Annotated in this window: 173 protein-coding genes, 1 other RNA gene and 3 pseudogenes (2 of these 177 cut by a window edge); 84 read left to right on the top strand and 93 right to left on the bottom strand. The window is 73.0% G+C overall.

Annotated elements, in window-relative coordinates; translation table 11 throughout:
* Nucleotides 1–1,103, top strand: partial view of a glycosyltransferase 87 family protein gene (locus WMF31_RS04180; protein ID WP_436600691.1) — the 3' portion only. It extends 310 nt beyond the left edge of the window; only the last 1,103 of its 1,413 coding nucleotides appear in the window; its start codon lies off the left edge, out of view; the stop codon is at nucleotides 1,101–1,103.
* Here the strand turns inward: WMF31_RS04180 and WMF31_RS04175 are convergent.
* The gene (locus tag WMF31_RS04175; protein ID WP_436600690.1) at nucleotides 1,088–2,335 is read right to left on the bottom strand and encodes a hypothetical protein; all 1,248 of its coding nucleotides are present in this window, start codon (nucleotides 2,333–2,335) and stop codon (nucleotides 1,088–1,090) included. The genes WMF31_RS04180 and WMF31_RS04175 overlap by 16 nt on opposite strands.
* A gap of 175 nt (nucleotides 2,336–2,510) precedes the next feature.
* Here WMF31_RS04175 and WMF31_RS04170 point away from each other — a divergent pair, with 175 nt between their 5' ends.
* From WMF31_RS04170 to WMF31_RS04150, 5 genes are all read left to right on the top strand, one after another.
* Complete coding sequence (locus WMF31_RS04170; RefSeq protein WP_129353487.1) at nucleotides 2,511–2,972, top strand: type II toxin-antitoxin system VapC family toxin; 462 nt, start codon at nucleotides 2,511–2,513, stop codon at nucleotides 2,970–2,972.
* A 220-nt stretch (nucleotides 2,973–3,192) separates the two neighbouring features.
* Complete coding sequence (locus WMF31_RS04165; RefSeq protein WP_436600689.1) at nucleotides 3,193–4,512, top strand: putative metal-binding motif-containing protein; 1,320 nt, start codon at nucleotides 3,193–3,195, stop codon at nucleotides 4,510–4,512.
* A 14-nt stretch (nucleotides 4,513–4,526) separates the two neighbouring features.
* Nucleotides 4,527–5,711: an aldo/keto reductase gene (locus WMF31_RS04160; RefSeq protein WP_436600688.1), complete on the top strand. Its 1,185-nt coding sequence runs from the start codon at nucleotides 4,527–4,529 to the stop codon at nucleotides 5,709–5,711.
* A 214-nt stretch (nucleotides 5,712–5,925) separates the two neighbouring features.
* Nucleotides 5,926–7,170: a hypothetical protein gene (locus WMF31_RS04155; protein WP_436600687.1), complete on the top strand. Its 1,245-nt coding sequence runs from the start codon at nucleotides 5,926–5,928 to the stop codon at nucleotides 7,168–7,170.
* Entirely contained in the window at nucleotides 7,059–7,574 is a 516-nt protein-coding gene (locus WMF31_RS04150; protein ID WP_436606644.1) for a hypothetical protein, read from the top strand. The genes WMF31_RS04155 and WMF31_RS04150 overlap by 112 nt, the downstream gene beginning before the upstream one ends.
* Here the strand turns inward: WMF31_RS04150 and WMF31_RS04145 are convergent.
* Nucleotides 7,546–7,908 carry a GFA family protein gene (locus WMF31_RS04145; RefSeq protein ID WP_436600686.1) on the bottom strand — a complete coding sequence of 121 codons (363 nt, stop codon included), beginning with the start codon at nucleotides 7,906–7,908 and terminating at the stop codon, nucleotides 7,546–7,548. The genes WMF31_RS04150 and WMF31_RS04145 overlap by 29 nt on opposite strands.
* A 234-nt stretch (nucleotides 7,909–8,142) precedes the next feature.
* Here WMF31_RS04145 and ada point away from each other — a divergent pair, with 234 nt between their 5' ends.
* Nucleotides 8,143–9,216 carry a bifunctional DNA-binding transcriptional regulator/O6-methylguanine-DNA methyltransferase Ada gene (ada, locus tag WMF31_RS04140; RefSeq protein ID WP_436600685.1) on the top strand — a complete coding sequence of 358 codons (1,074 nt, stop codon included), beginning with the start codon at nucleotides 8,143–8,145 and terminating at the stop codon, nucleotides 9,214–9,216.
* Nucleotides 9,217–9,280: 64 nt separating this feature from the next.
* On the opposite strand, the gene WMF31_RS04135 is transcribed toward ada, so the two are convergent.
* Together WMF31_RS04135 and WMF31_RS04130 are read right to left on the bottom strand one after the other, a co-directional pair.
* On the bottom strand, nucleotides 9,281–9,886 hold the full coding sequence (locus WMF31_RS04135; protein WP_436600684.1) for a Uma2 family endonuclease: 606 nt from the start codon (nucleotides 9,884–9,886) through the stop codon (nucleotides 9,281–9,283).
* Nucleotides 9,887–9,905: 19 nt separating this feature from the next.
* Nucleotides 9,906–14,408 (bottom strand): capsule biosynthesis protein CapB, encoded by a 4,503-nt coding sequence (locus tag WMF31_RS04130; protein ID WP_436600683.1) that lies wholly within the window; start codon nucleotides 14,406–14,408, stop codon nucleotides 9,906–9,908.
* A 305-nt stretch (nucleotides 14,409–14,713) separates the two neighbouring features.
* On the opposite strand from WMF31_RS04130, the gene WMF31_RS04125 reads away from it, so the two are divergent.
* Nucleotides 14,714–16,129: a hypothetical protein gene (locus tag WMF31_RS04125; protein ID WP_436600682.1), complete on the top strand. Its 1,416-nt coding sequence runs from the start codon at nucleotides 14,714–14,716 to the stop codon at nucleotides 16,127–16,129.
* Nucleotides 16,130–16,145: 16 nt separating this feature from the next.
* Here WMF31_RS04125 and WMF31_RS04120 read toward each other — a convergent pair whose 3' ends face one another.
* From WMF31_RS04120 to ypfJ, 3 genes are all read right to left on the bottom strand, one after another.
* On the bottom strand, nucleotides 16,146–17,216 hold the full coding sequence (locus WMF31_RS04120) for a ferritin-like domain-containing protein (protein ID WP_436600681.1): 1,071 nt from the start codon (nucleotides 17,214–17,216) through the stop codon (nucleotides 16,146–16,148).
* A 36-nt stretch (nucleotides 17,217–17,252) separates the two neighbouring features.
* The gene (locus WMF31_RS04115) at nucleotides 17,253–19,244 is read right to left on the bottom strand and encodes a hypothetical protein (RefSeq protein ID WP_436600680.1); all 1,992 of its coding nucleotides are present in this window, start codon (nucleotides 19,242–19,244) and stop codon (nucleotides 17,253–17,255) included.
* Between the two features lie 381 nt (nucleotides 19,245–19,625).
* Nucleotides 19,626–20,465: a KPN_02809 family neutral zinc metallopeptidase gene (gene ypfJ / locus WMF31_RS04110; RefSeq protein ID WP_436600679.1), complete on the bottom strand. Its 840-nt coding sequence runs from the start codon at nucleotides 20,463–20,465 to the stop codon at nucleotides 19,626–19,628.
* Between the two features lie 179 nt (nucleotides 20,466–20,644).
* On the opposite strand from ypfJ, the gene WMF31_RS04105 reads away from it, so the two are divergent.
* Nucleotides 20,645–21,232 (top strand): peroxiredoxin, encoded by a 588-nt coding sequence (locus WMF31_RS04105; RefSeq protein ID WP_436600678.1) that lies wholly within the window; start codon nucleotides 20,645–20,647, stop codon nucleotides 21,230–21,232.
* A 73-nt stretch (nucleotides 21,233–21,305) separates the two neighbouring features.
* Here the strand turns inward: WMF31_RS04105 and WMF31_RS04100 are convergent, their stop codons facing one another.
* From WMF31_RS04100 to WMF31_RS04080, 5 genes are all read right to left on the bottom strand, one after another.
* Entirely contained in the window at nucleotides 21,306–22,046 is a 741-nt protein-coding gene (locus WMF31_RS04100; RefSeq protein WP_436600677.1) for an HPP family protein, read from the bottom strand.
* A gap of 50 nt (nucleotides 22,047–22,096) precedes the next feature.
* Nucleotides 22,097–22,804, bottom strand: coding sequence for a potassium channel family protein (locus WMF31_RS04095; protein WP_436600676.1), 708 nt, complete (start codon nucleotides 22,802–22,804; stop codon nucleotides 22,097–22,099).
* Between the two features lies 1 nt (nucleotide 22,805).
* The gene (locus tag WMF31_RS04090) at nucleotides 22,806–24,332 is read right to left on the bottom strand and encodes a cation:proton antiporter (RefSeq protein ID WP_436600675.1); all 1,527 of its coding nucleotides are present in this window, start codon (nucleotides 24,330–24,332) and stop codon (nucleotides 22,806–22,808) included.
* 160 nt (nucleotides 24,333–24,492) lie between these two features.
* Nucleotides 24,493–26,331, bottom strand: coding sequence for an SLC13 family permease (locus WMF31_RS04085; RefSeq protein WP_436600674.1), 1,839 nt, complete (start codon nucleotides 26,329–26,331; stop codon nucleotides 24,493–24,495).
* A 94-nt stretch (nucleotides 26,332–26,425) separates the two neighbouring features.
* The gene (locus tag WMF31_RS04080) at nucleotides 26,426–27,730 is read right to left on the bottom strand and encodes a hypothetical protein (protein WP_436600673.1); all 1,305 of its coding nucleotides are present in this window, start codon (nucleotides 27,728–27,730) and stop codon (nucleotides 26,426–26,428) included.
* A gap of 408 nt (nucleotides 27,731–28,138) precedes the next feature.
* On the opposite strand from WMF31_RS04080, the gene WMF31_RS04075 reads away from it, so the two are divergent.
* Nucleotides 28,139–28,351, top strand: coding sequence for a hypothetical protein (locus WMF31_RS04075; RefSeq protein WP_436600672.1), 213 nt, complete (start codon nucleotides 28,139–28,141; stop codon nucleotides 28,349–28,351).
* A gap of 257 nt (nucleotides 28,352–28,608) precedes the next feature.
* Complete coding sequence (locus WMF31_RS04070; RefSeq protein ID WP_436600671.1) at nucleotides 28,609–29,124, top strand: hemerythrin domain-containing protein; 516 nt, start codon at nucleotides 28,609–28,611, stop codon at nucleotides 29,122–29,124.
* A gap of 813 nt (nucleotides 29,125–29,937) precedes the next feature.
* Here WMF31_RS04070 and WMF31_RS04065 read toward each other — a convergent pair.
* The gene (locus WMF31_RS04065) at nucleotides 29,938–35,226 is read right to left on the bottom strand and encodes a hypothetical protein (RefSeq protein ID WP_436600670.1); all 5,289 of its coding nucleotides are present in this window, start codon (nucleotides 35,224–35,226) and stop codon (nucleotides 29,938–29,940) included.
* 336 nt (nucleotides 35,227–35,562) lie between these two features.
* Nucleotides 35,563–36,234, bottom strand: coding sequence for a hypothetical protein (locus WMF31_RS04060; RefSeq protein WP_436600669.1), 672 nt, complete (start codon nucleotides 36,232–36,234; stop codon nucleotides 35,563–35,565).
* 1,383 nt (nucleotides 36,235–37,617) lie between these two features.
* Between WMF31_RS04060 and WMF31_RS04055 the strand changes: the two genes are divergently transcribed.
* Entirely contained in the window at nucleotides 37,618–38,859 is a 1,242-nt protein-coding gene (locus tag WMF31_RS04055; protein WP_436600668.1) for an AAA family ATPase, read from the top strand.
* 94 nt (nucleotides 38,860–38,953) lie between these two features.
* Here the strand turns inward: WMF31_RS04055 and WMF31_RS04050 are convergent, their stop codons facing one another.
* The 4 genes from WMF31_RS04050 to WMF31_RS04035 all read right to left on the bottom strand — a co-directional run bounded on the left by WMF31_RS04050 (nucleotide 38,954) and on the right by WMF31_RS04035 (nucleotide 48,861).
* Nucleotides 38,954–40,477: an amidohydrolase family protein gene (locus WMF31_RS04050; protein ID WP_436600667.1), complete on the bottom strand. Its 1,524-nt coding sequence runs from the start codon at nucleotides 40,475–40,477 to the stop codon at nucleotides 38,954–38,956.
* A gap of 399 nt (nucleotides 40,478–40,876) precedes the next feature.
* Nucleotides 40,877–43,594, bottom strand: a complete 2,718-nt coding sequence (locus WMF31_RS04045; RefSeq protein WP_436600666.1) for a hypothetical protein — start codon at nucleotides 43,592–43,594, stop codon at nucleotides 40,877–40,879.
* Complete coding sequence (locus tag WMF31_RS04040) at nucleotides 43,591–46,992, bottom strand: poly-gamma-glutamate biosynthesis protein PgsC/CapC (RefSeq protein ID WP_436600665.1); 3,402 nt, start codon at nucleotides 46,990–46,992, stop codon at nucleotides 43,591–43,593. Before WMF31_RS04040 ends, WMF31_RS04045 begins: the two co-directional genes overlap by 4 nt.
* A 123-nt stretch (nucleotides 46,993–47,115) precedes the next feature.
* Entirely contained in the window at nucleotides 47,116–48,861 is a 1,746-nt protein-coding gene (locus WMF31_RS04035; RefSeq protein WP_436606519.1) for a S53 family peptidase, read from the bottom strand.
* A gap of 672 nt (nucleotides 48,862–49,533) precedes the next feature.
* Here WMF31_RS04035 and WMF31_RS04030 point away from each other — a divergent pair.
* From WMF31_RS04030 to WMF31_RS03980, 11 genes are all read left to right on the top strand, one after another.
* Entirely contained in the window at nucleotides 49,534–51,954 is a 2,421-nt protein-coding gene (locus WMF31_RS04030; RefSeq protein WP_436600664.1) for a hypothetical protein, read from the top strand.
* A 55-nt stretch (nucleotides 51,955–52,009) separates the two neighbouring features.
* Entirely contained in the window at nucleotides 52,010–52,915 is a 906-nt protein-coding gene (locus tag WMF31_RS04025) for a hypothetical protein (protein WP_436600663.1), read from the top strand.
* A complete protein-coding gene (locus tag WMF31_RS04020) occupies nucleotides 52,873–53,163 on the top strand; it encodes a hypothetical protein (protein ID WP_436600662.1) in 291 nt (96 codons plus the stop codon). The genes WMF31_RS04025 and WMF31_RS04020 overlap by 43 nt, the downstream gene beginning before the upstream one ends.
* On the top strand, nucleotides 53,160–53,630 hold the full coding sequence (locus WMF31_RS04015; RefSeq protein WP_129353543.1) for a type II TA system antitoxin MqsA family protein: 471 nt from the start codon (nucleotides 53,160–53,162) through the stop codon (nucleotides 53,628–53,630). The genes WMF31_RS04020 and WMF31_RS04015 overlap by 4 nt, the downstream gene beginning before the upstream one ends.
* A gap of 128 nt (nucleotides 53,631–53,758) precedes the next feature.
* On the top strand, nucleotides 53,759–54,820 hold the full coding sequence (locus WMF31_RS04010; protein ID WP_436600661.1) for a GIY-YIG nuclease family protein: 1,062 nt from the start codon (nucleotides 53,759–53,761) through the stop codon (nucleotides 54,818–54,820).
* A gap of 242 nt (nucleotides 54,821–55,062) precedes the next feature.
* Complete coding sequence (locus WMF31_RS04005; protein ID WP_436600660.1) at nucleotides 55,063–55,572, top strand: hypothetical protein; 510 nt, start codon at nucleotides 55,063–55,065, stop codon at nucleotides 55,570–55,572.
* On the top strand, nucleotides 55,569–56,438 hold the full coding sequence (locus WMF31_RS04000; protein WP_436600659.1) for a tetratricopeptide repeat protein: 870 nt from the start codon (nucleotides 55,569–55,571) through the stop codon (nucleotides 56,436–56,438). The genes WMF31_RS04005 and WMF31_RS04000 overlap by 4 nt, the downstream gene beginning before the upstream one ends.
* Before the next feature lie 2 nt (nucleotides 56,439–56,440).
* Nucleotides 56,441–57,682 carry an ATP-binding protein gene (locus WMF31_RS03995; RefSeq protein ID WP_436600658.1) on the top strand — a complete coding sequence of 414 codons (1,242 nt, stop codon included), beginning with the start codon at nucleotides 56,441–56,443 and terminating at the stop codon, nucleotides 57,680–57,682.
* A gap of 48 nt (nucleotides 57,683–57,730) precedes the next feature.
* A complete protein-coding gene (locus WMF31_RS03990) occupies nucleotides 57,731–57,988 on the top strand; it encodes a hypothetical protein (RefSeq protein WP_436600657.1) in 258 nt (85 codons plus the stop codon).
* Nucleotides 57,989–58,765: 777 nt separating this feature from the next.
* On the top strand, nucleotides 58,766–59,257 hold the full coding sequence (locus tag WMF31_RS03985; protein WP_436600656.1) for a type II toxin-antitoxin system VapC family toxin: 492 nt from the start codon (nucleotides 58,766–58,768) through the stop codon (nucleotides 59,255–59,257).
* Entirely contained in the window at nucleotides 59,241–59,462 is a 222-nt protein-coding gene (locus WMF31_RS03980; protein WP_129353559.1) for a hypothetical protein, read from the top strand. Before WMF31_RS03985 ends, WMF31_RS03980 begins: the two co-directional genes overlap by 17 nt.
* 336 nt (nucleotides 59,463–59,798) lie before the next feature.
* Here the strand turns inward: WMF31_RS03980 and WMF31_RS03975 are convergent, their stop codons facing one another.
* The 4 genes from WMF31_RS03975 to ppdK all read right to left on the bottom strand — a co-directional run bounded on the left by WMF31_RS03975 (nucleotide 59,799) and on the right by ppdK (nucleotide 68,455).
* Complete coding sequence (locus WMF31_RS03975) at nucleotides 59,799–62,645, bottom strand: DEAD/DEAH box helicase (protein WP_436600655.1); 2,847 nt, start codon at nucleotides 62,643–62,645, stop codon at nucleotides 59,799–59,801.
* 197 nt (nucleotides 62,646–62,842) lie between these two features.
* On the bottom strand, nucleotides 62,843–63,574 hold the full coding sequence (locus tag WMF31_RS03970) for a PspA/IM30 family protein (RefSeq protein ID WP_436600654.1): 732 nt from the start codon (nucleotides 63,572–63,574) through the stop codon (nucleotides 62,843–62,845).
* A 248-nt stretch (nucleotides 63,575–63,822) separates the two neighbouring features.
* Nucleotides 63,823–65,364, bottom strand: coding sequence for a hypothetical protein (locus WMF31_RS03965; RefSeq protein WP_436600653.1), 1,542 nt, complete (start codon nucleotides 65,362–65,364; stop codon nucleotides 63,823–63,825).
* Between the two features lie 331 nt (nucleotides 65,365–65,695).
* Nucleotides 65,696–68,455 carry a pyruvate, phosphate dikinase gene (gene ppdK / locus WMF31_RS03960; protein ID WP_436600652.1) on the bottom strand — a complete coding sequence of 920 codons (2,760 nt, stop codon included), beginning with the start codon at nucleotides 68,453–68,455 and terminating at the stop codon, nucleotides 65,696–65,698.
* 292 nt (nucleotides 68,456–68,747) lie between these two features.
* Here ppdK and WMF31_RS03955 point away from each other — a divergent pair, with 292 nt between their 5' ends.
* Both WMF31_RS03955 and WMF31_RS03950 read left to right on the top strand, forming a co-directional pair.
* Complete coding sequence (locus WMF31_RS03955; protein ID WP_436600651.1) at nucleotides 68,748–69,677, top strand: FKBP-type peptidyl-prolyl cis-trans isomerase; 930 nt, start codon at nucleotides 68,748–68,750, stop codon at nucleotides 69,675–69,677.
* A gap of 66 nt (nucleotides 69,678–69,743) precedes the next feature.
* Nucleotides 69,744–70,973 (top strand): AAA family ATPase, encoded by a 1,230-nt coding sequence (locus WMF31_RS03950; RefSeq protein WP_436600650.1) that lies wholly within the window; start codon nucleotides 69,744–69,746, stop codon nucleotides 70,971–70,973.
* A gap of 18 nt (nucleotides 70,974–70,991) precedes the next feature.
* Here the strand turns inward: WMF31_RS03950 and WMF31_RS03945 are convergent, their stop codons facing one another.
* The 12 genes from WMF31_RS03945 to WMF31_RS03890 form a co-directional block, all read right to left on the bottom strand.
* Entirely contained in the window at nucleotides 70,992–71,645 is a 654-nt protein-coding gene (locus WMF31_RS03945) for a hypothetical protein (protein WP_436600649.1), read from the bottom strand.
* A gap of 113 nt (nucleotides 71,646–71,758) precedes the next feature.
* The gene (locus WMF31_RS03940; RefSeq protein ID WP_207213695.1) at nucleotides 71,759–73,480 is read right to left on the bottom strand and encodes an ABC transporter substrate-binding protein; all 1,722 of its coding nucleotides are present in this window, start codon (nucleotides 73,478–73,480) and stop codon (nucleotides 71,759–71,761) included.
* Nucleotides 73,481–73,752: 272 nt separating this feature from the next.
* Nucleotides 73,753–75,513 carry an acyl-CoA mutase large subunit family protein gene (locus WMF31_RS03935; protein ID WP_436600648.1) on the bottom strand — a complete coding sequence of 587 codons (1,761 nt, stop codon included), beginning with the start codon at nucleotides 75,511–75,513 and terminating at the stop codon, nucleotides 73,753–73,755.
* A 97-nt stretch (nucleotides 75,514–75,610) separates the two neighbouring features.
* A complete protein-coding gene (locus tag WMF31_RS03930) occupies nucleotides 75,611–77,677 on the bottom strand; it encodes an OmpA family protein (protein WP_436600647.1) in 2,067 nt (688 codons plus the stop codon).
* 768 nt (nucleotides 77,678–78,445) lie between these two features.
* Nucleotides 78,446–78,703, bottom strand: coding sequence for a BolA/IbaG family iron-sulfur metabolism protein (locus tag WMF31_RS03925; RefSeq protein ID WP_436600646.1), 258 nt, complete (start codon nucleotides 78,701–78,703; stop codon nucleotides 78,446–78,448).
* Between the two features lie 102 nt (nucleotides 78,704–78,805).
* Nucleotides 78,806–79,972 carry a thiolase family protein gene (locus WMF31_RS03920; RefSeq protein ID WP_129353572.1) on the bottom strand — a complete coding sequence of 389 codons (1,167 nt, stop codon included), beginning with the start codon at nucleotides 79,970–79,972 and terminating at the stop codon, nucleotides 78,806–78,808.
* Between the two features lie 9 nt (nucleotides 79,973–79,981).
* Nucleotides 79,982–82,354, bottom strand: coding sequence for a 3-hydroxyacyl-CoA dehydrogenase/enoyl-CoA hydratase family protein (locus WMF31_RS03915; protein ID WP_436600645.1), 2,373 nt, complete (start codon nucleotides 82,352–82,354; stop codon nucleotides 79,982–79,984).
* Nucleotides 82,355–82,832: 478 nt separating this feature from the next.
* Nucleotides 82,833–83,108 carry a hypothetical protein gene (locus WMF31_RS03910; RefSeq protein ID WP_436600644.1) on the bottom strand — a complete coding sequence of 92 codons (276 nt, stop codon included), beginning with the start codon at nucleotides 83,106–83,108 and terminating at the stop codon, nucleotides 82,833–82,835.
* A 52-nt stretch (nucleotides 83,109–83,160) separates the two neighbouring features.
* Nucleotides 83,161–83,517 carry a hypothetical protein gene (locus WMF31_RS03905; protein WP_436600643.1) on the bottom strand — a complete coding sequence of 119 codons (357 nt, stop codon included), beginning with the start codon at nucleotides 83,515–83,517 and terminating at the stop codon, nucleotides 83,161–83,163.
* Nucleotides 83,518–83,715: 198 nt separating this feature from the next.
* Nucleotides 83,716–84,756, bottom strand: coding sequence for a hypothetical protein (locus WMF31_RS03900; protein ID WP_436600642.1), 1,041 nt, complete (start codon nucleotides 84,754–84,756; stop codon nucleotides 83,716–83,718).
* Nucleotides 84,753–86,966: a hypothetical protein gene (locus WMF31_RS03895; protein ID WP_436600641.1), complete on the bottom strand. Its 2,214-nt coding sequence runs from the start codon at nucleotides 86,964–86,966 to the stop codon at nucleotides 84,753–84,755. The genes WMF31_RS03900 and WMF31_RS03895 overlap by 4 nt, the downstream gene beginning before the upstream one ends.
* Nucleotides 86,963–88,408 carry a hypothetical protein gene (locus WMF31_RS03890; protein WP_436600640.1) on the bottom strand — a complete coding sequence of 482 codons (1,446 nt, stop codon included), beginning with the start codon at nucleotides 88,406–88,408 and terminating at the stop codon, nucleotides 86,963–86,965. Before WMF31_RS03890 ends, WMF31_RS03895 begins: the two co-directional genes overlap by 4 nt.
* 358 nt (nucleotides 88,409–88,766) lie before the next feature.
* Here WMF31_RS03890 and WMF31_RS03885 point away from each other — a divergent pair, with 358 nt between their 5' ends.
* Nucleotides 88,767–89,651, top strand: coding sequence for a hypothetical protein (locus tag WMF31_RS03885; RefSeq protein WP_436600639.1), 885 nt, complete (start codon nucleotides 88,767–88,769; stop codon nucleotides 89,649–89,651).
* Between the two features lie 296 nt (nucleotides 89,652–89,947).
* Here the strand turns inward: WMF31_RS03885 and WMF31_RS03880 are convergent, their stop codons facing one another.
* The 4 genes from WMF31_RS03880 to WMF31_RS03865 all read right to left on the bottom strand — a co-directional run bounded on the left by WMF31_RS03880 (nucleotide 89,948) and on the right by WMF31_RS03865 (nucleotide 96,165).
* On the bottom strand, nucleotides 89,948–91,114 hold the full coding sequence (locus WMF31_RS03880) for a trypsin-like peptidase domain-containing protein (protein WP_436600638.1): 1,167 nt from the start codon (nucleotides 91,112–91,114) through the stop codon (nucleotides 89,948–89,950).
* The gene (locus WMF31_RS03875; RefSeq protein ID WP_436600637.1) at nucleotides 91,111–92,958 is read right to left on the bottom strand and encodes a hypothetical protein; all 1,848 of its coding nucleotides are present in this window, start codon (nucleotides 92,956–92,958) and stop codon (nucleotides 91,111–91,113) included. The genes WMF31_RS03880 and WMF31_RS03875 overlap by 4 nt, the downstream gene beginning before the upstream one ends.
* A 181-nt stretch (nucleotides 92,959–93,139) precedes the next feature.
* Nucleotides 93,140–95,119 carry an NADH-quinone oxidoreductase subunit NuoH gene (gene nuoH, locus WMF31_RS03870; protein ID WP_436600636.1) on the bottom strand — a complete coding sequence of 660 codons (1,980 nt, stop codon included), beginning with the start codon at nucleotides 95,117–95,119 and terminating at the stop codon, nucleotides 93,140–93,142.
* Between the two features lie 239 nt (nucleotides 95,120–95,358).
* Entirely contained in the window at nucleotides 95,359–96,165 is an 807-nt protein-coding gene (locus WMF31_RS03865) for an ABC transporter ATP-binding protein (protein WP_436600635.1), read from the bottom strand.
* A 78-nt stretch (nucleotides 96,166–96,243) separates the two neighbouring features.
* Between WMF31_RS03865 and WMF31_RS03860 the strand changes: the two genes are divergently transcribed.
* The 6 genes from WMF31_RS03860 (at nucleotide 96,244) to folK (ending at nucleotide 100,700) form a co-directional block, all read left to right on the top strand.
* Nucleotides 96,244–96,993 (top strand): polyhydroxyalkanoate synthesis regulator DNA-binding domain-containing protein, encoded by a 750-nt coding sequence (locus tag WMF31_RS03860; RefSeq protein ID WP_436600634.1) that lies wholly within the window; start codon nucleotides 96,244–96,246, stop codon nucleotides 96,991–96,993.
* 85 nt (nucleotides 96,994–97,078) lie between these two features.
* Nucleotides 97,079–97,714 (top strand): sigma-70 family RNA polymerase sigma factor, encoded by a 636-nt coding sequence (locus WMF31_RS03855; RefSeq protein ID WP_129353592.1) that lies wholly within the window; start codon nucleotides 97,079–97,081, stop codon nucleotides 97,712–97,714.
* Nucleotides 97,711–98,580, top strand: a complete 870-nt coding sequence (locus WMF31_RS03850; protein ID WP_436600633.1) for an anti-sigma factor family protein — start codon at nucleotides 97,711–97,713, stop codon at nucleotides 98,578–98,580. The genes WMF31_RS03855 and WMF31_RS03850 overlap by 4 nt, the downstream gene beginning before the upstream one ends.
* A gap of 73 nt (nucleotides 98,581–98,653) precedes the next feature.
* A complete protein-coding gene (gshB, locus tag WMF31_RS03845; RefSeq protein ID WP_436600632.1) occupies nucleotides 98,654–99,616 on the top strand; it encodes a glutathione synthase in 963 nt (320 codons plus the stop codon).
* Between the two features lie 195 nt (nucleotides 99,617–99,811).
* On the top strand, nucleotides 99,812–100,081 hold the full coding sequence (locus tag WMF31_RS03840) for a hypothetical protein (protein WP_436600631.1): 270 nt from the start codon (nucleotides 99,812–99,814) through the stop codon (nucleotides 100,079–100,081).
* Nucleotides 100,082–100,202: 121 nt separating this feature from the next.
* Nucleotides 100,203–100,700 carry a 2-amino-4-hydroxy-6-hydroxymethyldihydropteridine diphosphokinase gene (folK, locus tag WMF31_RS03835; protein WP_436600630.1) on the top strand — a complete coding sequence of 166 codons (498 nt, stop codon included), beginning with the start codon at nucleotides 100,203–100,205 and terminating at the stop codon, nucleotides 100,698–100,700.
* A gap of 41 nt (nucleotides 100,701–100,741) precedes the next feature.
* Here folK and WMF31_RS03830 read toward each other — a convergent pair whose 3' ends face one another.
* The 3 genes from WMF31_RS03830 to WMF31_RS03820 all read right to left on the bottom strand — a co-directional run bounded on the left by WMF31_RS03830 (nucleotide 100,742) and on the right by WMF31_RS03820 (nucleotide 103,312).
* Nucleotides 100,742–101,137 carry a hypothetical protein gene (locus tag WMF31_RS03830; protein ID WP_436600629.1) on the bottom strand — a complete coding sequence of 132 codons (396 nt, stop codon included), beginning with the start codon at nucleotides 101,135–101,137 and terminating at the stop codon, nucleotides 100,742–100,744.
* A gap of 331 nt (nucleotides 101,138–101,468) precedes the next feature.
* On the bottom strand, nucleotides 101,469–102,245 hold the full coding sequence (locus tag WMF31_RS03825; protein WP_436600628.1) for a 3'-5' exonuclease: 777 nt from the start codon (nucleotides 102,243–102,245) through the stop codon (nucleotides 101,469–101,471).
* The gene (locus WMF31_RS03820) at nucleotides 102,242–103,312 is read right to left on the bottom strand and encodes a DsbA family protein (RefSeq protein WP_436600627.1); all 1,071 of its coding nucleotides are present in this window, start codon (nucleotides 103,310–103,312) and stop codon (nucleotides 102,242–102,244) included. The genes WMF31_RS03825 and WMF31_RS03820 overlap by 4 nt, the downstream gene beginning before the upstream one ends.
* A 59-nt stretch (nucleotides 103,313–103,371) precedes the next feature.
* On the opposite strand from WMF31_RS03820, the gene WMF31_RS03815 reads away from it, so the two are divergent.
* The gene (locus WMF31_RS03815) at nucleotides 103,372–104,169 is read left to right on the top strand and encodes a response regulator transcription factor (RefSeq protein ID WP_436600626.1); all 798 of its coding nucleotides are present in this window, start codon (nucleotides 103,372–103,374) and stop codon (nucleotides 104,167–104,169) included.
* 203 nt (nucleotides 104,170–104,372) lie between these two features.
* Here the strand turns inward: WMF31_RS03815 and WMF31_RS03810 are convergent, their stop codons facing one another.
* Nucleotides 104,373–105,743: an OmpP1/FadL family transporter gene (locus WMF31_RS03810; RefSeq protein ID WP_436606518.1), complete on the bottom strand. Its 1,371-nt coding sequence runs from the start codon at nucleotides 105,741–105,743 to the stop codon at nucleotides 104,373–104,375.
* A 133-nt stretch (nucleotides 105,744–105,876) separates the two neighbouring features.
* Between WMF31_RS03810 and WMF31_RS03805 the strand changes: the two genes are divergently transcribed.
* A complete protein-coding gene (locus WMF31_RS03805; protein ID WP_436600625.1) occupies nucleotides 105,877–106,545 on the top strand; it encodes a hypothetical protein in 669 nt (222 codons plus the stop codon).
* A gap of 9 nt (nucleotides 106,546–106,554) precedes the next feature.
* Here the strand turns inward: WMF31_RS03805 and WMF31_RS03800 are convergent, their stop codons facing one another.
* The 4 genes from WMF31_RS03800 to WMF31_RS03785 all read right to left on the bottom strand — a co-directional run bounded on the left by WMF31_RS03800 (nucleotide 106,555) and on the right by WMF31_RS03785 (nucleotide 113,409).
* On the bottom strand, nucleotides 106,555–107,751 hold the full coding sequence (locus WMF31_RS03800; protein ID WP_436600624.1) for a metallophosphoesterase: 1,197 nt from the start codon (nucleotides 107,749–107,751) through the stop codon (nucleotides 106,555–106,557).
* Between the two features lie 166 nt (nucleotides 107,752–107,917).
* A complete protein-coding gene (locus WMF31_RS03795) occupies nucleotides 107,918–108,739 on the bottom strand; it encodes a hypothetical protein (protein ID WP_436600623.1) in 822 nt (273 codons plus the stop codon).
* 485 nt (nucleotides 108,740–109,224) lie between these two features.
* Nucleotides 109,225–111,333 (bottom strand): hypothetical protein, encoded by a 2,109-nt coding sequence (locus tag WMF31_RS03790; protein WP_436600622.1) that lies wholly within the window; start codon nucleotides 111,331–111,333, stop codon nucleotides 109,225–109,227.
* 60 nt (nucleotides 111,334–111,393) lie between these two features.
* Complete coding sequence (locus WMF31_RS03785; RefSeq protein ID WP_436600621.1) at nucleotides 111,394–113,409, bottom strand: SpoIVB peptidase S55 domain-containing protein; 2,016 nt, start codon at nucleotides 113,407–113,409, stop codon at nucleotides 111,394–111,396.
* A 132-nt stretch (nucleotides 113,410–113,541) separates the two neighbouring features.
* Here WMF31_RS03785 and WMF31_RS03780 point away from each other — a divergent pair, with 132 nt between their 5' ends.
* From WMF31_RS03780 to WMF31_RS03700, 17 genes are all read left to right on the top strand, one after another.
* Nucleotides 113,542–113,796, top strand: a complete 255-nt coding sequence (locus WMF31_RS03780; protein ID WP_242515465.1) for a hypothetical protein — start codon at nucleotides 113,542–113,544, stop codon at nucleotides 113,794–113,796.
* Nucleotides 113,797–113,806: 10 nt separating this feature from the next.
* Nucleotides 113,807–114,805 carry an aldo/keto reductase gene (locus tag WMF31_RS03775; protein WP_436600620.1) on the top strand — a complete coding sequence of 333 codons (999 nt, stop codon included), beginning with the start codon at nucleotides 113,807–113,809 and terminating at the stop codon, nucleotides 114,803–114,805.
* Nucleotides 114,793–115,587 (top strand): phytanoyl-CoA dioxygenase family protein, encoded by a 795-nt coding sequence (locus tag WMF31_RS03770; RefSeq protein WP_436606517.1) that lies wholly within the window; start codon nucleotides 114,793–114,795, stop codon nucleotides 115,585–115,587. Before WMF31_RS03775 ends, WMF31_RS03770 begins: the two co-directional genes overlap by 13 nt.
* A gap of 358 nt (nucleotides 115,588–115,945) precedes the next feature.
* A complete protein-coding gene (locus tag WMF31_RS03765) occupies nucleotides 115,946–116,599 on the top strand; it encodes a cytochrome c3 family protein (protein ID WP_242515467.1) in 654 nt (217 codons plus the stop codon).
* Nucleotides 116,596–119,592 (top strand): TAT-variant-translocated molybdopterin oxidoreductase, encoded by a 2,997-nt coding sequence (locus tag WMF31_RS03760; RefSeq protein ID WP_436600619.1) that lies wholly within the window; start codon nucleotides 116,596–116,598, stop codon nucleotides 119,590–119,592. The genes WMF31_RS03765 and WMF31_RS03760 overlap by 4 nt, the downstream gene beginning before the upstream one ends.
* On the top strand, nucleotides 119,589–121,022 hold the full coding sequence (gene nrfD, locus WMF31_RS03755; protein ID WP_436600618.1) for an NrfD/PsrC family molybdoenzyme membrane anchor subunit: 1,434 nt from the start codon (nucleotides 119,589–119,591) through the stop codon (nucleotides 121,020–121,022). Before WMF31_RS03760 ends, nrfD begins: the two co-directional genes overlap by 4 nt.
* Nucleotides 121,012–121,728 (top strand): DUF3341 domain-containing protein, encoded by a 717-nt coding sequence (locus tag WMF31_RS03750; protein ID WP_436600617.1) that lies wholly within the window; start codon nucleotides 121,012–121,014, stop codon nucleotides 121,726–121,728. The genes nrfD and WMF31_RS03750 overlap by 11 nt, the downstream gene beginning before the upstream one ends.
* Nucleotides 121,725–122,330, top strand: a complete 606-nt coding sequence (locus tag WMF31_RS03745; protein ID WP_436600616.1) for a c-type cytochrome — start codon at nucleotides 121,725–121,727, stop codon at nucleotides 122,328–122,330. The genes WMF31_RS03750 and WMF31_RS03745 overlap by 4 nt, the downstream gene beginning before the upstream one ends.
* Entirely contained in the window at nucleotides 122,327–123,529 is a 1,203-nt protein-coding gene (locus WMF31_RS03740; protein WP_436600615.1) for a hypothetical protein, read from the top strand. Before WMF31_RS03745 ends, WMF31_RS03740 begins: the two co-directional genes overlap by 4 nt.
* A gap of 10 nt (nucleotides 123,530–123,539) precedes the next feature.
* Nucleotides 123,540–124,265: a hypothetical protein gene (locus WMF31_RS03735; RefSeq protein WP_436600614.1), complete on the top strand. Its 726-nt coding sequence runs from the start codon at nucleotides 123,540–123,542 to the stop codon at nucleotides 124,263–124,265.
* Nucleotides 124,265–125,101: an SCO family protein gene (locus tag WMF31_RS03730; protein ID WP_436600613.1), complete on the top strand. Its 837-nt coding sequence runs from the start codon at nucleotides 124,265–124,267 to the stop codon at nucleotides 125,099–125,101. The genes WMF31_RS03735 and WMF31_RS03730 overlap by 1 nt, the downstream gene beginning before the upstream one ends.
* 31 nt (nucleotides 125,102–125,132) lie before the next feature.
* Nucleotides 125,133–126,077, top strand: coding sequence for a cytochrome c oxidase subunit II (coxB, locus tag WMF31_RS03725; RefSeq protein ID WP_436600612.1), 945 nt, complete (start codon nucleotides 125,133–125,135; stop codon nucleotides 126,075–126,077).
* A gap of 19 nt (nucleotides 126,078–126,096) precedes the next feature.
* Entirely contained in the window at nucleotides 126,097–127,734 is a 1,638-nt protein-coding gene (gene ctaD / locus WMF31_RS03720; protein ID WP_436600611.1) for a cytochrome c oxidase subunit I, read from the top strand.
* On the top strand, nucleotides 127,731–128,417 hold the full coding sequence (locus tag WMF31_RS03715; RefSeq protein ID WP_436600610.1) for a cytochrome c oxidase subunit 3 family protein: 687 nt from the start codon (nucleotides 127,731–127,733) through the stop codon (nucleotides 128,415–128,417). Before ctaD ends, WMF31_RS03715 begins: the two co-directional genes overlap by 4 nt.
* 15 nt (nucleotides 128,418–128,432) lie before the next feature.
* Nucleotides 128,433–128,921: a cytochrome C oxidase subunit IV family protein gene (locus tag WMF31_RS03710; RefSeq protein WP_436600609.1), complete on the top strand. Its 489-nt coding sequence runs from the start codon at nucleotides 128,433–128,435 to the stop codon at nucleotides 128,919–128,921.
* Nucleotides 128,922–129,167: 246 nt separating this feature from the next.
* A complete protein-coding gene (locus WMF31_RS03705; protein ID WP_436600608.1) occupies nucleotides 129,168–130,586 on the top strand; it encodes an ATP-binding protein in 1,419 nt (472 codons plus the stop codon).
* A gap of 7 nt (nucleotides 130,587–130,593) precedes the next feature.
* Nucleotides 130,594–131,148 carry a response regulator transcription factor gene (locus tag WMF31_RS03700; RefSeq protein ID WP_129353642.1) on the top strand — a complete coding sequence of 185 codons (555 nt, stop codon included), beginning with the start codon at nucleotides 130,594–130,596 and terminating at the stop codon, nucleotides 131,146–131,148.
* On the opposite strand, the gene WMF31_RS03695 is transcribed toward WMF31_RS03700, so the two are convergent.
* Nucleotides 131,145–132,341, bottom strand: a complete 1,197-nt coding sequence (locus WMF31_RS03695) for a trans-sulfuration enzyme family protein (protein WP_436600607.1) — start codon at nucleotides 132,339–132,341, stop codon at nucleotides 131,145–131,147. The genes WMF31_RS03700 and WMF31_RS03695 overlap by 4 nt on opposite strands.
* Nucleotides 132,342–132,425: 84 nt before the next feature.
* Here WMF31_RS03695 and WMF31_RS03690 point away from each other — a divergent pair, with 84 nt between their 5' ends.
* Nucleotides 132,426–134,090 carry a nitrite/sulfite reductase gene (locus tag WMF31_RS03690; protein ID WP_436600606.1) on the top strand — a complete coding sequence of 555 codons (1,665 nt, stop codon included), beginning with the start codon at nucleotides 132,426–132,428 and terminating at the stop codon, nucleotides 134,088–134,090.
* A gap of 109 nt (nucleotides 134,091–134,199) precedes the next feature.
* Here WMF31_RS03690 and WMF31_RS03685 read toward each other — a convergent pair whose 3' ends face one another.
* From WMF31_RS03685 to WMF31_RS03665, 5 genes are all read right to left on the bottom strand, one after another.
* Entirely contained in the window at nucleotides 134,200–136,314 is a 2,115-nt protein-coding gene (locus WMF31_RS03685) for an ATP-dependent helicase (RefSeq protein ID WP_436600605.1), read from the bottom strand.
* Between the two features lie 89 nt (nucleotides 136,315–136,403).
* Nucleotides 136,404–137,372, bottom strand: a complete 969-nt coding sequence (locus WMF31_RS03680; protein ID WP_436600604.1) for a hypothetical protein — start codon at nucleotides 137,370–137,372, stop codon at nucleotides 136,404–136,406.
* Nucleotides 137,373–137,433: 61 nt separating this feature from the next.
* Nucleotides 137,434–138,903, bottom strand: coding sequence for a serine/threonine-protein kinase (locus tag WMF31_RS03675; RefSeq protein ID WP_436600603.1), 1,470 nt, complete (start codon nucleotides 138,901–138,903; stop codon nucleotides 137,434–137,436).
* Entirely contained in the window at nucleotides 138,900–139,883 is a 984-nt protein-coding gene (locus tag WMF31_RS03670) for a serine/threonine-protein kinase (RefSeq protein ID WP_436600602.1), read from the bottom strand. The genes WMF31_RS03675 and WMF31_RS03670 overlap by 4 nt, the downstream gene beginning before the upstream one ends.
* A gap of 204 nt (nucleotides 139,884–140,087) precedes the next feature.
* Complete coding sequence (locus WMF31_RS03665; protein ID WP_436600601.1) at nucleotides 140,088–141,323, bottom strand: extensin family protein; 1,236 nt, start codon at nucleotides 141,321–141,323, stop codon at nucleotides 140,088–140,090.
* A 188-nt stretch (nucleotides 141,324–141,511) separates the two neighbouring features.
* Between WMF31_RS03665 and mrtC the strand changes: the two genes are divergently transcribed.
* Both mrtC and WMF31_RS03655 read left to right on the top strand, forming a co-directional pair.
* The gene (gene mrtC, locus WMF31_RS03660; RefSeq protein ID WP_436600600.1) at nucleotides 141,512–142,321 is read left to right on the top strand and encodes a myxosortase MrtC; all 810 of its coding nucleotides are present in this window, start codon (nucleotides 141,512–141,514) and stop codon (nucleotides 142,319–142,321) included.
* The gene (locus WMF31_RS03655) at nucleotides 142,318–143,049 is read left to right on the top strand and encodes an HAD family hydrolase (RefSeq protein WP_436600599.1); all 732 of its coding nucleotides are present in this window, start codon (nucleotides 142,318–142,320) and stop codon (nucleotides 143,047–143,049) included. The genes mrtC and WMF31_RS03655 overlap by 4 nt, the downstream gene beginning before the upstream one ends.
* Before the next feature lie 134 nt (nucleotides 143,050–143,183).
* Here WMF31_RS03655 and WMF31_RS03650 read toward each other — a convergent pair whose 3' ends face one another.
* Nucleotides 143,184–144,299, bottom strand: a complete 1,116-nt coding sequence (locus WMF31_RS03650; RefSeq protein WP_436600598.1) for an AI-2E family transporter — start codon at nucleotides 144,297–144,299, stop codon at nucleotides 143,184–143,186.
* Nucleotides 144,300–144,863: 564 nt separating this feature from the next.
* On the opposite strand from WMF31_RS03650, the gene WMF31_RS03645 reads away from it, so the two are divergent.
* Complete coding sequence (locus WMF31_RS03645; RefSeq protein ID WP_436600597.1) at nucleotides 144,864–145,304, top strand: TM2 domain-containing protein; 441 nt, start codon at nucleotides 144,864–144,866, stop codon at nucleotides 145,302–145,304.
* Between the two features lie 44 nt (nucleotides 145,305–145,348).
* Here WMF31_RS03645 and WMF31_RS03640 read toward each other — a convergent pair whose 3' ends face one another.
* The 10 genes from WMF31_RS03640 to WMF31_RS03595 all read right to left on the bottom strand — a co-directional run bounded on the left by WMF31_RS03640 (nucleotide 145,349) and on the right by WMF31_RS03595 (nucleotide 159,946).
* Nucleotides 145,349–147,466, bottom strand: coding sequence for a beta-galactosidase (locus tag WMF31_RS03640; RefSeq protein ID WP_436600596.1), 2,118 nt, complete (start codon nucleotides 147,464–147,466; stop codon nucleotides 145,349–145,351).
* 105 nt (nucleotides 147,467–147,571) lie between these two features.
* Complete coding sequence (locus tag WMF31_RS03635; protein WP_436600595.1) at nucleotides 147,572–149,092, bottom strand: NADH-quinone oxidoreductase subunit N; 1,521 nt, start codon at nucleotides 149,090–149,092, stop codon at nucleotides 147,572–147,574.
* Nucleotides 149,093–149,095: 3 nt separating this feature from the next.
* Nucleotides 149,096–151,345 (bottom strand): NADH-quinone oxidoreductase subunit M, encoded by a 2,250-nt coding sequence (locus WMF31_RS03630; RefSeq protein WP_436600594.1) that lies wholly within the window; start codon nucleotides 151,343–151,345, stop codon nucleotides 149,096–149,098.
* 32 nt (nucleotides 151,346–151,377) lie between these two features.
* Nucleotides 151,378–153,993 (bottom strand): NADH-quinone oxidoreductase subunit L, encoded by a 2,616-nt coding sequence (locus tag WMF31_RS03625; protein ID WP_436600593.1) that lies wholly within the window; start codon nucleotides 153,991–153,993, stop codon nucleotides 151,378–151,380.
* Nucleotides 153,994–154,209: 216 nt separating this feature from the next.
* Nucleotides 154,210–154,944 (bottom strand): ribosome biogenesis GTP-binding protein YihA/YsxC, encoded by a 735-nt coding sequence (gene yihA, locus WMF31_RS03620; RefSeq protein WP_436600592.1) that lies wholly within the window; start codon nucleotides 154,942–154,944, stop codon nucleotides 154,210–154,212.
* Nucleotides 154,941–155,279, bottom strand: a complete 339-nt coding sequence (locus tag WMF31_RS03615) for a gamma-butyrobetaine hydroxylase-like domain-containing protein (RefSeq protein WP_242515472.1) — start codon at nucleotides 155,277–155,279, stop codon at nucleotides 154,941–154,943. Before WMF31_RS03615 ends, yihA begins: the two co-directional genes overlap by 4 nt.
* A gap of 190 nt (nucleotides 155,280–155,469) precedes the next feature.
* Nucleotides 155,470–156,444 carry a Gfo/Idh/MocA family protein gene (locus WMF31_RS03610; protein ID WP_436600591.1) on the bottom strand — a complete coding sequence of 325 codons (975 nt, stop codon included), beginning with the start codon at nucleotides 156,442–156,444 and terminating at the stop codon, nucleotides 155,470–155,472.
* Nucleotides 156,441–156,842 (bottom strand): hypothetical protein, encoded by a 402-nt coding sequence (locus WMF31_RS03605; protein ID WP_436600590.1) that lies wholly within the window; start codon nucleotides 156,840–156,842, stop codon nucleotides 156,441–156,443. Before WMF31_RS03605 ends, WMF31_RS03610 begins: the two co-directional genes overlap by 4 nt.
* A 73-nt stretch (nucleotides 156,843–156,915) precedes the next feature.
* On the bottom strand, nucleotides 156,916–157,869 hold the full coding sequence (locus tag WMF31_RS03600; protein ID WP_129353676.1) for an acetyl-CoA carboxylase carboxyltransferase subunit alpha: 954 nt from the start codon (nucleotides 157,867–157,869) through the stop codon (nucleotides 156,916–156,918).
* 160 nt (nucleotides 157,870–158,029) lie between these two features.
* Nucleotides 158,030–159,946, bottom strand: a complete 1,917-nt coding sequence (locus WMF31_RS03595) for an adenylate/guanylate cyclase domain-containing protein (RefSeq protein WP_436600589.1) — start codon at nucleotides 159,944–159,946, stop codon at nucleotides 158,030–158,032.
* A gap of 259 nt (nucleotides 159,947–160,205) precedes the next feature.
* Here WMF31_RS03595 and glpK point away from each other — a divergent pair.
* Nucleotides 160,206–161,715: pseudogene (glpK, locus tag WMF31_RS03590) on the top strand (glycerol kinase GlpK).
* Between the two features lie 300 nt (nucleotides 161,716–162,015).
* On the top strand, nucleotides 162,016–162,798 hold the full coding sequence (locus WMF31_RS03585; RefSeq protein ID WP_436600588.1) for a UPF0158 family protein: 783 nt from the start codon (nucleotides 162,016–162,018) through the stop codon (nucleotides 162,796–162,798).
* Between the two features lie 97 nt (nucleotides 162,799–162,895).
* On the opposite strand, the gene WMF31_RS03580 is transcribed toward WMF31_RS03585, so the two are convergent.
* From WMF31_RS03580 to WMF31_RS03565, 4 genes are all read right to left on the bottom strand, one after another.
* Nucleotides 162,896–164,260, bottom strand: coding sequence for a carbohydrate porin (locus WMF31_RS03580; protein ID WP_436600587.1), 1,365 nt, complete (start codon nucleotides 164,258–164,260; stop codon nucleotides 162,896–162,898).
* A 386-nt stretch (nucleotides 164,261–164,646) separates the two neighbouring features.
* Entirely contained in the window at nucleotides 164,647–165,030 is a 384-nt protein-coding gene (locus WMF31_RS03575; RefSeq protein WP_436600586.1) for a hypothetical protein, read from the bottom strand.
* Between the two features lie 397 nt (nucleotides 165,031–165,427).
* Nucleotides 165,428–166,558, bottom strand: a complete 1,131-nt coding sequence (locus WMF31_RS03570; protein WP_242515474.1) for a serine hydrolase domain-containing protein — start codon at nucleotides 166,556–166,558, stop codon at nucleotides 165,428–165,430.
* Nucleotides 166,559–167,506: 948 nt separating this feature from the next.
* Entirely contained in the window at nucleotides 167,507–168,214 is a 708-nt protein-coding gene (locus WMF31_RS03565) for a hypothetical protein (protein WP_129353689.1), read from the bottom strand.
* A gap of 85 nt (nucleotides 168,215–168,299) precedes the next feature.
* Here WMF31_RS03565 and WMF31_RS03560 point away from each other — a divergent pair, with 85 nt between their 5' ends.
* Nucleotides 168,300–168,782, top strand: a complete 483-nt coding sequence (locus WMF31_RS03560) for a nitrate reductase associated protein (protein WP_436600585.1) — start codon at nucleotides 168,300–168,302, stop codon at nucleotides 168,780–168,782.
* Between the two features lie 36 nt (nucleotides 168,783–168,818).
* Here the strand turns inward: WMF31_RS03560 and WMF31_RS03555 are convergent, their stop codons facing one another.
* Genes WMF31_RS03555 through folP form a run of 3 tightly spaced genes read right to left on the bottom strand, consistent with a single transcriptional unit; the run spans nucleotide 168,819 to nucleotide 172,116 of the window.
* On the bottom strand, nucleotides 168,819–169,757 hold the full coding sequence (locus WMF31_RS03555) for a CdaR family protein (protein WP_436600584.1): 939 nt from the start codon (nucleotides 169,755–169,757) through the stop codon (nucleotides 168,819–168,821).
* On the bottom strand, nucleotides 169,754–171,172 hold the full coding sequence (gene cdaA / locus WMF31_RS03550; RefSeq protein WP_436600583.1) for a diadenylate cyclase CdaA: 1,419 nt from the start codon (nucleotides 171,170–171,172) through the stop codon (nucleotides 169,754–169,756). Before cdaA ends, WMF31_RS03555 begins: the two co-directional genes overlap by 4 nt.
* Complete coding sequence (gene folP, locus WMF31_RS03545) at nucleotides 171,169–172,116, bottom strand: dihydropteroate synthase (RefSeq protein WP_129353697.1); 948 nt, start codon at nucleotides 172,114–172,116, stop codon at nucleotides 171,169–171,171. The genes cdaA and folP overlap by 4 nt, the downstream gene beginning before the upstream one ends.
* A 406-nt stretch (nucleotides 172,117–172,522) precedes the next feature.
* Here folP and WMF31_RS03540 point away from each other — a divergent pair, with 406 nt between their 5' ends.
* The 3 genes and pseudogenes from WMF31_RS03540 to WMF31_RS03530 all read left to right on the top strand — a co-directional run.
* Complete coding sequence (locus WMF31_RS03540; protein ID WP_436600582.1) at nucleotides 172,523–174,400, top strand: HDIG domain-containing metalloprotein; 1,878 nt, start codon at nucleotides 172,523–172,525, stop codon at nucleotides 174,398–174,400.
* A gap of 86 nt (nucleotides 174,401–174,486) precedes the next feature.
* Entirely contained in the window at nucleotides 174,487–176,214 is a 1,728-nt protein-coding gene (locus WMF31_RS03535; protein WP_436600581.1) for an acyl-CoA dehydrogenase family protein, read from the top strand.
* Nucleotides 176,215–176,475: 261 nt separating this feature from the next.
* Nucleotides 176,476–177,261: pseudogene (locus tag WMF31_RS03530) on the top strand (serine/threonine-protein kinase); the annotation flags it as partial.
* A gap of 411 nt (nucleotides 177,262–177,672) precedes the next feature.
* On the opposite strand, the gene WMF31_RS03525 reads toward WMF31_RS03530, so the two are convergent.
* Both WMF31_RS03525 and WMF31_RS03520 read right to left on the bottom strand, forming a co-directional pair.
* The gene (locus WMF31_RS03525) at nucleotides 177,673–178,428 is read right to left on the bottom strand and encodes a hypothetical protein (protein ID WP_436600580.1); all 756 of its coding nucleotides are present in this window, start codon (nucleotides 178,426–178,428) and stop codon (nucleotides 177,673–177,675) included.
* Between the two features lie 57 nt (nucleotides 178,429–178,485).
* Complete coding sequence (locus tag WMF31_RS03520; protein WP_436600579.1) at nucleotides 178,486–179,586, bottom strand: DUF362 domain-containing protein; 1,101 nt, start codon at nucleotides 179,584–179,586, stop codon at nucleotides 178,486–178,488.
* Between the two features lie 310 nt (nucleotides 179,587–179,896).
* On the opposite strand from WMF31_RS03520, the gene WMF31_RS03515 reads away from it, so the two are divergent.
* The 10 genes from WMF31_RS03515 to WMF31_RS03470 all read left to right on the top strand — a co-directional run bounded on the left by WMF31_RS03515 (nucleotide 179,897) and on the right by WMF31_RS03470 (nucleotide 190,661).
* Complete coding sequence (locus WMF31_RS03515) at nucleotides 179,897–180,556, top strand: ComEA family DNA-binding protein (protein ID WP_436600578.1); 660 nt, start codon at nucleotides 179,897–179,899, stop codon at nucleotides 180,554–180,556.
* A gap of 201 nt (nucleotides 180,557–180,757) precedes the next feature.
* The gene (locus tag WMF31_RS03510) at nucleotides 180,758–182,245 is read left to right on the top strand and encodes a UDP-N-acetylmuramate--L-alanine ligase (RefSeq protein WP_436600577.1); all 1,488 of its coding nucleotides are present in this window, start codon (nucleotides 180,758–180,760) and stop codon (nucleotides 182,243–182,245) included.
* Nucleotides 182,242–183,111 (top strand): inositol monophosphatase family protein, encoded by an 870-nt coding sequence (locus tag WMF31_RS03505; RefSeq protein ID WP_436600576.1) that lies wholly within the window; start codon nucleotides 182,242–182,244, stop codon nucleotides 183,109–183,111. The genes WMF31_RS03510 and WMF31_RS03505 overlap by 4 nt, the downstream gene beginning before the upstream one ends.
* 110 nt (nucleotides 183,112–183,221) lie before the next feature.
* Nucleotides 183,222–183,413: non-coding RNA, 6S RNA (ssrS, locus tag WMF31_RS03500), on the top strand.
* A gap of 207 nt (nucleotides 183,414–183,620) precedes the next feature.
* On the top strand, nucleotides 183,621–184,469 hold the full coding sequence (locus WMF31_RS03495) for a hypothetical protein (RefSeq protein WP_436600575.1): 849 nt from the start codon (nucleotides 183,621–183,623) through the stop codon (nucleotides 184,467–184,469).
* 3 nt (nucleotides 184,470–184,472) lie between these two features.
* Nucleotides 184,473–186,362, top strand: a complete 1,890-nt coding sequence (locus WMF31_RS03490; RefSeq protein ID WP_436600574.1) for an MXAN_5187 family protein — start codon at nucleotides 184,473–184,475, stop codon at nucleotides 186,360–186,362.
* A 33-nt stretch (nucleotides 186,363–186,395) separates the two neighbouring features.
* Nucleotides 186,396–187,946, top strand: coding sequence for an OmpP1/FadL family transporter (locus WMF31_RS03485; protein ID WP_436600573.1), 1,551 nt, complete (start codon nucleotides 186,396–186,398; stop codon nucleotides 187,944–187,946).
* 73 nt (nucleotides 187,947–188,019) lie between these two features.
* Nucleotides 188,020–188,979, top strand: coding sequence for a thioredoxin-disulfide reductase (gene trxB / locus WMF31_RS03480; protein ID WP_129353719.1), 960 nt, complete (start codon nucleotides 188,020–188,022; stop codon nucleotides 188,977–188,979).
* Nucleotides 188,980–188,992: 13 nt separating this feature from the next.
* Complete coding sequence (locus WMF31_RS03475) at nucleotides 188,993–190,045, top strand: uracil-DNA glycosylase family protein (protein ID WP_436600572.1); 1,053 nt, start codon at nucleotides 188,993–188,995, stop codon at nucleotides 190,043–190,045.
* Nucleotide 190,046: 1 nt separating this feature from the next.
* Nucleotides 190,047–190,661 carry a DUF2085 domain-containing protein gene (locus tag WMF31_RS03470; protein ID WP_436600571.1) on the top strand — a complete coding sequence of 205 codons (615 nt, stop codon included), beginning with the start codon at nucleotides 190,047–190,049 and terminating at the stop codon, nucleotides 190,659–190,661.
* 3 nt (nucleotides 190,662–190,664) lie between these two features.
* On the opposite strand, the gene WMF31_RS03465 is transcribed toward WMF31_RS03470, so the two are convergent.
* On the bottom strand, nucleotides 190,665–192,011 hold the full coding sequence (locus WMF31_RS03465; protein WP_436600570.1) for a tetratricopeptide repeat protein: 1,347 nt from the start codon (nucleotides 192,009–192,011) through the stop codon (nucleotides 190,665–190,667).
* A gap of 331 nt (nucleotides 192,012–192,342) precedes the next feature.
* A complete protein-coding gene (locus tag WMF31_RS03460; RefSeq protein ID WP_436600569.1) occupies nucleotides 192,343–193,125 on the bottom strand; it encodes a biopolymer transporter ExbD in 783 nt (260 codons plus the stop codon).
* A gap of 62 nt (nucleotides 193,126–193,187) precedes the next feature.
* Here WMF31_RS03460 and WMF31_RS03455 point away from each other — a divergent pair, with 62 nt between their 5' ends.
* The 3 genes from WMF31_RS03455 (at nucleotide 193,188) to WMF31_RS03445 (ending at nucleotide 197,630) form a co-directional block, all read left to right on the top strand.
* A complete protein-coding gene (locus tag WMF31_RS03455; RefSeq protein ID WP_436600568.1) occupies nucleotides 193,188–194,816 on the top strand; it encodes an AMP-binding protein in 1,629 nt (542 codons plus the stop codon).
* Nucleotides 194,817–194,859: 43 nt separating this feature from the next.
* Complete coding sequence (locus WMF31_RS03450) at nucleotides 194,860–195,477, top strand: hypothetical protein (RefSeq protein ID WP_436600567.1); 618 nt, start codon at nucleotides 194,860–194,862, stop codon at nucleotides 195,475–195,477.
* A gap of 89 nt (nucleotides 195,478–195,566) precedes the next feature.
* The gene (locus WMF31_RS03445) at nucleotides 195,567–197,630 is read left to right on the top strand and encodes a hypothetical protein (protein WP_436600566.1); all 2,064 of its coding nucleotides are present in this window, start codon (nucleotides 195,567–195,569) and stop codon (nucleotides 197,628–197,630) included.
* 15 nt (nucleotides 197,631–197,645) lie between these two features.
* On the opposite strand, the gene WMF31_RS03440 is transcribed toward WMF31_RS03445, so the two are convergent.
* The 7 genes from WMF31_RS03440 to WMF31_RS03410 all read right to left on the bottom strand — a co-directional run bounded on the left by WMF31_RS03440 (nucleotide 197,646) and on the right by WMF31_RS03410 (nucleotide 205,275).
* Nucleotides 197,646–197,954 (bottom strand): AlbA family DNA-binding domain-containing protein, encoded by a 309-nt coding sequence (locus tag WMF31_RS03440; protein WP_436600565.1) that lies wholly within the window; start codon nucleotides 197,952–197,954, stop codon nucleotides 197,646–197,648.
* Nucleotides 197,955–198,025: 71 nt separating this feature from the next.
* On the bottom strand, nucleotides 198,026–199,426 hold the full coding sequence (locus tag WMF31_RS03435) for a polymer-forming cytoskeletal protein (protein WP_436600564.1): 1,401 nt from the start codon (nucleotides 199,424–199,426) through the stop codon (nucleotides 198,026–198,028).
* The gene (locus WMF31_RS03430; RefSeq protein WP_436600563.1) at nucleotides 199,426–200,064 is read right to left on the bottom strand and encodes a hypothetical protein; all 639 of its coding nucleotides are present in this window, start codon (nucleotides 200,062–200,064) and stop codon (nucleotides 199,426–199,428) included. The genes WMF31_RS03435 and WMF31_RS03430 overlap by 1 nt, the downstream gene beginning before the upstream one ends.
* A gap of 7 nt (nucleotides 200,065–200,071) precedes the next feature.
* Nucleotides 200,072–200,668 (bottom strand): RNA polymerase sigma factor, encoded by a 597-nt coding sequence (locus WMF31_RS03425; protein ID WP_436600562.1) that lies wholly within the window; start codon nucleotides 200,666–200,668, stop codon nucleotides 200,072–200,074.
* A 134-nt stretch (nucleotides 200,669–200,802) separates the two neighbouring features.
* On the bottom strand, nucleotides 200,803–201,738 hold the full coding sequence (locus tag WMF31_RS03420) for an alpha/beta fold hydrolase (protein WP_436600561.1): 936 nt from the start codon (nucleotides 201,736–201,738) through the stop codon (nucleotides 200,803–200,805).
* Between the two features lie 369 nt (nucleotides 201,739–202,107).
* Nucleotides 202,108–203,769, bottom strand: coding sequence for a multiheme c-type cytochrome (locus WMF31_RS03415; protein ID WP_436600560.1), 1,662 nt, complete (start codon nucleotides 203,767–203,769; stop codon nucleotides 202,108–202,110).
* 69 nt (nucleotides 203,770–203,838) lie between these two features.
* On the bottom strand, nucleotides 203,839–205,275 hold the full coding sequence (locus WMF31_RS03410) for an MlaD family protein (RefSeq protein ID WP_242515478.1): 1,437 nt from the start codon (nucleotides 205,273–205,275) through the stop codon (nucleotides 203,839–203,841).
* A gap of 319 nt (nucleotides 205,276–205,594) precedes the next feature.
* Between WMF31_RS03410 and WMF31_RS03405 the strand changes: the two genes are divergently transcribed.
* Nucleotides 205,595–206,773 carry a CAP domain-containing protein gene (locus WMF31_RS03405; protein ID WP_436600559.1) on the top strand — a complete coding sequence of 393 codons (1,179 nt, stop codon included), beginning with the start codon at nucleotides 205,595–205,597 and terminating at the stop codon, nucleotides 206,771–206,773.
* An 86-nt stretch (nucleotides 206,774–206,859) separates the two neighbouring features.
* Here WMF31_RS03405 and WMF31_RS03400 read toward each other — a convergent pair whose 3' ends face one another.
* Nucleotides 206,860–207,750 (bottom strand): Uma2 family endonuclease, encoded by an 891-nt coding sequence (locus WMF31_RS03400; protein ID WP_436600558.1) that lies wholly within the window; start codon nucleotides 207,748–207,750, stop codon nucleotides 206,860–206,862.
* Between the two features lie 193 nt (nucleotides 207,751–207,943).
* On the opposite strand from WMF31_RS03400, the gene WMF31_RS03395 reads away from it, so the two are divergent.
* From WMF31_RS03395 to WMF31_RS03385, 3 genes are read left to right on the top strand one after another with little or no spacing between them, the layout of a single operon-like run.
* On the top strand, nucleotides 207,944–210,406 hold the full coding sequence (locus WMF31_RS03395) for an Hsp70 family protein (RefSeq protein WP_436600557.1): 2,463 nt from the start codon (nucleotides 207,944–207,946) through the stop codon (nucleotides 210,404–210,406).
* Entirely contained in the window at nucleotides 210,403–210,792 is a 390-nt protein-coding gene (locus WMF31_RS03390; protein ID WP_129353755.1) for a hypothetical protein, read from the top strand. The genes WMF31_RS03395 and WMF31_RS03390 overlap by 4 nt, the downstream gene beginning before the upstream one ends.
* Nucleotides 210,750–212,348, top strand: a complete 1,599-nt coding sequence (locus WMF31_RS03385; RefSeq protein WP_436600556.1) for a hypothetical protein — start codon at nucleotides 210,750–210,752, stop codon at nucleotides 212,346–212,348. Before WMF31_RS03390 ends, WMF31_RS03385 begins: the two co-directional genes overlap by 43 nt.
* Nucleotides 212,349–212,358: 10 nt before the next feature.
* Here WMF31_RS03385 and WMF31_RS03380 read toward each other — a convergent pair whose 3' ends face one another.
* Together WMF31_RS03380 and WMF31_RS03375 are read right to left on the bottom strand one after the other, a co-directional pair.
* Nucleotides 212,359–213,426, bottom strand: a complete 1,068-nt coding sequence (locus tag WMF31_RS03380) for a cation diffusion facilitator family transporter (RefSeq protein ID WP_436600555.1) — start codon at nucleotides 213,424–213,426, stop codon at nucleotides 212,359–212,361.
* Nucleotides 213,423–214,655, bottom strand: a complete 1,233-nt coding sequence (locus WMF31_RS03375) for an acetyl-CoA C-acetyltransferase (RefSeq protein ID WP_436600554.1) — start codon at nucleotides 214,653–214,655, stop codon at nucleotides 213,423–213,425. The genes WMF31_RS03380 and WMF31_RS03375 overlap by 4 nt, the downstream gene beginning before the upstream one ends.
* Nucleotides 214,656–214,776: 121 nt before the next feature.
* Here WMF31_RS03375 and orn point away from each other — a divergent pair, with 121 nt between their 5' ends.
* Nucleotides 214,777–215,340 carry an oligoribonuclease gene (gene orn, locus WMF31_RS03370; protein WP_436600553.1) on the top strand — a complete coding sequence of 188 codons (564 nt, stop codon included), beginning with the start codon at nucleotides 214,777–214,779 and terminating at the stop codon, nucleotides 215,338–215,340.
* A 425-nt stretch (nucleotides 215,341–215,765) separates the two neighbouring features.
* Here orn and WMF31_RS03365 read toward each other — a convergent pair whose 3' ends face one another.
* From WMF31_RS03365 to WMF31_RS03355, 3 genes are all read right to left on the bottom strand, one after another.
* Nucleotides 215,766–217,100: a serine/threonine protein kinase gene (locus tag WMF31_RS03365; protein ID WP_436600552.1), complete on the bottom strand. Its 1,335-nt coding sequence runs from the start codon at nucleotides 217,098–217,100 to the stop codon at nucleotides 215,766–215,768.
* A 264-nt stretch (nucleotides 217,101–217,364) separates the two neighbouring features.
* On the bottom strand, nucleotides 217,365–217,820 hold the full coding sequence (locus WMF31_RS03360; RefSeq protein WP_129353765.1) for a helix-turn-helix domain-containing protein: 456 nt from the start codon (nucleotides 217,818–217,820) through the stop codon (nucleotides 217,365–217,367).
* 66 nt (nucleotides 217,821–217,886) lie between these two features.
* Nucleotides 217,887–219,698, bottom strand: a complete 1,812-nt coding sequence (locus tag WMF31_RS03355) for an ABC transporter ATP-binding protein (RefSeq protein ID WP_436600551.1) — start codon at nucleotides 219,696–219,698, stop codon at nucleotides 217,887–217,889.
* 129 nt (nucleotides 219,699–219,827) lie between these two features.
* On the opposite strand from WMF31_RS03355, the gene WMF31_RS03350 reads away from it, so the two are divergent.
* Complete coding sequence (locus tag WMF31_RS03350; RefSeq protein ID WP_129353769.1) at nucleotides 219,828–220,211, top strand: hypothetical protein; 384 nt, start codon at nucleotides 219,828–219,830, stop codon at nucleotides 220,209–220,211.
* Nucleotides 220,212–220,628: 417 nt separating this feature from the next.
* Complete coding sequence (locus WMF31_RS03345; protein ID WP_436600550.1) at nucleotides 220,629–221,138, top strand: hypothetical protein; 510 nt, start codon at nucleotides 220,629–220,631, stop codon at nucleotides 221,136–221,138.
* Nucleotides 221,139–221,353: 215 nt separating this feature from the next.
* Here the strand turns inward: WMF31_RS03345 and argS are convergent, their stop codons facing one another.
* The 4 genes and pseudogenes from argS to WMF31_RS03325 form a co-directional block, all read right to left on the bottom strand.
* A complete protein-coding gene (argS, locus tag WMF31_RS03340) occupies nucleotides 221,354–223,087 on the bottom strand; it encodes an arginine--tRNA ligase (RefSeq protein ID WP_436600549.1) in 1,734 nt (577 codons plus the stop codon).
* A 334-nt stretch (nucleotides 223,088–223,421) separates the two neighbouring features.
* A complete protein-coding gene (locus tag WMF31_RS03335; protein WP_436606516.1) occupies nucleotides 223,422–223,769 on the bottom strand; it encodes a DUF4276 family protein in 348 nt (115 codons plus the stop codon).
* Nucleotides 223,750–224,034, bottom strand: a pseudogene (locus tag WMF31_RS03330) (DUF4276 family protein); the annotation flags it as partial. The gene WMF31_RS03335 and the pseudogene WMF31_RS03330, both read right to left, overlap by 20 nt.
* Before the next feature lie 38 nt (nucleotides 224,035–224,072).
* Nucleotides 224,073–225,332, bottom strand: coding sequence for an AAA family ATPase (locus WMF31_RS03325; RefSeq protein ID WP_436600548.1), 1,260 nt, complete (start codon nucleotides 225,330–225,332; stop codon nucleotides 224,073–224,075).
* A 222-nt stretch (nucleotides 225,333–225,554) separates the two neighbouring features.
* Between WMF31_RS03325 and WMF31_RS03320 the strand changes: the two genes are divergently transcribed.
* The 3 genes from WMF31_RS03320 (at nucleotide 225,555) to WMF31_RS03310 (ending at nucleotide 229,057) form a co-directional block, all read left to right on the top strand.
* Entirely contained in the window at nucleotides 225,555–227,792 is a 2,238-nt protein-coding gene (locus WMF31_RS03320; protein ID WP_436600547.1) for a protein kinase domain-containing protein, read from the top strand.
* A gap of 177 nt (nucleotides 227,793–227,969) precedes the next feature.
* Entirely contained in the window at nucleotides 227,970–228,287 is a 318-nt protein-coding gene (locus tag WMF31_RS03315) for a hypothetical protein (protein ID WP_129353779.1), read from the top strand.
* Between the two features lie 149 nt (nucleotides 228,288–228,436).
* Nucleotides 228,437–229,057, top strand: coding sequence for a Uma2 family endonuclease (locus WMF31_RS03310; RefSeq protein ID WP_436600546.1), 621 nt, complete (start codon nucleotides 228,437–228,439; stop codon nucleotides 229,055–229,057).
* Nucleotides 229,058–229,236: 179 nt separating this feature from the next.
* Here the strand turns inward: WMF31_RS03310 and WMF31_RS03305 are convergent, their stop codons facing one another.
* Nucleotides 229,237–230,616, bottom strand: a complete 1,380-nt coding sequence (locus tag WMF31_RS03305; protein ID WP_436600545.1) for a GH1 family beta-glucosidase — start codon at nucleotides 230,614–230,616, stop codon at nucleotides 229,237–229,239.
* A 58-nt stretch (nucleotides 230,617–230,674) separates the two neighbouring features.
* Nucleotides 230,675–230,686: the 3' end of a CopZ family metallochaperone gene (locus WMF31_RS03300; protein ID WP_129353783.1), read on the bottom strand. The gene runs 192 nt beyond the window's last position; the window shows 12 of its 204 coding nt (coding positions 193–204); the start codon falls outside the window, past its right edge; its stop codon occupies nucleotides 230,675–230,677.

Genomic DNA, 230,686 nt, shown 5'->3' with positions numbered 1-230,686 from the left:
CCCGCCTGCGCCCGGAGGTCGCCCAGGCGGTCTGGTCGAGCGCGGCCGTGGTGAGCTTCGGTGTCGCCGCGACGCTCGCGGTCGCGGCCATCCGCCGCGCGTCGCGGGGCTCGCCCGGCGCCGACCGCGCGCCCGCGGTCCCCGCCGCCCTGATCGCGCATGTCGCGCTCCTCGCGTGGGCGCTCAACCTCCGCCACAACCTGGCGATGGGGCAGGTCAACCCCCTGGTCCTCGCGTTCCTCTGCGCCGCGCTCGCGCTGTCCCTCTCCGGCAAAGACGCCCTCGCGGGGCTCGCCCTCGCCGTCGCCGCGGGGATCAAGATCACGCCCGTCCTGCTCGCGATCCCCTGGGTCCTGGAGCGGCGCCGCCGCGCGCTCGCGGGGCTCGCCGCCGGGCTCGGCGCGCTCGTCCTCGTCAGCCTGCCGCTCGGCGCCGCGCCGGCGTGGATCGAGTTCTCGCGCCGGCTGCCGCGCATGTCGCACGGCGATACGATACCGGGGCTCTTCAACCCGGGCACGACGCCGAACTTCTCGCTCGCCGGCTTCTACACGCGGCTCTTCGCGTCGAACACCGCCGCCGTGAAGGTCGCGTCGGTGATCACCGTCCTGCTCCTCCTCGGCGGCGCGCTCGCGCTGGGCGGCCGCGCCGCGTCGCCGTCCTGCTCGCTGCGGCGGCTCCTGCCGCTGCTCGTCACCATGGTCGTGGCGAGCCCGTTCACCTACGTGCACCACGCGCTCTACGTCTTCCCCGCCGCGCTCTTCGCGCTCGGTCGCGCGACCGAGCAGGAGCGACGGGCCGAGGTGGGCGTGATCCTCGGCCTGCTCTCGCTCGCCACCATCGATTTCCCGTACGTCTATGAGCGGTTCAAGGCGCCTCTGCCGCCGCTCCTGCTCTCGGTGAACCTGTATGTGCTGCTCGCGCTCTACGCGCTCGGCATGCGCATGCTCTGGCGCGAGCGGCGCGAGGCAGGGGCCGTGCCCGGAGCGCTCGCGCCGGCCCGCGGCGGCGAGGCGCACGACCGGCCAGCCCACGGCGCCGCCGCGCAGCGCTCAGCGCCCGGGGAGGAGCGCGCGGCGCGGCGCCCCGCTCACGTCGAGAGGTGATCCGCGCCGGCGCCCAGGAGGCCCCTCCCGGAGGTGCCGCTGCGCTCGCCTTCGGTGGGTGAAGGGCGCGAGGCCAGGAGCGCTGCGGCGGCGGGGCGGATCACGTCGGCGACGGCCTGCTGCCGGAGCCGCTGGAGCTCGCTCCGGGGGAGGAACCCGTGGGCGGACGACGGGAGATCGCCGCCCGAGCCGGCCGGCGGGAGGGCGCACGCCGGCTCGAGCGAGCGCGCGAAGGTCTCGGCGACGCGATCGCGCAGGGCCGGGCCGCCCGCGGCGAGGGCCCAGCGGACGAAGGCCCACGCGAGCTCCGCATGGCGCGCCTCGTCCCGGGCAATCGACTGGAGCGCCATGCGCAGCGCCGGCAGCTCCGCCGCCTGGGCCTCGACCTGGGCCTCGATGGCGGAGAGGGTCTCCCCCACGCACCCCTCGACGACGGTGGCGAGGGTGAGCGCCTCGAGCGAGTCGACGCCGTCGAGCGCGCCGTGCAGGGGCAGCGGGCCCACGCCGACCGGCTCACCCGCGCAGGTCGAGGCGATCGCCAGCGCGAGGCGAGCGTGCCTCACCTCGTCGGCGGCCGCGCGGTGCGCCGCCTCGAGCAGCTGGGGCGGCGCGCCCTGCGCCATGAGCCCGAGCGCGAAGCGGCCGAAGGACGCCACGGAGGCGTGCTCGTTCCGGCCGCGCTCGGCCCAGCGCGCGGCGAGCGCCCGGCGCTGGGCGGGCGGGAGCGCGCTCAGGTCGGCGCCCGCGAGCGCGCGCTCGAAGCGCCGCCACGCGGACTGCGACCAGGCGCTCGGGGCGCGCTCGAGCGGCGCGAGGCGCGGCTCGCCCCCGATCAGGAGCGGGCGACCCTCGCAGCCGATGGAGCCCACGAGGTAGCAGCAGCTCGCCGGATCCGAGGCCGCGCGGTTCGCGTAGGGGCCCTGAGGCTCCTCGCAGCGGCATATTCCCGAGCCGCCGGGCGGCAGATCCGAGAGGTGCGGCGCAGCCTCGGACGCCTCGGGACAGGCGCCGTCGACGGGCGCAGCGCAGTACACCTCGAAGCAGCACTGGCCGTAATAAAGGCCGTCGTTGTGATCCGGCCCGACGCAGGTCGGATCGGGATAGGGATCGAGCGATGTCGTGGGCTCGCCCGAGCTGGAGCCGGAGTCGATCTGCGGGCCACAGCCGGAGGCCAGGGCGAGGCTCGCGCCGCACTGGGAGGCGACCAGGATACGGAGCAGGATGGTGCGCATGAGGCGTGAGAGAGCAAAGCACGTACCGAGAGGACACAGGCGCTCCTGGCGCCAGGGCCCTCTCACCGTGCCAGCCTGTGCCAGCGCTCCGGCGATCTCCGCCATGCACGAGCGCCCGAGAGCAGCACGCCGCCCCCCTGGCGCCGCCGCGCGGGCACGGTCACGGTGAGGCGGTATGCGGCTCGTGCTCGACAGCTCCGTGCTCATCGCCGCCATGAGGCCCGCCGAGCCCGGGCACCCGAGCGCGTCCGCGTTCCTCGAGCGCCTGCGCGCGGCCGTGGCCTCGGGCGCGGCGCGCGCGCTCGCCCCGCCCGAGCTGTGGCTGGAGGTGCACGTGGCCGAGCAGCGGCTCCTCCTGTCGCGGCGCGGCGCGCCCGCGGCCAGGGGCACGAGCGCGCTCGGCGACCTCGCGGTCGAGCTGGTCGCGCCCGCGGACGAGCGCGCCATCGCGGAGTTCCTCGGGCTGCTCACGAGGCGCATGCGGGGGCGCAGGCCGTTCGCGAACGCCACCGATCTCGTGTACCTGTGGGCGGCCCACCGCGCGGACGCGACCGTGGTGACGCTCGATGAAGGGCTCGTCAGGTACCACGGCGTCGTCTGCGACGTGACGCGGCCGCAGCACGTCCGGTTCGGGTGACGCGGCGCCCCCGGGCGGCACAGGGCGCGCGGACCTGGTGGCGCCGAGCACCGCCGACTGACGGTCTCGGCGCAATGTTACGCTGGACGCGGTCGCGCTTGTCGGGTCGAGCGGGCGCGACTATTCCTGAGCGGTGCAGCGGAGCGCGCGAACGCTCGCAGAACCGAGCTCCGCGCCGAGGCGTATGCGGACAACATCGCTCTTTTCGCCCGTCCCGGCGGTGAGCCTCGCCCTGCTGGCGATGCTGGCCGCGCCCGAGGCCCACGCGCGCCGCAACGGGATGGCGGTGGACGGGTGCAACGGCTGCCACAACGGCGGCGCGGAGCCGGATATCACCATCGACCTCAACCCCGCTCGCCCCGCGCCCGGCGAGGCGGCGACGGTGCGGGTGCTCATCGAGGCCGTGAACGGCGGTGTCGGGGGGCTCTACCTCCGCGCCGAGACAGGCCAGCTCGCGACGATCAACGGTCAGGGCACGAGGCTGATCGACGCGCACCAGCTCGTGCACGACGCGCCGAAGCGGGCGAGCGGCGGCGCCGTCAGCTTCGAGGCGCGGTGGATCGCGCCGGCCACGCCGGGCGGGGCGGTCCTCAAGGTGTGGGGCCTCTCGGCCAACGGCGACGGCGGCTCGCGCGGAGACGGCCCGTCGGCCGCCCAGCTCACGTTCGCGTTCGGGTGTGACGGGACCACCTATTATCTGGACCGCGACGGAGACGGACACGGCGACTCCACCACGACCACGCTCGCTTGCAGCCAGCCGCCCGAGTACGCGGCCCAAGGCGGCGACTGCGACGACTACAGGGGCCATGTCCACCCCGGCGCCGACGAGGTCTGCAACGAGATCGACGACGACTGCGACGGGCAGGTCGACGAGGAGCTCGAGGTGACCACGCACTACGAGGACTCCGACGGCGACGGGTACGGGTCGTTCTTCGGCGCGACGGTCATGGCAAAGTGCCCCCCCGACGGGTTCGCGCCGAGCGCGAACGACTGCGACGACAGGGCCCCGCGCGTCCATCCGGACGCGGACGAGACATGCAATCTGATCGACGACGACTGCGACGGGCGCGCGGACGAGGGCGTGCGCCCGGTGTGCGGGATCGGGCTCTGCGCGCGCGAGGCCTCCACGTGCGACCCTGCTTCCTGCGTGCCCGGCGAGCCGAGCGCCGAGGTGTGCAACGCCCTCGACGACGACTGCGACGGCGAGATCGATGAGGACGCCGACGTCTGCGCGCCCGGTCAGGTCTGCAGCGACGGCCGCTGCGTCGGTGAGGGCACCGCTCCCCCGGTGACGACCTCGGCGAGCTCGGGCGCGTCGGTGAGCACCGGCACCGCGGGCAGCGCGGGGGCCGCGGGCTCGGGCGGCGGTGCGCCGGCGCCCGGGACCCCGCCGGAGCCGGGCGGGTCTCACGGCGGCGGTTGCGCCATCGATCCCGAGGGCGCGTCGCCGTGGCCGCTGCTCGCCGTGCTGTCGCCGCTCGCCCTGGCCGCGCGGCGCCGCTCCCGGAGGGCGGGCGCCTTGCGGACCCCGTGTCCCTGATCCTGAATGGGGGCATGCTCTACCGCCGTTTCGGTCGCACCGAGATCAAGATGCCGGTCCTCTCGTGTGGAGGCATGCGCTACCAGCACTCCTGGACCGACAAGGACGACATCCCCGCCGAGGGCCAGCGCAACGTGGAGGCGTGCATCGCCCGGGCGCTCGAGCTCGGAATCAACCACATCGAGACCGCGCGGGGATATGGCACGAGCGAAGAGCAGCTCGGTCGTATCCTGCCGAAGCTCCCGCGCGAGCGGATCATCGTCCAGACGAAGGTCAGCCCGGACGCGGATCCCAGGAAGTTCCTCGAGACGTTCGAGCGCTCGATGGAGCGCCTTCGCCTCGACCACGTCGACCTGTTCGCGATCCACGGCGTGAACGACGCGACGCGCCTCGAGTGGTCCGTCCGCAAAGGGGGCTGCCTCGACGCCGCGCTCGAGCTGAAGCGGCAGGGCCGGGTGCGCGCGGTGGGGTTCTCGACGCACGGGCCGCTCCGCGTGATCCTGGCCATGATCGAGGACGGCCGCTTCGATTACGTCAACCTGCACTGGTATTACGTGAACCAGCTCGCCTGGCCGGCCATCCAGGCCGCCACCGCGCGCGACATGGGGGTCTTCATCATCAGCCCCACCGACAAGGGCGGGAGGCTTCACGAGCCGAGCGACAAGCTCGCTCGCCTGTGCGCGCCGCTCTCGCCGATCGTGTTCAACGACCTGTTCTGCCTCGCGCGCCCGGAGGTCCACACGATCAGCATCGGGGCGGCGCGCCCGTCCGACTTCGACGAGCACATGAAGGTCCTGCCGCTCCTCGCCGACGAGCGCGCCGCGCGGGGCGCGCTCGAGCCGATCGCGCGCAGGCTCGACGAGGAGCTCGTGCGCGTGCTCGGCCGCGAGTGGATCGAGACGTGGCAAGTCGGCCTGCCCGAGTGGGAGTCCGTCCCCGGGCACGTCAATGTCCGGGAGATCCTGCGGCTGTACAACCTCGCCAGGGCGCTCGACATGACGGCCTACGGCAAGGCGCGATACAACCTCCTCGGCAACGGCGATCACTGGTTCCCCGGAAACCGCGCCGATCGGGTGCAGGAGCTCGACCTCGCGAGCGCCCTCGCGCGATCGCCGCAGCGCCACCGCATCCCCGGCGTGCTCGCGGAGGCGCACGCGCTGCTCGCGGGCGAGGAGGTGAGGCGCCTCGGCAAGCACTGAGAGCGCCTCCGGCGCTTTCGAGCGGCGCGGCGGGGCGCTATGTACGGGGCCGCACCCATGCCCATCCCCTCACGCCTCGCCTCCGAGCACGTCGCGACCTCGTATCCCCTCACCCCGCTCTCCTGGGAGGTCGGGTTCACCGCGGATCCCGCCGCCCCCCCGCGGAGCTCGTCCCCGCCGAGGTCCCGGGCGCGGTGCAGCGAACAAGCCGCCCGTGAGCTACGGGTGGGACTGGCACCCTCGGCTCATCCCGTGCGGGATCTGGCAGGAGACCGGCGTTCAGCTCCGCCCGGCGTGCCACTTCCGCGCGGTGGATTTCCGTTATCGCCTGTCCGACGACCTGACCACGGCCGACCTCGACGTGCGGACCGAGACGAGCGACCCCGCCGCGGCGCGCGCCGCCTGGCGGCTCCTGGACCCCGACGGGGAGGAGGTCGTGTCGAGCGCGACGCCGGAGGCGCGGCTCACGGGCGTCCGGCTCTGGTGGCCGAGCGGCGAGGGCGAGCCGGCGCTGTACACGCTCGAGGTCCTGCTCGGCGGCGAGCGCGCGCACACGCGCAAGGTGGGCCTTCGCCGGGTGCGGCTCGTGATGCACGAGGGCGCGTGGGACGAGCCGGCGCAATTCCCGAAGAGCCGGAGCCGGCCGCCGGTGACGCTCGAGGTCAACGGACGGACGATCTTCGCGCGCGGGTCGAACTGGGTTTGCCCGGAGATCTTCCCCGGCGTCATCGATGAAAGCGTGTATCGGCCGCTGCTCGAGCTCGCGCGCGACGCGCACTTCAACCTGCTCCGCACCTGGGGCGGCGCGATCGTCAACAAGGAGGCGTTCTACGCGATCTGCGACGAGCTCGGGCTCATGGTCTGGACCGAGTTCCACCTCGCGTGCAACCTGTACGAGGGGGAGCCGAACTACCTCCGCGTCCTGGAGCAGGAGGCGGAGAGCATCATCCGGCGCGTGCGGCAGCACCCGTCGCTCGCGCTCTGGTGCGGGGGCAACGAGCTCTTCAACGTCTGGTCCGGCATGACCGATCAGTCGTTGCCGCTGCGCCTGCTCAACGAGATGACCTACGAGCTCGATCGGGACACGCCGTTCATCCCGACCGCGCCGATCGACGGCATGGGGCACGGCGACTACCGCGTTCGCGACGAGCACGGCCGGGAGCCCCACCAGATCTTCGCGTCGGCGAGCAACACGGCTTCTTCCGAGTTCGGCTGTCCCGGCCCCTCGGACGTGGACTACCTGAAGACGTTCATCCCCGAGGCCGAGCTCTTCCCGCCGCGGCGGGGCACGGCGTGGGAGGCGCACCACGGCTTCGGCGCCTGGAACATGGATCCGGGGAGCTGGCTGTGTCAGGCCACCATCGAGCGCTACTTCGGCCCGGCGCGCTCGCCAGCGCCCGGGCGCCGAAGTTCGGCTGGAAGCGCGGGGAGGAGCTCCGCGCCGACCTGTTCCTCCTGAACGACGCGCCGGAGGGCGTCGCCGCGGGCGCGGTCGAGGCCCGCGTCGTCCACGCGGGGGGCGCGGTGACGCTCGTGCGCTGGAGCTTCCCGGACCTCCCGCCGCGGCGCAACGCGAAGGGGCCCACGCTCTCGTTCGTGCTCCCGAGGTTCGAGGGGAGCACCTTCCGGCTCGAGCTCCGCGTCGAGGGCCGCCCGGCGCTCGACTCGAGCTACACGTTCGCATACGCGGACGTGGCCGAGCGGCGAAAGCCGGCGCCCGGCGAGCGGTTCCTGAACGGGTGGGCGCGGCGCGCGGTCCGAGCTCCCAGCGTTCGCGCCGATAGCAGTCGGCGATCCTCCGGAAGGCCTCATCGACGGAGCCGGCCTCGCGACATCACATGCTCTTGCCGTCGATCCGCGTGACCGTCAGCGCGTCGAGATCGACGTCGTCCAGACAGCGGACGTTGATCGCGCACATCTCGCTCCCGTTCGGCGCCGTTCCCCGCGCGAACGAGCGGATGCCGCAGACCGAGCAGAACATGTGGTGGATTATCTTCTTGTTGAACTGATAGTCCGTGAGGACGTCTCCCCCCTGCTGCAGCGCGAACTGCTCGGCCGGCGCGAAGGTCAGGAGCGTGCCCGTCTTCGCGCAGATCGAGCAGTTGCACGACATGACCGGAGCGCTCAGGTCCGCCTTGACCTCGAACCGGACCTTCCCGCAATGACAACCACCCGTGTACGTCTTGAGCTCAGCCATGCGCTCAGGATGCCACGGCGCCCGACCGCGAGGGGAGAGAAGGCGCCGCGGCCCGGCGGCGAGCCCGGCCCCTCGCCGGGTCGGCCCGGTCGAGCCCGTCCACGCCCCCGCCGGCATCGCGAGGACCCCCGCCGGCATCGACGAATTCGAGAGCAAGCCCCGGAGTGCGGCGCTCTTCGCGGGGGTTAAGCTCGCCTCGTGCCCCGCAAGAACCGCCGGAAGGAGGCAGACCTCATGTCGGGAAAGACCCATGCGCTCGCCGCCGCGGTGGAGCGCGACCCTCGCTGGGCAGCCGTGATCGCCCGCGACGCGAGCGCCGATGGACAGTTCTTCTACTCGGTCAGGACGACGGGCGTGTACTGCCGTCCGTCGTGCGGCGCGCGCCCGGCGCGGCCCGAGAACGTCGCGTTTCACCCGACCGCGGCCGCCGCGGAGCGGGCGGGCTTTCGCCCGTGCATGCGCTGCAAGCCGGACCAGCCCCCTCTGGCCGAGCGCCAGGCGGCCCTGGTCGCCGACCTGTGCCGGCGCATCGAGCAGAGCGACGAGGCGCCGAGCCTCGAGGAGCTCTCGCGCCACGCCGGGCTGAGCGCCTACCACACGCATCGCCTCTTCAAGGCCGTGACCGGGGTGACCCCCAGGGCGTACGCGGCGGCGCACCGCGCGCGGCGCGTCCGGGCCGAGCTCGAGCAGCGCGGCACCGTGACGGGGGCGATCTACGCGGCGGGATACGGCTCGAGCGGCCGCTTCTACGAGAGGTCGAACCAGGTGCTCGGCATGACCCCGACGAGGTACCGCGACGGAGGCGCGGACATGGATATCCGGTTCGCCATCGGGGAGTGCTCTCTCGGCGCCATCCTGGTCGCCGCGACCGCGCGCGGCGTGTGCGCCATCCTGCTCGGCGACGACCCGGAAGAGCTCGTGCACGACCTGGAGCGCCGGTTCCCCAGGGCCCGCCTGATCGGCGCCGATCCCGGGTTCGAGCGGCTCGTCGCGGAGGTGGTCGGCCTCGTGGAGAGCCCCCGCGCGCCCGTCGAGCTGCCGCTCGACGTCCGCGGCACGGCGTTCCAGCAGCGCGTCTGGCAGGCCCTGCGGGACATCCCCGCCGGGACGACCGCGAGCTACGCGGAGATCGCCGGCGCCATCGGCGCGCCCAGGGCGGTCCGGGCCGTGGCGAAGGCGTGCGCGGCCAACGCGCTGGCCGTGGCGATCCCCTGCCATCGCGTCGTGCGGACCGACGGGGACCTCTCGGGCTACCGCTGGGGCGTCGAGCGCAAGCGCGCGCTGCTCGATCGGGAGATGGACGCTTGAGCGCACCTCGCGAGGTCGTCTCCGTCGCGCGCCGCGTGGACGAGCGGGTGGGGAGCGGGTCGGGCTACTCCCCCGGCTCCTCTTCCCCGAGCCGGTCGAGCTCGCCCCAGAGCTCGTCCAGATCGAGCGCCAGCCCCTCACACCCCGGCACCGCCTCGACGCGCCCGCCCGCGGCGGCCTGCGCCCACACGTAGCGCCCATCCGGGCCGAGCTCGTAGATCTCCAGCATCCTCGTCGCCGGATCGAGCAGCCAGTACCAGCGCACGCCGAAGGCCGCGTAGTCGCGCAGCTTCTCGATGCGGTCGCGGTGGACGTCGCGCGGCCGCGGCGAGACCACCTCGACCATCACGTCCGGCGGGCGCCGCATGGGGCCGCGACGCGGCGGGGGCCGCTGCCCCGGCAGCACCATGGAGACGTCCGGCTTGCGCCCGGTGCCCTTGCGGAGGAGGTACTTGAGCTCCGAGCCGGCCACGAAGCCGCCGCGGGACGCCGCCCAGGTGCCGAGCACCCGGAGGAGCCACATCACGGCGGTCTCGTGGATCCAGTCCGCCACCTCTTCCTCCACGAGCACGCCCCCGACGAGCTCGCCCGGCTCGTCCTCGGACAGGTCGAGCCAGGCCTCGTCGCTGAGGCCGCCCGGGGTGTCCAGCGCAATGGCGGCGTCGCCCATGACGGGGAGGATAGCACGACTAGGCCTGCTCCGGCGCCGCCGCCCCCGGCGGCGCGGCCGGCTCGGCCTTCTTCCGGTTCTTCCTCCGGCTCTCCATCCACGCCCTGCGCGCCTCGACCCACTTCGCGATGTCCTTCGCCAGCCACCCGCCCTTCTGCCGCGCCACGATCTCCCGCAAGAGCAGCGCGGCGCGGCCGTGGCCGATGCGCATCGCGAACAGGTCGTCCATCACGACCTTCGCCCACCGCGTGCGGCGCACCGAGTCGAGGTGATCGACGAGCTGCTCGACCCGGAGCAGGACCTTCGTCCCGAGCCCCGTCTTGCCGGTCACCACGAGCGCCGCCGTCTTCTCCTTCTCCAGCGCCTCGAGCCGGCGGACGGCCCCCTCGAGCAGGTTCGCGTGCTCCGCCCACTCGGCGCCGCCTTGGTCCCGCGCCGCGCGCACCGCCGCGAGCGCCTCGCGGCAGTCGAGGAGGCCGAAATCCGAGTACGCGAGGAAGAACGTCAGGACCTCGCGCCGCGCCGAGGCGTTGCTCTGCATCCTCTGGATCGCGCTCCGCACCCGGTCCACCGAGAGCCAGCGGTACACGAAGTCGAGCCCGGTTCCCTTGATGTTCTGCGAGCCCATCAGCCGCGCATCGAACCCCGGCGGCACCTCGCGCGTGATGAAGTCGATCACCTTGTCGCCCTTGACGTCGGCGTCCCAGAGCACCGCGATGCGATCCAGGAAGAGCTCCCGGAACGCCGCCCGGAACGCCTGGTTCGCCTCCGCGTCCGCCCCCCGCGACAGCGCCGCCTCCACCTCGGCGCGCGCCTTGTCGCGCCGGGCCAGCCGCCGCGCGAGCCGGGCCGCGTGGTGCGCGATGTCCGCGCGGAGGTCGTCCGCCCCCGCGGGCGGCGCGTGCGCCTCCAGCGCGCGCTTCACCGCCGCCTCGATCGCCTCGGGCTCGCCCTTCTTCCCCGCGATCTCGGGGCCGCCAACGATCGCCGCGGCCGCCTCCTCGTCGAGCGGCAGCGCGCGCAGCATCCGGGCGAGATCGTCCTCGAACGCGCCCGGCCGCGCGGGGACGCCCACCTTCTTCATCTGCTCGTCGAACCGCTCGAGCGCGCGCTCCTTGCCCCCGTCGCCCGTGATGATCAGGTCCCGGAGCCGCAGGTCGAGCCCCTCGGTGATGAACTGCATCATCCCGCCGAGGTTCGTGTTGATCAGCACCACGTGGTCGACCCCGATGTCCTCGACGAGGATCTGCGCGAACACGCGCGACCGCGCGACCCGGTCCGCGCGGTTGTTCACCACCATCACCGTCGCCTTGCCCGGCGTCGCGTCGACGTCGTGCTTGTCGAACGCGAGCCGCGTCCAGTTCGACATGAACCCCGCGCGCTCGTTGGCGCTCATCCCGTTCGAGAACGTGAGGCTCCGCCCCCGGTACTGCACCGTCGGGTAGGTCTTCAGGACGCCGAGGTCGAGGATCACGTGGTCGGCGATCTCGACCAGCGCGAACTCGCGATCGACGCCGAAGTGGTCCGCGAGCGCGAGGACCAGCGCCACGTTGCGCGGGTGCTCCTGGTACGGGAGCCGCTCCAGGAGGTCGACCGGGAGCAGGTCCGCGTCGATGGGCGGGATCGCGACGAGGTTCGTCCCCCTCCGCTGCGCCGCGTCCTTGAGGAGCGGGAGCATCTGCTCCTCGGTCGTGAACGACAGCCCGTCCGTCGGCATGAAGCGCGCGATCACCCGCGCGACGTCCTCGCCCCCCGGGCCCTGGATGTCCTCGTGATCCGGGTAGGCGTTGGTCAGCGTCGTGATCTCGTCGCGCATCCACTCGGAGCAGAGCGTGTCGACGAACAGCGGCTGGAGCGCCATGCACTCCCACAGGAACACCTGCGCGCGCAGGTTCCTGCCGGCGGCCAGGATGTTGCGCTGCTCCCAGATCGTCGCCTTGTCGTACGGGCGGTAGATGAAGATCTCCTGCGCCGGCATGTCGCGCATGGCGTGGATGAACATCGCCTCGCAGCCGGTGGTCTTGACGACGACGTCGTACCGGAGCGCGTGGAAGAGCGCGGCCTTGAGCCGCTCCGAGCCGCTCTTGCCCCGCGTCCCCCAGCCGCCGATCGTGAGCGGGATGCCCCGCCGCGCGCGCTCGATCTGCGTCATGACCCACGCGGCCCGCAGGATCATGTACGCGAGGACGAGCCACGCGACCCACGCGAGCTGCGTCGGGACGTTGCCCGCCGGCGACACGAGGTACGAGAAGAAGCTGTCGAGCCAGACGGGCACCGACGGGCCCGTGAGCCAGTCGCGGCCGAGCTGCAGCGCCGAGGGCAGCCCCACGCTGAGGTACTTGCTCGGCAGGTGCGGCTCGATGGCGTACGGGCGGCCGTCGATCTCGCCGCCGGTGTCGCCGAGCGAGATGGTGAAGCCGAGCTCGCCGGCCATGAGCGTGAAGCGCCGCTGCTCGGCGGGCTCCTGCGCGACGAGCGCGCGCATGCGGGCCTGCGCGTAGCGGTCGTAGCGCAGCGTGAGCAGGGCGCGGGCGCGCAGGCGGTGGGGCAGCGCGGCCGGCGCCCGCACCGTGACCGTGCCGCGCGCCGTGATGAGGCGGATCTCGCGCCGGGTCAGGCTGGCGGCGGCGAGCAGGTCGTCGACGCGCGGGACGAACGGCCCCCAGCCGCCGACCGGCGGGTAGACGTGGCGCTCGCCCGGCACGCGCGTGGGCGTGACCTCGGCCATGCCGACCGGCGGCGCGACGAGCTCGCCCGCGAACCGGCGGCCGCTCGTGTGGATCCAGCCCTTGCGCTTGTCCGGCATGGGCGTGCGGAGCTCGTGCACGAGGCGCCAGAGGCGGAAGCCGCGCGGCTCGCCGCGCGTGAGCACGTAGCGGCCCTTCGCCCGGCGCCGGAGCGCGTACGTCATGTCGCCGCGCGAGGCGACCGCGAGGGCGCGCTCGACGTCGCGCGGCTCCGCGTCGGGCGGGAGCTCGACCGGCACGCTCTCGCCCTCGAGCAGCTCGGCGGCCGCGGCGACGAGGGTGTGGCGGATGTGATCGGCGACCGGGCGGCTCTCGACCTCGAGCAGCCGGAGCACGGCGGCCGCCTCGTCGGACAGGTCCGGCGCGAGCGCCGGGCGGCTCGCGAACGCGGCGAGCAGCTCGACGAAGGCGGCGTGGGGGAGCGGGGCGTACGGCCCGGCGGAGAGCGTGCGGACCGCCTCGAGGGCCGCGCGGCACGCGAGCGGCGGGGCGGCGTCGGAGAGGGTGCGCCGGACGGCGCGCTCGGCGAACGGGGCGGCGTCCACGTGGTCGGTCGCGTACCGGGAGAGCTCCCGCAGGGCGTGGCCGCGGACGCGAGGCGACGCGTCGCCCTCGGCGAGCTCGGCGACGGCCGCGAGCGCCTCGGCGCCGCCGAGCGCGAGGAGCTGGCGCACGAGCTCCTGGCGGACGTGCTCGCTCGGGTCGTCGCGGGCAAGGAGCGCGATCGCGAGCGGGTCCGCCGCCGCGGCGCGGGACCTCTTCGCGCTGACGTGCGGCACGCTGAGCCGCGGCGCCGAGTCGGGCGCGTGCTCCTCGGGCGGCCCAGGGTCCTCGGCGTCGCCGACGCCGCCGTCGATGGGGATCACGGGGGCGGAGGGCCGGGCGGCCGCGCCGAGGAGGCGCAGGGCGTTGCGGCGGAGGATGGGGCCGTCCCTGTCCTCGGGGTCGCGCGCGCGGAGGCGCTCGGCGAGGAGGGAGAACGCCTCGTCCGGGAAGACGAGGACGCCGATCTCGAGGGCGGCGATCTGCACCCAGCGGGACGCGCCGACCCCGCGCGACCACGCGAGCACCGAGCGGGCGGCGTCGAGCCCGAGGTGGCCGAGCCGCTCGCGCGCCGGGAGGCGGTGCAGGAGGGCGACGGCGGCGAGCAGGGCGGCCCGGCGGACGGGCGCGGGGCGGCTCGGCTCCGCGTGCGCGACGGCGAGCCGGAGGACGCCGCCGTCGCGGGCGACGTGCAGCGCGTCGACGGGGTCGAGCTGCCGCGCGAGGTGGGTGAGGGCGTGGTAGGCGACCTCGATCTCGTCGATGCGGTCGGCGATGGCGGTGGCGAAGCGCTCCTGGGCCGCCTCGAGGTCGAGGTTCCTGCCGAGCGCGGCGAGGTCGCCGGTCTGCTCGAGGCGCGCGGCGAGCCAGCCGAGCAGGGGGAGGCCGTCGCTCTTCCGGCGCTCCCGCGACCCGACGCGGAGCTGCCGGGCGAGGAGCTCGCGCCGCTCGGCGGGCGTGGCGGCCGACTGGTAGGCGACCACGAGCGCGGACTCGGTGCTGCGCAGCCGGTCGACCTCGGCGACCGCGCCGTCGGCGCACCGGGCGAGCGCGGCGAGGAGCGCGGGCATCGGGTGCTCCTCGTCGCCCAGGTCGGCGACGACGCGCGTGACGACGACGTCGATGGCGCGCGGGCGCAGGCGCACCTCGATCGGCGGGAGGCTGTCCTCGATCACCTCCGCGATCGGCCGCGGCGCGGCCGTGAAGGGGTCGATCGGATCGCTCGGGCTCACGGCGCCTCCGTGCGACGGGCGCGGGGGAGATCGCGCAGGGGGCGGCCGGGCGGCGAGGAGCGAGGGGCACCGTACGGCGAGACCATCGGCGGACGAGCAGCGTACACCGGCGCGCGGAGCTGTCGCGAGCTTGCGCGCGGCGCGGGCCCCGGCGCGGGCGCGGCGGGTGGCGTTGGACGGATGGGCGGCCGAGGCGACCGGCGGGAGGAAAGCCCGGGCGTACGCCGGCCCGGGACGCGCCCGGGGCGGACATGCGACACTGACGTCGACGGCGCGAACCCCGCCGGCGCCATCGAGGTGTCCCCGTGCATCCCCTCCTCCTCGCGCTTCGCGCCGCCCTCGCCGCGGCCCCGGTCGCCTCCAGCGCTCCCCCGGATCCGTGGCATGCGTGGCTCCTCGTGGCGCTCGCGCGGCAGGTCGAGCGGCAGCGCTGGCTGATGCGGGTCCGGCACGAGCGCCTCGACACGGACACCTTCGAGGGCGAGGTCCCGGGCATGCCGGGATGGACGTTTCTCTTCCACGGCGACGGCCTCTGCCTGACCGCCCCCGACGGCGAGGCGATCGACGTCGACGACCACGGCGACGGCGGTCTCACGATCGATCCTTACTTCTTCGCCCGGCGCATCCTGAGCCTCCCTCGCCCCGCGCTCCCCGAGCGACGCCTGCGCGCGTTCCTCCCCACCGCCGACGCCATGGTCGCCGCGATCCGCGAGCTCACCGAGGAAGGGCTGCTCATCCCCGGCGCGCACGGGCACGTCTTCCGCGTCGCCCGCGAGCTCGAGGCGGACGCCGAGGCGCTCGCCGCGATCGACCTCTCCGACGCGGCGCTCCGCGCGCGGTGGGCGGAGCACCTCGGCGACCACGAGCTGCTCGCCCGCGAGCGGCCCTCGGCGGCCGCCGAGGCGCGGGCCGCGGCGCAGCGCGAGGCGTACAGGCGGTACCTGCTCGCGCGGATCGCCGACAGGGCGACGGCGCGCGCGTTCCTCGATCCCCTCGAGGCGGTGCTCACGCCGGCGGAGCTCGTCGACGCGTGCGCAGGGTTGATCGACGCCGCGGTGGACGCGACCGCGGGGCACGCGATCGAGCGGCTCGAGGCGCACCCGGATTACCCCGTCTGCCCGGCGGTGAGCCGGCTGCTCGCGCGCGCGGATCCGGCGCAGCACCACCCCTACGCCGTGCACGCCGCCGCCCGGTACCTGCTGCGGCGCGGGATCGAGCGCGAGCGCGCCGTCGAGGTGGCGCTGGCGTTCGCGCGCGTCAGGGTCGTCAAGGGCTACCGGGGCAACCCGTTCCTCGGCGAGCTCGCCCTGCTGCTCCTCGAGCACGCGCCGCAGCACGCGCTCGCCGCGCTCCGCCGGGCGCTGCGGTCGAGCACGCCCGTCGTCCAGAAGGACGTCGCCGCGGCGCTCGCGGCGCTGGGCCAGCCGTGGTGCCTGCGCGAGCTCCTGCTCGCGCTGGACGAGGCGAGGACCTTCGGGGCCTCCGCCGCGGTGCGGGCTGCGCTCTCGTGGATGGGGTCGGACGAGGCGCGCGCGGCGGTGGCGCGCTGGACGCAGACCCACGTCCTGCGGGCGACGAGGGGCCCCGGCCACGGCCAGGAAGAGGTCCTGGAGGCCAACGCCGGGCAGTCCCTCGCGGCCGAGATCGACGAGCGCCAGCCCTGGGCCGACGCGGTCCGACCGGGGATCGATCCGGATTTCGATCGCGTGGTGTGGGCATGAGCCCGAGGGAGCGGGCTCAGAGGCTGGTCGGGGTGTACTCGAACGTCGGCGCGGCGAACATCGTCGTCCCCTCGATCGGGGTCGAGACCAGGTTGCCGGCCAGGAGCTTCAGCTCGAACATCAGCCCGAGCGAGCTGCGGAGCTTGTCGGGGCTCCCGTTGAAGGTGGTGTGCAGCGCCCGGAGCAGGTTCGTGTATCCATAGTTGAACTGCTCGGCGAGGTAGCGCGCCCTGCTCCCCGGCGCGTAGTCGACCGTCTTGGCGTTGGGGTAGAGATCCCAGATCCCCGCCGGGTCGAGCGGCACCGGCGGGCCCGAATACGAGTAGCCGGACGGCTCCGACGGGTCGGCCACGAGCCTGCGCGCATAGACGATCTGCGCGAACCGGTAATAGTGCGCGAGGCCCCTGCCCGGCTCCTTCGGCGACGTGCTCGTGCCCTCCCCCTCCTGGATGATCACCGTCAGCCCCTTGTCGGCGTCGCTCACGGTCCGGATGGGGAAGAGCAGATCCGGCGGGAACCAGGTGTTGTCCACGACCTGTCGGCCCGGGTCGCCCGTGAAGATGCCCTGCCCGAGCTCGTGGATCTTGTCGATGATCGCCTTGTAGAAATCGCCGATGGTGGCGTACCCCGGCGAGGGCGGCGCGGGCGTGGGCGTGGCCGCGTGGAGCCGCGGCGCCTTGACCGGGATGTGGAGCTTCATCTCCGGCTCCTCGATGACCATGAAGGTGTTGTAGACGAGGCCTCGCGTCAGCTTCTCGAGCCCCACGGTCAGCCCCTCGTGGACGCCCATCGGGAGCGGCCCCGGGAACACCGGGATGAAGCCCGGATGCTCGATCTCCGGGGCCCCGCCGATGGCATTCAGCACGTTGGCGGCGATGGTCATGTGGAGCATCTCCTGGACCACCACCGACTGGAGGATCTGGGCCGCCTCGGCGTTCTGGCCCTGCTTGATCGAGTAGAGCGCCGTGAGGTACGCCGGAATCGTCGCGTGCTCGAGCTCGACGGCCCTCTGGAGGGCCTCCCGCAGATCCGCGACGTCGGCCGTGGCGCGGATCTTCTCGACGATCTCATTTCTGATCTTCAGCATCTTCTTCCCCTTCGCAGCGTGTCGTCCGTGCCCAGGTCACTTCACGCGCGGGCCGCCGATCGTGCTCATGAGCTTGCCCGCGAACCGCGCCTTGCCGGCGTCCATCGTGGCGGCGTCGGCCCGGGCCTGCGCGGCGTCGCTCGCCTTCACCTGCGCCTTCACCTGCGCCCTCGCCGACACCCTGGCCGGCGCCGCGGGCCGGGCCGCCGCGGCCGCGTCGAGCAGCGCGTCGCCCTCCCGCTCGACCTTCTCCAGCCACTTCACGATCATCTTCCGCTTCGGCTCCGACAGGTCCCGCGTCACCGGCATGTAGTTCGGGTCCCCGACATCGAGGGAGAAGGCGAGCTTGAGGATCCGGGCGTGACGCTTCACGTCCCTCGGATTGGAGAGGTCCACGATCCCCTTGCTCATGAGCGGATAGAGGTTCCCGTACTGGGTGAAGATCGGCTCGACGTCCTTCCAGGTCGGGTCGGCCGGCACCTCGAAGGCGTCGCGCACGTGCAGCACGATGTACTCGAACGGCTGGCGCGCCACGTTGCTCTGGCCGGGGTAGCGGTAGGCGACCAGGTAGATCTGGCCGTCGAGGTACCTCCGCGGGTTGCCTGGCGAGCTCGCGGTGATGCGGAGCTCGGCCTTGCCCTCGTGCGAGGTCTCGACGGCGCTCGGCAGCCTCAGCGTGTCCGTCGGCACGCCGATGTCCGGGATCTTCGCCTTGGGAGGGTTGGGGTCCCCCGGCGGCCCACCGCCCTGGTCGGGGACGCCGCCCGACTGCGCGATCTGGATGACGGCGCCGCCGAGCGGCGCGCCATAGCGGGCGGCATAGACGGTCGCGGACGTCTCGCCGGCCCCGTCGACGCGGTGCACCGCCGGCTCGGCGCAGACCAGGAGGCCGTCCTCGCTCTCGCGGATGGCCACGACGCCATGGCCGAGATCGAAGCCCGTGGCGCCCGGGTTGAACGCGGTCTTGCTCACGAGGGCGAGCGGATGGCTCTTCAGCAGGGCGACCTGATCGGGCGTGAGCGCGGCGGTGAAGACGCCGCCGCTCTCGTACAGCCAGCAGGCTCTCTGGTGCTCGTCGACCTTGCGATAAGGAATCTCGGCCAGCTCCTCGAAGGTCTTCGGGGTGACCGGGGTGTTCTCCTGCAGCTTCGGGTCGCGCAGGATGCCCACGCTCAGGGCGCCGATGTCGCTCGGGGTGCCAGCGTCGTCGGTGGTCTGGAGCGCGTTCGAGAGATCGAGGAAGAGCGTCCCGGATTTCTCGTCCACGAGACCCGAGAAATAGGTGATTCCATTCCACGAGGTGAAGCTGCTGCCCGCAGGGGTGAAGCGCCGCCCGAGCACGAAGGACGAGGGCTCGCCCGGCAGATACGGCCCGATCACGCCCACGACCGTGCCGAGCGTGAAGCGCGGCTGGCTCGCGTCGTCGTTGAAGCCGAAGGTCACCATCCGGATGGAGAGCCGGTCGCCGGCCGTGGCGGCGCGGAGCTCGCGGAGGAAGCGGCTCGACTCCGCGCCATCGGTCCAGGTCACCCCCTCCAGCACCGACTGGAAGGTGGACGAGGCGGCGCGGTCGCCCCCTGCGTTCACGTTGCGGTTGAACCACAGGTCCCGAAACGCGTGGGGCTCGTAGCGGCCCCCGAAGGAGGCCACGCCCCGGTCGTCGGTGAGCCGCACGTCGAAGCCCCACAGCGCGGAGGCGAGCTGCCACTGGGGATCGATGTCGACGATCTTGCCGCTCGTCCGATCGTTCGAGCCGCCCACCAGCATGCCGATCACCGGGTCCTTGGCCGGATCGTCGGTGAAGGAGCCGTCCTCGTACCAGACGCCCGTGACGCGGCAATCGAGCAGCCGGAATGCGCCCGATCCCATCGGGTTCCACCAGCCGTTCATGGAGCTGCCGTCCCGGAGCTCCTGAAAGGACGATTCGAACGTCGCGTTGTCGAAATGGCGGACGTCATTGTTGACCGTCGACACGTCCGCCTGAAACGTACCGGAGAACGCCAATCTGATCCGGTTCAAGAAGCTCATGAAATCTCCTCGTCGAGGATGGGCATTCGCCGCAGCCGCCCCGCCGGATCGACGCGCCACACAAGCATCATGCCGGGCGCGAACGCTGCGCGATGCAATGTCAGGGGAGGACTCGGAACCCGGCCGAGGATAACAGGGCGCGGCGTCGAGGTGTCAACGATCGCCCGCCCTGGGCAACGCGGATGGCGCGCGACGCCAGCGCTGCTGGAGCGAGATCCTCGATGGGCGAACACGGGGTGCGGCCAAGCGGGCTCAGAATTCTCGAGGCGGGTGGTCCTGGGCGCCCGGGCCGATGCGCGCGAGACTGGCCCCCCTGCGCCCCCGCCACGAGCCGCTCCGCGCTCGTTTCGTGAGCCTGGCCGAGGCGCGAGCGCCCCCGTCTCAGGGAGCGCCCGCCGCGAACGTGTCGCAATCCTCGATGCGCCCGCCCTTCATGCCGCGCTTGAACCAGGCGACCCGCTGCGCCGACGAGCCGTGCGTCCACGTCTCCGGGTTGACCTTGCCGGTCGCGCTCTTCTGCAGCCGGTCGTCCCCGATCGCGGACGCGGCCATCAGCGCCTCCTCCACGTCGCCCGACTCGAGCAGATCGCGCTTCGCGGTGGAGTGGGCCCACACGCCCGCGAAGCAGTCCGCCTGGAGCTCCATCCGCACGGAGAGCGCGTTCTCCTCGCCGGGGCGCGCCCGTTGCTGCTGGCGCACGCGCCGCTCGACGCCGAGCACGGTCTGCACGTGATGGCCGATCTCGTGGGCGAGCACGTACGCCTGGGCAAAATCGCCGGGCGCGCCGAACCGGGCCTTGAGCTCGCGATAGAAGCCGAGATCGATGTACGCCTTCCGGTCGGCAGGGCAATAGAACGGGCCCATCGCCGCCTCGCCGAAGCCGCAGCCCGATCTCACGGAGTCGGTGAACACCACGAGCTTCGCCTCCGGATAGGTCTGCCCCTTCCGGCGGAGCTCCTGCGCCCACACGGCCTGGGCGTCGTCGAGGACGAAGTGCACGAAGTCGACGAGCCGGTCCTCCTCGGGCGAGCTCGCCCGCTCGGTCTGCGCGCCGGGGAGCCCGACCCCCTCGCCGCCCAGCTGGCCGAGGAAGTCCCGCCCGAAGACGAGCGAGAGCGCGAGCAGGATCAGCGTCCCGCCGAGGCCGAGCTTCGCCCCGCCGGACACGCCGCGACGATCTTCGAGGTTCCCACTGCGTTTGCCGCCCGGGGTCCAGCGCATGGCCCGCGCAGCGTAGCGTGGGCGCCTCCTCGGGCGCCACCTTGGCTTCCCGTCAGGACACCATGCATCGCGCGCGCCCCTCGGTGAGGCGCGCGGGAGCCCCTCGAGGCCGGCGGCGGTGCGAGCCCTCGACCGTCGCCCGCTTGCCGCCTCCGGGAGCCGGTGGGATCCTGCGCGCCATGACGAGCACAACGCACCTCGCCCGCGCGCTCGGGCTCGCGCTCGCTGCCCTCGCCCTCGCCGCCGGCTGCGACAAGCCCGCGGGCGCCCCCGGAGGGCCCGCCGAAAAGCCCGCCGCCGCGGGCACGCTCGATCCGGGCGACGCCGGGCCGCTCAAGCCGGGCGACGCCGCGCCGGACGTCACCTTCAAGCTCCACGACGGCAAGGAGGTGAAGCTCTCGAGCCTGCGGGGCAAGCAGGTGCTCGTTTACTTCTATCCGAAGGACGACACGCCCGGCTGTACGATCCAGGCCAAGGGCCTGCGCGACGGCTGGGCCGACCTCCAGGGCGCAGGGGTCGAGGTGTACGGCGTCTCGACCCAGGGCGCGCAGAGCCACGCGGACTTCATCGCCAAGTACGAGCTCCCGTTCCCGCTCGTGGTCGACGAGGACGGCGCGGTCGCCAGGGCGTTCCACGTGCCGCTGCGCGGCGATTTCGCCTCCCGCCAGTCGTTCCTCGTCGGCAAGGACGGCACGATCAAGCAGGTCTGGCTGGAGGTGGATCCGAAGGAGCACGCGGCCGCGATCCTCGATGCGGCGAAGAGCTGAGCGCCCCCGGGTACATCGTTCGAGAAGTAGCTCCCCCCGCGCCCGGCCCGGCCGGTCGAGAGCACGAGGCGGATCAGGCCGAGGACGTCGTCGATTCGCCGGGCGGGCTGCTCGCCCCCGCGCGCGGCTTCGGCTCGGGGGGCGCCCGCCGCGGCGCCCAGAGCGGGTAATCGATGCCCGCGAGGCGATTGATGACGATCGCCTGGATCGTGAGCAGGACGACCCCGCCGAGGAGCACCAGGAGCGCCGGCGGCCGCGCCAGGATGCCCAGCGAGACGATGAGCGTCGTGGCGCCCGCCGGCGGGTGGGGGGCGCGGGCGAGCACCATCAGCCCGGCCGTGAGGCCGAGCGAGAGCGCCGCGGCGACGGCGCGCGGGACCGTCACGCCGGCGGCGGTCGCCGGGCCAGCGTGCGTCAGCCCCGTGACGAGCAGGCTGAGGTAACCGGCCGCGACGCCGATGCAGTGCCCGAAGATCGTGTTGCGCGGCGCGGCCGAGGCCGCCGTGGGCGTGTAGAAGAACAGGAACGCGGTCGGCCCGAGCGACGGAAAGACGAAGGGCGACCTGGTCACGGCGGCGAGGACCGCCATCAGGCCGATGCTCACGAACCCGTTCACGAAGCTGAAGACGGCGAGCACCGGCACCTGGGAATAGCGCTGCAGCAGCCAGGGGAGCCGGAAGCGCGCGAAGAGGCCGCGCACCACGTCCGTCATCTCGCTGCCGAGCGGGCGCCGCGGCGAGATCGGGCCGTGACCGCGCCCGGCGCCCCACGGCTCCTCCGGCGCTCGATTCGATCCCATGCGTCTCTCGGTCATGCCTCTGCTCCTCGTGAGCGGGCCGCGCCGCGGGCGCGCCGGCCACAGGCTCAGCGCGGCCGCGCGCGGGCCTCGCCTGCCCCCGGATCGCGCCGGAGGAAGAACGCCACCACCTCGGCGAGCTCATCGCGCGCGGCCACGAGGAGCACCGTCGCGCCGCCCTCGACGATCGAGGAGCCGCGCGGCCCCTCGACGCCGCCGTCCGGGCGGTAGAGCGCGGCGAAGACGCACGAGGCGGGGAAGCCGGCGCTGCTCGCGATGACGCTCACGGTGCGGCCCGCGACCGCCGAGTCGGCGGGGACGTCGAGCTCGAACGCGACCGCCTCGCCGGTGCCGAGCACCATCGCGTGACGCACCGCCGGGTGCTCGATGGCCGTCGCCATCGCGCCGATGAAGACGTCGATCTCGGACAGGATCCGGTGGACGCCCGCGCGGACATAGACGCTCCGGTAATCCGGGTCGCGCATGCGCACCATCACGCGCTTGGCGCCCGCGGCCTGGGCCAGGAGCGCGACCGCGAGGTTGTCGGCGTCGCGGCGGAGCATGGCGACCACCACGTCGGCGCGCCCGACCTCCGCCTCCTTGAGCAGCCCGGCGTCGGTCGCGTCCCCCACGAGCGACACCAGGCCGCTCCGCTCGAAGGCGCTGTTGGCGATCGACTCGTCGCGATCGACGATGGTCACGTCGTGACCCGTGGCCGCGAGGTGGACCGCGACGCTCAGCCCTGCGCGCCCGGCGCCCGCGATGAGAACGCGCATGTCAGCCGCCTCCCTCGTGCGTGTGGAGCTTCACCATCTCGTGATCGATCTCGTTCGCGTGGGCGTCGGCCGTCTCGGCGGCGATGAGCCCCCGCCTCGCCGCGTCGAGCACCGCCGCCTTCTGCGCCGAGAGCAGCGCGATGTCCGTGAGGTGGTCCCTGGCCTGCTCGCCCTGGGGCGAGTGGAGCGCCGCCTCCGCCCCGATCACCTGGCGCTGGAACGCCGCCCGTCGCTCCGCGTGCTCCTTGCGGGACACGAGGCCCGAGGCGAGCAGCTCGTCGAGCTCCGCCTGGCCGCGCCGCGCGGCGATCAGCGTCGCCTTCGCGGCGTCGAGCGTGGGATCGGCCGCCGGGGTCGCGACCCCGAGGAGCCTGAGCAGCCGCGCGAACGGCAGCGCTTGCGCGACGAGGGTGACGAAGGTCACGCCGAAGACGATCGTGATCAGGCGGTCCCGGTACGCCATGTCGCGCGGGAGGCTGAGGACCGCCGCCATCGAGAGCGCGCCCTTGATGTTGCCGACCAGCATCACGTGCTGCCAGCGGAGCGGCACGACCTCCTGCGTCATGGCCCGCAGCACGCCGAAGCAGCCGTAGACGGCCACCGCCCGGCCCGCGTGCAGCGCGATGAGCGCGAGGCCGATGGAAGCCGCCTCGCGCACGAGCATCTCCGCCTGGATCTGCATGCCGACCAGCAGGAAGAGCAGCACGTTCAGCGCGAAGCCGCTCGTCTCCCAGAAGCCCTGCAGCGCGAGCACGCGCGAGGGCTCGAGGAACCGGCGCGCGACCCGGCCGATGACCACGCCGACGACCACGACCGCGATGACCGGCGAGGCGTGGAGCCGCTCGGTGACCAGGGCGGTGGCGAACACGATCACGGTGGAGGCGAGGATCGCGGTCAGGTGATCGGGCGTGCGGCGCAGCATGGCCGAGCCCACGGCGCCGAACGCCCCGCCGAGGACGGCGCCGCCGATCATCGCCATCGAGAGCTCGCGGAAGGTGGTGACGGGGTCGAACGTGCCGCTCGCGACGACGCGCGAGGCGAGCACCACGAGCACGAGCGCCGTGCCGTCGTTGAACAGGCTCTCCCCCTCCATGATCGCGGCCAGCCGGTGCGGGACACGGACGCTCCGGAAGGCGAGCAGCACGCTCACGGTGTCGGTGATCGAGAGCAGCGCGCCGAGCAGGAGCGCCGCCGCGAACGGGAGATCGAGCACCAGGGTCGCCACCGCGGCGGTGCCGAGCAGCGAGATGAGCACCCCCGGCACGGCGAGCGCGAGGATGGGTCGGCTCGCGGCGCGCAGGCTGTCCGCGTCGGCGAACAGGGCGCCCTCGAACACGAGCACGGGGAGGAAGGCGATGAGGATGACCTCCGGGTCCATCGGCGTGTTCGGGAGCACGTCGAGGACGACGAGGAGGAGGCCCACGAGCACGAGCGCGACGTTGTAGGGAACCCCGACGCGCTTGGCGCCGATCGCGACGGTGGAGCCGACGGCCAGGACCAGGAGCAGGCTCTCGAGCCGCTCCCTCACGCGTCGCCCCGCGGTGGCGGCGGCAGCTTGAGGACGAGGGCAATCGGGACCGGCGGAGGATACGTGGCGATATGCGCGGAGTCCTCGAGAGCGCTCATCGTGGATCCTGCGCTACAGGATCGCTCCGGCGTTCGCAAGGTAGGTGCAATGACGCCCGCGATCAGAAGCGGAAAACGAGCGGGACGACGATGACGGTCGTCGCCAGCACGAGCAGCTGCAGGGGCAGGCCCACCCGGGTGAAGTCTTTGAAGTGATAGCCGCCGGGGCCCATCACGAGGATGTTCACCGGAGAGGCGATGGGCGTGGCGAACGCGGCCGAGGACGCGAACGCGACCCCGAGCAGGAGCGGCTCGGGCGCGAGGCCCAGCGCGCCCGCCAGGCGGACCGCGAGGGGGGCCATGAGCACGGCCGTCGCGGTGTTCGAGAGGACCATGCCGATGGCCGAGGTGAACAGGACGAGCAGGCCGAGGACCACCGTGGGGCGCGCCCCCGCGAGGAGCCCCTCGAGGGCGGAGACGGCGGCCCCCATCGCGCCGGTGCGCTCGAGCGCGGCGGCGAGGGGGACCATGCCGGCGATGAGCACGACGCTCTCCCAGTTCACGGAGCGGTAGACGTCCACGGGGCGCACGCACCGCGCGAGCACCAGGAGGCTCGCGGCGAGCAGCACGGCGATGACGTTGGGCAGCCACCCGAACGCCATGCAGACGAGCATGCCCAGGGTGATGCCCACGGCGAGGAGGGCGCGCCCGCGATCGACGAGGGCCTCGCCGCGCGCGTCGGGCTCGGCGACGAGCACGAGATCGCGCCGCTCGTCGCGCAGGTTCTTGAGGTGCTTGAGCCGGCCCTTCACGAGCAGCGTGTCGCCGGCGCGCAGCTTGATGTCGCGCAGCTCGGGCGTGGAGTGGAACACCGGGATCGAACCGTCACCGCGCCGGATCGAGAGCACGTTCGCGCGGTAGCGGTCGCGGAACCTGGCCTCCCGCAGCGACTGTCCCGCCAGGCTGGAGCGCCGCGGCAGCACCACCTCGGCGAGGGACTCCTCGGGCGGGAGCGAGAAGGTGGGGCGCTCGCCGAGCGCCTCGAGGCCGAAGCTGTCCGCGACCGCGGCGATCGCCGCGTCGCTCCCGAGCAGGCGCAGCTCGTCGCCGGCGGCGAACGCCATCGTCGGCACCACGCGCTGCGCCTCGAGGCCGCGCGGCCCGGGGCGCGCGATGCCGATCACGGTCACGCCGAAGGCGGCGCGCAGGTTCGCCTGGCCGAGCGTGAGGCCGGCGAGCCTCGCGCCGGGCGGGACGCGCAGGGCGCGCAGGGCGCCGCCGAGCCCGTACTCCGTCGAGAGGTCGTCGAGCGAGAGCGGCCGCGGCGCGCGCGCGTCCGCGCGGTCCGCCGCGCCGGGCAGCGCGCGGCGGCCGATCCAGGCGAGGTACGCCACGCCGAGCGCGAGCACGATGAGGCCGGGCACGGTGAAGCTGAAGAAGCGGAACGGCGCGCGCCCCGCCTGGCGGAGCGCGTCGCTCACGAGCAGGTTCGGCGGGGTGCTGATGAGCGTGAGGTTGCTGCCGAGGTGCGCCGCGAACGCGACGGGCATGAAGATCCGCGCGGGCGCGATCCCGCGGCGCATCGCGAGCGTCCCGACCACGGGCAGGAGGATCGCCACGGTCCCCGTGGAGCTCATGAAGGCGGACAGGAGCGCCGTCGCCCCCATCGCGGCCACGATCACCTGGGCCTCGCCGCCGCCGGCGAGGCGCTCGAGGCGCTGGCCGAGCCAGTCGGCGACGCCGGTGTCGGTCAGCGCGGCCCCGATGACGAACAGCCCGGCGATCATGATCACGGCGGGGTTCGAGAACCCGGCGAGCGCCTCGGAGGCCGTGGCGACGCCGGTGATCGCGAGGGCGAGCAGCGAGAGCATCGCCACGACGTCGAGCCGGAGGCGATCGCTCACGAACAGGACGATCGTGAGCCCGAGGATGGCGAGCGCGATGAAGGCCTCGGAGGTCATGCGGCGGCGAGCCTAGTACGGCGCCGCCCGAGCTCGTCCCCGGTTCATGTCGCGGGGGGGCCGGGTCGCGCGCGCCGCGGCGGGGCCCGGCGCCCTAGCTCCAGGTCTCCGAGCGCCGCGGGTTGCGGGTCTCGATGGCCTCGGCGTGCCCGCGGAGCCCGCGCGCGGCGGGGAGGTTGCCGTGCGCCTCGAAGACGTCGGCGAGGGCGAGGCCGAGGATGACGATCTGCTGGGGCTTCTCCAGGGCGCCCACGGTCGGGGCCATGGCGCCGAGCAGCTCGAACGCGCGGCGCCACGCCTTTGCGGCCGCGTCCGGCAGCTCGGCGTTGAGCGCCGCGTGCCCGGCGCAGCGGTGCATGTCCGCCGCGAACTCGCGGCTGCCGCGGCGGTCCGCGAGGTCCCCGGCGCGCGCGTACGCCTCCGACGCGTCCAGGAACCGGCGCTGCTTGCTGTGGAGGCTGCCGAGCGAGGCGTAGGCCTCGGGGACGATCGCGAGCAGGTTGCGCCGCTCGGCCTCCTTCAGCGCGGCGACGAACACCCGGTGCCCCTCCTCGACCACGCCGGCGGCGATGAGCGAGCGCGCGCGCTGCATGGCGACGTGGATGGCCTCCTCGCCCAGCCCGCGGCCCAGGAGCAGCTCCTCGGCCTGCTTCTGGAGGTGGGCCGCGTCGGCGGGCTGCCCGCCCTGGAAGCACTTGTCCGCCTCGTGCAGGAGGCGCCGCGCGGGGAGCAGCTCGGGGGCGCGGAGGGGCGAGCCGGGCGCGACGCGCATCTCCAGGTCGGCCGGGAGGTGCTGGCCGCGGGCCGAGAGGTCGGTGAGCAGGCGCTCGATCTCGACGAGGGCCTGGCCCTCGGCCTCGGGCCACACGACGCGCGACGTGCCCTCGCCGAGGCGGGCGAGGAGGTCGCCGACGCTGGCGTGGACCGCGTCCACGAGCACCCAGCGCACGAGCGCGAGTTCGGGGCGCTGGACGAGGGCGAGGAGGTCGCGGGCGTGGGCCTGTGGGTCGTCGATGTGCTGCGGCGAGAGCACGACGACGACGCCCTGGCCCGGCGCGCGGGCGGCGAGCTGGGCCGCGAGGGCGGAGGCGAACGCGCAGAGCGGCTCGGCCGGCGGGCCCGGGGCGGGCGTGTCCGGGGGGGAGTCGGCCGCCTCGGCGGCCGGCGGGTCGCCGAGCTCGCGCGCGAGCGAGCGCGCGCGGGCGGCCCAGCCGCGGCTGGGGCCGTAGGTCGGGTCCGCCAGGATCCACACGGGGCGGGGCGAGGGGCCCGCCTCGCCGAGGGCCCGCAGGAGCGCGAGCGTGTGACCGTGGACGTGCGCCGGGACGATGACGTGCAGCAGGCGGGCCCGCTCGTCCGTGAAGATGGCGCTGAGCGCGCCGGCGAAATCGTGGATCATGTCGCGCTTCCCGGGCGGAGTCTTGCCCCCGATCGGCGGCGAGGCGCAAGCGAATGCGCCCGCATCGCACCGCGCGGTGGTCGCCCAGAGCGCGCGGTGGTCGCCTCCGGGCGAGAGAGGGCGGCGCGCCCGCGCGCGCCGACGTCCGTTGCGTCCGTTGCGCGGCGCAGGATGCCACGGTCGAGGCGAACTGTCCCACCGGGGCTCGCCCCCGGAGCGAGGGAGCGCGGCGGCGAGGGCGGTGATGCGAGGGGGACGCGCGGGCTCATCGCATTGCTTGGCCCGGGCGTTGCTGGACAGAGTCTGCGGAAACGAAGCGCTGGAGAGTCGTTGCAACGTCCGCTGGAGCGCCCCATGCGGGGATCCCCTGCGGAGGGCGTGAGCGGCACGGAAGGAAGGGATGGAATCGTGAAAACGGTATATTTGTCGATGGTGGTGCTTGGCAGCGTGGCGTTCGGTTGCGGCGGCAGCAAGCCGCAGCCGGAGGGGCCGGCGGAGCAGGCCGGAGAGGCCGTCGACGACGCGGCGCGCGACGCCAAGGACGAGGCGGAGGACGCAGCGGAATCGACGGGCGACGCCGCGGAGGACGCGGGGGACGAGATCGAGGACAAGACCGACTAGCAGGCTCTGCCCCGGGAGGTCGGGCGCGCCGGAGAGCGCCGATGAGCCCCGGCCGAGGGCGAAGAGCTCACGTGATCTCGGGCTGCTCGGGCCAGGAGGGCGGGCCGCCGCGCTCGCCCTCCTGGCCTGGTTGGCCCTGCGGACCGCGGAGAGCGCCGGCCGGACGGCCGGCGAACGAGGGGCTCGCGGGCTGCGCACAACCCAGGACACCCCGGCCGCGGCGCGGGAGCGCGGCGCGCACGGGAGGAGGAACGACCATGAAAGCGACCTCATTGCTCGAGAGGCAGCATCGAAAGGTGGAGTCCCTGTTCAAGCAGCTCGAGGGCGGCCGCTCGGAGCCGGCGCCGATCCTCGCCGAGCTCGCCAACGAGCTCGCCGCGCACATGGCGATCGAGCAGGAGCTCTTCTACCCCGCCGTGCGGCGGATCGACGAGGGCCTGATCCTCGAGGGCTACGAGGAGCACGCCATCGCCGAGCTCGCCCTGAAGCGGCTGATCTCGACCTCTCCGGAGGACGCCTCGTTCAAGGCGCGCGTGACGACGCTGAGGGAGCTCATCCAGCACCACGTCGAGGAGGAGGAAGAGGAGCTCTTCCCGAAGGTGGAGGAGGCCATGGACGAGGAGCGCCTCCAGGAGCTCGGCGAGCGGATGAAGGCGGAGTTCGAGCAGCGGCTCTCCGAGGGCTACGAGGTGCTGCTGCCGGCGGGCTACAAGAAGACGTCCGCGGACAGGGCGAGCCACGCGAAGCGCGCGGACGCGGCGAGCCCGGGCTGAGCCGGGGCGCCGCGGGGCCAGAGCAGCTCGGGGGCAGGACCCATCGAGGCGAGCGCACCTCGAGGCCGGAGGCAGGGCGCCATTTCCGCGCGGCGAGCGAGCATGCCGTACCCGTCGGACCGAGCCATGCGGGGCGACCGCCGAGCACGACATTGCGGGGAGCGCCGCGCTTCGGCACCTATGGCGAAGGCGGAGTGCCGGCAGGCCACAGAGCGGCGCCGGTCTGGGCGAGACTCGCCGTCCTCCGCCACCATGCGGCGCCTGCCGCTCGGGTCGAGCAAGAGCACTGCGCGATCACGGATCGCGATAGGCGTGTCTGGCCTGAAGACGGGGCACACCTCGAGACCCCCGTGGTCCTCCTTCAGCCGCACGAGCCTCCAGCCGTCGATGGCGAAGACCCGGCTGCCATCCGTGCAAAGGCGGCGATAGGACGACGACGTTGCGGCAACGAGGGTTGTCCCCGGAGGAGCGAGCGCACCTCCAGACGCCAGGCCTGTGGGCGCTTGGCCGCGTGCTGGCCCACGACGCGCGGCTAGACCGTGCGCGGTGAGCCAGGCGCGGAGCGCGGCAGGCGCCTCCACGGGCGCGGGGCTATCCCACGCAAGCTGGATCGATAGGTCAGCACCCACATGCAGCGCGGCCAATGGCCGTCCATGGCGCTCGATCTCCACCGTGACCGGCCCCAGCGTGTCCTCTTCCAGCGATGCGTCTTCGCTGTGCGGAGGCGCGTTCCCTCGAAGGCGGAGCAGCGAGTCGCAAGGGCCGGCGGCGACTCCCGGCGGGCGGCAGGCCCGACCATCATCACGCGCAGCGCTACGGATCCTCCCACGACGGCTCCACCGCCGGCCGCTGCCGCTCGATGAGCCCGCTCCCCTCCTCCTGCCGGTCGCGGAACGGCGTCGCGCGCGGCGGGAAGTCGCGCAGCCCGCGGCCGGCGGTGAAGTCGTAGCGGGCGAAGAGCAGCGCCGACAGGCGCGGGGAGGTCTCGGCCGGGCTCGGGATGTCGAACAGGAACGTCCCCTCCGCGCCGAGCGAGACGCGGTGGCCGCGCCCCAGCCAGCTCCAGAACGTCACCCCCGCGGTGAACGCGTCGCGCAGGAACGCCTCGTCGCGCGTCTCGTTCTCGGGCCGGTAGCTCGCGAGCCAGCCGAGCTGGATCCAAGGGAACAGGCCCCGGCCCGGCAGCAGGTCCAGGTCGAGCGTCACGTCGACGCGATCGAGCGTCTCTGGCACCGGGCTCAGCCGCAGCGACGTCCCCGCCGTGACCAGCGCGTCCACGAACGGCCGGTGCCGCAGGCGCGCGCCGAGCGCGGCCTGCGTGCGGTGCTCGGCCGCGTACGGCGTGAAGATGTCCTTGTCCGCGCCCTCGACGCCCCGGAGCGACCCGTCCACCGCGAGCCACGTGAAGCCCGCCCAGGGCGACAGCGTGAGCTCGTCGATCGGGATCGACCAGAACGCGCTCGCGCTCGCGCGGCCCCCCACCGCGCCCCCGGCGCCCGGCTGGTGCACGACGCGGCCGCTCAGCGCCAGGCCAGGGACCCAGCCGCTGGAGCTCAGATCGAAGCGCGCCTCCGCGCCGAAGCTCGCCGGCCCGTCGCGCAGCCGCCCGAACCCCGCGGCCGCGATCCAGGCGCGGCGCTCGAGGAGCTCGCGGTGCGCGTCGAGGCCGAGCTCGAGGAAGCGGAGGGGCAGCCGGAGGTCCTCCTCCGTGAGCTCGCTGTCGACGAGGCGCGCGTACCCCCCGACGGACAGCGGACCTGTGTCCGGGTCCTCGCCGACCGGGGGCGCCGGCCGGAGCGCGTCGTCCGCGGGCGCCCCGGCCGGCGGCGGCGCGGGCGGCGCGGGCGGCGGCACGCGCGGGCGGGGCGCGCCGGCGGCGACGGCGAGCTCCACGCGGAGCAGCGCCCTGCCCGCGGGCGACGCGACGCGCAGCACGTGCGGGCCCTCGGGCAGGACGGCGACGCGGGCCTCGACCTCGTCGCCCAGCCAGAAGAACGGCGCGCGCGTCACGCCCAGGCGGCGCGCGGCGCGGTCCTCGGTCGTGTCGAGCGCGATCGTCCCCTCCTCCACCGCGGCGCCGGCCGCGCCCTCGCCGCCGAGCGGCGCCACCGCGTAGCGCAGGTGGCCCTCGGGCGTCGCGGCGGCGATCTCGGGGCGGCAGCCCGGATCGCCCTCGCCCGCCGGGCCGGCGCCGGCGCGCGCGCGGGGCGCCGCGGCGCACGCGTAGGCGGCGCGGGCGCGGATGCGCACCACGGTCGGGCCGGCGAACGCGAGCTCCAGGGGGCGCCCGGGATCGATCTCGTGCCAGGTCGAGAGGACGCGGCCCGAGAACGGCTGCGCTGCGCCGTCCGCGGTCGCGCGGATCCAGCCGAGGACGCTCCGGTCCGTCGTGGGGCGCGCCTCGATGCGGTGGCTGCCTCTCGGCACCTGCACGACGCAGCGGTCGACCATCGGCGCGGGGTCGCTGCTCGGCGCGGACGCGGCGGAGCACGCGACCTTCTCGCCGTCGAGCGCGACGGAGAACGCGCAGGGGGCCTCCTCGTGATCGAGCGTCCGGCAGCGGCCGTCGAGCACGATCGCGCCCGGCTCGGCGCGATCGAACCGGAACTCGGCGCGCGCGCCGTCGGTGAGGAGGAGCGACGGCTCCGGCGCATCGACGAGCGCGCGGCGCACGCGCACGCGGAGCGGCAGCTCGTGATCGGCCCTCTGGCGGAGCTCGAGCGAGGCCGAGCCCGCCGCGGCGTCGGCGCGCGGCGGCACGTCCCAGCTCGTCACCGGGGCCAGCCGCGCGAGGGCCGCCGGCGGGAGCTGGACGGGCCGCGAGGGCGCGCCCGCGGCGGCGGCGCCGGCTGCCTCGCGGGCGGCCGCCTGGACGGCGAGCTCGGCGAGCGCGAGGGCGCGGAGGGTGAGCCGCCGATCGGGCGGCGCGGCCGCGGCGGCCACGTCGGTGGCGAGGTTGGCGGCGCGGGTGAGCGCCGCGGCGGAGCGGTGGGCGAGCCCGATCCGGGTGAAGGCGTCGGCGGCGATCCGCGCCTCGCCGGCGCGCTCGGCGAGGAGGCCGAGCAGGAGCGCGTCCGCGCCCGAGCTGTCGCCCGCGGCGCCTTCGAGCAGCGCGACGCCGCGGCGCGGCTCGCCGGCGCTCCGCGCGTCGCGGGCGGCGGCGAGGGGCGCGCGGTCTCCGGGCAAAGGGAGCGGGGGCACGCGCGCGGACAGGCCGAGCGGCACCACCGGCGGGCTGCCCGGCGGCAGCGCGAAGACCGTCACCGGCGGGGCGCCCGCGGCCGCCGCGCCGGGGCGCTGCCCGGCGCCCCGGGGCTCGTCCTCGGCGTCGCGGTCGAGCGCGGCGTCGCGGTCGAGCTCGGCGAGCGCGGGGAAGCCGAGGGCTTCGAGCGCGGCGGCGCGCTGCGCGTGGAGCGCCCCGCGGGCCTGGGGGGGCGCGGCGCGGAGGGCGCGCGTGGCGCCCCGGATCTGCTCGAGCGTGCCGTCGACGGCGGCGGCGCCGGGCGGCGGGCGCGCGGGCGTGACGACGCGCGGCGCCGGGGGCGCGGCCCTGTGCAGCCGCACGCTGGCGCGGACCAGCGCCGGCGCGGTGGCCTCGACGCGCAGCTCGCCCGCGCCGGCCGGGACCGGGATCTCGATCGCCCCCGTGGCGCCCGCGCGCACCCACGCCTCGTAGGTCCCGGCGCCGGCGCGCACGCGGAGCACGCGCCCCTCGGCGCCAGCGGGCCCGGGCGTGCCCGCAGGCCGGGGCGCGCCCGCCGCGGCGCCCGCAGGCCGGGGCGCGCCCGCCGCGTCGGGCGGCGCGAGCACGACGCGCGCCACCGTGGCGCGCTCCGGATCGGGGAGCGGGAACGTCACCGCGCCGTCGACCCAGGCCCACCGGGTGATCTCCCGCAGCGACGCGCACGGAGCGCGCCCCCGCCGCGGGATGCGCGCGAGCACCGGCGCCGCGCCCGCGCGCCGCTCGAAGACGCGCGCGCCGGGCGCCACCGCGACGACCGAGGTGAGCCCGGCGCCGCCGTGCACCGCGACCTCCGTGCCGTCGATGAGCACCGACGACTCGGGGACCACCTCGCTCGAGGCGCTCCGGAGGAGCACCCGCGCGTGCGCGCCCGGCGGCGCGTCGACGGTGAGCTCGGCGCGCGGGGTGTCGAGGAGCGTCCAGCGGAGCCCGGACGCCGCGTCGACGTCGCAGAGCGCGTCCGTGGCGGCGCGCGGCGCTCCGCCGCCGTCCACGGGCGGCGCGGGCGGCGGCGTGTCGCGCGGCGGCGCGATCGCGCTCCAGGCGGCGGTGCCCTCGGGGATGTCGAGCGTGTCCCAGGGCGCCTCGCGCGCCCAGGCGATCCGCGCGACGGGCGCGGCGCTGCCGAGGTCGCCGTGGCCGAGCGCGTACCGCTCGGCGAGCGGCGCCCCGAGCGGCCGCCGGCCGTCGTGCGGCGGTGAGAGCGCCGCGCCGAGCGCGGACACGACCGCGACGTCGTCCGGGTGAGCGCCCGCCCCCGCGGGGCCGGGCGGCGGCGGCGCGGCGGGCGCGGACCAGGGCGCGCCCGGGGCGCCCGGGCCGGCGTGCGCCGCGGCGAGCCGCGAGAGGGCCGCGCGCTGCAGCGGCGCGGCGCTCGCCGCCGGGCCGGCCTGCGCCGCCGCGTGGGCGCGCGCCGCGCGCGCGAACGCCGCGTCGGGCGAGGGCGCCCACCGCACGGACTCGGCGAGGACGAGCGCCCGGATCGGCGGCGGCACGCCCGGCCGCGCCGCGAGGTCGAGCGCCGCTGCGGCGGCGGCCGGGGCCAGGGTCCGATCGGCGGCGGCGAGCCGCCGCGGCGCCTCCACGTGGGGCTGCGCGCGCTCGCCGTCGTGGCCGGGCTGCGCGGCGCGATCGAGCAGCGCCGCGCGATCGCGCTCGGGCGCGAGGAGCTCGGCGACGCCGGCGCGCTGCCGGAAGCCGCCCGCGGCGACGGCGATCTCCCCCTCGACGACCTCGACGGTGACCTCGCGGGCGTCGACCGGCAGCGGCACCCGGATCCACCGCGGCTCCCTCCAGCGCGCGGCGTCCGCGAGGCGCGGCCCCGTGCGGAAGGCGAGCTCCCGGACGACGGCGCCGCCGGCGCGGACCACGACGCGCGTGGCCCCGTGGGCGCGCGCCCGGAGGGCGATGCGCAGCACGTCGGCGTCGGGCGCGCGCAGGCCGAGCCGCGCCCCGGCCCCGAGCCATCGCCACGGCGTGGCGCGCGGGGCGGCCGGCAGGTCGGGGCGTTCGCGCCCGCCGCGCACCTCGACGGGCTGCTCGACGAAGTACGGCTCGACGAGGGGCCGGAGCAGCAGCGACTCCTCGAGGTACCGCGCGGTGAGCCATGCGGCCGCGGCGGGATCGAGGCGCGCGACGGCCCGCGGCGAGGCCGCTCCCGGCGGCGAGGCCGCTCCGGGCGGCGAGGCCGCGCCTGCGGCGGCGGGCGGCGAGAGCGCGGCGCGCGCGGCGTCGACCCAGCGGAGCAGCGCGCCGGCCTCGCGCGGCGCCGTGGCGGGCGCGGGCGCGCGGCCGCCGAGCCACGCGGCGACGTCCTCGTCGAGGCGGTACCAGGCGAGCGGCGCGCTCTCCCGCGCGGCGACGCGCACCGCGACCTCTGCGCGCTGCGGTCCCCGCGGGACGGCCGCGCGCACGACGGCGAAGCGCGCGCCGGACCAGGCCGGCACCGCGAAGTCGCGGGCGCCCGCCCTGCGGGGCGGGAGCGGCATCCAGGTGATGACGTCGGGCGTGTCCCCGACGCCGGAGCCGAGGCCGATGCCCGCGACCTCGCCGCGCAGCTCCAGCCGGTCGCCGGGCTCCACGGGCACGAGGAGCAGCTCCTCTGCCGCGAGCGCGACGGGCCCGGTCGGATCGGCCGCGGCGGGCGCAGCCGGCGCCGCGGCCGCCCCCGGGGCGCCCTGCCGGGGACGGTGGCGCCAGAGGACGACCCGCGCGCTGTCCGGCGCCACCCAGGCGAGCGGCTCCGCCGCGGCGGCCTCGCGCACGCCGGAGGCCCCCGGGGTGACGCCGAGCGCGAGCGCCAGCGCGGCGCCGAGCAGCGCGCGGCGGGCAGCGGACGCGGCGAAGGCGTCGAGATCCACGGCGATTACCCTTGCCCCATGCTCACCGTGCGCACCGCGCGCCGTGAGCTATCGGGCTAGCCGATTTCCGGCCGCGAGCGCAAGCGCGTGCTCTGGGGCGGCGCGCCGCAGCCCACGTTGGGGGCAGACGCAGCCCGCGTTGTGGGCAGACGCGCCCCTGGCCGGTGCGGCAGCACGCGTCGGCGGGGCGGATCCGCCGCCGCCCGGGGGCGCATCCATCGGCGCCCGGGGGCGCATCCATCGGCGCCCGGGGGCGCATCCATCGGCGCCCGGGGGCGCATCCATCGGCGCCCGGGAGCGCATCCATCGGCGCCCGAGGAGCGGCTCCGCTGCGGCTTACGGGAGCGGCCAGCGCCGCTCGCGCTTCAGCCGCGCGAGCAGCGCGGCGAGCGCCGGCCCGTCCAGCTCCAGGAGCGACGCTTCCTCCTCGGACGGCAGCGCGACGCCGAGCGCGTCGCACACGTCCCGCACGGCCCGCCGGAGGCCCTCGCAGCGGCCCTCGCGCAGGCCTTGCTGGCGGAGGGACGCGAGGCTCGCGTAGCCCTCGCGCTGCAGCAGGCTGGCGAGGAGGGCCTGCTGCGCCGCGGCCCGGTCGTAGAGCGCCTCGACCGGCACCGGGTTCTGCAGCACGCCGGGGGCGCGCAGCCAGTCGCCCGGGAACACGCGCCGCGGCGGCTCGTGCGGCGCGTGCACCTCCACGTGCCGCGGCGCCCCGAGGCGCACGATCCAGAGCCATCGTGTGCCTGCGCCCAGCAGGTCGCGGATCTTCTGCGACAGACGCGCCTCGTCGTGGCCCACCTCGGCGTACTCGATGGCGAGCGCCGGCGTGCCCGGTGCCCAGCCAGGCAGCGCCGCGGGCACATTGCCCACGGCCACGTCCGGCGCGCGCAGCATCCCGGGCGCGGGGCTGTATCCCGTGTCGACGCCGACCTCGGAGACGGCGGGATCCCAGGCCACGACCGCGGCGCCGAGCAGCTTGAGGCTCGAGGCGCGCGCGCCGCTGGGCACGCTGAAGAGGGGATGTCCGTGCGACAGCTCGTACGGATCGCCGGGCCGGAGCGGATCGGCGCGAAAGGGCCCCTCCGGGGGCGGCGGGGGTGGCGGGGGCGGCGGAGGCGGCGGGGGCGGCGGGGGTGGCTGACGCGCCGAGGCCGGCGCAGGGGCGTGCGGATGCTGGCCTGGCGCGGGCGCCGGGGGCTGTGCGGGATCTGCGGGGGTGGAGAGGATCTCGGGAGGATGAACAGGGTACCTGGGTCGCATGCTGTGGATTGCGGGCGCTCCGGAAGACTGGTCATGCTTTCCGCGGGTCGGGGGTGTCTGCTTGGGGCCGGGCGGCCGTCGAGGCAGGCTTCCAGGCGCGCTCTCGCGGAGGTTCCGTTGCAGGGGCCGCTTCCCATCGACCTGCTGGAGCGCCAGGGAGCACGCATGGCGAATCAGGATGCGACCGAGCGCAGCGCGCGGCGTGCGCTCCGAGGGCTTCTGCGTCAGCTCGTGCGCTTGGTGAGGCGACGCGCGTTGGCGCGCACGACCGGACGGCTGACGGCGGCGTGGCGCCGGTGGGCGCCTCGAAGGCCCGAGAGGCCCGAGGGAGGCGCGAGGCCTCACGCGGACGAGCGGACCTTCCGGCGAACGGCGGAGGCGGAGCGCGGCGGCATCAGCTCGCAGGAGAGCGCCGCCCGGTACGCTCGGGGAGACAACCCGGGAGGAACGCACCACAAGATGCGGGACGGCGAGCCGGAGCAGCGCGCCCGTCCTTCGATGGAGGATTCGGCGGACGAGCCTCAGCCGCGCGTCGAGCGCGCGCACGGCGGGGAGCGGACGTTGCCGAGCACGCGGCGCGGGTGACCGGAGGGGAACGAGGGAACCGCGCCGGGGCGCTCCGACCGCCCTCGAGACCTCGGAAACGAGCTGGAACGACCGGTCCGACCGCCCTCGAGACCCCGGAAACGAGCTGACACGACCGGTCCGACCGCCCTCGAGACCCCGGAAACGAGCTGACACGACCGGTCCGACCGCCCTCGAGACCTCGGAAACGAGCTGAAACGACCGGTCCGACCGCCCCGTCGACACGAAAGCGGACCCAAACGACCGGTCCGACCGCCCCGTCGATACCGGAATGCTCCCGGCGGCCGGTCCGACCGCCCTCGAGACCCGGAAACGAGCTGACACGACCGGTCCGACCGCCTTCAACGAACCGGAACCTTGCGGGGACGTCCGTGGCGTCGAAGATCCCGCCGCTTGCGCGCCCGCCGGTACCCGGGAGGGGCCGCCGTCTTGACAGGCATCGAGCCCCCCGAGGTGGGCTCAGCCATGCATCGCCAGAACCGTGAGGCGGACTGCCAGATCTGTCCGATGCGGCAGCAAGGGTGCTAGGCTGCGCATGGGTTTCCCATGCGGCTGCTCGATCTATCCATCCGAAACATCGGCCCATTCGATGAGGCGTGCCTGGAGTTCCTGTCAGCGCCGGACGATCCGGTGCCGGTGGCGATCATCACCGGGGAGAACGGGACCGGGAAGACGATCCTGCTCGATGCCATCCGGGGATTGTTCGGAGAGCACTACGGGCGCCTCGAGCGTGCAATCTGGCGAAATGGCACGCCGTTCCAGATGAAAGCCAACCTGGTCATCGACGAACGCCAGGAGGTACTGCTATCGAATCAAAAGCAGTACACCGAAGGGCCATTCGATTTTCAACCCCGCAACGCGGCGCTCTACCGTCTTCCCATCGAGGTCGGAGGGGGCAAAGCGTGCCCCAACTGGGCGGTCGATTTCTGGCGCTCTGCGCTGCCCGCGGACGCCTACACGATCACGCAGCTCACCCGGCAAGAGCCGAAGGATTTCCTGCGAAATTCTCTGAAAGGCATCCAGCGAAACGCCGCGGTGACGGAGCTCATCTGCGCCTTCGACTACCTCCGGGGAAGCGACGATCCTCGCGATCGGCAGGACGGAGAGGCTCTCTACGACACCGTACGCCGGATCGTCGAGCTCAGCGTGCTCGACGGAGAGCTGAGCCACGTGGATCGGCGCGCCTTCATGCCCATGATCCGCCAGAGCGGCCAGCTCGTCCCGCTCTCCAACCTGAGCAGCGGCAACGCCTACCTCATCCAGCATATGATCGGGCTCCTGGGCAAGATGTACGCCGTGCACGCCCTGCGCGGGACGGATGCTTCCGAGCTCTGCAAGACGCCGGGGCTGCTCCTCATCGATGAGGCCGAGAACCACCTGCACCCACGCTGGCAGAAGCGATTCTTGCGCGACGTCATCAGCCTGTTCCCGAACATCCAGATCATCGCCACGACGCATTCACCCTTCATCGTCGGCTCGGTCCCCGGAGCCAGGGTATTCGTATGCCGATATGATCGGGCGCGAAAAACATGCGTGGTCGACGATGCCTCCGATCTCTATGCGAACAAGCCGGTCGAGGAGATCCTGCTCTCCCCCGCGTTCGACGGCACGCAACCGTTCGGCGAGGAAATCACGCGGCTGCTCGAGGAACGCAAGGCCGCCTTCGAGGCGGGAGACACGCCACGGCGCGAGGAGATCGAGAGGCAGCTCAAGGAGAAGAATCTCGAGCATTTCTCCTACATGACCATCGAAGAGCGGCTACAGGCGCTCCGCGGCGAGGGAGCATGAGACGCCGCACCGCCCGTGCGTCGCCCGCTGCCCCCGGCCCCTACCCCGGGCCACGGGAGCCGGCGCGCTGGACGCGAGCGGCCGCGCGGGCGCCTCAGAAGAGCACGCCGCTCACGCCCGCCGTCGTGAGGAGGTAGTCCCTCGACGCCTCGAGGGCGGCGCGGAGCAGGTTCACGGGCGCGCCGACCAGGCGTCCTCGCCATTTCCGGATCTTCCCCGCGACGATCACCGTGTCCACGTTGCTGCGGTCCATCAGCGTCACGACCGCCCCCGGCACGTTGTTGAGCGGCGCCACGTTGATGGCGTCCGCCCGCAGCAGGAGGATGTCGGCCTCCTTGCCCGGCGTCAGCGAGCCGATCTTGTGGGAGAGGCCGGCCACCCGGGCGCCCTCGACCGTGGCGAAGCGGATCACGTCGCGGCACGTGAGGAGCTCGGGCAGGTTCGGCTCTCCCGCCAGCGCGCGCTCGTTGATGAGCGCCCGCTGAAGCGTGAACACGCCCCGCATCTGGGTGAAGAAGTCCGCGGTCATCGTGCACTCGACGTCGGTGCTGAGCGAGGGCTGGATGCCCCGATCGAGCGCAGCCTGGATCGGGGGCATGCCGTGCCGCATGGCCATCTCGATCGGGGCCGCGATCGAGACGCGCACGCCCGCGTCGGCCATCGCCTGCCAGGAAGCGGCCGAGATGCCGCTCGCGTGGATGAACTCGAGATCGGGCCCGAGCAGTCCCTCGCTGTCGAGCTGCTCGATGAGCGTCTGCTGGCCGAGGTGGCCGACGAGGTGAGTCACGATGAGCAGGCCGTTCTGGCGCCCGATCGCCCAGTAATCACGGAACGCGGGGTCGAACAGCTCGCCGCCCATGGCCAGGGTCACGAGCTGGTCGGTCGAGGAGAAGTACTGGAGCTGCAGCCGCTGGAGATCGTTCGGAAAGATGTTGCTGGGGCCCACGCCCGGCGAGTACACGAAGACCGTGCGACGGCCCGACTCCTGCAGCGCCTCGATGACCGCATCGGTGTGATCCGGAGAATGCCCGACCTGCGACGTGTCGACGACCGTGGTCACCCCCGCGTCCAGCTGGCTGAGCGCGGAGGCGAACACGGCGACGAAGGCGTCCTGCGGCCTGAAGACCGGCGTGAGGGTCGAGTGGATGTAGTCGAGGTAGTTCCTGTCGCCGTGCGGCAGCCCGTCGTCGGCCAGCAGGCCGTCCGACAGGAAGCTCCGCAGCGCGGTCTGGTACTGGTGATGATGGGTGTCGACGAACCCAGGCATCACGATCGTCCCCGCGGCGTTGATGATCGTCGCATCCGGGGCGTACAGGTTCGCCCCGACCGCGATGATGTGCTTGCCCTGGACGAGCACGTCGCCCTGGGCGAAGTCCCCCACGTTCGGATCCATGCTGAGGACGGCGCCGCCCTTCAGGAGGTACTGCCGGTGCGGGGCACCGGTCTCCAGCGGCATGGCCTCGGTCTCCGTCGTCTCCTGCGCCGACACGGGCGTCGAGAAGGTCGCCGCGGCGCCGAGGGCAGAGGCTCCCACCGCGAGGAACTGGCGACGAGAGGAGCCCGCCTTCGCTGGATCCCCGTCATGCGTCGAGCTGTCTCCACAAAGTCTCTTGCACATCTCAAGCTCCTCCTGCTGGGCTCACGGGTGCTCCTGTCGTGCCGCAACGCCTTCGAAGCCCACAACGTCCGCGTTCGATTGGCACAAAGAAGGAGGATAAGCCGGACGGAACCCAGGATCGAGCCTCGTGAGATGCGGCGAACCTCGAGATCGTATCGTGGGGTGGACGTGTCTCCGGCGTCGTGGGCTCCAGTCGCCACGGTCGGGGGACCTCACGAAACCGGCGCGATCTCGCCGGAGGGTAGGTCCATTCCGCATGGGAGCGCTCGTGTCGTCGTCCCGCGCGGCTCCCTGGCGTCGAGTCGAAGAAACCGCTCGTCCAGCCGGCCCCCCCGCGCGCTCAATGTGCCTTTGACATCGCGCGTGAATGAATGAGACCCGTTTGGGTTCCCACGAGCCTCACGGATCGTCCTCCACCCACAGCCTCGGCCCGTCGTCGCGCCCCGGCGCCTTCTGGCCGACCAGCACCGCCCCGATCCACACCGCCTCCGCCGTCTCCCCCGCGTCCCCCGCCTGCGGGCCGAGCAGCCACAGCCGCACCACGCGCTCGCCCGGCGCGAGATCGTCGCCGAGCCGGATCACCCCGCGCGCCACGCCGTCGGTCCCCCGCGCGTCGGTCGCCGCCTCCCACAAGGTCGCGCGCGCGAGATCCCCGCCCCGGCCCGCGAGCACGCCCTCCGGGATCGTCACCCGCCGGAAGAACGCCGCCTCCCGCGACGCCGGCCTCGCGCCCTCGATCCGGTACCGCAGGCGGTACGCCGCGTTCTCCCCGGGCGTCACCACGAACAGCACGAGGTGCAGCGTCTCGCCCGCCCCCTGCCGGAACCGGTACGTCATCGGACGGGCGCGCGTCAGCTCGAACACGTCGCGCCGGCGCACGATCGGCCCGCCGTTCGCGGGCGGCGCGTCGGTGTAGGCGATCCCCGCCTCGCCGAGCCCCTCCACCTCGACCTTGCGCGCGCCCGCCTCCGCGGGCACCCGCAGCGTGCCCGCGCGCGTCACGATCGGCTCCCGCGCCGCCACCTCGCCGTCCACCCGCACCGCGACCTCCCGGCCGAGCGCCTCGCGCGCCGCGCGGTAGATGACCGACAGCCGGCCCGCCCGCGCCCCCTCGGCCTCGACGCGCACCTCCTTCGCGACGAGCAGCGGCGTCCACGCGTCGCCCGGCGACGGCTCCCCGGCCGACTGCCACGCCGGCATCAGGAGCCGCCGCCGCACCGGCGCGTGCTCGGGCGTCAGGATCCGCTCCGGCCGGTCCGCGTTCGACCTCGCCCCCCGCCCCGCGCGCTCGATCCGCACCTGCTCGCGCAGATCGGAGAAGCGCTCGCCGCGCTCGAGCTCATCCAGGTTGATCGCGCGGACGTCGGTCCACGTGCTCACGTCGAACGGCGCGTAGCGCCACACCTCGTCCTCGCCCAGCGCGACCCGGTACGGCAGCCGGTACAGGGTCTCGTGCACGCCCGGCTCGATCGCCCGCAGCCGGATGCGCGTCCGCGCGTGCCCCGTGATCTCGATGCGCTCCACCCCCGGGGGCGGACGCAGGATCGCGAGCCGCGGCTCGGACGCGTCGAAGCCGCTGTTCCACCACTCGAACCGCGACCGCGGCAGCGTCACCGTGAGCTCCGCGCGGTCCGACGGCCCCGGGCCCCACCGCGCCACCACCGTCGCGTCGCCCTGGTCCGCCCCGGTGCTCGCCTCGATCTCGGCCCGGATCAGCAGCCCGAGGAGCTCCTGCCCGGGGGCCATCCGCGCGATCACCGGCGCGCCCGGATCCAGCGCCAGGTAGCGCACGATGCGCACGTCCGGCGGCGTCTGGAGCCGCACCGGGGCGGTCGTCGCCGCCGGCGCCGCGCCCGGATCCTCCGCCGGCGCCGCGCTGGCGGCCTCCGCCGCCTCGTCGGGGGCGCCCTCGGGCGCGGGCATCGCCGGGTGCACGATCTCGCCGATCTGCTGCGCGGCCTGCGCCTCGGGCACGCCGAAGCGGACGCCGAAATCCGGACCGACGCCGTCGATCACCACCGTCCGGACGTCCTCCCGCGACAGCCGCACCGTCGCCCGCCCGAGCGGGCCGAGCGCGACGCTCACGGGCGCGCTCGCGCCGTCCGCGACCCGCACCGTGCGGCCCGGCGGGCCCTCGATGTCGAGCGACACCGGGCCGCGGAAGTTCAGCGCGGCCGCGTGGCGCTCGCCGATCGTGAACTCCGACGCGCCGCGCCCCTCGGCGCGCGGGAACGGCCTCCGGAACCGGCGCAGGAGGAGCCGCGACACCGCGTAGTCGAGCCCCTCGCGGCCCGCGGCCTCGAGCCGCCGCGCCCAGCCCCGGAGCAGCTCCCTCCGCGCCGGCTCCGGCAGATCGGCGAAGCCGAGCGCCGACACCCGGCGCCCCATCTGCCGCCGCTCCTCGGCGTCGAGGCTCTGCTCGAACAGCGCGCGCGACGCCTCGCTCCGCTGGTAGCGGCCCTCCAGCCGCGACAGGATCGTGAGCGCGACCGGCGCGCCGTCGCTCCCCACCGCGGGCTTCGCCCGCAGCCGCACCTGCCCGCCCTGCGGCAGCACGTCGTGCGTGATGAGCAGCGTCGAGCGCGGATCCGTCACCGCGCCGCCGCCGCGCTCGAGCCGCGCCGCGTACTCGCCCTCGCCGAGCGGGCGATCCGGATCGCAGCTCACCCGGCTCTCCAGGTCGATCGCGTGCCGCGCGACCTCCTCGCCCCGCTCGTCGACGAACGCCGCGACGAAGCCGTAGGGGTAGCGCCTCGCCGAGTCGCAGGCGTCGGCCTCCACGCTCGCCCACGTCGTCACCTCCACCGCGTCGATCTCGACCGGGATCTTGATGACGAGATCCCGGTGCGGATCGATGTGGTAGGCGAGGATCTCGTCCTCCGCCGGCAGCGCGCCGCCGAGCGGCGGCGCGCCCGGCAAGAGCGCGAGCGCGAACGCCGTCAGGCCGAGCAGCGCCATCGCGATCAGCCAGCGCGGGTTCACCGCCCTGCGCGGGCCGGCCCGCTCCGCGCTGAACGACCCCTGCGCCGGGCGCGCGACCAGGGCGGGCCGCGGGCCGCGCGGCGGCGCGACCCGCCCGCGGCTCGGTGGCTCGCGGCGCCTCGCCGGGGCGGTCACGGGCTCATCTCCTGCGAGGCCGCGTCGGGCGCCGCGCTCCCCGACGCCGGCGCCGCCGCCGCGTCGGGCGCCGCGCCCTCCGACGCCGGCGTCGCCGCGTCGGGCGCCGCGCTCCCCGACGCCGGCGTCGCCGCGACCTCGACGCGGAGCGCGCTCGTGCCGATCGTGACCGCGCGCCGGAGCCGCGCGGCGTCCGGCACGGCCGCGCCCGGGACCGCCACGAGCGCGCCGTCCATCGGCAGGAGCTCCGCCTCCCCCGGCCGGGCCGCGATGACCCAGGGGCGCCCCGTCACCACGTCGCGCGCGATCTCGACATGGCACCGCGCCCCCGGCGCGGCCGGCCGCGCCGCGAAGTACGCCTTCAGGTAGTACGGGTTCCGCTCGGCGGTGTAGCGCCGGAAGACCTCCATCTCCGCCGAGAGATCGCACCCGGCCGGCACGCCCCGGGTCGGGCAGACGTCGTCGCCGCTCGCGCCCGCGCCCGTCGCGCACGTCGCGAGCGCGAGCGCGCGCTCGGCCACGTCGAGCGGCGCGGGCGTCACGCCGAGCCGCGACAGGCGCGCCTCGAGGCGCGACTCGCCGAACCCGGGCGCCGCGAAGCGCCGGAGCTCGAAGAAGCGCCGGATCGCGCTGCCGAGGTACACGATCCCGAACCGCCCCTCGGCGAACCGCCGCGCGTAGCCCATCGCCACGTCCGTCGCGCCGCTGAACGGCACCTGCTCCCGCGCGCCGTCGAACAGCCCCACGCGCAGCTCGAGATCGTCGAGCGTCGTGAGGAGCGGCCCCGCGAAGGTCGGCACGTGCCCCGGCCGCACGACCTCGTACCCGAACGAGATCACCGCGTCCCGCTCGTGGCTCCGGTCCGCCTCGATCGCCTGCACCGACAGCGCGTGGCCGCCGTCGCCGATCCACACCTCGTGCACGCGCTGGAAGAAGCTGCGCAGCCCCTCCGCGCGCCGCACGTCCGCGGCGCCGCTCGGCTCCGCCGTGGGCACCGCCCCGGCGAGCAGCAGCGACTGCGCCGAGAGCGCGTCGGCGATCGCGAGCCCCGCGCCGAACGCCCCGATCTGCCAGCGCGGCGCCGGCACCTCCACCAGCATCACGCCCGCGAGCGGCGCCCGCTCCACCTCGGGCGAGGGCGAGGCGGGCAGGATCCCGCCGATCGACGCCGCCGGCCCCGCGCTGCGCGGTTCTGGCGGCGGCGGCGGGGGCGGGGGCGCGTGGGCGAGCACGAACCACGCCGGGTTGCCGCGCCGCTCCGGGTCGCCCTCGGCCGGCCCCGGCTCCGCGATGCCCCACGCGGCCGGCGCGCCCTCGCTCCCGCCGATGCGCACCTCGCGGAAGCCGAGCCGCCCCAGGATCGCCCGCTCCCACGCGGTCGGCGTCGCCGCGCCCGCCGCGCCGCCCCGGCGCGTCGCCGCCGCGATGAGCCGCGGCACCACGACGCTGTCGAACAGCCTGAGCTCCTCGATCGACGGCGGCCGGAACCGGCCGGGCCGCACCTCGGTGAGCGGCACCATCCGCCGCGACAGCTCCTCCTCCACCGTCCCGCTCCAGCGCACGATCTCCGGCGCGCCGAGCATGCGCGCGCCGACCGCCTCCGCGACGTGGACCGGCACCCGGAGGCGCGGCATGTCGGCGAGCTGCCCCGGCGCGTCGGCCGCCGGGCGGAACGTCAGCGCCGCCCCGGCGCCGAGCCCCTCGCCGATGGCCGTGACCGGCAGCCCCGCCGGCGAACCGACCACGCTGAGCTCCGGCGCGGCGCCGCTCCCCGGCTCGACGATCAGCACCGCGGGCCCCTCCATGGCCTCGATCATCGCGCCCGCGAACGCCTCGTCGTGGCGCCGGATCGCGCCGTGGCGCGACAGCAGCACCACCCCCGCGGCGTCGAGGATCTCCGCCACCCGGAGCGCCACGGGCGGCAGCGCGGAGCCGACCTCCGCGGGCGCCGCCAGGACCAGCCACTCGGGCCCGCCCCCGGGGCCCCGGCCGGCGCGCTTGCGGAACGCCGCCCGCGGCGCGCTCGGCGCGTCCTCGGGATCCTCGAGCCGCGCGCTCACCACGAACCACGGCCTCTCGCCGTCGCCCTCCTGCGCCACCGAGAGCCGCGCGCGCTCGGCGGCGCGCAGGTGCTCGTCGGCCGGCCGGCCGGCCTGCAGCACGTCGCGCGCGACGCGGTAGGCGATCCGCCGCGCCTCGATGTCGGCGGCGATCGCGGCCGCCCGCGGGCGCGGGCCGGGCCGCGGCGCCGTGTCCGCGAGCACGAGCGAGAGCGCGGCGCTCCCGACGCGCGGCGCGGGCCGGGCGTCGGCCGCCGGCACGGGCGGCGCGCTGCCCCAGCCGAGCGCCACGAGCCCGTAGCCGACGGCGTTGCCGGCCAAAAACGCCGTGAGCGACACCTGGAGCGTCGGCATGATCACGACGCCGACGCGCTCCTTGTTCCACATCTTCACGGCGAGCAGGCTCGGGAGCAGGTACCCGAAGCCGAAGTAGTCGATCATCTGCAGCCCCGGCGCGTACCGCACCATGGCGAAGCCGATCGCCATCTTCACGATGAAGCCGACGACGTAGACGAAGATCATGCGCCGCGGCCCCACGAGCAGCATCCGGGAGAAGGGGCGGACCGACGTGATCCAGCGCGACAGGTAGTAGACGAAGAGCGCCTCGACCGTCGTCGTGAGCAGCTTCGTCGGCTCGTACCAGGCCACGGCGAGCAGGCCGGGCACGAGGATGCCGTTGTAGTCCCACCCGTAGCGGACGTTGTTGCGGGCGCCGAGCAGCGCGCCGATGACCAGGATGATGTGGGCCTTCGGCAGCTCGAGGAACTCGAGCGACAGGCTCTCGTTCAGGACCTGGAAGCGCGAGACCGAGAGGTTGGTCGTCCGCAGGAGGACGCCGAGCACGAGCGCCGTCAGCGCCGTGATGACCGCGAGCCGCGGCGCGGCGCGGAGCAGGCCGCTGTTCCAGAAGGCGTTCGCGATGAGCGGCACGAGCACGAGCCCGATGCTGTAGAGCTCGCGCGAGTGCGCGAAGTCGTGGCGCGCCGCGACCTCGGGCACGACGAGGCCCTCGACGAACAGGCGCACGATCACCGCGCCGACGATGAACAGGTAGAACCGCTCGCGCCCGAACGCCGTGGACCAGGCGCCCGTCCGGGTGATCCAGCGGCCGATCAGCGCGACGAACAGGTAGGTCGCGATCGACTCCGCGATGATGAACACCGCGGTGACCGGCGCCGCGAAGAACACGGTCGCGAGGTAGCCGGGCACGACGAGCCCTGCGTACGTCCAGCCGAGCGTCTCGGTGAAGAACGTCCCGAAGACGAGCCCGATCAGGACCGCGGTGTGGAGGCTCCGGTCGAGCCCGTTCGGTGGGAAGAGCGGCAGGTTGTCGAGCATGCGGCGGACCGGCGAGGCAGCAGCGGCAGGCGTCGAGGCAGCGGGGGCGGGCGGCGGGGCGGCGGCGGGCGGCGGGGTGCGCTGGCCGGCGCGGCCCGCCGCGTCCCCCGCGCCGGCCGCGCGCTATGGCAGCGTGGTGGCCAGGCCGAGCGCGCTCGGCGCGCCCCACCCCGTCGGGTAGTCCCAGCCCGGGCCCGCGTCGTAGAACTCCGTCGAGCCGCTCACGATGTCGCGGAACGTCGCCTGCACGGCGGGGGTCGTGTAGAGGATCGAGTTGAGGAACCCGACGCGCGGCAGGCCGCTCTCGGCGCGGTAGTCGTTCACCAGCGCGATGATCGCCGCGAACGCGGGCGCCGAGAAGGACGTCCCGCCGTAGCGCTGCCACTCGCCGAGGTAGTAGACCCAGTACGGGACCGGCTGGACCCCGGCGTGCATCGCGACGTCGGCGACCGCGCGCTTGCCGTCGGACCCCTCCACGACCCCGACCTGCCACGGGGGGATCGGGAACGAGAGCGTCGGACCGGAGCCGGAGCCGGGCCAGGCGGTCTCGTCCTCGACCTCGCCGCGCGAGGTGAGCCAGAGCTCCGTCCCGCCGACACCCGTGACGTAGGGGCTCGCCGACGGCGTGTCGGTCTGCGCGGAGTCGCCGGTCGCCGCGACCACGGTGATCCCGAGCGCCGCGGCCATCCGCGCCGCGTCGTGGTACTGGAGCCGCACGGCGGGCGGCTCGGAGTCCTCGCGGTGGGCGAACGAGTCCGTGATGACCGACACCTCGCCGCGGCTGATCGCCTCGTTGAAGGTGTAGACCATCGACGTGTTGCGCGCGTCGGGCCCCTGGTAGACCACGAGCTCCGCGCCCGGCGCGAGGCCGCCCGACCACTGCACGTCGAGCGTCGACTCGATGTAGCGCGTCGCGACCGGCTCCATGGTCAGGACGACCCTGGGGTTCTCCCGGGTGACGCCGAGCGACTGCCAGAACGATTGCAGGTCCTTGTACTTGAAGGTGGCGCCGACCGTGACCCCGAGCTTGACGCCCTCGCCGGTGAACCCGAGCTCGTAGAGATCGTCGAGATCGTAGGCGCTCGCGATCTGCGCCAGGCTGAGCCCCCGGTCGACGTTGCTCGGCGGCTCCACCACGATGCTCCCGGCCTCGCCCGGCAGCGGATTGGTGCTCGCCGGCAGATCCGCGGTGATGAGGCCGGTGGTGCGCGCGGCCACCCACGTCGGCATGGTGAACCGGGCGAGGGTGCCGTAGACGTCGAACGGCGGATTGCCCGCCTGCGGGTTCTTCCGCTCCAGGATCCTGAGATCGGTGTCGAAGGTCTCGTTGAACTGGGCCACCGTGCCGCTGAACTGGATGAGCAGCCGGTTCGTGGCCGTGAAGTTCACCTTCATGCCCTGCTCCTCGAGCCAGAGCTTCACGAGGTGCACGTCGAGCTCCGGGGGCGCAAACTCCGCGATCCACGCCTCCGGGGTGAGGTACTGGCGGAACCGCGGGCTCGCCGGGTCGTAGATCTCCGCGATCAGCTGGTCGAGCCGCTCGCCGTTCCGGATGGGGAAGCCCATGAGCGCGCGGAACTCTCCCTCCGGCGCGGCGCTGCCCTTGTCGGTGTACACGTTGGGCAGCGGGCTCGGAATGCCGTCGACCGCGCGCGTGGGCTCGCGCTCCTCCTCGGTGAAATCGGGCAGCTCGTCCGGCAGCGCGCCCCCGCCGGAGCCCCCGCCGCCCTCGGCCGTCGCGCCGCCGCCTGTGCCGCCTGCGCCGCCTGTGCCGCCCGATCCGCCGTCGCCGCCCGATCCGCCGTCGCCGCCCGCGCCGCCTGTGCCGCCTGTACCGGCGGCGCCGCCGGCGCCTGGCGGGTCGACCATTTGCACGTCCGACTCGCAGCCACAGCTCGCCGACGAAAACCCGATGCTGCTCGTCAGAACGAGCAGGCCCAGGGCGGGACCGACCTGAAGAACTGGTGATGTGCGCCGCATACCCTCGGGGATTCAAGCCCCTTCCAGCAGGCCGATCCAGCGCAATTTTCACAGCTCACGGACGCAGCAGGACGCGCACGCCGCCCACAACACAAGGTGCCTCTCCGGAGAGTGCGGAGCACCACGTCGCACCCTGTCTCGAACAGAACACCCCGCGGCGGCGCGAGCGCCTCGTCTCTCCCCTGCGCGCGCGAGGGCGCGCCGCCTCCCCTGCGCGCGCGAGGGCGCGCCGCCTCCCCTGCGCGCGCGAGGGCGCGCCGCCTCCCCTGCGCGCGCGAGGGCGCGCCGCCTCCCCTGCGCGCGCGAGGGCGCGCCGCTCCGCGGACTCAACAAGGAGCACGTGCGAGGCGGTCCGCGCGAGCCGAGGTGGGGGACGGCACCTTCTCGAAGCGCAGATGCTTTTGGCGCGGCGGGCGCGCATGGACAATTGTATCTGTGCCACCACGGTGCGACGCTCCGGCTGCCTGGGCGTCCCGCTCCCCGGGTGCGCTGCACCCTTCTCCGACTATGGCGAAGACTTCCCGTCCGCGGCTCCCCAAGCCTTTTCGCGTCCCGAGGCCGATGGGCGCGCAGTCCGACGCGACGCGCCTCGGGTGGCTCAGGCCCGATGTGCTCTCGATCGTGGCGGGGGCGCTGCTGGCCGCCGTGACGCCGTTCGAGCGCTTCGACTACATCGCGCGCGGCCTCACCGCGTCCGCGCTCGCCGACGGCGCGCCGTCGACGCAGGTGCTGCTCGTCACGGCCGCGCCCGACGCGCTGCGCGACGGCCTGTGCGCGCGCTCCCTCCCCGGGCTGCTCGAGCGCGGGCGCGCGCGCGGCGCGCTGCTGGTCCCCCCGGCGGACGCCTTCTGCGGCGACGGCGCCGCGGCGGCCGTGCCCGTCGCGCGGATGCCGCCGGCGCTGCTCCGCCTGAGCGCGGGCGAGGTCGTCGGCTTCGCGTCGCCGGCCGGCGACGCGCGCGCGGCCGATCTCGGCGCGCTCGGCGTCACGGCGGCGCCGTGGGTCCTCAAGAAGGCGCCGCAGAGCGTCCCCGCGGTCAGCCTGAGCGCGCTCGCCGAGGGGCAGGTCCCGGCGACCACGCTCGAGGGCCGCGTCGCCGTGGTCGGGGTGGGCGCGGGGGGCGTCGCGCCCCAGGAGGTCGCGACCTCGGCGCTGCCGCCGGCGAAGGGCGTCGCGGCGGTGCTCGGCGGGCTGCTCGACGGCGGGCGGCGCGCCTCGGCGCCGACCTGGGTGGCCTCGGCGTTCGTCCTGCTGGCGGGTGGGTTCGTGTGGCTCGCGCGCCGCCGCTACGGGAGCGTGGTCGCCACGACCGCGGTGTTCCTCGCCACGTTCGCGCTCGCCCTGGGCCAGAGCCTGCTCGCCGCCCGGGCGGAGGCGAGCCTGCTCCCGCTGCCGAGCACCCTCTTCGGCCTCGCGGTCGCGTTCGCGGGCGTCATGATCACCCGCGGCCTCGGCGTCCAGCGCGCGGTGGGGCGCGCCGCGGAGCTGCTCCAGCGCGCCGCGCTGTTCCGCATGCAGGGGGTGCACGCGCTGCCCGACGAGGAGTTCTGGCCGCGCATGGCGCGCCTCGCGCAGCAGGCGCACCCGGCCGACCTCGTGCTCATCGCCGAGCTGCCGCCGGGCAGCTTCCACCTCCGGTTCTGGAACGATCAAGCGAACGGCGAGAGCCTCGTGGCCGAGCGCCGCCACGACGTCCGCCGCCCGCCGTACAGCAGCGAGCAGGGCGTGCCGGCGATCCGCGTGGCGCGGCGCTTTTTGAGCCGGCAGGACATGCCGGCGGTCGTGGTCCCGCTCATCGCGTTCGGCGAGATCGAGGGCTACGTGTTCTTCTGCGGCGCGGTCGCCGAGTCGACGTTCGCGCGCGAGCCGGAGCGGGCGGAGAACGTCGGCCGCGAGCTCGCGCTGCTCCTGCGGCGGAAGCGCCTCGCGCGCACCGCGGAGCGAGGCGGCGGGCTGCCTGCGGCCGGCGAGGCGAAGGGCAGCCACGAGCCGGCGGATCACCTGGTCGAGGGGGCGCGCGTCGCGCTCGACGATCTCCAGGTGTTCGGCTCGATGCTGCGGAGCGCGCCGGTCGGCCTGCTGTACGCCGACGCGTTCGGGGACGTGCGCTTCGTCGCGCCGGAGTTCGCGCGGTGGCTGCGCGCGCGCGAGGTCGCGGTCCCGCCCGAGAGCGCGAGCGCCGCGCTCCCGCCCGGCTCGCTCACGCTGGGCGACGTGCTGGGCGCCACGGCGACGGACAGCGCCGCGGTGTCGCTCTCCAGCGTGATGGCGAGCGACGGGGGCATCGAGCTCAGCGTCGCCGCGCCCGAGCCCGCGGTGCTCTCGCTGCGCCCGCTCCGGCGCGAGTCGGACGGCTCCTCGTGGATCGCGGGCTACGTCGCCGCGCTCATCCCCGCGAAGCCCGCGGCCTCCCCGTCGGCGAACGTGCGGCCGCTCGCGGCGCGCGACGCGACCGATCCGCTCTGCGCCTTCCAGCTCGCGGACCTCGTGACCGACGCGGTGGCGAGCGCCGCGCGCGCCACGGGCCGCGCGGTCCGGCTCGAGCCGATCCGCGGCGCGACGCACGCGCTCGGGCACCGCGGCGAGCTCGCGCAGGCGCTCGAGGGGTTCCTGACCGACGTGGCGAGCCGCGGGCTGCCGGGCCACGGGCCGGTCGTGTCGGTGCGCGAGGCGTCGCAGGGCGTGCAGATCTCGATCCTGGACGTGGGCTTCGGCCTGGGGCTGCCGGAGTCGGCGCTCCAGCGCGTGCTGACCGCCCCGGGCGCGGCCCCGGCGGGCCTCGAGCCGCTCGGCCGGCTGATCCTGGCCGTGGAGGACAGCCACGGCCACGCCGAGCTCCGGACCAACGACGGCTGGGGCATCACGCTCACGGTCACGCTGCTCCGCGCGCACCCGCGCGTCGCCACCGCCGTGCAGGAGAGCGGCAAGCCGGCGGCGCCGCAGCAGAACGTGATCGCCATCGGGCGGGCGAGCCCGAAGTAGGGAGCGCGGCGCGCTCGTCGCCGCGACGCGGGCGGCCGTCGCGCATCTCGGCGAGGTGAGGCTGGACCAGATCGGGGACCGGCCGCTGCGCGCGGTGCTGGACGAGGCGTGTCCGTCCCCGGAAGCGACGTCGATGCTGATGTTGACGCACCTGGAGGAGGCGCGTGATCTCGCCAGGATCTGCGCGCAGCTCAACGTGCATCGCAACGAGCTCGCGCAGCGGTTCGCGCTGCCCTGGGTGCTTGCGGCTCACCCGGCCGCGGCGCTTCGATTGCAGCAAATCGCGCCCAACTTCTGCGATTTTGCCGGGCTCTGGTTGCTCGATGAGCAAGCGGCGGACGCGGAGCTCGGAACGCTGGAGCAGGCCATCGACGCACCGGCCGTTCCCCAGCCGCCGTCCAGCCATCTCGGCGGGGGGCCAGGGACATCGGAGCTGCTCGAGCGCGCCTCGGTAGCCATCAGCCTCGGGCGTCTGGATGAGGCGGCGGATTTGCTCGCTCAGTACGATCTAGACAACCCGGGGGCGCGATCGAACGTCGCGCCGCGGATCCGATTAGGAGGACAGCTCCACTGGAAGCGCGGTCGGCCCATTGAGGTGCTCGCTTGCTTCGAGCGAGCGCTTGAGCGCTGCGAGGCCCTCGGCGATCTGCACGGAAAGGCGGTGCTCTTGACTGACATCGCCCGGTCGGCGCTCCAGCGCGTGCTGCCTCCCGGGCGCGGCCCCGGCGGGCCTCGAGCCGCTCGGCCGGCTCAGAGAGGATGCCGGCGAGCCTGGAGCGGCCGTGCGGGTCGAGGGCCACTTCGGGCGCTGGTGACTTGGACATCGGCGCTCCCTCACGAGGTTGCGCGCCGTCCATCGGAAAGCGCACGCCGACGGCCGATCTTGATCTTTCCTCAATTCGCGCTAGCATGGCGGCCGTGCTCGCCGAGCCGCTCGCGCCTCCCGCCGCAAAAGCGTTGATCCTGGACACCCTCGCGAACGGCGAGGTCACGTTCTCGAACCACGCGCTCGACGAGATGAGCAAGGAAGACCCGGACATCACCGAGGAGGAGGTGTTCGCGGTGCTTCGCGGCGGTATCGTCGAACCGGCGGAATTTCGCAGCGGCTCGTGGCGATATCGGGTACGAGCAATGGGGGTCTACGTCGTCATGGCGTTCCGTTCGGAGATCCGTGTGAAGGTAGTCACGGCTTGGAGGGTGAGACGATGACCAAGGATGTGAAGTGCACCGAATGTGGCGATCGCATGATTTCGACCCGTGAAGATCGGCCGTACTCCAAGCTGCCCGGGGTTCTTCTGCTCGGGGTCGAAGTCCTGCGGTGCCCCAAATGCGGGGAGTCTGAAGTCGTGATTCCGAAGCCGAACCAACTCGGCGATCTGCTCGCGAGACACCTCATCGAAAAGCGTGACCGGCTGGTGGGCCCCGAGATCCGTTTTCTCCGCACCCACCTTGGCCTTCCCGGTGCCGAGTTGGCGCGGCGCATGGGCGTCTCGCCCGAGACGATCTCGCGTTGGGAGAATGGGAAAGACACGATGGGCCCCGTCGCCGACCGGCTTCTGCGACTGCTGGTTGCCGGGGACATGCCACGCGAGGCGCTCGCGAAAATCGGCGACGATCCGAGACCGCTGAGCTTGGCTGTGCGCGCGAGCCGGGCGGGCTGGAAGGAAGCTGCGTAGGAGACTGGATCGTGAGACGCCGCCGAACAAGTCGTTGACCGGCCAACCGTTGGCAGCCAGAGCCTCCCACGGCTCCACACACTTGAAACCACGCAATCCTACGATCGGCATGGAACTCGCGAGGAGACATGGCTGAACCGTACACCATACGAATCTACGTCCCGGCTGGAGATCCCGCGGGAGTGAAGATTGTCGATCGGTTCAACTGGACTGGTGTAGGAGTCGCCTTTCCTCGAATCTTGTGGCCAGAGATTGCCGCGCGCTCGGAGTTCACGAGAGCTGGTGTGTACATCCTGACCGGCACGGAAGAGGGATCCGCCGACGACCTACCGACGATCTACGTCGGCCAGGGAGACGGCGTAGGCGAGCGCATCAAGGCCCACTACGCCGAGAAGGTGTTCTGGGAGTGGGGATACGCCTTCGTCTCGAGCAACAGCAGCCTTAACCGTGCGCATATAACCTGGCTGGAATACGCACTATTGGAGAGAGCCCGCAATGCCGGGCGGTGTCACTTGAACAACGCGAACGCCCCGCGAGAACCCGGTCTAACGGAGGCTGAAAAAGTGGACACGGAGGGATTCCTTGGAGAACTCCTGCGCATCCTTCCACTTTTAGGCGTTCGCGTCTTTGAGAAGCCGGTTCCCATCGCTTCCTCCAGCACGCCACGCGCGGCTGCCGTGTCCGTGTCGCAGATCGACGAACGCGACACCATTATAGTTCCCGCTCAAGAAGACGGGTTTCGCGACGTTTTCCTCGGCGAAGACTGCTGGTACGCGATCAGGATCAGCGGTGGCATGCTGACGCGAATCAAGCACATCGCTGCGTATCAAACCGCTCCGGTATCGGCGATTACTCACTATGCACCTGTGCGCGCGATCGAACCCTATGGGGATGAGGGAAAGTATCGACTTATCTTTTCGGAACCCGCCAAGCCACTTGGACCTATCCCCTTCGCGAACGCCCCGACGGGCTGCATGCAAGGCCCTCCCCGCGCGGGGCCGAGCTGTTCCTCGATGAGGGCGGGCAGGTCCTCGACTGGAGGCAGGTCGACCTCGACTCGGGACGGCGGTACAAGCAGCGCGTATTTGGAGTCTACGAGGCTCCGTTCGAGTAGGCCGCCGAATCCAGGCGCTGCAGCACGCGGCGGCCGCGATTCTGCACGGACAGCCAGGCGGCTGTCGGCTTCCTGAACGGGGAGGCGCTCAGGCCGCGAATTCAGCAGCGCGCCCCAGGCGTCGCGAGGCTACGCGAGAGGATCCGGGCGTTCGAAGGCGAGCACGGGATCGAGCTCGACCTCCGCTGGGTCAAGGAGCACCAGCAGACGAACACCGTACGGGCGTGCCTGAACGCGCAATGCGATCGTCTGGCGGGGGCGGCGCGCGCCGCGGCGAAAATGCTCCCCGCCACAGGGACTCTCTGATATCCGGCTGGAATGGATGCGAAATCCGGATTGGGGGACCTGCTCCAGCCGAGCCTCGAACGGGACGTGGCGCCGCGAGCAATGCTCTCGGACCGCGCGGGGTTCCTGGTCGCGTTCCTCGGGGGCCCGCTCGCCGCATTGCTCGTGGGCGCCTTCAACACGCGGGCGCTCCGCCGGCTGGGCCAGGATGCGTGGCTCCTCGCCCTGGCGCTCGCGTGGTCGATCCTGGTCGTGGCCGTCGCGGCGCACGCGACGGCCACGACGCCGAGCGAGCTCGCCGCGACGCGGCACGTGGCGCTGTTCGGACACGCGGTGAGCGCCGCCGTGCTGCGGCGCCTCGTGCAAGCCTCGGGGCTCCTCGTGTTCCTCGCGTTCTTCCTGCGACACCGGCGCTTTCATCGGGCCGCGGCGCTCGCGGACGCGAAGCCGGCGCGGCCCTGGATCGTCGGGCTCTCCTGCCTCCTCGCCGGCGGGGGCCTCCAGTTCGTGCTCACCATGGCGATGCTCGCGGCGTTCCGGTGAGCGAGCTCCACCGGCAGCTCGAGCACCTGCTGGAGACGCGGCGCGTGGACGTCGCGCGGCGCGTGCTCGAGCGGGCGTTCGCCGAGAACCCGAGCGACCCCGAGAATCACTACTACGCGGCGCGCGTGGCGGATCGCGCGGGCGACCGCGCCGAGGCCACGCGGCAGATCGGGCAGCTCCTCACGCTGGCGCCGAATCACGTGCGCGGGCTCAGCCTCGCCGTCGAGCTCGCGCGCAAGGGCAAGGAGCACGCGCTCGCGGAGCAGCACGCGCTCGAGCTGATCCGCGGCAATCCGGAGCAGGGGCACTACTACGCGCAGTACGCGCTGGTCATGCTGGAGACGCTGCACGTCGAGAAGGCGCGCGCGCTGGCGCTCGAGGCGCGCCGCCTGTCCCCGGAGGACGAGCTCGCGCACGTGGTCGACGTGCTCACGTCGATCGTGATGGGGGAGCGCGATCGGGCGCGGCACGATCTGGCGGAGCTCGTGCGGCGAAACCCGGACGCCCTGTCCGTGGCCTGGACCTTGCTGACCGTGCTCGAGGCCGATCACCGTGACAGGGACGCGCTCGAGGTCGCGAAGGAGATCGTGCGCGCCACCCCGGACGATCCGGACGCGATCCGCGCCGTGATCGAGCTCGGGGCCCGGACACACCCGCTCGCGTGGCCGGCGTGGCCGCTCCGGCGCTTCGGCCACTTCGCGTCGATCGGCCTCTGGATCGCGGCCGCCGTGGCGCTCTCGATCGCCGCGCACACCAAAAACCTCTCGCTGGCCGTCTGGGTGGGCGGCCTCTGGATCGTTTACGCGATCTATAGCTGGACCTATCTCCCGCTGCTGCGCCGCTGGATCCGGGCGCGAGGACTCTGACGATGGCTTCGAGGCAAGAACTCTCCGACCGGCTCCTGTCCGACCCGTTCGATCTCGATGCGCGCCGCGACTACGCGGAGCTCCTGCTCCAGGAGGGGGACCTCGAGGGGAGCCTCCGGCAGTGGGAGCTGCTCGTGCGGCAGGGCGCCGACACGGCCGCGTTCCACCTCGGGGCTGCGCGCGCGTGCCGCCGCCTCGGGCGGGACGCCGAGGCCGCCCGACACGCAGCCCGCGCCGAGCGATGCCCGGATTTCGATCCGGCCGCGCCGGGCGCGCGGGAGGTCGCTCCGGCGCGCGCCGAGGCGCAGGGCCCCGCTGGCCTGCGCGTGATCGCGGGGGGAGCCCCGCGCGGGTCGGCTGACGTCATTCCGCTCGCCTCGCGCGCGGGGACGCGGTTCATCGACGTCGTGGGCATGCGCGAGCTGAAGAAGCTCCTGCGGGTCCGGATCATCGAGCCGTTCAAGAACCCCGGGCTGTTCCAGCGGTTTCGGCGCAGCGCCGGGGGCGGCGTGCTGCTGTACGGCCCGCCGGGGTGCGGCAAGACGCTGATCGCGAGGGCCATCGCGGGAGAATGCGACGCGACGTTCGTGAACGTCGGGATCAGCGACGTCATGAGCATGTGGATCGGCGAGAGCGAGAGGAACCTCTCGCTGCTCTTCGAGAAGGCGAGGAGCCAGCGCCCTGCCGTCCTGTTCTTCGACGAGCTCGACGCGCTCGCCTTCTCGCGCTCCAAGGCCCAGTCCGAGCACACGCGCCGCATCGTGGACGAGTTCTTGAATCAGCTCGACGGGCTCGGCAGCGACAACGCGCAGATCCTGGTGCTGGCGGCGACCAACATGCCGTGGGACGTCGATCCGGCGATGAAGCGGCCCGGCCGGTTCGATCGCCAGATCTTCGTGCCCCCGCCCGACGCGGAGGCGCGCGCCGAGATGTTCCGCGTGAAGCTCCAGGGCGTGCCGGCGGCGGCGCTCGACTTCGAGGCGCTCGCCCGGGTCACGGAGCATTTCTCCGGCGCGGACGTGGACGGCGTGGTCAACCGCGCGAAGGACGAGCTCCTCGCGGAGATCCTCGACCGGGGCAGCGAGCAGCCGCTGACCCAGAAGGAGCTGCTGGCCGCGGTCCAGCAAACCCAGCCGAGCACGCTCGAGTGGCTCAGGACGGCGCGCAACCTCGTGAGGTACGGCGGGGGCGACAAGTCGTACAAGGACGTCGAGCAGTACCTCAAGGACGTGCGCCTCTCCTGATCGCCTGGAGCGCGGCCGGGGTCGAGCGCACGGGCTCCGAGCCGGGGCGTGAACGGCGGGCGCTCGCGCGACATCTCCCGCGCATCGATCGGCGCAGCGCGCTTCCTGGCCCCGGGGCGGCAAACCATGGTAAAGCCGCAAACTCGAACAGGTCATATGGACAAAATTGACCTTCTTTGGCGAGGTCCGCACCCCTGGCCATTGCTCGGCGCGCACACGACGATCGAGGACTTCAAGCACCAGGGCGGTCTTTATATTTTCACGGTGGAGCATGCCGCAGGGTTCCTGATCTACTGCGCCGGCTAGACTACACAGCCGTTTCAACGCAGATTCAAACAGCACGATAGACTCTACCGCTCCGGCGTATACACCATCTTCGACATCAAAGCTTTTCAACGCGGCCAGCGACGCAAGGTATGGCCTGGTTTCTGGACCAGGAAGAATCAGCCTCCGAGCTTGAGGAGTGACTACAAAAATAGAAGAGAAGAGATCCGGGAGGCTACAGACAAGTGGCTTCGCGGCTTCCGTGTGTTCGTCGCGCCCCTGGCAACGACGCGTCGGATACTCGCGCGGATCGAGGCAGGCATCATGAATAGTCTATACGCGGCGACACCGCCGGCCTGTGACGTACCCGCCCATGGGATGTCGTTGTCCGAGCGTTGGCCGAGCGAGGAGCCCGTGCTGGCGACGAACCAGAGCACGGTGTTGCTGCTGGGCCTTCCGGATACTCTCGTGGTATGAGCAAACTCGCGCCGCACAGGAGTGGTCGTTCCGCGGGAGCAGTGCAGGTCGTCAAACATCGGCGGGGCCGTGTCTCCGAGCCGTGCCGGTCAACAAGCCGTTGCTTCCGACGGTCCGAGCCGCCGCGTTCCGCGCGGCAATGCCCGCCTGGGCCTGGTTGGCCGCGCCGCGCTGCCTGGGAAAGCGGCGCCCGTCCGGCTCGCTTGCGCGGTACGGCGCCGGCACGTTGACCGCTGTGACTGCAGTTGCGTTGTCAGGACCGGCGACGCCCGCCCGGGGCAGCTTGCCCGTGTCGCGCGGCGGCTGGTCCTTGCAAGATGGCCGGGGTAGACTGCGGCCAAGATGAGGCGCCGAGCGCACGTCGAGACCTCGATTCCGAGCTTTTACTTCGAAGTACGCCCGCAACCAGAGATGGTTGCGCGCCGCGAGTGGACGCACGCTTGGTGGACGAAGGCGTCGGTCACGACCGAAATGGTGACGAGCCTGGCCGTCGTGGAAGAACTCGAGCGAGGCGATTTTGCGGCACGCGAGGACTGCCTCACGTTGATAGCGGCCCTCCCTGTGCTCGCCATCGAGCCGCCTATTCTCGAGATCGTGGAGGCCTACATCCGTCATCGCGTCATGCCCGCCGACCCAGCTGGAGATGCGCTGCATCTTGCGATCGCGTCCTATCACCGCTGCGACTTTCTCGTGACATGGAACTGCAAACATCTGGCCAACGCGAACAAGTTCGGCCACATCCGTCGGGTGAATGGCCTTCTTGACCTGTTCACTCCTGCCCTGGTTACACCGCTGCAATTGCTGGGAGGCAACGACGATGACGACGAAGGATGATCCTGCGCTCGAGGCAGTCAGAAAGGTTCGTCGCGATATATCCCGAGAGCATGGGAATGACCCCGCTCGGCTCATCCACCATTATGCCGAGCTGCAGGCTCGATTCAAAGGTCGGCTCATCCAAGGCCCGGAGAGCAACGACAGCACCTGGGAGGATACCGCCCAACCAGCGGCGGAAGCCGACCATGCTCCGCGCGGCGGCTGAGCCGCATGTCGTTCGCCGGAGCAACACGCGCGGGTCACGGCCGCAGGCAGATCAGGCTCCGGGAGAGCGCTCCGGCGCGGGGGAGGCGGCGGCAGCCCGCCCGTGGGCCCCTGTCAGCATGGTAGAGCACACAGTATCACCCAGCGCCGAGCGCCGTGGGGTGGGGCTCATGTAGCGCATTATACAAATTTGTATGCTGCGGGGCGGATTCTGTGTAGTGCATCATACATAATTGAGTACTGTAGGCGAGTTTTGTGTAGTGCATCATACAGAGTTGTGTGCTGCGGGGCGGATCCTGCGTAGCGCATCATGCACGATTGAGCGCGCGACCGGGATCTACCGCCCTGCGCTCTGCTCAGCGGCGCGCGGGGCCCCTCCGCCCCCCAGCCGGTCGATCCAGGTCGCCGCCTCGTCCACGGCCGACCTCGCGAGCGCCGCATCGAGCGGCACGCCCGCGCGCGCGAGGGTGCCGAGGTCGTGGAGCCGCGCGAGCACGGCGTGGGCCTCGACGGGGAGCCCGCCGCGCGGCACGAGCTCCCGGTAGACGACCGCGACGAGGGCCGCGTGCGACTCGGGCGCGGGCCCCTCGAGCAGGCCCGAGATGGCCCCGGCGAGCGCCTCGTAGGCCGCTCGAGCGGCGTCCGCGGCGAAGCCCGCGTCCAGCACCACCTGCGCGAGCCGCAGCCGGTCGTGCGCCGCCCTCCGAGCAGCCTCCACCCGCGGGCCCTCCGCGTGCCGGCGGTCTCCCCTCGCCTCCGCCGCCGCCCCGCCGCTCGCCTCCGCCCCGCCGCCCGCCGCTGCCCCGCCGCTCGCCTCCGCCGCCGCCCCGCCGCTCGCCTCCGCCGCCGCCCCGCCGCTCGCCTCCGCCGCTGCCCCGCCGCTCGTCTCCGCGGTCACCCCGCCGCTCGCCTCCGCCGCCCCGACGCGCAGCGCCGCCGCCGCGCCCCCCTCCGCAACGACCTGCGCCACGACCGCTCCCGCCGCGGCGTCGTCGTTCGCCGGCGCGCCCTCGCTCCCCGGCCACCCGGGGAGCAGCGGCCGGGCGCCCCGTCCTCCGGCCACGTCGCCCTCCGCGGGCAACGCCGCGCCCCCCTCCGCCGCCGCGCCCTCCTCCGCCGCCGCGCCCTCCTCCGCCGCCTCGATCACCTCCGCCGCCTCGATCACCTCCCGCATCTCGCGCAGCGCCACCGAGAAGCTCGGCGCCGCGAGCTCCTCCACCGTGGCCCCGGCGCGGAGCGACGCCATCAGCACCGCGCGCTTGCCGGCCAGGATGCGCTCGATGCCCCGCTCGATGCCCTCCTCGGCGCAGAGGTACGTCACGCTGACGCCCCGCGCCTGCCCCATCCGGTGCGCGCGCGCCGTGCGCTGGTCGAGGCGCGCCGGGTTCCACGGCAGGTCCAGGTGCACGACGTAGCTCGCCGCCTGCAGGTTGAGCCCCACCCCGCCCGCGTCCGTGCTCAAGAGCACCCGCACCGCCGCGTCCTCCCGGAACCGGTCGAGCAGCGCCGGGCGCCGGTCCGTGGGCACGTCGCCGTGGAGCATCGCGTACCCCACGCCGAGCCGATCGAGCCGCTCCGCGGCCAGCGCCAGCATTCCCACCCACTCGGAGAACACGATCACCTTGCCCCGGGGCTGCGCCGTGATCTCGGCGACGAGCGCCTCCAGCTCGTCGAGCTTCGACGACGCCCGCTTGCGGCGCCGCGGGTCGCACAGCTCCAGCGCGTTGCACGCCTGCCGCGCCTTGAGCAGCAGCATCATGAGCCGGTCCACCTCCTCCTTGCGCAGCGCCCGGCGCTCCGTGATCGCGAGCAGCCGCGCCGCCTGCGCGCGGTAGTCCCCCTCGAGCTCGCGCTGCTCCGGCGAGAGCGGCGTGTACCGCGTCTGCTCGACCAGCGGCGGCAGCTCGAGCAGCACCTCCGCGCGCTCGCGCCGGAGCACGACGGGCGCGACGCGCCGCCGCAGCTCGCCGAGGTTCTTGTAGCCGGCGATCCTCCCCCGCTCGTCCTGCCGGTGGAAGTCGAGGTTGAACCGCCAGAGCGGCCCGAGCAGCGCCGGATCGACGAGCTGCAGGAGCGCGTACAGGTCGTCGAGGCGGTTCTCGACGGGCGTCCCCGTGAGGATGAACAGGAACCGCGACGGCAGCGCCCGCAGGGTCGCCGCCGTCTTCGTGCGGAAGTTCTTCGCGCGCTGCGCCTCGTCGAGCACCAGCACGTCGGCCCCGAGCGCCTTGAGCCGCGTGAGCTCGCGCCAGGTGATCTCGTAGCTCAGCACCGTGTACGTGGCCTCCATCGCGAGCGCCCCGGTGCGCTGCGCCGGGGATCCGCCGAGCACCGCGGCGCGCTCGCCCGTCCACCGCGCGATCTCCTGCGCCCACTGGTGCTTGAGCGACGCCGCCGTCACGATGAGCACCCGCCGCGCCTCGCCGCGGCGCCGGAGCAGCTCGCACGCCGCGATGGCCTGGATCGTCTTGCCGAGGCCCATGTCGTCCGCGAGCAACGCGCGCCCGCTGCGGACGAGGTGGAGCACGCCCTCGCGCTGGTACGGGAAGAGCGGCAGCCGGAGCGCCTCCATCCCGGCGTCGCCGCGGGCCGCCCACGCGTCGACGAGGCGCCGGCGGCGCCTGTGCCAGGCCGAGAGCGCGAGGCGCTCCGCCGCGGGCCCGGCCGCGTGGACGACGCGCAGGGCCGCGCCGGCCCCCTCCGCGAGGGCCTTCAGCAGACCGAACGGCTGCACGAGCCGCGCGCGCTCCGCGCGGAGCGCGTCGGGCCACGCCCCGACCGCGCGCAGCCGCAGCCCGTCCTGCGCGTCGACCGTGACGGTCGGCCGCGCCGGCGCAGCCAGCCGCGCGAGCGCGCGGCGCCACGCCGGCCGCGCCGCGACCGCGCGGCGCACGGCCTCGAGGTGCTTGCACGTGCCGAGCTGATTGCCGAGGAAGTCGGGGCACGTGCAGGTGTCGTACCGCGCGCTGCCGTCCACCAGATCGACCACGTACCGGCCGCCGCTCCCGCTCGCCACGGCGTAGCCGCCATCCACCCCGGCGCCGAGCGGCGTGACGTCGAACGGCTCGGTGTGCGCGCGATGGACACGCACCTCGCGCTCGTACTGGCGGACCGCGTCCAGGCTCTCGTAATCATCGCATTGCGGGACATCCCAGCGGACGGGTTGGAGCGATGCAGGGCGCATGGGCGCACCTCTGCCGCAGTCACGTCCTATTCGCAACAGCGCTGCTCGACGCGGCGAGCATTCCTTTTTGACTCAGAGTTTTCTCATCCATCGAGCCCGAATCGCCTGGAGCGGCTCGATTGCGCGAGCGCCCGGACCTCGCGAGCGCGCGGACCCGGGGGCGGCCTGCGCCGGGGAGCTCGACCGGCCCGCCGAGATCAGGACCCGATCCGGATCCGCTTCTTCAGCGCGGCGAGCTCGTCGTCGACTGCCGCCCCGCCGGGCCTGTCCTCGCCGCCCGCGCCGCCGCCGCCGCCGCCGTGCTCGAGCCGCGCGAACTTCGCCTCGAGCTCGTCCGCCGACATCCGGCCGCTGGAGAGCGCCTCCTCGATCTCGCGCGAGGCCGCGACCTGCGCCACCTGCCCCTCGACCTGCTCCTCCATGCGCCGGAACTCGGCGAACGCGCTCTGTCCGCCCCGCGCCCCGAGCCCCTCGACGCCGCCGCCGGCGCGCTGCTGCTGGATCTGCGCCGCGAGGGTGCCCTTCCGCGCCTGGAGCTCCTCCTGCTTGGCCTCCATGCGCTCCAGCTCGCTCTTCATCGAGAGGACCGCGGAGCGCTGCTCCGCCCGCATCGCCTCGGCCCGGTCGCGCTCGCCCACGACCCGCTTCTTCTGGACGAGCGCCTCGCGCGCGAGCTGCTCGTCGCCCGCCTTCAGCGCGAGCTCGGCGCGCTTTTCCCACTTGTTCGCCTCGACGTCGAGCTCGTCGACCTTCTTGCGCAGCACCTTCTCGGCCGCCACCGCGTCGACCAGCTCCTTCCGCGCCGCGCGGATCTGGTCCTTCATCTCCTCGACGATGAGATCCAGCGACTTTTTCGGATCTTCCGCCTTGTCGAGGAGCGCGTTGACGTTGCTCGAGATGACCTTCCCCATGCGGTCGAAGATGCCCATGCCGGTAGCGTGCACCGCCCCGCCGCCCCTGTAAAGCGCCGGCCGCCCGCGCGCGAGCGGCGCCCCGCGGGGTGGAGGTCGCGTCTGGGGTGCTCCCCTCCGGGGCTTGCGTTCCGGCGGGCCCTCTCGTGGCCCGCCTGCACTCCAGCCCCTCCGGCGAGCACCCCAGACGCGACCTCCACCCCGCGGGGCGCCTGCGGCTTTGCTGGCGCGCCCGCCGCCCGCGGGGCCTCGCGGACAGCCGAGGATCAGGGCGGCGGCGGGTACGCCGGGCCGAAGCTCGACTCGACGGACGACCGCGTGGTGAGCAGCGGAGTCTTCGTCGCCTCGTCCTGGTAGAGCGGCCTCACCACGCAGGTATCCTCGCCGCACTCGCCCCCGTCGACGAACGCGACGTCGGCCACGAGCCAGTACCGGGTGGTCGCGTCCTCCGGCGCGAACGTGACGGGCGCCTCCGGGTCGTAGAACCCGGCCGGGCCGAGATCCGCCCCGAGCGCGCCATTGCAGAAGATCTTGACCCGCGGGTGAACGGCGTAATTGAAGCCGTGGCCGGAGTAGTAGTGGACCCCGATCCGGATCCACTCCCCGAACGGCGGGAAGTCGATGTTGATGTTCTCGGGCGCGCAGAAGTCGCTGCTGTTCGGGTCCGTGACCTCGGGCGAGCAGGTGATGTTGTCGATGTCGAGCCGCGGGTTATGGCAGCCCCGGCCGAGGTCGCGCCACGCTTTCCCGGCGCCGCGCGGCGCGAAATAGCAGGTGTTCTTGGCCTCGACCGGATCCTGGTACCAGCGCACCGGCGCGGGCGGCGACGCGGTGTCGCTGAACCACTCGAGCTCCGAGCTCACCGCCAGGCTCTCCACGGTGCAGTTGTTGTAACCGCAATCGCTCGGCGAGCCGGAGACCGCCCACGGCTGCGTGTCGTTCGGCCGGTGCACGTGCAGGTCGAGATCCACGCCGTCGCCCCCGAGGTCGTGCTCCCACTCGAGCTCGACCCGCAGGCCGGGCGCGCCGACGTAGAGCGCATACTCGCAGGATTTCTCGGTGCCGTCGGCGATGCGCTTCGTGTAGGTCACCTTGTACTCTCCGGACTGGAGCGGCTTGAAGTCGTCCGGCGGGTCCGAGCCGGACACGGCCGGGCACGGGTCGATGCCCGCGGGGCAGGCGACGGTCCAGGACTCCGAGCCGGGCGCGGCGTCGGCGCTGAACGTGCCTGTCCCCTCCTTCAGGTTCACGTCGGCGAACGGCGGCGCCTGGAGCGCGTGGCAGCCGAGGGGGTTGTCGCTGAAGCAGCCCTCGGTCGCGTGGCGGCCGCCGATGCACGGCCCCCACACGCCCATCTCGGTGCACAGGGTGGTGCCCGAGAAGCACCCCTCGGCCGCGCGGTACGACGGGTCGCCCTTGAAGCACCCGTGCGCCTGCCCCGCGACGCACGCGCACGTCTCGTCGACCTCCCCGTCGCAATCGTCGTCGAGGCCGAGGTGATTGAGGTCGCAGAGCTCCTCCGAGCCGCACTCGGTGCCGCACGGGTTCACGGCGCCGTCGACCACCCCGGCGTCGTCGTCATAGAAGACGGCCCCGCCGAGCCCTTCCTGCGGCGGCGTGCCCCCGCCGCCCTCGCTGGTGCTGCCGCCGCCGCCGCCGGCCGCGCCGCCGGCGCCTCCGGTCAGCGAAGCGCCGGGGCCGGGATCACGGCGCTCTCCCGAGGCGCTGCAGCCGACCGCGGCGAGAGCACCGCTGGCCGCGGCCCCCAGAAGAGCGATGAGCACAGAGGAGACGCGAAGACGACGCATGGAACCTCCAGTGGTCAGCGCGCGGCGACTCGGCTCGGGCTGCCCAAAGCGCCCAGACCGACACCGGCGATCGACAGCAAGGTTTTCGTCTTAGCAGACCAGACGCGACTCCCAAGGACGCACGTGAACGCACCAAAGCATGTTCGTGAGAACGGATGTCCCGCGGACATCTCTCGTATGTCCCGGGACGGCAGGACTCTCTGTCTGGAGCGTGTCCCGTGAGGCGGGATTCACCGATGTTCGTATGTCCCGGGACGGCAGGACTCTCTGTCTGGAGCGTGCCCCGGGGCGGCGGGACTCACCCGCTCTCGGTCGTCCCGGGGCGGCGGGATCAGTCCGTCGCGCGCGGCCCCTTCGAGGACCCGGCCGAGAGCGCCGCCTGCGCGGCCGCGAGGCGCGCGATGGGGACACGGAAAGGCGAGCAGGAGACGTAATCGAGCCCGGCCCGCTCGAAGAAGGCGATCGAGCTCGGATCCCCGCCGTGCTCGCCGCAGATGCCGAGCTTCAGCCCCGGACGCGCCGCGCGCCCCCGGTCTCGCCCCATCTCCACGAGCGCCCCGACCCCGGGCACGTCCAGCGACTGGAACGGATCCTTCGCGAAGACGCCGGACTCGACGTACGCGCCCAGGAACCGGCCCGCGTCGTCGCGCGAGATGCCCAGGGTCGTCTGCGTGAGATCGTTCGTGCCGAAGCTGAAGAACTCCGCCTCCTCGGCCAGCTCGCCGGCCATGATCGAGGCGCGCGGCAGCTCGATCATCGTCCCGAACCGGTAGTCGACCCTGCGCCCCTTCTCGGCGAAGACCTGCTCGGCCACCCGCTCGACGAGCGCGCGCGTGATCGCGAGCTCGCGCCGCGTCATGCTGAGCGGGATCATGATCTCGGGCTCGACCTCGACGCCCGCCGCCGCGACCTCGCACGCCGCCTCGAGGATGGCGCGCGCCTGCATCTCGTAGATCTCGGGGGAGGTGATCGCCAGCCGGCAGCCGCGGTGGCCGAGCATGGGGTTGTACTCGGCGAGCTCCTCGTTCTTGCGCTCGAGGTCCCGCTTGCTGACGCCCATCGTCCTCGAGAGCTGCTCGAGCTGCGCCTCGTCCTGCGGCAAGAACTCGTGCAGCGGCGGGTCGAGCAGCCGGATCGTGACGGGCAGCCCCGCCATCTCGCGGAAGACCCCGACGAAGTCGCCGCGCTGGAACGGGAGCAGCTTCGCGAGCGCGCGCCTGCGCCCCGCCTCGTCCGGCGCGAGGATCATCTCGCGCACCGCCTCGATGCGCTCCTCGTCGAAGAACATGTGCTCGGTGCGGCAGAGCCCGATGCCCTCCGCGCCGAAATTGCGCGCCGTCCGGGCGTCGTGCGGCGTGTCGGCGTTCGACCGCACGCGCAGGCGCCGGACCGCGTCGGCCCAGACCATGAGCTCGCCGAACTCGCCGCTCAGCGTCGCCGGCACGGTCGGCACCGCGCCGAGGTAGACCGTGCCGGTGCTGCCGTCGAGCGTGATCAGGTCGCCGGCCTTCACCGTGAGGGTGCCGCTCGCGTGCCCGTGATCGTCGTAGAGCGAGACCGTCATCTGGCCCTGGCTCACGCTGATGGCCGAGCAGCCGGCGACGCAGCTCTTGCCCATCCCGCGCGCCACCACGGCCGCGTGGCTCGTCATGCCGCCGCGGGACGTGAGGATGCCGCGCGCCGCCTTCATGCCGTGGATGTCCTCGGGCGACGTCTCCGAGCGCACGAGGATCACCGCCTTGCCCTGGCCCGCGCGCCGCTCCGCCTCGTCGGCGCTGAAGACCACCTGCCCCGTCGCCGCGCCGGGGCTCGCCGGCAGGCCCCGCGCGAGCACCTTCTTCGGCGCGCCCGGGTCGATGCTCGGGTGCAGCAGCTGATCGATGGCGCCCGGATCCACGCGCAGGATCGCCTCCTCCCGGCTGATGAGCCCCTCCTTGGCCATCTCGACCGCGATGCGCACGGCCGCCCGGCCCGTGCGCTTGCCGGTGCGGCACTGGAGCAGGAAGAGCTTGTTCTGCTGGATGGTGAACTCGAGATCCTGCATGTCGCGGAAGTGCCGCTCGAGCCTGGCCTGCACCTCGACGAGCTCCGCGTAGGCGCCCGGCATCCGCGCCTCCAGGGAGCGCTCGTCGTCGTCGCTCCCCGACGCGGACCTCGACAGCGGGTGCGGCGTGCGCACCCCGGCCACGACGTCCTCGCCCTGCGCGTTGGGGAGCCACTCGCCGAAGAAGCGCCGCTCTCCGGTCGACGGGTCGCGCGTGAACGCGACGCCCGTGCCGGAGTCGTCGCCGAGGTTGCCGAAGACCATCGCCTGGATGTTGCAGGCCGTCCCCCAGGCCTCCGGGATATCGTGCATCTTCCGGTAGACCTGGGCCCGGTGGTTGTTCCAGCTCCCGAACACGGCGCAGATGGCGCCCTGGAGCTGCGCGTACGGATCCTCGGGGAACGGCCGGCCCGTCGCGTCGAGGACGATGTCCTTTTGCTGCTGGATCAGGGCCGCGAGCGACTCCGGATCCAGCAGGGAGTCGGGCACCTTGCGCTCGAGCTCGGCGGCGTTCAGGAGCGTCGCGTCGACCCCGAGGCGCGCCGCGGCCTGCCTGCGCGCGCGGCCGAGGGCGTCCTCGAACCGCTCGCGGGGCACGCCGAGCACGATGTCGGCGTACGCCAGGATGAACCGGCGATAGGCGTCCAGCGCGAAGCGCTCGCTGCCCGTGCGCCGCGCGAGCCCCCTCGCGATCTCGTCGTTCAGGCCGAGGTTCAGGATCGTGTCCATCATCCCGGGCATCGACGCGCGCGCGCCCGAGCGGACCGACACGAGCAGCGGCGCGTCGGGGCTGCCCAGCCTCGCGTCGAGCAGCGACTCCAGCCGGCCGATCGCGGCCTTGATCTCGTCCTCGACGCCCGCGGGCAGCACCTTGCCCGCGGCGTAATAGGCGTTGCAGACCTCGGTGGTGATCGTGAACCCCGGCGGCACCGGGATGCCGAGCCGGGTCATCTCCGCGAGCCCTGCGCCCTTGCCGCCGAGCAGGTCCTTCTGCCGAGCGTCCCCGTCCGCCTGCCCCGCGCCGAAGAAGTAAATCGATCTGGCCATGGCGGGGGCACGCTAGATCGTCCGCGCAGTCGGGTCGAGGGCCGTCGAGCGGTGGCGGTGGTCGCTTCTCGGGCGCTCACCGGAGGGGCTGGAGCGCGGGCGGTCCACATGCAGGCAGGCCACAAAGAGAGGCCCGCCGGAACGCAGACCCCAGAGGTGAGCACCCGAGACGCGACCACCGCCTGAGCGGACGCCACGGGCGGCCAGACTCTGGATCCACGCTCGACGGACACGCGGTCCGGTGCCGCACAAAAAACCGACCCTCCGCGGCGGACAGGCTATGAAGCAGCGCATGAAGCCCGGAGCCTTCCTCCTCCTCGCGACGCTCGCCGTCCCCCTCGCCGCATGCGACCAGACGCCGCCCGCCCCGACGGCCTCGTCCGCGCCGACGCCCGCCTCGTCCGCGCCCGCCGCACAGACCGCCGCGCCCACCGCGGAGGCGAAGCCCCCCGCAGAGCCCGCCGCCCTGCCCGCGCCGCCCGACGTCGCCGCGCCGCCGGCCGACGCGCAGAAGACGGCCTCCGGGCTCGCCTTCAAGGTGCTGACGCCGGGCAAGGACAAGGCGCATCCCGGCCCCGACGACAAGGTGACGGTCCACTACACGGGGTGGACGACCGACGGAAAGATGTTCGACAGCTCCGTCCTCCGCGGCGAGCCCGCCACGTTCGGCGTGAGCGGCGTCATCAAGGGCTGGACAGAGGCGCTCCAGCTCATGAGCAAGGGGGAGAAGCGCCGCCTCTGGATCCCCGGCAACCTCGCCTACGGCGACCGGCCCACGCGCCCCGGCGCCCCGGCCGGAATGCTGGTGTTCGACGTCGAGCTGCTCGACTTCGCCCCGGCCCCGAAGCCGCCGCCTGTGCCGAAAGACGTGAAGGCGCCGCCGAAGGACGCCACGAAGACCACCTCCGGCCTGGCCTACAAGGTCTTGCAGAAGGGCACGGGCACGGAGCACCCCAAGCCGACGAGCCGCGTCACCGTGCACTACACGGGGTGGACGACCGACGGGAAGATGTTCGATAGCTCGATCGTGCGGGACGAGCCGATCACCTTCCCGCTGCGCGGCGTGATCAAGGGGTGGACCGAGGGCGTACAGCTGATGGTGAAAGGCGAGAAGACGCGCTTCTGGATCCCGGCGGAGCTCGCCTACGGCGAGAAGCCGGCGCGCCCGGGCGCGCCGGCGGGCATGCTCGTGTTCGACATCGAGCTCATCGACTTTCGCTGATCCCGCGGCCGGCGCTGGACATCCGGCCGCCTGCCTGGCTACATGGACGGCGGCGGGCGGGCAGGCATGCTGACATCCATCCGACTCAGGAACTTCAAGAGCTTCGCCGATGAGACGGTGGAGCTCTCCCCCTTCACGCTGCTGCTCGGGGCCAACGGCTCCGGGAAGAGCAATCTGCTCGACGCCCTGCGCTTCCTGCAGGGCATCGGGCTCGATCTCCCCCTGAGCGACGTCTTCCGCGGCCGCGTCGACGGGCGGCGGGAGGTCTGGCCGGGCCTGCGCGGCGGCGCGCAGGGGGCGGCGCGGCGCGGCGCGAGGTCGTTCACGATCGAGAGCCGGTGGGCGATCGGGAAGGAGGAGCTCACGCACAGGATCACCTGCCAGGTCGAGCCGGACGTGCTCGTGGAGCACGAGTCGCTCGAGGCGAAGGTGGCCGGGGCGCCGCTGTTCGACACCCACACCTCCGCGCTGAAGGGGCTGGAGGGGCTCGCGTCGGGCGGCGTCGTGTGGCCTTCGGCCAAGAAGACCCGGAGCATGAGGATCGCCTCCGTGGATCGCAACCCGGCGCGGCGCAGCCTGCTCGGCCAGATCGAGCATCACCGCGGGCGCGCCGAGGAGGCGAGCCTCGCGGACGTCATCGCGCTCTGCAACGCGCTCCAGGTCGCGATGCGGAGCGCGCTGTCGCTCGACATCGATCCTTCTCGGATGAGGGGTTATGTGCCGCACGACGCCGACAACCTGGGCGCCGGCGGACAGAACCTCTCCGCGCTGCTCCGCCGGCTCTGCGACGAGGCCGATCACAAGGAGGACGTGCTCGGCTGGCTGCGCGCGGTCTTCACGCCCGAGATCGACGATATCGAGTTTGCCGAGACGGGGCTGGGCGACGTGATGATGGTGCTCGTCGAGAAGGGCGGGACCCGCGTCCCGGCGCCGAGCCTGCCGGACGGCGCGCTGCGCGCGCTCGGCAACATCACCGGGCTGCTCACCGCGCCGGAGGGCTCGCTCGTCCTGGTGGAGGATCCCGACGCGGGGCTCTACCCGGAGCGCGCGGGGCTGCTCGCGCAGCACCTGGAGGGGGCGGCGCGGCCCGCGGGCTGCCAGCTCGTGGCGGCGACGCACTCGCCGTCGCTGCTCAGGGGCGTCTCGAAGCAGGGGCTCAGCCGGGCGATCGTGTTCCAGCGGGATCCCGAGACGGCGGCCACGGTGACGCGGAGGCTCGGAGATCTGCCGCGCTTCGAGGAGATCACGGAGCGGGATCCGGGGGAGTTCCTGTCGGCGAAGGCGCTGACAGGCTAGGGACGCGCCCCTCGCGGCTCAGTACACCTTGCAGCGCGCCCCGCCGGCGGCGCGCGCGTAGGGAACCTTCGCGTCCCGCCCCTTCACGTAGATCGCCCCGCCCGGGGCCGGCCTCGGGACGATCGCGCCGCTCGCGAGCGGGCGCCCGGGCGGCAGCTCCTCGACCTCGATGACGAGGTCGTTCCCCTCCTGATCGACCGCGGAGATCGAGGGCCGCCGGCGCTCCTCGTCGGCGGCGCCGCCCGGGCACGGCACGCCGCGCGCGCTCAGGGCGATCGCGAGCGTGTCGGCCCCGACCTCCGGGGCGCCGGCCGCCCACTGGAACCGGGGATCCAGGGCGTCGCCGACCTCGACCGCCAGGCAGCTGCAGCGCTCCTTCGGCGACGCGGCGCTCGCGAGCGCGAGATCGTGCCGCACCCCGACCCACGAGGTCGCGGGCCGCTCTCGCGGCACCGAGGGCGCGCCGTCGAACTCGTCGGGCCCGCCGATCGGCCTCCGCGGCGCCTTCCGCCTCTCGCCCTCCGGATCCTGGTCCGCCGACGTGGAGGGCTCGACGGTGCCGCCCTCCCAGAACGAGGCGGCGCCCGCGTGCTGGTTGCCGCCGCAGGCGGCGAGCGCAGCGAGAGAGAGGAGCGCCGCGAGGCGTGCGCGCGTGAGGCCCGAAGGGAGCATACGGCGCGATCTTCGCACCGGCGCCCGCGGCGGCCAAGAAGTGTGTGGGGTGGAGAGAGAGAGGAGGGACGCGCGCTACGCGCCGGGGGCCCGGCGCGCAGCGCGGCGAGCCGTCACTTCGGCTTGATCTCGGTGAGGACGAGCAGGTAGTCCGGCGAGTTGTTCGGCGACAGCTTGGCGTACGGGTTCTCCTTGCTGGGCCACCCGACGAAGCGCTTCGTGCTGTACTCGCCCCAGGACGGGTTCTTGAACAGCGGGATCACCGGCACCTGCTGCACGAAGATCATCTGCAGCTCGTTGATGATGCGCTTCTGCTCGGCCGGGTCCGTCGCCGACTCGAACTGCTTGAACAGCGGGTCGGCCTCCTTCGCGCCGAAGCGGTGCCAGTTGCGCGCGCTCATCTCGCCGACGGGCTTCACGAACTCCGTGGCCATGAGGTTGCGGTAGAAGTTGAACGGCGTGGGCTCGGTGTTGGTCCAGCCCATCGACATGTCGAACGTGCCCTTCTGGAGCGCCTCGAAGAACGCGCTGAAGTCGTACGTCTTCAGGGTCGCGTCGATGCCGACCTGCTTCAGGTTCTGCGTGACGATCTGGACCGCGCGGACCCAGTCGGACCAGCCGGTGACGACGTTGATGTCGAAGCGCAGCGGCTTGCCGTTCTTGGCCCGGATCCCGTCCGCGCCCTTGGCGTAGCCGGCCTCGTCGAGGAGCGCGTTCGCCTTGGCCACGTCGTAGTTCGTCCAGTCGCCGGCGGCGACCGCCTTCTCGTCGCGCCAGCGCGCGTAGGCGTCGTCCAGGCCCGTCGCGTCGGCGCCGACCGTGTAGCCGTTCACTGCGATCTTCGCGATCTGGGCCCGGTCGATGGCCATGCTGATCGCCTTGCGCAGCTTGATGTCGTCGAACGGCTTCTTGGTGTAGTTCGGATAGAGCGTCACCGTGCCGCCGACCAGCGGGAACCAGTAGTGGTTGTTCGCCGGGTCCTTGGCGACGTAGGTCTTGTCGATGTCGGGCACGAAGTTGCCGGCCCAGTCGACCTCGCCGTTGATGAGCGCCAGGTTCGCCTGGTCGTTGCCCGGGTACGCCGGGAAGCGGAGCCCGTCGACCGCCGGCTTGCCCTTCTGCCAGTAGTGCGGGTTCTTGCCGAGCTCGTAGACCTGGTTCTGGAACGTCTTCACCTCGGTGAACGGGCCCGTCGCGACGGGGTTCTCGTTCGTGAACGTGACCGGGTCGGCGACGTCCTTCCACTTGTGCTCCGGCACGATCGGCTGGTGGCCGATGTAGCTGAGCCCGGGGACGAACGGCCTCTTCAGCGCGAAGACGACCGTGGAGCCGTCCGTGGCCTCCACCGAGTCGAGGAACTGCCACACGCCGGAGAGATCGAGCGCCGGGAACTTCTTGAGGAGCCCGAACGTGAACGCGACGTCCTTCGCCGAGAAGGGTTGTCCGTCGGACCACTTGACCTCGGAGCGGGTCGTGAAGGTGAGCTTCTTGTTGCCGTCGCTCCACTCGTACTTCGTGGCGAGCCACGGGGTGAACTCGCCCTTCATCGCGTTGAAGACGAGGAGCGGCTCGTAGATGCCCGCGAGCGTGGGAAAGCGCACGGCCCCCTCGGCGAGCAGGGGGTTGAAGTTGCGCACCCAGGACGCCTGCTGCTCCCTGGAGATCGTGACCATCTTCGGGCCCTTGGCCGCGTCCTTCGCTGCGGCGGCGGCCGTGCCGGTCCCCGCGGTGGCGGGCCCGCTGCTTCCCTTGTTATCACAGGCCGCCGTGGCGCCGACGGACAGAAGCAGCGCCGACATGGCGAAGATGCGGCGCGACATGGATCGACTCTTCATAAGCTTGCTCCCTCGCGGCGGTTTCTGCCGCCTGCGACGATCCTCTCAACCTACCGACAGCACGCAGCGCCGCGGCGCAGCGGCACGACCGTACGGCGGCGCCACGGATGGCCGCGTGTGCGGCATCCTGACGCCGGCGCACTGTACCGGCCGTTGTGGAGAAGTGTCAACCTGAGGGGGGCCGCGCTCGTGAGCGATCCGACGGGACCGGGCCCCGGCGCGACGCGGCCGCGCGCCGGGCGCGATCGGCGCCCCGCGTCAGCGGGGGGCGCTCAGAACTCCGCGGGATCGCTGTAGGTCCCCAGGACGTCGCGCAGCACGTCGCAGATCTCCTGCTCGGTCGCGTACGCGCTGGCCGCCTCGATGATGGGGGGCATGAGGTTGTCCTTGCCGCGCGCGCGCTCGCGGACCTCGGCCAGCGCGCGCCGCACCCGGTCCGGGTCGCGCTGGGCCTTGACCCTGGCCAGGTTCTCGCACTGCACCCGCTGCACCTCCTCGTCGATGCGGAGCAGGGGGATCGTCCGCTCGTCCGCCGCCGCGTACCGGTTCACGCCCACCATGATCCGCTCGTTCGACTCCAGCTCTCGCTGGAAGCGGTAGGCCGAGGCCGCGATCTCGCGCTGCGGATAGCCCTTCTCGATGGCGGACACCATCCCGCCCATCTCGTCGATCCGCTGGATGTACGCGAGCGCCTCCTGCTCCAGGCGGTCTGTCAGCCACTCCACATAATAGCTGCCTCCGAGCGGATCGATGGTGTTCGCGACCCCGCTCTCGTGGGCGATGATCTGCTGGGTCCGGAGGGCGATGGTCACGCTGTCCTCGGTCGGGAGGGCGTACGTCTCGTCGAGGGAGTTCGTGTGGAGCGACTGGGTGCCGCCGAGCACCGCGGCGAGCGCCTGGAGCGAGACGCGGACCACGTTGTTGTAGGGCTGCTGCGCCGTCAGCGAGACGCCGGCGGTCTGCGCGTGCGTCCGGAGCTTCATGCTCTCGGCCCGCTTCGCCCCGTAGCGCTCCTTGAGGAACCGCGCCCACATGCGGCGGGCGGCGCGGAACTTCGCGATCTCCTCGAAGAAGTCGTTGTGGACGTCGAAGAAGAACGAGAGCCGCGGCGCGAAGGCGTCGACGTCGAGGCCGCGCTCGACGCAGCCCTCGACGTAGGCGAGCCCGTCGGCGAGCGTGAACGCGAGCTCCTGCGCGGCCGTCGAGCCCGCCTCCCGGATGTGGTAGCCGCTGATCGACACCGAGTTCCACCGCGGCACCTCGCGCGCGCAGAACTCGATCATGTCCGTCACGATGCGCATGGCCGGGCGCGGCGGGACGAGCCAGGCGTGCTGGGCGATGAACTCCTTCAGGCAGTCGTTCTGCACCGTGCCGCCGATCCGCTTGCGCGGGATCCCGCGCTTGTCGGCGAGCGCGACGTAGAACGCGAGCAGCACGATCGCGGGGCCGTTGATGGTCATCGACGTGGTGACCTGATCGAGGGGGATGCCGTCGAAGAGCACCTCCATGTCGCGGAGCGTGTCGACCGCGACACCGCACATCCCGACCTCGCCGAGCGACCGCGGAGAGTCCGAGTCGTAGCCCATGAGCGTCGGGAAATCGAAGGCGGTGGACAGGCCCGTCTGCCCCTCCGCGAGCAGGTACTTGAACCGCGCGTTCGTCTGCTCCGGCGTGCCGAAGCCCGCGAACATCCGCATGGTCCAGAGCCTGCCGCGGTACATCGTCGGCTGGACGCCGCGCGTGAACGGGTACTCGCCGGGCAGGCCGAGCGCCGCGGCGTAGTCGCGCGGCGCCTCGACCGGCGTCGCCAGGTCGGGCACCTCGACGCCGCTCCACGTCGTGAAGCGCTCGGCGCGCGGGGGGAAGCGCGCCGACGCCTCGGCGACCGGGCCCGCGCGCCACGCGGCCACCGCGCGCCGGAGCGCGGCCAGCCCGTCCTCGTCGAGGCCGAGCCCCTCCCCGCCTCCGCCGTTCGTGTACCGGAGCGCGTCGGCGCTGATCCCGTCGGGGTGCGAGTGCTCTTCGGACGCCATGGCCCGGATTTTAGCGCGGCGCGCGGCCGATGGAGCGGCCCGGCGCCGAAAACGGCCGATGGCGCGGCCCGGCGCCGAAAACGGCCGGAGGCCCGGCTCAGGGAGCCGGCGGGACGACGCCCTTGGCCCGGGCGGTGTCGCAGCCGAGCTCGACGCCGGTCGGGCCCTTGTCGGTCCGCACGATCTTGAACTCGACGCGCCGGTTCTTCTCCCACGCGGCCGCGTTGTGGGCCGGGTCGAGCGGGCAGTACTCGCCGTAGCCCATCGCGCGCACCACGTCCCGCTTGACCCCGCGCTGCACGAGCGCCTCCACGACCGCGTTCGCGCGCGCCTGGGTCAGCCTGAGGTTGTACGCGTCGGCCGAGCGCTCGTCGGCGTGCCCTTGCACCTCGACGAGCGTGAACTCCGGGTGGTGCTTGAGCGTCTCGGCCACGGCCTGCACGATGCCGAACGACTCCGGGAGGATCTCGGAGCTGCCGGTCGCGAACTGGATCTTCTCGAGGATGAGGATGTTGTTCTCCTCGAGGATGACGCTGCCCTTGTCCGGGCAGCCGTCCTCGTCCTCGGTGCCGTTGAACGTCTCCTTCTCGTTCGGGCACTTGTCGGTCACGTCCGGGATGCCGTCGGCGTCGTTGTCGGGGTCGGGGCAGCCGTCCTCGTCCTGGAAGTCGTCCCTGTCCTCCGGGTCGTTCGGGCACTGGTCGGACTTGTCGGGGATGCCGTCCTTGTCGTTGTCGGGGTCGGGGCAGCCGTCCTTGTCCTGGAAGCCGTCGCGGTCCTCGGGGTCGTCCGGGCACTTGTCGCGCGAGTCGAGGATGCCGTCGCCGTCGCGGTCGCCGTCGCTCCCCTCCGGGCAGCCGTCCTCGTCCTCGTCGCCGTCCATGTCCTCCGGGTTGTTCGGGCAGCGATCGTCGACGTCGAGGATGCCGTCCTCGTCGTTGTCCGGATCGGGGCAGCCGTACTTCCCGGGGGGCGAGTCCGCCCTGGTGTCCTGGAAGCCGTCGAAGTCCTCCGGATCGTCGGGGCAGTCGTCCTGATCGTCCTTGATGCCGTCGCCGTCGCGGTCCCCGATCGACGGCTCGAAGACGAACCCGATGGTCGCGCGCTGGTCCGCCGCCTGGAACCCGGGCGTGTACCCGACGCCGGCGCCCAGCATGAGGAAGCTGTTCCTCTCGATGAAGAGCTTGATGCCCCCGATCGCCTCGGCCGACAGCTTCTGCTTGCTGCTCTCGCCGCCGCCGAGCTGGTAGGTCATGTACGTCTCGGCCACGAGGTCGAGCGGCGTGAGGACGCGGTAGCTCATGCCGAACCCGCTCGTGAGCAGGTCGGAGTACTTGAAGTCCCCCTCCTTGAGCTGGGGCGACCCATCCGGCCGCAGCCCGAACGCGGGGTTTTCCCCGGTGTGCCCGCGGTAGCCGCCGTTCAGCGCGACGCGGAACTGGCCGATCCGGCCGAACCGCTTCTCCAGCGCGATCTGGGGCCAGTAGAAGAAGCCCGGGTCCGAGGCGAAGTCCTGCGAGCCGCCCACGCCGACGCCGGCCTGGACGATCAGCGCGAGGCCGATCGGGTCCTGGTCGGGGCGCAGGAGGCGCAGCTTCGCGTGGAGCGCGAGGTTGCCGAGCGTCTGGGCGTCGAGCGAGTCGTCGCTGTAGAGGGCGCCGGTCGGGCCGATGTCGTTCACCGGCTTTGCGCTGTTGAGCACCACCGGCGCCGAGAGCCCGACGACCAGGTAGTTGGCGATGCCGTAATTGAACTGGAACGTCCCCTGGAAGGCGTGAGTGAGCATCATGTCCGCTTCGTTGCCCTCGCTGAGCGGCATGATGTTTCGCCCGTAATCGAGCACGAGCCCCAGGCTGATGTCGTTGGCGCCGACGATGTCTGCCCCGTTGACCGAGAAGAGCCCCTTGGAGTCGATCGCCGGCCGGAACAGGTGCAGATCCATGCCGTCGCCGTTCGCGCCGTCGCCCGTGCGGGTCTCTGCCGCGGCGGCGTCCTCCGCCGTGGCGGCGGCCATGGAGGCGCCGAGGAGGGCGGCGAGCAGCCCGGCGCCCAGGCGGGAGGCCCATCGAGGGCGACCGCGGGCGGGCGGCGCGCGCCGGTCGTCGCGCTCGGCGGGGGCGCCCGTGGGCGGGGCGTCGAAAAATGAAGGGGAGCGAGGCGTCATGGCAAGGTCCTCGGGGGCGTGAGGTCGAAGGCGGGAGATCAGCGCCTGGCGCTGGCTCAGCGCCACGTACCACCGCGCGAATTCCGGTGTCAAACAGACGGCGCGTGCCGGCGGCGTGTCAGGGGCCTTGGCGAGCTGCCCGGCCTCAGGAGCGGGAGCTCGCCGCGCCGCGGCGGCGGGCCCTGCCGGGCTGCCCGGGGCCCCGGAGGGGGTCCTGTGGGGCCCCGCCGGGCTGCCCGGCCCCCGGAGGGGGTGTTCGTCGCGTGCTGTGGGGCCCCGCCGAACTCGCCTGAGCCATGAATCCTCCGGCGGAGCCGGAGGATTCATGGCCAATGGGCTCAGACACGGCCCGTCCCCACAGCACGCGACGAACACCCCCTCCGGGGGCCTACGCTGGATCCAGGAATGGACTTGAGCGACGCGGTACTCGTACGTTGTCGCCCAACATCGTTCGCGCAGGGGTCTTGGAAGTCCCGAGGGCCAATATTCGAATCTGGTTGAACAGGCCGAGGAGAGGTGTCGCGCGACGGGTCGATGTCAGAACCCGGTCGAACAGGGATCCACCGTAGGCCCGAGGAGAGGGGGGGCGTCGCGCGCGGTGGGGACGGGCCGTGTCTGAGCCCGTTGGCCATCTCTCCTCCGGCTCTGCCGGAGGAGAGATGGCCAAGGCGAGTTCGGCGGGGCCCCGCCGCGCGCGACGCCCCCCCTCTCCTCGGGCCGGGCAGCCCGGCGAGATCCCCGGCCAGCGCAGCTCCGCAAGCCTCCTGGCTAGGGCGTGCGCGTCTTCAGGCTGTCGATGGCGTGGACGGGCGCCTGATCGCCGGCCATGAGGTGGGCGATGGCCTGGTAGACGAGCCGCTGGCTCTCCAGCATGCTCTTGCCGGCGAACACCGGCGACGTCACGACGAGGTTGAAGTGACCTCCGCCGCCGGTCACCTCGGCGGTGGAGCCTTCGATCTTCGCTTCGATGGCCCGCTTCAGGGCGTCGGTGACCGACCCCTCGAAGGTCGTCAGGTGGCTGGGCATGGGGCGATCTATAAGCCATCGCCCCGCCGCGGGAAAGCCGCAGCATGGCCCGCGGCGGGGCGATCGCCGGACGGGATCGCCGGCGCGTTCAGAAGGGCGGGATCAGCGGGCCAGCTCGACGAGGCCGGCCGCGCCCATGCCGCCGCCGATGCACATCGTGACGACGGCGTAGCGGCCGCCGCGCCGCCGCAGCTCGTACAGGGCGGTCGCCGTCAGCTTCGCGCCCGTGCACCCGAGCGGGTGGCCGAGCGCGATCGCGCCGCCGTTGACATTGAGCTTCTCCTCGGGGATCTCGAGCGTCCGCTGCACGTGGACGGCCTGCGACGCGAACGCCTCGTTGACCTCGAAGAGATCGATGTCGGCCATCTTCAGCCCCGTCCTCGCGAGCAGCTTCCGCACCGCGGGCACCGGGCCGATCCCCATGATCGCGGGATCGACGCCGACCGTCACGAACGCCCGGAAGTACCCGAGCGGCTTCACGCCCAGCGCGTCCGCCTTCGCCTTGCTCATCACGAGCGCGGCCGCGGCGCCGTCCGACAGCGGCGAGCTGTTGCCCGGCGTCACGCTCCCCTTCACCGCGAACGACGGCCTCAGCGCGGCGAGCGCCTCCGCCGTCGTCTCCTTGCGGATCAGCTCGTCGGTGCGGAAGTCGAAGGTCGCGCGCTCGCCGCCCTCGTAGCGCACCCCCTTCACCGTGACGATCTCGTCCTCGAACCGCCCGGCCGCGCGCGCCGCCGCCGCCTTCTGGTGGCTCCGCAGCGCGAACGCGTCCTGGTCGGCGCGGCTCACCTGGAACCGGTTCGCCACGTTCTCGGCCGTGATGCCCATCGGCGTGTACACCGTCGGACACCGCTCCATCGCCTCCGGCGAGGCGCTCAGCTTGTTGCCCGTCATCGGCACCATCGTCATCGACTCGACCCCGCCGGCGATGGCGATGTCGACCGACCCCATCGCGATGCTGCCCGCCGCGAGCGCGATCGCCTGGAGCCCGCTCGAGCAGAAGCGGTTGATCGTCATCGCCGATCCCTCCTCGGGCATGCCGCCGAGGAGCGAGACGACGCGCGCGACGTTGAGCCCCTGCTCGCCCTCCGGCATGGCGCACCCGAGGATGAGATCCTCGACGTCCTGGGGCTTCACCTGCGGCACGCGCTGGAGCAGCGCGGCGACCACCTCGCCGGCGAGCTCGTCGGGGCGCTTCAGCGCGAGCGACCCTTTGTGGGCACGGCCAACGGCCGAGCGGACGGCCTCTGCAATTACGACGTCGACCATGGCGTTCACCTAGTTCCGAAGGGGCTTGTTGTTCATCAGCATGTACTGCATTCGCTCGATGCTCTTGGGCTCACCGCACAGGCTGACGAACGCCTCGCGCTCGAGCTCGAGGATCTCGTCCTCGGTCACCTCGCGCGCCGCGCCGCCGGCGCCGCCGCAGAGCACCTCGGCGAGCTTGCGGGCGATCTTCGCGTCGTGCTCGCTCGCGTGGCCGCCGGCGACCAGGGTGTCGATCATCATCTGCAGCGTCGCGATCCCGCTCTCGCCCGGGAGCTTGTAGGCCCGCGGGATCGGCCGGTGGTAGCCCGCCTCGGCGAGGCCGACGGCGCGCGCCTTCACCTCGTGGAGCTGGCGCGCCCGGTCGAACGAGACGCCGTCCGTCCTGCGGAAGTAGCCGAGCGCCTTGGCCTCGTCCGCGCTGGTCGCGACCTTGGCGAGGGCGATGTTCTTGAAGACCTGGGTCACGACGTCGTACGTGTTCGCCGAGACCCCCTCCGGGGTGCCCTCGAGCGCGCGCCAGAGCATGTTGAGCGTCCCCGCGCCGCCCGGGATGAGCCCGACGCCGACCTCCACGAGCCCCGCGTACGTCTCCGCCGCGGCCTGCACCGCGTCGCAGGCGAAGCAGAGCTCGAGCCCGCCGCCCAGGGTCATCCCGTAGGGCGCGGCCACGACCGGGACCGTGGCGTACTTCAGCCGCTGCGTCGCGTCCTGGTACGCCTTCACCATCTTCCGGATCGCGTCCCAGTCCTTGTTGCCCGCGGCCATCACCACGAGGAACAGGTTGGCGCCGACGCAGAAGTGCTCGCCCTGGTTGAAGACCACGAGCGCCCGGAAATCCTGCTCGGCCCTCTCGGCGGCGCGCGTGAGCATCCCGATCGAGTCCGGATCGAGGCTGTTCGCCTTGGTCTTGAAGGTGACGCCGAGCACGCCGTCGCCGAGGTCCCAGGCCTCCGCGCCGTCGTTGGCGAGCACGGGCTTGTCGCCCTTGCGCGCGCCCGCGAGCGTCACGTTCCTCGGATCGATCGCGCGGGGGACGTACTCCCCCTTGAGCAGATCGAACACCGCCCCGTCGGCGCGGTAGAACGACGTCGCGCCGCGCTGCTTCATGCGGAGGATCGACTCGGGCAGCGCGATGCCGTCCTTCTGCATGCGCTCGACGGTCTCGACGAAGCCGAGCGCGTCCCAGGTCTGGAACGGGCCGAGCTCCCAGTTGTACCCCCAGCGCATGGCGTCATCGATCGCCACGATGCCGTCGGCGATCTCGCCGACCCGCCGCGCCGTGTACGCGAGCGAGCGGGAGAGCACCTTCCACGCGAACTGCCCCGCCTTGCCGGGATCGCCGGCGAGCTTCTTCACGCGCGCGGCCGGGTCCTCGACCTTCTCGCACGACTTCGTGGCCTTCTTGATCGCCTCGTCGCCGCCGTGCGGGCGATACTCGAGCTTCGCGGGGTCGAGCGTCTCCAGCCCGTCCTTCGTCTTGCGGTAGAAGCCGCCCTTCGTCTTGTCGCCGAGGAGCTTCGCCTCGATCATCTTGCGGATGTACGGGGGCACCTTGAAGACGTCGCGGTCCTCGTCGCGCTCGAGCGCCGCGTAGCAGTTGTCGGCGACGTGGGCGAAGGTGTCGAGCCCGACGATATCGCCGGTCCTGAAGCTCGCGCTCTTCGGGTGCGCCATGGCGATGCCGGTGATGGCGTCGACGTCCTCCGGCGCGAGCCCCTCCTCGAGCATGAGGTGGATGGCCGTGAGCATCGCGTGGGTGCCGATGCGGTTGCCGACGAAATTCGGGGTGTCCTTGCCGAAGACGATGCCCTTGCCGAGCACGTCCTCGCCGAACCTCCGGACGCGGTCGACGACGGCCGGATCGGTGTCGGGCCCGGCGACGAGCTCGAGGAGCTTCATGTACCGGACCGGGTTGAAGAAGTGCATGACGAGGAATCGCTTGCGGAACTCCTCGGAGCGGCCCTGCATCATGTCCGCGATGCGCAGCCCGGACGTGTTCGACGCGGCGATGGCGTCCTCGCGCATCACCTGCTCGAGGCGCGCGAAGAGGTCGCGCTTCGGCTCGATCTGCTCGATGATGGCCTCGATGACGAGGTCGCATTGCGCGAGCTCGGCGAAGTGATCTTCCGTGTTGCCGGTGCGGACGAGGCGGGCGTGGGACGGGTGGAAGAAGGCGGCGGGCCTGGCCTTGAGGGCCTTCTCGAGGCCGCCCGCGGCGAACCGGCTCCGGGCGGCCGGGTCCTGCCTTTCAGCCTCCTTGAGGTTCGGGGGCACGATATCGAGGAGCAAGACCTCGACGCCGGCGTTCGCGAAGTGGGCGGCGATGCCGCTGCCCATGACGCCCGCGCCGATGACGCCCGCGCGGCGGATTGGTTTCGTCATGCAGGATCCTCCGAGATGGATAGGGGCGCAAACCATTGGCGCAAAGCGCGCCGAGCGCAAGGGTATCCGGGAAGAACGGCCGCGTGGTGACACGACAGATGCGGTGAGCGGGATCGCGCCGCGAGGGCGCCGGGCCGGACGGCGGACACAACAGCGTACTCTGGACTACCGGGAGCCCATTCCTTCCAGCGATGCGGGCGTCCGGCCTGCATCGGGACCATCGTGCGTGAGAGCGCGAGCGGTGCTGGAGCCGCGTGTCCAGAACGTCAGCCGCAGCGCGCGGAGCGTCGCCCCGGCGGCGCGCCGCGCGTTCTGTGCATTGCCCGGGCGGCGCGTCGCGCGTTGTGTGCGTTGCCCGGGCGGCGCGCTCTTCGGGCGACGTTGCCCGGGCGGCGCGCTCTTCAGGCGACGTTGCCCGGGCGGCGCGCTCTTCGGGCGACGTGAGCTTCCCGCTTCCCGCGCGCGGGGGCTCCCGCTGTCAGTGCCACGCCTGGGCGGCCTGGACCGGCTGGCCTGTGCGGTCGTGCTCGGCCAGGAGGCGCTTCGACATGTCGGTGCACTCGACGCAGGAGGCGAAGCGCGACCGGTGCAAGCACTGGAGCCAGGTCGCGGTCCCCTGGACGTCGAACTCCGCCGCATCGAGGTGTTTGCCGCAGGCGACGCAGTGGATGTGCTGGTGCTGGTGGGTCGCCGCCGGGCGCGCCGGCGCGAGCGCCTTGCGCTCGCGCTTGGTCAGTCGCTTCTGTCGCTTCATGATCTCCTCGATGACGGGGGTGGCCGCACGCGTCGTGCGGGCGCGGGTCAAGCTACCATGCGCCGGCGCGCGGTGGATTGGGCGGGCGGCGCGGCGGTGCGGCGGCGACGCATCGGCCCGCGCCGCGCCCGCGTGCCGCGCGGGCAACGCGCGGGCGGGCGTGGCTTGACATGCTCCGGACGCTGTGCGTCCCGAGCCGCTGCGGGGCGCCTCGTCGCGCGGCGCTCGCGCGCGAGCACGCGCCGACGCTCTGCGTGAGGTCGTCGACCTGCGTGAGGTCGTCGACCTGCGTGAGGTCGCAGGCGAGCTGCTCCATCGCCGCCCGGGTCTCCGCGTCGACCGCGCCCTGGTACCGGTCCAGGATCGCGTCGAGGTCGGTCCGCGAGATCTCGTCCAGCGGCCGGCTCACGAGGTCGTGCAGCCCCGTGTCGAACGATGAGGAGGGGGGAGAGAAGGAAAGCTGCCCACCCCCGGCCCGTGCTCGGCGCTCCGCGCCTGCGCGCGGTCCGCCCCTCCCAAATCGCGCGCTCCGCGCGCTCAGGGAGGGGGGCGCCGCACGGCATGTCCAGGTGGGAACCTGAGAGGGAGAGCAGGCGGGCAACTCGCGTCAGGACGTGATGCCCAGCAAGAAGAGGGCGTCGGCCCAGAGCGGCCAGAGCGTGCGGTACGGGTGCGTCGCCAGCACCACGCCGCCGCTCGGCAGACGCCGAACGCGGTAGGGAGCGTGGCGCTCGATGAACCTGACGTGCTTGCGCGACGTCACGTCCACCTCGTACGTCGGCGCGCCCTCCTTCGTCGCTGCGATGGTCTCAAGGGCAGCCGATTCGACGGTGCGCCATTCCTCATCCGCCACCGCGGCCGCTTCGAGTGCGTCGAGCAGCGCAGCCGGTGACTCCGTGAGTGCCTTGAGGACCGCTTCGCGCGAGAGCTCAGCGCCGTCCTCAACAGTGACGCGTGCCCCGCGCGGTGCGGCATCGACGCGCGCGTGCAACACGTCCGTTGGCATCCCCGCAGAATGTGCGACTTTGTCACCATCCCGCAGGTTTGCCCACGTAAGGGCGAGATCGTGTGCAACCACCGCCGCCTTGGTGTGATAGGTCGCGCATGCCTTGATGGGCGGCCCCCAATCCGCGAGTTCCGTCCAGGAACCGGCCGTCACACGCGCACGCGCATCCGGCGCGCAGAGGCGGGTCATAAGATCTTCGAGATCCTGCTGGACCCGCATCGCCAGGATCGCCGCCTCGACCTCGACAGAGCGCGCACCGCCGAGGGCAATGCGAAGGCTCCGGGGAAGTAGATCGCTGCGATCGCCGGGGCGTGCGCATAGAGGACCGGAGGGATACCGACGCTCCCACTCTTCGCCATTGCATTCGATAGCGAGCTCGATTACGCTGCCGGAGTTCAGCGTCACGCCGAAGGATGCGAAGACGTGTGTCCCTGCGGTGAATCCTGCGCGCACCGCCGCGACCGTCTCGCTGAGAGTGACCGCATCGCGCCATCGCCAGGTGCTATCGGGATGGTCGATGGACTCGATGTGGAAGCCGCACGTCCCCCCCGGGATGACGAGAGCAGACAGAGCTGCCGCGAACGCGTCGCCCCTGTCCTTCTCGTCACACCACGCATAGAGCCAGGGACCTGATACGCTCATAACTGGATCACCATGACCAGGTTCCTAAAGCCTTCAAGTTTGATGCGCGCACCCGTGAGCGCGTCGACCAGATAGCCGTCCTTGACGACCTTGTTCTCGTTCTTGAGCGGTGCACCCTTGGGGATAATGAACTCGATCCGCTCGACGTCGCCGGCGAGCCCCTCTTTGCTCAGTTTTTTCATCGCATTCTGCAGCTGCGTGAGTGCGTAGTCGACATCGACCTTCCCGGTGGCACGGTCAATATCCTTCACCTCGGTCAGGGCCAGCTTGTTTCCCTTAGTAACGGTGAGGAAGTCGGGAGCCCTTCCCAAGGTCGTATTTGGCGGGGACTCCTTCGGTATGTCCAGCACCCGGCGTACGCCGTCGTCCCCCACGCCGATCAGCGCCCGCCCGTCGTCCAGCATGAACTTTGCCGCCTTCTTTTCCATCGCATCGAGCGGCATGCTCGTGACCGCTCCGCGCAGCGTCTTGTACCAGTTGCGCCGGTTTGCACGAAGCGCTGCCCAAACGGGATCCTCGATCTCCGCGATCGTTCTGGCAACCCGGACCGCCCCCGGCGTCAGCCCGCCAGCGGCGCTGACCGCGCGCCACATCGGCCCGACCGCCCCGAGCCCGAACCCCACGCCCGAGAAGATTCTTTCCTCGTCGCTCAGCTCCTGCCCCGACGGCAGGCAGAACGCCTTGCCCGTGACCGCCTCGCACAGGTCGAGCGCCGGCCCCACCACCGGCACGAACCCCACCCCGATGCGCGTCGTGGCGTGCACGATCGTCTGCAGCACCTCCCCGTACGCCACGAAGCCCTCGCCGACCGTCGACACCGCCGCCGCGAAGGCGCTGATCGTCTGGTAGAGCTGCGTCTGCTCCAGGTCGAGCGCCTCCCCGGTCCACTGGTTGAGGCTGTCCTTGATCTGGTCCGCGAGCGCCTCGAACCGGGGCTTCAGCACCAGGTCTACCTGCGCGCGCAGGTCCGGCGGGACGGGCGTGTCGATGAACCAGTCCGATGCATCCATGAACCGCCGCACGTACGCCGTGACCCGGTTCTGCGCGTTCAGGAACGCGTTCGTCTCGGCGATCGACACGCCCATCCGGTCGCGCAGCGCGATCTCCAGCGCCACGCTGTTCGCCCGCCACGCCCGCACGGTCGCCACGAAGTCCGCCCGCGCGACCACCACGCCGCCGCTGACATCCTCCTCCAGCGCCGCGATCACCGCGTCCGCGTACGCCGCATACGGGTCTCTCCCTGCCTCGAACGCCCCCGGCACCTCCGCGATGTCCGGCACCTCGACCCACGGCACGTCGCTCTCGCCGAGCGCGTACGCCTGCGGATCGTCCGGATCCCACCCCTCGTCGCGCGCCGTCTGCGTCGCGAGATCCGCCACCTCGTCCGCCTGCGCGCCGAACTCGTCGATGAGCCGCCCGAGCTCGCCCTCGAGATCGCGGACGCTCTGCTTCAGGTCGTCGACGAGCTGCTCCATCGCCGCCCGGGTCTCCGCGTCGACCACGTCCTGGTACCGGTCCAGGATCGCGTCGAGGTCGGTCCGCGAGATCTCGTCCAGCGGCCGGGTCACCAGGTCGTGCAGCTCGGTGTCGAGCTGCTGGAGCAGGTCCATCCGCTCCCTCAGGCCGGCGATCCTGGCGGCGTTCCGGACGAGCGCCTTGCGCAGCTCCGCGGTCGTCGCCTCCAGGATCGCGATGTCGCGCGCGAGCGGCGGGTTGATCTCGGCGAGGCCGAGGGTGATCCGGGTGTCGCCGGAGAATTTCGCTCCACGGCGCCGGACATCGAAGAGCGGCTTGTTCAGCCCGAGCGGCGCCGACACGAGGTTCACCACCTCGCGCGTGTCGGAGCACCAGTCGTTGCCGGCGGCGTGATGCACACCGAAATGGAAGCCGTTCGTTCCGATGCGGAGCAGCACGGAGTCGAACTCGGTCTCTGACCTGTTCATCTCCGAGCCATCCGGCAGGTCCACCAGCGCCTCGGGGACCTCCACCGTGGTCAGCGGCGTGTCGTTGACACGAAAGAACTGGTGTCCGACGAGGTAGGCCCTCTCGCACGACCCGCTGAACGCCGTGCGTTCCCAGCTCAGGCTGTACGGCGTGCCCGCCCACGCAAACGACGGCGCCAGCACCGCCAGCGCCGTGACGAGCGCGACGAGCTGCTGGAAGGCGGCGGCGCTCCGGTCGCGCAGCGCGGCGCAGGTCGACCGGCTCATGTCCCCTCCGCGCCGCGCACGGCGGCGTCATGCGCGATCGCGGCGCCCTTCACGTCGCCCGCGTCGAGCCTTGTCTGCGCAGCGTCGAGCAGCGCCGCGTCCATCCCCATCTGCCGCAGCGCCGCGAGGCCCGCCGCGACCTTCCGGGGCAGGCTCGTCCTGAGCTCGGCCTCCGCGGCGTCGAACCGCCCTCGGAGCACGGCGCACCCCGCCTCGCGCCACGACGACGACGCCGCCTCGCAGAGCGGCCGCATCTGGACGAGCGCGGTCAGCTCCCCGTACCGGTCGGCGAGGAGCGGAAGCCCGAGCTTCTCGCTCACCGGCGGCGCCGCCGCTACCGCCGCGGCCCGAGCGCGCGCCCCCTCACGGAAGGCCGCCGACGCCCTCTCGGTCCGCGACCGCACGAGCGCCTCGCGCGTCCCCTGGTCCGCTTGCAGCGCCGCGAGCGCCTGCCGGCGCTGGGCGACGCCGCCGAGCAGCGCCGTCGCGGTCGCGTCGCTCCGGGCGACCCGCCGCTGCACATAACCCAGCATCGCGCTCAGCGAGCACAGCGCCCCCGAGGTCAGGTCCGGCATCGGCGCGCCGTGCGTGGCGAGGAGGTCCTTGTGCGGCGCGATCGCCTCCTCGAACGAGGCCGCGAGCGCCTGGAGCTCCGCCGACAGCGTCATGACCTCCGCGGCGAGCTCGTTCGGCGCGCGGCTCGCGTCGCGCGCCGCCGCGAGGATCGCCTCCTCGACCGCGTCGAGCTCCTCGATGCCCGACCGCGACGCCCGCTCCGAGAGCGCCGCGTACGCCGCCGTCTCCGCGGCCTCGGTCGCGCGGTACGCAACGAACCGCGCCGCCGCGCCCGCGTACCTGTCTTGCAGCGGCGCGGCGTCGCGCCTCGCCTGCTCGAAGACCGCCTGCGCCGCGGCCATCGCCTGCTTGTCGGCCGCGAGCGCGGCGAGCAGCGGCTCCTCCTCGGCGCTCGCCTTGTCGATCATCGCCGCCTTGAAGTTGCCGGCCGCGTCGACCGGCGTCTGCGCGAGGAGCGCTCGCTGGCGGATCGTGGCCTCGTCGAGCAGGTCCTCGAGCCTGCCCTCGAGCGTCGCCCGGAGCGACTCGGCGTTCTTCGCCTCGTCGCGCACGTACGCGACCGCCTCGTCCAGGTGGCCGAGCCAGACATCCAGCCAGTACGAGCTCGATACGACGTCATCGAGCGTCTCGTCGCGCGGCCACGTCGCCCACATCGCGATCGGCAGCGCGCCGTGGTCCTCGGCCTGGCTCCATGCGCTGCCCGGGCCCATGTTCTCGCCCACGCAGTACTCCTCGCCGTTCGCCGGCATCGCGCAGAAGCGCCCGAGCGCGTCATCGCTGCGCTTCCAGCACCCGGATACCATCGCGCCGAGCGCCAGGGCGGCCACGGCCACCACGAGGATCTTCGTCTGTCGCCTCGCTCTCATTCGCATTGCCTCCACCCCGAGATTTTTCTCGCCCGCGGACGCTCATTCGCTCGCTCTCCAGCGGCAAGCGTCTCCAGCAAAGCGATAGGACATTGCTCGGCCTGGCATCGCCCCCGAGCGCCATCTCGTCCGTCCTCGACGCACAGGACATCCCTCGACCTCCCCCCGTGAACGCCGCAGAGCGCTTGTCTGCGTCGGCGCGAACGCCTCGCGCGCCCCTCGTCCACCTGCATTGTCTGGGTCTGGCGGCAGGGCCTCTCGCTATGCGGAGGAGCGCCGCCGCTCGGGACACATATCCATTGCATGGCCACAAGAGGGCTCGATACGCTGGAGTGTCACTCGATAGAGGGAGGTCTCCTTGGCTGATGTACCGGTCTTATCCACACTGACATTGCCCCCGCAGCTCGAAACGGCTGATGTGCTCGCGCTGCGCGACCAGCTCGCCGCGCGCATCGCGGCGGTGCTCCGGCCGATGAAGGGCCGGGAGCGCGCCGACAGCGAGGTGGCCTTGCCCGAGGGCCTCGAGCCGCTCGACGCGCTGCCGCCGCACATCGAGCTGTCATGGCGGCGCTTCGACGCTGCCGCGCAGGAGCTCCAGGCGTTCCGCGCCAGGCGCGCGGACGCGCTGGCCAACGAGGCGCACACGGCCTCGGACGCGAGCGAGCAGAGCGCCGCGAACGCCGACGCCGACGATCGGTGGCGCGCCTTCGAGCAATGGAACGCGGGCGCGGCGGGCCTGTCCGACGACGGGGAGAGCCCTTCACCGTCCGAGGCGCGCTGGCTCTATGCGCAGCTCTTCCCGGCGCCCGAGGGGCTGCGCTTCATCACACGCCGGCCCCGCGCCCAGTGGACGGCGATGGTGCAGCGCATGAGCGTGCTTCAGGGCGAACGGGCTCAGGCCGTGATTGCCGGCTTCGGCGGGGCGCGGCACATGAAGCAGCTCGCCGCGGCCCACGCGCGCTTTGGCAAGGCGTTCGGGTTCACGGCGGTGGTGCAGCCCGCGGGGGGGCCGAGCGACGGCCGGCCTCAGTGGGTGACCGCCCGCGAGGCGCTGCGGGCGCTCCTGCAGAGGATCGAAGGCCACGCCGACCCCGAGATCGCCGGCAGCGAGGCGCTGGTCGCGTTCCTCCTGGCGCCGTATGTCGAGCTGGTCGACGACGTGGCCAGGGATCGCCGCCGGGCCCGCCCGAAGAAGGATGAGCCCGCGCCGGCGCTGCCGTCCGGAGCGAGCGACATGCCCTGAGCCCGTCCGGATGCCACCGCGTCTCCACCGGTGAGACGGGTGGCATCCGTGTCGTGGTGGAGGAGGGTCCACGCGGGAGACGGGCGGAGGGCGTCTCCCGCAGGGAGGCGGCACCCCGTAGAGACCGGGAGAAGGCCTCTCCCGCAAGGAGGCGGCACCCCGTGGAGATGGGGAATCGGCGGGTTTCGGTGGACAGCCCGCTGCGCCGAGACGGGGCAAAGGCGTCTCGTGGGTGGAGGAGCCATCCCGCCGAGACGGAGCGCCGTCAGGTCGCGGTGGACAGCCCGCCGCCCTGCTCAGCGCGACGCGGACTCGAAGCGCGGCGCCGCCTCGAAGGTGTCGGCGAGCGTCCGCCGGTACTCGTCGGCCATCTGGACGAGCCCGTCGATCAGCAACGCCGCGTCGTGATCCGAGGAGCCCTCCAGCGACGCCACGCACGACACCGACACCTCGTCGTCCGCGATCGACAGGCGAAACTCCCCCGTGCTCTGGTCGTTCATCGTGAGCAGGAACCGATAGAACGGCTCGTGGTGCGCCGCCGGCACGCCCACGACCGGCGCGCGCAGGCTCAGCAGGCGACCCGCCTCGTCGATCTCGATGTCCACCTGCGTCGCGGTCTCCGCCGTCGGGTACGGCCGCTGCGCGATGCGCCAGGTCCGCGGACCGACGCGCGCCCGGTTGGCGACGATCCCGAGCGCCGACAGGGCCTGCCGGATCATCCGCTCGACGGCGGCGCGGGCGGGGCACGGCGGGAACGCGTGAGGCAAGAGCCGCCCGCACCCGAGGCAGCGATCGCTCTCGATGTCGAACGGCTCTTCGCACGCCGGGCAGCGGTAGACCGGCGCCCGGTCCCGGAGGTCGAGCAGCGGCCGGTCCGCCGAGCCGAGGAGCGGCTGGAACGAGCCCACCGGCAGCACGACGCTGTGGCCAGGGAGCTCGCCCGGCGCGCCCGCGGGCGCCGCCACCACCCCGAGCACGCGCCCGTCGGTGTCGAGCACCGCCGCGCCGGGGGGCGCCGCCACGTCGAGCTCGAACGAGGGGAGCAGCCCGTCGACCTTGCGCGGCACCTGGCAGATCCGGGCGACGGCCAGGCGCAGGCCCTGCCCAGGCAGGCAGCTCAGCACCGCGGCGCGCTCGCCGAGCCGCGGCTCGCCCGGCGCGCGCAGCGAGAGCGCCGCCACGCCGGGCGGCTCGCCCGGCGCGACGAGCGCCACGTCGCGGCCCACGTCGGCCGCGATCACGCGCCCCGCGAGGCGCCGCCCGTCCTCGAGCGCCAGCGCGACCTCCGCCGGGTAGCCGAGCCCGCGCCGGCTCGTCACCACGACGCCGTTGCCGAGCGCCACCCAGCCCGTCGTCGCGAGCGCGCCGGCGCGGATCGCCACGATCGCGCGGCGGGCGCGCGCGACCCGCTCGTGGAGCAGGGCGAGATCGCCGTCCCCGTGCGCGGCGAGCTGCGCCGTCATTGGGCGACGATCCTCGTGAGCGCCGTCATCAGCAGATCGATCGTGCCCGGCTTCGCGCCGTCGCGCTGCGCGTAGGAGACGATGTCGCGCAGCCGCTGCTCCGTCTTGGCGGGCAGCTTCGTGCGCACGAGCAGCTCCGAGAGGGCGCCGATCGCGAGGAAGTGGCGGAGCATCGGATCCGCGGGCGCGCGCTCGATCTCGCGCAGGTAGCGGCCGAGGTGCTCGCGCGCGAGCGCCGCCGTGGTGAGCGGGTCGACGTGGAGCGGCTTCTCCTCGGGCACCTGACCGCGCGCCGCGACGAGGCGCTCCATCGCGAGGAAGGCCGGCTCCGCGACGCTCGCGGCGCTCCCGCGGCGCGCGCCGCCCTCCGGCTGGGCGAGCTCGCGGCTCGCGGCCGCCGTGCAGCGGTAGAGGTGCGCCACCGCGTCCGGCATCGCGTCGCCGTAGTCGAGGATCGCCCGGAACACGGTGCACCGGACGAGGAGCACCATGACGCCCGGCCGCTCCTGGAAGCTCAGCGCCGTGCCGAGCAGCTGCGCGTCCCGCAGGAGCTGGCAGAACCGATCGGCCGCCGTGTTCGTCGACTCGGGACGGGACGGGAGGCTCTGGCGCGACGGGGGATCGATCTCCACCTCCGGCAGCGCGGGCGGACGCACCGACAGCGGGGTCGGCGGCGAAGGCGGCGTCGGGGCGGCCATGATGCTGGACGTCGAGCGGCGAAAGGGGACGGTGCGCGCGCTGCGGCGATCGCTGATCTGCGACGGCGTGTCCACGGCCGGCGCATGCTCCCCCGCCGCCGAGGCCTGGGGCGCGGCCCGCGCGGCGCCGCCCTCGTGCCCTGGGCCCACCATGCCGCCCGGCGCCTTCGGCGCGGCGCCGCCCTCGTGCGCCGGCGGGAGGATGCCGGCCTTGGGGGGCGCGCCGCCGTTCCGCGCCGGCGCGCCGACGCTCGATCCAGCGCCGCCCCCCGCCGACCCATGCGCCGGGACGGACGCCAGCGAGGGGGACAGGATGTCGGGGATCGCGTCGTCGTCGCGGATCGGGCGCGCGACCGACTCCGGCAGGCGCGGCAAGGGCGGCGCGGCCCACGCCGCGAGATCGCCCGCGAGCGGCTCGACGGGCGTCCGCACCGCCGACACCGGCGAAGGCGGCGCCGGGGCCCGCACCGACGGCGCGCCCTGCGCGCGACCGGGGCTCGGCGGGAAGGTGAAGCTCTTCAGCGGCCGCGCGCGGCCGGCCGAGGCCCACGTGAGGCTCGCCCGCTGCTCCTCGGAGAACGGCGGCCGCGCGTCGAACCACGCCGCCATCGTCGCCCCGAGCCGCGCCGCCGCCTCGCCGCCCTCGCGGAGCGCGCGGCGCAGCGCCTCCGGCGCGAACGCGGCCACGCGGCCCACGCGCCGGAGCAGCAGCAGGTCGTCCCGGAGGCATAGCCGGAACGGCTCGGCGCCGCCGGAGAGCTCCAGCGCCGTGCGGAGGAGCGGCACCCGGTGCCGCTCCGCGACGCGCGCGACCGGCACGTCGATCGACACCCGCTCGCTGGCCGCGTCGAGCGCGACGAAGAGCGTCACCGCCCCGAGCGGGACGATCCACCCCACCCCGTCCAGCAGCGTGGTGGCCTGGAGGCTCGTCCCGGCCTCCGCCGAGGCGCAGTGCGCGACGAACCGCACCGGATCCAGGGCGCGGAACGCCTCGATCGCGCTCGCGTCCCAGTCGGCGTCGGCGGAGGGCGGCTTGCGGGACAGCGCCGAGCCCCGGTCGACCCCGCACGCCTCGCACCGCGGCCCGCGCAGCGGGAAGCCGCATGCGGCGCAGAAATCGGAGGCCGGGCTCGACGGGACCGCCACGACGCCAGCATACCTCAGCGCAAGGCCGAGTGGGGGCGCCGGGGCTCGCGCTCGAGGCATCGGGCCGGCGAGGCGTGATGCCCCGGCCACACGGCGCGCCGCGCGCGGGATCGACGCGCCGGGCGCGAGGGTCCGCCGGGATCGCCCCGGCGGGGCGACCGGGCGAGCCCTGACCGGCACCTCAGAGGAACGGGTTCAGGTGGAGCGCGACCTTCGCCTGGCGGAGGTTGTATTGCACCCGGCGGATGAAGTGGATCATCAGGTACGCCCAGACGGCGAAGGTGACCACGCTGATGATGAGCTGGACCGTCTTGCTGACGCCGAGGACCATCCAGAGCGCCGTGAGGAGGAAGGCCGCGAACGAGAGCGGCACGAACCATTTCCAGCAGAGGTTCATCATCTGATCGATCCGGACGCGCGGCAGCGTCCAGCGGATCCAGATGACCACGAAGACGAGGAGCCAGCTCTTCAGCAGGAAGAGGGACACGCCGAGCAGCTGGAGCCCGAAGCTCGCCTCCTGCTGGGCCGGCGAGACGCCGGGGATCTGCCAGCCGCCGAGGAAGAGGGCGCTCGCGATGCCGCACATCACGAAGACGTTCGCCCACTCGGCGAAGAAGAAGAAGAGGTACCGCATCCCCGAGTACTCGGTCGAGTAGCCGGCGACGAGCTCGCTCTCCGCCTCGGGCAGGTCGAACGGCGCGCGGTTGCCCTCCGCGAGCGCCGTCGTGAAGTACAGGAAGAAGAGCGCGAAGGTGATCGGGTTCCTGAAGACGAACCAGTACCAGGGCCACCCGCCCACGTCGATGAACGAGGCCCCGGTGCCCCCCTGCGCGCCGATGATGTCCTGGAGCCGCAGCGATCCGGTCATCATCACGATGCACACGATCGCGACCGCGCCGGGGATCTCGTAGCTGATGATCTGCGCCGCCGAGCGGATCCCGCCGAGGAGCGACCACTTGTTGTTCGAGGCCCAGCCGCCCGTCATGAGGCCGATCGTGACGAGCGAGGTCACGGCGATGACGTAGAGGATGCCGATGTCGAGATCGGCCGCGATGAGGTACTGGCCGAACGGCATCACCACGAAGGTGGCCGAGACGCCGACGAAGACGAGGTAGGGCGCGAGCCGGAAGAGGGTCCTGTCGCTCTCGGCCGGGATGACGTCCTCCTTGAGGATCGACTTGATGCCGTCGGCGATCCACACGAGGAAGCCCTGCGGCCCGGCGCGGTTCGGGCCGATGCGCGACTGCATGCGCGCCGAGACGCGGCGCTCGACCCAGGTGATGATCCCCGCGGTCGGCGCCATGAACAGCAGGATGATCGCCGCCGCGACGCCGAGGAGGATCCCGGCGCCGAGCAGGTCGGTCGGGGCGCTCGCGGGGAACCCCTCGGTCGAGAGGAGGCGCTCCTCCGGGGCGCCGTCGCCGCGCCGGACGCCGACGGGCGACCGCCGCTCGTGGCCGCTCGGGATCACGTCGCCCTTCGAGAGGACCTTCACGCCCTCGAAGCGCGTGATGACGTCGCCCGGGGCGATCTCCGCCCGGCTCGCGGGGCTCCCGGGGCGCACCGCCGTCACGACGAGCCCGCCGGAGGGCGGCGACTCGGCCGCGACCTCGAGGCCGAAGAACTCGAGCGCGCGCGCCCCCTCCTTCTCGCGCGCCTCGATGACGGCGCGGCGAGGGGTCGGCGGGATGAAGTCGAGCGTCACGCCCCGCACGGTGCCGGTCACGGGCAGCGCGCCCTGCGCGGTCGCCGGGATCTCGACGATGACGTCGCCGTGGAAGGTGGTGTGCACCGCGTCATCGCCGCGGCCGGCGAAGCGCGCCTGCAGCCCCTCGGAGAAGACCATCGAGATCTTGCTGGGGCTGATCTGCGCGCCCTCGATCTCGATGCTCTGATCGGTGAGCGGCGCCTGGCCGGGGCGCCTGAGCGTCCCGCGGAACGAGACGACCGCCTCCCTGGCCGCGGCGGTGGGCAGGTTGGTCCCGAGGATCTCGATGCGGTCGCCGACGTCGACCTCGCGCGGCACCACGTCGATGACGTTCAGGAGCTCGGGCGCCGTCCTGCTCCGGGCGCACCCGGCCGGGCCAAGGAGCGCCCCGAGGACCAGGAGACACACCACGAAGCCTCGGGGGAGAGCTCTCCAGGGTGGAGATCGGCGCATGGCGCCGCTTATAGATCGCGCCGCTCAGGGGGTCGAGAATGCGGAGGATCGCGCGGGGGGGGGGGCCGCAGGGGGGCCTGTCGGGGCTCACCTCCGGGGCTTGCGTTCCGGCGAGCCCCACCTGTGGCTCGCCTGCACGCCGGCCCCTCCGGTGAGCCCCGACAGGCCCCCCTGCGGCCTACTCCCGCGCGCCGCGGACGGGGGGCGTCGACAACCTCGCGTTCTGCGCCCACGGCGGCCTACCCCCGCGCGCCGCGGACGGGGAGGAAGTACCGGCTGCCGTCGAGCTCGTTGACGCCCACGTAGAGCTCCGCCTCGAACACGTCCTTGAGCCGGCGGTAGGTCATCACCTCCTCGATCGTCCCCTGCGCGACCAGGCGCCCGGCCTTGAGCAGCGCCACGCGGTCGGCGTACTGGGCGGCGGCGTTGAGATCGTGCAGCACCGCCACGCAGGCGAGGCGCCGCTCGGCCACCTCCCGGCGCACGACCTCGTGCACCTCGATCGCGTGGCGGATGTCGAGGTGGGCGCAGGGCTCGTCGAGGATCAGCACCTGCGCCTCCTGCGCGAGCGCGCGGGCGATGGCGACCCGCTTCTGCTCGCCGCCGGACAGCTCGACCACGGGCCGCCCCGCGAGCTCGAGGAGATCGCAGGCGACGAGGGCGCGGGCGACGGCCTCCTCGTCGCGGCCCGTGGCGCGCATCCACGCCCCCTGGTGAGGCGCCCGACCCATCATCACGACCTCGCGCACCGTGAACCCGGGCGCCGACGCGATCCCCTGCGGGACCACCGCCACGCACCGCGCGATCGCCCGCCGGTCCATGCCGCCGAGCGGCCTCCCCAGCAGGGTCGCCTCGCCGCGCGCCGGGGGCAGGGCCCCGCAGAGGACCCGGACCAGCGTCGATTTTCCGGCGCCGTTCGGCCCCAGGACCGCGCAGAGCTCGCCCGCGCGCACCTCCAGGCAGATCCCCTCCAGGGCCAGCCGCCCGGTGGGATAGCTCGCCGCCACGTCACGCAGCTCGATCGCCGGCTCCCGCACGCGCCCCATTTTATCGAGTGATATCGAGTGATCTTTCCTTGCGCGAGCTTTCTAGGGGTGGTCCAATCGACTCGAGGCGTAGAGGAGATGGAAACGGCGAAGGAGACTCTGGGAGGCGGCGAGATTCCGCGTCGCGTTATTAAGCGCTACTCCAACCGGAAGCTCTACGACACGAAGGACAGTCGTTACGTCACGCTCCAGCAGATAGGGGAGATGGTGCGGGCCGGCGAAGAGGTCCAGATCATCGACAACGCGACCAAGGAGGACAAGACCGAGGTCACGCTGGCGCTGATCATCTCGGAGGACCTCAAGTCGCAGCCGCGCTCCGTCCCCCTCGGCACGCTGCGCGATCTGATCCAGGAGCGAGGCGAGCGGCTGCTCTCGCAGCTGCGCGAGGGTCCCATCGGTCGGCTCATCCCCGGGTCTGCTCCCGGAGAGGGGGGGGCCGTAGCCCCAGGGGCAGCGCAGGGCGCCGCGGCGGAGCCTGCGGCGTCCACACCGCCGTCGCAGCCCCCTCCGCCGCCGGACGCGGACAGGTCGGGCCACGCCAAGGGGCGCCTGAGCGGGATCGTCGAGAGCTCGAAGCAGACGCTCGATCAGTGGCAGCAGGCCGTGGACGAGCGGATCCGCGCCATCCTCCCGGGTCTCGGGCTGGTCCGCGATCTCCAGTCCGATGTCAAGCGCCTATCGCAGCGGATTGACGAGCTGGAGGCGAAGCTCCAGGAGCTGTCCGGTGGACACGGTGCGGTCGCGGCTCCTTCCAACGGCGGCTCCGCTGCGGACGAGCCCGCTGGCGAGGGTGGCGAGGGGGAGCCCCGCGGGGATCGGCTGGAATAGCCGTGACCGCTCCCCTGTTCCCCCCGCCGAGCCCATGCCGTTCTTCTTCAGCAAGAAACCTGCATCCGTAGCGCAGGATCTCTCGTTGGTCAGCAGCGAGGGGGGCCGCGCCGACGCCTTCGAGGTCGAGCTCCTCGGTCATCTGGACACGCTGTACGGCGTGAGCTGCCGGATGACGAAGAGCTCGCCCGAGGCGGAAGATCTGGTCCAGGACACCATCGTGAAGGCGATGCGCGCCCGGGACCAGTTCGAGCCCGGCACCAACCTCAAGGCGTGGTTGCTCCGGATCCTCACGAACACGTTCATCAACCGGTACCGCCGCGGCGGCCTCGAGCGGGGCATCTTCGAGGGGCCCGACGCCGAGCCGCTCACCGACGGCTGGGTCGGGGCGACGACGATGCGCGCGATGCGCGATCCGGAGACCCAGGCGCTGACGCCGCTCGTGGAGGCCGAGGTGCAGCGCGCCCTCGACGAGCTGCCCGAGGAGTTCCGCCTGGCGGTGGTCTTGTCGGACATCGAGGAGCTCTCCTACAAGGAGATCGCCGAGGCGATGGGGTGCCCGATCGGCACGGTGATGTCGCGGCTGCACCGCGGCCGCAAGCTCCTCCAGAAGACGCTCCGTGAGCACGCGGTCCTGATGGGCATCGTCAGCGGTGACGCGGCGAAGGAGGCGCCGGCCGACCTGGACGCATACCGCAAGCGAAAGCGGGGTGTAGCATGAGCGCCGCCAAGTCCATCGAGCGCTGCGCGCGCTTCGACTACGCGCTGTCAGCCTACGTCGACGGCGAGCTCGACCCGGACCACGCGGTCGATCTCGAGTCCCACCTCGTCCAGTGCCCTCCGTGCTTCGAGCAGGTGAAGCTCCTGCGCTCGCTGCGCGCGAGCCTGAGGCGGGTGGAGCCGGCGCGATGTCCGGACGCGCTGCGGGCGCGCGTGGCCGCGGCCGTGGCGCACGAGCGCGCGCGCGGCGCGGCGCGCGAGGCGGCGCAGTCGCTGGATGCGAGGCCGCGCCTCATCCACAAGGGGTACGCGGTCGCGCTCGCGGTCGCCGCGGGCGTCGTCTTCACCGTGAGCCTGACCCGGCAGAAGCCCGCCGCGTCGCCGCAGGAGACCGCGAAGGCGGACGTCGAGCACGCGAGCACCGAGGAGATGGTCGAGCGCCTGCTCGACGATCTCGTCACGCAGCACGCGCAGCCGCTGCCGCCGGAGACGACCAACCCGGAGGACCTCCCGCGCTTCGATCCGTTCGTCGGCGTGCCGGTCCGTCGGCCGAAGTTCCAGTCGATGCCCGTGAACTTCATGGGCGCCCGCGTGCACTCGATGCGCGAGCGGCGCGCCGCGCTGCTCCAGTACGTCGTGAGGGGCAACCACCGCGTGACGGTCTACCTCTTCAACTCGCGCGCGGTCCCGGTGCAGAAGGCGGAGCCGCTCCTCAAGCCGCGCGTCGTGCGCGAGCGCCCCGTCTACGTGGGCAAGATCAACGGCTACTCGGTCGTGGCCGCCGAGCACAGCGGCGTCGGCTACGCGCTCGCCTCGGACCTCGGCGACGACGTGACCACGCAGCTCGTCCTCGCGGCGATGCAGTAGCCCCCGCGCCCGCGCCCGCGCGGGCGGGCGCCGTCTCCCCTCCCCCTCCACCCTAGCCCCCTCCGAGAGCCGCATGCGTTTCGTCTTCGTCATGGATCCGCTGAGCCGCGTGACGCACGACAAGGACACGTCGTTCGCCTTCATCCGAGCGACGCAGGCGCGCGGGCACGAGAGCTACCACTGCCTGCCGAGCGATCTCTCGATCGACGGCGGCGAGGCGCACGCCTCGGCGTGCCCGGTGCTCATCGGCGACGCGCCCCCGTACATCTCGCTGGACCTCGCCGGCGGGCCGCGCAGGCTCCGCCTCGCGGACGTCGACGCGATCTTCATCCGCAAGGATCCGCCGTTCGATCGCGGCTACCTCTACGCGACGCTGATGCTCGAGCGCGCGCGGCGCTGCCCGCTCATCGTGAACGACCCGCGAGGGCTGCGCGACGCCAACGAGAAGCTCTACGCGCTGAACTTCCCCGAGTGGACGCCGAGGACGCTGGTCACCGCCGACCGCGAGCAGATCCACGCCTTCGTGCGCGCCCTCGGCGGCGCGGCGGTGATCAAGCCGCTGGACGGCGCGGGGGGCCTCGGCGTGCTGCAGATCAGCGAGCGCGACAAGAACGCGCGCGCCATCGCGGACATGATGACGGGCGAGGGGCGCCGCCTGGCGATGGTCCAGGAGTACTTGCCCGCCGTCGTGGAGGGCGACAAGCGCATCCTGCTGCTCGACGGCGAGCCGCTCGGCGCGATCCTCCGGGTGCCGCGCGACGACGACCACCGCTCGAACATCCACGTCGGCGGGCGCGTGGTCTCGACCGAGCTCACGCCGCGCGAGCGCGATCTCGTCCGCGCGGTCGCGCCCCGCCTGCGCGCCGACGGCCTCCACTTCGTGGGCCTCGACGTCATCGGCGAGCGCCTCACCGAGGTGAACGTCACGAGCCCGACGGGCATCCAGGAGCTCGGGCGCTTCACCGGCGCGGATCCCGCGGCCAGGGTGATCGCCTGGGCGGAAGAGCGGGCGCGCGGTCGAGCCCCGAGCGCGTGATGCGCCGCGCCGAGCGCGCCCTCTCCGCGTGATCCGCCGCGCCCGGCGCGCTCACTCTCCAGGAAGTTGGCCCGACGGCCCCGGTTCTGCGAAGGCTCCCCCATGGGCGAGTCATTCGAGCGATGTGCCGTGTGTGAGGATCGCGAGTCGGGTGATCGGGAGGGCGGGGCGTCCGGCGATCGCGCGAGGGCGCGGATGGCACGCGTGGTCATTCAGGGGCGCGCGCTCTGCCTGTGCCGGACGCACGCGGCGACCGTGGCGGCCGCCATGCCGGAGACGTTCGAGGAGATGCGCGCGCTGTTCGTGGGCGTCCGGCAGGGCGAGCCGCCGGCGCAGGGCGAGGTGGCCGTCGATCGCCGATCGCCCATCCCGCGCCGCAGCCCCGAGGATCGGCGCGTCTTTCCGCCGCGCCCCGAAGGGCGGCGGATCGGCGGCGGACGCCGCGCCACCGATCCGCGGGAGTGATCGCGGAGGGGACGCCGGCCATCACGGCGTCACGCCGGTGAAGACGCTCCGCGGCGCGCGACGCCCGCCGGCCGGCGCGGTGCGCGGCGAGCGGCCCGCGGCAGCGTGCTAGGCTCCTCCCATGGATTCTCCTCGGCGCGTCGTCATCGGGTTGGGCTCGAGCCTGGGCGACCGGCTGGCGACCCTCCGCGCGGCCATCGAGGGGCTCGGCGCCCATCCCGGCCTCGAGGTGCTCCGCGCGTCGCCGCGCTACGAGTCGCCGCCCGCGGGCGGCCCGCCGCAAGGCGATTACGTGAATGCCGCGGTGCTCGTCCTCACGTCGCTGCCCGCGCGTGGGATCCTCGAGCACACCCTGGCGGTGGAGCGCTCCCTCGGGCGGACGCGCCCCGATGCGGTGCGGTGGGGGCCGCGGACGATCGATCTCGACGTGCTCTGGATCGAGGGGGAGATCGTGGCGGAACCGGACCTCGAGGTCCCTCACCCGCGGCTCCACCAGCGCGTCTTCGCGCTGAGGCCGCTGCTCGATCTCGCCCCGGACGCGCGCGATCCGCGCACGGGCGTCGCCTACGCCTCGTTCCCCGCGGCGAGCGCGTCGATTCGCCAGCTCGCCGAGGTCTGATCGGCGCGCCGCCCGCGCAGGACGACCGGTCGGCGCGGCGCTCAGCGCCTCGGGGGAGGCGCGCCGCCCGGGCGGCCGCGGAGGCCGGCGGCGCCGCCCGCGTACGACGCCGCGCTGCCGATCGAGACCATCACGACGAGCAGCAGCGCCCACCCGAGCGCGCCCGCCGGAGCCCCCTCGGCGAGGGCGATCGCCCAGGAGATCGCCGCGACGACCGCCCCGCTCGCCGCCGCCTCACGTCGCCCGGCGCGCCCCCCGAACCGCCCCACGAGGTAGCCCCCGGCAGCCCCGGCGAGCGCGAAGGCGACCACGTTGAGGCCCACCATCGCGAGCCGCACCGAGGGCGGTGCCCCGGCGTCATCCATCCGCTCGAGCATCCGGCGCAGCAGCGTGTTCACGAGCCCCGCGAGCGGCAGCCAGATAAGGAACACCGCCACCGTCCCGAGTGCAATCCAGTGCCACGGCGGGCGCTCTTCGCCTTCGTCTTCGCCGTGGCTCTGCAGTACGGGAAGCCTGCGTTTTTCCGATGGCGCCATCCTGGCCGGCGCCGCCGTCCCAGGTTGAGGCGCCGCCGTCCCAGGTTGAGGCGCCGCCGTCCCAGGTTGAGGCGCCGCCGTCCCAGGTTGAGGCGCCGCCGTCCCAGGTTGAGGCGCCGCCGTCCCAGGTTGAGGCGCCGCCGTCCCAGGTTGAGGCACGGGCTCCGGCGCGGCGCCCTTCGCACCGTGGCCGGCGAGCGGGAGGCGTCGCTTCGGCCCGTCGGCCATCGCTTCAGCTCGGCTTCGGAGTCCGCGGATCCGCGGCGGCAGGCGCCCTCCGCCAGAGCCGCCGCGCTTCATCCTGCAGACGGACGAGCCGCCGTTGCTCCTGGATCAGGCCGCCGTAGGCCCGGGGCACCCGCGGATCCTTGGCCAGCGCGTACAGGACCTGAAGCGCCGCCTCGGCGTCGTCCGTCGCGCGGTGCGCCTTCTCCAGCGAGATCCCGAGCCTCGCGGCCATGTCGCCGAGCGCCCGGCTCTCCTCGTTCTTGTAGAGCTCGCGGGCGAACGTCAGCGGATCGATCCAGTCGACCTCCCGCCGCATGGCGGGCGGCGGCTCCGGCGGGCGCACGCCCACGCGCTCGAGCTCGGCGAGGAGGAACGAGCGATCGAACGCCGCGTTGTACGCCGCGGGGATCGCCCCCTTGAAGCAGGCGAGGATCTCCTCCGCGACCTCTGCGAACGCCGGTTTGCCCTCGACATCCTCGTCCTTGATTCCGTGGATGGCGGTGCTCTCCGGCGGGATCGGCCGCCCCGGGTGGATGAGCCAGTTGTAGCGCGTCAGGATCTCCCCCGAGCGGCCGATGACGATGCCGAGCTCGATGATCCGATCCCCGGCAGGATCGCGCCCCGTGGTCTCGACGTCGACGAAGGCGATGGGCTGGTCGATCCACGCGCTGCCCGCATCGATCTCCGACGCGACGCCGACCGCGCGCACCTTCAGGAGGTGCGCGATCCCAGGATAGTGCCGGCCCGTCGGGAAGCAGCCGCACGGGTCGGCGACCTTCAAGGCTTCCTCGGCGGGGCGGACCCCGGGGCGGAGGGCGCAGCGGAAGGCGCCGTGCGCGCCGCGCCTGCGGCCGGCGCGCCGCTGCTGCTCGCGGCGGGGACCGCGCTGGCGGAAGCGGGCGCGTCCGTCGGCCCCGGCTGCGCGCTCGACGGCTTCGGCGCGAGCCGCGGCGTCTTGCCGAGGAGCTCCAGCTCGAGCTTCACCCACGCCTCGAGATCGTCCACCGGATTCGAGAGGAGCTGCAGATCGACCTCACGGCCGTTGATGAAGATGAGCGGCGTCCCCTCGAGCCCCACCTCGTCCGCCTGCTTCTTGTCCTTCTCGATGCGCGCCTTCGTGTCGGGCGAGACGAGATCCGCGCGGAACTTCACCATGTCGAGCTTGAGCCGCTGCGCGTAACGCTCGAGGTCGGCTTGCTCCAGCTTGTCCTGGTTCTCGAACAGGAGATGGTGCATCTCCCAGAACTTGCCCTGGTTGAGCGCGGCGATCGCCGCCCGCGCGGCGGGCTCCCCGTGGACGTGCGCGGCCAGCGGGTAGAACTTGAAGACCAGCCGCACCTGCCCGTCGAAGCGCTTCACGAGCTCCTCGAGCGGCGGCGACATGAGCCTGCAGAACGGGCACTCGAAGTCGGCCCACTCGACGATCGTGATCGGCGCGTCCGCCGGCCCCATCTCGGGCGAGCCGTCGGTGACGAGCGTCCGCACCCGCTTCGGGTCGAACCGCATCTGGAACGCCTCCTCGCGCTCCTTCTTCGAGCGGCCCTCCTTCACCAGCTTGAGCAGGAGCTGCGCGGCGGGGAGGCACGCCTTGCACGGCCGCTGCTCCTTCACGCACTGCGCGACGCTCACGGGCGTGTCCGGGCAGGGCGAGAGGATCTCGGAGACCTGGGCGGCCCACTCTCGACGCTCGCGGGGCGTCAAGGAGGAGGTGTCCACGCCGGCGAGCGAGACCGACACCTCCGGGCTCGCGGTCGGTTTGGGGTCGCTCGGACCCGAATTCCCAGGGCAGCCCGTGACGCTGATCGAGAGCAGCGCGAGGAGCAGCGGCATCCAGCGCAGGAACGACATCGCGGCGCGAGCTTAGTCGGACCCTTTGCGAGATGCTAGCGCGGCTGTAGGTTCATGCCGTGCGAAGCGTCCTCTACCGCTTCCCGGATCTGCGGCAGTTCGAACGAATTGTCTGCGATCCCGAGGAGGGCGACCTCGAGCTCGGCCTGCCCGTGGGCGAGGTCGTCGCGGATGGCGAGTGGGTGCTCGCCCTCTTCGAGCTCGGCGAACACCGCCGCGCCACGTCGGCCGCGGCGTGCGCTTCCGTCTCCCCGGAGGGGGCGCGCCTCACGTTCGAGCCGCGCGACTGGCGCCGGCTCGCCCACTTCGCACGGACGGAGGCGACGCGCCCCGGGTCGATCCCCGACACCGACGGGGCGACGTTGCTCCGGCCCGCGGACGCCCCCAGGCCCGCGGCGTGGGCCGGCGTCCAAAGCAAAGGCCCCGCGGGCCGGACGCCATCCCGCCCCGCGCCGCCTCGGCTCAGGGGCAACGGGTCGCGGGTCCTCGTCGTCGACGACGATCCGGACATCCGCGAGATGGTCTCGACGATGCTCGAGGCCGTCGAGCTCGTCGTCGTCACCGCGGCCAGCGCGGAAGACGCGCTGGAGCACCTCCGCCGCGCGCCCTTCGATCTCGTGGTCCTCGACTGGAACCTCCCGAGGATGTCCGGCACCGACCTCTGCCGAGCGCTGCGGCAGGAGCCGGCGCTCCGCGACCTGCCGGTCCTCTTCCTGACGGCGAACGCCTCATCGCAGGACATGGTGTACGCCTTCGCCTGCGGTGCCGACGATTACATGGTGAAGCCTTTCCGCGCCCCAGAGCTGGGGGCGCGCATCTTCAGCCTGCTGCGCCGGGCCCGACGCAGCGAGCGCTGAGGCGCCTCAGTTCCCCCCGCTTCTGGTACAGCACCGGATAGCGGCGGCCCCTCTCCCGCTTTTTCTGGTACAGGGCCGCATGCGGCGGTCCCCCGCACAGGAGACGGGCCCAGATCGGCGTTTTCGGCGCGGAAGCGCACTCCTGTGCGCTGAGCACCGAAAACGCCGAGATGGGCCCGTATCCGAAGCGGGGGCCCGCCTTTCTAGAAGGGGATGTCGAGGTTGAGGTTGAGCACGCCGATGGTCTGCGCGTAGATCCCTCCGGAGTCGGGCGCCCTCGACTTGCCCGCGAGGCCCGCAGAGATGCTCTGCCCCGTCGTGTCGCGGCTGACATAGAACAGGTGCGTGTACGACGCCGCGAGGTGCAGCCGCTCCGCGAGCTGGAAGCGCCCTCCCACGGCGACCGAGACATCGTGGAAATCGGTGGCCGACGGATCCAGCGTCTCCTCGGGGACAGCGTTGGAGTCGTACCCGAGCCCGCCGAAGAGCTCGATCGCCGGCCGCGGCCAGTAGCTGACGCCCGCGCGCACGCCGAACGTGTCGTTCCAGCGGCGGGCGATGTTCTGCACGACGCCCGCATCGTCGGTGGCGGAGCCGTCCTCGTTGATCTCGCACGCCGCGCCCACCTCGGTGAGGCACTGGTTTTCCATCGAGCTCCACCGCGTCCAGTCCCCGAAGAGCCGGACCTCCACGCCGTCCGCCGGGACGAAGCGGGCGCCGAGCCGCACGATGTCGGGCAGGCCCTGGTGCAGCGCGACGTCGTCCGGGGCGCTGGACACGCCGTTGAAGCGGTTGGTGAGCGTGCCCTCGAGCGTCTCGCCCCCCGTGACGTTCGGCCGCGACTGGTACGAGGCGCCGATCCAGAGCCGCCGCGGCATCGCCTCGAGCAGCGCACCGACGCCGAAGCTCGCGTGCAGGCCGCTCACCTCGAGCAGCGAGCGCCCCTCGGTGGCGAGGAGGTTGTCGCCCGCCGCATTGCGGGCGCGGACGGTGCTCACCTCGGTCCGGATCAGGTTCCCCGACGCGCCGACGCTGAGCCGGATCGCCGGGATTTTATAGGCGGCGGCGACCGAGAAGAACATCGCCTGGAGCGAGGACTCGATGGAATGCCAGCGCTGCACGCCGTCGACCGGCCCGGCGAGCTCGCCGCCGCCAGCGTAGGCCTCGTTCCTGTCCCAGGACGCCGCGCCGCCGAAAGGCACGTAGACGCCCGCTCCGAGCGCCACGTCGCCCAGCCTGGCCGACACGCCGAGCATCGGGGAGGCGGCCAGGTTGAGCAGGCTCGCCTCCCCCGCGTTCGCCTCCGGAACCGTCGCGTCGTCGGACGCCACCAGCGCATGCGTGTACGAGGCAGCGCGGATCGCGAGATTTCCGTCCAGGAACAGGTGAATGCCCTCGCTCTCGGCGATGCCCGCGGGGTTGTAGTAGATCGCGGTCGGGTTGCTGGTGATCGGATTGCCGTGCTCGCCGCCGAATCGCGCGGTCGCGAAGCCGCCGGCGAGCGCGGGCCCGGTCCAGACAAGGCCGCCGAGGAGGCCGACGGAGAGCGCGAGACAGTGCCGGTCGATGGGCATGGCCAAGGGGTGACTCCGGTTCGGAGAGGAGCGCGGCGACTGCTATGGACACTGCATGGTAGGGTTGTACCCCCACCGGGTCGCGGAGAGCTCGACCCGCTCAAGTCAGATGTCACCTCGTGCACGGTGTCAAATGCTTTTCTCCCGCTCCGCCCGGACCTCGCTCGCCTCAGCAGCCCTCCCCTGCGCCGCGCTCCTCGTCGGCTGCGCGGATCCGGTGGGTCGATACGAGGACTTCGTAGCTCGCGACACCGCCGCGCGTGAGGGACAGGGCGCCGGCGAGGGCGGTGGCGCGGGCGGCGACGCCCCCTGCGCGCTGCCGGAGGCAGGCGCTGCCGATGGCGACTTCCTCTTCAGCCTCTCGGCCTATCTGAGCCCCCGGACCCCCATCGTCTTTCTGGCCAAGCTCGCCACCGAGGCGAGGGACGGCGGGCTCGGCTTCTCGCTGCGTTTCCAGCCGCTCGAGGCCGCCGATCGCAGGACGCCCACGGGCACGCCGGTCGACGTCGGGCCCTACGAGGCCGGCGCCGACGGGGCGTTCACCGCGGCGCTGCCCACGATCACCGTGCCGGGCAACGCCAACCCGATCTCGGGCAGCGATCTGGAGGCCACCATCACGCTGACCGGCTCGCTCTGCGCGCCCGCGGACTTCGTCTGCGGCGACGTGACCGGCACCGTGGCGAGGCCGCTCCGCCTGGACCTCGCGGATTCGACGTTCGCCATGGACCGCATCACCGATCCGACCAGCTACCCGGCGCCGGTCATCGACTGCGAGCGGCGCCCGGCGCTGCCCCCGGAGTGAGCCGCCGCGCTACGCGACGGCCTCGGTCAGCGCGGCGCCCTCGAGCTCGATCAGCGTGATCTCGGACGGCGCGCCGACGCGCATCGGCGGCCCCCAGTAGCCCGTCCCGCGGCTCACGTAGATCTGGCTCTGGCCGTGCCACGACAGCCCGGCCACGTACGGCTGATCGAGCCGCACGAACAGGCCCCAGGGAAAGATCTGGCCGCCGTGGGTGTGGCCGCTGAGCTGGAGGCCGACGCCCATCCGCTCGGCCTCCAGGATCTGCTTGGGCTGATGCGCGAGGAGCACGAGCTCCCGCGCCGGATCGCGCCCCGCGAGGGCGCGCGCGAGATCGGGGCCATGGCCGCGGCCCATGCCCCTCGCGCTCCAGTCGTCCACGCCGGCCAGGTCGAAGCTGTGCTCGCCATGGCCGATCGAGACGCGCTCGTTGCGGAGCACCCGCACGCCGAGCCGCCCGAGCTCCGCGACCCACGCGTCGATGCCCGAGTAGTACTCGTGATTGCCCGTCACGAAGAAGACCCCGTGCCTGGCGCGCAGATCGGCGAGGGGCGCGGTGTGCTCGCGGAGCTCCTCGACGGAGCCGTCGACGAGATCTCCGGTGATCGCAACGACATCCGGCTCGAGGGCGTTCACGCGCGCGACGACGCGCTCGAGCCACTCTCGCCCTATCGTCGGACCGATGTGGAGATCGGTGAGCTGGACCACGCGAAAGCCCGACATCGCCCGGGGGAGGCGGCGGAGGCGGACGCGCACGGGCCGCACGGCGACCTCGCCGAGGGCGCTCGCGGCGCCGGTGATGCCGAGGCCCATGGCGAGCACCCCGGCGGCGCCCGCGATCGCGCGCGACAGGAACGTGCGGCGGTCGCCGTCGAGCGGCCGGTCCAGGAGCGCCGTGACGCCGTGGGCGCCGAGGCGAACGAGCTCCGAGGTGAGCAGCAGGAAGAAGAGCAGGACGGCGAGCCCGACCCAGGTGTAGACGACGCCGGCGACGACGCCGGCGATGGGCCGGGGCAGCGCACGCGAGAGGACGAGGCCGAGCGGCACCAGCGACGCGAGCCCCCAGAGGGCCACGCTGCCGACGCGTTGCCATGTCGGGCCGAGCTCCGGCGCGCGGATCAGGCGCTGCCAGAGGTAGTAGTGAACGCCTGCCACGATGGCGCTGAAGATGCCGAGGAAGAGAACGAAGGGGAGGAGCGGCCGCTGCACGACCCCCAGCATGACCACGGCAGGGCGCGCTCGCCGCCCCGACCGCACGGGATCGGGGCGCGACAACGTTTTTTAACGGAGCGGCCTCGGCCGGCGAGGAGGCCCCGCGCGACGCGCCGAGCGCCCGGCGCGGGCCGGCGTCCGCACGGCCACGACGCGCGAAACGCTAGTACGAGCCGCCGACGCAGACGCCGAACCCGGGAGGGTAGACCGTGCTGCCGCCCTGACACTTGGCGCCCGTGCCGCAGTCTTGCGCCCCCCCGTCGATGCGGCAGAGCCGCTTGCACTTGTTCGTCAGCATCGAGCACACGAACCCGGGCGCACAGGGGCACGGCTCGTCCGCTCGCCCGGCGCCGGGCACCACGCAGCTCGTCGTCCCGTCCTCGCGGACGATCGTGCAGGTGAGGCCCACCGGGCAGACGCTATCGTTCAGGAGCTCGCAGTTCACCGCGGGAACACAGACCGGGATCGAGACCCGGGCGCTCTCCTCGCCGACCGACTCGGCCATCGGCCGCTCCGCGCAGTACGTCCCACGATCGCAGCTCTCCACGCTGCCGCAGCAGTACTGGCGACATACGCCGCCCTGCCCCTCCGCCGCCACGCAGCCCAGGCCGGCCCCGCAGTCGGCGGCCGTCTGGCAAGGACCGCCCGCCGCGAAGCGCCCCACCGGCCCGCAGCGCGGAGCCGCGTCGCCGTCGGCGAGCACCAGCTGGCAGTGCAGCGTCGACGCCGTCGGCGGCACGGGGATCCCCGGCTCGGTGCCGCCGCTCGACGCGCACCCGTCCGGATCGCCCCCCGGCGTGCAGCCCTCGCCGCACAGGTGCGCGAAGCGCGTGTAGGGATCCCGTGCGCCCTCGGCCACCGGGATGGTGAGCTCACCGTCAATGACGCCCCCCCCGCCGCCGCCGCCGCCCGTGAGGGCGTCGAGACCGGCGCCTCCGCCCGCGCCCGCGCTGGCGTCCCAATCGGCCGACTCGTTCGCTCCCACCGAGTCGGCTCGATCAGCGGCCCCGCACGCAGAGGCAGTGATCAGCGAGACCGCCGCGAGACCGCGAAGCAGGAGAGCGTGACGCGAGCTCATTCCATGACCGCCAGAAGAGCACAGGCGGAGTGAGCTTATCATGTCCTCTACCGGCATTCACAGAATGTGCCGGCCCAGGGTGCCCCCTCGGGCCACGCGGGTAATGGGTGGGGAGGCATCCTATTGCGCGCGGCGCGGGCGCTCGACGAGGCGGGTGCGCCTCGCCAGGCCGGCCTCCCGGCGCAGCCATGACGCGCGTGTCACGCCGGGCGCCGCGCGCCGCGCCCGGCTGGCGAGCGCGCTCACATCGCCTGCGCGCGACGCGCACCACGTCGCCCGGGGTCGTCCCTGGTTCATCGCGGAGGGGCCGGAGCGCAAGCGGGCCGCAGCAGGGGCGGCGGAGCGCAGGCCCCGCGAGCGACGAGCCTGGGACGAACCGGGACGACGACGCACTAGCGCGCCTCGATGTCGCGCGTCACCACGTTGCCCGCGCTGTCGTAGGCGCGCACCGCGAGCAGGTGCGAGCCGGGCGGTACGATCGCGCCGAGGTCCGCGCTGAACGGCTCCACCGGCTCATCGAACACTCCATCGCTCGGGAAGATGGGGCGCCACTCGTCCAGGCCGGCGATGGAGACCTCGATGCGCGCGATGGGGCCGAGCCCGTCCGCGACCTCGCCCGTGAGCCGTCGCCCCTGCAGCGCGAGCGACCGGAACACCGGCGGCGTGTTGTCGACCAGGACGGTGCCCGACTCGAGGCTGTGGCGCTGCGTGCGCTCGGGCGGGTTCGCCAGCTCGTCGCTCGCCTCGACGAGGATGCGGTACTCGCCCTCGGGGAGGGCGGTCGTGTCCCATACGTGCTCGGCGCGTGTCACCTTCTCGCCCGGCTTCAGCATGCTGCGCCAGGTCGACTGGCCTTCCATCCGGTACGAGAGGCGATAACGGAGATCGTCCTGGTCCGGATTGTCGACCTTCCACGTGATCTGGAGCGCGCTCACCGGCTTCGGCGCCTCCCCGCCCGAGGGCGGCAGGCTCGAGCGAGAGGGCTTCGGCTGCCCCTTCGGCGCGGCCTCGATCGACGTGACCACGGCGCGCGCGTTGTCGGTGACGAACGAGAGCTTCACCTCGCGGAGCACGGCGCCCGGATCCCGGCTCCAGCGCGCCCGGATCTGCACGAAGCGCGCGGGCGGGCTCTTCACGTCGCCCGGCGCGGCGAGCGCGGGGGACCACGGGCTCCAGGTGCTGTCCGGCGACTCGGTGTTGCCGCTCCGGGTCTCGAGCTCCAGCGCGCCGTCGGAGCGCCACGTCAGGCGCCCGAACGTGGCCCGCAGCCCGGCGTCGAGCACCTTGCTCGTCCACACCGCGGAGGCGCCGCCGACGCCCCTCACCTCGTGGAACACCGCGGGGTCGGTGGTGGCGATGAACCGGCGCCGCCCCGCCATCATGAACGCGCCGACCTGCCGCTCGTCCGTGTCGGCGACGAGCCGCGCCACGTGGTTGTCGCTCACCGTGTAGAGCTGCCCCTCCGCGCCGGTCCCGACGAAGGGCATCAGGTCCTCGCCGAGGCCGAGCGAGACGTAGTGGGTGTCGTCGTCGCTCATCATCTTCTCGGCGACGCCGCGCCGGTCGAAGCGCATGAGCACGCCCTTGCCGGGCTTCGACGCGCGCGCCGGCTGCGGCGACGGAGGCCCGCTCTTGTTGCGCTTCGGGGGGGCGAACGCATCGGGGTACTTGTTGGCGATCGCGTACACGGCGCCGCCCTTGTCGCCCGGCGCGATGGCGATCGCCTTCACGTCGTCCGCGTCGAAGTCGTACAGCACGGTCGCGCGCCCCGGCGCCGTGAGCTTGTAGAGGAGCGCCTTGCCGTTCGACCCCGCGTAGACCGCGCCGTCGTCCGCGACCGCGACGCACATGAGGTGCGGCTCGTCGCTGTCGAAGTACACCTGGGCCTTGCCCGCGGCGTCGACGCGGAACAGCTTCCCCTCGGAGCCGGTCGCCGCGTAGAGCACCCTCGCCCTGGGGTCGTAGGCGAGGCCCCAGACGTCCTCGGTCCCGGGGAGCTCGGCGAAGAGCTTCGCCGGCCCGCCGCTGCCGGCGCCGCCGGGCAGGCGGAAGAGCTTGCCCTCGGGGAACGTCCCCGCGATGACGTCGCCGTTGAACGCGACCGCGAGCGCGCTGACCGCCATCTGCCCGGTGGTCGCCGCGAGCGTCACCCGGCCGTTCGACACGCGGTAGATCTTCCCCTCGTTGCCCGTGCCGAGCAGCACCGTCCCGTCCGGCAGCACCGCGGAGCTCCAGATGGACGTCGCGTCGGGCAGCGGCGTCGCGCCGAGGGTCAGCCCGGCGCGCACGTTGCCATTGGAGTCGACGCTGACCCCGGTGAGATCGCCGCCCTTCAGGTCCTCGAGCGACTGGAGCTGGAAGCTGCGCGTGCCCACGGCGTGGGCCGGGGGCGAGACGAGCCCCGCGGCGCCGGCCGCGGCGGCGAGGGCGAGGAGCCGGCGCAGGGAGGTCGTGACGAGGCGTGACGAGGGCGAACGGGTGGAATCGCGCTTGGTGCTCATGGAGTGGGTGGAAGGGGGTCGGAGCAAGGAGGGGGCGGGGAGGCGGCGCCGATCGGCAGATCAGCGGAGGATGGGTCGGACGGCGACGCGCACGGTGTCCTTGCCGACCATGAATCGCTTGAGGGAGATCGGCACCTGCACCTGCGCGACGAACGTCTCGGGCGCGTTGGACGCGGAGCTCGGGCGCAGCGTGTCCATCGCGCCCGGGGGGAGCCGGGAGGCGACCTGGCCGCGGTACGCGGCGCCGTTCTCCCGGAGCTTGATGGTCGCGACGACGCTCTCCGCGTCGTGGTGCTGGTTCGGCAGCATCGCGACGAGCTCCGCGACGTTGTTCGGCGTGGCCATCGGGCGCTCCACCTCGTAGCCGGGCGCGAGCTCGATGTCGACCTGGCTGCCGGCGAGCTCGCGCGGCACCGGCACCTCGATGACGCGCGACTCGACGGCGCCGTGATGCGGCTGGAGATCCAGGCGGATCCGCGCGGGCGCGCCCGCGTCGATCTCCGGCTCGAGCAGCTTGGCCCCGCGCAGCAGGGCGACCTCGCGGTCGAAGGTCACCCTCACGCGGGTGTCGACGCGCTCGATCGTGACGTCCTCCCAGGGGTTGTTGAGGAGGGCGCCCATCGCGCGCACGAGCCGGCTGCGGACGAAGTCGTCCGCGGTGAGCGGCGTGCCGTTGCCGGCGCCGAAGTCGACGAGGGAGACGGTGCCGTAGCGCCCGACCTTCACCTGGCTCACCGCCCGCCAGGTCATGTCGCGCCGCTCGGCCGTGGTCGCCTCGACGGCGTTGCCGATGGCCATCGAGACGAACGCCGGCGCCATGAACTGGTCGTGCGCGATGTCCACGTTCCACGTCGGGTGCGGCGCGCCCTCCACGCCGTCGATCTGGATGCGCATCGGGAAGATCGGCGCCTTCGCCGAGCTGTCGACCACGATCGCCGCCTGTCTGTCGTTCACCAGCGTGCCGACCGACCGCACCGCCTCGCCGATCTTGAAGCTCCGGTTCTGGCTCGCGAGGATCCAGTGCACCCGGGCGATCGCCGTGGGCAGGCTGGAGACGCCGCCGTTCATCATCGGGTGCCCGAACGCGACCAGCTTGTCCCCCGCCACGCGCGTGACCGTGCCGATGCCCATGGCGGAGATGTCGCCGCGCACGAGCTCGACGCCGATCGCCCCGCCGTCGACGTACCGGGTCGGCGCGCTGGGCTCCGGGTTGGCCGACGAGCCGCCGCCGGCCTGCAGCGGATCGAGCCCCATGGGGCCGAGCAGGTCGCTCGCGATGCGCAGCGACGTCCCCCCGAGCCCCCCGAGCATCACCGGCGTCGAGGCGCGCGCGAGGCCCGTCGACGCGGGCGGGGCGATGGCCGGCGCGACGCGCGCCGCGATCTGGCCGGCGTGGCCCGCGAGATCGTAGGCGTCGATGGCCCCCCGGAAGGCGTGGCCCCCGCGGAGCCCCGAGAGGGCGGCGGTGCGCGGCGGCGCGCCGCGGGCGCTGCTCACCGGGGCCGGCAGCGGGGCCCCGCCCCTCGGGGCGATGCTCCTCGGGAGCGGCCGCGCGAGCTCGTCGAGCATCGACTTGATCGGGGTGACGCCGGCGATCGCCTCCGCCCCGAAGAGCCAGCCGTAGGCGTAGGCGCCGATCATCTTGCCGTTCACGTAAATCGGACTGCCGCTCATCCCGGCCACGGTGCGGGCGACCTCGAGGCGCGGGTGCTGGGTCTTGATCAGGATGAGGTCCTGGTTGGGGCGGAAGTTGCGCAGGGTCGAGATGACCTCGACATCGAACTTCTCGGGCGTGGTGCCGGAGAACACGGTGAGGCCGTATCCCTTCATACCCGGCTTCACCTCGGAGACGGGCAGGGTATCGGGCGGCGTGGAGATCGCGTGCGCCGCGCCGAGGCCGACAGCGACGCTGCACACCGCGCCGGCGAGCAGGCTCAGGGGGATCAGGCGCCCCTCGCGATCGACGAGGGCGCGGACGGCGCCCGCGAGCGCTGCCCCGCAGCGGCTCGCGAGCGGGGCGGCGCGCGCAACGAGGAAGGAACCCGGACGAAAACACGGATTGTCACGCAGAGGCACGGCCCCAAGCTTAGCCCGGATTTCGAAGCGCGACAGAGCGGCGGCGCGGGGAGCGCGCGGCGGGTCGCCCGCGCTCCCCTGGGTCGCGGATTTCCAGCAGCGGGGCGCCGCGATGACGCTAGGCTTCGCCCCGTGAACGGGCCCGTGAAGGACATCGCGGCGACCGCGACGCTCATCCTGGCGTTCGCCACGTGGGTGACCGTCCACGTCGCGCTGGCGGCGCGGCTCCTCCTCCGGAGCCAGCCCCGCTGGCGCGGGCTCGTCGCGCTGGTGGTGCCGCCGCTCGCGCCGATGTACGGCTTCCGGCAGGGCTGGCGGCGCATGAGCACGCTGTGGCTGGTGTGGCCGATCGTGTACGTGCTCGCGCTGCTCATCGCGCGGGTGTGAGGAGCGGGGCGTGATCGCCGAGGTCGAGGCTTGCATGACGGCGAAGCGGCGCCCGGGCGCGCCGCCCGGGATCGTCGTCGGGACGATGAACTTCGGCGGCCGCACCCCGCCCGACGAGGCCGAGCGCATCGTCCACCGCGCGCTCGATCGGGGGATCACCGCGTTCGACACGGCGAACCTCTACCAGGACGGCGCGTCCGAGCGGATCCTCGGCCGCGCGCTCCGGGGCCGGCGGGACCAGGCGCAGATCGCCACCAAGGTCGGGCTGCGCCGGATCCGGGGCAAGGCCGAGGGCCTCGGCCGGGAGCAGGTGATCCGCGCCCTCGAGGAGAGCCTCGGGCGCCTCGGCACCGACCGCGTCGACGTCTACTACCTCCACGCGCCGGACCCGGAGACACCCGTCGAGGAGACGCTCTCGGCGCTCGACACCCTGCTCGAGCAGGGGAAGATCCTGCGCTACGGGGTCAGCAACCACGCCTCCTGGCAGATCCTGGAGATCATCGCGCGCCGCGACGCCACCGGGGAGCCGCGGCCCGCGGTCTCGCAGGTGCTCTACAACGCGCTGATCCGCCAGCTCGACGTCGAGTATGCCGCGTTCGCGCGGCGCTATGCGCTGCCCACCGCGGTGTACAACCCGCTCGCGGGCGGGCTGCTCTCGGGGCGGCACGCCGGGCCGGACGCGGCGCAGGCGGGCTCCCGCTTCGAGGGCAACCGCCTCTACCAGCGCCGGTACTGGAGCGGGCGCATGTTCGACCTCGCGAGGCGCTACGCGGCCGTGGCGGCGGACGAGGGGATGAGCCTGCTCACGCTGTCCTATGCCTGGCTCGCGGGGCGGGACGTGGTGGATTCCATCGTGGTCGGTCCGAGCCGGGCCGAGCACCTCGACGCGGCCGCCGACGCGGTGAGGCGCCCGCTCTCGCCGGAGGCGGTGCGGCGCATGGACGCGCTCTACGGCGATCACCTCGGGACGGACGCGAGCTACGCGCGATGCGCGCGATGCGCGCGATGATGGACTTCCTGCTGCCCGAGGCCAGGGCGCTCGATCTGGCGGGCCCGCTCTCCGACTACGCTGCCCGCGGCTACGCCCGGCTCGGGCGCGTGATGAACGACGCGGGGCTCGAGGCGCTCCGCGCGCGCTCGGACGATCTGATGCTCGGGCGGGTGACGTACCCCGGCCTCTTCTTCCAGCTCGACGCGGGCTCGGGTCGCTACAAGGATCTTCCTTACGGGAAGGGGTACCAGGGGCCGAGCACGTCGTACCGGAAGCTCGAGAAGCTCGAGAAGGACCCGCTGTTCCTCGCGTGGATCGAGAACCCGCTCTTCGAGCGGATCGCGCGGTCGCTCATCCCGGGGGAGATCTCGATCTACCGGGCCGTGCTCTTCAACAAGGCCGCGTCCGGAGGGACGCCGCTGCCCTGGCATCAGGACGGGGGCAGCTACTGGGGGCTGGATCGCGACCCCGAGCTGCAGATCTGGACGGCGCTCGACGACGCGCCCGTGGACGGCGGGTGCGTGGAGGTGCTGGAGGGCAGCCACCGCGACGGGCTCGCGACGCCGCTCGGCGGGCTCATCCCGGGCGAGCGCATGCGCGCCGCCGACGCGGACGCCCGCAAGATCGCGCTGCCGGCGCGCGCGGGCGAGGCGCTGCTGATCCACAACCACCTCTGGCACTGCTCCGCCGTGAACCGGAGCGGCCACCCGCGGCGGGCCTTCACCGTCTGCTACATGAGCCGGGCGACGCGCTGCCTCCGGAAGAAACGAGCGCCTCGTACGTTCACCCCGGTGTTCTGAGCGCGCTCCGGAAGACGCGGCGCTCGCCGAGGCCCCCCCTCGACGACGCCCGCCGCTCCCCCGGCGCGCCCGGAGGAGCGGCGTCACGCCCATTTTTCACCCCGGCTCCGCGCCGGTGTCGCCCACTGTAGGTAAGGGCGAGCCCCGCCAGCCGCGGCAATTTGCCGCAACAGGCGGCAAACTGCCGCTCCGGAAGGCCCTGATCCTCCCCTGCGGCAAACTGCCGCGGTCACGCGGCACTTTGCCGTCTTGTCGCACCCCGCCAGCAGGCCATAACTGCGCCCGCGCGTCGCTCAGACGCCCTACAACTCCTATGGCTCGATTCCTGTTTCCCCGATGGGCCAACAAAGTGGTCCCGATGGGGCTCCTCTTCGGAGTCTTGCCCCTCGGCGCCGCTGTGATCGGCGGATTTTGGTATTACGGCACCAACAAGCATGTCGAGGTCGGGTATCAGCCGGATCAACCGGTTGACTACTCGCACAAGCTGCACGCCGGCGACCTCGGCATGGACTGTCGGTACTGTCACAACACCGTGGAGGTATCCGGCTTCGCCGCCGTCCCACCCACTGAAACGTGCATGAACTGCCACGCCAAGGTGCGGCGGGACAGCGAGAAGCTTCTGCTGGTGCAGGAGAGCTGGGCGACCGATCAACCCATCCCCTGGGTGCGCGTCCACAACCTGCCCGATTACGCCTATTTCGACCATTCAGCGCACCTCGCTGCGGGGGTCGGCTGCGTCAGCTGTCACGGACGAGTCGACCAGATGCACAAGGTCCGACAGGTCCAGCCGCTCTCGATGGGCTGGTGTCTGGACTGCCACCGCAATCCGGGCCCCCACCTCCGCGATCCCGCCGACGTCACCAAGATGGACATGGCGCCCTCGGCGGCCGTCGTGGCGGGCGCCGGGGCTCCCCCGCCGAACGCAGAACCTTACGACGACCGCGTCCCCGCGGTCACTACCTCCGGGCGGCAGGTGCAGGCGCCGCTCCACTGCTCGGGGTGCCACCGATGAAACGAATCCCCCTCCCCCTCGCCCAGGATCTCTCTGGAAAGACCTACTGGCGCAGCTTGAACGAGCTCGCCGGCTCGCCCGACTTCGTCGACGCGCTCGGGCGCGAGTTCCCTCCGAACGCCATCGAGCCGCCGGAGGGCGTCGGCAGGCGGACGTTCCTCAGCCTCATGGGCGCGTCGCTCGCGCTCGGCGGCCTCGTCGGCTGCCGCCGGCCCGAGGAGCAGATCCTGCCGTACGCGCGCGCGCCCGAGGAGGTCATCCCCGGCCAGCCGCTCTTCTTCGCGACGGCGCTGCCGATGATGGGCACCGCGTTCGGCGTGCTCGTCGAGAGCCACGAGGGGCGGCCCACCAAGATCGAGGGCAACCCGCGGCACCCCGAGAGCCTCGGGGCGACCACCATCTACACCCAGGCCGCGGTCCTCGACCTCTACGATCCCGATCGCAGCGACTCGCCGCGCGAGGCCGGGACCAAGAAGTCCTGGGACGACGCCGCGACGTTCCTGCGCGCCGAGGGCGACAAGCTCCGCGCCCGCGGCGGCAAGGGGCTCACGATCCTCACCGAGGCGCACCGCTCGCCCACCCTGGCGACGCGCCTCGCCGAGCTGCGCAAGACGCTGCCGGAGGCGCGCATCGTCCGGTACGAGCCGTTCTCGCGCGACGCCGCGCGGGAGGGCGCGCGGCTCGCGTTCGGCCGGCCGCTCGAGACCACGCTCGACCTGGCCAAGGCGCGCGTGATCGTCGCGCTCGACGCCGACCTGCTCGCCAGCGAGGGCAGCCCGGTCAAGCAGGCGCGCGGGTTCGCGGCGGGCCGCGCGGTCGACAAGGACGGCGCGGCGATGAACCGCCTCTACGCCGTCGAGAGCGCGTACTCGCTGACCGGCGCGTCCGCCGATCACCGGCTCCGCATCCAGAGCCGCAAGATCCCCGCCTTCGTCTTCGCGCTCGCGGTCGATCTCGGCAAGCGCGGGGTCGCGCTCGACGCGGATCTGCTCAAGGCGCTCTCGGGCAAGTCGGAGGGGCTCGACGCCAAGGCGATGAAGTACGTCGCCGCGATCGCGGCCGACCTCGCCTCGAACCGCGGCCAGGGCGCGGTCGTCGTCGGGCGCTCGCAGCCGAAGGAGGTCCACGCCGTCGCGCACCTCATCAACGCCGCCCTCGACAACACCGGCAGGGCGATCCGGTACGTCGCGCCGTTCGACGAGTCGCGCGAGGGCCCGGAGGCGATCGTGGAGCTCGCGCGCTCCATCGAGCGCGGCGAGGTCGAGACGCTGCTCATCCTGGGCGGCAACCCGGTCTTCGACGCCCCCGCGGACGCGCGCTTCGCCGACGCGCTCGCCAAGGTCCCGGTCAGCGTGCACGCCTCGACGCACGTCGACGAGACGAGCGAGCGCGCCCGCTGGCACCTGAACCGCGCCCACCCGCTGGAGTCGTGGGGCGACGTGCGGGCCGAGGACGGCACCGCCAGCGTCGTGCAGCCGCTCATCGCGCCGCTCTTCGGCGGCAAGACCGACGCCGAGATCATCGAGCTCTTCCTCGGCGGCTCGCGGAGCGCGTACGACCTCGTGCGGGCGACGTGGCTGACCGCGGAGGGCGCGACGCGCACCGAGAGCGATCTCCGCCGCGCGCTGCACGACGGCCTGTGGGCGGGCAGCCAGCTCGCGGACGAGCTGGTCACGGCCGCGCCGCAGCCCGCGATCGCCGCGCTGCAGGCGTTCACGCCCGTGGCGGCCGAGGGGCTGGAGGTGACCTTCCGGCCCGACGTGCACGCCTGGGACGGGCGGTTCGCGAACAACGGGTGGCTCCAGGAGCTGCCCGACCCGATGCACAAGCTCACGTGGGGCAACGTCGCGGAGATCTCGCCGTCGACGGCGGCGCGGCTCAACCTGAAGGACGGCGACGTCGTGACGCTGTCGGGGAGCGGGGCCTCGGTCCGGATCCCCGTCATCGTCGCGCCGGGGCAGGCGGACGACTCGCTGGCCATCAGCGTGGGCCAGGGGCGGCGCGCGGCGCTCCGGGTCGGGCGCGGCGTCGGCGTCGACACGGTCCCGCTCCGCAAGAGCGACGCCTTCGACCTCGCCGGCGGCTTCTCGGTCGAGAAGACCGGCCAGGCGGTGGAGCTCGCGCGCACGCAGGAGCACTTCGTCATGGAGGGCCGCCCGCTCGCGCGCGAGGGGACGCTCGCCGAGTTCGAGAAGGATCCGGAGTTCGCCAAGAAGCAGTCCCACGTCCCGCAGCTCTTCAGCCTCTTCAAGGAGCCGAACAGCCGGCGGGGGCACGCCTGGGGCATGAGCATCGACCTCAACGCCTGCATCGGCTGCAACGCGTGCGTCGTGGCCTGCCAGGCCGAGAACAACATCCCCATCGTGGGCGCCGACGGCGTGCGGATGACCCGCGAGATGCACTGGATCCGGATCGACCGCTACTTCGAGGGCACGGACACGGACGAGCCGGAGAGCATCGCGCAGCCGCTCCCCTGCCAGCACTGCGAGAACGCGCCGTGCGAGCAGGTGTGCCCGGTCGCCGCCACGGTCCACAGCCCCGAGGGGCTCAACGACATGGCGTACAACCGGTGCGTCGGCACGAAGTACTGCGCCAACAACTGCCCGTACAAGGTCCGGCGCTTCAACTACTTCGAGTACAACGAGGGCCACGCGGAGTCGCGGAAGATGCAGTTCAACCCCAACGTCACCGTCCGGTCACGGGGCGTCATGGAGAAGTGCACCTTCTGCGTGCAGCGCATCAACCACGCCAAGATCGAGGCCAAGCGGGAGGGGCGTGAGCACGTGAAGGACGGCGAGGTCGTGACCGCGTGCCAGGGCGCGTGCCCGACGCAGGCCATCGTCTTCGGCGACCTCAACGACGCGGGGAGCAAGGTCTCCACGGCGTCCGCGAGCCCGCGCGGCTACAGGATGCTCGACGAGATCAACACCAAGCCGCGCGTCACCTACCTCGCCAAGATCCGCAACAAGAATCCGGAGCTCGCCGACGTATGAGCGCCACTGCACCCCTCCAGGTCGACCACCCCCGGATGTCCGAGCGCGCCGCCCTCTTGGATGAGGTCCCGCTCGTCCAGGGCAAGGACGACTTCCGTTCGATCACCGACAAGATCTCCAACATCGTGCACGGCAAGGCGCCCTCGGGGTGGTTCATCTTGCTGTGCCTCGCCCTCAGCATCCTGATGATCCTGGCGGGCTCGCTCGCCCACCTCATCGGGAAGGGCCTCGGCATCTGGGGTCTGAACACCACGGTCAACTGGGCGTGGGACATCACCGGCTTCGTGTTCTGGGTCGGTATCGGCCACGCCGGCACGCTGATCAGCGCCATCCTCTTCCTCTTCCGCCAGAAGTGGAGGACGAGCATCAACCGGGCGGCGGAGGCGATGACGATCTTCGCCGTCGCGTGCGCCGCGATCTACCCCGTCGCCCACGTCGGCCGGGTCTGGTTCGCCTACTGGCTGTTCCCGATCCCGAACCAGATGAGCATCTGGCCGAACTTCAAGAGCCCGCTGCTCTGGGACGTCTTCGCCGTCTCGACCTACGCGACGGTCTCGGTGCTCTTCTGGTACGTCGGGCTCATCCCCGACGTCGCCACCCTCCGCGACCGGGCCACGACCCGGACGAAGCAGATCGTCTACGGGATCCTCTCGCTCGGGTGGCGCGGCTCGCACCGCCAGTGGCTCCATTACGAGCGCGCCTACCTCCTCTTCGCCGGGCTCTCGACGCCGCTCGTGCTCAGCGTCCACACGATCGTCTCCTTCGACTTCGCGGTCTCGGTCATCCCCGGCTGGCACACCACCATCTTCCCGCCGTACTTCGTCGCGGGCGCCATCTTCAGCGGCTTCGCGATGGTCGTCACGCTGATGGTGTTCGCGCGCAAGGTGTTCGGCCTCGAGGGGCTCATCACCGTCCGGCACCTCGAGAACATGAACAAGGTGATCGTAGCGACGGGCACCATGGTCGGTTACGCGTACGGCATGGAGCTCTTCATCGCGTGGTACAGCGGCAACGGCTACGAGCGGTTCGCCTTCGCGAACCGCATCCTCGGCCCGTACGCCTGGGCCTACTGGACGATGGTGAGCTGCAACGTGATCTTCCCGCAGCTCTTCTGGTTCAAGAAGGTGCGCACCAGCATCCCCGCGATGTTCGTGATCTCGATCCTGGTCAACATCGGGATGTGGTTCGAGCGCTTCGTCATCATCGTGACGAGCCTCCACCGGGACTTCCTCCCCTCCAGCTGGACCTACTTCCGCCCGACCATCTGGGACATCTCGACGTTCTTCGGCACGTTCGGCCTCTTCTTCACGCTCTTTCTGCTGTTCGTCCGCTACCTGCCGATGGTCGCGATCAGCGAGGTGAAGGGGGTCACGCCGGCCGCCGATCCGCACGGCTCGCACAGCAAAGAGGAGGCTCATCATGCAGCTTGATAGCGACCCTCCGAGCCAGAAGCGCTCCGGGGAGCCCGCCTCGGCCGACGAGGCCAGGGGGCACAAGGGCTCCGCGCGCGAGGGCCAGTCCGCCTCGGCGGGGCAGGCCGCGCGCGCGGAGGCCCGCGGGGCGGAGCAGAAGGCCGGGCAGGAGGCTCCCCAGGAGGCGGCCGAGGCCACGGCCCCGTTCGCGCTCATGGGGTATTTCACGACCCCGAAGGACATCTATCACGCGTGCGAGGCGCTCCGCGACGCTGGGTACAGCCGCTTCGACGCCCACACGCCCTTCCCCGTGCACGGGCTGGAGAAGGCGATGGGGCTCAAGCCGTCTCGCCTGCCGTGGTTCGTGCTCTGCGGCGGGATCACGGGGTGCGTCAGCGGCATCCTGCTCGCCTGGTACACGCAGGCCTTCGACTACCCGCTGATCATCAGCGGCAAGCCGTCCTTCTCGTACCAGGCCTTCGTCCCCGTCATCTTCGAGCTCACGGTGCTCTTCTCGGCGCTCACGTGCTTCTTCGGGCTGTTCGCGATCTCGCGCCTGCCCGCGTTCTTCCACCCGACCATGGCGCACCCCTCGTTCCCGCGCGCGACCGACGACGCCTTCTTCGTGAGCGTCGAGGCGAGCGACCCCAAGTTCGACCGCGCAGAGACGCGCCACCTCCTCCAGCGCCTCGGGGCGCAGGGCATCACGGAGGTCTCCTCGTGAAACGTTGGTGTCTTCCCCTCCTCGTCGTCCTGGCAGGCTGCCGCGGGTCGGCGAGCAGCGATCCGCCGGTGCACGTCTTCGGCGACATGGACTGGCAGCCCAAGTTCCAGCCGGAGGAGCGCACGTCGCTGTTCCCGGACGGGCGGGCGATGCGGCCGCTCGTCGAGGGCACGGTGGCCCAGGGCTCGCTCGACGAGAGCGAGGCCTTCCGCACCGGCAAGGACGGAGAGACGTTCCTGGCGATGGCGCCCGTGACCGTCGACGAGGCGCTGCTCCGGCGGGGTCGTGATCGCTTCAACATCTTCTGCGCGCCCTGCCACGACCAGACCGGGAGCGGGCAGGGCACGGTGGTGAAGCGCGGGTACCCGCCGCCGGTGGATCTCGCGTCCGACCGGGTGCGCGGGTTCCCGGACGGCGAGATCTTCAACGTCATCACGAACGGCGTGCGGAACATGCCGGCTTATCGGAAGCAGATCCCGGCCCAGGACCGGTGGGCGATCGTCACGTGGGTGCGCGTGCTGCAGCGCAGCCAGCACGCGCGCATCGACGACGTGCCGGAGGGCCAGCGGGGGAACATCGCGAAGGAGAGCGGAACTCCATGAAGTCCCACGGAAATGCTCTGACCGAGGACGCGAAGGTCCTCGATCGGGCGGTCGCGCAGCGGCTCGTCTCGAGGGGCATGATGCTCGCCGTCGCCGGCGGGGTGCTCTCGGTGGCGGCGGCGGTCGTCGACAAGAAGCGTTTTGCGTTCTCGTACCTCACCGGCTTCACCTGGGCGGTGACGCTCGCGCTCGGCGCGCTGTTCTTCGTGCTCATCCAGCACCTCACGCGCGCGCGCTGGTCGGCCGCGGCGCGCCGCCACATGGAGTGGGTGAGCGGCGTCCTGCCCGCGTGCGCCGTGCTGTTCCTCCCGATCGCCGTGCTCGCGCACGACATCTACCATCACTGGATGGGGGAGCAGGCCGCGCACGACGAGATCCTCCGCCAGAAGGCGGCGTACCTGAACCCGACCTTCTTCTACATCCGCGCCGTGGTCTTCCTCGCGGCGTGGGCGGGCCTGTCGCTGTGGTTCATCAAGACCTCGCGCGCGCAGGACGAGACCCCGGATCTGCGGCCCACGGCGAAGATGCGGGCCTCGAGCGCCCCGGCCATCATCGTCTTCGCCCTGACCCTCTCGTTCGCGGCGTTCGACTGGCTGATGAGCCTCGACCCCCACTGGTACTCGACCATCTTCGGCGTGTACGTGTTCGCCGGCGCGGCCACGAGCTCCCTCTCGCTGCTCGCGCTGATCACGATCGCGCTGTCGAAGGCGGGCCTCCGCACGCTGGGGAGCGTCGAGCGCCAGCACGACATCGGCAAGCTCCTCTTCGGCTTCGTCGTGTTCTGGGCCTACATCGCGTTCTCGCAGTACCTGCTGATCTGGTACGCCAACATCCCGGAAGAGACGCTCTTCTTCCGCCACCGCTGGGAGGGCTCGTGGAAGGCCGTGAGCCTGCTCCTCCTGTTCGGGCACTTCGTGGTGCCGTTCCTCACGCTCCTGTCGCGGCACGGCAAGCGCAACCCGCTGGTCCTCGGCGCGACGTCGGTGCTCCTCCTCGTGATGCACTACGTCGACCTCTACTGGCTGGTCATGCCGAACCTCGATCACCACGGCGCGCACCCGAGCTGGATCGACCTCGCCGGGTTGCTTGGCCCGCTGGGGGTGGGAGCCTGGGTGCTCTCGCGCCAGGCGTCCAAGAGCCCGCTTTATCCCCTGAACGACCCTCACCTTGCCGACGCGGCTCGGATCGACAACCCGTAAGGAGCCGGTGATGAGCGAAGCGACCGAAAACACTGCGGCCGGCGAGGCCGGGCACGATCCGGTCGAGCCGGATCGACCGAACAACGCGCTCCTGGCCGTGCTCGTGGCCGCCACGCTGCTCGCCATCGTGGCGACGGTGCTGTTCGTGAACGAGGTCTTCAAGGCCACCATGGAGCAGGAGATCTCGCGCAAGGTGCTCGAGCCGCCGAACAGCGTGCTCCGCGGCCTGCGCGCGATGGAGCAGGAGCGCCTCACCCGCTATCAGTGGGCGAACGAGAAGGACGGCATCGTCCGCATCCCGGTCGACCGGGCCATCGCGCTCACCCTGAAGGACTACCAGGAGAAGCGCATCGGGCTCGCCCCCGCCGCGGCGACGGCGCCGGAGCAGGGCGCGGCGCCGGCGGACGGGAGCGCGAAGCCCGACGAGGCCTCGGCGCCTAACGCCGGGAGCGGTGAGGCGGCGAAGGCCGAGGACGCGCAGAAGCCGGGCGACAAGGGCGCGCAGCAGCCCGAAGGCGCCCAGAAGCCCGCAGACGCGCAGAAGCCCGCGGACGCGCAGAGGCCCGCGGACGCGCAGAAGCCCGAAGGCGCCCCAAAGCCCGCGGACGCGGCCAGCCCCGCGGGCGAGGCCAAGCCCGCGGGCGCCGCGGCCAGCCCGCAAGAGAACAAGCCCGCCACGTCGGACGGTGCGGCGCCAAAGCCCGCCGCCCCGGCGCCCCAAGCCCCGGTGCAGTGATGTCTCGCCCGCTGTTCGTCCTGCTCGCCGCCCTCGCGCTCGTCCTGGCCACCCCGGCCCGGAGCGCGCGGGCGGCGGACACCACCGTCCCGCCGGAGCTCACCGGGGCCGACATCGTGGAGCGGCCAGGCGCCCTGCTCCCGCGCGATCTCAAGCTCCGGGACCAGTCGGGGCAGGAGGTCGAGCTGGGGCGATACGTGGCGGGAGACAAGCCCCTCGTCCTGCTGCTCGCCTACTACGAGTGCCCGATGCTGTGCTCGCTGGTCCTCAACGGCGTGCTGCAGGCCATGAGGGAGAGCGACTGGACCGCGGGCAAGGAGTACCGCACCCTCGTCGTGAGCTTCGACCCGCGCGACACGCCCAAGGCGGCGCGCGAGAAGAGGGCGAACTACGTCGAGGCCTACGGCAGGCCGGTCGTCGGCGACGGCTTCGACTTCCTCGTCGGGGACGAGCGGTCGGTGCGCGCCCTCGCCGACGCCGTGGGCTTCGGCTACCGGTGGGACGAGACCGCCAAGCAGTACGCCCACGCCGCCGGCGCGTTCGTCTTCACCCCTGATGGCCGCCTCTCGCGGACGCTTTACGGCATCACGTTTCCACAGAAGAACTTCAACCTCGCGCTGCGCGAAGCGGGCAGCGGGCAGGTCGGGAGCGCCTGGGATCGCGTGCTGTTGTTCTGTTTTCATTATGATCCCGACGCCCGAGGGTACGTCCTGGCGACCCAGCGCCTGATGAAGGCGTCCGGCGCCGCCAGCGTCGCGCTGCTCGGGCTCTGGCTCATCCGCTTCTGGCGGATGGAGCGCTCCCGCACACGGGCGCGCGCAAACAAGGCTTCCTAGGACACAAGGTGGCGGAGCCACAACTATGGTGATGAAAAACCCGATCGATCTCGGCTCCTTCTGGCTGCCCCGCTCGGGCTCGACGCTCGCAGAGCACGTCGACGCCGGCTGGGCTGCGGCTTATTGGGTCGCCGTGCTCTTCTTCGTCCTGGTCGCCGGGGCGGTCGTGCTGTTCGCCATCAAGTACCGGCGGCGGACGGAGCGGGACAAGACGAGCGCCATCTCGCACAACTCGACGATCGAGATCGTGTGGACGGTGATCCCGGTCGCCATCGTCGTCTCGCTCTTCTTCGTCGGCCTGCGCGGCTACGTGCACGCCTCGGTGGCGCCGGCCGAGTCCTACGAGATCAACGTCACGGGCGAGATGTACCTGTGGACGTTCACCTACCCCGACGGGACGACGACGATCAACGAGCTCGCCGTGCCGCGGGGGCGCCCGGTGCGGCTCATCATGAGCTCGAAGGACATCGTCCACAGCTTCTTCATCCCGGAGTTCAGGGTGAAGCAGGACGTGGTCCCGGGCTCGTACACGACGCTCTGGTTCGAGGCGACGGAGACGACCGAGACCGTGCTGCTCTGCACGGAGTACTGCGGCTCCGGCCACTCGGACATGCTCGCCACCGTCAAGGTGCTGGAGCAGTCCGAGTTCGAGAAGTGGCTCGAGGGCAACAACAACAGCGATCTCCCGCCCGAGGAGCTCGGCAAGGCGCTCTTCGTCAAGCGGAGCTGCGCGACCTGCCACTCGCTCGACGGCACGCGCATCCAAGGCCCCTCGCTGAAGGGGCTGTTCGGCCGCGAGCAGGAGCTCACGGACGGCTCGAAGGTCGTCGCGGATGAGAACTACTTCCGCGAGAGCCTGTTCAACCCGGCCGGCCAGGTCGTGCGCGGGTACCCGCCGGTGATGCCGGTGTTCAAGGGGCTCCTCAAGGACAAAGAAGTGGACGCGCTCATCGCTTACCTGAAGACGGTGAAGTGAGCGCTGGGGAGAAGCAGTCATGTCGCAGACCGTAACCACCCTTGACGTCAATACGGCGCCCGCCGCTGGCCACGGGACGGACTACATCCGTGCCAAGAGCGGGATCATGTCGTGGCTCACCACGGTCGATCACAAGCGGATCGGCCTGATGTACCTCGCCAGCACCTTCACCGCCTTCCTGATGGGCGGGCTGTTCGCGCTCCTCCTCCGGCTCGAGCTCCTGACGCCGAAGACGACGATCATGAGCGCGAACATGTACAACCAGATGTTCACGCTCCACGGCGCGGTGATGACGTTCCTGTTCATCATCCCGTCCATCCCCGGGGCGCTCGGCAACTTCCTCCTGCCGATCATGATCGGCGCCAAGGACGTCGCCTTCCCCAAGCTGAACCTCCTCAGCCTGTACCTCTACTGGATCGGCGCCCTCTTCACGCTCTCCTCGCTGATCACGGGCGGCATCGACACCGGCTGGACGTTCTACGTCCCGTACTCGAGCACGACGACCACGACCTCGGTCCTGAGCGTCACGTTCGGCGTCTTCATCCTCGGCTTCTCCAGCATCCTCACGGGGCTGAACTTCATCGTCTCGATCCACAAGCTCCGGGCGCCCGGGATGGGCTGGTACAAGATGCCGCTCATGCTCTGGGCGCTCTACGCGACGAGCGTCGTCCAGATCCTCGCGACGCCGGTCCTCGGCATCACCCTCCTCCTGCTCATCGCGGAGCGCGCGTTCGGCATCGGGATCTTCGACCCGGCGCTCGGCGGCGACCCGGTGCTCTACCAGCACTTCTTCTGGTTCTACAGCCACCCGGCCGTCTACATCATGATCCTGCCGGGCATGGGCATCATCAGCGAGCTCATCGCCGTCCACGCGCGGCGCCACGTCTTCGGCTACAAGGCGGTCGCCTTCTCCAGCATCGCCATCGCGCTGGTCGGCTTCCTCGTGTGGGGACACCACATGTTCACGTCCGGCCAGAGCGAGTACGCGGCGATCATCTTCTCGTTCCTGACCTTCATCGTGGCCATCCCGAGCGGGGTGAAGGTCTTCAACTGGCTGGCGACGCTGTGGCGCGGGTCGATCGCCTTCAAGGCGCCGATGCTCTACGCGCTCTCGTTCCTCATCCTCTTCTCGATCGGCGGGCTCACCGGCATCTTCCTCGGCATGCTGAGCGTCGACCTGCACCTGCACGACACGTACTTCGTGGTCGCGCACTTCCACTACGTGATGGTGGGCGGCACGGTCATCGCCTTCCTCGGCGGGCTCCACCACTGGTGGCCCAAGATGACCGGGAAGATGTACTCCGAGAAGCTCGCCGCGATCTCCTGCGCGCTCGTCTTCATCGGCTTCAACGTCACGTTCTTCTCCCAGTTCGTCCTGGGTAGCCGCGGGATGCCGCGCCGCTACTACAACTATCTCGACCAGTTCCAGCCGCTGCACGCCTTCTCGACCGTGGGCTCGTGGATCCTGGGCGCCGGGTTCCTGCTGATGATCATCTACTTCATCCAGTCGCTGCGCTCCGGCGCTCCGGCGCCGGCGAACCCCTGGGGCGGGCTCAGCCTCGAGTGGACCACCGCCTCCCCGCCGATCACCGAGAACTTCGTCCGCACCCCGGTCGTGACGAAGGGCGCATACGATTTCAACACGGAGAACGCATGAGCGCGCACGCCGAGGCCGTCGAGCGGCCGAACAAGGCAGGCCCGGTCCTGTCTCGCGACTTCCACGTCGCGCACCATTTCGATTCCGCGGACACGCAGTTCGACGCCGGCAGGATGGGCGTCTGGCTCTTCCTCGTGACCGAGATCCTCCTCTTCGGGGGGATGTTCTGCGCGTTCGCCGTCTTCAGGACCTGGTTCTTCGACTCCTTCGTGGAGGCTCACCACCACCTGGACAAGGTGATGGGCGGCGTCAACACGGTGGTGCTCATCTGCTCCAGCCTGACGATGGCGCTCGCGGTCCGGTCAGCGCAGAAGAGCGACCAGAAGAACACCACCCGGCTGCTCCTCATCACCCTGCTCTGCGCCGGCATCTTCCTCGTCATCAAGTACTTCGAGTACCAGCACAAGTTCCACGACGGCCTCCTGCCCGGGAAGTACTTCACGGCCGAGGGGTTTACGACCGCCCACGCCGGGATCTTCTTCGCCGTCTACTTCATGATGACGGGCATCCACGGCATCCACGTCGTGCTCGGGATGGCGCTCATCACGTGGATCCTCATCCGCAACCAGCGGGGGGAGTTCTCGAGCCGTTATTACGCGCCGGTCGAAGGGGTCGGGCTGTACTGGCACCTCGTCGACCTCATCTGGATCTATCTCTTCCCCCTCCTCTACCTGGTGGGCTGAGGCCGAGAGGACAGCATGTCGACACACGCAGAAGCAGCCGCAGGTCACGGGCACGGCCACGGCCACGGCCACGGCCATGGCCACGGCGCAGACCATGTGCCCCACGTCCTTCCGCTCAAGGTCTACATCGCGACGTGGCTCGCGTTGCTCGTGCTCACGGTCGTGACCGTGGCGGTGAGCTACGTCGATCTCGGCGCGGCCAACCTGGCCGTCGCGATGCTCATCGCGTCGATGAAGGCGGGCGTCGTGGCGCTCATCTTCATGCACCTCAAGTGGGACCTCAAGTTCCACACCCTCATCTTCCTGTCGTCGCTCATCTTCTTGGCGATCTTCATCGGCTTCACCATGTTCGACACGAACAACCGCGGGCGAGCCGAGGCGCTGGAGGCCGAGCGGCCCGCGAACATCAAGGCGCCGTTCGACGGCAAGCGCGCCGCCGACGACTGGAGGATCAAGAAGCCCAAGGCGGCCCCGCCCCCCGCAAAGCCCCAGACGAGCGAGTGACCGTTCGGGGGCCAGTGGCCCCCACGGCGTCCTCCTTGTAGTTCATCACACAAATTCAACGGCTTCACGTTTCGCGCATTTTTTGCGCGCACGCCAGGGTGTGGACCTGGACGCACCTCCTGCGTGCTCGTCGCTTTCTTGCGCGGTACAAGGGAGAGGATGCGAGGCGGCGTCGGAAGGTTGCTCCCGGGCTAAAGCTCCGGGCGCTTCCGCGGCGTCCCCGGAAAGCCCCCTGTCCGCGCGCGGATGCAATCCTCCTTCCACCCATGGTCGCTTGACGCAGGCCCCGACCCCACCAAGAGCGGCACGCCGCCGGTGGCGCGGCGGCGGCTCGCGGTGCTGCTGTCCGGGCCGAAGCCCCCGTCCTGGGAGACGGCCGACCGCTGGCTGATCCAGCTCCGGTGGGTGGCCATCACGGGGATGATCGCGACGACGTTCGCCAGCAGGAAGCTCGTGCCGGAGCTCCGGCTCGGGCCGCTCGTCGCCGGCATCGCCGCGATCACGGCGGCGAACCTCGCCTGGACCTACCGGGTCCGGCGCGCGCGCCGGCTCTCGGGCGAGGGGCCCTCGGAGCGCGAGCCGGCGCGGGATCTCGCGCGCGCCCAGCTCGTGGGCGACGTGATCGCGAGCGCCTGGATGCTGTGGTTCTCGGGTGGGCTGGCGAACCCGTTCGCCGTCTTCCTCACCTTCCACATCGCCCTGTCCGGCCTGCTCTGCCCGCGGCGCACGACCGTGCTCGTCGGCCTCTTGACGCTGGTCGCCATCGGCGTGCTCACGGACGCGGCGCCGCTGCCGCTCGGCTCCGCGTCGCTCGGCCCCGACCGCATCCGGCAGCTCGGCGACCTCGTCTCGCTCACGTCGCTGACGCTGTTCCTCGGCTTCTTCGTCGTCGTCTACGCGCACAGGCTCGAGGAGCTCCGCCAGCAGAGCCAGCGCAACGAGCGGCTGGCGATGCTCGGGCGCATGGTCGGCGGCATGTCGCACGAGCTCAGCACGCCGCTCGCGACGATCCTGCTCGCGAGCAAGGACCTCGTCGACGTGGCGCGGGAGACGGGCTCCGAGGACGCGGCGCGCATGGCCGAGACCGTGGCCGGCGAGGCGCGCCGGGCGAGCGACATCATCAGCCTGATGCGCGGCCAGATCCGGCTCGATCAGCGCCTGGAGTCGCTGGAGCTCACCCGCTTCGTGCGCGATCTCTCGAAGGTCGAGCTCGCGCGCCTCGGCTACCGGGGCGAGCTCGCCTTCGACACGCCGCGCCCCGTGCACGCGCACGTGCTGCGGCCGGCGCTCCGCCAGGTGCTGGTCAACCTGCTCGCCAACGCCGCGGAGGCGACGGCCGACGCGGCCGAGCAGCGGATCGAGGTCGGCGTCGTCGAGCGCGGGGAGGTCTGCGAGATCGCGGTCTCCGACAGCGGCCCCGGCCTCAGCCCCGAGATCGCCGGGCGGCTCGGCGAGCCGTTCCAGACGACGAAGATGTCGCAGGGGGGGATGGGGCTCGGGCTGTACATCAGCTCGATGATGGCCTCCCGCATGAACGCCGTGCTCCGGATGGAGAGCGTCGAGACCGGGGGGGCGAAGGCGACCTTGTGCCTGCGCCTCGACGGCACCACGGGCCCCACGGAAGCGGATCTCCGCCCCGCGCTGAAGCGCGCCGGGGTCGCCTGAGGTGAAGATGACGCGACGGATCGAGACGGCGCTCCTCGTGGACGACGACGACGCGTTCCGCACGACGCTGCAGGGAGCGCTGCGGCGCCGCGGCGTCGTGGCGAGGACGGCGGCGACGATCGACGAGGGGCTGGTCGCGCTGGAGTACGAGCCGGTGGACCTCGTGGTGATCGACTACCGGATGCCGCGCGGCGACGGCCTGAGCGCGCTGGCCCAGTACCGCAAGCTGCAGCCGGACGCGGCGATCGTGATGCTGACCGGGTTCGGGGACATCCCGCTCGCCGTGGCGGCGATGCGCGAGGGCGCGGACACGCTCCTGAGCAAGCCCGTCGACGCGGACAAGCTACTCAGGGAGGCCGCGAGCCTGCGGGAGCGCGCGCGCCCGCAGCCCGTCACGGCGTCGGCGACGCCGCCGCCGGGGAGCCTGAAGCTGGACGACCTCGAGCGCGAGGCGATCCGCGCCGCGCTCAGGGAGTCGGGCGGCGTGGTGGCCACGGCGGCGAAGCTGCTCGGGATCGACCGGCGGACGCTCCAGCGCAAGCTGAAGAAGCTCGGGACCTAGGCCTTGCTGAGCGCGTCGAGCGCGCCGAGGACGTCCTTCACGACGTCCTCGGTCTCCTCCACGCCGACCGAGAGGCGGATGAGGCCCGGGGCGATGCCGATCGCCGCGAGCTCCTCGTCGCTGAGCTCGTGGAAGCTCATGATGCACGGCTGCTCGATGAGCGTCTCCACGCCGCCGAAGCTCGGCGCGATCAGCGCCATGCGCGTGGCGTCGACGACGCGCGACGCCGCCCCGCGCCCGCCGCGCACGATGAAGCTCACGACGCCGCCGAAGCCGCGCATCTGCGCGGCCGCGACCGCGTGATCCGGGTGCGACGGCAGGCCCGGGTAGAACACGCGCTCGACCGCGGGGTGCGCCTCGAGCGCGCGGGCGACCGCGAGCCCCGTCGCGTTCTGCCGCTCGACGCGCAGCGCGAGCGTCTTCATCCCGCGGCCGATCAGCGCCGCGGCGTGCGGGTCGATGATGCTCCCGAGGACGCTCCGCAGATCGCGGATCAGCGAGATCAAAGAGCCCGATCCGGAGACCGCGCCGCCCAGCACGTCGTTGTGGCCGGACAGGTACTTGCTGGCGCTGTGCACGACGAGGTCGATGCCGCGCCCGATCGGGTCGGCGTTGCAGGGCGTCGCGAACGTCGCGTCGACGATCGTCTTCACCCGCGCCTTCCTGCAGATCTCGGCGAAGCGGGCCAGGTCGATGCAGTGCAGGTACGGGTTCGTCGGCGACTCGCTCAGCGCGAAGCGGGTGCGCGGGGTGATCGCCGCCTCGAGCTGGTCGAACGCGCCCGGATCGATCAGCGTGTGCTCCACGCCGAGGCGCGAGAGCACCTTGATCACGAACTGCCGCGTCCTCCGGTAGACGTCGCGGAACAGGATCACGTGGTCGCCGGCGCGGAGCAGCGCGAGCGCCGTGGTCGTCACGGCCGCCATCCCGCTCGCGAAGAGCAGGGCGTCCTCCGCGCGATCGAGCGCGGCGATGCGCTGCTCGACCTCGCGCACCGTGGGATTTCCGTAGCGGCCGTACTCCTGCCGCTCCGGATCGTCGTCGCCGCCGGAGAAGTAACGCTCCAGGTCCGCCGTGTCTGAAAACGTGTACGTCGCGGTCTGCGCGACCGCGGGCGCCAGGGTGTGGGACGGACGCGCGCGGGGCACGCCCGCATGGACAGCATCGGTCGAGTTGGGCAGGTCGGTCTTCATGACGCTCGGGTGCCCGGCACATTACGCACCGGCCCGACAATTGTCCCACTTGACGCGTCGGAAATATAGGGAATAACATCGGTCATGTTGCAACATGTCGAGCGCCTCGCGGCGGCCATCGACGAACACGCCGAGAACGTCGCCAAATTCAGACGTGGTGAGCTGACCCCGGACCAATTCCGCCCGCTCCGGCTGGCGATGGGGGTCTACGCGCAGCTCGCTCACGTGAAGCACATGCAGCGCATCAAGATCCCCGCCGGCCAGCTCACGGCTGCGCAGCTGGAAGCGCTCGCGGAAGTGACCGAGCGGTGGGGTCGAGGGCTGGCGCATGTGACCACGCGCCAGGACATCCAGCTCCACTACCTGGAGATCGAGGAGACCATCGAGCTGCAGCGCGTGCTCGTGCGCGCGGGCGTGACGACGGTCGGCGCGTGCGCCGACACGCTCCGCAACATCACCGCCTCGCACCTCGCGGGCGTGGTCGAGGACGAGGTGTTCGACGTGACGCCGTACGCGCACGCGCTCACCCAGCACTTCCTCTTCCACGAGCACAACCGGCGGCTGCCGCGGAAGTTCAAGATCGCCCTGTCGGGCAGCGCGCGCGACCACGCGCAGATCATGATCAACGACATCGGCCTCCTCGCGAAGGTCGGCGACCGCGGGCAGGGCTTCGCCGTCTACGTGGCCGGCTCGCTCGGCTCGTCGCCGGAGATCGCGCACCTCTGGCGGGAGTACATCCCGCTGGCCGACCTGCTGCCGGCGTGCGAGGCGGTGGTGAGCGTGTTCTTCCGGGACGGCGAGCGGAAGAACCGGAAGAAGGCGCGGCTCAAGTTCGTGCTCCGCAAGGTCGGCGTGGCCGAGTTCATGCGCCGGCTCGACGAGGAGTTCGATCGGATCAAGGCGGCGCGGGGCGACGCGCTCGCGGAGGAGCTGGCCCGCCGCGTCGCCGGGTACCGGGAGGGCGACCCGCCCCCGCTCGCGCCGCTGCGGGAGACGCTCGGCGACGGCGCGTTCGCGCGCTGGAAGCGGACCAACACGATCCCGCAGAAGCAGCCCGGCTACCGCGTGGCGACGGTCAAGCTGCCGCTCGGCGACATCACCGCCGAGCAGCTCCGGCGCCTGGCCGACATCTCCCGGCGCTTCAGCAACGGCGAGGTGCGGACGACGAACACCCAGAACTTCGTGCTGCGCTGGGTGCCGGAGGGGCTGCTGCTCGGCCTGCACCGCGAGCTCTCGCAGATGGGCCTCGCCGAGGCGGATGCCGGGCACATCACCGACGTGGTGAGCTGCCCCGGCGGCGACTACTGCACGCTCGCGATCACGAAGAGCATGGAGGTCGGGGCGCGCATCCGCGAGCACCTCGTGCCGAACGGTAGCCGCCAGGAGGCCGACGACTTCGTGAGCGCGCTCGGCGAGTTCGACATCAAGATCTCGGGGTGCCCGAACTCGTGCGGGCAGCACCACGTCGCGGACATCGGGATGACGGGCCTGATGGTGAAGGGCAAGGACGGCGTCGAGCGCCCGCACTACTCGCTGCGCGTGGGCGGCGGCTGCGGCCCGAGCGCGCGCATCGGCGAGCGCCTCGACGGCCGCGTCCCCGAGGAGGAGACGCCCAAGGTGATCGCGGCCATCGCGCGCTACTACATGGCCGCGCGCGCGGAGGGCGAGAGCTTCCGCGACTTCGTGGCGCGCAAGGGCGCGCCGGAGATCACCCGCGTCGGCTTCGCCGCCGCCGAGGGCGCCCTCTGAGGCGCCGCCTCCCCCGCCCCCCGTTCCTGACATCTCGTCACAACGCGAACCAGAGCCCCTGCCAGGGCCCAGAAGACCTCTCTCTTCTGGCGCCCTGGCAGCCCCCCGCTCAGCGGCGACGAGGGATGAGGGGGGGGTCGCCGGCGAACGGGTTCATCGACAGCGCGGCCAGGACGCTCGCCGCGCCCGCCTTCACCTTGTCCATCGCCGGGGCGACCGGCGCGACCTCCTCGCGCTCGTCGATGAGCTCGGGGGGGATGTCGAGCACGAACCGGCTCGGCGTCCTCGGCACCATCTTGCCGCGCGATCCCCGGTGCTTCGCCCGCGTGAGGTAGAGCCGGTCGCGCGCCCGCGTGACCGCGACGTAGAAGAGCCGCCGCTCCTCCTCGATGCTGTGCCCGCCCGCGTCGCCGCCCTCCGCGCTGATCGGGGCGGCGTCCGTGGCGCGCTCGTCCAGGCTGCGCTGGTGGGGCATCAGCCCCTCCTCCAGCCCGATCACGAAGACATAGGGGAACTCGAGCCCCTTCGCGCCGTGCATCGTGGTGAGCGTCACGCGATCGGTGGCCTCCTCCTCCTCGGCGTCCTGCCGCAGGGCGAGCAGCCGCAGGAACTCGGCGAAGCTCTCGCGATCCCCCTTCCCGCGCTCGTCGCGGCGCGCGAACACGTTGAGCAGCCCCTCGAGGTTGCCCCAGCGGCGCGCCGCGGCGTTGTTCGTGGACGAGCCGGTCATGATGTCCTCCTTGAAGCCGGCGTCCGCGAGCAGCGCGCGGGCGATCTCCGCGGAGGGCTCGCCGCGATCGAAGCGCACGCGGGCCGCCTCGATGATCCGGAGGAGCTGGCGGCAGCCCTCGATCGCGGCGGGGGTCAGCTCGTGCACGGCGTGCGGCCGCGACACCGCCGTCCAGAGCGAGGTGTCGTGCGCCGTCGCGTAGGCGCCGAGCCGGGAGACCGCGACGTCGCCGATGCCGCGCGCCGGGTAGTTCAGGATGCGCCGCAGGCACATCTCGTCGTGCGGGTTGAGCGCGACGCGGAGGTAGGCGATGAGGTCCTTGACCTCCTTGCGCTCGAAGAACTGCTGGCCGCCGATCATGCGGATCGGGATCTGCCGCTCCTTGAGGGCCGACTCGATCGCGGCCGCCTGGAGGTTCGAGCGGTAGAGCACGGCGATGTCCTTCGGCCGCGCGCCCTCGCGCTCGAGCAGGCGCTGCGCCTCGGTGGCCACGAAGCTCGCCTCGACGTCGGGATCGGCGCAGATGATCGACCGCACCTTGTCGCCCTCCAGCCGGGTGGCGATGAGCGACTTCTTGTGCCGCCGGGCGCCGGACCTGGCGAGCACCGCGTTGGCGACGTCGAGGATCGGCTTGCGGGAGCGGTAGTTGTGCTCGAGCTTGACGACCTTGGCGCCCGAGAAGTGCTCCTCGAAATCGAGGATGTTGCGCACGTCGGCGCCGCGCCAGGCGTAGATCGACTGGTCGTCGTCGCCGACGACGACCACGTTGCGGTGCTCGCCGCACAAAAGGCGCAGGAGCTCGAGCTGGGCGCGGTTCGTGTCCTGGTACTCGTCGACGATCACGAAGCGGTAGCGCATCCGCCAGCGCTCGAGGACGTCGGCGCGGGCCTGCCAGAGGCGGACCACCTCGCAGATGAGGTCGTCGAAATCGAACGCCTGGAACGAGCGCAGCGCCGCCATGTAGCGCGGGTACACGAGCATCGAGATCTCGTCGTAGTCGTCGATGCCCTTGCCCTGCCGCTGCGCCTCGGCCCACGCCTCGGCGTCGAGGAACGCGTTCTTCGCGTTCGAGATGCGCGCGAGGATCGCGCCGACGTCGTAGCTCTTGCCGGCGCGGAGCTCGCGGAGGATCTCGCGGATGACCCCCAGCGCGTCGGACTGATCGAAGATGGCGAAGGAGCCGCCGCGGAGGCCGAGGGCGCGGGTCTCCGCGCCGAGCACGTCGAGGCCGAACCGGTGGAAGGTGCAGACCTTGAGCTCGCGCGCGACCTTGGAGCCGACCAGCTTGCCGACGCGCTCGTGCATCTCGGCGGCGGCCTTGTTGGTGAAGGTCATCGCCAGGATCGAGCGCGCCGGGACGCCGCGCTCGAGCAAGCGGGCGATCCGCGTGGTCACCACCCGCGTCTTGCCGGATCCTGCGCCGGCGAGCACCAGCATTGGCCCGAGCTCGTGCTCGACGGCCGCACGTTGAGACGGGTTCAAGAGGCTCGTCACTGTGCCGTGGGCCTAGCCCGGGGAGCGGCGGAGCGGGAGCTTGATTTTGCCGGAGCGCGAGGCCGGCCCGGAGGGCCGGCCGGAGGCCGTCAATGGCCGGGCGGCGTGGCGAATTGCCCGGGGAACGGATCCGCCTCCCGGCGCCGCGTCACCTCCTCGAGCGCCCAGGGCGTCGCGCCGCGCTCGTGGAAGAGGGCCACGCCGATCACGCCGACGTTCCGCGCGTCGCCGTGCTTCTGGCTCGCGTAGGAGCCGCGCACCGAGCCGAAGCGGAACGCCGCGACGGTATCCATGCTCTGACGGAACCCGTCGATCTCGAGCTCGCCGTGCGGCTCGACCAGGTAGCCGCGCTTGCTGAACGCGGCGGGCTGGCCGTCGATCACGTCGAGGCCGTCGACCGAGACGACGCACTCGATCCGGTCCGGCGTGAGGTTGCGCAGCACGATGCTGTAGCGCTGGCCGGCCTCGCCGACGACGTGGCTCGCCTCGCCGGCGACGAAGCCGCTCAGGAACCCGCCGTGCTCGCCGCGGAGCCCGACGGCCACGGCGCCGCCGGCCAGCGTGATGGCTCGCGACGACGCGCGGCGGAAGCCGGACGCGCGCGCCATGGCGCGGGCCCCCTCGGCGTCGTTGTAGAACAGGCTCGCGACCGCGAAGGGGCGCTCGACGTCCGCCCGGAGGAACGGCGCCGTGGAGATGCGGGACACGCGCGTCTCGCCCCACGCGGTGCCGAGGCCGGGGCGCTCGAGCGGCGCCGGCGCGGCGCGCCTGCGCGGCGCCTCGAACGCGCGCCCCTCGGCGAGGGCCGCGCCAGAGGGCGTGGCGGCGGCGTCGCGCTCGACGGAGGGCGCCTCGAACGCGCCCGTCGGCGCGGGCGCCTCCGTGTCGAAGGCGCCGTCCTGCGAGGCCCCGCGCGCGGCGCCCCCGACGCGAGGATCGCTCGCGGCCGCGGCGCCGTTCGCGCGCGCAGCGTCCGGCGGCGGGTACGCGCCGCCGCCGCAGCCAGCGGCGCTCGCGAGGAGCGATATCGCAAAGCAAGCCCGTCCGATCCGTCGCATCCGGTCCATGGTGCCTCCACGCCGCCTGTGCGGTGTCGACCGGAGAACGGGCTCGACGAGGCTACCTTACAGCCGGACGCGGCTGCGCCGCGGCGTGCGCGGGCGGCGGCGCCGGCGCGGGAGGATCGCCCCACGCGGGCCAGCGCTGCGCGAGCGTGAGCCCGAGCGCGGCCGACGCGAGGGCGAGCGCGCAGACCCCGAGCGCGCCGGCGCGCGACGCAGGGCGGCCGACGCGCTGCGGTGTTCGCGCGCGCAGCCGCGAGCGCGTGAGCGCCCTTCCCGCCGGGCGCGCCGCGCCCGCCCTGCCGGGGCGCGGCGGCGCGGTCGGAGGCCGTCGCGCGGCGACGGATCGGGCGCAGCGCGCGCTCGCGATGGGCGCGGGCGCGTCGATCGCGGTCGGGGTGAGCTCCCGCGCGGAGGACGCGGGCGCCACGTCCCCCTGCCCCGCGCCGCGCAGCCGGCGCACGGCAGCCTCCATGTCGGCGGCCGTCTGGACCTGCCCCGCGCCGCGCAGCCGGCGCACGGCGGCCTCCATGTCGGCGGCCGTCTGGAACCGGTGCTCCGGCGCCTTGGCGATCGCGCGCAGGATCAGCCGCTCCAGCGCGGGCGGGATCGGCTGCGGCGCGAAGCGCGACGGCGGCGGCGGCTCCCGCTCGCAGTGGGCGAAGCGGAGCGCGTCGCGCTGGCCGCGCAGCTCATCGAACGGGCCCCGCCCGGCGACGATCTCGTAGAGGACGAGGCCCATGGCGTAGATGTCCGCGCGCGGATCGATCGGCTGGGCCGCGCACTGCTCCGGCGACATCGTCCGCGGCGTGCCGATGAGCGCGTCCGGGGCGGTCAGCGAGGCGCCGGCGTGGAGGAGCTTCGCGACGCCGAAGTCGAGGACCTTGAGCGTGCCGTCATCGCACAGGAACAGGTTCTCGAGCTTGATGTCACGGTGGACGATGCCCGCCGAGTGCGCGAGCGACAGCGCGGAGAGCGCCTGGAGGGCCAGGTCGAGCGCGGTCGGGATCGCGACCACGCCGAGGCGAGCGAGCTCGGTCCTGAGATCGCGCCCGTCGAGGAGCTCCATGGCGAAGTAGGGGCGGCCGTCGGCGGTCGTGCCGAGATCGAACACCTCGGGGAGGCTCCGGTGGCGCAGCCCGGCGATCGAGCGCGCCTCGGCGCGCATGCGCGCCGACAGGTCGCGGCGCCCCGCGAGGCTCCGGTGCAGCACCTTCACCGCGAACCGCCGGCCGAGCTCGATGTGCTCGACCTCGTACACCTCGCCCATCCCGCCCTGGCCGAGCAAGCGCACCACGACGTAGGGCGTGCCCGGGAGCGGCTCGCCCCCGTCGAGCGCGCGGAGCCGCCGCGTCTCTTCGAGCGGCTCGCCCCCGTCGAGCGCGCGGAGCCGCCGCGTCTCTTCGAGCGGCTCGCCCCCGTCGAGCGCGCGGAGCGAGCGGGTGGCGGGGGCCCTCGGATCGAGCGCGGCGCCGCGCGCGTACAGCGAGGTGAGCGCGGAGGAGCGCTCCAGGGCGGCGTGGCTCATCGCGCACCTCCGCTCGCGAGCCACCTCCGCGCGCTGCGTCCGCCATCGGTCGAGGCCGGGCGCCCCGCGCCGCCGCCCTCCGGCGCCTCCGTGCCGCCGTCCTCTCCCTGCGCCTCCGCGAGCGCCGCGGCCATCGCGTCGGCCGTCTGGAAGCGGAGCCCCGGCGCCTTCTCCAGGGCGCGCGCGACCGCGTCGTCGAGCGCCCGAGATACCCGGAGGAGCGAGCGGAGCCGCGGCGCCGGCGTGTGGAGGTGCGCCCGCATCACCGCCATCGAGTCCTCGATGGGGAACGGCCCTCGCCCGGTGATCGCCTCGAACAGCAGCAGCCCGACGGCGTACACGTCCGTGCGCGCGTCGACCTCCCCGCCGAGGATCTGCTCCGGCGAGAGGTAGCGCGGCGTGCCGAGGACGTGCGACCCCGTCGACGGATCGAGCCCGTCGCAGCTCACCTTCGCGATGCCGAAGTCGATCAGCACCGCGCGCGCGACGTCGGGCGCGGCCGCCCTGGAGGCCGCGGCCGCCGCGCCGCCGTCCGGCTGCGCGAGGAAGACGTTCGCCGGCTTGATGTCGCGGTGGACGATGCCGGCGCGGTGCGCCGCCTCGAGCCCGCCGAGCACCTCGATGGCGATGCGCACCGCGAACGCCGTCGCGAGCGGCCCGCGCGCGTCGAGCCGCTCGCGCAGCGTCTCGCCGAAGAGCCGCGGCATGACCAGGAAGGGCCGGCCGTCGCTCGTCACGCCGACCTCCTCGACCTTGACGATGTGCGGGTGGCTCAGCGCCGAGAGCGCGCGGCCCTCCTGGACGAGGCGCGCGCCGACCTCGCTCGACCCCTCGTGCATCGCGCGGAGCAGCTTGAGCGCCCGCAGCTGACCGCGGCGCCCGGTCACCTCGAAGACCTCCGAGCACGAGCCTGCCCCGATCCTCCGGAGGAGGCGGTACGAGGTCCCCGGGAGCGGCTGTCCGTCTTTCGTTAGCACCATGTCCGTCGACCTCCCCTGCGGGGGCGCGCGGCAGAGCGCCGGCGCCTTCGTTCGGGAAGGGATTCGTCGCGCTCACGGCGAAAGTTGCGCGCACAGACCGCTTACTTCGTTGAAAAACGCGCAATCAACGGATGTGCAGTATAGCGAGCTGCGCGCCGTTTCAGGGTCGTACCGGGCTCGACGTGCGCGGCGCGAGGTCAGCGCTCAGTGGTACAGGAACCACCTCACGCCCGGCTTGATCTCCATATGGTAATGGTCGGCGTGCGGCGCATCGTAATTGGGCGTCAGCGCGTACGTGAAGATCCCGAGATCGGCCGCCTCGCACACGATGGACCGGAGCTCGCGCGCCTCGGGGAGCTCGGGCTGGGGCGCTCCCGCGCCGCACGTCTTGTCCCCGATGCGACCCTGGAAATGCCGCGCAATGCTGAGCCAGGTCCCGTCCCGCTTCTTGAGCGCGCCGATGTCGATGGCGAGGCCCGCGGGGTGACGCGTGCCCGGCGGAGCCCACGCGCCGCGGGGCTTCTGCCCTGCGTCGCTTCGCCGCGCCGAGGACGCCGTCGATCGGGCGGGCGCGATGTCCTTGCGGCGCGCGACGCGACGGGCGCCGGCCTTGCCGGCCGCCTTCGCCGGCTTGCTGCGCGCCGTGGCCGCCTGCTTCGGACGGCCCGCGGCCCCGGAAGCCTTCGCCTTCGACCCGGCCTCCGCGGCGCCCTTCTCCTTCGACCCGGCCTCCGCGGTGCCCTTCGCCTTCGGCCCGGCCTTCGCGGCGCTCTTCTCCTTCGGCCCGGCCTCCGCGGCGCCCTTCTCCTTCATGCGCCGGGGGCGCTCCCCGGAGGCCTTCGGCGCTCCGTCGAGCACCCCCTTCTTGCCGATGGCGACGGGCGCGGCCTTCCCTGTCGATCCGGGTGCCTTCTTGCCCGCGCGGGCCGGGCGCTTCGCCAGGCGGACGTCGTGCCCGTGGTCTTTGTCCTCCCCGTCGTCGTGCGGCGCGTGATCCCGCATGGGCACGTTGGGCCGGTACATCGTGTAGTGGACGACCTCGTCGATGTCGTGCCGCGCGAGCACGGCGGCGAAGTCGTCGAGCGCGAGCGCGAGGCGCGCGTCCAGGATCTCGAACAGGCTCGTCACGCGCTGCTCGGGCGGGAGCACCGAGTGGAAATTGACGCCGTTCAGCCGGCCCGTGAGCCGGATCGGCGCGCGTACCCCGGGCGCGTGCGCGACCTTGAGGTACAGGATCTTCCGGCGATCCAGCTCGGCCATCGCCTCCTCGTTCGTCATGTTGGCGTAGCGATACGCCGGCGAGGCCTCCGCGACGCTCGCTTCCGGCGTGAAGAGGAAGGGCGATCCGGCCGACGCGGGGGCCGGGCAGAGCGCCGCGGCGGAGGCCAGGAGAGCGCACGAGAGCGGCTTCAGGAGGGAGCGAAGACGGGAAAACGCCACAGCGGCCGCACTCTAACGTGACCGGGCCGGAAGGCTAGAAAATGAGCGGAGGCTGGACCTGTGAGCAGCGCTCGAATCGCGCCGCGCTGGCGGTCGCGGACCGGCGTGCTCACGGTTAGGCTGAGCGCGCGCGGCCGCGGCGAGCGCCGACGCGATGCCCGCGCACGCCCTCCGCGACGAGAACGCCTTTGCAACCACCGACGCCCATCGACCCGAGCCGCGACGTGCCCCCCCAGCCCGGCGAGGAGCCCCGCGGCGCGCGCGCCGACGCGCCGGCCGCGGCCGGCGCGCGCCCGCGGCCGCCCGAGCCGACCGCCGCGCGCGCGCTCCTCGCCGCGGCGATCACGACCGCCGCCGTGACCGCGGTGTCCCACGCGGCGCCGACGACCTACGCCGGGACGCTCGTGGGCCTCACGTTCCTCGCGGCGACGTTCTGGCTCGTGCTGCGGTACGACGAGGCGACCATCCGCGCCCACGGCCTGTCGCTCGGCGGGGTCCTCGAGCCCGTGCCGCTGTCGACGCGGCGGCTCGCCCGCGCGGCCCTGCACGCGCTCGCCTGGGCGGCCCTGGTCGCCGCGATCGTCTTCCCCCCGTTCTGGCTGGGCTACCGGCTGTACTGGGACACGGGCTCGCCGTTCGTGCTGCGGCCGCCCGACGCGCCCGCCGACGAGATCGCCGCGCAGCTGCTCGTGGTCGCGCTGCCCGAGGAGGCGTTCTTCCGCGGCTACCTCCAGAGCGCCCTCGATCGCGTCTTCCCGCCGCGCCTCCGCGTCCTCGGCGCCCAGCTCGGCCCCGGGTGGCTCGTGGCGTCGGCGATCTTCGCGCTGGGGCACGTGCTCACGATCCTGCACCCCGCGCGGCTCGCGGTCTTCTTCCCGTCGCTGATCTTCGGGTGGCTGCGGGCCCGCACCGGCGGCATCGGCGCGCCGCTCCTGTTCCACGCGGCGTGCAACCTCTTCTCCCTCACCCTCGCCCGCGGTTACGGTCTCGCCCCGTGAGCACCTCGAACGACGGGACCTCCCCGGGCCCTCCGCGGAGCGCCGGCGCGCCGGCGCCGGCGGAGGGCGGGGCGCGCCGGCGCGCGGCGCTGTTCGACATGGACCGCACGCTGCTGCGCAAGGAGACGGCGAGCCTCTACGTGAAGTACCAGCGCGAGATCGGCGAGGCGACGACGCGCGATCTCCTGAGGACCCTCTACTGGGTCGGGCAATACACGCTCGGCGTGCTCGACGCGGCGAAGGTCGCCGAGCGCGCGCTGCTCCCGCTCCGGGGCGTGCCCGAGACCGTCCTCGCGGCCCGCTGCGACGACTGGTTCCGGCGCTACGTCGAGCCGCACATCGCCGACGCAGGGCGCGAGGCCGTGAGGCGGCACCGGGCGGCGGGGGATCTCTGCGCCATCGTGACCGGCGCGTCGCTCTACGCCTCGCGCCCGCTGGCGAGGCGGCTCGAGATCGAGCACCTCGTCTCGACCGTGCTCGAGATCGACGAGCACGGGCGCTTCACCGGCCGCGCGGAGCCGCCGCTCTGCCTCGGGCAGGGCAAGGTCGCGCGAGCGCGCGCGCTGGCCGAGGCGCAGGGGTTCCGCCTGGAGGACGCGACGTTCTACACGGACAGCATCAGCGACCTGCCGCTCCTCGAGATTGTGGCCGAGCCGGTCGCCGTGAACCCCGACCCCAGGCTCCGCCGGCTGGCCGAGCGGCGGGGGTACCGCATCGAGCGCTGGTGAGGGCCCGGCGCCTGGCGGTGGTCGGTTCCGGGGTGCTCACCTCCGGGGCTTGCGTTCCGGTGGGCCTCTTTTGTAGCCCGCCTGCACTCCAGCCCCTCCGGTGAGCGCCCCGGAACCGACCACCGCCAGGCGCCTCAGGGCGGCGGCGCCTGCGACGTGGGCCCGCGGGGCGGCGGCGCCTGCGACGTGGGCCCGCGGGGCGGCGGCGCCTGCGACGTGGGCCCGCGGGGGAGGCGCGCGCGCGTGTCGACCGCCCAGAGCACGATGGCGGCGACGACGGGGCCGATGAAGATCCCCGCCGCGCCGAACAGCTCGAGCCCGCCGAAGATGCTGAGCAGGGCGACGAGCGGGTGCATCCCGCCGTGCGAGCTCTGGACCCACGGCCGGATCACGTTGTCCGAGAGCCCGACCAGGGCGGCCGCGGCGCACATGCCGATGCCGCCGCCGACGCGGCCGACGATGAACAGGTAGATCGCCGCGCCCAGCGTCACCGGCGTGGTCCCGATCATGGGCACGAGCGAGAGCAGCGTCGCGAGCAGGCCGAACAGGAACGCGCCGGGCACCTTGAAGACGAAGAGCGCGATCGTCGTCAGCGTCCCCTGGACGGCCGCCGTCGCGAGCAGGCCCAGGACGGCGCCGTGCACGGTGTCCTGGATGGAGGCGAAGAGCACGTCGGTCTCGTCACCCCTGAACGGCGATTGCATGAGCAGCCAGCGCAGGAGCTGGCCGCCGTCGCGGAGCAGGTAGTAGAGCGCCACGACGAACAGGAAGGCGTCGACGATCGTCTGCGGCACCGCGGCGACCATGCCCCCCGCGAAGCCCGCGATGGAGCTGCCCACCCGCTGGAACAAGTTGCCGAGGTAGTTGCGGACGTCGTCGCCGGACAGGCCGGCCCTGTTGAGGAGCCCCGATATCCGCCCGTCGTTGAGGAGGCCCTGGACACGCTCGATGGTGTGGGACCAGTCCCGGGCGAAGAACCGGCTGATCGAGGCCGAGGCCTCGATGATGATCACCGCGAGCGGGATGCACACGAGGATGATCACCCCGATCGTCGAGATCGCCGGAGCGAACCCCCGGAAGCGACCGAGTCGCGGCGCGAGGCGGCCCTGGAGCGGCGAGACGAGGAGCGCGACGAGCCCGCCGAGCAACACGGGGACGAGCAGGCCCTTCACCATCCAGAAGAACAGCGCGATGAGCCCCGTCCGGAGGGCGAACGACAGCCATCGATCGGACTGTGTACCTTGGTGCATTGCCGTACGCGCCTGCCTGTCGCGCCGCGCTCAGCGGCTGTATCGTGCCCAAGCTAGGGTGGGCTCCCAGCATACACCAGTGATTTTCACGTTCCACGCGCGCAGGCCGGAGATTCCAGGATAGAGTCATGGTCGGCCGACGACCGCAGAGGCTCCGCCGTTGCATCGTCCGCCGCGTCAGCTGGAGGAACAAGGATGAGCACGAGCGGTGGCGGGGCTCCGCCCGGTGGCGGCGGCTGGGGGAGCGGTGGTGGCGGCTGGGGGAGCGGCGGTGGCGGCTGGGGGTCGAGCCCGCCCGGCGGCCAGGGAGCGCCGCCTGGCGGCGGAGGCGGCGCGCATTCCGGAGGCGCCTATCCGCCGGCTGGGGGCGCCTATCCGCCGGCGGGGGGCGCCTATCCGCCGGCGGGGGGCGCTTATCCGCCCGCGCCCGCAGGAGGCGCTTATCCGCCCCCAGGCGGCGGATGGGGCCCACCTCCGGCAGGGGCGGGCGCGCCGCCTGGCGGTGGCTGGGGCCCGCCGCCGGGGTACGGCGGCGGACCGATGATGCCGGCCAGCCCGGGCGCGATGACAACGTGGTCCGACAAGGACCAGGCAACCACCTTCGTGCTCTCGGTGTTTCTCGGGGTCTTCGGCGTCGATCGGTTCTATCTGGGCCAGACCGGGCTCGGCCTCCTGAAGCTGCTCACGTGCGGTGGCTTCGGCATCTGGAGCGCGATCGACACGATCCTGATCGGCACCGGCGCCATGCGCGACGCGCAGGGGCTCGCGCTCCGGCGAGAGGCGCCCGTCGGCTACCCGAACAAGAGCCAGTCGACGCTCTTCATGCTCTCCTATTTCCTGGGCGTGTTCGGGGCCGACCGCTTCTATCTGGGACAGACCGGTCTCGGGATTGCAAAGCTCCTGACCTGCGGCGGATTCGGTATCTGGTCGCTGATCGACGTGATCATGATCGGCATGGGCCGTTTCCGAGACCCCGAGGGCAACTCCCTCCGATTCGACAGCTGACCCCGGTCGCCGCGCCGGTCTCCCTTGACGCCGCGGCCGTCGCCTCACTCGAGCGCGAGCATGCGCACGGTGCGGGGCATGAGGCGGACCTCCAGCACCCCCCGGCGCACCTCGAAGCGCGCGTCGTCCAGCAGATCGATCGCGCGCGCCGCGCTCACCGTGACGCGCGCCACCACGTCCGCGTCCCCGGGGTTCAGCAGGAACAGCACGCGCGGCGCGCCAGACGCGTCCTCGTGCAGCGTGGCGAAGACGCCGTCGGGATCGCAAGCGAACGTCGGCAGGCCGAGCGCGTCGATGGCGCGCGAGACCGCGGCGTCCGCCGCGGCGGGGTCGTCGTGGAGCAGCGCCGGCATGTGCTGGGCGGGGGCGCGGAGCCGGTCCAGGTCGTAGGGGCGCGCGAGCGGGCGGAAGGCGCCGTCGAAGGCGGGCTCGCGCGGCCCGAGCGTGATGAGTGTCCCCTGCCCCGCCGCCGCCTCGAGTTGCTCGACCAGCGCCGGGCTCAGGCCGCCCGAGGTGGCGCAGATGATCCAGCGCGCCCCCTCGAGCGAGGCGTCGCGATCCTCGCCCCCCACGTGGGCGTAGGGGACGCCGCGCGCGTCGAGCGCCTCCTCGAACGCGCGCACGAAGGTGTCGGACTCCACCGTGAGCGGGTAACCGAGCCCGAGGTCGTCCTCGACGCAGCGATCGCGCGCGCCGAAGCTCATGATCGAGAAGAAGGCGCCGGTGAGCGGGCCGAACGCGTGCATCACGCGGGTGAGCCGGCGCTCCGCGCGCGGCGTGACGATGCGCACCGGGGCGGGGCGGCGGAGCGCGTGGAACCCCGTGGCCTCGAGGGCCGCGGAGAGCTTCTGCCAGAACGCGGCGAACGGGCGCGGGCGGCCGTGCGGATCGATCGGCGCGCCGATCCAGCGATCGCGCTCGACGGCCATGTACACGTTGTAGCCGCGCAGCCCGTACGCGAGCGCGGCCATCACCACGAAGGCGCTGTCGCGCTCCTCGAGCGGCGGGAAGAACGGCGGGAAGCCGGCGCCCATCTCGCAGGCGAAGGGCGGCAGGGCGAGCGCCTCGCAGCGCACGGCGAGCTCGCTGGTCCGGCGGGCGATCATCGCGCGGCTGCTCGGGCTCGCGATGCTGTAGTAGTCGAGGCCGACGAGGTCGACGACGCGCGAGATGCGGGCGGCGTTGAGCGGCGTCGTCTCCTGCCCCATCGGGAAGTTGTGCATCGTGGGCAGGCCGTCGATGCCGGCCGCCGAGAGCGCCTTCGCGAAGCGCCCCATGGCGGTCTCGAGCAGGTGCTCGTGGAACTCGCTCCAGTCGAGGTGGCGCGCGAGGTCCGAGGGCGCCTCCGCGTCGAACGCGACCGGCGGCATGATCGTCGCGAACTTGAGGTCGCCGCCGTCGAGCGGCGCGCGCTCGCGGCCCACGACGCGCCGGAGCGCCGCGCCGGCGTCCTCGCCCGCCGAGGCGCCGCTCTCGGGCGGCGCCTCCGCCCGCCTCGCGTACGCGCGCTGGAGCGCCTCGATGGTCCGGTATTTCTGGCGCAGGAAGTCCCGGTACAGGGTGATCGCGTCCGGGTGATAGTCTTGGTCGTACGCCCCGTCGCGGAAGTAGAGCGCGCCCTCGTTGTCGATCTGGAGCAGCACGATCGGCCCGTCCGGGTAGAGGTGCGGCCTGAGCACCGGGCCGAGCGCGTGGAAATAGCGGGCGACCTCGTCGTGGAACGCGTCGCTCGCGTAGCTCGGCACCGGGAACCCGTACGGCAGCATCGGCAGCACGACCGGGTTGTTCCGCGGCGAGCGGGCCTGGCAGCTCGGATCCCAGATCACGCGCTCGGGGATGCCGAAGCAGGTGAGCTCCGCGTTGATGTGCGGGCCGGGGCGGGCGATGACGTAGAAGCCGAGCTCGTGCGCGAGGCGGAGGAAGGCGCCGACGTCGCGGCGCAGATCGGTCTCGCCGAAGTCGAACTGCCCCGGGCCGGTCTCGTGGACGGCCCAGGGCACATAGATGTCGACGAGGCGCAGACCGAGCGCCCGCGTGGCCTCGAGGCAGGCGCGCCAGTCCGTCGGATCGAGCCGCCAGTAATGGAGGCTGCCGGCGTACAGCGGGACCAGCTTGCCGCCGATCTCCAGGCCACCGGGGACGAGCCGCACGCCCCGGCTCAAGCGTTCCTCTGGGACTCTCGCGACCTGCGTCCTCGCCACGCGCGCGCACACTAGCAAGGATCGCCGCGAGAGGGATACCGCCGCGTGCAGGCCGACCGCGTCGATTCAGCGCACCATCGTCAGCGAGCGCGCCACGAAGTCGTAAACGGGCCCCCAGGCTACCCCGAGCAGCAGGGTCGGAACCGCGAACGCGCACGCGGTCGCGCCGAGCAGCGGCCGCAGGGGCGCGGGCTCCGCGCGGTCGCCCTTCTCCAGGTACATCGCGCGGAGGACCCGCGCGTAATAAAAAAGCGAGATCACGCTGTTCAGCACCCCGGCGACCGCGAGGACCCAGCTCCACGCGCCCCCGGCGGTGATCAGCGCCGAGAAGAGGTAGAACTTGCCGACGAACCCGGCCGTCGGGGGCAGGCCGGTGAGCGAGATCAGGAACACGGCCATCGCCGCCGCGACGAGCGGCGCGCGGCGCCCGAGCCCCCGGAAGGCGGGGAGCGCCTCGTCGCCGCCGCTCTCCTCGGCCACCGCCATCACCACCAGGAACGCGCCGAGGTTCATGAAGCAGTAGGTGACGAGGTAGAAGGCGATCGCGGCGACGCCGGCGTCGCTGAACACGGAGAAGCCGAGCAGCATGTAGCCGGCGTGCGCGATGCTCGAGTAGGCGAGCATGCGCTTGACGTTCTCCTGCCCGAGCGCCGAGAGGTTGCCGATGATCATGGTCGCCATGGCGAGGCACCCGGCGACCACCGGCCACGGCGTCTCGACGCCGGGCGACGCGCCCCCGGCCCCGAGCGCGTCCGAGAAGAAGCGCACCAGCACCGCGAAGCCGGCCGCCTTCGGCCCGACCGAGAGGAACGCCGTCACCGGGGTCGGCGCGCCCTCGTACACGTCCGGCGTCCACATGTGGAACGGGGCGGCGCTGATCTTGTAGCCGAAGCCCGCCAGCACGCAGATCGTGCCGACGAAGACGACCTCGGGCACCTTGCCCTCCTGCGCCGTGAGCGCGGCGATGCGCGCTGCGCACTCGCCGAGGTGCATCGACCCGGTGATGCCGAAGATCCAGCTCATCCCGTAGAGCAGGATCCCCGAGGCGACGCCGCCGAAGATGACGTACTTGAGCGCCGCCTCGCTCGATCGCGCGTCGTCGATCTTGAAGCCCGCCAGCACGAAGCTGACGATGCTGACGAGCTCGAGCGACAGGTAGATGAGCAGCAGGTGGCGGCTCGCCGCCATCAGGTTCATGCCGAGCGACAGCACGAGGAGCAGCGTGAAGAACTCGCCCTGCTCGCGCCGGAGCTCGGGCGTGGCGCCCGGCTCCCTCGGGGGCACGAGGAAGGGGAGGAGCGCCGCGGTGGCGAACGCGAACAGCACGCGGAAGAGGTTCGAGAAGCGATCGAACGCGAGCAGGCCGTAGAAGAGGTTGTGAGGCCCCGCGTCCGTCGCCAGGAAGTACGCCCCGAGCCCGCCCGAGGCGAGGAGCGCCGCGAGGCTGATGGCCATGAGGCCCGCGAGCTTGAGGCGCGCCGGGGCCACGAGATCCCACACGACGAGCAGCAGGGCGGCGGCGATGAGCCCGAGCTCCGGCGCGAAGTACGGGAGGCTCTGGAGGTTGTCGAGGGTGCGGGTTTCCACGGCTTATCTGGTGCTGGCGAGGACGACCTGGCTCGCCGCGGCGCCCTCCGGCGTGACGTCCAGGAGGGCGGACGCGGCCTCGCCAGCGCCCCTCGCGCGCGGCGCGGCGGCGATCTGGAACTGCCCCGGCCTGTCCACCAGGCGGTGCATCTCGAGGGCCCCGCGGTCGCTGAGGCTGAGCAGCGGGCGCGGCCAGAAGCCGAGGACGACGACGAGCGCCGCGAGCGGCGCGATCGACGCGATCTCTCGCCCGCGGATCTCCGGGAACCTCCCGCCGAACGGCTCCAGGTACTTGCTCGTCCGCCACGACTCGCGGAACTTCCCGAGGAACATCCGCTGCAGCGCCCAGAGGTGGTAGGCCGCGGTGACGATCACGCCGATGGCGGCGAGGATCGTGAGGGCGCGGTAGCGCGCGAAGGCGCCGATGAACGTCATCGCCTCGCCCCAGAAGCCGGACAGGCCGGGCAGGCCGAGCGACGCCATGAACGCGAGGCCCACGAACGCCGTGTAGAGCGGCATCTCCGAGGCGAGCCCGCCGAACCTGTCGATGTCGCGGGTGTGCACCCGGTCGTAGATGACGCCGACCAGCGTGAAGAGCATCCCGGTGATCAGGCCGTGGTTGAACATCTGGACGAGGGCCGCCTGGATGCCCTGCGGCGTCATCGCGCCGAGCGCGAGCAGGGTGAAGCCCATGTGGCTCACCGAGGAGTAGGCCACGAGCTTCTTCAGGTCGCTCTGCGCCATGGCGCAGAAGGCGCCGTAGAGGATGTTGATCACCCCGAACGCCGCCATCGCCGGCGCGGCCCACTGCGTCGCCTCGGGCAGCAGGGTGAAGTTGATGCGCAGGATGCCGTAGGTGCCCATCTTGAGGAGCACCCCCGCGAGGATCACGCTGATCGCCGTGGGCGCCTCGACGTGGGCGTCCGGCAGCCAGGTGTGGAACGGGAACATCGGGATCTTGATGGCGAACGCGATGAAGAGCCAGATCCAGACCACCTTCACCGCCGAGACGCCGAGGATCTCCATCCCCTGCGCGACCCACGCGACCCGCGAGAGCTCCGGGATCGAGAAGATGCGCTGCGTCGCCTGGCCGTCGACGAGGTAGGCGTCGCCGGCGTTCAGGTAGAACCAGATGAACGCGAGCAGCATGAAGACGCTGCCCGCCAGCGTGTAGAGGAAGAACTTGATCGCCGCGTACTCCCGCCGCGGCCCGCCCCAGATGCCGATGAGGAAGTACATCGGCAGGAGCATCACCTCCCAGAAGACGAAGAAGAGGAACAGGTCGAGGGCGATGAAGACGCCGTACATCCCCGTGACGAGGAGGTTGTACATGGCGAAATAGCCCTTGAGCTGGTCGTGGATGCTGTAGCTCGCGAGCGCGCCCACGAACGAGATCAGCGCGGTCAGGAGGACCATCGAGATCGACACGCCGTCGACGCCGACGAAGTACTCGACGCTCAGCGAGCGGATCCACACGCCGTGCTCGATGAACTGGTAGCCGTCGTTCCCGTCGGCCCGGGTGAAGCCCCTGTCGAACGTGGCGTAGAGCCACGCGGCCAGGACGAGGTTCACGCCCATCAGCACGACGGTGAGCAGCCGGAGCTTCCGGTCGTCCTGGTAGCGCAGGAGGTGCGCGAGGAAGACCGCGACCACCCCGAGCAGCGGCAGGAACGTGAGGATCGAGAGGATGTGGTCGCCGATGAAGCCGAGGCCGCGCCCGCGCTCCGCGTGGATGCCCATCGCCAGGGCGCGCCCCGGCTCGGCCGCGCCTTCGGCAACCGCGTCCGACTCGACCACCACGTGCCCGTAGAGCTCGCGGGCGCGCACGCCCGCGGTCCTCCACCGGACCTCGACCTTCCGGCGCTCGCCCGGCGGGATCACCGCCGCGGCGCCGCCGCCCTCGAGCTCCGCGCTGACGCCCGGGGGCAGGCGCGGATCCTCGGCCGACGTGCGCACGACCACCCGCGTCACCCGCAGGGGCCCGTCGCCGACGTTCTCGATCGTGAACGAGCCGGCGTAATCCGGGCCGCGCGCCGTGAGCTCGACCGGCGCGCCGGCGGGCTCTGCGCGGAGCGCGATCTGGCCGCGCGGCGCGCGCGCCCGGGTCTCCTCGAGCGGCTGGGCCAGCGCCGGCAACGCCACCCCGAGCACCACGGAGAGCGCGGCCAGGAGGGAGGTCAGGAGCTTCATCGAGGTGGACCCGGCCGGGCTCGCGAGGGCGAATCCACGACCCATGTTGAAGAGGTTCGACATCAGGTTCCCGTGCGCAGGACCACGGCCGCCGCTCACCGCAGGAAGTAACGAACGATGCTGAACAGCGCGACGCCGCCCAGGAGGAAGTAGATGTAGCTCTGGATGCGCCCCGTCTGCAGGGCGCGGAGCTTCGCCCCGGCGCGCAGCGTGCCCTCGGCCACGGCGTTCACGACGCCGTCGACGAGGTGGCGATCGATGGCGCCCGTGACCCACGCCGCGGCCCGGGAGAGGACCGCGACGCCGTTGACGATGCCGTCGACGATCCACCGGTCCATCTCGGCGAGGAAGAGGCGCAGCGCCATGAAGCCGCGCACCACCGTCGCGTCGTAGATCTCGTCGACGTAGTACCTGTTCGAGAGGAGCACGTAGCCCGGCAGCCGCCGCTCCTCCTCCGCCCACCGCGGCGAGCGCCGCGCCCCGTAGCGGGCCCGGGCGCGCGAGAAGGCGACGATCGCGCCGCCCACCGAGAGCGCCATGAGCGCGAGCTCGAGCCCGAGGCCGTGCGGCTTGAACGAGACCTCCGCGTGCGCGAGCACGGGGTGGAGCCACTCCTCCAGGAGGGGCTCGCCGTGGCCGCCGACGAAGTGGCTGGAGAAGCCGAACACCACGCCCGCGAGCGCGGACAGCGCCGCCAGGATCGCGAGCACCCAGGTGATGGCCGGCGGCGACTCGTGGACCTTGGTCGCGATCTCCTCGCGGGCGTGCGGCCCCTCGAACGTGAGGTAGTAGCTCCGCCACATGTAGAACGAGGTGCAGAACGCCGCCGCGAGGCCCATCGCATAGATGAGCAGCCCCGGGATCGGGCCGGTGTTCTCGGTGCCGAACGCCTTCCAGAGGATCTCGTCCTTGGACCAGAAGCCGGCGAAGAACGGGATGGGCGCGGCCGTGATGGCGAGACACGCCACCTGATAAGCCCGGGCCGTGCGCGGCATGACGCGGCGCAGGCCGCCCATGTTGCGCATGTCCTGCGCCGCCTCCTCGCCGTGCAGGACGGCGTGCATCCCGTGGATCACCGAGCCGGAGCCGAGGAAGAGACAGGCCTTGAAGAAGGCGTGCGTCATCAGGTGGAACGCGGCGGCCCAGTACGCCCCGACGCCGACCCCGATGAACATGAAGCCGAGCTGGCTCACCGTGCTGTAGGCGAGCACCTTCTTGATGTCGTACTGGAAGAAGCCGATCGTGGCCGCGAAGAGCGCTGTCGCGGCGCCGATCAGCGCGATGACGCCGCTCGCCGTCGGGCTCAGCGAGAACAGGAAACAGAGCCGCGCGATGAGGTAAACGCCCGCCGTGACCATCGTGGCGGCGTGGATCAGCGCAGAGACGGGGGTCGGGCCGGCCATCGCGTCCGGCAGCCAGACGTACAGCGGGATCTGGGCGCTCTTGCCGACCGCGCCGACGAAGAGGAAGAGGCAGGCGACCGTGATCAGCCCCGCGCCGCCCCACGCCGTCTTCGACTCGAGGGCCTCCTTCAGGAACGCCTTGCCGCTCGCGTCCTTGATCACGAGCTGATCGTGGATCTCACGGAACGTGACCGTCGAGCCCACGGTCGCGAGGACAACCTCCTTGCCCGGCGAGACGCGCATCCGCTCGATCGCGGCGATCTCGTTGCCGTCGCCCGCGATCACGGCGCCGTCGCCCGGGACGATCACCACGGAGTGCGCCCCGGCAGGGATCTCCTTGCGGACGAACGGCGAGACGCCGAAGGGCCTCGGGTTCGAGGCGAGCTGCGCGGCGTCGGCGATGCCGAGGTACACGCGCGCGCCGGGGTGGCCGGTGAAGGTGAGATAGCCCCTCGCGCCGACGAGCGACGCCGGCCCGCGCTCCCCCCCCTCGCCCGCGTCGCGCGCCCCGCCCGCCGCGCCGCGCCCCGCCGCCTCGCGCCCGGCCTCGCCGTGGCCGCCGTGCGGCTCCGCCTCGACCGCGATGAAGCGCGCGCGGTAATCGGAGAGGAACCGGCCGTCGTCGAGCCACCGGGCGCCGAGGCCCCAGAAGAGCAGCGCGAGGCCGACCACAAAGCCCCAGTCGCCGATGCGGTTCACGACGAAGGCCTTCATGCCCGCAGAGGCCTTCTTGTAGTCCCTGTACCAGAACCCGATGAGCAGATAGCTGCAGAGGCCGACGCCCTCCCAGCCGAAGAACATCACAATGAAGTTGTCCCCGAGGACGAGGAGCAACATCGAGAAGACGAAGAGGTTCAGGTAGGTGAAGAATCGCCAGTACGAGGGCTCCGCTTCCATGTAGGAGGCGGCGTAGACGTGGATGAGCGTGCCGACGCCGGTGATGATCAGCGTCATCAGGCAGCTCAGCGGGTCCATCGCGAACGCGAAGTTCACGTCGAGCGACCCGATGCGGACCATCTGCCAGGCGAAGCTGTAGAGATAGCGCTCCCCCGGCGGGAGCCCGACGAGCGCCACGAGGCCCGCGATCCCGAGCAGGAAGGCGCCGATCATCGCGGAGACGGCGACGAGCGTGACGCCGAAGCTCCCGATGTGGAGTCGCCTCGACAGCTCGCGCCCGAACGCGCTCCGCTGCAGCGCGCGGCCGAACAGCGCGTTCGTCACCGCGCCGAGCAGCGGCAGGAGCGGGATCCACCAGAGCGGCGCCAGCGACGCGTGGACGTGCGTGACCTGGCCGGAGTAGTCGGACATCGTAGGATCAGCCGGTGAGAAAAGAGGGCTGGCGCGCGCGAGCTGCCTTGCAAGCACCGCGAGTCAGCGTGGCTGTCGGCTCTGTTGACTCCCCCGCGAAGCCGGAGGAGCCGCACGTTAGGGGCAGTTCGGAGGTCGGGTCAATACCTCCATCGGCCGCGCTCCGGCGCGCGGCGCGCCGCTGTCGCGCGCGTCTCGCATGCTGAAGCAAGGGCGCTATCCACCCTCGACCGCGCCGTCCCCTGCCGGCGGCGGCGCGCCGACCGTCGCGCGCCGGAGCGCGAGCCACAGCTCCCGCCTCCCCTCTCCGGTGATCGACGAGAAGCCCAGCGCGCGGCGCGGCGCGCCGCCCGCGGTCCGCGGGGCCGCGGCGGACAGCGCGTCCAGCGCGCGCCGGACGGATGAGCGGGGCACCTTGTCGATCTTCGTCGCGACGAGGAGCAGCTCCACGGGCCGGCGGGCCACGTCGCACGCGGCCTCGATGAAGCGGATGAGCTCGATGTCGTCCTCCTCGAGCCCCCGCCGCGGGTCGACGAGCAAGACCACCGCGGCGAGCGTGACGCGCCCGCGCAGGTACCCCTCGATGAGCGCCGCCCAGGCGGCCTGCTCCGACTTCGAGCGCCGGGCGAAGCCGTACCCCGGCAGATCCACGAGCTGGAAGACCGCGCCGTCGCGCGCGCGCGCCTCGTAGAGGTTGATCTGCCGCGTCGCACCGGGCGTGGAGCTCGTCCGCACGAGCCCCTTGCGCTCGACGAGCGTGTTGATGAGGCTCGATTTGCCGACGTTCGAGCGCCCGGCGAACGCCACCTCCGCGCGGACGGGCGGCGGCAGCGACGCGAGCGACCCCGCGCCGGCGACGAAGGAGGAGTCGACGATCTGGAACGGATCGAGCTGCCGCTCGGCGCGCGCCGGCGGAGCAGCCTTGGCGGGCGGCGGGCGGCGGGCGCTCACTTCGACCCGGGAGGCTGGAACTGCGGCTTGCACTCGTCGCACTGGCAGAGCGAGCGCAGGTACCGGAACGTGAAGATGCCCGCGTCGTGCCGGTCTCCCCACGTGAACTGGAGCGCGTAGTTGCCGACCTGCTCGATCTCGCGGAGATCGAGGTCGCCCCCGGGCACGAACTTGATCGTGCCGCCGTGCCCCTGGCAGTTCGCGCACGGGCAATAGCCGCGCAGGATCTCGTGCGGGAGGACGCTGCGATGGCCGTCGGCCCAGTGAATCTCCATCACCCGCGCGCCGTGCGGCGCCTTGACCTGCGTGGGGGTAATCCTCGGATCCTGTGGCATGGTGACCCTTCAACCGACGGCAGTACCACGCCGATCCGGCGCTGCAAAGGGCGGCGGGGCCGGGTGAGCGCCGCGCCGCCGCGCTCCGTCCGTCGTGTGTCCGTCGTGTCCCTCAGCCCGGCCGGTGATCGGCGACGCGCCGGCGGCGCCCCTGGGATCGGCGGCGCGCCGGCGGCGCCCCTGGGCGACGCTAGACCGCGGCGACCGCGGGCGCCGCGGCGGCGATGAGCGTCGCCTCGACGCGCTCGAGGATCCGCACGACCGCCGCGCCCTCGTCGAGGGGCGAGCGCGGCGGCGCGCGCTCCTCGACGCAGCGGAGGAAGTGCTCGACCTCCACCGAGAGCGGCTCGCGCCACGGTACGCGGAGCTCGTGCCCGGCCGGCGCGAGCTCGCCGCCGTCCGCCGCGCCCGCCGCGCCGCGGCCGTCGAGGAGCAGCAGCCGATCGGGCGCGCGCACGTCGTCGAAGAGCGCGACGCGCGCGGCGCCCGCGAGCCGCAGCCGCCGCTCCTTGGTCGGGCTCGACGAGCAGAGCTCGATCTCCGCGACGAGCCCGCTCTCGAGGCGCGCCTCCAGCGTGACGCGCTCGCCGCTGACCGAGGCGCGGGCCCGCGCCTCCACGAGCGGGCTCGGGTCGAGCGCCGAGAGCACCGACAGGTCGTGCGGCCCGAGCGTCCAGAGCGCCGAGCGCGCCCCGCCGCCGCCCGTGGAGAGGCGGGCGGCGCTGAAGCGCACGAGCTCGCCGAGGCGCCGCTCGCGCGCGAGCGCGACGAGGTGCACCACGGAGGGGTGGTACCGCAGCAGGTGGCCGACCATGCCGATCCGGCCGAGCGCGGCCGCGCGGGCCGCGCAGCGGTCCGCGTGCGCCGCGGACAGGGCCAGCGGCTTCTCGACGAAGACGTCGGCGCCGGCGTCGAGCGCGCGCAGCGCGAGCTCGGCGTGGCTCGCCGCCGGCGTCGCGATGATCACCGCGTCCACGCGCGCGGCGAGCGCCTCGTCGAGGGTGCGCACGAGCCGCGCCCGCGGGGCGAGCGCGCGCGCCCGCGCGAGGCGGCCGAGGTCGAGGTCCGCCACCGCGACCACGCGCGCGCGCGGGTTCTCCGACGTCGCGCGGAGCAGCTTCTCCCCCCATCGCCCGCAGCCCACCAGGGCGACGCGGACGCTCAAGGCGCCTCCTCCGCGGCGGCCGAGGCGCCCGACAGGCGGGCGAGCTCGCCGAGGATCCCCTCGCCCTCGCGGTTGCCCGGGTGGATCGAGGGGCCGTTGATGTCGACGAGGAACTCGTAGCGCACGGGCGGCGCCTCCTCGACCGTCGCGCGCACGCGGACGTGCTGGAAGCAGGCCGACTCGGTGGCGGCGCTCCAGCGGGGCGCCTTGCCCGGGTGCCGCGCGCCGATCGCCTCCGGCACGCTCCGGCCGCCCTGCGGGCGGAACTGCTGCACGACGCCGAGCGCCGCCCGCTGGTCCGAGGCGTTGAACCTCGCCTGCACCCAGAGGACCGCCCCGCCGGCGACAGCCGAGGTGCCCACGAGCAGCAGCGTTCGCAGCACCTTGCGGGTGTCCATCCGCGAGCCGTATAGCCCCGGCGCCCGGCGAGAGCCAGCCGGCTGGTGGGGCTGCGCGCCCGGGCGGCGCCGCCTAGCCGATGAACGACCCGAGCCCGCGGAACCGGCGGTACCGGTCGTCGACGAGCTCCTCCGGGCCGAGCCCGTCCAGCGAGGTGAGCGTCGACCAGAGCGCCTTGTCGAGCAGCGCCGCGGCCGCGTCGTGATCCTGGTGCGCGCCGCCGGTCGGCTCCTCGACGATGGCGTCGACGACCCCGAGCTGCAGGAGATCCGGCGCGGTGATCTTGAGGCGCGCCGCGGCCTCGTCGGCGCGGGCCCCGTCCTTCCAGAGGATGGCGGCGCAGCCCTCCGGCGAGATGACGGAGTAGCAGCTGAACTCGAGGACCAGCACGCGGTTGGCGACGCCGAGCGCCAGCGCGCCGCCCGAGCCCCCCTCCCCGATGACGGTCGCCACGATCGGCACCCCGACGCGCGCCATCGAGGCGAGCGCGGCGCCGATCGCCTCGCTCTGGCCGCGCTCCTCGGCGCCGATGCCCGGGTACGCGCCCATCGTGTCGATGAACGTGAGGATCGGGAGCCCGAACCGGTCGGCCATCTCGTAGAGCCGGATGGCCTTCCGGTACCCCTCGGGGTGCGGCATCCCGAAGTTGCGCTTCACGTTCTCCTTCGCGCCGCGCCCCTTCTGGTGCCCGACGACCACGACGCTGCGGCCGTGGTAGGTCGCCAGGCCGCCGACGATGGAGGCGTCGTCGGCGAAGCGCCGGTCGCCCTTCAGCTCGACCCAGTCCGTGAAGAGCCGCTTGACGTAGTCGAGCGTGTACGGCCGGTTCGCGTGGCGCGAGAGCAGCACCTTCTGCATCGGCGTGAGCCCGGCGAAGATCTCGCGCGCCAGCCGGCCCGTGTTGTCCTCGAGCTGGGCGAGCTCGGGCTCGAAGCGCGGGTCGGCCGCGGCGAGCGCGCGCAGCTCCCGCACCTTCTCGATGAGCTCAGCGACGGGTTTCTCGAAAGGTAGAATGGAGGCAGCCACGGCAGGGACCCTAACGCCGCAGCGGGCGGACGGCTACGGCGCTGTGCTGCCGCGTCGCGTCGCGCCGGGCGGCGCCTCGCGCCCCCCGAGGACGCGCGCGCCGCCGCCTGCTCTGCTCCAGGACGCGCGCGCGCCGCCGCGCCCGTCGCCCTCGCCCGCGCTACTCCGCGGCGTTGGTGGGCTCGGGGTTGCTGAAGGCGTTCGGCGGGACCTGCACCATCGGCCGGGTCCCGAGCACGTTGTAGACCCGGAGCGGCTTCTCCTTGCCCTTCACCCGGGCGGGCTGGAGCTCCTCGGTCTCGAACTTGCCGCCGAGCTGCGCGAACGTGGCCTCGCTGATGACGATCTGGCCGGCCAGCGCGATGGAGCAGAGCCGCGCCGACGTGTTCGCCACGTCGCCGATCACCGTGTAGCTGAGCGCCTTCGAGCTCCCGATGTACCCGGCGACGAGCGGCCCGGTGTGGATCCCGATGCCCACGGCGAGCGGCTGCTGCTCCATCTCGAGCCGCTGGCGGTTGAACTCGCCGAGCACCTCGCCCATCTTCAGCGCGCACTCCACGCTGCGGACGGCGTCGTCCCGGTGGGCGACCGGCGCGCCCCAGAGCGCCATGATCCCGTCGCCCATGAACTTGTCGAGCGTGCCCTCGTACTGGAAGATCGTGTCGACCATCCGCTCGAAGTACTCGTTGAGCATCTCGACGAGCGCCTCGGGGCTCGTGCTCTCGCTCATGCGCGTGAAGCCGCGGATGTCGCTGTTGAAGACCGTGCACTCCTCGACGCGCTGCCCGCCCCGCTTCACCTCGAGCTGACCGCTCAGGACGCGCTCGGCGATGTTCGGCGAGAGCAGGCGGCTGAAGCGCTCGCGCCGCACGATCTCGTTCTCGATCTTCTTCCCGAGGATGTTGATCTCGATGAACATCGCCGCCTGGTAGGCGATCGCCGTCACGAGCTCGAGGTCCTTGGGCTGGAACTGCGCGAGCGTCTCCGAGTCGAGCCAGAGCACCCCGAGCACCTCGTTGTTGTGCTGCAGCGGGGCGACGAGCGGGGCGACGATGGCCGAGCTGATCCGGTTCAGGATCATGCTCTTGCCCTTCGACGCCGCGAAATCCATCGCCGCGTCGTGGGTCAGCACCGCGGCGCGCTCGTGCACGACGTGGTTCAAGATCGTCGACGACACGCTGATCGGCGCCGTGGTCCCGTCGCGCCGCTGCATGGCGCGCGGCGTGAGCTCGCCGCTGTCGTCGCGGAGGAAGATCACCCCCCGGTCGGCGCGGATGAACTTGAAGACGCTCGTGAGGATCTTCTCGAGCAGCTTCGTCGTGTCGCGCTCGGCCGCGATCTCGCGGGACAGCTCGTGGGACAGGCGCAGCCGCTCGTAGTCGGCGCGCAGCTGGTTGATGTCGTTCGCGATCCGGTCGAACGCGAGAAACCCCTTGTCGACCGCGGCGATCTGCGTCCCGATCTGCCGGGCCTGATCGTTCACGTCGATGCGCGTGCCCTGCGCGAGGTACGTGCCGCCGTGCGCCCCCGGGCGCCCTGGCAGCGGCGCCGTCCCGCCCGGCCCCTGGACCAGGGGCGGCGGCGGGGCGTGCTGCTGCTGCTGCTGCCGCGGCGGCGGCGCCGCCGTGCCCGGCGGCGCCGGCTGCGGGCGCGGGTACTGAGCCTGCGGCGGGGCCGGGTAGCCGGGATCCCTCGGCGGCGGGTAGCCGTGCGCCGGGGGCGCCCCCTGCATCGGGCCCTGGGGGCTCACCATGGGCGGCCAGCCCGGGACGACCGGCGGCGCGACCGGGGCGCCCGGATCGTCGAAACGACCGCGCGTGGAGCCCAGGGCGATCTCGTCGCCGTGCTTGAGCGGCGCCTCGCCCCGGACACGCTCGCTGTTGATGAACGTGCCGTTCAGGCTGCCGAGATCGCGCAGGACGAAGTGATCGCCCCGCTGCTCGATGATGCAGTGCTCCTTCGAGACGATCTTGTCGAGCAGCTGGATGGAGTTGTTCGGGTGGCGCCCCAGCGAGTTCACGGGCCGCAGCTCGATCGCCTGCTGGCCCTCGGCGGTCTGCAGGATGAGGCGGGCCATCGGTCCTGGGAGATTACCCAGCCCGGCACGGCCCGACAATCTTTCCGGCCGAAGTCCGGGACCGACCGAGGTTCAGGAGAGCGCCGCACCAGCACGGGCCGGCGAGCCCTGCCGCGCAGCGGCGCGCGCCGATCCGGCCGGCGCTCGAGGTCGGCCCGCGGGCATACACTGAACACATTGTCAGCACACTCCCGATCTTCACGAGACCACGCCGCCTGGATCGGCTTTGCGCCCCCATGCCGCCGCGTTAATCGGCGCCATGGATTCCGCGTACCTCCTCGCCATCGATCAGGGCACCACCGGCACAACAACCCTTCTCATGGACACGGCGGGCGCGACGCTGGGTCGCGCGACACGCGAGTTCCGCCAGCATTTCCCCGAGCCCGGCCTCGTCGAGCACGACCCGGAGGAGATCTGGCAGACGGTTCAGGACGCCGTGGGCGAGACGCTCAGGGCCGCGGGCGTGGCCGGCAGCTCGATCAAGGCGATCGGCATCACGAACCAGCGCGAGACGACGCTCGTCTGGGAGCGCGCCACCGGCCGCCCGATCCACCGGGCGATCGTCTGGCAGGACCGCAGGACGGCGGCGCGCTGCGCCGAGCTCCGCGCCGCCGGCCACGAGCAGGCGGTCGAGCAGACGACCGGGCTCGTGCTCGATCCGTATTTCAGCGGCACGAAGCTCGCGTGGATCCTCGACAACGTGCCCGGCGCGCGCGCGCGCCGAGCGCGGCGAGCTTTGCTTCGGCACCGTCGACAGCTTCCTGGTCTTCCGCCTCTCGGGCGACGCGGCCGGCGGCTCGCCGGTGCACGCGACCGACGTGACCAACGCGTCGCGCACCCTGCTCATGAACCTCGCCGAGCGGAGCTGGGACGACGCGATGCTCTCGCTGTTCGGCGTCCCGCGCCCGATCCTGCCGGAGATCGTCCCCTCGGCGGGCCGCATCGCGGCGACTCGCCGCTTCCCGCACCTGCCCGACGGCGTCCCGATCGCCGGCATCGCGGGCGACCAGCAGGCGGCCCTCTTCGGCCAGGCCTGCTTCGCGACGGGCGACGCCAAGTGCACCTATGGCACCGGCGCGTTCGCGCTGGTCAACATCGGCGATCGCCCGCTCCGGAGCCGCTTCGGGCTGCTCACCTCCGTGGGATGGCAGATCGGATCGGAGGTGGTCTTTGCGCTGGAGGGGAGCGCCTTTATCGCGGGCGCCGCGGTGCAGTGGCTGCGGGACGGCCTGGGCCTCATCAAGAGCGCGGCGGAGATCGAGGCGCTCGCCCGCAGCGTGCCCTCGAGCGAGGGCGTCACGTTCGTCCCGGCGCTCTCCGGGCTCGGCGCGCCCTACTGGGACCCGGACGCCCGGGGGCTCGTCGCCGGCGTCACGCGCGGCACCACCGCGGCGCACCTCGCCCGCGCGACGCTCGAGGGGATCGCGTTCTCGGTGGCGGATCTCCTGCGCGCGATGGCCGACGACCTCGGCCACCCGCTGCGCCGGATGCGCGTGGACGGCGGCGCCGCCGCGAACGACCTGCTCCTGCAGCTCCAGGCGGACCTCGCGAACGTCACCATCGAGCGCCCCACGGATCTGGAGACGACGGCCCGCGGCGCCGCAATGCTCGCCGGCGTCGGCGCCGGGCTCTTCCGGACGAAGGAGGAGTCGGCCCGGATGTCCCGAGTGGGGCAGACCTTCCAGGTCGGGATGAGCGACGCGGATCGATCCGCCCACCTGCGCCGCTGGGCCGACGCCGTCGCCCGCACGCGCTCGCAGCGCGGCTGAGCGCGCGCCGGCTCCCCTGATTTTCCAAGCTGTTTTCCGCTTGAGCCAACCTCTCCCGATGCTCGCTCCCGGGCCGCCGGCCGCCCGCGGGCGGGCGCGCCGGCGCGCGACCGCTCGGCGGCCGAACGGGCTTCCGGATCAAGGAATCAACCCTAGGTTGCGAGAGTTAGGCCCAGAGGCCCCCAACCAGCGTAGAGTGCTATGACGACGGCGCATTTCCGTTCAAACTTGGTGCACTTGAACCGAGGCGTTCGGCCAGCCCCCCGACGCCTCGCTGCTTTCGATGGAGACGAGGAGGACATGCCGACTACCGAGAATGCTTCAGCCGGCGGGACGGCCGTTCGCGACATCCCGGTCGACTGGGAGGCGCTGGAGGACGCCTTCGAAAACAACGCCCCCGAGGTGCACTCGTACCTGCACCTCGGCACGGGCGACGTGCTCCGTGTGGTCGATGGCGTGGCCGACCCGCAGATGCACGCGCGTATCGCGGCGGATCCGAACTACCTCCGGATCGATCCCGTGAGCTCGCGCGAGCAGTACCGCTGGATGGAGCGGTACATCCCGATGGTGGAAGACATGGATCTCCAGGCGAAGCTCAGCCAGGCGATCGACGGCAAGGGCGCGTTCCGTCGCTTCAAGGACGTGCTCATGTCGTACGGCCCGGAGCGGGAGCGCTGGTTCGCGTTCCGGAGCGAGCGGCTGCGGATCTTCATGGAGGCGTGGCTGAACGCGCATGCGCTGAACCCGGTCCCCCGGCCGCTGTGGGTGCCGGAGGTGCCGGCCCGCCCGGAGCCGCCCGCGGCGGCCCCTGCGGTCGAGGTGCCGGCGCGCGAGCGCGAGGAGGTGCGGGAGCCCCGCCGCGGCAGGAGCGTGGAGAGCCTGCGCAAGAACCTGCGGGACATCGCCGAGGCGCTCGGCCCGCGCGACCTCGACACGCTGACGGCGTTCGCGGAGTTCCTGAAGGCGCGCCGCGCGGCCCGCTCGTTCGCGCACCACTACGCCGACGCCCCGGCGCCGTCGGACGAGGAGGCCGGGCCCGCGTCGCAGGAGATCGCGAGCGAGTCGCGCAGCGATACGGCGTGAGGGGGGGCGCCCCGCCGCCGGAGACGTTGCGGCGCGGGGCGCGGAAGGCGAGGAGGATGGAGCGGAGGGAAGCGGCGGGGTCGAGCCGCCGCCGATCTCAGAAGTACCAGTCGGTGCGCGCGCCGATGTAGTGGCCGACGTTCGACTCGGTGCCGGTGGCCGCGAGGTACGGGGACATCCGCCCCTGGACCGCCGCGTCGTTGTAGAACGCGGCCGTGTAGATGAGCTTGAAGTGCGGCCGCGCGCCGGTGCTCAGCTCACCCGTCGGCACGAGCGTCGGGACGACGGAGACCTTGGCCACGGTCCCCATCTCGCCCTCGCCGACCTTCATGCCCTGGAACGAGGCCTCGACGACGGGGTGGAAGTTCTTGTGGGCGAAGATCGCGGCGTTCGCCTGGACCGAGAAGTCGAGCGCCTGCTCGGGGCTCGTCGGGCCGGCGGCGCCATCGGGCGCCTCGTACGCCGCCTTCACGTAGTGGAAGGTGGCGAGGCCTTCCAGCGCGGCGATGTCGCCGATCCGGAAGCCGACGTGCTCGACGGCCTCGATGGCGAAGGAGCCGGCGTAGGTGCCGTCCTCGTTCGCTGCGCCCCAGGTCTGGTACGTCTTGCCCCCGCCGAGGGCGCCGTTGGCGATGCCGGTGCCGAAGCGCACGGCCGTGTCGCTCCAGTTGCCCTGGCCGAGCCCGAGGTGGAGCTTCGCGCCGATGATGCCGCCGAAGTCGCCCGGCGCACGCTCTTCGAGGCCCGGCCCCTGCTTCGCGGCCGGGAGGACGTGGGCCTCGGCGTGCACCTTGACGTGGTGGTTGGCCTCGCCGCCGAACCCGAACTTGTAGTTGCCCGCGAAGATCGTGCGGTTCCTCCGGACAGGGGCATCGCCCTGCTCCGCGTTGCCGGTGGGATCGAAGGTGTACGGCCCGTTCCCGAAGCTCTGCCCGATTCCATCGGGGACACCATTGCCATCGGCGTCTTGCAGCGCCTGGCCCGGCCTGCAGCACGTGTGCCCGATGATCGCGAGGTTCAGGCCCTTGTAGCTGATGCCGCCGCCCTGGCCGCTGAGATCGTCGAGGTAGAAGTAGTCGCCGATGGGCGCGTACTGCTCGCGGAAGAAGCGCGCGCCGCCCCAGACGCTGAGGCCCGGGACGAGGAAGTTGCCGGACTCGATGTAGGCCTGGTTGAACTCGACCTCGATCGTGTCGCCGCCGTTCGACGCGGGCTGCATGAAGGAGCCGTGCGTCGGCCAGATGGCGAAGGTCATCTCGGACTTCACGTAGAAGTCGTCCGGCGTCGCGCCCTTCACCACGTGCGCGACGAAGCTCGGCTCGGAGTAGTCGCCCTCTTCGTAGCGGCCGCCGATGCCGAACCCGAGCAGGTTCATCGACCTGCCCTGGATGTCCTGCCCGTAGAGCGACCACGCCATGCCGAGGCGCGAGTACCAGTGCCACTCGAAGTTCTCGCCCGACACGGCGTGCGCCGACCGCGGAGCTGCGGTGAGGCAAAAGGCCGAGACGGAAACCAGCCCGAGGGCCCGGACTGCGGCGCGCCGACCCGCGGATCGCTTGCTGGGGACCGACGACCTGTCTCTCTTAAGTGATGTCATCGAACGACGCTCCTATCCATGTTGTGGAGTCTACTTGGGTAGTGGGGGGCTGACTGGGCCAGTTGGCCGAGCGCGGTAGCGGAAGCGGTCCAAAGAGATTCTAAGCTTGGCTCTCTACTTGAGCCGGCTCTCTGGGGAAGAGCCTCCCGCAGCCAACGGCCGGCACACGGGGGGCACAGTTAACAGGAACGTTCTGTTCATGTCAAAGGTCTACGAGGCGCCCACGACAGATTGTTACTTTCTGCGACGCGTCAAATACAAGTAATCGAAATCACTTGTAATTGATCGGCTCTTGCCGCCCCGCGGGCCAGAACAGGCGCGCCGAAGCGCGCCAAAACAACGCAACGCGTCAATGCCAAACCCAGCTCGAGCCAGATCGCGCTGGATGAAGTGGGGCCAGAAGAATCTACACGCCCCTTCCGCACGCCGCCGAGAATGAGCCGCACGTTCGGCCGCGGCTCGGCGCGCGCGGCCCGGACCGGAAGGCTGCTTGGACGGGCGCCGCGCGCGTGGTTTCCCGCGCGGCGGAGCTGCTTACGGCGTCGGGAGGTCAATTGTTTCAGGATGTCAAACCAGCCTTTTCGCGGCGTGGCCAAGAACTCGGCGAGACGCCGCTCTCCTCCAGGCCGGGCCATGGCAAGCCCTCGTGCGGCCGGAGCGCCCCTGACGAGCGTGGACGCCCGAGAGAGAGAACGCTGCATCGCCCTCCCTCGCCCCTCGCCCTTCGCGCGCCGGACGCCGGAGCGCCGCGTGGTGCGCCCGGCCTTGCCGCGCAGTTGCGCCGCGCGACAACGCAACGCGTCAGCTCATGGTGTGAGCCACCCAGGTCTCGAGCGGATGAGTCGCGACTGCGTAGCAACGCGCGGGTGGACACGCGCTTGTCCAGGAAAGCCGCTACGCGGGCGCCTGGGCGCAACCGTCAAGTTTCCTGCGCGCCACGAGCGCGCCGGTCCCAAAGGCATGATTTCGGGAGCGCGACGCACGTTGACGCCGCCCGCCCCTGGCAAGCCGAGCGCGGGTCGCGCCGGGCGATCAGCATTCGTCCGCGACCGCGCCCACGATCCCGTCGAAGAACTCGACCACGCCTGTGCTGTCGAGCATGCGGTTCCAGCCGGGCTCGTCGAACGGCTCGGGCAGCCCGTGATTCGTCAAGAGGACCCCGAAGAGCCCACGCGCCGGGTCGATCCACGCGAACGTGCCCGCCCCGCCCGCCTTGCCGAAGGACCAGGGCGATAGCCGGGTCCCGCCGTGCGAGAAGCGCGGCGTCCAGATCTCCCAGCCGAGCCCCTTGGGCGCGAGCAGCAGGTTGCTGAGGGGCGAGGTGTCCGTCGCGGCGGCGGTGACCTGGGGAGTCTGGTCGCGCGCCATGGTCAAGACCGCCTGTGGGCTCAGCACGCGCACGCCGCCGTAGCTGCCCCCGTTCAGGAACATCTGGCAGAAGATCGCGATGTCCATGCTCGTCGAGAACACGCCGTCGCAGCCCGTGATCCCGCCGAGCGCGAAGTCCTGCTCGTCCTGCACCTCGCCCCGCACGACGCGGCCGCGGCGGGCCGAGTACCCGGTCGCCGCGATGCGCGGCGCGAGCGCCGCCGGCGGGTTGAACATCGTGTCGCGCATGCCGAGCGGGCCCCAGAGGTGGGCCCGCGCGAAGCTGTTCAGATCAGCGCCGGCGACGACCTCGACCAGCCGGCCCAGCAAGCGGTAGGTGAGATCGCTGTAGAGAACGGACGTGCCCGGCGCGTACTCGAGCGGCGTCTCGGCCATGAGCCGCCACGTCGTGTCGGCGTCCGGCTCGTCGAGGGCCTGGTTGTCGACGGGCAGCCCGGCCGAGTACCGGAGCATGTCGAAGACGGTGACGCGCGCCTTCCCGTTCGCCGCGAAGTCCGGCAGGTACGACGCCACCGTGTCGGTGAGCCGGAGCCTCCCCTGCTGCACGAGCAGCATGACCGCGGTCGCCGTCGCCAGCACCTTGGTCATGGACAGGACGTCGAACATCGTGTCCAGCGTGACCGGCTCGGTGGCGCCAGCGACCTTGTTGCCGAAGGCCCGGTGACCCACGATCACGCCCCGCCGCGCGATGAGCGCGGTCGCGCCCGGGAAGAGGCCGTCGTTCACGCGGCGCTGCACGCGCGCGAAGACATCCTCGATCCGCTCCGAACGCATGCCCACCGCCTCCGGGACGCCGGAGGCGAGCGCGGTCGGTGTCGCCGCTCCCGCGGACGAGCTGCGAAGCACCAGAGGAGCCACCGCAGCGAGGGTCGCGACGCCACCGACTCCACGCAACAGATCCCTGCGATTGAACGAATGATCTCCGGTGTCCATGCGAGCCACTCCTTGCGAGGTCTGTTGACGATGCCTGTCGCTCTTGCCATCACGAGGCGCGCACATGCTCTCCTGTCTCACGCGCCCGTGGACAGAAACACGCGAGCACGGCGCGCGGAAACACAGGGCGTTCCGTGCGCCACGTGACACGAGCCGAATCTCGAATCCTCGACGCCGACCACCGCGCGTGGCACCGGCGTCGCGTCGCGCGCTCGCTGGCCCCCTGGGGCGGCGGGCGGAGCCTCGCCGCGCGGTCGTGGACCTCGGGCTCGCTCGCCTGCGCTCACCGGGAGAGGGCGCGTCTCCTCGGCGCAGACCCCACGCGACATCGATGTTGCCCGGAGCCCGCCGCGCTCCAGCGCGCCGACCGGCGCGACCGCGCCTCGGCGGCGCGTGGGCGGCGCTCCACCTCAGCTCCCCGCGCGCTCTCTCATGCTATGGAAACGCGTCCTCCCAACGCCGATCGCCGGCATGGAACCCCGGCGAAGCCCCATCGGATAGGCGCACTGGACCCCCTCCCCGCGTCGGACGGACGCGGGAACGCCCGCGCTCCAGATTGCCTCGGTGAATACCCAGGCAACGCTTCAGTATTGCTGCATTGTCCTTCGATATCAAGAGTCAGAGTTCCCCCGTGTCGCCGACCGGGGAGTGACGCCGCTGACGGTTGACGGTGCCTCCCGGCGCGCTCGGGGCCAGGGAGCCGACAGCGGCCCCGCGGTGCGAGGGTGTCGCCACGTGGCGTCTGCCGTCGCCTCCGTCTCCGCGCGCGGCGCGCGCGCTCTCGCTCGCTCAGCGCGCTGGCACGATGCTCAGGACGACCCGCGCCCGCGCGCTCTGGTAGTACGCGGCGAGCGCCCGGGCGAGCCGCTGGCCCACGTACCAGCGCTTGAGCGCCGGGGCGACGTCCTCGTAGCGCTGCCCCTTGAACGGCGTGGCGCCGGAGCGCAGCTCGGCCTTGAGCTCGAAATCGCTCGGCTCGAGCATCGGCGCCACCATGCGGTCGAGGTAGAGGCTCGCGCGCGCCTGACGGCGCAGGAGCGCGTCGAGCTCGTCGGAGCTGATGCCCTCGGCGGCCGCCGCGGCGAGGAGCCGCGCGCGGCCGCGGGCGCGCTGCTCCAGGGAGATCCGCGCCGCCTCGGCGCGCTGCGCCACCTCCGCGGACGTCGGCGCGGGCGAGATCGGCAGGCTCGCGAGCAACGTCTCCGTGATGTGCCGCTCGATCGCGGCGCGGACATGCCGGTCGCGGTAGAGCCCGGGCTCCGCGTCGGGGTCGGCGAGCGCCTCGATGCGCGCCTGGAAGGAGAGCTCCCGCTCGAAGATGAACTGAGGGTGGCGCACACCCCCCGTCTCGGGCGCATGCCATCGCACGACGACCCGGTCGAGGAGGATGGACGCCGAGGGCCGCGCCGCCGGCGCGTCCTGGCCACGGGCGCCACGGGTGAGCGACGCGACGGCGATCAGCGCGGCGAGCGTCGGGAGGAGGCCGGGGCGGCGCACGGCGGCAGGCTAGCGCAACGGCGCCGCGCGTCCCAGGCAGAGTCACGGCTCGCGACCCGTTCGGGGCGAAGCTATAGGGCAGGTCATGTACAGGCGCTTCGCGATCGAGGGGGATGTCCACGGCTCGCTCGACCTCGTGCCGCTGGCCGTGCGGCGGAAGCTGGACCTCGCGGGGCTCAAGCTCTCGCTCGCGGGGTGGCAGGCGCTGTCGCGCGCGGAGCGGCTCGCCCTGTGTCAGCTGCCGGTGGACACGGACGAGGACATCGCCGTCTATGCCGAGGTGCTCCGCGGCTTCGCGGCCCGCGCCGGGGTCGCCCTCTCCCCGCTCGCGGGCGCCCCGGTGCGCCGCGCCGACTGGGATCTCGCGGGCGTCCGCGCGCGGCTGTCTGCCCGGCTCGGCCCGGGCGGCGCGCCCGACGACGACGCGCTCGGCCGGCTGACCGAGGAGGAGCGCTACGCGATCTACAAGCTCGCCGATCCGGCGCGCGGGCCCGAGAAGCTGCGCGCGCTGCTCGGCGAGCTCGGGCTGCTCCGGGACGATGGAGGCGACGGGCGGCCGCCCGGCTGATCCGTGGACCGACGCGCCGCCGTCAGCGCGCCGCGCTCACCACTCCAGGAAGACCTTCGGCGGGTTGACCTCGGCCGTCACGCGGGGGACGTCGACGAGCACGTCGAGGAACGTGCTGCCCGGCTGGGTCATGTCCAGGTTCGCCGCCTTGGGCTCGACGCGCGGGATGATCGTCTCGGGGTTGACGGTGGCCACGTCCTCCGGCGTGCCCGAGATCCTCACCTGCACCGTCGCCGGCCGGGTCGCGAGGCGCGGCATCCCGACGACCTCGACCTTACGATCGAAGGTCCGCGAGGCGAGCTCGCGGCCGATCTCGAGCGTCGCCATCACGTTGTCGGCGTCGTACGTGACGAGCTTCGGCGGCCGCTCGAGGGCCAGCGCCCGCTGGTAGGTGCCCTCGGTGAGGCCGGTGATGTCGAACGGCACGGAGCGCGCGAGCTGCATCACGTCGACGATCGAGCGCGGGCCGCGGGCGTTCACCATCGGCGGCTCGATCGAGACCATCCCCTTCACGACGAAGCCCTGCGCGGCCTCCCCCGCGCGAGGCACGTGCACCGGGATGGCCCGCGTGACGACGTCGTCCCAGCGGAGCTCGATCGTCGAGGGGTGGATCTGCTCGATCGTCAGCCCCGCCGGCACGTGGAACATCGAGGACTCGAGCTCGATGCGCTCCACCGTGCCGTTCCGGAGGTCGAGCCGCAGCGTCCCGAGGCTCTCGGCGCGGAGATCGTCGAGCTGGGTCCGGGGGCCCCGCACCGTGACCGCCACCTCGTTCGGGACCTGGGTCATGAGCTGGCGGTTGCTGGAGTCGGGCGGGAGGATGGCGACGACGTCGAGCATCATCGTGCGCTGCGCGTTCTCCGCGCCGTGGATGAAGGCGTAGAGGCACAGCGCGAACGCCAGCGAGAGGAGCTTGAGCCCGATGTTGTCGAGGAGCGCCGAGCGCAGCGCCTCGCGGAGACCGGCCAGCGTCATGGCTCACCCCGCGGGGGCGTCCCCTCCGCGCTCCCCTTGGCGGCGCCGCTCGTCGCGGCCGGGCCCGTCGGGACGAAGGTGCGCTGCGACGGGACCGGAGAGTCGGTCGCCGCCGCCGGGACGTCGACGACCGCCGGCCGGCCTCGCTCCGACGACGGCCGGTCGCCGTCCTGCGCCGGCGGCGCGCCGCCCGGCGGGCGCGCCTCGGCGCTCCCCGCCGCGGCGCTCGACCCTGCCGCGCCGCTCGACCCCGCCGCGGCGCTCGACCCCGCCGCGGCGCGCGCGTCGGCGCTCGCCCCCGTCGCGGCGCGCGCCTCGGCGCCCGAGCGCATGGGCGTGGAGGTGGTCGACATCCTCGCCATCGGTCGCGTCGCTTCTGCCTCGGCCGCGCCCTTCATGTCCCCCGGCCCCTTCATGATCTCCGTCGGCGCCTTCATGATCGACGACGTCTTCGTGATCGGCGTCGCGGGCTTGCCCTCGATCGGCGCGGGCTTCGGGGCGGCGGGCTTGCCCGGCTCGCTGACCTGCCCGACGGCGCCCTGCGCGGGGCCCGTCGAGGGCCGCGCCGGCGCCGCCGGCAGGCTCGCGCGGCCGCCGGAGGCCACCTTCTTCGCGAAGCGCCGCCGCCGCGACGAGCGCCCGAACAGCCCGAGCAGCGCGTGCCGCAGCGACTGGCCGTCGAGGTTCGAGACGATGTTGCCGCTGAAGCAGAAGCTGATCGTGCCGCGCTCCTCGCTGACCACGACCACGACCGCGTCGGTCTCCTCGGTGATCCCGAGCGCGGCGCGGTGCCGCGACCCGAGGCTCGCGTCGAGGATCTTCGTCTCCGGCATCGGGAAGAAGACCCCGGCGCGCGCGATCTTGAGATCGCGGATCAGCACCGCGCCGTCGTGGAGCTTGTTCACGGACTCGGGCACGAAGAGCGACACGAGCAGCTCCCGGGTCACCACCGAGTCGATGTGGATGCCGTCGCTCTTGACGAACTCGAGCACGTTCGCGTCCTGCTCGAAGGCGATGATCGCGCCCATCCGGTGGCGGGCGAGCTCGGTCGCGGCCGCGACCACCTCGTCGATGACGCGCGACTGCTGCTCGCGGCCGCTCGTGAACCAGTTGCTGCCGCCGACGCGGATGAGGGCGCGGCGGATGTCGTTCTGGAAGACGACGACGACGATCAGGATGATCGACGAGAGCAGCCACGAGAGCAGGTTGAGGAGCGTGGTGAGGCGGAAGAGCTTCGCCCCGAGGTAGATGAGGAAGACGATGCCGAGCCCGAACCCCATCTGCATCGCGCGGGTGCCGCGCAGGACGAGCAGCGAGCGGTAGACGACGTAGGCGACGATGAAGATGTCGACGAAGTCCCGCAGGATCTGCGTCACCGGTCGGGCCGAGAAGAGGCGCAGCAGCCCTTCGGTCATCGTCGCGCGCCCCCCTGGGTGAGGGGAGCGGCGCCGTCCTGGCCGCGCTCGCCAGCGCGCCCCGCGCCGGCGCGATCGATCGCGCGCATCACGTCGAGCGCCTGGCGCACGGGCCCGACGTCGTGGACGCGCACCGCCGCGGCGCCTCGCGCGGCGCAGGCGAGCGCGGCCGCGACGGTGCCGCCGAGGCGCTCTCCGGGCGGCGCGAGCTCGGCGCCCGCGCGGCGGCCCCGCTCCGCGGCCTCCGACGCCGCGGCCCGCGCGAGGAACGACTTGCGGCTCGGCCCGACCAGGACCGGAAAGCCGAGGGAGCACAGCTCGCCCAGGCGGGCGCACAGCTCGAGCGACTGCCGCGCGTTCTTCGCGAAGCCGAGCCCCGGGTCGAGGACGAGGTCGCCCCGGGGCAGGCCCGCCTCGATCGCCCGCGCGGCGGCGCTCGACCACTCGCGCGCCACGTCGCCGACGACGTCGCCGTAGGCGTCGTCGGGGTACACGGAGAACCCGGCCATCGCCGACATCGGGCCGCGGCTGTGCATGAGCACGAGCGACGCCCCCCGGCGCGCGCAGAGCGCGCCGAGCTCCGCCGCGCCGTCGAGCGAGATCGAGTTGACCACCGCCGCGCCGTCGTCGAGCGCGCGCGCCGCGACGACGGGGGAGGTCGTGTCGATGGAGACGACGGCCCCCCGCTTCACCGCGGCGCGGACGCTGCCGCCGACGCGTGCGATCTGCTCGTCCTCCGGCACGGGCTCCGCCCCCGGCCGCGTCGACTCCGCGCCGATGTCGATCATGTCCGCCCCCTCGGAGAGCATCGCATCGATCTGCGCAAGGGCCGTGTCTTCATCCGTGAAGCGACCACCGTCGGAGAACGAATCCGGCGTGCGGTTGAGGACCCCCATGATCACCACGCTCCTGCGGCGTTCGAGCAGCATGCGCAGAGGGGACATTTCCTGTGGGTAGCAACTTTTGCGCCGAGCGGCAATTGTCTGCTCGAGCCGATCTTTTCCGGGAGCATTTGGAACATCACGCGGGTGTCCGGGCGCCGGTGGTGGGGGCACTTGGGGAGCTCACCGGCAAGGCTGCGCTCCGCCGGGCGGCGTCCTTTGCAACCCCCCGGGCGCCGGATCTGCTCCCGCCGCCGCTCGGCGGCCCGGCTCGGTCCGCGCTCCCGGCCGGGGCGCGACGGGTGGCTCGCCACGCGCCGCTGACTCGGCCGCGCTTCTTTGCTACGGTCCGGCGCACACCTTGACATCGGCGGTCCCCCCGGGGCCGCCGGTGGCGGCGGGGCGGCGCGCGAGCGGGCCCCGTCAACCGTTTGCCAGGCAGATCGAGCGGACGAGACCGAGCGGTTCCATGCTGCGCACGCGTATCCGAGCAGGTCCCCTCGCCGGCCTCGTCCTGAGCGCCCTCTTCGCGGCGCTGTTCGCCGTGATCAGCGTGGGCGAGCTCTTCATCCCGGCGCTCAGCCCGGAGATGGGCGAGCCCGCGCCCGTCACGCTGCGCGTCCCGTACGGGCCCCGGATCGTGCGCGACACGCACGACGGGAGCTTCACGCTGTCGTACGAGCACGGGCGCGTGATCGTACCGCGCGGCACCGTGCTCTCGGAGCACGACGAGGACCACAACGCGGCGATGGCGTACGAGACCGTGCGCCGCATGCGGCGGCCCGGGCTCGGCGCGCGGATCGCGAGCCTGTACGTCATGTACCTCATCGTCAGCCTGATGCTGACGGTGTACCTGCGCCGCTTCGGGCAGAACCGGGTCCGGCTGCTCCGCACGCAGGTGGGGATGTTCGTGCTGATGACGGGCTCGCTCGTCGTGGCGAAGCTCCTCCTGCTCTTCACGGCGCTGCCGGAGTTCTGGATGCCTGTCGCGGCGCTCCCGCTCTGGGTCGCGATCGCCTTCGACCGGCGGACCGCGTTCCTCGTCGAGGTGGGCGTCGGGTTCATCGCCGCGTCGCTGCTCCGCTTCGACGTGGTCCTCCTGTCGGTGCTGCTCATGCGCGGCATCGCCGCGACGATGTTCTTCTTCAAGCGCAAGGGCTCGCGGCAGCTGCTCGCCTCGGGGAGCTTCGCCGGCCTCGCCGGCGCCATCGGCTTCATCGCGCTCACGGTGCTGTTCGAGGGCAGCTTCGACCTGGGCGCGGATCTGAAGCGCTGGCTCGGGTCCAACGTGCTGGCCTGCATCGGCGGGGGCCTGCTCGTCGGCCTGCTCGGGCGGACGCTCCGGGAGCCGGCCGAGCGGGCGATGGGGCACGTGCCCCGCGACAAGCTGCTCGACCTCACCGATCTGGAGCAGCCGCTGCTCAAGAAGATGGCGGCCGAGGCGCCGGGGAGCTGGGAGCACGCGCGCGCGATGGCGAACCTCGCCGAGGCCTCGGCCGCGGCGATCGGCGCCGACGCGCTGCTGACGCGCGTGGGCGCCTACTACCACGACCTCGGCAAGACGGTGCAGCCCAAGTACTTCATCGAGAACCTCGCGCCGGGCGAGCGCTCGCCGCACGAGGATCTCGAGCCGGACGTGAGCGCCGACGCGATCATGGCGCACGTCGTGATGGGCACGAAGATCCTGCGCGAGGGCAACATCCCCGAGCCCGTGGTCGAGTTCGCGTACACCCACCACGGCACGCAGGTCGTCGAGTACTTCTGGCACAAGTGCCTCGAGCACGGGAACCCGAAGGGCCTGACGCAGGATCACTTCCGTTACCCCGGCATGAAGCCGCAGACGAAGGAGACCGCGATCCTGATGCTCGTCGACTCCATCGAGGCGGCGTCGCGGACCATCTGGCCGCCCGAGCAGAAGAAGTTCGAGGAGATGATCCAGCGGGTGATCTTCTCGAAGCTCGCGGCCGGCCAGCTCGATCAGTCGGGGCTCACGATCGAGGATCTCCGCATCATGACGAGCCGGATGGCGTCGACGCTGGTCAACATGAACCACGGGCGCATCAAGTACCCGTGGCAGCGCGAGGCCGATCGCGCCGGGCAGCCGCCGACGCCCACGCCGCACCCCTCGCGCCCCGGCACCCCGACGCCCACGCCGAGCCCGGCGCGCCCCGCCACGCCGACGCCCACGCCGCCGTCCGGCGCGCCGGCCCGCGACGGGAGCGCCGCCGCGCCGCCCTCCTCGCCGAGGGGCGAGGCGCCCGCGGGCGGCGACGACGGCGAGGGGGCCTCTGGCGCGAAGGACGGCCAACCCGAGGACTCCGATCGGGCGCCCAGGAAGGCGCACTGAGCAGAGCGGGCGCGCCGCGCGCACGTCGCGCCGCGCGCCCTCATCCAACCGAGGCGTAGAGGCCCGCGCCCTGAAAGGAAGGTCCGATGCCCCCGACGATCGAGCAGAGCTTCATGAAGGCCCTCTTCCACGGCATCATCGCCGAGGACATCATCTTCCCGTATCCCGAGCTGCCGGCCGAGGAGCGGGAGACGACGTCGATGATCCTGGACAGCGTGCGGCGCTTCTTCGCCGCGAACGTCGACAGCGCCAGGATCGATCGAGAGCACGCCATCGACCCCGGGCTGCTCGACGAGATGAAGAAGCTCGGCCTGATGGGGCTGCAGATCCCGTCCGAGCACGGCGGGATCAACCTCGGCGCCATGGCGTACACGCGCGTGATGCAGGAGGTCGGCGGGCTCGACGCGTCGATCGCCGTGACCCTCGGCGCGCACCAGTCGATCGGGCTGAAGGCGATCCAGCTCTTCGGGACGGAGGATCAGAAGCAGCGCTACCTGCCGAAGCTCGCGACCGGCGAGTGGGTGGCGGCCTTCGCGCTGACGGAGCCGGGCGCCGGCTCCGACGCCGCGGCGATCAAGACGCGCGCCGAGGTGTCGACCGACGGCTCGTACTACACCCTGAACGGGTCGAAGATCTGGATCACGAACGGCGGCTTCGCCGACGTCTTCACGGTGTTCGCCCGGACCTCCGCGCTCGAGGAGGGGAAGAAGCCGAAGCTCACGGCCTTCATCGTGGAGCGGGGGATGGGCGTGAAGAGCGGGCCGAACGAGCACAAGCTCGGGATCCGGGGCTCGTCGACGACGGAGCTCTTCTTCGACGACGTGCGGGTGCCGCGCGAGAACGTGCTCGGCGAGGTCGGCAAGGGGTTCAAGGTCGCCGTCGAGGTGCTGAACAACGGGCGGCTCGGGCTCTCGGCGGGGTGCATCGGCGCGTGCAACACGCTCCTCCGGATGGCGCTCGACAGGGTCCAGGAGCGGCGCGCGTTCGGGCGGAACATCGGCGATTTCGGGCTCATCAAGGACAAGATCGCGACGATGCTGGCGCAGACGTACGCGCTCGAGTCGATCACCTACCTGACGGCGAGCCTCGTCGACGCCAGGCTCCCCGACTTCTCGCTCGAGAGCGCGATCTGCAAGGTCGCGGGCAGCGAGACGCTGTGGTTCGTGGTCAACGAGACGCTCCAGATCGCGGCCGGCATCGGCTACATGGCGGACTACCCTTACGAGCGTCACCTGCGCGACGCGCGGATCAACATGATCTTCGAGGGGACGAACGAGATCCTCCGCTGCTTCATCGCGCTCTCCGGGATGAGCGGCCCGGGCAAGGCCCTCGCGGACGTGGCGAAGGCGATGCGCGAGCCCATCAAGGGCTTCGGGCTGCTCAGCGACTTCGCGATCCGCAAGGCGCGCTCGGTGCTCGGGCGCGAGCGGATGACGAAGGCGCACCCGCTGCTCAGCCGGGAGGCGGTGATCTTCGAGGAGTACACCGCGGAGCTCGCCACCCACAGCGAGGACATGCTCCGGAAGCACGGGCGAGAGATCGCCGAGATGCAGTATGCGCAGCGCCGCATCGCGGAGATGGCGATCGACCTCTATTGCATGGCCGCGTGCATCTCCCGCACGACGCGGGCCATCGAGCGGCGCGGCGAGGACGGGGCGCGGCGGGAGATCGACCTCACGACCGTGTTCGTCGGCATGGCGCACAAGCGGCTCATGCAGCACGTGGCGGACTTCCAGAAGAACGACGACGAGCTGCGCAAGGCCATCGCGATGCGGGCCTATGCGGATCGCGCCTACCCGTTCGATATCCTGTGACCGCAGCCCACCTCACCTCCGCTGACACCGAGCGCCGCGCGCCTCACCGCAGCTCGCCTCACCTCCGCTGACACCGAGCGCCACACGTCTCCATCGCATCACGCGCATCGCCTGTGTGCGCGCTGTTTCAGGAACATGTCACGCGCGGTCTGGACGGATTGCGATGCGTGTCGATCGGGAGTAGCATGGATGTAGACTCTTCGACAGGAATCGGGTGATCACTTGTCCCAGGCGGGGTCACTGGGTGGCAGGTGCGGAGCCATGAAGGAGACTGCTGAAGGTCGAGCCGTCATGGGCAAGTATCGCCTCGAGCGCAGGCTCGGCGGCGGTGGCATGGGCGATCTCTGGCTGGGCTTCGACGACAAGCTCAGGCGGCGGGTGGTCATCAAGTTCATCCGGAGCTTCGCCGCGACGGAGCCCGAGCTCGTCGCCCGCTTCGAGCGCGAGGCGCGCGCGTCCGCGCGGGTCCGGAGCCCCTATGTCATCGAGACCTACGACTACGGCGTCGATCGGGGCTGCGCCTTCATCGTCATGGAGTACCTGGAGGGCGAGGATCTGAATCGCCGCCTCGAACGGGAGCAGAAGATCCCGCTCGCGCAGGCGACGACCCTGTTCACGCAGCTCGGCAAGGGCCTCGACGCGATCCACGCCGCGGGGGTGGTCCACCGGGACCTGAAGCCGGGGAACATCTTCCTCGCGGTGTCCGGCGGCGATGAGCTGGTGAAGGTGCTCGACTTCGGCGTCGCGAAATCGTCCTGTTCGCGCGACAGGATCACGAAGACGGGGATGGTCCTCGGGACTCCGCGGTACATGAGCCCGGAGCAGGCGATGGCGCCCAAGCAGGTCGATTACCGGACCGATCTCTGGTCGATGGCGGTGATCCTCTACCGCGCGGTCACCGGCCATTGTCCTTTCGCCGGCGCCAACATCAACGAGGTGGTCAGGCACATCTGCCAGACCTCGTTCCCGAGGGCGTCCGAGCTCGCGCCGGAGCTCCCGCCCGGCATCGACGCGTTCTTCACCCGGGCGTTCGAGTTCGATCCCGGCGCGCGGTTCCAGTCGGGCAAGGAGATGATGGAGGCGTTCTCCGCGCTCGCGCCGGTCTCCACGCCGTGGCCGGAGCCTTCGCGCGCGCCCCGCGGCGGGCCGCCGTCCGAGACGAGCGCCATCGTCAGGCTGGGCCCGCCCGCGTCGCCGCCCCGCTACCCGATGGACCAGACGACGATGGCCGCGATGCTGGCCACGCCGGCGAACGATCTCGGCGGCTCCGCGGCCCCGGAGCCTGCCGCGGCGGTCGAGCTCCCGTCGTGCGACCGCGCGAGCGAGGTCGCGCTGGACAGCCGCGTCCTCCCGCCGCTCCGGGTCCCCTGGCTGGTCGCGATCGCGCTGCTCCTCGCGGCCGCCACCGTGGTCTGTCACAGCATCGTCCAGGGCGCGTCCTGGTCGCTGGCGCAGCCGCTACCGCGCGTCGGTGGTGGGCGCCTCGGTGATGCGGCGCGTCCACCTGAGCCTCGGGGCGCCCTCGTCGACCCAGCGGTCGCGCACGCGGCGCGCGAGCTCGGGGTGATGGCTCGACTTGACGGCCACGGCGGACACGAGGCACGTCCCTGGCCATGACTCGTACGCCGCGATCGCGCCGGCGTAGGCGTCGCTCGCGAACACCGACTCCAGGCTGCCGTCGAGGAGCTTGAGCACGAGCGGCCGCACCTCGCCGTCGATCTCCTGCGTCGTCCGGATGAGCTGCGCCTCGCCGAGCCGCACGCCGTAGGCGTCGGCGAGCGGCGCGTGCTTCGCCCAGAACTCGTCGAGGCAGCTGTCGGGATCGCTCGGGCCGGACGTGTCGGTATAAAGCACCGTCACGAGGGCGTGATGCGCGTCGCCGTACCGGTAGGTCGCGCGCGTCGGGTGATTCCAGATCCGCACCCTGCGCCAGCTCTTCCAGTCGACGAGCGGGACATCGAGCGTGTTGAACCGGTCCCGACGGCGCCCCCACGGCTCGCTGAGCAGCCGCTCCAGCGCGGCCCGCTCGGGGTCGGCCGCGTCGCCCCCCGGGTTCTCGCGGGTGATCGAGGCCGGCGTCGGCGGCAACCCCGGCGGCCTGGGCGGCGGGCTGCTGCCGCAGGCGGCGAGACCGGTGAGCCACGCGAGGAGAGCGACGGCCGAGGCGGTCGCCCGGAAAGGGAAAGAGCGCGCTGTTGGCCTGGATACGGACATGGGCAATCCAAAGAGTCCCACCACCACCCGGCCCCGCGAGCGGATCCCGCGGCGCCGCTACAATCGGACCTCGCGCATCGCGATTTTATTCTTGTCGAAGACGCCCAGTCCGAGCTCGCCCGCGATGCGGATGTACGAGGGTTCCCGGCTCGCCTCTTTCAGCGTGGGCAGCCCGTTCTCCTTGCGCCAGGTCTCGACCACGCCCCAGCCGATCACATCCATGGCGACCGGATCCGTCGTGACATAGACCGACTCGTGCAGGACGCGCCGCTTCGGGTTCTTGTCGAGCGGGCCCTGGTCGTAGATGAGCTTGAAGCCGTCCGTGATGTGAAGGCGGACACGGCTCTTCACGACATCCTGGGCATAGAGCTCCGCGATCTGCGGGCTCGCGGTGTGCTGGTGGAAGGCGTGCGGGTTGATCGTCGCGCCGTGGGTGATGTTCTTGAGGCAGCCGGTGTAGCCGCAGATCGAGTGATCCTTGATCAAGGACACGTTGATCACCGCGGTCGCCTCGGTGAACGGGCGCACGAACTTGGTGGGGATGCCGCAGACCGAGATGCTCGGCATCACCGCGTCCTTGTTCTCGTGCACCGCGGCGCGGATCCCGGCCGGGAACTCTCCCGCCGGCTTCGCGGCGCGGTCGGCGCAGCGGGTCCCGGCCAGGAAGGACGGGTACTGCTCGAAGATCATGATGTTCTCCGGGGGGACGCCGGCGGCGACCACCCCGCGCACGACCTCCAGCACGAGCTCCTTGTTGGTCGCCATGGTCGCGCCCTTCTGGCCGGCGATCCCGTTCGCCTTGATCGCCACGCGGTCGTCCTTGTGAACGAACCGCCCGAAGGCCGCGCCGAGGTCGCTCTTGCCCGTGAGCTCCGCCATGGCCCGCTCGAGCATCCCCTTCGCCGCGGCCGCGTCCGGCCAGAGGCCGTTCGGCTGCATCACGTTGCCCTTGGTGACCTTCACCACCTTTCCCGGGATGGAGAGGGGCGTGAAGCCGGGGGGCGGCAAGGCGGCGAGGCTCGGAGGCGCGTCCGCGAACGCGGCGCCCGGGCCGAGGAGCACGGCGCCCGCGGCGCCGGCGGCGAGGCCGCCCAGGAAGGCGCGGCGCGAGCGCTCCGCGGTGCCGGGATCATCAAAGTGACGGTGATCGTGGGGCATAAGACCTCGTGGTGGACGCCGTAGGGCGGAGGGAACACCGCCGGGCCGCCGGGCGCCCGGAGCGGTGATGGTAGCCGAGCTTGTCGCTCGAGACACGGCTGCCGGCGCCTCGCGGGGGTGGCGCGCGCGCCGCCATGGCGGCGCCGCCGCCTGGAAGGCCGACGAGACCGAATTCGCGCGGTTTTCCGGGCAGGCGCTCCCGGCACGCCGCTCGCCTATCGGCGCCGCGAGGGGACGGACGCCGGCGCGCGCCGCGCGACGGCCGGGCGGCGTCCCTCGCGAGATCGCGCGTGAGAGGAGGCGCGGAACGATGCAAGCGACATCCAAGCAGGAGGATCAGCTCGCCGGGCGAGCGGATGGGGAGCGCGCCGCGGAGGCGCGGCGCTCCTGGAGGGAAAGGGCGCTGACAGCCCTGAAGGAGTCGGCCTGGACCACGCTCGGCGGCAAGGCGGCGGCGTACGTCGCGGGGTTCTTCGCGCTGGCGCTGGTGGGCTCTGGCCACGCGATGAGCCTGCTGCCCGCGCGTCGAGCAGACCCGAGCGCCGGGCTCGCGATGGTCGCCGGCGGCGCGGCGCCGCTCGCCGCCGCGGACCAGCCCCCCCCCGCGGGCGGCCCGCCGACCGGCGCGCCCGCGGCCGATCCAGCGGCCGGCGCGCCGGCGATCGCGGACGCGGGGGCCGGCGCAGCAGCGGCCGGACCAGCGCCGCCGGCGCCCGCGGGCGGCGACGTGGACGCGGGCGCGCCCGCCGGTGGCGGCGTGACGCCGGACGGCAAGGTCGTGCTGAACCTCGCGACGGAGGCGGACCTCCGGCGCCTGCCCGGGATCGGCCCGGCGAAGGCGGCGGCGATCCTGGCGCTCCGCGCCAGGATCAAGCGCTTTCGGAAGGTCGACGAGCTGCTCCGGGTCAAGGGCATCGGCCGGCGATCGCTGAAGCGGCTGAGGCCGCTGGTGGTCGTGGATCCCCCCTGAGGCGGCCCGCCGCGGCATCTCCGATCGCCTGTTCGATCTCTCCGTCGCGCCCTTTGTCGATCTCGCCGTCGCGCTCTCATACCCCCTCGATGGGCCTGTCATGGTGGCGCCGAGGGTCGATGGGACCGCGCCGGCCCGCCGCGCACGGACGCCCGGCCGAGCCTCTTGCTCTCCGGGGGCGCTCGGGCACACTGCGCCGCGATGCACGTCCACTTCGTCGCCGTCGCGGGCACCGGCATGGGTGCGCTGGCGGGGCTCTTCAAGGCGGCGGGGCACGAGGTCTCGGGCTCCGACGTCTCGTTCTACCCGCCCATGGGGCCGGCGCTCGAGCGCTGGGGCATCCGCCTCATGACCGGCTTCGATCCCGCGCACCTCGACCCGCGCCCCGATCTCGTCGTGATCGGCAACGTCTGCCGGCCGACCAACCCGGAGGCGCGCGCCGCGATCGACCGGGGGATGCGGGTGACCACGATGGCGCACGCGCTCGCGGAGCACATGCTCGCGGGGCGCTCCCCCCTCGTCGTGGCCGGCACGCACGGCAAGACGACCACGAGCTCGATGTGCGCGTGGATCCTGCACGAGGCGGGCAAGGATCCCGGGTTCCTCATCGGCGGCCTGCCGAAGAACTTCGAGGCGAGCTTCCGGCTGCCCGAGGGCGCCGCGTCGGCCGGCGATCGCCGCGGGCTGCCGCTCCTCACGGAGGCCGGCGCGAGCCGCCGCAGGGCGCCGTTCGTCGTCGAGGGCGACGAGTACGACACCGCCTTCTTCGAGAAGACGCCGAAGTTCTGGCACTACCGGCCCGAGGTCGGCGTCGTGACGTCGATGGAGCACGACCACGTCGACATCTACCCCGACGCGGCCTCGTACGAGGCGGCGTTCCGCGGGTTCGTCGAGCGGATCCCGGAGGCGGGGCTCCTCGTCGCGGCCGCGCACGATCCCCGGGTCGTCGACGTGGTGACGCGGTCGGCGCGGTCCGAGGTCGCCTGGTTCGCGCTCGAGGGCGACGACACGCACGGCAAGCCGCCGCACTGGCTCGCGGCGCCCGCGGAGGCCGGCGCCGGCGGCCAGTCGTTCGACCTGTACGCCGGCGGCGTCATGGCGGGGCGCTTCGCCCTGCGCATGCCCGGGCACCACAACGTGCGCAACGCCGTCGCCGCGATCGCGGCCGCGGCGCAGGGCTTCGGCGTGCCGCTCTCGACCGCGACCTCGGCGCTCGCGCGCTTCGACGGCGTGCGGCGCCGGCAGGACCTCGTGCTCGAGGCGCGCGGCGTGCGCGTCTACGACGACTTCGCGCACCACCCGACCGCCGTGGACGAGACGCTGCGGGCGCTCCGGTCCCGGCACCCGGAGGGCGCGCTGTGGGCGGTGTTCGAGCCGCGCAGCGCGACCGCGTGCCGCGCCCTCCACCAGGAGCCCTACGCGCGCGCCTTCGGCGCGGCCGATCGCGTCGTGCTCGCGCCGCTCGGGCGGCCGGAGATCGCCGCGGGCGAGCGGCTCGACCTCGACCGGCTGGTGCGCGATCTCGAGCGGACCGGCAAGCGCGCCGAGGCGGCGGCCTCGGTGGACGCGATCGTCGCCGCGATCGCGCGCGACGCGCGGGAGGGCGACACGGTCGCGCTGCTGTCCAACGGGGCGTTCGGCGGCATCCACGACAAGCTCCGCGGCGCGCTCGCGACGGGGTCGCGATGAGCGCGCGCGGACGGGCGGAGCTCTCCGAGCTGGCCGAGATCGCGCTGCGCGTGGCCGACGAGGCCGCCGCGCTCGTGCGCGCCGGGTTCCGCGCGGGCGCGCGCGTCGAGGAGAAGGCGCCGCGCGACCTCGTGACCGAGTTCGACCGGGCGAGCGAGGACCTCCTCATCGCGCGGCTCGGCGCGCTCACGCCAGGCGTCGCGGTCGTCGGCGAGGAGCAGAGCGCCTCGCGCGCGACGTCCGCCCGAGGCGGGCTCGTCTGGTACGTCGATCCGCTCGACGGCACCACGAACTTCGTCCACGGCCACCCGTTCTGGTGCGTCTCCGTCGGCCTGATGGAGGACGACACGCCCGTCGCCGGCGCCGTCGTCGCGCCCGTGCTCGGGCTCCGCTGGACGGGCTTCAGGCCGCGCGAGGTCGAGCCGCGCGGCGACGGTGAAGCGCCGCCGGAGGCCGCCGGCGAGGCGCGCCGCGACGGCGAGCGCTGCGCGGTCAGCGCCACGGCCTCGCTGCGGCACGCGATGGTGGCGACCGGCTTCCCGCCGGCGCGCGATCGGGCTCCGGACAACAACTTCGACGCCTTCATGACCGTCAAGCGCACGGCGCAGGCCGTGCGGCGCTGCGGCAGCGCGGCCCTCGATCTCTGCCTGGTCGCCGACGGGACCTACGACGCCTACTGGGAGCGCCGGCTGCACGCCTGGGACATCGCGGCAGGGTGCGCGATCGTGCGCGGCGCGGGCGGCGTCGTCACCGGGCTCGACGGCGGCCCGCCGGACTACCACGCAGGCAACATCGTGGCCTCGAACGGCCTCGTCCACGCCCCCATCCTTGCGCTCCTCTCCCACCCAGGCCCGCCCGATCGCTAGCCACGCGGACGGGCTGGAACGCAGGCGAGCGCGAGCAGACACCAGATCAACGCCAAGTCAAGTGGAGAGGAGCCGTTGACTGGGCCGCCGAGAGAACTATCCTTTGGCCGTTCCCTCTGCTGATTTCGTGAGGCGTTGGACGATTGAATCCCGAGTAAGCAGAACCAGGGGGCCAACGACGATACCGTGGTGAGCTAGGCCCGGAACCAATCACCGGGAAGCCTGAAGCGGTACTTAGGCTCCCACCTAGCAGCTATGCTAGGGGTTCAAGTCCTTCGGCCCACGTCCTCGGCGGTACGGAACAACTCTCCCCTGCGGGCCGTCCATGCGGCCCGCAGTTCTTTTGTGCTCCCACTGTCGACGCGCCGGTCCGCCGATGCCACGGCGTCGGCGGGCCGGCGGGTGGCCTGAGGCGCAGGCAGCGCGCCTCGGCCACGCGAGGGCAGCGTGGACGACGGCCCGGCTTTTATTTCCGTTCTCATCCCCCTTCCGGTAGCTTCGGGCCTGCGATGGATACGAGATCCCCTCGGTCTGCAGGAGCGCGGCACGACGGGCGGCGCCTGTCCACCGGAACCGGCGCAACGTCGTTTGGGTCGTCAAGCCACATCACGGGTCGCGTCCCGCGCCGCGCGCGCCTCCTCCGGCGCCTGGCCCTGACGCTCGCGATCCTCACGGTGCCGGGCGTGGCGCTCGCCGCGGTCACGGTCAAGGGCAGGGCCACCGGCATGCCCAAGCTCCTGAACCCCGTCTGGAACGAGGCCAAGGACCCGAAGTCGAACCGCTACACGTTCCGCGAGCCGTCCCCGACCGTGCGCGCCGATGTCCGCGCGCTCGTCGGCTACGCGCCGAAGGAGCTGTGCGTCGCCGCGCTCGGCGAGAAGGGGGCGCCGCTCAAGGCGCCGCTCCGCGTCGTGGTGGCGGGCGGTCGCACCTCGCCCGTGACCCTGGTCATCGCCGAGGGCCAGCAGATCCAGTTCGAGAACCAGGATCCGTTCCCGCACCGGCTCTACGAGGTCGGCAACAAGGGCCTGCCTCCGGCCGACATCGCCGCGGCCAAGACCCGCGCGTGGACGCCGCCCGGGCCGGGCAAGTACGAGATCCGCGATCAGCTCTCCCCGAGCGTCCGGTCGTGGATCGTGGTCGAGCCGCGGACCGTCGCGGTCGGCTACCCCGATCGCCACGGCAACTTCGCGGTCGAGCTCGAGGAGGGCAAGTACACGCTGCAGGGCTACTTCAACGGCGAGCCCGTCGGGAAGCCCGTCGAGGTCGACGTGAAGGCCAGGCCGGACACGCAGATCGTCCGGGGGCCGCTCGTCGTGGGCGCGGCCGGCGGCCCCAGCCCGGAGGCAGGGAAGTAGACCATGCTGCTCTCGCGCTTCTGGTACGGGGTGCTCGCGCTCGCGCTCGGCGCCGCGGTCTTCATCCTCTTCGTCGCCGCGCAGCTCTACAATCGCTCGAGCCACCGCGCGATGAGCGAGGCGCTCAGCGCCGACTCGAGCGCCGTCGAGTGGTTCCTCAACGACGACGCCCGGAAGCGCTCGAGCGCGCTCATCCGCGTGGCGCTGAACCCCGCGCTGCGGGGGGCGCTCGCCAAGGCGTCAACCGAAGCCAAGCCGGGCGCCGATCTGCGCGAGAAGGCGCGTGTCGCGCTGCGCAGCGCCGTCGACGACGTGCCCGCGGATCTCAAGTTCGATCACGTGTGGGCCGTCGACTCGGGCGGCCGGGTGATCGCGTCGGTGGGCTTCGAGCACCGCGACGACTGGGAGCTCGGCGGCTACCCCGTCGTCGCCGACGCCCTCCACGGCTGGATCCGCGACGACGCGTGGGTCTGGAAGGGCCGCATCCTGCGCGTCGTGGCGCGCCCCGTCGAGCAGGACGTCAACGGCGAGCCGGTCGGCGCCGTGATCGGCGCCAAGATCATCGACGACGGCTTCGCCCGCGCGGTCACGAAGCGCACCGGCGCCGCCGTCGGCTTCTACGCCGAGGGGTCGCGCGTCGCGTCCGGCGCGCCCGAGGGGTTCGACAAGTCGAACCTCGATCAGATCACGCAGGACCTGAAGCGGCTCGATGACAACAAGGATTACCTCGAGAAGGGCCGCTCGGAGGTCCGCGTCATCGGCGAGCACCTCGGCGTGGTCTACGCGCGGCTGCCCGGCGAGGCGTGGGAGCTCGGCGCCGGCTACGCGGTCGGCCGCCTCGCGGCGTCGGTCGACTCGCCGCTCGACTTCCTCGACAAGGCGAACAACGACGACAAGTCCGCGGTGCCCACGGTGATGATCCTGCTCGCGGTCCTGGTCGTGGCCGCGCTCGGGCTCGGCTTCTCCTTCCTGGAGCACACGCGGCCGCTCCAGGTCTTCCGCAACGAGGCGGCGCGCTTCGCCAAGGGCGAGGTCGACGTGCTGGCGCCGAGCCGGTTCCGCGGCGCCTACCGGAAGATCGCGGCCGACATCAACGACGGCGTCGAGAAGGTGGCCGTGAAGGGCGGGGCGCCCCGCAAGGCCGCCGACCTGGAGCAGGTGCTCGGCCCGATCCCGTCGCAGCCGGCGATGAGCGCGTTCTCGGTGCCCCTCGGCCCCGGCGAGCCGCGCCCCGAGTCGCGCCCGTCCTTCCCGAAGCCCATGCTGAGCCCGCGCGGCCCGACGCGGCGGCCGGGCGCGCAGCCGGTCAGCGGGGCGCCGTCGGCGCGTGATGCCGAGGAGCCGCTCGAGGCGATCGAGGAGGTCTCGGACGCCGGGGGCGCGATCTCCTCCCAGGACGCCGCGTCCGCTCCCGGGCGCCCGCCGCCGCGGCGTCCGCCGCCCCCGCCCCCGCCCAAGGCGCCGGGGGCGCCGGGGGCGCCGGCCGCTCCGGCGGCGCTGGCCGCTCCGGCGGCGCTGGCCGCTCCGGCGGCGCCGGCCGCTCCGGCGGCGCCGGCCGCTCCGGCGGCGCCGGCCGCGCCGGCCGCTCCGGCGGTTCCGGCCGCTCCGGCGGTTCCGGCTCCTCACGCCGACGCCGCGAGCGCCCATCCCGCGCAGCAGAACGGCGCGCCGGACGCGGACGAGCTCGCCGAGTGGAACGCCGTGTACGACGAGTTCGTGTCGGTCAAGCAGCAGTGCGGCGAGCCCACGAACGCCCTGACCTTCGAGAAGTTCAAGGGGACGCTGCAGCGCAACAAGGACGCGCTCGTGGCGCGCCACAAATGCGCGCGGGTGCGCTTCACGGTCTACGTGAAGGACGGCAAGGCCGCGCTCAAGGCGTCGCCGGTGAAGTGAGCCGCCCGGCCGGCGGCGGGGGGACGTGACATCATGAAACGAGGAGCTGCCGGCGCCGCGGGCGTCGCGTTCGCCGCGATGACGACGGTCGCCGGCGCCGCGCGCGCGTCGTCGGGGATGGACTCACCCGAGATCGGCGTGCTCCAGCTCGGCCGCGGCGGCGCGTGGGTCGCGCGGGCGGACGACCCGCTCGCGGCGTACTTCAACCCGGCGGGGCTCGCCGCGCAGCGGAGCGGCGCGCACGCCGGCGTCCACCTCATGCACCTCTCGCAGTGCTTCACGCGCCTCGGCCCCGACGGCCGGCCCGTCCCGCCGAGCGTCACGTCGCCGATCCCGGCGCCCGGCAGCGAGGGGGGCCCCGACCCGGAGGTGTGCGCCGCCGGCGGCGTCTTCCCGAACCCGCAGGTCGCCGCGACCTTCCGCGTGAGCGACACGCTCGCCGTCGGCGTCGCGGTGCTCGGGCCGCACGGCGTCGGCGAGCGGGCGTGGCCCGAGTCGATCCCGTACACGCACCCGACCTTCGGCGACAGGACGCAGCCCTCGCCGCAGCGCTACCTGCTCACGTCGCTCGACGCGCTGATCGTGCTGCCGACGCTCTCGGTCGGCTTCACGCCCGCGGAGGGGGTCTCGCTCGGCGCCGGGTTCATCTGGGGCGCGGCGGCCATCGATTTCGTCAACTTCAGCGAGGCGACCGTGTCCGCGGGGGGCGACGACTTCAACGCGCACCGCGATCTGCGCACGCGCGTGAAGGCGGCCGATCTCTTCATCCCCGGCCTCGTCCTCGGCGCGCGGTGGGCCGCGACGGATCACCTCGACGTGGGCGCGTGGTTCAAGTGGCAGGACGCCGTGCGCGCGAGGACCGACCTCCGCATCGAGTCCCGCTACTGGACGCCGGCCGGCACCAGGAACGAGGATCCGTGCGGGGACGAGCCGCCGGGGTGCAACGTCACCGACGAGGAGAACGCGGGCGAGCTCAGGCTGCAGATCCCCATGGAGGCGAAGCTCGGCCTCCGCTACCACCGGCCGCGCGCGGGCGTCGCGCGCGCCGCCGAGCCCCGCGTCCGCGACCCCCTGGCCGACGATCTCTTCGATCTGGAGCTCGACTTCACCTGGGCCAACAACAGCGCCGTCGACGCCATCGAGGTCCGGTTCCGCGAGGGCATTCCGGTGCGCGGCACGGTCGTGGGCCTCGTGCCCCCCAACGCCGACGTGCCGCATCGCTGGAAGGACGTCATGGGCGTCCGCCTCGGCGGCGATTTCGTCGCGCTCCGGGATCTCCTGGCCCTGCGGGCGGGCGGCTTCTTCGAGACGAAGGGGCAGGACGACGCGGACCTGAACCTCGACTTCCACCTCGGCTACCGCGTCGGCGTCGGGGGCGGCGTGACGGTGCGCGTCGGCCCGGTCGATGTTTCGGCGGCGTTCCAGCACACGTTCTTCGGCGCGCTGGACAATGGCGGCAGGGGGAACATCAAGGCCGTCTCCGGCGCCGCGACGGCCGGCTACCGCAGCCTCCAGAGCGTGAACGGCGGTCGGTTCGAGAGCAGCCTGAACGAGTTCGGTCTGAGCGGAACGATGCGCTTCTGAGCGGGCGGCCGCTGCCTCACCACCGCGGGGCGGTCGACGCGGAACGCGGTCGCGCCTATAAGAACGCTCCATCATGAGCGAATCGAACGTCCGCAACCTGATCATCATCGGCTCCGGTCCCGCGGGGCTCACCGCCGCCATCTACGCGGCGCGCGCCAACCTCAAGCCGCTCCTCATCGAGGGCTTCAGCGCCGGCGGACTGATCCCGGGCGGCCAGCTCATGTTCACGACGGATGTCGAGAATTACCCGGGCTTCCCCGAGAAGATCACCGGGCAGGAGCTGATGCAGCGTTTTCGCGATCAGGCGGCGCATCAGGGCACGGAGATCGTGACGGCGGACGTGACGAAGGTGGATCTCACGGTCCACCCGTTCAAGCTGTGGGTGGAGGACACGCTCTACCTGGCGAAGTCGGTGGTCATCGCGACGGGCGCGCGCGCCAACTACCTCGGTCTGGAGAGCGAGGAGAAGCTCAAGAACAAGGGGGTCAGCGCCTGCGCGGTCTGCGACGGCGCGCTCTACCGCGGCCAGGACGTCGTGGTCATCGGCGGCGGCGACACGGCGATGGAGGAGGCCTCGTACCTGTCCGGGCTCTGCAGCAGCGTCACGCTGGTGCACCGCCGCGACGAGTTCCGCGCGTCGAAGGCGATGGTCCAGCGCGTGCTCGAGAACCCGAAGATCAAGATCCTCTACAGCCACGTCGTGGAGGAGGTGCTCGACGTGAAGGCCGACATGGTCACGGGCGTCCGCGTGAAGAACCTGAAGACGGGCGACAGCCACCTCGTGCCGGCGGCGGCCATGTTCGTCGCGATCGGGCACACGCCGATGACGGAGCTCTTCACCGGCCAGCTCGAGACGCACCCGAACGGCTACCTCAAGACGGTGCCGGGCTCGACGCGCACGAACATCCCGGGGGTCTTCGCCGCGGGCGACGTGCAGGACTGGAACTACCGCCAGGCCGTGACGGCCGCCGGCACGGGCTGCATGGCCGCGCTCGACGCGGAGCGCTGGCTCGCGCAGCAGGGCGGCCACTGAGGAACGGGCGGCGATGGTCGAAGCGCTGCGCGAAGAGCTCGCGGATCTGACCGCATCGGTCCGGGCGTTCCTCGAATGGCACGCGGCGGCCGGCGCGGAGGGCCTGCCGGGGCACCCCTCGGCGCTGCACGAGGTGCAGGGCGGGTCCTCGTCCGAGAGCGGCGCGGCGCCGCGGCGGGCGGGCTTCGCGGGGCTGCACGCTCCCGCGCCGTCGCGCGGCGGGGCCCCGGCGGGCGCCTTCACGCCGCCGCCGGAGCAGCGCGGCGCCCCGGCGGGCGCCTTCGCCACGCCGCCGTCGCGCGGCGGCGCCCCGGCGGGCGCCTTCACGCCGCCGCCGGAGCAGCGCGGCGCCCCGGCGCAGGGGGCGCGGTCGCCGGTGCAGGCGCCTCGTGGTCCGGAGCCGCCCTCCCCCCTCGCCGCGAGCGCCGCCTCTGCGCCGCGGGCCGATGCGGCGGCGCGCGCGCTCGCATCGCAGCCGGACACGCTGGAGGAGCGCGCCGCGCGGCTCTCGCTCATCGCGGAGGAGGTCCGCTCCTGCCAGAAGTGCCCGCTCCACGCGGGGCGCACCCACACCGTGTTCGCGCGCGGCAACCCGCGCTCCGAGATCGTGTTCGTCGGCGAGGGCCCCGGGGCGGAAGAGGACCTGCAAGGAGAGCCGTTCGTCGGCCCGGCGGGGCAGCTGCTCGATCGGATGATCGCCGCGATGGGGTACCAGCGCGACGAGGTCTACATCTGCAACATCGTGAAGTGCCGGCCGCCGAAGAACCGGAAGCCGGAGCCGGCCGAGATGGCGGCCTGCAGCCCCTACCTCGCCGCGCAGCTCGCGGTGCTCAAGCCCAGGGTGATCGTCGCACTCGGCGCCACCGCGGTGCAGGGGCTGATCGGCACGACCGAGGGGATCACGAAGCTCCGCGGCACGTGGAAGCTCTACAAGGGCGCGATCCCGATCATGCCCACGTTCCATCCGGCCTACCTGCTGCGCCAGCCGGGCGCGAAGCGAGAGGTCTGGAGCGACCTGAAAGAGGTGATGCGCCACCTCGGCAAGAGCGCGCCCGACCGAGGCTGACGTGGCCGCGCGCGCTTCCGGGCGCCTCGCCGATCAGGCCGACGCCGCGGGCCGCGCCGACGCCGCAAGCCGCGCCGACGCCGCAAGCCGCGCCGACGCCGCAAGCCGCGCCGACGCCACGGGCCGCGCCGACGCCACGGGCCGCGCCGAGGCCGCTTCGTCCGGCGCGCCGAGGCCGGCCGGGCCGTCGCGGCTCTGGGCCGTCCGCTGCGCCCTTGCGTTCCTCGGCGCCCTGCCCTTCTGCCTTCCGCTCGCGCGGAGCCGCCTGCCGCTCGGAGAGCTCGGCGTCGCGCTCGATCGCTTCTTCGCGCCGATGTGCCACCGCATGCCCGAGCGGACCCTCGCGCTGGAGGGCGTGCTGATGCCGGTCTGCAGCCGGTGCGCCGGCATCTTCGCCGGGGTCGCGGCCGGCGCCGCGCTCGCCTGGCCTCGCCTGCCGATGACGGCGTGGCGCCCGCTCCTCGTCGCGATCAGCGCGCTGATGGTGCTCGACGTGGTGACGCAGGATCTCGGGCTGCACCCGGTCTGGCATCCGACCCGCCTCGCCACCGGGCTGGCGTTCGGTTACGCCCTGACGACGGCCTTCGTCACGCAGCTCGCGCGCCGGCCGGCCTGAGCGCTACTTCCGGCCGCCCAGAGCCCTGCACTCGTGGACGGGGCCCTTCGTGGCATGGCGAACGCATTCGCTGTACGCCGCGACGCCGTCCTTCCACTTGCCCGTGTCCTGGAGCGCCGAGCCCAGATAGAGGTAGGGCAGCGCGTCGGTCGGATCGGCCGCGATGGCCTTGCGCGACACCTCGATCGCGTCCTTGAACCTGCCCCTGTTGAGCAAGCTCAACGCTTCCTTCTTCAGCCGTCGCGCATCCTCGGGGTTGACCGCGGGCACCTCGGCCGCCTCCGCTGCGGCCTTCTCCGCCGCAGCAGCCGCCTCCGCTGCGGCCTTCTCCGTGGCCGCCTGCTCCGCCGCGGCTTTCTCCGCGGCCGCCTGCTCCGCCGCGGCCTGCTCCGCCGCGGCCGTCGTCGCCGCCGGGGCAGGAGCGGCCTGCGCGAGCGCGGGCTGGACCTGCGCGGGCGCCTTGTCACGTGCGGACAGAGGACTCCCCGGCACAGCCGAGAGCTCCGCGTCCACGGGCGCAGGCGTCGGAGCCGGCATGGCCACCCAGGCCGTGGCCGGCGGCGGGGACGGCTTGGTCGAGAACACCGCCTTGGCGACCACCGCGACGGAGATCACCCCGGCGAGCCCCGCGACCGCCGCGACGATCTGGCGGAGGCGCGCCCGACGGGCGAGGGTCGCGGGCGACAGCTGCTCGACCACCACGAGGCGCTCCTCGGCGTGCCCGTCGCGATCGCCGCCCCCGTCGATGAACGGCGGCACGGAGTCGTCCTCGCGCTGAAAAAACGCCGCCGTCGGCGAGGAAGGATCGAGCGGGTCGAGCGCGTCCGACTCGGGCTCAGGCGCCGCTGCGGCGAGCTCGGGCGCGAGGACATCCGGCGGATCTTCGCGGCCGGGGCGCTCGATCGCGATCGGGTCGGCCGCGCGTGCCTTGGCCGGCATCGGCACGTCGAGCGCACCGACCGGCCCCGCCGCCTTCGCGGCGATCGGCGCGGCAGGCGCCTCCGCGACCGGCAGCGCAGCGGGCCCCGCGTCCTCCGCGAAGGCCGCGCGCGCCGGCGCCACGGCCTGCTGCGCCGCCGCCTCGGCGCTGGCCTGCTGCGCCGCCGCCTCGGCGCTGGCTTGCTGCGCCGCCGCCTCGGCGCTGGCCTGCTGCGCCGCTGCCTCGGCGCTGGCTTGCTGCGCCGCCGCCTCGACAGCGACGTCCGGGCCGCTCGCAGCCGGTCGCGCGGAGGTCTCGGCCGCGAGGGCCGGGGCCTCGGGAGCCGTCGACCCACGGGGCCGGGAGGCCCGGGGACGGAGACTCCGGCCCCTGTTGCTCGCGCGAACCGATGCAAGAAGTCGCTTCGACATGTCCCAACCATCCTCCCGTGGTCGTCAGGTCCCCGATGGCGCAGGGGATCGGCAGCTCGCCGTATTCATGATCCAGGCCGGCGCCCTCGGCGAGCGGCCGCGCGCGCATTTCCGTGGGGTCCCGGCGAGGACCCTGTGCCGGATCGTGCCGCATCGCCCCGGCCGGCCATGTCCGTGCAACGCGCCGGGACACGGCGTCGTGTCCTGCTGGAAATTGCCAGCGGCTCCCCGGCGCTCGTGGGCCGAGTGGGCCGGGCGCGCCGGGCGCGTCCTCGCGGCGCGCGCCCCGGTCGAGGCGGCGCTCCGGACAGAGCCGCCGGCGCGGCCCATGTCAGCCCCCACCGAGCTGCACCGGCCTCCCGGCGACCGGGGCGACGCGGAGCAGGACGAGCGTGTCGAGCTTCTTCTTCTTGTCCGACGCGAGGACGGTGCCCGCGAGGTTGTGCGCCATCTCCCAGGGCACCTCGTCGTCGGCCGAGAAGAACGCCACCGACGCCTTGCACGCGGCGATGTCCCTCGAGAGCTGCTCGCCGGTGTTCGAGAGATCCGGGCCCGCGAGCCCCTTGCGCTGGCGCTTGCCCATGCCGCCGCCGAACGGCCAGATCGCCGTCGCGAGGTCCTTCAGCACCATCGTGCTGACGGCGCACGCCGGGGGCTTCGAGACGCTCCCCTCCGGGACCACCGTGATCTCCTTCGGGAGGTCGTCGCGCCCGTCGGTCTTGATCGTGACCTTCGGCGCGCCGGCCGCGCCGAGCTCCGTCACGACGGCCGCGACCGCGCTCACCTTCGCCTTCTTCTCGGCGAGCAGCGTGACCGGCTTGCCGTCGATCGGCAGCGCGCGGATCACCTTCGCGAGCCTCTCCGCCCCGTCCTTCTGCGCCAGGTTCACCCGCTGGCCCCCGAGGTAAGGGCCCATCGAGTCGACGAGCAGCTCCGGCATCCCCTTCGGCTTCGGCGGCGCGGCGGGCGCCTGCTGCGCGGCCGGGGCCGATGCGGCGGCGGGGCCGGCCTCGGGAGGCTTCGGCGCGCTCTCGCACGCCGCCGCGACCAGGATCGCGCCGGCGGCGACGACGAGGCGTGGCAAGGCGCTGGACCGGAGGGCAAAGGCTCGCATGGCGTGGCAGTGTAACCAACCGGCCTGGCTCCGCGCACCTCTGCTGTGCGAGAGTCGGCGCGATGACCTCGCCGCTCGTCGAACGCCTCGCGCAGCTCGGATCGTCTGCCCGGATCGCCATCCACGACGACCGGGGGCCGCTCTCCTTCGCGGAGCTCATGGACCGAGCCCTCCGCGTCCGCGGCGCGCTGCTCGCCGCGGGCGCGCGGCGCGGCGCGGACGGGCGCGCGGCCCCGCGATCGCTCGACGGCGAGCGGATCGCCCTGCTCGTCTCGCCCGGCGCCTCGTGGGTCTCGGCCTTCCTCGGCGTCCTCCTCGCCGGCGGGATCGCGCTGCCGCTCTCGCCCCTGTACCCGCCGGCGGAGCTCGCGTGGCTCGCGGGCGACGCGGGCGTCGAGCGCGTCCTCGTCTCCGATGACCTCGCCGCGGTGGCCGCCCCGATCGCGGGCGGCCGCGCCGTGCTCCGCGTGGAGGACGTCGAGCGCGCGGCCCCGGGGCCCCTGTCGGCGACGTCCGACCTCGCCGCCGACGATCCGGCGCTGCTGCTCTACACGAGCGGCACGACCGGCAAGCCGAAGGGGGCGCTGCTCACGCACCGCAACCTGGCCGTGCAGGCGGAGCTGCTCCGCGCGGCCTGGGGCTTCTCGGAGCAGGACGTCTTGCTGCACGCGCTGCCGCTGCACCACCTCCACGGGGTCTCCATCGCCCTCTTGACGTCGCTGCTCGCGGGCGGCGCGACGCGCATGCTCCCGCGCTTCGACGCCCAGCGGGTCGCCGCCGAGATCGCCCGCGGCGCCGCCACGGCGATCATGGCGGTGCCGACCATGTACCAGCGGCTGTTCGAGCAGGTCGACCGCGGCGGCGCGCCCGGGTTCGCCGCGGGGGCGCGGGCGCTCCGGCTCGCGACGAGCGGCTCCGCCGCGCTGCCGGTGACGCTGGCCGAGCGCTGGCGCGACCTCACGGGCGCGATCCCGCTCGAGCGCTTCGGGATGACCGAGATCGGCGTCGGCCTGAGCAACCCGCTCGATCCCGGCGCGCGGCGGCCCGGCTGGGTCGGGTTCCCGCTGCCGACCGTCGAGGCCCGCATCACGGACGACGCGGGCAACGCGTGGGCGCCGGGCGATGGAGGCGGCGCCGCCGCGCCGGGCGATGGCGCCGCGCCGGGCAGCGCCGCCGCGCCGGGCGGCGCCGCCGCGGTCGCGCGCGGCGAGCTCTGGATCCGTGGACCGAGCGTCTTCAAGGGGTACCTGGGGCGCGAGGACGCCACCCGGGCGGCGTTCCAGGATGGGTGGTTCCGCACCGGCGACGTCGCGGAGCGCTCCGGCGACGGGCGCTTCCGGCTGCTCGGGCGGACCTCGGTCGATATCCTGAAGAGCGGCGGCTACAAGCTGTCCGCCCTCGAGATCGAGGAGGCGCTGCGCGAGCACGGCGCGATCGCCGAGGTCGCGGTGGTCGGCGTCCCGGACGAGGCGTGGGGCGAGCGCGTCGTGGCGGTCGTCGTCGCCGCGCCGGGGCGCGAGGCCGAGTGCGCGACCGGGCCGCTCCGCGCCTGGGCCCGGGAGCGGCTCGCCCCGTACAAGATCCCGCGGGATGCGGTCGTCGTCCCGGGCCTGCCGCGCAACGCGATGGGCAAGGTCGTCAAGCCGGAGCTCGTGAAGGCGATCGCCGAGGGGAGGCTCGCCGGCCGGTGAACGCGGCTTGACCGAGGCGCGCCGCTCCGGCCTACTCGCGGCAATGCAGACCGGCGCCCCCATGATCCCGTCCGCGTACGGCGGCCTCGCCGTCCAGCCCTTCGCGCATCGCACGTACACCATCACGCGGCCCTTCTGGTCTCTCCTCGGCCGCAAGTTCCATGTCCACGCGCCGGACGGCTCCCTGGTGTGCTTCGTCAAGCACCCGCTGCTCAAGCTGCGCCAGGAGTTCACCCTGTTCGCCGACGAGTCGGAGACCCAGCCGCTGCTCACGATCCGGGCGCGGCAGGTCGTCGCGCTGAACCGGTGTCTGGACGTCTTCGACGCGCGCACGGGCGAGCGGGTCGGCACCATCCGCTCGAGGGGGCTCAAGTCGATCGTCCGTGACACGTGGGACATCCTCGACCCCGACGACCAGCCGGTCGGCCTGATGCAGGAGGACGGCGCCGCGATGCTCCGCCGCCTGTTCCCGCTCCTCATCGGCAAGTGGCACATCGAGCTCCACGGGCAGGAGGTCGCGAAGGTGACCCAGGTGTTCCGGTTCTTCGTCAAGGAGTTCACGCTCGATCTGTCGATGAACCAGGGGCGCATGGACGCGCGGTTCGCCATCGCCTGCGCGCTGCTGGCGCTCATGGCCGAGACCGCGCGCGAGTCGCGCTGAGCCCGGCGGCGGCCGAGCGCTCAGGGCCGAGGCGCGCTCGCTCGCCGAAACTTGGCCCGTTTGCCCGAGCTCTGCGAGGTTGCCGCGCGATGCGCCTCGATTCTGTCTCGCGCCTCGACACCGCGTCCGAGGAGGGCCGCCTGCCGCCCCCCCCCGTGCCCCCGTCCGGCATGGCCCGCTTTGCCCCGAGCGGGCCGGGCCACGACGCCGAGCGCGAGCTCAGGGCGCGGCGCTACCTCTGGGCAAGCGCCCCGAAAGCGGCGCCGGCCGGGCAGCTCCGCGCCGTCCTCGACGAGGCCGTCGAGCTCGCGCTGGCGATGCGCGGGGCGCTGCCGCCGCGGGTGGAGATCGGCGCCGCGCTCGAGGCGGTGATCGCCGACCAGGTCTTCCGCGCCCGGGCGCTCGGCGCCGCGGGCCTCGCCGTCGCGCTGCCGAGGCTCTCGTGCGGGCCGCGGGGCGTGCTCCACCCCGACGACAGCGCGACGCTCCTGGCCTGGCTGGGCGCGTCGCGCGAGGCGCCCGTCGCGGTCCTCTTCGACGAGGTCGACCGGTTCGCGCTGGTGCTCGCGCCGGTGCCGCTCTCGGAGCTCCTCGACAGGGACGCGCCCGAGGCGCACAGCGCCGTGTCCCCGCGCGCGCCGGCGGGCAGCGCGGCCGCGCAGGAGCCGGAGCGCGCCGTCGGCCCGGCGCGGACGCCGCAGCCGGACGCCGCAGCGCCGGCCGTGAAAGAGGCGCCCCCGGCCGGAGCGGCAACGCCCGAGCGGGCCGCGGCAACCGAGCAGGCTGCGGCGCCCGAGCGGGCCGCGGCGACCGAGCGGGCCGCGGCGACCGCCCCGTCGGAGCCGCCTGCGCCGCCCGTGTCCGGCGACGGGCGAACCGACGGGAGGCCGCGCGGCGTGCTGCCGCCCCGCTCGTCGAAGATCCGCCGGCCCGAAGCGCCGGCCGTCTTCTCGACCGCGGGGAGATCCACGGCGCCGGCGCCCGGGGAGAGGACCATGGCGTCGGCGCTCGGGGAGAAGGCCGCGGCGCTGACCCCGGAGGCCGGCACGCCGCCCGCCGCGGGCGAGACGATCGCGGCGACCCCGGCCAGCGCGGATCCCGGCGCCTCCCCCGCGGACCGCGGCGCGGGGGCGACCCTCCGGCCCCCGCGCGGCGCGCACGAGCCCGCGCGCGCCGCGCAGGAGCCCGTACCTGTCGCGCCGCCCGCGCCCGCCGCCGGGGCCACGCCCGTCGCAGAGATCGGGCCGACGGAGGCCGCGGCGCAGCCGCCGGCGCGGCGGGAGCGGAAGGCGCCGCCGCGCAACCGGATCCTCGGCGCGGCCGAGTGGCGCGCGCTCGCCGTCGAGCTCGACAACGCCCGCGGCCCGAAGCCGGTCCGGGTCATCGAGCAGCTCTTCGCGACCCATTACACGCCGCTGCTCGGCGCGACGCTCGCGGGAGAGGCCGACGCGGCCGTGCGCAACGTCGTCGAGGGCTGGAGGACCAGCTTCGAGCACAGCTACCGGGAGGCGTTCTCGGCGCTGCGCGTGACCGGCAAGCGGCCGCCCATGGTGTTCGATGCCCCGGACATCGCCGCCCGCATCGGCCGGCTCAACGGGGCGCGCGCGGTGAAGCTCCTGCTCGTGGACGCCATGCGCTTCGATCTCGGGGAGCGGGTCGCCGCGCACCTCAAGGAGATCATGACGGACCGGGCGATCCTGGTGGAGCGCTCGCTCCTCTGGGCGGCGCTGCCGCCCACGACGACGGCGCAGCTCTCGCTGCTCGCCCGCGGGGCGGACGGGCTCCGCGAGGCGATGCCACAGGCCGAGGCGGAGCCGGCCATCGCCCGCGGGCGCGCCGTGGCGACGCTGCGGCGCGAGCGGGTCGGGTCGCGCGAGCTGATGAAGCTCGACCTGGTCGAGGCGCGCCTGCGCGCCGCGGGGCCGCCGTTCGCGGAGCGCATCGAGGCCATCGCGGAGGAGGTCGCCGACGTGGTCGCGCGGTTCATGGAGAGCCTGCCGCCGCGGACCCTCCTGCTCGTGTTCGGCGACCACGGGTTCCGCATGGCGCCCATGGGCGACGGCAGCGCGACCGGCCCGGCGTCGCAGGGGGGAGGCTCCCCGGAAGAGGTGCTCGTCCCGGCGCAGGCGTGGCTCGTCGGCGGCGTGCACTGAGCGGCCCGCGGGGCGTCAGGGCGGCGCGGCGGACGAGCCCGGCGGCGCGTCGATGCGCTGCGGGGCGCCCTCGGCGGCGCCGGCGGCGGCGAGCTTCCAGAGGGCGGCGCGCGCCCAGGCCACCTGGGGCGCCAGCTCCACGAGGGCGTTCGGGGTGCCGTCGTCCTCGACCCCGAGGAAGATCTGGCCGCCGAGCGCGTTGGCGAAGGCCGCGATCGTCTCGGCGAGATCCTTCGGCGCCTTGCCAGGGGACTCGATCCGCTCGAGCTCGGTCACCGAGTCCTCGCCGAGCCGCAGCCTCTTCTCGACCGGTTCGGAGGTCACGGCGCGATGCTAGCGCGCTGCCTTCGCCGGAGGTACACGGCCGCTCGCGCCGTCCGTGGCGAACGGCCCCGTCACGGCGCCGTTCGGTACGGCCCCCCCGCCCCCTCGCCCCGCGGCCGCGGGCGGAGGAGGTTCGCGAGCCGGGTCGCGACGAGCGCCCCGGCGCCGATCAGCACGACGACGCCGTGGAGCGCGCCCCCCACGAACGGGATCGCGCCCAGGAGGAGGAGGCCGAGGCAGCCGATCGCGAGGTGAACGTAGGGGTTCCTCGTGCGATGGCCGGCGAGCGCTGCCCCGGCGGTCTCGAGCACCGCGCAGCCGCCCACGGCCGCGGCGATGAAGGCGAGCAGGAGGCCGATCACCGCGAACGGCACGCCGATCAGCGTGACGCAGAGGGCGACGGCGAGCGCGAGGGCGCCGAGGGCGCCCACCACGCCGAGCGCGAAGCTCCGCATCGGCCGGGCGGCGATCTCGACCTTGAGCACCTCCATGCGCCGCGGCCAGAGCGCCAGCATCACCGCGCCGAGCGCGAACAGGAGCGCCGTGCGCGTCATCGCGCCGCCGGCCCTGCGCGCGAGCGAGGCGCCCGTCGCTTCCGGCTCCCCGTCGTCCCCCCTCAGGGTGATCTCGTTGTTCACGTCGCCCCGGATGAGCGCGCGCTCGCCCCGGCGGAGCGGGCCGCCGACGACATCGACGTCGCCGTCGACGCGCGCCCCGTCGGCCACCGTGAGCGGCCCGCCCACGGTCGACACGTCGCCGCGCACCCGCGCGCCCTCGTGGATGTGCGTGGAGCCGCCCATCACGTCGATGTCACCGGTGACGGTGCCCCAGACGTCGAGCGAGCCGCCGACCACCGACACGTCGTGGACGACCTCGCCCCGCTCGATGCGCAGGCTGCCGCCGGTCACGAAGCGATCCCGGCCGCGCCGCCTGGGCGCGTCCTGCTCCGCCGCGGCGTCGTCGGGCGACGCCGCGGGCGCGGCCGCCTGCGGCGGCTCGGGCGCGGCGGGCGGCTCGGGCGCGGCGGGCGGCTCGGGCGCGGCGGGCGGCTCGGGCGCGGCGGGCAGCGCCGGCAGCGCGGGCAGCGCGGGCGCGGACCGCTGCGCCCTGTCCGACGGCGCGATCGCGATGAGGTCGCCGTCGCGGGTCGCGACGTAGTCCCCGTCCGCGAGCAGGAGCTCGAGCACCCTGTCCGCCGGCTGGTCCTGGACGCGCAGATCGACGGGATCGCCGGGCGGCACGTTGTTGAGCACGAGGCTCCATCCGGCCTCCTGCGCCAGGCGCTTGATGGCCTCGTTGCGCGGCGCGCGGCTCACGTCGAGGCTCACCTCCGGCTCGGCCGCCGGCCAGACGCCCTCGCGGGACACCTCGGCCCTGGCCGCGCCGCTCACCGAGAGCCCGAGCGCGGCGACGAGCAGCGCGGCGGCGCGCCGCGAGGACAACACACGGGTCGAGACCGAGACGAAGCGCATCAAATCCCTCCTTTCAACGAGAGCTCATTTCCCCTGCCCCACGCGACACCCAGCCCGACGACCACGAGCAGCGCCGCCGAGAGCCACGGCAGCGCCGTGAGCCCCCCGGAGAGCGCCCCGTTCCCGGCGATGGCGCACCCCGTCTGCACCACGACCGAGCAGGCGCGCCAGAGCCTGTCCCAGCTCTCCTCCAGGCCGGAGGCCCCGGCCGCGAGCGCCGGCGCCGCGCCGAGCGCCGAGAGCGCGAGGGCGGCGACGAGCGCCGCGATCGGCAGCGGCTGGCGCGGCGCCGCGGGCTCCGGCGCTCCCTGCGCGCCCGGCGCGGCCTGCTCGCGCGGCGCCGCGGGCTCCGGCGCTCCCTGCGCGCCCGACGCGGCCTGCTCGCGCGGCGCCGCGGGCTCCGGCGCTGCCTGCGCGCCCGGCGCGGCCTGCTCGCGCAGCGCCTCCCCCACGCGGAGCGACAGCAGCGCCGCCCGGCCGAGCGCCGAGGCGCAGGGCAGGCAACGCGCGGCGTGCGCGAGCGCCCCCTCCGGCAAGAGGGCCTCCTCGCCGTCGCCGAGCGCGCCGAGCGCGATCTCGGTCAGGTGGCCGTCGGGCTGCCACACGAGATCCTGCGAGAGCTTGTCGTCGTCGAGCATCGATCCCTCACTCCCCGAGCGCCTCGGCCAGACAGCGTCTGCCGCGCGCGATCCACGTCGCCACCGTGCCGAGCGGGACGCCGAGGCGGCGCGATATCTGCTGGTAGTCGAGCCCTTCCACGTGAAATGCCAGGAGCGCGCGGCGCTGGGGCTCGGCCAGCTTCTGCAGGGCGACGTCGATGCGGCGCGCGCGCTCGCGCTGAGCGGCGCGCTCCTCCGGGCCCGGCGCCGGGTCCTCCACCGCCTCGAGGATCTCCCCCTGCCCCCCGGCGCCCCCCGGAGGGAGCGCCTCGGCGCGCCGCGTGCGGCGGCGCCGGCGCAGCACGTCCAGCGCCACGTGGCGCGCGATCCCGAGCACCCAGGGGCGCAGCGGCTCGCCGTCGCGGAGGCGGCCGCGCCCCTCGAAGGCGCGCGTGAGCGCCTCGTGGGTGCAGTCCTCGACGTCCGGGTGGTCGGCGCGCTCGCCGAGCACGCAGGCGATCGCCGCGCGGACCACGGGCCGCAGGGCGGCGGCCTCGTCGAGCGAGGCCCCCACCGCGGCGATCGACGCCGCCGGCAGCCCGTCGGGCGCCTGCGGAGAGGGCAGCGTGGCGGCTGGATTCATCCTGGACCCAGACACTTCGCGCGAGCCCTCCCCGAAATTTCACGCGCCGAGCCGCGACATCCGGCGGTTCAGGAAATCACGGGGCGCCGGGCGGGGCCAGCGCCGAGGGCCAGCCCGTGAGGCCCGTGCGCGCGCTACCGATCGGTCGGCGGAGAGAGGAACGCGTCTGTCGGGGGCGACAGGAACGCCGTGAGCTCCGGGAGGACGGAATCCGGGTCCTCCAGGTGGAGCGCGTGCCCGAGCGGCACGACGCGCAGCGTGGCGCGGGGGATCGCGGCGGCCGCGGCGATGCCGAGCGGCGCCGGGAACACGTCGTCGCGATCGCCCCAGAGCACGAGCGTCTCGGCGTCGATCTCGCCGAGCCGCGGGAGGCGATGGGGCACGGGGCCGAGGGCCGGGAAGAGCGCGTTGAACGCGGCGACGGGCGCGACCCGGCCGTCGGGCACGGCGCCGAGCTCGCGGTGCAGGGCGGCGACGCGCTCGCCGAGCGGGGTCGGCCGCGGGGGGCGGAGGCGGCGGAAGAGCGCGGCGCCGAGCAGGCGGATCAGGCGCTCGGGCGGGGCGCGGAAGTAGGCGCGGCTCGAGGCGGTCATGACGGGGCCGACGCCCATGGCGCCGATGAGCGCGAGCTTGCGCGGGCGGGCGCGCTTGCGGAGCGCGATCTCCAGCGCGACGAGCGCGCCGAGGGAGTGGCCGACGAGCGCGGCGTCGCCGAGGTCCATCTCGAGGAGGAGCGCCTCGACCGGCTCGACGAAGAAGCGGAGGCCGTCCTCGAACCCCTTGCCCTCGAAGGGGGGCGACGACGCGTGGCCGAAGCCCGGCAGGTCGAGGGCGAGGACGCGATGGCGCCGGGCGAGCCCGGGGAGCAGCGGGAACCAGGTCGTCGCGGCGTTCCCCCGGCCGTGCAGGAGGACGACCGGCGGGCCGCTGCCGCCCTCGAGGTAGCGGAGCGTCGAGGTCAGCGCGGCGCGGCGGTGCGCCGTGAACGGGGGCGCTCCGGCGGTGAGCTCCGCGAGGATGGCGCTCTCGGTCGGCCCCGGTCGGGAGACGACGGCGTGAACGTTCGTCACCAGGCCTGCGTAGCGCGATCGCCCGGCCGCGAGAATGGCGCATCGGCCCAGGCACCCGCCCAGGTCCCGATCTGCCCGGGGCCTCGACGACCAGGCACCCGCCCAGGTCCCGATCTGCCCGGGGCCTCGACGACCAGGCACCCGCCCAGGTCCCGACATGCCCGGGGCCTCGACGACCAGGCACCCGCCCAGGTCCCGACATGCCCGGGGCCTCGACGGCCAGGCCCCCGCCCAGGTCCCGACATGCCCGGGGCCCCGACGACCAGGCCCCCGCCCAGGTCCCGACATGCCCGGGCCCCCGCCGCCCGGACCGCCGGCATGGGCCGGGCCTCGACACGCCGGCGGGCCCGCGCGTCCCGGCCGTCGCGCTCAGTCCCTGCCGTGACCAGGGCCGAGGATCAGCTCCATCTTCGCGACGGGATCGAACCCCTCCACGTGCGGCGGGTGGTGGCACTGCGAGACGCAGCTCTCGGGCGGGGGCGACAGCACGATGAGCCCCTTCTTCTCGGGGTTCTCCGCGTGGAGCGAGCCCGGACCGTGGCACTCCTCGCACTGCACGTTCTGCAGCGAGGCGTTGTGCGTCACCGTGGAGCCCCCCGGCTTTCCGTAGCCGGTCACGTGACAGCTCACGCAGTCCAGGTTGAACTCCTTGAAGTCCTGCTGCAGCGTCGCATAGGCGCGCGCGTGCGCCGTGGCGTCGTAGACCTTGCGCGCCTCGTCGTGGCAGTTCGTGCAGGCGTCGACGCCGAGGTAGCTGGCCTCCCCCTTCGCCGGCGGCTCGGGGACGCGATCCGCGAACGCCTCCTTGTTGTGCGTGTTGACCCGCTTGTAATAGGCCAGGAGCTGGCCGGCAACGTCCTTGTCGGCGCCCAGCTTCTCCCGCACCTCGACCGCGCTGTACCGGAAGAAGCTGCCGCTCACCTCCGTCTTCGCCGCCTCGAGCTTCGCCTTCTCGGCCCGGAGCCGCTCCAGGTCGGCCTTCCGGTCGGCGACGTCCTTCGCCGAGACCGTCCTGTCGCCCTCCCAGCCGTTGATCCGGATCTCGAGCTCCCGGATCCGCGCCGACAGGCTCATCAGCTCCTCCGCCCTCGCCACGCCGCCGGCGTCGGCGAACACCAGCGGGCCGTCGCCGCCGTCGCGCACGAAGAGATCCACCACCGCCACCGATTGCAGGTGGTTCGGCGTCTCCACCACCAGCGTCGACCCGATCATCACCGGCGGCTTCGGGCCGTCGTTGCCGTCCCCGCGCTCGCTCGGCTTGCCCAGCACGAGGACGTGCAGCTCCGGCACGTGATCCGCGAGCCGCAGCGCCTCGCCCCGCGGCAGCGCCGCGAGCCCCACGAGCACCTGCGCGCCCTGCCGCTTCGCCTCCGCGACGCCCGCCTTCATCGCGTCGAGCGCCGGGCCGGCCTTGACCCCCGCCGGGTAGGTGCCGGCGCGCCCCTTCGGATCGCTCACGCCGATGAGGCCCACCTTCACGCCCGGGACCTCGCGCACCACCACGCCCCGGACGCCCTGCGCCCCCTCCAGGTTGCCGCCGAGCAGCGCCGCCCCGCTCTGCTCGCTGTACTTGACGAGCGCCTCGGCGCCGAGCGCCCAGTCGTTCTCGCCAGGGGCCCACGCCGTGAGCCCGATCTCCTTCGCGGCCAGCGCCATCGCCTCGGCCTTCCACGCGTCCTGCGAGGCGCGCTCCGCCTTCACCTCGGGATCCGTGAAGAGCAGCGGCCCCGCGCCGAGCACGAGCCGGCCCGGCGCCTCGTCGCGCTGCGCCTCGATGAGGGCGGCGAGGTGGTCGATGCCGCCGAGCTGATCCTTCGTGCACCCGCACGGCTCCAGCGCGCCGGCCACCGTGCTGAGCGCATAGAGCCGCACGGTCGGCCGGGCCGCGGCCGCGTCCTCCACGGTCGCGGCGCCCTGCGACGGGGGCTTGCACCCCTGGCAAGCGGCCACGCCGCCCGCGGCGGCGATCGCCAGGACCGGAATCAGAAACGCGTATCCCCCTCGCACCCCGCGGAGCAGCGAGCGCATCATGCCCGCCCTATAGCACACGGGCTCGTGCGACCCGGGCCCCCTCTCCACCCCCGGGCCCGCCCGCCGCGGTCAGAAGCTCGTCGGCGCGAACGGCAGGACGGTCTTCAGGTCCGCGTCGTTGAAGCGGAGCTGCAGGCCGACGAAGTAATCCCGGCGATCGCTGTTCAGGATGTCGTCCATGCCGCCCAGCAGCCAGAGCTTGCGGATGAACTCGTACGCGAGCGCGACCCGCCAGCGCGGCGACAGCTCCTCGCCGAAGCCGAACAGGTCCTGCCGGAGCTCGAACCGGTCGTCGAGCAGGTGGAGGTCGAGGCCGAGCCCGCCCGTCGACTCCTTGATGCCGAACCGGCCCGTGAACGGGCCGAGCCGCTTCGCGAACTGGAACGAGAAGCGGAAGGCGTTCGTCGTGATCGTCCGGACCTCCCGGTAGTGCGCGGGCTCGTTCGGGTTGGTCGTGTCGACGTCGATCTGCTGGAAATCCGTCTTGCCGCGCGGGTCGTTCACCAGCTCGACGACGTAGTACTTGTCCTCCGTCGGCTGGAGCCTGAGCTCGACGTAGCTCTTGATGGTGTTCGCCAGGAAGTTGTAGTCGGTCCGGAGCCCGACCACCGTCTGGAACCGGTTGATCCCGCCCACGAGCTCGCCGACGTCCTCGACGACCGTCTCGACCTCGTTGATCAGCGTCTCGTCCCGGGTGAGGCGGCCGAGCGTCCCCTCGCCCCGATCGACCCGGGCGGCGACGTTGTCCGCGTGCTTCAGCGCCGACTCGAGGCTCTCGCTCGCGCGGCCCAGCCGCTCCGCGGCGCTGCGGAGCTCGCCGGGCTTGCCGTCCCGCCCGGGCACCTCGGCCGCGGCCGTCATCGTGCGGATGTCCCGGGTCACCTGCTCGACGTTGCGCAGGATCTCCCGCAGGCGCGGGGCCGACTCCCCCGTGAGCTGGCTGATGTTGTTGATCGTCTGCGTGACGCTCGCGCGGTTCTCGCGGACGGTCTCGTTGAGCTGCTCGGTCACGTCCGCGAGGTTGTCGAGGATCTGCGTGAGCCGCTCCTCCCCGGAGTCGGAGCCGACCGAGTTCCGGAGCGCCTCGGTGACGGCCTTGACGTCCTTGAGGATCTCCGCGACCTGCCCCTGCATCGACTGGACCGTCGGCTCGTCGATGTAATGGAGGATCCGCCCCTCGTCGGGGATGCGCGGCTTGCCCTCGGTGCCCGGCGTGAGCACGACGAACGACTCGCCGATGAGGCTCGTGGCGCGCTTGCCGATGGCCGCGTCCTCGTAGAGCGGGACCTCGGGGCTCATCTTGATGTCGATGCGCGCCTGGCCCTCGTAGAGCGAGATCCTGTCGACGACGCCGACCTGGATGCCCGAGATCATCACGCGCGACTGCGGCGACACGCCGATCGCGTCCGGCAGCGTGGCCCAGACCCGGTAGCCGTTCCCGCCGCCGACGTCGCGCGAGACGAAGCGGTACCCGCCGTAGGCCGCGCCCGCGAGCACGATCGTCATCAAGCCGACCTTCGCGGCCCTGGAGACCTCCGCCATTCTGCGCCACGCCCACGGTACCACGAGGTGACGGCGGGACCGCGCAGCTTTCTCCGCGAGAGGCGCGCCGGCGTGCGGCGCGTGACATGCGGCGGCGCGTGATGCGCGGCGGCGCGACATGCGGCGCGCCCACGCGGCGCACACACGCGGCGTGGGCGCGGCGCACACACGCGGCGTGGGCGCGGCGCACACACGCGGCGTGGGCGCGGCGCACACACGCCGCGTGGGCGCGGCGTGCGGCAGGAAACGGGCGCCGGGTCGGGAAACCTGCTAGCCGGATCGCATGCGGTCGTGGTGGGCCAGAGGGGCATGCTGCGCGGCGCTCGCCGCGGCCGGCACGGCGCTCGCCGCGGCCGGCGCGGCGGCCGCGGACCCGCCGGCGCTCACGTGGGTGAAGGCCACGCGCTCGCCGCAGCCGGCCGCGGCGCTCGCGCCCGAGGTCGCCGCGCTCACGGCGCGCTGCGGGGCCGCGGACGCGGCGCTCGCCGCGGTGGCCCGGCGCAACGTCGAGCGGCAGCTCCAGGGGGGAGAGATCATGCCGCCCGACGAGCTCGCGTTCACGCTGCGCGCCGCGGGCGCGCCGCACGCCTGGCCGCGGGGCTGGTCCATCGCCGGCCAGGGGCTCGGCCCGGCGGAGCTCGGGGCGCGGATCGACGGGTGGCTCTCGGGCTGGCCCACGCTCGGGGTGCGGCGGTGCGGGGTGGCCCACGCGAAGAAGCCCGATGGGACGGTGATCGCGGCCGCGGTCGGGGTGGACGCGCTCGCGGACATGTCGCCGCTGCCGACGACCGCGCGGGTGGGCCAGTGGGTGACGCTCGAGGGGACGATGCGCGTGCCCGCGACCGCGGTGAAGGTGGTGCTGCTCGGCCCCCGGGGCGCGCCCAGGGCGGTGCTGAGCTCGCTGTCGGGCGCGCGCATCCGGTCGAGCTTCGCGGTGGACCAGCCGGGGAGCTGGCTGGTGCAGGTGCTGGCCACGGTGTCGACCGGGCCGAGGCCCGTGCTGGAGGCGATGATCTTCGCGGGGGGCGCCCCGCCGGGCCGGTACGTCCGCGCGCCCTCGCCCGGGGAGGAGGCCGCCAGGGGGGCGCGCGACGACGACGACGCGATGCTGCGGATGATGAACGCCGCGCGCGCGTCGGAGGGGCTGCCGGCGCTCGCGCGCGACGCGGCGCTCTCGGCGCTGGCGCGGGCGCACGCCGAGGCGATGCTCAAGGCGAGGATGGTGGGCCACGACGTGGGCTCGGGCGACCCGGCGGCGCGCCTCCGGGCCGCCGGCTACGAGGCGACGATCGCGGGCGAGAACGTGGCCACCTCGAGCTCGCCCGGGGGCGCGCACCGCGCGATCTGGGCGAGCCCGTCGCACCGGGGCAACCTGCTCGACCGGCGCTACAGGAAGACCGGCGTGGCGGTCGTGCGCGACCGGAGCGGCCGGGTCTGGGTGGCGCAGCTATTCGCGGGGTAGGCGGCGCGGCGGCTCGCGGGGTGGGCGGCTCGCGGGGTGGGCGGCTCGCGGGGTGGGCGGCTCGCGGGGTGACGGAGCGCCGGGCCTCAGGCGCCGCCGCGCTCCCGCCGGAGCCGCTCGATCTCCGCCAGCGCCTCGGCGAGCCGGCGCTCGGCCTCCTCGCGGGCGCGGGTCTCCGCCTCGCGGGCGCGGGTCTCCGCCTCGCGGGCGCGGGTCTCCTCCTCGCGGGCGCGGGTCTCCTCCTCGCGGGCGCGGATCTCCTCGTCCAGACGCCGCTCGAGATCCTGCGCGCGTTGCTCCGCGGCGTCGACGAGGGAGCCCAGCTTGTCGATGAGCTCGTCGGTGTCGGGGATCGCCGCCTCCCCCGCGTAGAAGCGGATCTTGCCGCCATCGACCAGCAGATCGAGCCCGAGCACCCGCGAGGCGTAGTGCCCGCGCTGGGGGATCACCGGCTCGTAGGTCCTCGACGCCGACGTCGCCAGGCGAAAGCCGCGGAGCGAGCCGCGCTTGCGGTCGAACACGAAGTACTCGGGGATGCCGAGCCGCGCGAACCACTCCACGTTGCGCACGAGGTCCTTCCTGCGCCGCCCATGGACGATCACCTCGAGCGCGAAGTCGAGACCCTTGCCCTCGTCGGTGACGACCCACCGATCGCGCTCGTGCGTCTCCACGTCGGTGACCGCGATGACGTCGGGCGAGAAGACCCGCTCGTTCGGGTAGTACACGGCGAGGTTGCCGCTGACGTAGACGCGGCGGCCAGCGCGCTGGAACCAGCGATCGAGCGTCGTGCGCGCCCGGGTCACCGGGTGCCAGTGCGGATCGCCCTCCGGCGGCGCGGCCTCGTCCAGCGGGAACTCCGACGGGAGGCTGTCCACGATCTCGCGGCGCTGCTCGGGCGTGAGCTGCTCCCAGATCTCGACGGTCGGGGCGCGGGGATCGTCCGGATCGATGTGCCACAGGGCCGTCGCGCGACGCATGGAGGAAGTCTACCCGCGTGGCGCCGGACCGTCAGCTCGCGGGCCGGCGGAACGCCCACCTTCCGGCGGACGGCACAGGCTGGCGGCAAGCAGGCGCCCGGAGCCTGCCGGTCCGCCGCCTTTCACCGCCGCCCGGCCTGCCGTGGGCCTCCCCCCGGGCGGCCGCCGCGGCGCGCGTGTATTCTTGCACGCGATGGCAGCGCGCCCGCTTTACGTCGGCATCGACCTCGGCACCACGAATTCGACCGCGGCCGCCTTCGACGGCGAGAAGGTCACCCTCGTCCGGAACGCCCAGGGTGCGACGCTCACCCCGAGCGTGGTGCGGATCGATGCGCGCGGGACGGTCACGGTCGGCGCCCGCGCGCGGCGGTTCCTGGAGAGCGATCCGCAGAACACCCGCGCGGAGTTCAAGCGGCTGATGGGGACCGCGCAGCCGATCGAGTTCGCGGCGGCCCGGGTGACGCGGAAGCCCGAGGAGCTCGCGGCCGAGGTGCTGCGCTCGCTGCGCGCCGACGTCGCCGAGCAGCTCGGGGTGGAGCCGGCCGCGGCGGTCATCTCGGTGCCCGCGCTCTTCGAGCTGCCGCAGAGCGCGGCCACGTCGGAGGCGGCGCGGCGCGCGGGGTTCGAGCGCGTGGAGCTGATCCAGGAGCCGGTGGCGTCGGCGCTCGCCGCCGGCTGGACGGCCGAGGAGTCCGCCGGTAGCTGGCTCGTCTACGACCTCGGCGGCGGGACCTTCGACGTGTCGCTGCTCGAGACGCGCGACGGGCTGCTCCGCGTCGTGGGGCACGACGGCGACAACTTCCTCGGCGGGCGCGACTTCGACTGGGCCGTCGTCGACTGGGCGCTCGCCGAGATCGCGCGCGCCCACGGCGTCACCGTGAGCCGCGCCGATCCGCGGCACGCCGCCGCCCTCCGCAAGCTCAAGCTCGCGGTCGAGGAGGCCAAGATCGAGCTCACCCGCGCGGAGGAGGCGGCGCTCGCCCTGCCCGCGGCGTTCGAGGTCGACGGCGCGGCCGTCGACGTCGACCTGGTCCTCGCGCGGCCCACGCTCGACGCGCTCGCCGCGCCCATCATCGACCGCTCGATCGAGGTGTGCCGGCGGCTGCTCGCGGCGCACGGCCTCGACGCGTCGCAGCTCGCGCGCGTCGTGCTGGTCGGCGGGCCGACGGTGATGCCGGCGCTCCGGGCGCGGGTCCGGGACGCGCTCGGGGCGCCGTTCGGCGAGGGGCTCGATCCGATGACCCTCGTGGCCCAGGGGGCGGCGATCTACGCGGCGACGGCCGGGCTCGACGCGCGGCCCGCGGCGCGGGCCGCGGCCGCGGAGGAGGGCCGGCGGCTCTGGCTCCAGTACCCGGCCATGTCGAGCGATCTGACGCCCCACGTGGTGGGCCGCGTCGTGGAGGGGTCGGGGCCCGCGCCCGCGCGGATCCGGCTCGCGCGCGAGGGCGACGCCTGGACGAGCGCCGAGGCCGCGCTCGACGCCGAGGGGGCGTTCGTGATCACCGTCGACCTGCTGCCGCGCCGGCCGAACGTGTTCCGCGTCGAGGCGACGTCGGACGCCGGCGCGGAGGTGCCGGTGCACCCGCGGGCGATCACCATCGTCCAGGGGCTCACGATCAGCGATCCGCCGCTGTCGCGCACCGTCGGGGTCGCGCTCGCGGACAACACCGTGCGCGTCTACTTCGAGCGGGGCGCGCCGCTGCCGGCGCGGCGGACGTTCGTGCACCACAGCGTGGAGACCGTGCCGAAGGGGTCGCGCGGGTGCGTGCTGAAGATCCCGATCGTGCAGGGCGAGCTCGACGTCGCCCACCTCTGCCGCGCGGTCGGGGCGCTGGAGATCGACGGGAGCGGGCTCACCGCGACCCTGCCCGCGGGCTCGCCGATCGAGCTCACGCTCGAGCTCGACCGGGGCGGGCACCTCTCGGCGCGCGCGCTGATCCCGGCGCAGGGGCTCGTCTTCGAGCGCGTCGCGCACCTGCTCGTGCCCGAGGCGGCGCCCGAGGTGCTCGACGCGTCGCTCGCCGCCATGCGCGAGCGGCTCGCCGCGGTGCGCGAGGGCGCCCTGCGCGGAGACGCGCCGCGCGCGCTCGGCAAGGTGACGTACGTCGAGTGCGCGCTCGCCGAGGTGGAGCGCGACGTGGCCGCGGCGCGGGGCGGCGACGCCGACGCCGGGCAGAAGGCGCGGCGGGCGATGCTCGAGCTCGACGCGCTGCTCGAGCAGGCCGAGGCCGACGAGCGCTGGCCGGAGCTCGACGCCGAGGCGCAGGCCGCCGTCGCGAACGCGTCGGTGTGGCTGTCGCAGCTCGGCTCGAGCGCCGAGCGGGCGCTCCTCGAGGAGGCCGCGCAGGGGGTCGCGCGGGCGCGCGCGGAGCGGAACCAGGTCGAGCTGCAGCGCCAGCTCCGCCTCGTCCGCAACCTGGGCAGCGCGGCGTTCCAGCGGCACCCGAAGGCGTGGGTGTGGCTGTTCGAGGAGGCCGCCTCCGAGGCGCACCAGGCCTCGGACCTCGTCCGCGCGCAGAAGCTCGTGCGCGACGGGCGCGGCGCGGCGGAGCGCGGCGACGCGGCGGCGCTCCGGACGATCACCGAGGAGCTCTGGCGCCTCCTGCCGGTCGACGCGCAGAAGCGCAGGCTCGGCCACGCGTCGGGGGTCCGGTGACGGGCGGCGACGCGCGGGGCCGCCTCCGCGACAACCCGTTCTACGTGCTCGGCCTGCGCCCGAGCGCGAGCCGCGCGGAGGTCGAGCGCGAGGGGCAGAAGCTGCTCGGGATGCTCGAGCTCAAGCTCGCGAGCGCCGCGACCTACCCGACGCCGGTCGGCCCCGGCGTCCGCACGGCCGACAAGGTGCGCGCGGCCATGGCCGCCCTCCGCGACCCGGAGCGGCGGCTCACGCACGAGATCTGGGCGCGGCTCGACCCGCGGCCTCCGCCCGGGGACGCGCTCGACGACGACCTCGGGGAGCTGCCGCCGCCGGAGGCGCCCGGGGAGGATCCGCGCGCGCCGTGGCCGGAGGCGCTGTCGGCCCTCGGCTGGAGGAGACGGTGAGCTTCGGGCTGCTCCTGGCCATCTCGATCGGCGTGCGGGTGATCGTCGCGGCGGCGGAGCGCTGGGCCTCGCCCGGCCCGCCGCCGCGCGCCGGCGGGCCCAGCACAGGCGCCCTGGTCGTGTGGTTCGTCCTCGTCCCGCTCGCGGTGCTCCTCGCGATCTGCGTGGCCGCGGGGCAGCTCTCGTGCGCGCTGCTGCTCGCGCCGCTCCTGCCGATCGTCGCGCCGTGGCCCGTCGCCCGCCACGTGCTCATCCCGCTCGGGCTGCCGCGCGCCGCGTACCACGTCGCGCGGCTCTCGGACTGGACGTGGCGCGCCGATCGACGCGGCGGCGCGGCGCTCGCGGCCGCGTGGACGCTCTGCCGCGCGCGCAGGCCGGATCCCGCGGCAGAGGCCTGGATCCACGAGCGGCTCGAGGGGGCCGGCGACCGCGGCGGCGCGGCCGGCCGGAGCGGCGACGCCGGACGCGACGGCGTGGCTGCGGCGTCGCCGCTCCGGGGCGCGGGCGTCGCGGCCGGGGCGATGCTCGCGGCCTACCGGGGCGACCTGGACGGCGCGCGGGCGCTCTTCGCGAGCGTCGCCAGCCTGGACGAGCGCGCCTGCCCCCGCGAGGCCCGCCGCGTCGCCGCGGGCTGGCTCGCCGCCGAGGCGGCCTCGCGCGGCGACTGGGCGACCGCGCAGCGGCGCGCCCGCGAGGAGCGCGGCCGGGAGCTGTCGCTGCTCGGCGCCGTCGCGGACCGCCTGCTCGGCGAGGCGGGCGCGCCGGGCGCGCTCGAGCTCTGGCTCCGCTGGCTCGCCGCGCCCCGCCGCCGCGCGACGCTCCCGCTGCTGCGCCGCGCCCTGGCGGCGGGCGCGGGCGCGCCGCGCCCGGAGCCGGCGGAGCCCGAGCCGTGCGCCGCGAAGGTGGCCGAGGGCGATCTGTGGAGCCGGGCGATGCTGCTCCACGCGGCGCTGCTGCTCCGGCCCCACGGCCGGGTGTCGGGCGACGAGCTCCGGCGGCTCGGCGGCGCCTGGGACGCGGCGCTCGAGGACGAGCGCGCCCAGGCCGAGCTCCGGGAGCGGGCGCGGGAGATCGGCGCCCCGGGCGCGCAGGCGGCGATCGGCGCGCTCGCGCGCGCGGTCGAGGAGGACCTCGCGGCGGCGCTGCGCGCGGCGCGCGTGCCGCACGCGGCGTGGGACGACCTCGGCGGCACGATCGGCCGCGCGCGCCGCCGCCTCCGGGACGAGCTCCTGTCCGAGGTGGAGATCGCGTGCGACGCCCTGCGCCGCCGCGTCGACGAGCGGCGGGCGCTGGCGCCGCTGTCGGAGTGGCGCGAGTGGATCTCGCTCCGCGCGCAGTACGAGGCCGCGGCGGAGCTCGCCGGCCTGGAGCTCCGCCGCCTCGCGTTCCCCAAGGTCCACGCCGACGTGTGCCACGCGGCCGTGTGGCTGTTCAACACCAGGAAGGAGCGGGCGATCGGCAACGCGATGTTCCGCTGGCTCCTCGCCGAGGCCGAGGCGCTCGACGACGCGCGCATCGCGTCGCTCCAGCGCGGCAACGTCGCGTGCGGGGTCTGAGGGCTCACCGTCAGCCGGCGTCGCCGCGGGCGCCCGGCCGCCGGAGCGTCACCAGGCGCTCTTCCTGGAGGGGCTCGGGCTGGACCGTGCAGTGGGTCAGGCCGTGCACCTCGCGCAGCCGCCGGCCCACGGCCGCGGCCACGTCCGTCCCGTGGTGCCCCCGGGCGAGCACCACGTGCACCGTGAGCACGTTGAAGCCGTCGGAGATCGACCAGACGTGCAGGTCGTGGAGGTCGACCACGCCGGGCACGCCCCGGATCGTCGCCTCGACGTCGGCGAGGTCGATCTCGATCGGGCTGCCCTCCATCAGCACGCGGGAGGTGTCGCGCACGAGCCGCCAGCCGCCCCAGAGCACGAGCGCGCCGATCGCCACGCTGATCACCGGGTCGGCCCGCGTCCAGCCGAAGGCGAGGATGAGCACCCCGGCCACCATGGCGCCCACCGAGCCGAGCGCGTCAAACAGCACGTGCGCCAGCGCCGCGCGCGTGTTGATGTTGTGCCCGCGCTCGCCGGCCGAGAGCAGGAGCGCGGCGGCGATGTTCACGCAGAGCCCCAGCGCCGCGGTGACCGCCAGCGCCTCGGCGCGCACGGCCTGGGGCTCGCGCCACCGCTCGGCCGCCTCGATGAAGATCCAGATCGCGGTCAGCGCCAGCGCGATGCCGTTGGCGAACGCGGCGAGCACCTCCGCGCGCCGGTAGCCGTACGTCCTCGCGCGGGTCCGCGCCTGCGCGGCGATGCGCTGCGCCACGATCGCGAGCGCCAGCGCCGCGGCGTCCGCGAGCATGTGGCCCGCGTCGGCGAGGAGGGCGAGGCTCCGCGACCACCACCCGACCAGCGCCTCGACGACCAGGAACGACGCCGTGAGCGCGAACGCCGCGATCAGCCGGCCGAGCGGCGCGCGCCGGTGGTCGTGGTGGTGGCCGTGGTCGTGGCCGTGGTCGCGGTCGCCCCCGTGATCGTGCCCGTCGTGACCGTGACCACGGTCCTCCCCGCGCCGGGCGCCGCCCTCGCGCGCGCGCCCGGGCATGAAGCCCCCCCGGTCGCCGGGCGCCCCCATCACGGCACCGGCGCGGCTCACACCCGCTCGATGATGGTCGCCACGCCCATCCCTCCCCCGATGCACAGCGTGATCAGCGCGGTCGCCCTGTCCGCGCGCTCGAGCTCGTCGAGCGCCGTGCCGATCAGGCAGGCGCCGGTCGCGCCCAGCGGGTGGCCGAGCGCGATCGCGCCGCCGTTCACGTTGACGCGATCGAGATCGACGCCGAGCTTGCGCGCCGTCTGCAGCGGCACCGCCGCGAACGCCTCGTTGATCTCCCAGAGATCGATGTCGCGCGCCTGCATCCCCGCCTTCTTGAGGGCCCGCTCCGACGCGGGCGCCGGGGCCGTCAGCATGATCACCGGCTCGGCCCCGGCCGTCGCCGTGGCGCGGATCCTCGCCCGCGGCCTGAGCCCGTGCGCCTTCACGTAGTCGCCCGACGCGAGCAGCACGACCGCCGCCCCGTCGACGATGCCGCTCGAGTTGCCCGCGGTGTGGACGTGCCGGATCGACGGGACGTGCGGGTACCGCACGAGCGCCAGCGCGTCGACCGTCTCGCCGCCCGGGCCCATCGGGGTCGCCCCCAGGCCGGCGAACGCCGGCTCGAGCTTCGCGAGGGCCTCCATCGTCGCGCCGGCCCGCGGGTGCTCGTCCCGGTCGAGCAGCGGCGCGCCGTCGAGATCGACGACCGTGAACAGGCTCTTCGCGAACCGCCCCTCGGCCGCGGCCCGCTCGGCCTTGCGCTGGCTCTCGAGCGCGAAGCGATCGACGTCCTCGCGCGAGAAGCCCTCGAGGGTCGCGATGAGGTCGGCCGAGATGCCCTGCGGCACCATCGCGAGCTTCTCGCGGAGCGCGAGGTTGTTCCCGTCGAGGGGCGCGCCGTCCGAGCCCATCGGCACGCGCGACATGCTCTCCACGCCCCCGCCGATCGCGAGCTCCTGCTGGCCCGACAGGATCCCCATGGCCGCGAAGTTGACCGCCTGCGCGCCCGAGCCGCAGAAGCGGTTGACGGTCACGCCGGTCACGCCGTCGGGCCAGCCCGCCGCGAGGACGGCCGCGCGCGCGATGCACGCCCCCTGCTCGCCCGCCTGCGTCACGCACCCGACGACCACGTCCTCCACGTCGTCCTTGCGGATCCCGGTCCTGTCGGCGAGGCGATTGAGCGCCTGCGCGAGGAGCTCCTGGGGATGAACGCCGGAGAGCGCCCCCTTGCCGGCCTTTCCGCGGCCGCGCGGCGTGCGAACGGCATCCACGATGAAAACGTCTCGCATGACAGGCCTCCCGCGCCCGGTGTCCGGCCCGTGCTTAGCACACGGCCCGTTCCCGGGGCAGCTCGCGCGCGAGGAGCCCCGGTGGACCGGAGCCGCCGCGGATGGGCTATGCTCGCCGGCGATGGCGGACCGGTCACAGCGAATGGTGTGGGTCGACCTGGAAATGACAGGCCTCGACGAGAGCTCGTGCGCGATCGTGGAGATCGCGACCATCGTCACGGAGCCTGATCTGACGGTGGTCGCCGAGGGGCCGTGCCTCGTCATCCACCAGCCCGAGGAGGTCCTCGCGACGATGAGCGACTTCGTCCGCGAGCTCCACGCCCGCTCGGGGCTCCTGGAGCGCATCCGCGCCTCCACCCTCTCCGTCGGCGAGGCGGAGGCCGAGACGCGCGCGTTCCTCGAGGCGCACTGCGAGAGGGGAACGGCGGTGTTGTGCGGCAACTCCGTGTGGAAGGACCGGGCGTTCCTGCAACGCTACATGCCCGATCTCCTGTCCTTCCTGCACTACCGCATCGTGGATGTCTCGACCCTCAAGGAGCTCGTGCGCCGCTGGTACCCGGCGCGCTCCGCGCCCAAGAAGCGCGAGATCCACCGGGCGCTCGACGATATCCGCGAGTCCATCGAGGAGCTCAGGTGGTACCGGGCCAACGTGTTTCGCCCGCTCGCGGAGCACGAGATCCGATGAGCCGCGCGCCCGCGGGCGCGGAGCGCCCCCGGGATTCCCGCCGCGCCGCGCGATCGCCGCTCGATTCGCCGCCTGCATGACGCCCCGCCCTGCCCGGTGATCCGGACCGGTCCCCCCGGACGGGCCGCCGCGGCGCGCCCGCGCGCCCGACCCGGGTTGACCGAGCGCCCGTCCCCGGCTGGCCGTGCGCCCAACCCGGGTTGGCCGCTCGCCCGACCCGGGTTGGGCGTCACCGAGGAGTCAGCTCGTTCGCGCACAAAAAAAATCGCCGCAAGCGAGAAATTCCGATCGCTCAACGTAATGCTTCAGTAGTCTCGCCGCGCGTCCAGGCCTCCGGCACGAGGTCTGCGGCGTGGACACTCCGGCGGCCCCAATCCGCCGGGGTGTCGTTTTTCGTTGCGGTCGAGCTGGATGCCCTCGGCAGGTCAGTAGGTGGCGACGCCGTACCAGCCCGGCCGATGTCGCTCGGCCGCCACGCCGGCGGGGGGCGCATGCCGCGGCGGCGGGGTCAGGGAGGCCGGCGCGTGACGGCGGGGGATGCGGGGGCTCTCCACGGGGGCCACCGCGGGACGCACCGCCGCGGGCGCGCCGGGGTCGCATCGCGCCGGTACGGCCAGCGCGGCCTCGCCCTGGGCCGGGACAGCCAGCGCCGCCTCGCGCGCGGCGTCGTCGCGCGCCGGGACAGGGGAGCCGGCAGGGGGCGCAGGGGGCGCGCTCGGCGGGGTGACGCGCGCGCGCAGGGGGACGGCGACGCCGACGCGCGTCAGGGCGACCGCCAGGAGCGCGAACGAGAGCAGCGCCCCGGCGGCGAGCACGAGCCGGCGGCGCCGGCGGGGGTCGGCGATCCGGACCGTCGGACGCCGGACGGCCTGGGGCGGGAGGGTGCCGGTCGGCAAGGTGTCGCGCGACGCCGGGCCAGGCGCGCTCCGCTCGGTGTCCGGCCCCGGGACCGGAGGCCGCGGCGCCTCCTCCTCCGCGACCGGAGGCTCCGGGGCGGCGAGCAGGGGCCGCACGGCGACCACGAGCTCCTGGATCGTCTGGAAGCGCGCGTCCGGGTCCTTCGCGAGCGCGCGGGCGAGCGCCTCGTTCACCCCGGCCGGCACGCCCCGGATCGGCGCCGGCACCTCGCGCAGCGCGCACGCCTCGAGATCGTCGCGCCCCTCGAACGGCGGTCGCCCCGCGAGCACGCAATAGAGCAGCATCCCGAGGCCGTAGACGTCCGTCCGCCGATCGATGGGCCACCCGCCGAAGAGCTCCGGCGCCCGGTACCTCGCGGCCTCGGCCATGGCGTCCGCCGGCGGCCCGAACAGCCGGTGGAGCCCGAACGCCCTCAGCACGGCGGCCCCCCCCTCGGTGATCACCACCGTGTGCGGGCCGAGATCCCCGTGCGCGAGCCCGAGGGCGTGCGCCGCGCCGAGCGTCCGCGCGACGTCCGCGACCAGCTCGTACGCGACCGGGCGAAGCCGGGGCAGGAGCGCCTCGACCGAGGGATCCTCGCCCGTCCGGGCAGCGGCCCACCCGGCGCCGCCCTCCGTGCCGCCCGCGATCACGGGCTCGATGCCGCGCACCGCCGGAGGCAGCGAGAGGAGCCGCTCGAGCTCGGCGCGAAAGACGTCGGCGTCGAGGAGGGCGTCCTCCTGGACATAAAGGGTCACCTCGTGGCCGCTCGCGTCGAGCGCGCGATAGGCGCCGACCGGAGCAGGCGAGTCGAGGCTGGCCACGATGGTGTAGCCCGCGAACTCCTGGCCCAGGATCACCATGAGCCCCTCACCGCGCCCCCCATCGCGGACGTCGCGGGGAGGGCCCCGGCGCGGGAGGAGAGCAGAGCGCGATCTGCGATGTCGGATCAACCCAGATGATTCGGATCACTGCGTCGGACCTCCGGCACGAGGTTCGAGTCCATCGCATCCCCGATAGAGAGATCGGGGAGCATCGGTTCGGCGCAAGATAACAGAGGTCTCGAGCCCACGGAAGCCGTTGCCAGGGCGAGCCCCCCGGCTCACGGGGCGCGCGAGATGGCGTGATCACTTGCCGGTTCGCCGGCTGGACGGCGGGGCGGCGCGGCCCGAGACGACGCGCTCGGGCGGGCGTGACCTGGGCGGAGCCGCCGGACGGGAGCGCTCCGGATCCTCGCTGGCCAGGGCGAGCATTGCTTGCTTCCGCGGAGAATCGTCAGGCTCCATGAGCAAGAAGAGAATCGCGTTCTGGAGCGACTCGTGCGCCTGGTCAAAGAGCTCTGCCACGACGGACGCCACCGGGCTGCGCCCGTCGCCGGGGAGCAGGAGGCGGGGATCGCACTGGAGCCCCTGGGCGATGAGCCCGAGCGCGCCGAGCCCGAGATCCCGCTCGCCGCGCTCGACCTGCCGCAGGTAGGTGGCCGAGAGCTGCGCCCTCTCGGCGAACTCCTGCATGCTGAGCCCGCGCAGTCGCCGGAGGATGTGGATCGCCTGGCCGACCTCCTTGGGGAGCGTGTCGCGCATGACCGCGAGCCTAGCAGGCAGAGCTCGCTCGAGCCGCCTCGCGCCAGGGGGGGCGCCGCGGGGAGGCTAGAGATAGCCTTCGGCCTGGAGCGCGAACATGCGGGCATACCGCTCGCCGCGGGCGACGAGCTCGGCGTGGGCGCCCTCCTCCACGACGCGCCCGCCGTCGAGGACGACGATGCGGTCGGCCATGCGCACGGTCGGGAAGCGGTGCGAGATGACGATCGTGGTCCGCCCCCGGGAGAGCGACCGGAACCGCTGGAAGACCGCGTGCTCGGCCTCGGCGTCGAGCGCCGCGGTCGGCTCGTCGAGCACGAGGATGTCGGCCTCCTCGCGCATGAAGGCGCGCGCGAGCGCGATCTTCTGCCACTGGCCGCCGCTCAGCTCGACGCCGTCCTTGAACCAGCGCCCGAGCTGCGCGTCGAGGCCCCCGGGCACCGCGGCCACGACCTCCTCCGCGCCGCCCTCGGACACCGCGCGCGCGACCCGCGGCTCGTCCGTGAGGTGCTCGACGCTGCCGAGGGCGACATTCTCGCGCAGCTTGAGCTGGTACTGGTTGAAGTCCTGGAACACGACGCCGATCCTCCGGCGGAGCGCGTCCACGTCCCAGGCGCGGAGATCCTTGCCGTCGAGCAGGATGCGCCCCTCGGTGGGCTCGTAGAGCCGGGTGAGCAGCTTGATGAAGGTCGTCTTGCCAGCGCCGTTGTGGCCGACGAGCGCCAGGCTCTGCCCGGCCGGGATGTGCAGATCGACGCCCCGGATCGCCCAGCGCGACTGCCCCGGATACCGGAAGCCCACGCCCTCGAACCGCACGCCCCGCTCGCCCGCCGCGGCGCCCTCGCCCGCGGCGCGCGCCGCCGCGCCGCCGTCCGGGAGCGCCGGCGGCGCGCCCGTGGGGATGCCGAGGTACTGGAAGAGATTCGACATGTAGAGGTTGTGCTCGTACATGCCGCCGACCCCGGAGAGGACGGCCTGGAACGCCTGCTGGCCCTGCCGGAAGGCGGCGACGTAGAGGACCATGTCGCCGAGCGAGAGCCGCCCTGCCGCGGCGCCGAGCGCCATGGCGCCATAACAGCCGTAGAACGCGGCGGTCCCGAGGAGCGACAGGCCATAGGCCCACCCGGCGCGGCGGACCGCGAGGGCGCTGTCCTCCCGGTAAAACGAGGCGGCGAGCGCCCTGTACCGCTCGCGGAACATGGGGCCGAGGCCGAAGAGCTTCACCTCCTTGGCGTGGCCGTCGTTGGCGAGCACGTACTCGAGGTAGTTGAGCCTCCGGGCGTCGGGCGAGCGGAAGTTGCGGAGGCGGAACGCCGCGCCGGAGAAGCGCGCCTCGGCGACCGTGGCGGGGATGGCCGCGACGACGAGCGCGAGCACGGCGAGCCCGCTGAAGCCCACGAGCAGCGCGGCGTAGCCGGCGAGCGTGACCAGGTTCTGCACGAGGGCGAAGCTCTCGGTGACGACCGCGGCGGGGCGCGAGGACGCCTCGCGGCGCGCGCGGGTGAGCTGGTCGTAGAACTCGGGATCCTCGAAATGGCGCAGATCCAGGGAGAGCGCCTTGTCGAGGATCCGCGTGTGGATGTCGATCGAGAGCTTCGCGCCGAGCAGCTGCCGCGTCAGCGCGAGGCCACGCTGCGCGAGCGAGAGCGCGGCCACGAGGCCGAGCTCCACCGCGACCCACATGAGCGCCGCGCGCTCGTCGCGCGCGACCACGGCGTCCGTGATCGTCTTTCCCACGTAGGCCACCCCGAGCGGCAGCACCGCCGCCGCGAGGGTGAGCGCGCCGAGCGTGACGCTGGCCGCCCTCGAGGAGCGCCAGACGAGCCCGAGCGTCCGCGGGGTGTGGGCGAAGGTTTCCCGCAGGCGAGAGAGGCCGAGCATGGGGGCGGAATCTAACCACGCCGCCGCCGTCTGCCCGCGGAGGCGCGGCGGCGGCCCCCGGGGCCGGGGGCGCGGTGGCGGCCGCGCGCCGGGCGCGGTATCCCCGGGGCTCGGACAAGGAGGCTCTTCATGTCGAGCATGTCGAATGTGACCATAGGGTACGGGGCGCTGCTCGCGGCGCTCGGCGTCGGCGGCTTCGCCGCGACGGGGGCGACGCACAAGACGGCGCTGATCCCGGCCGGCTTCGGGGTCGTCGCGATCGGGCTCGGCCTGCTCGCGAGGCAGGAGCGGTATCGCATGCACGCCATGCACGCGTCGGCGCTGCTCGGCCTCCTCGGCGTCCTCGGCTCGGCCCGCGGCCTGTCCAGGCTGCCCGCGCTGCTCTCCGGCGGCGACGTGGAGCGCCCGGCGGCCGTCGTCGCCCAGTCGCTGATGGCCGGCCTCTCCGCGGCGTTCGTGGTCCTCTGCGTGCGCTCCTTCGTCGCGGCGCGCCGCGCCGCCGCCCGCCCCTGAGCGCGGCGCGCGTCGCGCCCGGGCGCCGTCTCGACGACAGCGCGCCGCCCGGGCGCCGTCTCGCGGACCGCGCGCGCCGTCACGGAACCCCGCTTCACCACCTCGCCAGAGCGCCGAGCGCCCCTGTCGGCGGAGAGCCCGCCACGCGGCGGCCGGCCGTGTCGAATCCGTAGAGAACGGCCGATCGCGCGCGGGCATCTCGCCTCGATGCTCTCCCCGTCCCTCTCCCTCTCTGCGCGTCGGTTCGAGGCTCCTCCCCGCTCGGCGGATCTCCCTATGTCGATTGCATGGCAAGTCTGGCCACCAATCCGGAATGCCACAAATCCGCGCAAAAAGAGCCAGATCGGCGACCTCGGGAGCCGTGCTTGATGTAACGTCGTTGGCATCAGGCCATCAACTACAACAAGAGCGAACACCATGCTTCGACGCGTCATTGCATTGGGGCTGACGGCGCCGTTTTTCCTCTCGTGCGTGGAGAACGGGGCGATCATGATCTGGAGTTGCAAAGAGTGCCCCGAGGGCTGGACCTGCACAGAAGACACCTGCATTCCGCCGCATTGCAGCAATGGCATCATGGATGACGAGGACGGAGAAACCGACACGGACTGCGGCGGTTCGTGCGGGCCTTGCCGCCTCGGTGCCTCGTGCAAGACCGGGCTCGACTGCAAGGAAGGCGTCTGTCATCTCGGCACGTGCCAGGCCCCGACGTGCGTGGACGGCGTGGCGAACGGCTTTGAGACCGGCGTCGACTGCGGCACCCGCTCGTGCCCGCTCTGCCCCGCGGGCGAGGGCTGCCTCGCCGGCGAGAACTGCGCGTCGGGTGTGTGCAGGGGGCGCGTCTGCCAGGATCCCACGTGCGACGACGGGGTCCAGAACGGAAACGAGACCGCCGTGGATTGCGGCGGGGATTGTCGCGCCTGCCGTTAAGGATCACGACGCGGAGGAGATGCGGTGATCCCGAGCGGGGCGCCCCGGCGGAGAGGCCGCGCCGGGGCGCCTCGGGCCGCCCCCGGGGACATGGGGAGTCCCAGGGGGCGCGCCTCGTGAGTGGGCAATCTGTGAGCGCGAATACAGCGGGAGGGGAACGGAGGGGAACGGCGCGCGCTCCCCCGCGCCGCGTCGCGCCGGCGCGGACGCCGCCGCTACATCCGCTCCGGGGCCTCGATGCCGAGCAGGCCGAGGCCCTTCGCCAGCACCTCCGCCGTGAGATCGCACAGCGCGAGGCGCGAGCGGCGCACCTCCTCGCTGTCCGCGCGGAGCACCGGGCAGCGCTCGTAGAAGGTCGTGAACGACCCGGCGAGCTCGAACAGGTAGCCGCACAGCCGGTGCGGCTCGAGCGTGGCGGCCACGTCCTCGAGCACCGCGCCGAACCGGAGCAGCTCCAGCGCGAGCGCCCGCTCGGCCGGCTCGCCCAGGGCGACGCCGGCCCCGCGCGGCGACGCCACGCCGGCCTTCCGGAAGATCGACCGGATGCGCGCGTGCGCGTACATCAGGTACGGCGCCGTGTTCCCCTCGAACGCCAGCATCCGATCCCAGTCGAACACGTAGTCCTTGATCCGGTCGCTCGAGAGATCGGCGTACTTCACCGCGCCCACGCCCACCGCGCGCGCGACCGCGTCGGCGGCCGCGGCGTCGAGCTCCGGGTTCTTCTCCCGCACGACCTTCGACGCGCGCTCCACGGCCTCGTCGAGCAGGTCCGAGAGCTTCACGCTGTCGCCGCTCCTCGTCTTGAACATCTTCTTGTCGGCCCCGAGCACCGAGCCGAACGCCACGTGCTCGGCGCGGGCCGGCGGCGCGAGCCAGCCCGCCTCGCGCGCCGTCGCGAACACCATCGCGAGGTGCTGGCTCTGCGTCGCGCCGACGACGTAGACGAGCCGCTCGGCGCCCAGGGTCCGCAGGCGATGGCGGACCGCGGCGAGGTCGGTCGTGGGGTAGCCGTAGCCGCCGTCCTGCTTGCGCACGATGAGCGGCAGCGGCTCGTCGCCCTTGCCCGTGAACCCGGCCGGGAAGACGCAGAGCGCGCCCTCGCTCTCGCGGGCGAGCCCCTTCCCGGAGAGCTCCGCGATCACGTCGGGCAGCATCGGGTTGTAGAAGCTCTCGCCGGCGAAGTCGGCCTCGGTGAGCGTCACGCCGAGGCGGCGGTAGACCGCCTCGAAGTAGCGCGTCGACTCGCGCACGAGCCGCCGCCAGAGGGCGAGGGTCGGCTCGTCGCCGCCCTGGAGCCGCACGACCCGCAGGCGAGAGCGCTCGGCGAACGCCGGGTCGCCGTCGAACTTGGCGCGCGCCTGCTTGTAGAAGGCGTTGAGGTCGCCGACGGAGAGCTCCTTCGCGGCGGCGTCCTCGCCGAGGTCGAGCATGTGCTCGATCAGCATGCCGAACGGCGTCCCCCAGTCGCCGAGGTGGTTCTGGCGGATGACGCGGTGGCCGAGCGCCTCGAGCACGCGCGCGATGGCGTCGCCGATGATCGTGCTGCGCAGGTGGCCGACGTGCATCTCCTTCGCGGCGTTCGGGCCCGAGTAGTCGACGACGACGGTCTCGGGCCGCGCCGCGGGCGCGATCCCGAGCCGGCCGCCCTGCGCCGTGTCCGCGAGCTCGCGCGCGAGGTAGGCGTCGTCGAGCGTGAGGTTCACGAACCCGGGGCCCGCGATCTCCACCTTGCGGCAGATCCCGGAGACGTCCAGCGCCGCCACGATCGCCGCCGCGACCTCGCGCGGCGGCTTGCCGAGGCGCTTGCCGAGCGCCATGGCGGCGTTCGCCTGGTAGTCGGCGTGGTTGGAGCGGCGCAGGGAGGGGTCGGTGGCGGCGTGCTCGTCGCCGAACGCGGCGACGATCGCCGCCTTCAGGGCGCGGGAGAGGGCGTGGACAGGATCGGCCATGGCGCATCCTTGGCCCGGGAGGGCCGCCAGTTCAATAGGCCAGCGGGCGCCGATGTGGGCGCGGCGGGGCCAGGGGCGGGGCGCAGCATGGAGGCCCGGCGCACGGGAACCCGGCGTCCGGGAGACTCTGCCGGGCAGGCGCTGGGGGCCGGCGGTCGCGTGGAGCGAGCCCCGGGATGAGCGCTGGACCGAGGACGGCGGACGGAAATCCCAGGCCGGAGGGCGCTGTACCCAGGTCGGACGGCGAGCGCCCGGTAAAGCACGCCCCCGGCGAGGAGGGAGCTCATTGAGCCGGGCCGCCCGGCCCGGCTCCCCCGCCGCCCCGGACGCCGATTCACTTGACGGCGGGATCGACGGCTCCGCCCTCCGGGGCCGGTGTCATCTCTTGCAGTGCAGCGTGCAAGATCCGGAAGCTTCCCGAGCGATTACGTTTCGGATCCATGTGCTCGGCGATCGCCCGAGCCGCCTCGATCTTGCGAAGCCCGCCTGCAAAATACCCAGCCTTCCGGAGGACCCGCTCGAGCGCCTCGCAGGTGCCTCCCCGGATCGCATCGGGGTCGCGGAACTTCGCCTGCGACGGGATCGTCGTCGCGACCGTGGGGGTACGCCGCCACCACCGCCTCCCAGTCGCCGAAGAACCATGCCTCCAGCTCCTCGACGGCGAGTCGATTGACGACCGCATAGGAGGAGCCCGCCGCGCGTGAACGGGTGGTGAGCCCTGCCTGCTCTGCCATCAGGTCGAGCCGCCTCTTCAGCTCTACGCAATGGTCGTCGTCCACATCGACGATGACGAGGATGCGCCAGCTCGAGGGCAACCAGCTCGCATACCCCCTCAGCCGAGCCGGTAGCCGCATCAGGAGGTCGTCCTTGCACAGATGGCGATAGATCTCGAACGACACCTTGCCCGACAGTATCCGGGGCAAGAGGATGCGCAGCGCCGCCTCCATGGACGGCTCTTCCACCAGAACTTCGAGGTGTTCGACCCTCAACGGGGACGCTCCTTGCTCGTCGGAGCCCCCGCGTTGACGAGCGGATCGCCGGCGCTCAGGTGTCCCTCGATCCAGAGGTGGCCCATCGTAGCTCCCGCCGCCACGAACTCGGGAATTCCCTTGATGTCAGAGGCACGAACCGCCTCGGTGTACCCCAGCTCGTTACGGTAGAGCACACGGATCTCTTCAGGCTTCAGGACGTTCAGGAAGAAAGGCGAGTGCGTCGTCACGAGGAGCTGAGAGCGCTCCGTAGCGGCCCTGCACTCCTCGGCGAGCTCCGGGAGAAGCCGCGGGTGCAAGAAGTTCTCCGGCTCCTCGACGCCGATGAACTGCGGCGCCTCGGGATCGTAAAGGACCGTGAGGTACGCCAGCATCTTGAGGGTACCATCCGAGACGAAGCGTGACAGCACGGGGCGGTCGAAGGGCGCGTCTTTGATCTGCAGGAGGAGGCGGCCGTCGGGCATGGGCTCTGCGAGGACGCGCTCGAGCCGCGGTACGCGGCGTCGCAGCGCGTCGAAGATGCGCTCGAGCCGCTCTGGGTGCTGCTCCTTGAGATGCTGAATGACGTTCGGCAAGTTGTCGCCCGTCTTGCTCAGCCTGTCCTGCGGACCTGCCTCCGGCTGGTTGCGCGTGTCATCGATGGACAGGTAGGAAACGTACCAGTCGGTGATGAACTCTCGCAGCGCCGCGACGCGAGGGTGCTCGGCAAACTGCCCCAGGGTGTTCACGGCGATGAGGTCGGGAGAGCGCAGGGGGGACTCGATCCGCCTGTCACTTTCGTCGGGCTCCTCTCCGCTCACGGCAGATCCTTGGCCCCTGCGATAGTCCAGGAATCGAAACGGGCGACCGACCTGCTTGCCGCGACGCCACGACAGCCACTCCTCGGCGACGAACACCTTGCCGCCCTCTTCGTCCACCGCGAGGTGGTACGTGATGAGCGGCGCGTCGAGGCGCTCACGGTACTTGAGCTCGATGGTGATCGCGCCGGCCTGGCCGCGTGTCTTCAGCTCTCTTGCGCGCCCCCTGCGATCCCAGGCGTGACGGAGCCCGAACTGGAAGCACTCGGACAGGAAGTTGAAGACATCGAAGACCGTGGACTTACCGCTGCCGTTGGCGCCGAGCAGCACGGTGAGGGGTGTGATCTTTTCCAGCGCAATGGATTTCAGCGCTCGGTAGTTCTCTACACGCAACGCTTCGAGCCGCGCGGGCGTATGCTTCCCCTGTCTCGTCCGCCGTGTGATCTTCCTGGTGGCCATCCGCCCTTCCTCCTCGCATGTGCACAGGGGCGCCATGGAAGGCGTGCTCCCCCTCCTGCGGCCAGCAGGTGCGACGGTGAGCCCACCGTAACCGCTGCGCGGTTCTGGTACAAACGAGCGCGTGTTCCGTCAAGGTGCGCGCCCGGACGGGCGCTCGCCAGGTGACCTGCGCGCCGGTCCCCTTTGACAAGAAGCGGGCAAAGCCGGAGAGTTCTCGGCGCCGTGAGCACGCCGCCGCCCCCTGCCCCCGCCCCTCCGACGCCCGCCGCGGGCGACGCGGCCGCAGTGGACGCGGCGGCCGCGCTGGTCGACACGGTCATCTCGGATCGGTACCGGATCGTCGAGCTGGTCGCGACCGGCGGCATGGGCGCGGTCTACAAGGCCGAGCACCTGCTCCTCCGCAAGTGGCTGGCCGTGAAGATCCTGCTGCCCGCGGCCAAGGGCTCGCCGGAGCTCACCGCGCGGTTCGAGCGCGAGGCGATCGCGGGCGCGCACATCCAGCACCCGAACATCGCGTCGGCGACCGACTTCGGGACCCTCCCCGACGGCTCCCGGTTCCTCGTGCTCGAGTACGTCCGCGGCACGACGCTCGACCGCATCATCAAGAAGGGCCCGGTGCCCGCCGCGCGCGCCGCGGAGATCGCGCGGCAGATCGCGGCGGCGCTCGCCGCGGCGCACGAGCGCGGCGTCATCCACCGCGATCTCAAGCCGCGCAACATCATGATCGAGCAGGGCACCGACGCCGTGAAGCTCATCGATTTCGGCTTCGCGAAGGTGCCCCTGGAGCGCCTCTCCACGACGACGGACGCGCCCTTCGGCGAGGCGCGGGCGGAGCCCGTCCGGATCACGCTGAGCGGCATCGTCTTCGGCACGCTCGCGTACATGGCGCCGGAGGCGGCGCAGGGCATGGAGAGCGTCGACGAGCGCTCGGATCTCTACGCGCTCGGGATCATCCTGTACGAGATGCTCGCCGGGAAGCGCCCGTTCGAGGCGATCGTGCCGGTCGAGCTGTTCCACGAGCAGTGCACCGCGACGCCGCCGCCGCTCCGGCTGCGCGCGCCGGGCGTCCTCGTGTCGCGCGAGCTCGAGGCCGTGGTGATGCGCCTCTTGCGCAAGGAGCCGGAGGCGCGCTACCCGAGCGCGCGCGCGCTGCTCGCCGCGCTCGACGCGGCGATGCCCACGGCCGAGGCGCTCGGCCTGCTCCCCTGGAAGGACCCGCTCGGGGGCCTCGGGAGCGCGCTGCCGTTCGGGAACGCGCTGCCGCCGCGCCACGACCCGGCGCGCGCGCCGGAGCCCCCGGAGGCGCCCGCGTGGCCGGCGCCCGCGCGGCCGGCGCCCGCGGCTCGGCCGGGCGCGGCCGAGGTGGCCGGGCCCGCGGCGGTCGGCCCGGCGGCCGCGGGCGGGGAGCCGGCCGGCGAGATGCGCGGCCCGGGCGCGCGCGGCGTACCTGGACAGGGCGGCGAGGCGCGCGGCCCGGGCGCGCGCAGGGCGCCCAGGCCGCGGCGGCGCCTCGCGGGCTGGCTGCTCGGCGCGGCCGCGGTGGCCGCGGGGGGCGCGCTCGCCGCGCAGCTCCTCGGCCGCCTGCCCGCGGGCGCGCCGGGTCCAGCGGCCACCGGCCCGGAGCTCCGCGGGGCGGCCGCCGCGATGCAGGCGTCGCCGCGGGACGGCGCGCGCGCGCCGGGCGACCCCACGATGCCCGCGCAGGCCACGCCCGCGGCCGCCCCCGGGGTGCGCGCCCCGACCCCCGAGCCGCTCGCCTCCGCGGCTGCCCCCGGGGCGAGCGCCCCGGCCCCCGAGCCGCTCGCCTCCGCGGCCGCCCCCGGGGCAAGCGCCCCGACCCCCGAGCTGGTCGCCTCCGCGGCGGCGCCGGCGTCGAGCGGGGCGCCCGTGGCGCCGGGGCCGAGCGCGGGCGCGGGGCTCCCGGCCGAGCGCGGGCGCCTCGTGGAGGCGGTGAACGCGAAGCGGTGGAAGCAGGCGGAGGACGCGCTGCTCGTGCTGATCGAGCAGGACCACGCCGCCTTCAAGGAGCGCGACGTGATGATGGCGGCGGCGGCCGCCGCGGTGAAGACCGCGTACCGGGCCGACGACCGCGCGGATGCGATCTTCGACGCCCTGGAGAACCGCCTCGGCCCCGACGGCCTCGACGTGGCCTACGAGATGGTGAGCGGCTACGGCGGCACGCGGGGCGGAAAGCGCGCGGCGGCGCTGCTCCGCCGCCCCGAGGTGCTGAAGCGCGCGAGCGCCCCGCTGCGCATCGCCGTGGAGCTGCGCGAGGCCCCGTGCCGGCGCAAGGACGCGCTCTTCGAGCGGGCGGCGCTCGAAGGCGACGCGCGCGCGCTCGTGTTCCTGGACATGCTCCGCTCGTCGCAATGCCAGCCGCGCATCGGGCAATGCTGCTTCCACCGCCACGCGGGGATCGACCGCGCCGTGCGCGTGCTGCGCGATCGGCTGCGCAACTGATCCGCTCGCCGCCGCGCGGCGCGGGCCGCGGCCGCGCGGGCCCGGGCGCCTGGCGGGACACGCCCCCGCGGAGGTCGAGATGGGCTAGGCTCGCGCCGCCGTCCGCTGCGCCCGGAGGCCGGCGAGCATCGAGGGCTGGAACGGGTCCAGAGGACGCCAAGGAACGAAGGAAAAGGAATGAGCGACAAGACCAATGAGGATCTCTACAGGGCTTATCTCCTGGCTTACGCGTGCAGCGGCGACGCCTCCAAGGTCGCCGTGCTCCAGGATGCGCGCCCGCTGACCTCGGCGGTCGCCGCTGCGCTCGCGCTCGCGGAGCGCGACCGGCAGGCGGGCGAGCCACCGGACACGTGGGATTCGCTGACCGAGCGGCTTCAGGCGATGTTCGACACCTTCGACCCGAACGGGTACGACCTGGCGACCGGGGAGGAAGAGGACGAAGACCTCCTCGACGACGAAGAGGACGAGGACGGAGACGAGCCGATCGCCTCCTGAGCCGCCCGAGGGGGGGGCCGCGGCCGCGCGTGGCGCAGGGCGCTCTCGGGAGGGCCCCGCCCGCGCGGCGCCTGCGCGGCGCTCCGGGGCCGGTGGGCGGTGCCGGTGGGTGTGGGATGGAGCGCAGGGCGCCCATGCTACGGTAGGGCATGCGCGCGAGGGCGTTCGCCGAGGTGCTGAGACCGGAGCCGATGACGCTCGAGGCCTGGGCCGATCTGGGCGAGGACGAGCCCGGTGAGCTGGTCGACGGCCGATTGGAGGAGGAGGAAGTGCCGTCCAATCTGCACGAGCTCGTGGTCGCCTGGTTGCTGCACGTGCTCAAGAGCTGGGCAGCTCCCCGGAGAGCGCTCGTGTTCGGTTCGGAGCACAAGCTCGGCGTGTCGGAGAGGTGCGGACGGAAGCCCGACGTGTGCATGTACGCGCCGGGAGAGCGCCTCGGTGCGCGCGCGTCCCTGTCGCGCACGCCGCCTGCGCTGATCTTCGAGGTGCTGTCGACCCGCGCCCGTGATGTCCGGCGGGACCGGCTGGAGAAGGTCAACGAGTATGCTCGGTTCGGCGTGCGCTGGTACGGCCTGCTCGATCCCGAGGCGCGCGTGCTGGAGCTCCTGGAGCTCGGGCCCGATGGCCGCTACGTGATGGCGCGTTCCGTGGGAGAGGGGACGATCGCGCTCCCCAGCTTCGAGGGGCTCGCGCTCGATCTCGACGCGCTGTGGAGCGAGACGGAGCTGCTGTTGACCGACGACGATGAGACCGCCGCGGAGAGCGGTTAGCACCGCGTCGCCCAAGCTCGTCCCTGGTCTCATGGGAGAAGGAACCGCAGAGGCACAGAGGACACAGAGGTTTTTCCTCTGCGCCTCTGCGATTCAATCCGTCCCCTCACGGAACCAGGGACGATCTCGGGCGACGCGGCACCAGGCGCTACCGGACGAGCGTCGCGCGCAGCGGCCCCTCAGGCGCCGAGGATCGCGCCGTTCGAGGCGATGAGCTCGCGGTACCAGCGCGCCGAGTCCTTCGGCACGCGCCTGCCCGTCGGATAGTCGACGAAGACGAGGCCGAAGCGGTGCTTGTACCCGTGGGCCCACTCGAAGTTGTCCAGGATCGACCAGTGGAAGTAGCCGTTCACGACGGCGCCCTCGGCCATCGCCCGGCGGAGCTCGCGCAGGTGGCGCGCCGTGAAATCGATGCGCTGCGGGTCGTGCACCTCCCCGTCGAGCGAGATCCAGTCGCGGCACGAGAGCCCGTTCTCGGTGATCACGATGGGCCGCCCGTACCGCTCATAAAAGAACCGGGGACCCCAGTAGAGGCACTCGGGCGTGACCGGCCACTCGAAGGCGGTGATCGGGTGCCCCACCGGGTGCGGCACGACCTCGGGCGCGCCGCCCGCCCCGGCGCGCACCGGGACCCCCCAGTAGACGTTCACGCCGCAGAAGTCGACCGGCTGCGCGATGATCTCCAGGTCGCCGCCCCGGATCTCGGGCAGCTCGCCCGCGAACAGGCGGAGCCCGTCCTCGGGATACCTGCCGAAGAACACGGGATCCATCCACCACGTGTTGGTCCACGTGGTGCGGGCGGCCACCGACCACGTGGCCGCCCGCGCGGCCTCGATGTCCTCCGGGGAGGAGCTCGCGGGGATCTTCACCTGCGCGACCGGCGCGTAATAGACATTGCAGCGCCCCGGGCTCGCCGCGCGGATCGCCTGCACCGATTTTCCATGCGCGAGCAGGACATGATGGCAGATGCGCAGGATCTCGGCGAAGCGCAGCCGGTCGCCGGGCGCGTGGCGGCCCTCGTAGTGGCCCGCGCCGACGAACACCTGCGGCTCGTTGAGCGTCATCCAGTCCTTGACCCGGTCGCCGAGCTTCCGGACGACGACGCTCGTGTACTCGGCGAACCAGTCCGCGCTGTCGCGGTTCAGCCACCCGCCCCGGTGATAGAGCGAGAGCGGGAAGTCCCAGTGGAACAGCGTCACGTGGGGCGCGATGCCCGCCTCGAGCAGCGCGTCCACCAGCCGATCGTAGAACGCGAGCCCGCGCTCGTTGACGGCGCCGGTGCCCTCCGGCAGCACGCGCGGCCACGAGATGCTGAGTCGGTACGCGCGGAGGCCGATGTCGCGCATGATACCGACGTCCTCCCGGTATCGATGGTAGTGGTCACACGCGACGTCGCCCGTCTGGCCGTTCCACACCGCGTCCGGCTTCCTGCAGAACATGTCCCACACGGACAGGCCCTTGCCGTCCTCGTACGCGGCGCCCTCGATCTGGTACGACGCCGCGGCGGCGCCCCACAGAAAGCCCTCCGGAAAACCGGTCCCGCTCTGGTCTCGCATCATGGTGGCCGCCACCCTATCAAACACGGCCGGGCGCCGCACCGTGGCGCGAGAGCGCCGCTCAGTCGACGCG

It is taken from the genome of Sorangium sp. So ce1036 (assembly GCF_051369805.1).
Classification (GTDB): domain Bacteria; phylum Myxococcota_A; class Polyangia; order Polyangiales; family Polyangiaceae; genus Sorangium; species Sorangium cellulosum_F.
The sequence above is the reverse complement of the archived record's forward strand: the minus strand, read 5'-3'. Positions and strand labels throughout refer to the sequence as shown.

Coding starts and splice junctions, on each gene's coding strand:
- WMF31_RS03690 (WP_436600606.1), top strand. CDS start 132,426: ATGTTGCAACATGTCGAGCGCCTCGCGGCGGCCATCGACGAACACGCC.
- WMF31_RS03840 (WP_436600631.1), top strand. CDS start 99,812: ATGGCACGCGTGGTCATTCAGGGGCGCGCGCTCTGCCTGTGCCGGACG.
- WMF31_RS03980 (WP_129353559.1), top strand. CDS start 59,241: ATGACGACGAAGGATGATCCTGCGCTCGAGGCAGTCAGAAAGGTTCGT.
- WMF31_RS03760 (WP_436600619.1), top strand. CDS start 116,596: ATGAAACGAATCCCCCTCCCCCTCGCCCAGGATCTCTCTGGAAAGACC.
- WMF31_RS03455 (WP_436600568.1), top strand. CDS start 193,188: ATGACCTCGCCGCTCGTCGAACGCCTCGCGCAGCTCGGATCGTCTGCC.
- WMF31_RS04050 (WP_436600667.1), bottom strand. CDS start 40,477: ATGTGCAAGAGACTTTGTGGAGACAGCTCGACGCATGACGGGGATCCA.
- WMF31_RS04055 (WP_436600668.1), top strand. CDS start 37,618: ATGCGGCTGCTCGATCTATCCATCCGAAACATCGGCCCATTCGATGAG.
- WMF31_RS03310 (WP_436600546.1), top strand. CDS start 228,437: ATGCGCGCGAGGGCGTTCGCCGAGGTGCTGAGACCGGAGCCGATGACG.
- WMF31_RS03325 (WP_436600548.1), bottom strand. CDS start 225,332: ATGGCCACCAGGAAGATCACACGGCGGACGAGACAGGGGAAGCATACG.
- WMF31_RS03890 (WP_436600640.1), bottom strand. CDS start 88,408: ATGAGAGCGAGGCGACAGACGAAGATCCTCGTGGTGGCCGTGGCCGCC.
- WMF31_RS03645 (WP_436600597.1), top strand. CDS start 144,864: ATGACAACGTGGTCCGACAAGGACCAGGCAACCACCTTCGTGCTCTCG.
- WMF31_RS03345 (WP_436600550.1), top strand. CDS start 220,629: ATGCTTCGACGCGTCATTGCATTGGGGCTGACGGCGCCGTTTTTCCTC.
- WMF31_RS03670 (WP_436600602.1), bottom strand. CDS start 139,883: ATGGTGCTAACGAAAGACGGACAGCCGCTCCCGGGGACCTCGTACCGC.
- WMF31_RS03315 (WP_129353779.1), top strand. CDS start 227,970: ATGAGCGACAAGACCAATGAGGATCTCTACAGGGCTTATCTCCTGGCT.
- gshB (WP_436600632.1), top strand. CDS start 98,654: ATGCGTTTCGTCTTCGTCATGGATCCGCTGAGCCGCGTGACGCACGAC.
- WMF31_RS03710 (WP_436600609.1), top strand. CDS start 128,433: ATGTCGACACACGCAGAAGCAGCCGCAGGTCACGGGCACGGCCACGGC.
- WMF31_RS03460 (WP_436600569.1), bottom strand. CDS start 193,125: ATGCGAGCCTTTGCCCTCCGGTCCAGCGCCTTGCCACGCCTCGTCGTC.
- WMF31_RS04070 (WP_436600671.1), top strand. CDS start 28,609: ATGAAAGCGACCTCATTGCTCGAGAGGCAGCATCGAAAGGTGGAGTCC.
- WMF31_RS03910 (WP_436600644.1), bottom strand. CDS start 83,108: ATGAAGCGACAGAAGCGACTGACCAAGCGCGAGCGCAAGGCGCTCGCG.
- WMF31_RS03445 (WP_436600566.1), top strand. CDS start 195,567: ATGCGCCTCGATTCTGTCTCGCGCCTCGACACCGCGTCCGAGGAGGGC.
- WMF31_RS03955 (WP_436600651.1), top strand. CDS start 68,748: ATGAAGCCCGGAGCCTTCCTCCTCCTCGCGACGCTCGCCGTCCCCCTC.
- WMF31_RS03570 (WP_242515474.1), bottom strand. CDS start 166,558: ATGCGTTCGGAGCGGATCGAGGATGTCTTCGCGCGCGTGCAGCGCCGC.
- folK (WP_436600630.1), top strand. CDS start 100,203: ATGGATTCTCCTCGGCGCGTCGTCATCGGGTTGGGCTCGAGCCTGGGC.
- ppdK (WP_436600652.1), bottom strand. CDS start 68,455: ATGGCCAGATCGATTTACTTCTTCGGCGCGGGGCAGGCGGACGGGGAC.
- WMF31_RS03605 (WP_436600590.1), bottom strand. CDS start 156,842: ATGGACACCCGCAAGGTGCTGCGAACGCTGCTGCTCGTGGGCACCTCG.
- WMF31_RS03985 (WP_436600656.1), top strand. CDS start 58,766: ATGAGGCGCCGAGCGCACGTCGAGACCTCGATTCCGAGCTTTTACTTC.
- WMF31_RS03540 (WP_436600582.1), top strand. CDS start 172,523: ATGCTGCGCACGCGTATCCGAGCAGGTCCCCTCGCCGGCCTCGTCCTG.
- WMF31_RS03395 (WP_436600557.1), top strand. CDS start 207,944: ATGGCAGCGCGCCCGCTTTACGTCGGCATCGACCTCGGCACCACGAAT.
- WMF31_RS03925 (WP_436600646.1), bottom strand. CDS start 78,703: ATGCCCAGCCACCTGACGACCTTCGAGGGGTCGGTCACCGACGCCCTG.
- ctaD (WP_436600611.1), top strand. CDS start 126,097: ATGTCGCAGACCGTAACCACCCTTGACGTCAATACGGCGCCCGCCGCT.
- WMF31_RS03930 (WP_436600647.1), bottom strand. CDS start 77,677: ATGACGCCTCGCTCCCCTTCATTTTTCGACGCCCCGCCCACGGGCGCC.
- WMF31_RS03630 (WP_436600594.1), bottom strand. CDS start 151,345: ATGTCGAACCTCTTCAACATGGGTCGTGGATTCGCCCTCGCGAGCCCG.
- WMF31_RS03765 (WP_242515467.1), top strand. CDS start 115,946: ATGGGGCTCCTCTTCGGAGTCTTGCCCCTCGGCGCCGCTGTGATCGGC.
- WMF31_RS03495 (WP_436600575.1), top strand. CDS start 183,621: ATGGATACGAGATCCCCTCGGTCTGCAGGAGCGCGGCACGACGGGCGG.
- argS (WP_436600549.1), bottom strand. CDS start 223,087: ATGGCCGATCCTGTCCACGCCCTCTCCCGCGCCCTGAAGGCGGCGATC.
- WMF31_RS04035 (WP_436606519.1), bottom strand. CDS start 48,861: ATGGTCGACCCGCCAGGCGCCGGCGGCGCCGCCGGTACAGGCGGCACA.
- WMF31_RS04175 (WP_436600690.1), bottom strand. CDS start 2,335: ATGCGCACCATCCTGCTCCGTATCCTGGTCGCCTCCCAGTGCGGCGCG.
- WMF31_RS03900 (WP_436600642.1), bottom strand. CDS start 84,756: ATGAGCGTATCAGGTCCCTGGCTCTATGCGTGGTGTGACGAGAAGGAC.
- WMF31_RS04085 (WP_436600674.1), bottom strand. CDS start 26,331: ATGACCTCCGAGGCCTTCATCGCGCTCGCCATCCTCGGGCTCACGATC.
- WMF31_RS03555 (WP_436600584.1), bottom strand. CDS start 169,757: ATGACGCTGGCCGGTCTCCGCGAGGCGCTGCGCTCGGCGCTCCTCGAC.
- coxB (WP_436600612.1), top strand. CDS start 125,133: ATGAAAAACCCGATCGATCTCGGCTCCTTCTGGCTGCCCCGCTCGGGC.
- WMF31_RS03915 (WP_436600645.1), bottom strand. CDS start 82,354: ATGACGAAACCAATCCGCCGCGCGGGCGTCATCGGCGCGGGCGTCATG.
- WMF31_RS03465 (WP_436600570.1), bottom strand. CDS start 192,011: ATGTCGAAGCGACTTCTTGCATCGGTTCGCGCGAGCAACAGGGGCCGG.
- WMF31_RS03430 (WP_436600563.1), bottom strand. CDS start 200,064: ATGCTCGACGACGACAAGCTCTCGCAGGATCTCGTGTGGCAGCCCGAC.
- WMF31_RS03950 (WP_436600650.1), top strand. CDS start 69,744: ATGCTGACATCCATCCGACTCAGGAACTTCAAGAGCTTCGCCGATGAG.
- WMF31_RS03515 (WP_436600578.1), top strand. CDS start 179,897: ATGCAAGCGACATCCAAGCAGGAGGATCAGCTCGCCGGGCGAGCGGAT.
- WMF31_RS03730 (WP_436600613.1), top strand. CDS start 124,265: ATGTCTCGCCCGCTGTTCGTCCTGCTCGCCGCCCTCGCGCTCGTCCTG.
- WMF31_RS03490 (WP_436600574.1), top strand. CDS start 184,473: ATGCTGCTCTCGCGCTTCTGGTACGGGGTGCTCGCGCTCGCGCTCGGC.
- ypfJ (WP_436600679.1), bottom strand. CDS start 20,465: ATGCGCTGGACCCCGGGCGGCAAACGCAGTGGGAACCTCGAAGATCGT.
- WMF31_RS03945 (WP_436600649.1), bottom strand. CDS start 71,645: ATGCTCCCTTCGGGCCTCACGCGCGCACGCCTCGCGGCGCTCCTCTCT.
- WMF31_RS03970 (WP_436600654.1), bottom strand. CDS start 63,574: ATGGGCATCTTCGACCGCATGGGGAAGGTCATCTCGAGCAACGTCAAC.
- trxB (WP_129353719.1), top strand. CDS start 188,020: ATGAGCGAATCGAACGTCCGCAACCTGATCATCATCGGCTCCGGTCCC.
- WMF31_RS03410 (WP_242515478.1), bottom strand. CDS start 205,275: ATGACGATCGTGCTCGCGGGCGCGGCCTACGGCGGGTACCGCTTCGTC.
- folP (WP_129353697.1), bottom strand. CDS start 172,116: ATGTCCCCTCTGCGCATGCTGCTCGAACGCCGCAGGAGCGTGGTGATC.
- WMF31_RS04100 (WP_436600677.1), bottom strand. CDS start 22,046: ATGACCGAGAGACGCATGGGATCGAATCGAGCGCCGGAGGAGCCGTGG.
- WMF31_RS03805 (WP_436600625.1), top strand. CDS start 105,877: ATGCTTTTCTCCCGCTCCGCCCGGACCTCGCTCGCCTCAGCAGCCCTC.
- WMF31_RS04170 (WP_129353487.1), top strand. CDS start 2,511: ATGCGGCTCGTGCTCGACAGCTCCGTGCTCATCGCCGCCATGAGGCCC.
- WMF31_RS03935 (WP_436600648.1), bottom strand. CDS start 75,513: ATGGCGTCCGAAGAGCACTCGCACCCCGACGGGATCAGCGCCGACGCG.
- WMF31_RS03375 (WP_436600554.1), bottom strand. CDS start 214,655: ATGCGAGACGTTTTCATCGTGGATGCCGTTCGCACGCCGCGCGGCCGC.
- WMF31_RS03505 (WP_436600576.1), top strand. CDS start 182,242: ATGAGCGCGCGCGGACGGGCGGAGCTCTCCGAGCTGGCCGAGATCGCG.
- WMF31_RS04015 (WP_129353543.1), top strand. CDS start 53,160: ATGACCAAGGATGTGAAGTGCACCGAATGTGGCGATCGCATGATTTCG.
- WMF31_RS03525 (WP_436600580.1), bottom strand. CDS start 178,428: ATGTCCGTATCCAGGCCAACAGCGCGCTCTTTCCCTTTCCGGGCGACC.
- WMF31_RS03750 (WP_436600617.1), top strand. CDS start 121,012: ATGCAGCTTGATAGCGACCCTCCGAGCCAGAAGCGCTCCGGGGAGCCC.
- WMF31_RS03705 (WP_436600608.1), top strand. CDS start 129,168: ATGCAATCCTCCTTCCACCCATGGTCGCTTGACGCAGGCCCCGACCCC.
- WMF31_RS03485 (WP_436600573.1), top strand. CDS start 186,396: ATGAAACGAGGAGCTGCCGGCGCCGCGGGCGTCGCGTTCGCCGCGATG.
- WMF31_RS03735 (WP_436600614.1), top strand. CDS start 123,540: ATGAGCGAAGCGACCGAAAACACTGCGGCCGGCGAGGCCGGGCACGAT.
- WMF31_RS03335 (WP_436606516.1), bottom strand. CDS start 223,769: ATGCGGTCGTCAATCGACTCGCCGTCGAGGAGCTGGAGGCATGGTTCT.
- WMF31_RS03880 (WP_436600638.1), bottom strand. CDS start 91,114: ATGACGGCGCAGCTCGCCGCGCACGGGGACGGCGATCTCGCCCTGCTC.
- WMF31_RS03595 (WP_436600589.1), bottom strand. CDS start 159,946: ATGGCCCGCCTCATCCTGCAGACCGCCGAGGGCCAGCAGGCGATCGAG.
- WMF31_RS03675 (WP_436600603.1), bottom strand. CDS start 138,903: ATGAGCCACGCCGCCCTGGAGCGCTCCTCCGCGCTCACCTCGCTGTAC.
- WMF31_RS03865 (WP_436600635.1), bottom strand. CDS start 96,165: ATGGGGCGCGTGCGGGAGCCGGCGATCGAGCTGCGTGACGTGGCGGCG.
- nuoH (WP_436600636.1), bottom strand. CDS start 95,119: ATGCGCCGATCTCCACCCTGGAGAGCTCTCCCCCGAGGCTTCGTGGTG.
- WMF31_RS03585 (WP_436600588.1), top strand. CDS start 162,016: ATGCCGACTACCGAGAATGCTTCAGCCGGCGGGACGGCCGTTCGCGAC.
- WMF31_RS03715 (WP_436600610.1), top strand. CDS start 127,731: ATGAGCGCGCACGCCGAGGCCGTCGAGCGGCCGAACAAGGCAGGCCCG.
- WMF31_RS04095 (WP_436600676.1), bottom strand. CDS start 22,804: ATGCGCGTTCTCATCGCGGGCGCCGGGCGCGCAGGGCTGAGCGTCGCG.
- WMF31_RS03850 (WP_436600633.1), top strand. CDS start 97,711: ATGAGCGCCGCCAAGTCCATCGAGCGCTGCGCGCGCTTCGACTACGCG.
- WMF31_RS03355 (WP_436600551.1), bottom strand. CDS start 219,698: ATGCTCGGCCTCTCTCGCCTGCGGGAAACCTTCGCCCACACCCCGCGG.
- WMF31_RS03405 (WP_436600559.1), top strand. CDS start 205,595: ATGCGGTCGTGGTGGGCCAGAGGGGCATGCTGCGCGGCGCTCGCCGCG.
- cdaA (WP_436600583.1), bottom strand. CDS start 171,172: ATGACCGAAGGGCTGCTGCGCCTCTTCTCGGCCCGACCGGTGACGCAG.
- WMF31_RS04120 (WP_436600681.1), bottom strand. CDS start 17,216: ATGCTGAAGATCAGAAATGAGATCGTCGAGAAGATCCGCGCCACGGCC.
- WMF31_RS03965 (WP_436600653.1), bottom strand. CDS start 65,364: ATGCGTCGTCTTCGCGTCTCCTCTGTGCTCATCGCTCTTCTGGGGGCC.
- WMF31_RS04145 (WP_436600686.1), bottom strand. CDS start 7,908: ATGGCTGAGCTCAAGACGTACACGGGTGGTTGTCATTGCGGGAAGGTC.
- ada (WP_436600685.1), top strand. CDS start 8,143: ATGTCGGGAAAGACCCATGCGCTCGCCGCCGCGGTGGAGCGCGACCCT.
- WMF31_RS03740 (WP_436600615.1), top strand. CDS start 122,327: ATGAAGTCCCACGGAAATGCTCTGACCGAGGACGCGAAGGTCCTCGAT.
- WMF31_RS03350 (WP_129353769.1), top strand. CDS start 219,828: ATGTCGAGCATGTCGAATGTGACCATAGGGTACGGGGCGCTGCTCGCG.
- WMF31_RS03575 (WP_436600586.1), bottom strand. CDS start 165,030: ATGGCCCGGCCTGGAGGAGAGCGGCGTCTCGCCGAGTTCTTGGCCACG.
- WMF31_RS03510 (WP_436600577.1), top strand. CDS start 180,758: ATGCACGTCCACTTCGTCGCCGTCGCGGGCACCGGCATGGGTGCGCTG.
- nrfD (WP_436600618.1), top strand. CDS start 119,589: ATGAGCGCCACTGCACCCCTCCAGGTCGACCACCCCCGGATGTCCGAG.
- WMF31_RS03810 (WP_436606518.1), bottom strand. CDS start 105,743: ATGCCCATCGACCGGCACTGTCTCGCGCTCTCCGTCGGCCTCCTCGGC.
- WMF31_RS03680 (WP_436600604.1), bottom strand. CDS start 137,372: ATGCGACGGATCGGACGGGCTTGCTTTGCGATATCGCTCCTCGCGAGC.
- WMF31_RS03940 (WP_207213695.1), bottom strand. CDS start 73,480: ATGAAGAGTCGATCCATGTCGCGCCGCATCTTCGCCATGTCGGCGCTG.
- WMF31_RS03475 (WP_436600572.1), top strand. CDS start 188,993: ATGGTCGAAGCGCTGCGCGAAGAGCTCGCGGATCTGACCGCATCGGTC.
- WMF31_RS04105 (WP_436600678.1), top strand. CDS start 20,645: ATGACGAGCACAACGCACCTCGCCCGCGCGCTCGGGCTCGCGCTCGCT.
- WMF31_RS03860 (WP_436600634.1), top strand. CDS start 96,244: ATGGAAACGGCGAAGGAGACTCTGGGAGGCGGCGAGATTCCGCGTCGC.
- WMF31_RS03975 (WP_436600655.1), bottom strand. CDS start 62,645: ATGCGCCCTGCATCGCTCCAACCCGTCCGCTGGGATGTCCCGCAATGC.
- WMF31_RS03535 (WP_436600581.1), top strand. CDS start 174,487: ATGCCCCCGACGATCGAGCAGAGCTTCATGAAGGCCCTCTTCCACGGC.
- WMF31_RS03625 (WP_436600593.1), bottom strand. CDS start 153,993: ATGTCCGACTACTCCGGCCAGGTCACGCACGTCCACGCGTCGCTGGCG.
- WMF31_RS03425 (WP_436600562.1), bottom strand. CDS start 200,668: ATGAATCCAGCCGCCACGCTGCCCTCTCCGCAGGCGCCCGACGGGCTG.
- WMF31_RS03400 (WP_436600558.1), bottom strand. CDS start 207,750: ATGCGTCGCGCGACGGCCCTGTGGCACATCGATCCGGACGATCCCCGC.
- WMF31_RS04010 (WP_436600661.1), top strand. CDS start 53,759: ATGGCTGAACCGTACACCATACGAATCTACGTCCCGGCTGGAGATCCC.
- WMF31_RS03995 (WP_436600658.1), top strand. CDS start 56,441: ATGGCTTCGAGGCAAGAACTCTCCGACCGGCTCCTGTCCGACCCGTTC.
- WMF31_RS03790 (WP_436600622.1), bottom strand. CDS start 111,333: ATGAGCACCAAGCGCGATTCCACCCGTTCGCCCTCGTCACGCCTCGTC.
- WMF31_RS04040 (WP_436600665.1), bottom strand. CDS start 46,992: ATGCTCGACAACCTGCCGCTCTTCCCACCGAACGGGCTCGACCGGAGC.
- WMF31_RS04080 (WP_436600673.1), bottom strand. CDS start 27,730: ATGATCCACGATTTCGCCGGCGCGCTCAGCGCCATCTTCACGGACGAG.
- WMF31_RS03450 (WP_436600567.1), top strand. CDS start 194,860: ATGCAGACCGGCGCCCCCATGATCCCGTCCGCGTACGGCGGCCTCGCC.
- WMF31_RS04115 (WP_436600680.1), bottom strand. CDS start 19,244: ATGAGCTTCTTGAACCGGATCAGATTGGCGTTCTCCGGTACGTTTCAG.
- WMF31_RS03305 (WP_436600545.1), bottom strand. CDS start 230,616: ATGATGCGAGACCAGAGCGGGACCGGTTTTCCGGAGGGCTTTCTGTGG.
- WMF31_RS03415 (WP_436600560.1), bottom strand. CDS start 203,769: ATGATGCGCTCGCTGCTCCGCGGGGTGCGAGGGGGATACGCGTTTCTG.
- WMF31_RS03560 (WP_436600585.1), top strand. CDS start 168,300: ATGTACAGGCGCTTCGCGATCGAGGGGGATGTCCACGGCTCGCTCGAC.
- orn (WP_436600553.1), top strand. CDS start 214,777: ATGGCGGACCGGTCACAGCGAATGGTGTGGGTCGACCTGGAAATGACA.
- WMF31_RS04005 (WP_436600660.1), top strand. CDS start 55,063: ATGGATGCGAAATCCGGATTGGGGGACCTGCTCCAGCCGAGCCTCGAA.
- WMF31_RS03695 (WP_436600607.1), bottom strand. CDS start 132,341: ATGAAGACCGACCTGCCCAACTCGACCGATGCTGTCCATGCGGGCGTG.
- WMF31_RS03650 (WP_436600598.1), bottom strand. CDS start 144,299: ATGCACCAAGGTACACAGTCCGATCGATGGCTGTCGTTCGCCCTCCGG.
- WMF31_RS04135 (WP_436600684.1), bottom strand. CDS start 9,886: ATGGGCGACGCCGCCATTGCGCTGGACACCCCGGGCGGCCTCAGCGAC.
- WMF31_RS04160 (WP_436600688.1), top strand. CDS start 4,527: ATGCTCTACCGCCGTTTCGGTCGCACCGAGATCAAGATGCCGGTCCTC.
- WMF31_RS03895 (WP_436600641.1), bottom strand. CDS start 86,966: ATGAGCCGGTCGACCTGCGCCGCGCTGCGCGACCGGAGCGCCGCCGCC.
- WMF31_RS03520 (WP_436600579.1), bottom strand. CDS start 179,586: ATGCCCCACGATCACCGTCACTTTGATGATCCCGGCACCGCGGAGCGC.
- WMF31_RS03360 (WP_129353765.1), bottom strand. CDS start 217,820: ATGCGCGACACGCTCCCCAAGGAGGTCGGCCAGGCGATCCACATCCTC.
- WMF31_RS03820 (WP_436600627.1), bottom strand. CDS start 103,312: ATGTCGTTCCTGCGCTGGATGCCGCTGCTCCTCGCGCTGCTCTCGATC.
- WMF31_RS03615 (WP_242515472.1), bottom strand. CDS start 155,279: ATGCCACAGGATCCGAGGATTACCCCCACGCAGGTCAAGGCGCCGCAC.
- WMF31_RS03435 (WP_436600564.1), bottom strand. CDS start 199,426: ATGCGCTTCGTCTCGGTCTCGACCCGTGTGTTGTCCTCGCGGCGCGCC.
- WMF31_RS03770 (WP_436606517.1), top strand. CDS start 114,793: ATGCGCGCGATGATGGACTTCCTGCTGCCCGAGGCCAGGGCGCTCGAT.
- WMF31_RS03700 (WP_129353642.1), top strand. CDS start 130,594: ATGACGCGACGGATCGAGACGGCGCTCCTCGTGGACGACGACGACGCG.
- WMF31_RS03365 (WP_436600552.1), bottom strand. CDS start 217,100: ATGGTGATCCTGGGCCAGGAGTTCGCGGGCTACACCATCGTGGCCAGC.
- WMF31_RS03920 (WP_129353572.1), bottom strand. CDS start 79,972: ATGGTCGACGTCGTAATTGCAGAGGCCGTCCGCTCGGCCGTTGGCCGT.
- WMF31_RS04030 (WP_436600664.1), top strand. CDS start 49,534: ATGGGCGCGCAGTCCGACGCGACGCGCCTCGGGTGGCTCAGGCCCGAT.